Annotated in this window: 210 protein-coding genes, 5 tRNA genes and 2 riboswitches (1 of these 217 running past the window's edge); of the genes, 185 read left to right on the plus strand and 30 right to left on the minus strand. The window is 49.5% G+C overall.

Going from position 1 to position 230,686, the window contains the following annotated elements; genetic code table 11:
* Positions 1–278 precede the first annotated feature (278 nt).
* The gene (locus tag BQ2674_RS02065) at positions 279–1,142 is read left to right on the plus strand and encodes an MBL fold metallo-hydrolase (protein ID WP_075572211.1); all 864 of its coding nucleotides are present in this window, start codon (positions 279–281) and stop codon (positions 1,140–1,142) included.
* Positions 1,143–1,259: 117 nt separating this feature from the next.
* Positions 1,260–2,153, plus strand: a complete 894-nt coding sequence (locus BQ2674_RS02070; protein ID WP_075572212.1) for a DUF1848 domain-containing protein — start codon at positions 1,260–1,262, stop codon at positions 2,151–2,153.
* A gap of 188 nt (positions 2,154–2,341) precedes the next feature.
* Here the strand turns inward: BQ2674_RS02070 and BQ2674_RS02075 are convergent, their stop codons facing one another.
* Complete coding sequence (locus BQ2674_RS02075) at positions 2,342–3,133, minus strand: class I SAM-dependent methyltransferase (protein WP_075572213.1); 792 nt, start codon at positions 3,131–3,133, stop codon at positions 2,342–2,344.
* A gap of 251 nt (positions 3,134–3,384) precedes the next feature.
* Here BQ2674_RS02075 and BQ2674_RS02080 point away from each other — a divergent pair, with 251 nt between their 5' ends.
* Entirely contained in the window at positions 3,385–3,885 is a 501-nt protein-coding gene (locus BQ2674_RS02080; RefSeq protein WP_075572214.1) for a cupin domain-containing protein, read from the plus strand.
* Here the strand turns inward: BQ2674_RS02080 and BQ2674_RS02085 are convergent.
* Positions 3,882–5,084 carry a tRNA(Met) cytidine acetate ligase gene (locus BQ2674_RS02085; RefSeq protein ID WP_075572215.1) on the minus strand — a complete coding sequence of 401 codons (1,203 nt, stop codon included), beginning with the start codon at positions 5,082–5,084 and terminating at the stop codon, positions 3,882–3,884. The two genes, BQ2674_RS02080 and BQ2674_RS02085, sit on opposite strands and share 4 nt — an antisense overlap.
* A gap of 105 nt (positions 5,085–5,189) precedes the next feature.
* On the opposite strand from BQ2674_RS02085, the gene BQ2674_RS02090 reads away from it, so the two are divergent.
* From BQ2674_RS02090 to BQ2674_RS02110, 5 genes are all read left to right on the plus strand, one after another.
* The gene (locus BQ2674_RS02090; protein ID WP_075572216.1) at positions 5,190–5,729 is read left to right on the plus strand and encodes a hypothetical protein; all 540 of its coding nucleotides are present in this window, start codon (positions 5,190–5,192) and stop codon (positions 5,727–5,729) included.
* A 27-nt stretch (positions 5,730–5,756) separates the two neighbouring features.
* Positions 5,757–6,950, plus strand: a complete 1,194-nt coding sequence (locus BQ2674_RS02095) for an acetate/propionate family kinase (protein ID WP_075572217.1) — start codon at positions 5,757–5,759, stop codon at positions 6,948–6,950.
* A gap of 74 nt (positions 6,951–7,024) precedes the next feature.
* The gene (locus BQ2674_RS02100; protein WP_075572218.1) at positions 7,025–7,711 is read left to right on the plus strand and encodes an HAD family hydrolase; all 687 of its coding nucleotides are present in this window, start codon (positions 7,025–7,027) and stop codon (positions 7,709–7,711) included.
* A gap of 203 nt (positions 7,712–7,914) precedes the next feature.
* Positions 7,915–8,115 carry a hypothetical protein gene (locus BQ2674_RS02105; RefSeq protein ID WP_075572219.1) on the plus strand — a complete coding sequence of 67 codons (201 nt, stop codon included), beginning with the start codon at positions 7,915–7,917 and terminating at the stop codon, positions 8,113–8,115.
* Complete coding sequence (locus BQ2674_RS02110; RefSeq protein WP_075572220.1) at positions 8,102–8,524, plus strand: DUF2335 domain-containing protein; 423 nt, start codon at positions 8,102–8,104, stop codon at positions 8,522–8,524. Before BQ2674_RS02105 ends, BQ2674_RS02110 begins: the two co-directional genes overlap by 14 nt.
* 128 nt (positions 8,525–8,652) lie before the next feature.
* On the opposite strand, the gene BQ2674_RS02115 is transcribed toward BQ2674_RS02110, so the two are convergent.
* Positions 8,653–8,736 (minus strand) — tRNA-Leu (locus BQ2674_RS02115).
* A 48-nt stretch (positions 8,737–8,784) separates the two neighbouring features.
* The gene (locus BQ2674_RS02120; protein ID WP_075572221.1) at positions 8,785–9,537 is read right to left on the minus strand and encodes an exodeoxyribonuclease III; all 753 of its coding nucleotides are present in this window, start codon (positions 9,535–9,537) and stop codon (positions 8,785–8,787) included.
* Positions 9,538–9,667: 130 nt separating this feature from the next.
* On the opposite strand from BQ2674_RS02120, the gene BQ2674_RS02125 reads away from it, so the two are divergent.
* From BQ2674_RS02125 to recO, 32 genes are all read left to right on the plus strand, one after another.
* Positions 9,668–11,332 (plus strand): phosphohexomutase domain-containing protein, encoded by a 1,665-nt coding sequence (locus tag BQ2674_RS02125; RefSeq protein WP_075572222.1) that lies wholly within the window; start codon positions 9,668–9,670, stop codon positions 11,330–11,332.
* Positions 11,333–11,478: 146 nt separating this feature from the next.
* Positions 11,479–12,516 carry an MraY family glycosyltransferase gene (locus BQ2674_RS02130; protein WP_075572223.1) on the plus strand — a complete coding sequence of 346 codons (1,038 nt, stop codon included), beginning with the start codon at positions 11,479–11,481 and terminating at the stop codon, positions 12,514–12,516.
* 30 nt (positions 12,517–12,546) lie between these two features.
* The gene (gene wecB / locus BQ2674_RS02135; RefSeq protein ID WP_075572224.1) at positions 12,547–13,692 is read left to right on the plus strand and encodes a non-hydrolyzing UDP-N-acetylglucosamine 2-epimerase; all 1,146 of its coding nucleotides are present in this window, start codon (positions 12,547–12,549) and stop codon (positions 13,690–13,692) included.
* A gap of 240 nt (positions 13,693–13,932) precedes the next feature.
* Positions 13,933–14,196 carry an AtpZ/AtpI family protein gene (locus tag BQ2674_RS02140; protein WP_075573322.1) on the plus strand — a complete coding sequence of 88 codons (264 nt, stop codon included), beginning with the start codon at positions 13,933–13,935 and terminating at the stop codon, positions 14,194–14,196.
* 11 nt (positions 14,197–14,207) lie between these two features.
* Positions 14,208–14,582: a hypothetical protein gene (locus BQ2674_RS02145; protein WP_075572225.1), complete on the plus strand. Its 375-nt coding sequence runs from the start codon at positions 14,208–14,210 to the stop codon at positions 14,580–14,582.
* Between the two features lie 16 nt (positions 14,583–14,598).
* Positions 14,599–15,273, plus strand: coding sequence for a F0F1 ATP synthase subunit A (gene atpB / locus BQ2674_RS02150; RefSeq protein ID WP_075572226.1), 675 nt, complete (start codon positions 14,599–14,601; stop codon positions 15,271–15,273).
* A 33-nt stretch (positions 15,274–15,306) separates the two neighbouring features.
* Positions 15,307–15,564 (plus strand): F0F1 ATP synthase subunit C, encoded by a 258-nt coding sequence (atpE, locus tag BQ2674_RS02155; RefSeq protein ID WP_075572227.1) that lies wholly within the window; start codon positions 15,307–15,309, stop codon positions 15,562–15,564.
* 46 nt (positions 15,565–15,610) lie between these two features.
* Positions 15,611–16,105 carry a F0F1 ATP synthase subunit B gene (atpF, locus tag BQ2674_RS02160; RefSeq protein WP_075572228.1) on the plus strand — a complete coding sequence of 165 codons (495 nt, stop codon included), beginning with the start codon at positions 15,611–15,613 and terminating at the stop codon, positions 16,103–16,105.
* A 6-nt stretch (positions 16,106–16,111) separates the two neighbouring features.
* Positions 16,112–16,675, plus strand: coding sequence for a F0F1 ATP synthase subunit delta (locus tag BQ2674_RS02165; RefSeq protein ID WP_075572229.1), 564 nt, complete (start codon positions 16,112–16,114; stop codon positions 16,673–16,675).
* Positions 16,676–16,677: 2 nt separating this feature from the next.
* On the plus strand, positions 16,678–18,213 hold the full coding sequence (gene atpA / locus BQ2674_RS02170) for a F0F1 ATP synthase subunit alpha (RefSeq protein ID WP_075572230.1): 1,536 nt from the start codon (positions 16,678–16,680) through the stop codon (positions 18,211–18,213).
* A 3-nt stretch (positions 18,214–18,216) separates the two neighbouring features.
* Positions 18,217–19,074: an ATP synthase F1 subunit gamma gene (gene atpG, locus BQ2674_RS02175; protein WP_075572231.1), complete on the plus strand. Its 858-nt coding sequence runs from the start codon at positions 18,217–18,219 to the stop codon at positions 19,072–19,074.
* Between the two features lie 35 nt (positions 19,075–19,109).
* Positions 19,110–20,528 carry a F0F1 ATP synthase subunit beta gene (gene atpD / locus BQ2674_RS02180; RefSeq protein ID WP_075572232.1) on the plus strand — a complete coding sequence of 473 codons (1,419 nt, stop codon included), beginning with the start codon at positions 19,110–19,112 and terminating at the stop codon, positions 20,526–20,528.
* A 3-nt stretch (positions 20,529–20,531) separates the two neighbouring features.
* A complete protein-coding gene (locus BQ2674_RS02185) occupies positions 20,532–20,954 on the plus strand; it encodes a F0F1 ATP synthase subunit epsilon (RefSeq protein ID WP_075572233.1) in 423 nt (140 codons plus the stop codon).
* Between the two features lie 179 nt (positions 20,955–21,133).
* Positions 21,134–22,348 (plus strand): MalY/PatB family protein, encoded by a 1,215-nt coding sequence (locus tag BQ2674_RS02190; protein WP_075572234.1) that lies wholly within the window; start codon positions 21,134–21,136, stop codon positions 22,346–22,348.
* A gap of 197 nt (positions 22,349–22,545) precedes the next feature.
* Positions 22,546–23,874 carry a tRNA (N6-isopentenyl adenosine(37)-C2)-methylthiotransferase MiaB gene (miaB, locus tag BQ2674_RS02195; RefSeq protein ID WP_075572235.1) on the plus strand — a complete coding sequence of 443 codons (1,329 nt, stop codon included), beginning with the start codon at positions 22,546–22,548 and terminating at the stop codon, positions 23,872–23,874.
* A gap of 37 nt (positions 23,875–23,911) precedes the next feature.
* The gene (mutS, locus tag BQ2674_RS02200; RefSeq protein WP_075573323.1) at positions 23,912–26,488 is read left to right on the plus strand and encodes a DNA mismatch repair protein MutS; all 2,577 of its coding nucleotides are present in this window, start codon (positions 23,912–23,914) and stop codon (positions 26,486–26,488) included.
* Positions 26,485–28,353, plus strand: a complete 1,869-nt coding sequence (gene mutL, locus BQ2674_RS02205) for a DNA mismatch repair endonuclease MutL (RefSeq protein WP_075572236.1) — start codon at positions 26,485–26,487, stop codon at positions 28,351–28,353. The genes mutS and mutL overlap by 4 nt, the downstream gene beginning before the upstream one ends.
* Position 28,354: 1 nt before the next feature.
* Positions 28,355–29,140 carry a class I SAM-dependent methyltransferase gene (locus BQ2674_RS02210; protein WP_075572237.1) on the plus strand — a complete coding sequence of 262 codons (786 nt, stop codon included), beginning with the start codon at positions 28,355–28,357 and terminating at the stop codon, positions 29,138–29,140.
* Positions 29,141–30,097: a tRNA (adenosine(37)-N6)-dimethylallyltransferase MiaA gene (gene miaA / locus BQ2674_RS02215; RefSeq protein ID WP_075572238.1), complete on the plus strand. Its 957-nt coding sequence runs from the start codon at positions 29,141–29,143 to the stop codon at positions 30,095–30,097.
* A gap of 6 nt (positions 30,098–30,103) precedes the next feature.
* Positions 30,104–31,351 carry a methionine gamma-lyase family protein gene (locus BQ2674_RS02220; protein ID WP_075572239.1) on the plus strand — a complete coding sequence of 416 codons (1,248 nt, stop codon included), beginning with the start codon at positions 30,104–30,106 and terminating at the stop codon, positions 31,349–31,351.
* Positions 31,348–31,890, plus strand: coding sequence for a ribonuclease M5 (rnmV, locus tag BQ2674_RS02225; RefSeq protein ID WP_075572240.1), 543 nt, complete (start codon positions 31,348–31,350; stop codon positions 31,888–31,890). The genes BQ2674_RS02220 and rnmV overlap by 4 nt, the downstream gene beginning before the upstream one ends.
* A 3-nt stretch (positions 31,891–31,893) precedes the next feature.
* Positions 31,894–32,754 (plus strand): 16S rRNA (adenine(1518)-N(6)/adenine(1519)-N(6))-dimethyltransferase RsmA, encoded by an 861-nt coding sequence (gene rsmA, locus BQ2674_RS02230; RefSeq protein WP_075572241.1) that lies wholly within the window; start codon positions 31,894–31,896, stop codon positions 32,752–32,754.
* Positions 32,755–32,794: 40 nt separating this feature from the next.
* Entirely contained in the window at positions 32,795–33,346 is a 552-nt protein-coding gene (locus tag BQ2674_RS02235) for a TlpA family protein disulfide reductase (protein WP_143696389.1), read from the plus strand.
* Between the two features lie 92 nt (positions 33,347–33,438).
* On the plus strand, positions 33,439–34,002 hold the full coding sequence (gene ahpC / locus BQ2674_RS02240) for an alkyl hydroperoxide reductase subunit C (RefSeq protein WP_075572243.1): 564 nt from the start codon (positions 33,439–33,441) through the stop codon (positions 34,000–34,002).
* A gap of 150 nt (positions 34,003–34,152) precedes the next feature.
* Positions 34,153–34,830, plus strand: a complete 678-nt coding sequence (locus BQ2674_RS02245; protein ID WP_083222287.1) for a TVP38/TMEM64 family protein — start codon at positions 34,153–34,155, stop codon at positions 34,828–34,830.
* 26 nt (positions 34,831–34,856) lie between these two features.
* Positions 34,857–35,807, plus strand: coding sequence for a TIGR01212 family radical SAM protein (locus tag BQ2674_RS02250; protein WP_075572245.1), 951 nt, complete (start codon positions 34,857–34,859; stop codon positions 35,805–35,807).
* Positions 35,808–35,818: 11 nt separating this feature from the next.
* The gene (locus BQ2674_RS02255; RefSeq protein ID WP_235828788.1) at positions 35,819–36,790 is read left to right on the plus strand and encodes a PhoH family protein; all 972 of its coding nucleotides are present in this window, start codon (positions 35,819–35,821) and stop codon (positions 36,788–36,790) included.
* Positions 36,790–37,260, plus strand: coding sequence for an rRNA maturation RNase YbeY (gene ybeY, locus BQ2674_RS02260; protein ID WP_075572246.1), 471 nt, complete (start codon positions 36,790–36,792; stop codon positions 37,258–37,260). Before BQ2674_RS02255 ends, ybeY begins: the two co-directional genes overlap by 1 nt.
* Positions 37,260–37,643, plus strand: coding sequence for a cytidine deaminase (locus tag BQ2674_RS02265; protein WP_075572247.1), 384 nt, complete (start codon positions 37,260–37,262; stop codon positions 37,641–37,643). The genes ybeY and BQ2674_RS02265 overlap by 1 nt, the downstream gene beginning before the upstream one ends.
* Positions 37,644–37,656: 13 nt before the next feature.
* Entirely contained in the window at positions 37,657–38,553 is an 897-nt protein-coding gene (gene era / locus BQ2674_RS02270; RefSeq protein WP_075572248.1) for a GTPase Era, read from the plus strand.
* 15 nt (positions 38,554–38,568) lie between these two features.
* The gene (locus BQ2674_RS02275) at positions 38,569–39,903 is read left to right on the plus strand and encodes a hemolysin family protein (RefSeq protein ID WP_075572249.1); all 1,335 of its coding nucleotides are present in this window, start codon (positions 38,569–38,571) and stop codon (positions 39,901–39,903) included.
* Complete coding sequence (gene recO / locus BQ2674_RS02280) at positions 39,890–40,630, plus strand: DNA repair protein RecO (protein ID WP_075572250.1); 741 nt, start codon at positions 39,890–39,892, stop codon at positions 40,628–40,630. Before BQ2674_RS02275 ends, recO begins: the two co-directional genes overlap by 14 nt.
* Here recO and BQ2674_RS02285 read toward each other — a convergent pair.
* Positions 40,619–41,107: a transposase gene (locus tag BQ2674_RS02285; RefSeq protein ID WP_075572251.1), complete on the minus strand. Its 489-nt coding sequence runs from the start codon at positions 41,105–41,107 to the stop codon at positions 40,619–40,621. The genes recO and BQ2674_RS02285 overlap by 12 nt on opposite strands.
* 110 nt (positions 41,108–41,217) lie before the next feature.
* Here BQ2674_RS02285 and BQ2674_RS02290 point away from each other — a divergent pair, with 110 nt between their 5' ends.
* The 12 genes from BQ2674_RS02290 (at position 41,218) to BQ2674_RS02345 (ending at position 57,267) form a co-directional block, all read left to right on the plus strand.
* Positions 41,218–42,552 (plus strand): MATE family efflux transporter, encoded by a 1,335-nt coding sequence (locus tag BQ2674_RS02290; RefSeq protein WP_075572252.1) that lies wholly within the window; start codon positions 41,218–41,220, stop codon positions 42,550–42,552.
* Positions 42,553–42,670: 118 nt separating this feature from the next.
* Positions 42,671–43,750 (plus strand): efflux RND transporter periplasmic adaptor subunit, encoded by a 1,080-nt coding sequence (locus BQ2674_RS02295; protein WP_075573325.1) that lies wholly within the window; start codon positions 42,671–42,673, stop codon positions 43,748–43,750.
* A complete protein-coding gene (locus tag BQ2674_RS02300) occupies positions 43,747–46,788 on the plus strand; it encodes an efflux RND transporter permease subunit (RefSeq protein ID WP_235828789.1) in 3,042 nt (1,013 codons plus the stop codon). The genes BQ2674_RS02295 and BQ2674_RS02300 overlap by 4 nt, the downstream gene beginning before the upstream one ends.
* A gap of 75 nt (positions 46,789–46,863) precedes the next feature.
* Entirely contained in the window at positions 46,864–47,904 is a 1,041-nt protein-coding gene (gene mreB, locus BQ2674_RS02305; protein ID WP_075572253.1) for a rod shape-determining protein, read from the plus strand.
* Positions 47,905–47,906: 2 nt separating this feature from the next.
* Positions 47,907–48,827, plus strand: coding sequence for a rod shape-determining protein MreC (gene mreC, locus BQ2674_RS02310; RefSeq protein ID WP_075572254.1), 921 nt, complete (start codon positions 47,907–47,909; stop codon positions 48,825–48,827).
* A complete protein-coding gene (gene mreD, locus BQ2674_RS02315; protein WP_075572255.1) occupies positions 48,824–49,333 on the plus strand; it encodes a rod shape-determining protein MreD in 510 nt (169 codons plus the stop codon). Before mreC ends, mreD begins: the two co-directional genes overlap by 4 nt.
* Before the next feature lie 15 nt (positions 49,334–49,348).
* Positions 49,349–51,175: a penicillin-binding protein 2 gene (gene mrdA, locus BQ2674_RS02320; RefSeq protein WP_075572256.1), complete on the plus strand. Its 1,827-nt coding sequence runs from the start codon at positions 49,349–49,351 to the stop codon at positions 51,173–51,175.
* 27 nt (positions 51,176–51,202) lie between these two features.
* The gene (locus BQ2674_RS02325; protein WP_075572257.1) at positions 51,203–52,099 is read left to right on the plus strand and encodes an AAA family ATPase; all 897 of its coding nucleotides are present in this window, start codon (positions 51,203–51,205) and stop codon (positions 52,097–52,099) included.
* A 14-nt stretch (positions 52,100–52,113) separates the two neighbouring features.
* Entirely contained in the window at positions 52,114–53,217 is a 1,104-nt protein-coding gene (gene rodA, locus BQ2674_RS02330; protein ID WP_392397675.1) for a rod shape-determining protein RodA, read from the plus strand.
* Between the two features lie 15 nt (positions 53,218–53,232).
* The gene (locus tag BQ2674_RS02335) at positions 53,233–55,122 is read left to right on the plus strand and encodes a TIGR03960 family B12-binding radical SAM protein (RefSeq protein ID WP_075572259.1); all 1,890 of its coding nucleotides are present in this window, start codon (positions 53,233–53,235) and stop codon (positions 55,120–55,122) included.
* Positions 55,097–55,801: a TIGR03936 family radical SAM-associated protein gene (locus BQ2674_RS02340; protein ID WP_075572260.1), complete on the plus strand. Its 705-nt coding sequence runs from the start codon at positions 55,097–55,099 to the stop codon at positions 55,799–55,801. Before BQ2674_RS02335 ends, BQ2674_RS02340 begins: the two co-directional genes overlap by 26 nt.
* 26 nt (positions 55,802–55,827) lie before the next feature.
* The gene (locus tag BQ2674_RS02345; protein WP_075572261.1) at positions 55,828–57,267 is read left to right on the plus strand and encodes an Rne/Rng family ribonuclease; all 1,440 of its coding nucleotides are present in this window, start codon (positions 55,828–55,830) and stop codon (positions 57,265–57,267) included.
* A 43-nt stretch (positions 57,268–57,310) separates the two neighbouring features.
* Here the strand turns inward: BQ2674_RS02345 and BQ2674_RS02350 are convergent, their stop codons facing one another.
* Positions 57,311–58,582, minus strand: a complete 1,272-nt coding sequence (locus tag BQ2674_RS02350; protein WP_075572262.1) for a M18 family aminopeptidase — start codon at positions 58,580–58,582, stop codon at positions 57,311–57,313.
* A gap of 24 nt (positions 58,583–58,606) precedes the next feature.
* On the minus strand, positions 58,607–60,508 hold the full coding sequence (nadE, locus tag BQ2674_RS02355) for an NAD(+) synthase (protein WP_075572263.1): 1,902 nt from the start codon (positions 60,506–60,508) through the stop codon (positions 58,607–58,609).
* 191 nt (positions 60,509–60,699) lie between these two features.
* Between nadE and tatA the strand changes: the two genes are divergently transcribed.
* Both tatA and BQ2674_RS02365 read left to right on the plus strand, forming a co-directional pair.
* Positions 60,700–60,897, plus strand: coding sequence for a twin-arginine translocase TatA/TatE family subunit (gene tatA, locus BQ2674_RS02360; RefSeq protein WP_075572264.1), 198 nt, complete (start codon positions 60,700–60,702; stop codon positions 60,895–60,897).
* Between the two features lie 17 nt (positions 60,898–60,914).
* Positions 60,915–61,805 (plus strand): vWA domain-containing protein, encoded by an 891-nt coding sequence (locus BQ2674_RS02365; RefSeq protein WP_083222288.1) that lies wholly within the window; start codon positions 60,915–60,917, stop codon positions 61,803–61,805.
* Between the two features lie 66 nt (positions 61,806–61,871).
* Here BQ2674_RS02365 and BQ2674_RS02370 read toward each other — a convergent pair whose 3' ends face one another.
* Positions 61,872–62,579 (minus strand): SIMPL domain-containing protein, encoded by a 708-nt coding sequence (locus BQ2674_RS02370; protein WP_075572265.1) that lies wholly within the window; start codon positions 62,577–62,579, stop codon positions 61,872–61,874.
* An 83-nt stretch (positions 62,580–62,662) separates the two neighbouring features.
* Positions 62,663–63,064 (minus strand): helix-turn-helix domain-containing protein, encoded by a 402-nt coding sequence (locus BQ2674_RS02375; RefSeq protein ID WP_075572266.1) that lies wholly within the window; start codon positions 63,062–63,064, stop codon positions 62,663–62,665.
* A gap of 121 nt (positions 63,065–63,185) precedes the next feature.
* Between BQ2674_RS02375 and BQ2674_RS02380 the strand changes: the two genes are divergently transcribed.
* Entirely contained in the window at positions 63,186–63,416 is a 231-nt protein-coding gene (locus BQ2674_RS02380) for a hypothetical protein (protein ID WP_205407607.1), read from the plus strand.
* A 237-nt stretch (positions 63,417–63,653) separates the two neighbouring features.
* Positions 63,654–69,596 carry an ESPR-type extended signal peptide-containing protein gene (locus BQ2674_RS02385; RefSeq protein WP_075572268.1) on the plus strand — a complete coding sequence of 1,981 codons (5,943 nt, stop codon included), beginning with the start codon at positions 63,654–63,656 and terminating at the stop codon, positions 69,594–69,596.
* A gap of 115 nt (positions 69,597–69,711) precedes the next feature.
* Here BQ2674_RS02385 and BQ2674_RS02390 read toward each other — a convergent pair whose 3' ends face one another.
* Positions 69,712–70,197 (minus strand): hypothetical protein, encoded by a 486-nt coding sequence (locus BQ2674_RS02390; RefSeq protein WP_075572269.1) that lies wholly within the window; start codon positions 70,195–70,197, stop codon positions 69,712–69,714.
* 188 nt (positions 70,198–70,385) lie between these two features.
* On the opposite strand from BQ2674_RS02390, the gene BQ2674_RS02395 reads away from it, so the two are divergent.
* The 5 genes from BQ2674_RS02395 to BQ2674_RS02415 are packed head-to-tail and all read left to right on the plus strand — an operon-like array spanning position 70,386 to position 74,529.
* Positions 70,386–71,309: a metal ABC transporter solute-binding protein, Zn/Mn family gene (locus tag BQ2674_RS02395; RefSeq protein ID WP_075572270.1), complete on the plus strand. Its 924-nt coding sequence runs from the start codon at positions 70,386–70,388 to the stop codon at positions 71,307–71,309.
* A gap of 38 nt (positions 71,310–71,347) precedes the next feature.
* Complete coding sequence (locus tag BQ2674_RS02400; RefSeq protein ID WP_075572271.1) at positions 71,348–72,073, plus strand: metal ABC transporter ATP-binding protein; 726 nt, start codon at positions 71,348–71,350, stop codon at positions 72,071–72,073.
* Positions 72,066–72,950 (plus strand): metal ABC transporter permease, encoded by an 885-nt coding sequence (locus BQ2674_RS02405; RefSeq protein ID WP_075572272.1) that lies wholly within the window; start codon positions 72,066–72,068, stop codon positions 72,948–72,950. The genes BQ2674_RS02400 and BQ2674_RS02405 overlap by 8 nt, the downstream gene beginning before the upstream one ends.
* Positions 72,947–74,089 carry a metal ABC transporter permease gene (locus tag BQ2674_RS02410; protein WP_075572273.1) on the plus strand — a complete coding sequence of 381 codons (1,143 nt, stop codon included), beginning with the start codon at positions 72,947–72,949 and terminating at the stop codon, positions 74,087–74,089. The genes BQ2674_RS02405 and BQ2674_RS02410 overlap by 4 nt, the downstream gene beginning before the upstream one ends.
* Positions 74,090–74,094: 5 nt before the next feature.
* Complete coding sequence (locus BQ2674_RS02415) at positions 74,095–74,529, plus strand: metal-dependent transcriptional regulator (protein ID WP_075572274.1); 435 nt, start codon at positions 74,095–74,097, stop codon at positions 74,527–74,529.
* Positions 74,530–74,626: 97 nt separating this feature from the next.
* Here the strand turns inward: BQ2674_RS02415 and BQ2674_RS02420 are convergent, their stop codons facing one another.
* Positions 74,627–74,980 carry a hypothetical protein gene (locus tag BQ2674_RS02420; RefSeq protein ID WP_075572275.1) on the minus strand — a complete coding sequence of 118 codons (354 nt, stop codon included), beginning with the start codon at positions 74,978–74,980 and terminating at the stop codon, positions 74,627–74,629.
* A 270-nt stretch (positions 74,981–75,250) separates the two neighbouring features.
* On the opposite strand from BQ2674_RS02420, the gene topA reads away from it, so the two are divergent.
* From topA to BQ2674_RS02445, 5 genes are read left to right on the plus strand one after another with little or no spacing between them, the layout of a single operon-like run.
* The gene (topA, locus tag BQ2674_RS02425; RefSeq protein WP_075572276.1) at positions 75,251–77,512 is read left to right on the plus strand and encodes a type I DNA topoisomerase; all 2,262 of its coding nucleotides are present in this window, start codon (positions 75,251–75,253) and stop codon (positions 77,510–77,512) included.
* Complete coding sequence (trmFO, locus tag BQ2674_RS02430; protein ID WP_075572277.1) at positions 77,502–78,815, plus strand: methylenetetrahydrofolate--tRNA-(uracil(54)-C(5))-methyltransferase (FADH(2)-oxidizing) TrmFO; 1,314 nt, start codon at positions 77,502–77,504, stop codon at positions 78,813–78,815. The genes topA and trmFO overlap by 11 nt, the downstream gene beginning before the upstream one ends.
* Positions 78,815–79,354, plus strand: a complete 540-nt coding sequence (gene hslV / locus BQ2674_RS02435) for an ATP-dependent protease subunit HslV (protein ID WP_075572278.1) — start codon at positions 78,815–78,817, stop codon at positions 79,352–79,354. Before trmFO ends, hslV begins: the two co-directional genes overlap by 1 nt.
* Before the next feature lie 20 nt (positions 79,355–79,374).
* Positions 79,375–80,781 (plus strand): ATP-dependent protease ATPase subunit HslU, encoded by a 1,407-nt coding sequence (gene hslU / locus BQ2674_RS02440; RefSeq protein WP_075572279.1) that lies wholly within the window; start codon positions 79,375–79,377, stop codon positions 80,779–80,781.
* A gap of 7 nt (positions 80,782–80,788) precedes the next feature.
* On the plus strand, positions 80,789–82,015 hold the full coding sequence (locus BQ2674_RS02445; protein WP_075572280.1) for a class I SAM-dependent rRNA methyltransferase: 1,227 nt from the start codon (positions 80,789–80,791) through the stop codon (positions 82,013–82,015).
* A 64-nt stretch (positions 82,016–82,079) separates the two neighbouring features.
* On the opposite strand, the gene BQ2674_RS02450 is transcribed toward BQ2674_RS02445, so the two are convergent.
* The 5 genes from BQ2674_RS02450 to BQ2674_RS08730 form a co-directional block, all read right to left on the minus strand.
* Positions 82,080–83,309 carry an aminopeptidase gene (locus tag BQ2674_RS02450; RefSeq protein WP_075572281.1) on the minus strand — a complete coding sequence of 410 codons (1,230 nt, stop codon included), beginning with the start codon at positions 83,307–83,309 and terminating at the stop codon, positions 82,080–82,082.
* Positions 83,310–83,321: 12 nt separating this feature from the next.
* Positions 83,322–84,662, minus strand: coding sequence for an MATE family efflux transporter (locus BQ2674_RS02455; RefSeq protein ID WP_075572282.1), 1,341 nt, complete (start codon positions 84,660–84,662; stop codon positions 83,322–83,324).
* A 69-nt stretch (positions 84,663–84,731) separates the two neighbouring features.
* Complete coding sequence (rpsT, locus tag BQ2674_RS02460; RefSeq protein WP_075572283.1) at positions 84,732–84,998, minus strand: 30S ribosomal protein S20; 267 nt, start codon at positions 84,996–84,998, stop codon at positions 84,732–84,734.
* Between the two features lie 140 nt (positions 84,999–85,138).
* Positions 85,139–85,696: a LysR family substrate-binding domain-containing protein gene (locus BQ2674_RS02465; RefSeq protein WP_075572284.1), complete on the minus strand. Its 558-nt coding sequence runs from the start codon at positions 85,694–85,696 to the stop codon at positions 85,139–85,141.
* The gene (locus BQ2674_RS08730) at positions 85,611–85,802 is read right to left on the minus strand and encodes a LysR family transcriptional regulator (RefSeq protein WP_075572285.1); all 192 of its coding nucleotides are present in this window, start codon (positions 85,800–85,802) and stop codon (positions 85,611–85,613) included. The genes BQ2674_RS02465 and BQ2674_RS08730 overlap by 86 nt, the downstream gene beginning before the upstream one ends.
* Positions 85,803–86,050: 248 nt before the next feature.
* On the opposite strand from BQ2674_RS08730, the gene BQ2674_RS02475 reads away from it, so the two are divergent.
* From BQ2674_RS02475 to BQ2674_RS02485, 3 genes are read left to right on the plus strand one after another with little or no spacing between them, the layout of a single operon-like run.
* Positions 86,051–87,268 (plus strand): CaiB/BaiF CoA transferase family protein, encoded by a 1,218-nt coding sequence (locus tag BQ2674_RS02475; protein WP_083222289.1) that lies wholly within the window; start codon positions 86,051–86,053, stop codon positions 87,266–87,268.
* Positions 87,269–87,300: 32 nt separating this feature from the next.
* Positions 87,301–88,578 carry an SLC13 family permease gene (locus BQ2674_RS02480; protein ID WP_075572287.1) on the plus strand — a complete coding sequence of 426 codons (1,278 nt, stop codon included), beginning with the start codon at positions 87,301–87,303 and terminating at the stop codon, positions 88,576–88,578.
* A gap of 20 nt (positions 88,579–88,598) precedes the next feature.
* Positions 88,599–89,498 (plus strand): hydroxymethylglutaryl-CoA lyase, encoded by a 900-nt coding sequence (locus BQ2674_RS02485; RefSeq protein ID WP_075572288.1) that lies wholly within the window; start codon positions 88,599–88,601, stop codon positions 89,496–89,498.
* Between the two features lie 111 nt (positions 89,499–89,609).
* Here BQ2674_RS02485 and fba read toward each other — a convergent pair whose 3' ends face one another.
* Positions 89,610–90,578 (minus strand): class II fructose-1,6-bisphosphate aldolase, encoded by a 969-nt coding sequence (gene fba, locus BQ2674_RS02490; protein WP_075572289.1) that lies wholly within the window; start codon positions 90,576–90,578, stop codon positions 89,610–89,612.
* A gap of 12 nt (positions 90,579–90,590) precedes the next feature.
* A complete protein-coding gene (locus BQ2674_RS02495) occupies positions 90,591–91,481 on the minus strand; it encodes an RluA family pseudouridine synthase (protein WP_075572290.1) in 891 nt (296 codons plus the stop codon).
* Positions 91,482–91,699: 218 nt separating this feature from the next.
* Between BQ2674_RS02495 and dnaG the strand changes: the two genes are divergently transcribed.
* The gene (gene dnaG / locus BQ2674_RS02500; protein WP_075572291.1) at positions 91,700–93,526 is read left to right on the plus strand and encodes a DNA primase; all 1,827 of its coding nucleotides are present in this window, start codon (positions 91,700–91,702) and stop codon (positions 93,524–93,526) included.
* On the plus strand, positions 93,516–94,835 hold the full coding sequence (rpoD, locus tag BQ2674_RS02505) for an RNA polymerase sigma factor RpoD (RefSeq protein ID WP_083222291.1): 1,320 nt from the start codon (positions 93,516–93,518) through the stop codon (positions 94,833–94,835). Before dnaG ends, rpoD begins: the two co-directional genes overlap by 11 nt.
* A 72-nt stretch (positions 94,836–94,907) precedes the next feature.
* Here the strand turns inward: rpoD and BQ2674_RS02510 are convergent, their stop codons facing one another.
* Together BQ2674_RS02510 and BQ2674_RS02515 are read right to left on the minus strand one after the other, a co-directional pair.
* Entirely contained in the window at positions 94,908–95,561 is a 654-nt protein-coding gene (locus BQ2674_RS02510; RefSeq protein WP_075572292.1) for a methionine ABC transporter permease, read from the minus strand.
* Complete coding sequence (locus BQ2674_RS02515) at positions 95,542–96,585, minus strand: methionine ABC transporter ATP-binding protein (RefSeq protein WP_075572293.1); 1,044 nt, start codon at positions 96,583–96,585, stop codon at positions 95,542–95,544. The genes BQ2674_RS02510 and BQ2674_RS02515 overlap by 20 nt, the downstream gene beginning before the upstream one ends.
* A 77-nt stretch (positions 96,586–96,662) precedes the next feature.
* Positions 96,663–96,759: riboswitch (SAM riboswitch) on the minus strand.
* A gap of 171 nt (positions 96,760–96,930) precedes the next feature.
* On the opposite strand from BQ2674_RS02515, the gene hpf reads away from it, so the two are divergent.
* From hpf to BQ2674_RS02740, 45 genes are all read left to right on the plus strand, one after another.
* A complete protein-coding gene (gene hpf / locus BQ2674_RS02520) occupies positions 96,931–97,455 on the plus strand; it encodes a ribosome hibernation-promoting factor, HPF/YfiA family (protein WP_075572294.1) in 525 nt (174 codons plus the stop codon).
* Between the two features lie 224 nt (positions 97,456–97,679).
* The gene (locus BQ2674_RS02525) at positions 97,680–98,579 is read left to right on the plus strand and encodes a phosphate ABC transporter substrate-binding protein (RefSeq protein WP_235828790.1); all 900 of its coding nucleotides are present in this window, start codon (positions 97,680–97,682) and stop codon (positions 98,577–98,579) included.
* Positions 98,580–98,584: 5 nt separating this feature from the next.
* Positions 98,585–99,451: a phosphate ABC transporter permease subunit PstC gene (gene pstC / locus BQ2674_RS02530; RefSeq protein WP_075572295.1), complete on the plus strand. Its 867-nt coding sequence runs from the start codon at positions 98,585–98,587 to the stop codon at positions 99,449–99,451.
* A complete protein-coding gene (locus tag BQ2674_RS02535) occupies positions 99,448–100,263 on the plus strand; it encodes a PstA family ABC transporter permease (protein ID WP_075572296.1) in 816 nt (271 codons plus the stop codon). Before pstC ends, BQ2674_RS02535 begins: the two co-directional genes overlap by 4 nt.
* 2 nt (positions 100,264–100,265) lie before the next feature.
* Positions 100,266–101,009: a phosphate ABC transporter ATP-binding protein gene (locus BQ2674_RS02540; RefSeq protein ID WP_075572297.1), complete on the plus strand. Its 744-nt coding sequence runs from the start codon at positions 100,266–100,268 to the stop codon at positions 101,007–101,009.
* A 120-nt stretch (positions 101,010–101,129) separates the two neighbouring features.
* Positions 101,130–101,720, plus strand: coding sequence for a sulfurtransferase-like selenium metabolism protein YedF (gene yedF, locus BQ2674_RS02545; protein ID WP_075572298.1), 591 nt, complete (start codon positions 101,130–101,132; stop codon positions 101,718–101,720).
* Complete coding sequence (locus BQ2674_RS02550) at positions 101,720–101,986, plus strand: DUF3343 domain-containing protein (protein WP_075572299.1); 267 nt, start codon at positions 101,720–101,722, stop codon at positions 101,984–101,986. Before yedF ends, BQ2674_RS02550 begins: the two co-directional genes overlap by 1 nt.
* A 40-nt stretch (positions 101,987–102,026) precedes the next feature.
* Positions 102,027–103,430: an L-seryl-tRNA(Sec) selenium transferase gene (gene selA / locus BQ2674_RS02555; protein ID WP_075572300.1), complete on the plus strand. Its 1,404-nt coding sequence runs from the start codon at positions 102,027–102,029 to the stop codon at positions 103,428–103,430.
* Between the two features lie 223 nt (positions 103,431–103,653).
* Positions 103,654–104,118 (plus strand): IS200/IS605 family transposase, encoded by a 465-nt coding sequence (gene tnpA, locus BQ2674_RS02560; protein ID WP_075572107.1) that lies wholly within the window; start codon positions 103,654–103,656, stop codon positions 104,116–104,118.
* A gap of 463 nt (positions 104,119–104,581) precedes the next feature.
* Positions 104,582–106,309, plus strand: a complete 1,728-nt coding sequence (locus tag BQ2674_RS02565) for a proline--tRNA ligase (RefSeq protein WP_075572301.1) — start codon at positions 104,582–104,584, stop codon at positions 106,307–106,309.
* A gap of 260 nt (positions 106,310–106,569) precedes the next feature.
* The gene (gene prdC / locus BQ2674_RS02570; protein WP_187364826.1) at positions 106,570–107,859 is read left to right on the plus strand and encodes a proline reductase-associated electron transfer protein PrdC; all 1,290 of its coding nucleotides are present in this window, start codon (positions 106,570–106,572) and stop codon (positions 107,857–107,859) included.
* A 24-nt stretch (positions 107,860–107,883) separates the two neighbouring features.
* Entirely contained in the window at positions 107,884–109,803 is a 1,920-nt protein-coding gene (gene prdA / locus BQ2674_RS02575; RefSeq protein ID WP_075572302.1) for a D-proline reductase (dithiol) proprotein PrdA, read from the plus strand.
* Between the two features lie 20 nt (positions 109,804–109,823).
* Positions 109,824–110,117, plus strand: coding sequence for a CBO2463/CBO2479 domain-containing protein (locus BQ2674_RS02580; RefSeq protein WP_075572303.1), 294 nt, complete (start codon positions 109,824–109,826; stop codon positions 110,115–110,117).
* Positions 110,118–110,135: 18 nt separating this feature from the next.
* Positions 110,136–110,861, plus strand: a complete 726-nt coding sequence (prdB, locus tag BQ2674_RS08640; RefSeq protein WP_083222292.1) for a D-proline reductase (dithiol) protein PrdB — start codon at positions 110,136–110,138, stop codon at positions 110,859–110,861.
* A gap of 40 nt (positions 110,862–110,901) precedes the next feature.
* Complete coding sequence (gene prdD, locus BQ2674_RS02595; RefSeq protein ID WP_075572306.1) at positions 110,902–111,639, plus strand: proline reductase cluster protein PrdD; 738 nt, start codon at positions 110,902–110,904, stop codon at positions 111,637–111,639.
* 27 nt (positions 111,640–111,666) lie between these two features.
* Positions 111,667–112,140, plus strand: coding sequence for a glycine/sarcosine/betaine reductase component B subunit (locus tag BQ2674_RS02600; RefSeq protein WP_075572307.1), 474 nt, complete (start codon positions 111,667–111,669; stop codon positions 112,138–112,140).
* A gap of 21 nt (positions 112,141–112,161) precedes the next feature.
* Positions 112,162–113,181: a proline racemase family protein gene (locus BQ2674_RS02605; RefSeq protein WP_075572308.1), complete on the plus strand. Its 1,020-nt coding sequence runs from the start codon at positions 112,162–112,164 to the stop codon at positions 113,179–113,181.
* Positions 113,182–113,199: 18 nt separating this feature from the next.
* Complete coding sequence (locus tag BQ2674_RS02610) at positions 113,200–114,114, plus strand: permease (RefSeq protein ID WP_083222293.1); 915 nt, start codon at positions 113,200–113,202, stop codon at positions 114,112–114,114.
* A 105-nt stretch (positions 114,115–114,219) separates the two neighbouring features.
* On the plus strand, positions 114,220–116,139 hold the full coding sequence (gene selB / locus BQ2674_RS02615; RefSeq protein ID WP_075572310.1) for a selenocysteine-specific translation elongation factor: 1,920 nt from the start codon (positions 114,220–114,222) through the stop codon (positions 116,137–116,139).
* Between the two features lie 116 nt (positions 116,140–116,255).
* Complete coding sequence (locus BQ2674_RS02620) at positions 116,256–117,659, plus strand: APC family permease (RefSeq protein WP_075572311.1); 1,404 nt, start codon at positions 116,256–116,258, stop codon at positions 117,657–117,659.
* Between the two features lie 52 nt (positions 117,660–117,711).
* Entirely contained in the window at positions 117,712–118,791 is a 1,080-nt protein-coding gene (locus BQ2674_RS02625; RefSeq protein ID WP_075572312.1) for a M24 family metallopeptidase, read from the plus strand.
* A 66-nt stretch (positions 118,792–118,857) separates the two neighbouring features.
* Positions 118,858–119,841: an ornithine cyclodeaminase family protein gene (locus BQ2674_RS02630; RefSeq protein ID WP_075572313.1), complete on the plus strand. Its 984-nt coding sequence runs from the start codon at positions 118,858–118,860 to the stop codon at positions 119,839–119,841.
* Between the two features lie 63 nt (positions 119,842–119,904).
* A tRNA-Sec gene (locus BQ2674_RS08385) sits at positions 119,905–120,001 on the plus strand.
* 57 nt (positions 120,002–120,058) lie between these two features.
* A complete protein-coding gene (mfd, locus tag BQ2674_RS02635; protein WP_075572314.1) occupies positions 120,059–123,343 on the plus strand; it encodes a transcription-repair coupling factor in 3,285 nt (1,094 codons plus the stop codon).
* A complete protein-coding gene (locus BQ2674_RS02640; protein ID WP_075572315.1) occupies positions 123,336–124,913 on the plus strand; it encodes a putative polysaccharide biosynthesis protein in 1,578 nt (525 codons plus the stop codon). The genes mfd and BQ2674_RS02640 overlap by 8 nt, the downstream gene beginning before the upstream one ends.
* Before the next feature lie 5 nt (positions 124,914–124,918).
* Complete coding sequence (gene yabN, locus BQ2674_RS08690) at positions 124,919–126,427, plus strand: bifunctional methyltransferase/pyrophosphohydrolase YabN (RefSeq protein ID WP_075572316.1); 1,509 nt, start codon at positions 124,919–124,921, stop codon at positions 126,425–126,427.
* Positions 126,428–126,449: 22 nt separating this feature from the next.
* Complete coding sequence (locus tag BQ2674_RS02650) at positions 126,450–126,728, plus strand: HU family DNA-binding protein (protein ID WP_075572317.1); 279 nt, start codon at positions 126,450–126,452, stop codon at positions 126,726–126,728.
* A 131-nt stretch (positions 126,729–126,859) separates the two neighbouring features.
* Positions 126,860–128,011, plus strand: coding sequence for an MGDG synthase family glycosyltransferase (locus BQ2674_RS02655; protein ID WP_075572318.1), 1,152 nt, complete (start codon positions 126,860–126,862; stop codon positions 128,009–128,011).
* 77 nt (positions 128,012–128,088) lie between these two features.
* Positions 128,089–128,991: a divergent polysaccharide deacetylase family protein gene (locus tag BQ2674_RS02660; protein WP_083222294.1), complete on the plus strand. Its 903-nt coding sequence runs from the start codon at positions 128,089–128,091 to the stop codon at positions 128,989–128,991.
* A 19-nt stretch (positions 128,992–129,010) separates the two neighbouring features.
* Positions 129,011–129,754, plus strand: a complete 744-nt coding sequence (locus BQ2674_RS02665) for an SDR family NAD(P)-dependent oxidoreductase (protein ID WP_075572319.1) — start codon at positions 129,011–129,013, stop codon at positions 129,752–129,754.
* Positions 129,755–129,829: 75 nt separating this feature from the next.
* Positions 129,830–130,642, plus strand: coding sequence for a hypothetical protein (locus BQ2674_RS02670; RefSeq protein WP_075572320.1), 813 nt, complete (start codon positions 129,830–129,832; stop codon positions 130,640–130,642).
* Positions 130,643–130,655: 13 nt separating this feature from the next.
* Positions 130,656–130,997 carry a YkvA family protein gene (locus tag BQ2674_RS02675; RefSeq protein WP_075572321.1) on the plus strand — a complete coding sequence of 114 codons (342 nt, stop codon included), beginning with the start codon at positions 130,656–130,658 and terminating at the stop codon, positions 130,995–130,997.
* Between the two features lie 399 nt (positions 130,998–131,396).
* The gene (locus BQ2674_RS02680) at positions 131,397–131,840 is read left to right on the plus strand and encodes an acyl-CoA thioesterase (RefSeq protein WP_075572322.1); all 444 of its coding nucleotides are present in this window, start codon (positions 131,397–131,399) and stop codon (positions 131,838–131,840) included.
* A complete protein-coding gene (murI, locus tag BQ2674_RS02685) occupies positions 131,833–132,636 on the plus strand; it encodes a glutamate racemase (RefSeq protein ID WP_143696391.1) in 804 nt (267 codons plus the stop codon). Before BQ2674_RS02680 ends, murI begins: the two co-directional genes overlap by 8 nt.
* Positions 132,637–132,671: 35 nt before the next feature.
* The gene (locus BQ2674_RS02690; RefSeq protein ID WP_075572324.1) at positions 132,672–133,214 is read left to right on the plus strand and encodes a hypothetical protein; all 543 of its coding nucleotides are present in this window, start codon (positions 132,672–132,674) and stop codon (positions 133,212–133,214) included.
* Between the two features lie 14 nt (positions 133,215–133,228).
* Positions 133,229–133,906, plus strand: a complete 678-nt coding sequence (locus BQ2674_RS02695) for a coenzyme F420-0:L-glutamate ligase (protein WP_075572325.1) — start codon at positions 133,229–133,231, stop codon at positions 133,904–133,906.
* Between the two features lie 10 nt (positions 133,907–133,916).
* Positions 133,917–134,525: an XTP/dITP diphosphatase gene (locus BQ2674_RS02700; protein ID WP_143696416.1), complete on the plus strand. Its 609-nt coding sequence runs from the start codon at positions 133,917–133,919 to the stop codon at positions 134,523–134,525.
* A 51-nt stretch (positions 134,526–134,576) separates the two neighbouring features.
* A complete protein-coding gene (gene speD, locus BQ2674_RS02705; protein WP_075572327.1) occupies positions 134,577–135,350 on the plus strand; it encodes an adenosylmethionine decarboxylase in 774 nt (257 codons plus the stop codon).
* 46 nt (positions 135,351–135,396) lie between these two features.
* A tRNA-Pro gene (locus BQ2674_RS02710) sits at positions 135,397–135,473 on the plus strand.
* A gap of 13 nt (positions 135,474–135,486) precedes the next feature.
* A tRNA-Gly gene (locus BQ2674_RS02715) sits at positions 135,487–135,560 on the plus strand.
* 28 nt (positions 135,561–135,588) lie between these two features.
* Positions 135,589–135,846 (plus strand): SemiSWEET family transporter, encoded by a 258-nt coding sequence (locus BQ2674_RS02720; protein WP_075572328.1) that lies wholly within the window; start codon positions 135,589–135,591, stop codon positions 135,844–135,846.
* Between the two features lie 121 nt (positions 135,847–135,967).
* Positions 135,968–136,534 (plus strand): PepSY domain-containing protein, encoded by a 567-nt coding sequence (locus BQ2674_RS02725; RefSeq protein WP_075572329.1) that lies wholly within the window; start codon positions 135,968–135,970, stop codon positions 136,532–136,534.
* Between the two features lie 104 nt (positions 136,535–136,638).
* Positions 136,639–136,715, plus strand: a tRNA-Arg gene (locus BQ2674_RS02730).
* 196 nt (positions 136,716–136,911) lie between these two features.
* Positions 136,912–137,205 (plus strand): DUF2325 domain-containing protein, encoded by a 294-nt coding sequence (locus BQ2674_RS02735; protein ID WP_075572330.1) that lies wholly within the window; start codon positions 136,912–136,914, stop codon positions 137,203–137,205.
* Between the two features lie 67 nt (positions 137,206–137,272).
* Positions 137,273–137,548, plus strand: coding sequence for a GNAT family N-acetyltransferase (locus BQ2674_RS02740; protein WP_075572331.1), 276 nt, complete (start codon positions 137,273–137,275; stop codon positions 137,546–137,548).
* A 50-nt stretch (positions 137,549–137,598) separates the two neighbouring features.
* Here the strand turns inward: BQ2674_RS02740 and BQ2674_RS02745 are convergent, their stop codons facing one another.
* A complete protein-coding gene (locus tag BQ2674_RS02745) occupies positions 137,599–138,126 on the minus strand; it encodes a hypothetical protein (RefSeq protein WP_075572332.1) in 528 nt (175 codons plus the stop codon).
* A gap of 115 nt (positions 138,127–138,241) precedes the next feature.
* Positions 138,242–139,045: a class I SAM-dependent methyltransferase gene (locus BQ2674_RS02750; protein ID WP_075572333.1), complete on the minus strand. Its 804-nt coding sequence runs from the start codon at positions 139,043–139,045 to the stop codon at positions 138,242–138,244.
* Between the two features lie 201 nt (positions 139,046–139,246).
* On the opposite strand from BQ2674_RS02750, the gene BQ2674_RS02755 reads away from it, so the two are divergent.
* The 30 genes from BQ2674_RS02755 to BQ2674_RS02905 all read left to right on the plus strand — a co-directional run bounded on the left by BQ2674_RS02755 (position 139,247) and on the right by BQ2674_RS02905 (position 180,008).
* Entirely contained in the window at positions 139,247–139,981 is a 735-nt protein-coding gene (locus tag BQ2674_RS02755; RefSeq protein ID WP_075572334.1) for a cyclase family protein, read from the plus strand.
* 185 nt (positions 139,982–140,166) lie between these two features.
* Entirely contained in the window at positions 140,167–143,400 is a 3,234-nt protein-coding gene (locus tag BQ2674_RS02760; RefSeq protein ID WP_075572335.1) for a helicase-related protein, read from the plus strand.
* A gap of 11 nt (positions 143,401–143,411) precedes the next feature.
* Positions 143,412–144,065, plus strand: a complete 654-nt coding sequence (locus tag BQ2674_RS02765; protein ID WP_075572336.1) for a DUF4391 domain-containing protein — start codon at positions 143,412–143,414, stop codon at positions 144,063–144,065.
* A complete protein-coding gene (locus BQ2674_RS02770) occupies positions 144,065–145,990 on the plus strand; it encodes a site-specific DNA-methyltransferase (protein WP_075572337.1) in 1,926 nt (641 codons plus the stop codon). Before BQ2674_RS02765 ends, BQ2674_RS02770 begins: the two co-directional genes overlap by 1 nt.
* 12 nt (positions 145,991–146,002) lie before the next feature.
* The gene (locus BQ2674_RS02775; RefSeq protein ID WP_075572338.1) at positions 146,003–149,050 is read left to right on the plus strand and encodes a type III restriction-modification system endonuclease; all 3,048 of its coding nucleotides are present in this window, start codon (positions 146,003–146,005) and stop codon (positions 149,048–149,050) included.
* Between the two features lie 289 nt (positions 149,051–149,339).
* A complete protein-coding gene (locus BQ2674_RS02780) occupies positions 149,340–150,470 on the plus strand; it encodes an SIR2 family protein (protein WP_075572339.1) in 1,131 nt (376 codons plus the stop codon).
* Complete coding sequence (locus BQ2674_RS02785; protein WP_075572340.1) at positions 150,460–152,325, plus strand: ATP-binding protein; 1,866 nt, start codon at positions 150,460–150,462, stop codon at positions 152,323–152,325. The genes BQ2674_RS02780 and BQ2674_RS02785 overlap by 11 nt, the downstream gene beginning before the upstream one ends.
* A 1,603-nt stretch (positions 152,326–153,928) precedes the next feature.
* A complete protein-coding gene (locus BQ2674_RS02795) occupies positions 153,929–154,117 on the plus strand; it encodes a hypothetical protein (RefSeq protein WP_075572342.1) in 189 nt (62 codons plus the stop codon).
* Between the two features lie 26 nt (positions 154,118–154,143).
* Positions 154,144–155,490, plus strand: coding sequence for a Trk system potassium transporter TrkA (gene trkA, locus BQ2674_RS02800; RefSeq protein ID WP_075572343.1), 1,347 nt, complete (start codon positions 154,144–154,146; stop codon positions 155,488–155,490).
* A gap of 3 nt (positions 155,491–155,493) precedes the next feature.
* Complete coding sequence (locus BQ2674_RS02805; RefSeq protein ID WP_075572344.1) at positions 155,494–156,924, plus strand: potassium transporter TrkG; 1,431 nt, start codon at positions 155,494–155,496, stop codon at positions 156,922–156,924.
* A gap of 12 nt (positions 156,925–156,936) precedes the next feature.
* Positions 156,937–158,391 (plus strand): TrkH family potassium uptake protein, encoded by a 1,455-nt coding sequence (locus BQ2674_RS02810; RefSeq protein WP_075572345.1) that lies wholly within the window; start codon positions 156,937–156,939, stop codon positions 158,389–158,391.
* Positions 158,392–158,416: 25 nt separating this feature from the next.
* Positions 158,417–159,868 carry a TrkH family potassium uptake protein gene (locus tag BQ2674_RS02815; RefSeq protein ID WP_075572346.1) on the plus strand — a complete coding sequence of 484 codons (1,452 nt, stop codon included), beginning with the start codon at positions 158,417–158,419 and terminating at the stop codon, positions 159,866–159,868.
* 26 nt (positions 159,869–159,894) lie between these two features.
* Positions 159,895–160,911: a DUF4178 domain-containing protein gene (locus tag BQ2674_RS02820; RefSeq protein ID WP_075572347.1), complete on the plus strand. Its 1,017-nt coding sequence runs from the start codon at positions 159,895–159,897 to the stop codon at positions 160,909–160,911.
* 77 nt (positions 160,912–160,988) lie between these two features.
* Positions 160,989–161,420, plus strand: a complete 432-nt coding sequence (locus tag BQ2674_RS02825) for a DUF350 domain-containing protein (RefSeq protein ID WP_075572348.1) — start codon at positions 160,989–160,991, stop codon at positions 161,418–161,420.
* A gap of 13 nt (positions 161,421–161,433) precedes the next feature.
* Positions 161,434–162,018, plus strand: a complete 585-nt coding sequence (locus tag BQ2674_RS02830; RefSeq protein WP_075572349.1) for an arginase family protein — start codon at positions 161,434–161,436, stop codon at positions 162,016–162,018.
* A gap of 2 nt (positions 162,019–162,020) precedes the next feature.
* On the plus strand, positions 162,021–163,301 hold the full coding sequence (locus BQ2674_RS02835) for a glutathionylspermidine synthase family protein (protein ID WP_235828793.1): 1,281 nt from the start codon (positions 162,021–162,023) through the stop codon (positions 163,299–163,301).
* Positions 163,302–163,424: 123 nt separating this feature from the next.
* Positions 163,425–163,961 (plus strand): ComEA family DNA-binding protein, encoded by a 537-nt coding sequence (locus BQ2674_RS02840; protein WP_075572350.1) that lies wholly within the window; start codon positions 163,425–163,427, stop codon positions 163,959–163,961.
* Complete coding sequence (locus tag BQ2674_RS02845) at positions 163,961–166,018, plus strand: ComEC/Rec2 family competence protein (protein WP_075572351.1); 2,058 nt, start codon at positions 163,961–163,963, stop codon at positions 166,016–166,018. The genes BQ2674_RS02840 and BQ2674_RS02845 overlap by 1 nt, the downstream gene beginning before the upstream one ends.
* Entirely contained in the window at positions 166,005–167,018 is a 1,014-nt protein-coding gene (gene holA, locus BQ2674_RS02850) for a DNA polymerase III subunit delta (RefSeq protein ID WP_075572352.1), read from the plus strand. Before BQ2674_RS02845 ends, holA begins: the two co-directional genes overlap by 14 nt.
* Positions 167,019–167,055: 37 nt before the next feature.
* Positions 167,056–168,489 carry a VanW family protein gene (locus BQ2674_RS02855; protein WP_075572353.1) on the plus strand — a complete coding sequence of 478 codons (1,434 nt, stop codon included), beginning with the start codon at positions 167,056–167,058 and terminating at the stop codon, positions 168,487–168,489.
* A gap of 10 nt (positions 168,490–168,499) precedes the next feature.
* Entirely contained in the window at positions 168,500–172,105 is a 3,606-nt protein-coding gene (locus BQ2674_RS02860; RefSeq protein WP_075572354.1) for a PolC-type DNA polymerase III, read from the plus strand.
* A gap of 86 nt (positions 172,106–172,191) precedes the next feature.
* Positions 172,192–172,512 (plus strand): YerC/YecD family TrpR-related protein, encoded by a 321-nt coding sequence (locus BQ2674_RS02865; RefSeq protein WP_075572355.1) that lies wholly within the window; start codon positions 172,192–172,194, stop codon positions 172,510–172,512.
* A 92-nt stretch (positions 172,513–172,604) separates the two neighbouring features.
* The gene (mscL, locus tag BQ2674_RS02870; protein ID WP_392397677.1) at positions 172,605–173,000 is read left to right on the plus strand and encodes a large conductance mechanosensitive channel protein MscL; all 396 of its coding nucleotides are present in this window, start codon (positions 172,605–172,607) and stop codon (positions 172,998–173,000) included.
* The gene (locus tag BQ2674_RS02875; protein ID WP_075572357.1) at positions 172,997–173,572 is read left to right on the plus strand and encodes a hypothetical protein; all 576 of its coding nucleotides are present in this window, start codon (positions 172,997–172,999) and stop codon (positions 173,570–173,572) included. The genes mscL and BQ2674_RS02875 overlap by 4 nt, the downstream gene beginning before the upstream one ends.
* Positions 173,573–173,815: 243 nt before the next feature.
* Positions 173,816–174,673, plus strand: a complete 858-nt coding sequence (locus BQ2674_RS02880; RefSeq protein WP_075572358.1) for a 3-hydroxybutyryl-CoA dehydrogenase — start codon at positions 173,816–173,818, stop codon at positions 174,671–174,673.
* A gap of 300 nt (positions 174,674–174,973) precedes the next feature.
* A complete protein-coding gene (locus BQ2674_RS02885; protein WP_075572359.1) occupies positions 174,974–176,392 on the plus strand; it encodes a GntP family permease in 1,419 nt (472 codons plus the stop codon).
* Positions 176,393–176,425: 33 nt separating this feature from the next.
* Positions 176,426–177,967 carry an acyl CoA:acetate/3-ketoacid CoA transferase gene (locus BQ2674_RS02890; RefSeq protein WP_075572360.1) on the plus strand — a complete coding sequence of 514 codons (1,542 nt, stop codon included), beginning with the start codon at positions 176,426–176,428 and terminating at the stop codon, positions 177,965–177,967.
* A 27-nt stretch (positions 177,968–177,994) separates the two neighbouring features.
* Positions 177,995–178,411 carry a MaoC family dehydratase gene (locus BQ2674_RS02895; protein WP_075572361.1) on the plus strand — a complete coding sequence of 139 codons (417 nt, stop codon included), beginning with the start codon at positions 177,995–177,997 and terminating at the stop codon, positions 178,409–178,411.
* Positions 178,412–178,518: 107 nt separating this feature from the next.
* Positions 178,519–179,043 carry a dCTP deaminase gene (gene dcd, locus BQ2674_RS02900; protein WP_075572362.1) on the plus strand — a complete coding sequence of 175 codons (525 nt, stop codon included), beginning with the start codon at positions 178,519–178,521 and terminating at the stop codon, positions 179,041–179,043.
* Positions 179,040–180,008 (plus strand): P1 family peptidase, encoded by a 969-nt coding sequence (locus BQ2674_RS02905; RefSeq protein ID WP_075572363.1) that lies wholly within the window; start codon positions 179,040–179,042, stop codon positions 180,006–180,008. The genes dcd and BQ2674_RS02905 overlap by 4 nt, the downstream gene beginning before the upstream one ends.
* Before the next feature lie 45 nt (positions 180,009–180,053).
* On the opposite strand, the gene BQ2674_RS02910 is transcribed toward BQ2674_RS02905, so the two are convergent.
* Entirely contained in the window at positions 180,054–181,610 is a 1,557-nt protein-coding gene (locus tag BQ2674_RS02910) for a DEAD/DEAH box helicase (protein WP_075572364.1), read from the minus strand.
* A 208-nt stretch (positions 181,611–181,818) separates the two neighbouring features.
* Here BQ2674_RS02910 and secA point away from each other — a divergent pair, with 208 nt between their 5' ends.
* The 19 genes from secA (at position 181,819) to BQ2674_RS03005 (ending at position 201,474) form a co-directional block, all read left to right on the plus strand.
* Positions 181,819–184,299: a preprotein translocase subunit SecA gene (gene secA, locus BQ2674_RS02915; RefSeq protein ID WP_235828850.1), complete on the plus strand. Its 2,481-nt coding sequence runs from the start codon at positions 181,819–181,821 to the stop codon at positions 184,297–184,299.
* Positions 184,300–184,353: 54 nt separating this feature from the next.
* Positions 184,354–185,473, plus strand: a protein-coding gene (gene prfB / locus BQ2674_RS02920; RefSeq protein ID WP_367619608.1) for a peptide chain release factor 2 whose coding sequence is annotated in 2 segments (ribosomal slippage) — positions 184,354–184,422 and positions 184,424–185,473 — 1,119 coding nt in all. Because the reading frame shifts where the segments join, the coding sequence is not laid out codon by codon here.
* A gap of 5 nt (positions 185,474–185,478) precedes the next feature.
* A complete protein-coding gene (locus BQ2674_RS02925) occupies positions 185,479–186,159 on the plus strand; it encodes an LmeA family phospholipid-binding protein (protein ID WP_075572367.1) in 681 nt (226 codons plus the stop codon).
* A 53-nt stretch (positions 186,160–186,212) separates the two neighbouring features.
* Positions 186,213–188,240 carry a DUF5693 family protein gene (locus BQ2674_RS02930; protein ID WP_235828794.1) on the plus strand — a complete coding sequence of 676 codons (2,028 nt, stop codon included), beginning with the start codon at positions 186,213–186,215 and terminating at the stop codon, positions 188,238–188,240.
* On the plus strand, positions 188,230–189,342 hold the full coding sequence (gene csaB / locus BQ2674_RS02935; protein WP_075572368.1) for a polysaccharide pyruvyl transferase CsaB: 1,113 nt from the start codon (positions 188,230–188,232) through the stop codon (positions 189,340–189,342). The genes BQ2674_RS02930 and csaB overlap by 11 nt, the downstream gene beginning before the upstream one ends.
* A 15-nt stretch (positions 189,343–189,357) precedes the next feature.
* Positions 189,358–190,044: a cell division ATP-binding protein FtsE gene (gene ftsE, locus BQ2674_RS02940; RefSeq protein WP_075572369.1), complete on the plus strand. Its 687-nt coding sequence runs from the start codon at positions 189,358–189,360 to the stop codon at positions 190,042–190,044.
* Positions 190,034–190,921: a permease-like cell division protein FtsX gene (ftsX, locus tag BQ2674_RS02945; RefSeq protein ID WP_075572370.1), complete on the plus strand. Its 888-nt coding sequence runs from the start codon at positions 190,034–190,036 to the stop codon at positions 190,919–190,921. Before ftsE ends, ftsX begins: the two co-directional genes overlap by 11 nt.
* A gap of 3 nt (positions 190,922–190,924) precedes the next feature.
* Positions 190,925–192,085, plus strand: coding sequence for a murein hydrolase activator EnvC family protein (locus tag BQ2674_RS02950; protein WP_075572371.1), 1,161 nt, complete (start codon positions 190,925–190,927; stop codon positions 192,083–192,085).
* Between the two features lie 15 nt (positions 192,086–192,100).
* The gene (locus tag BQ2674_RS02955; RefSeq protein ID WP_075572372.1) at positions 192,101–193,255 is read left to right on the plus strand and encodes a S41 family peptidase; all 1,155 of its coding nucleotides are present in this window, start codon (positions 192,101–192,103) and stop codon (positions 193,253–193,255) included.
* A 174-nt stretch (positions 193,256–193,429) separates the two neighbouring features.
* Positions 193,430–193,900 (plus strand): IS200/IS605 family transposase, encoded by a 471-nt coding sequence (gene tnpA, locus BQ2674_RS02960; RefSeq protein ID WP_075572373.1) that lies wholly within the window; start codon positions 193,430–193,432, stop codon positions 193,898–193,900.
* 126 nt (positions 193,901–194,026) lie between these two features.
* Positions 194,027–195,301 carry a GTPase ObgE gene (gene obgE / locus BQ2674_RS02965; RefSeq protein ID WP_075572374.1) on the plus strand — a complete coding sequence of 425 codons (1,275 nt, stop codon included), beginning with the start codon at positions 194,027–194,029 and terminating at the stop codon, positions 195,299–195,301.
* A 59-nt stretch (positions 195,302–195,360) separates the two neighbouring features.
* The gene (locus BQ2674_RS02970; RefSeq protein WP_075572375.1) at positions 195,361–195,540 is read left to right on the plus strand and encodes a hypothetical protein; all 180 of its coding nucleotides are present in this window, start codon (positions 195,361–195,363) and stop codon (positions 195,538–195,540) included.
* Complete coding sequence (gene nadD / locus BQ2674_RS02975) at positions 195,521–196,135, plus strand: nicotinate-nucleotide adenylyltransferase (RefSeq protein ID WP_235828795.1); 615 nt, start codon at positions 195,521–195,523, stop codon at positions 196,133–196,135. Before BQ2674_RS02970 ends, nadD begins: the two co-directional genes overlap by 20 nt.
* Positions 196,128–196,724 carry a bis(5'-nucleosyl)-tetraphosphatase (symmetrical) YqeK gene (gene yqeK / locus BQ2674_RS02980; protein WP_075572376.1) on the plus strand — a complete coding sequence of 199 codons (597 nt, stop codon included), beginning with the start codon at positions 196,128–196,130 and terminating at the stop codon, positions 196,722–196,724. The genes nadD and yqeK overlap by 8 nt, the downstream gene beginning before the upstream one ends.
* Before the next feature lie 50 nt (positions 196,725–196,774).
* The gene (locus BQ2674_RS02985) at positions 196,775–197,812 is read left to right on the plus strand and encodes an LCP family protein (protein ID WP_235828796.1); all 1,038 of its coding nucleotides are present in this window, start codon (positions 196,775–196,777) and stop codon (positions 197,810–197,812) included.
* Between the two features lie 12 nt (positions 197,813–197,824).
* The gene (rsfS, locus tag BQ2674_RS02990; protein WP_075572378.1) at positions 197,825–198,175 is read left to right on the plus strand and encodes a ribosome silencing factor; all 351 of its coding nucleotides are present in this window, start codon (positions 197,825–197,827) and stop codon (positions 198,173–198,175) included.
* 1 nt (position 198,176) lies between these two features.
* Positions 198,177–199,046 (plus strand): CvfB family protein, encoded by an 870-nt coding sequence (locus BQ2674_RS02995; RefSeq protein WP_075572379.1) that lies wholly within the window; start codon positions 198,177–198,179, stop codon positions 199,044–199,046.
* Positions 199,047–199,085: 39 nt separating this feature from the next.
* Complete coding sequence (thrC, locus tag BQ2674_RS03000; RefSeq protein ID WP_075572380.1) at positions 199,086–200,609, plus strand: threonine synthase; 1,524 nt, start codon at positions 199,086–199,088, stop codon at positions 200,607–200,609.
* Entirely contained in the window at positions 200,602–201,474 is an 873-nt protein-coding gene (locus BQ2674_RS03005) for a DMT family transporter (RefSeq protein WP_075572381.1), read from the plus strand. Before thrC ends, BQ2674_RS03005 begins: the two co-directional genes overlap by 8 nt.
* Positions 201,475–201,605: 131 nt before the next feature.
* Here the strand turns inward: BQ2674_RS03005 and tnpA (BQ2674_RS03010) are convergent, their stop codons facing one another.
* Positions 201,606–202,070, minus strand: coding sequence for an IS200/IS605 family transposase (gene tnpA / locus BQ2674_RS03010; protein ID WP_075572382.1), 465 nt, complete (start codon positions 202,068–202,070; stop codon positions 201,606–201,608).
* Between the two features lie 188 nt (positions 202,071–202,258).
* Positions 202,259–203,863 (minus strand): peptide chain release factor 3, encoded by a 1,605-nt coding sequence (locus BQ2674_RS03015; RefSeq protein WP_075572383.1) that lies wholly within the window; start codon positions 203,861–203,863, stop codon positions 202,259–202,261.
* Between the two features lie 162 nt (positions 203,864–204,025).
* On the opposite strand from BQ2674_RS03015, the gene BQ2674_RS03020 reads away from it, so the two are divergent.
* The 7 genes from BQ2674_RS03020 (at position 204,026) to BQ2674_RS03050 (ending at position 212,984) form a co-directional block, all read left to right on the plus strand.
* Positions 204,026–205,294: a glycosyltransferase family 4 protein gene (locus tag BQ2674_RS03020; RefSeq protein ID WP_075572384.1), complete on the plus strand. Its 1,269-nt coding sequence runs from the start codon at positions 204,026–204,028 to the stop codon at positions 205,292–205,294.
* Between the two features lie 35 nt (positions 205,295–205,329).
* A complete protein-coding gene (locus tag BQ2674_RS03025; RefSeq protein WP_235828797.1) occupies positions 205,330–206,526 on the plus strand; it encodes an MFS transporter in 1,197 nt (398 codons plus the stop codon).
* A 144-nt stretch (positions 206,527–206,670) separates the two neighbouring features.
* Positions 206,671–207,876, plus strand: a complete 1,206-nt coding sequence (alr, locus tag BQ2674_RS03030) for an alanine racemase (RefSeq protein ID WP_075572385.1) — start codon at positions 206,671–206,673, stop codon at positions 207,874–207,876.
* A 79-nt stretch (positions 207,877–207,955) separates the two neighbouring features.
* Positions 207,956–209,215, plus strand: a complete 1,260-nt coding sequence (locus BQ2674_RS03035; RefSeq protein WP_075572386.1) for a hypothetical protein — start codon at positions 207,956–207,958, stop codon at positions 209,213–209,215.
* 31 nt (positions 209,216–209,246) lie between these two features.
* The gene (locus BQ2674_RS03040) at positions 209,247–210,425 is read left to right on the plus strand and encodes a M20 metallopeptidase family protein (RefSeq protein WP_075572387.1); all 1,179 of its coding nucleotides are present in this window, start codon (positions 209,247–209,249) and stop codon (positions 210,423–210,425) included.
* Between the two features lie 50 nt (positions 210,426–210,475).
* Positions 210,476–210,576: riboswitch (TPP riboswitch) on the plus strand.
* Positions 210,577–210,637: 61 nt separating this feature from the next.
* Positions 210,638–211,939, plus strand: a complete 1,302-nt coding sequence (gene thiC, locus BQ2674_RS03045; RefSeq protein WP_075572388.1) for a phosphomethylpyrimidine synthase ThiC — start codon at positions 210,638–210,640, stop codon at positions 211,937–211,939.
* 76 nt (positions 211,940–212,015) lie between these two features.
* On the plus strand, positions 212,016–212,984 hold the full coding sequence (locus tag BQ2674_RS03050) for a zinc ribbon domain-containing protein (protein ID WP_143696393.1): 969 nt from the start codon (positions 212,016–212,018) through the stop codon (positions 212,982–212,984).
* A gap of 97 nt (positions 212,985–213,081) precedes the next feature.
* On the opposite strand, the gene ppx is transcribed toward BQ2674_RS03050, so the two are convergent.
* The gene (gene ppx / locus BQ2674_RS03055; RefSeq protein WP_075572390.1) at positions 213,082–214,611 is read right to left on the minus strand and encodes an exopolyphosphatase; all 1,530 of its coding nucleotides are present in this window, start codon (positions 214,609–214,611) and stop codon (positions 213,082–213,084) included.
* 192 nt (positions 214,612–214,803) lie between these two features.
* Between ppx and ppk1 the strand changes: the two genes are divergently transcribed.
* The 12 genes from ppk1 to BQ2674_RS03115 all read left to right on the plus strand — a co-directional run bounded on the left by ppk1 (position 214,804) and on the right by BQ2674_RS03115 (position 226,420).
* Positions 214,804–216,885 carry a polyphosphate kinase 1 gene (ppk1, locus tag BQ2674_RS03060; protein WP_235828798.1) on the plus strand — a complete coding sequence of 694 codons (2,082 nt, stop codon included), beginning with the start codon at positions 214,804–214,806 and terminating at the stop codon, positions 216,883–216,885.
* A 54-nt stretch (positions 216,886–216,939) separates the two neighbouring features.
* Complete coding sequence (locus BQ2674_RS03065; RefSeq protein WP_075572391.1) at positions 216,940–217,914, plus strand: 3D domain-containing protein; 975 nt, start codon at positions 216,940–216,942, stop codon at positions 217,912–217,914.
* A 238-nt stretch (positions 217,915–218,152) separates the two neighbouring features.
* Positions 218,153–218,971, plus strand: coding sequence for a 30S ribosomal protein S2 (gene rpsB, locus BQ2674_RS03070; RefSeq protein WP_075572392.1), 819 nt, complete (start codon positions 218,153–218,155; stop codon positions 218,969–218,971).
* 34 nt (positions 218,972–219,005) lie between these two features.
* A complete protein-coding gene (gene tsf, locus BQ2674_RS03075; RefSeq protein WP_075572393.1) occupies positions 219,006–219,653 on the plus strand; it encodes a translation elongation factor Ts in 648 nt (215 codons plus the stop codon).
* A 79-nt stretch (positions 219,654–219,732) separates the two neighbouring features.
* Positions 219,733–220,455 (plus strand): UMP kinase, encoded by a 723-nt coding sequence (gene pyrH, locus BQ2674_RS03080; RefSeq protein ID WP_075572394.1) that lies wholly within the window; start codon positions 219,733–219,735, stop codon positions 220,453–220,455.
* A 45-nt stretch (positions 220,456–220,500) separates the two neighbouring features.
* Positions 220,501–221,061, plus strand: coding sequence for a ribosome recycling factor (frr, locus tag BQ2674_RS03085; RefSeq protein ID WP_075572395.1), 561 nt, complete (start codon positions 220,501–220,503; stop codon positions 221,059–221,061).
* Positions 221,061–221,312, plus strand: a complete 252-nt coding sequence (locus BQ2674_RS03090; RefSeq protein ID WP_075572396.1) for a hypothetical protein — start codon at positions 221,061–221,063, stop codon at positions 221,310–221,312. Before frr ends, BQ2674_RS03090 begins: the two co-directional genes overlap by 1 nt.
* Positions 221,302–222,075 carry an isoprenyl transferase gene (locus tag BQ2674_RS03095; RefSeq protein WP_075572397.1) on the plus strand — a complete coding sequence of 258 codons (774 nt, stop codon included), beginning with the start codon at positions 221,302–221,304 and terminating at the stop codon, positions 222,073–222,075. Before BQ2674_RS03090 ends, BQ2674_RS03095 begins: the two co-directional genes overlap by 11 nt.
* Positions 222,076–222,086: 11 nt before the next feature.
* Complete coding sequence (locus BQ2674_RS03100; RefSeq protein ID WP_075572398.1) at positions 222,087–222,914, plus strand: phosphatidate cytidylyltransferase; 828 nt, start codon at positions 222,087–222,089, stop codon at positions 222,912–222,914.
* A gap of 25 nt (positions 222,915–222,939) precedes the next feature.
* Complete coding sequence (gene rseP, locus BQ2674_RS03105) at positions 222,940–223,962, plus strand: RIP metalloprotease RseP (RefSeq protein ID WP_075573336.1); 1,023 nt, start codon at positions 222,940–222,942, stop codon at positions 223,960–223,962.
* A 13-nt stretch (positions 223,963–223,975) separates the two neighbouring features.
* Positions 223,976–225,040, plus strand: a complete 1,065-nt coding sequence (ispG, locus tag BQ2674_RS03110) for a flavodoxin-dependent (E)-4-hydroxy-3-methylbut-2-enyl-diphosphate synthase (protein WP_075572399.1) — start codon at positions 223,976–223,978, stop codon at positions 225,038–225,040.
* A gap of 111 nt (positions 225,041–225,151) precedes the next feature.
* Positions 225,152–226,420: a hypothetical protein gene (locus tag BQ2674_RS03115; protein WP_075572400.1), complete on the plus strand. Its 1,269-nt coding sequence runs from the start codon at positions 225,152–225,154 to the stop codon at positions 226,418–226,420.
* Positions 226,421–226,448: 28 nt separating this feature from the next.
* Here BQ2674_RS03115 and BQ2674_RS03120 read toward each other — a convergent pair whose 3' ends face one another.
* The 3 genes from BQ2674_RS03120 to lexA all read right to left on the minus strand — a co-directional run bounded on the left by BQ2674_RS03120 (position 226,449) and on the right by lexA (position 229,508).
* Complete coding sequence (locus BQ2674_RS03120; protein WP_075572401.1) at positions 226,449–227,843, minus strand: NCS2 family permease; 1,395 nt, start codon at positions 227,841–227,843, stop codon at positions 226,449–226,451.
* Positions 227,844–227,884: 41 nt separating this feature from the next.
* Entirely contained in the window at positions 227,885–228,757 is an 873-nt protein-coding gene (locus BQ2674_RS03125; protein ID WP_075572402.1) for a phosphoribosylaminoimidazolesuccinocarboxamide synthase, read from the minus strand.
* Between the two features lie 133 nt (positions 228,758–228,890).
* Positions 228,891–229,508, minus strand: coding sequence for a transcriptional repressor LexA (gene lexA / locus BQ2674_RS03130; protein ID WP_075572403.1), 618 nt, complete (start codon positions 229,506–229,508; stop codon positions 228,891–228,893).
* A 177-nt stretch (positions 229,509–229,685) separates the two neighbouring features.
* Between lexA and BQ2674_RS03135 the strand changes: the two genes are divergently transcribed.
* Positions 229,686–230,012: a LysM peptidoglycan-binding domain-containing protein gene (locus BQ2674_RS03135; protein WP_075572404.1), complete on the plus strand. Its 327-nt coding sequence runs from the start codon at positions 229,686–229,688 to the stop codon at positions 230,010–230,012.
* Here BQ2674_RS03135 and BQ2674_RS03140 read toward each other — a convergent pair.
* Positions 230,009–230,686: the 3' portion of a site-specific integrase gene (locus tag BQ2674_RS03140; protein WP_075572405.1), read on the minus strand. The gene runs 318 nt beyond the window's last position; 678 of the gene's 996 nt are visible here — the last part of the coding sequence; its start codon lies off the right edge, out of view; it ends in the stop codon at positions 230,009–230,011. The two genes, BQ2674_RS03135 and BQ2674_RS03140, sit on opposite strands and share 4 nt — an antisense overlap.

Consider the following 230,686-nt stretch of genomic DNA (forward strand, 5'->3'; position numbering starts at 1 on the left):
GACGGAGATTTTAGTTTATACTTTGTTTTAAATTATCTTACATAACCTGGTTCTGATTGCCAGTGCAGTTTACCATGGATACTTTCGCAAGGCACATATTTTGTTATTTATAAGCCCGAATGGTGGTAGTATAATATAGTCACAAGGAACGATAGTTAAAGGTAATTGGGGAGCTTGTGAGAGTTTCGGAGAGCCGCCCATATTCGTAGCAGCATGTTTTTACCGGTGCAAAGGGGAACTGAGAAAGAATTAGGTTTTATGATTTAAAGGGGTTTATCATGTCAAAAAAGGATTCGAAAGATCAAGAAAGATTTATGTCTTTTATGTTTCGGGGAAAAGAAATATTCAAACCTTTAAATACGGGTTTTATTGATAAAAGGGTAGGCTGCATCAGAGAATATGTAGCTAATATTTACTTTTATACAAAAGACAATCAAACCATTATGATTGATGCAGGGTATAACTATGACAGACTTGCAGAAAAGATGCAGTGGCTTGATATCAATCCGAAAGATATAAAAGATATTTTAATTACGCATCAAGACACAGACCATGTCGGAGCCGTTGAAAAAGACAGCGACGGATTATTCAGTCAAGCAACAATATATATAGGAAGAATTGAAAATGAGTATTTAGAAGGCCGTAAACGTCGTAAGGTCTTGTGGGGACTTTATAAACTGCCGCAGGTTTATATTGACAATGAAAAAGTCTTAATAGACGACGGACAAGTCTTTTATATCGGCAATATCAAGATAGAGGCTTTTCTTGTGCAAGGACATACATGGGGACATCTTGTTTATTTAATTGACGACGAATATCTTTTTACAGGAGATACTATTTGGTTTGGTGCAGACGGCGGTTACGCATTTTTAAATATTCTTGCGGAGGACAGCAAACTGCAAATAAAGGCACTTAAAAAGCTGGAAAAAATACTCAGAGAGAGAAAACTCAAACTCAAAATCATCACGGGGCATACCGGTTGGAGTGATAATCCGGACTTTGCTTTCGCTCACACAGACGAAATTTGTAATGCTTTCAGAAGAAAACCTAAAGTTCACGATCGTAAAGCACCTTATGATGGTTATGACGAAAGAGATGATACGGAAGAAAATGCAAGAAAAATTTTACTTGATAAGTATTAGGCATACATATTTGATTTATGGAGAAGAAATTAACGCCGGACGGAATGCTTGAAAAGGGCCGTGTGAAATTTGGAAAATCATTTTTAAGTGGCGTGAGTATGAAGAGGAGGTTGTGCCATGATTATCAGCGCAAGCCGCCGAACGGATATCCCGGCGTTCTACTTTGACTGGTTTCTCAACCGCCTGCAGGCAGGATTTGTGGACGTGGTCAATCCATTCAACCGTCGACAAGTGAGCCGTATATCACTCGCCCCTCAAGCCGTGGACTGCATCGTGTTCTGGACAAAAGATCCTGCGCCTATGCTTGGGAAGCTGGATAGATTGGACTCATACCCCTATTATGTACAAATTTCCATCACACCCTATGGCTCTGATGTGGAGATGAACCTTCGACCCAAGGCGGCCATCATCAAAGCCGTGCAAGAATTGTCCTCTGTCATCGGGAGGCAGCGAGTGGTTTGGCGGTACGACCCTATGCTGCTGAGTCGGCATTACACGATTTCCTCTCATCTTGAATGGTTCAAGTGCAGCTTGGCACAGCTTGCTCCATCCGTGGAGCGATGCGTTATCAGTTTCATCGATATGTATGCCAAGGCCGAGAAAAATACGCAAGGGCTGAATCTTCGGGAATTGACCGAGGATGAGATGCATGAGTTGGCGGCAGGACTTTCCGGCATTGCGAGGGACAGCGGAGTGACTCTCCAAACCTGCTCCGAGGCCATTGATTTGGAGCAATACGGCATAACGCATGGGGCTTGCATTGACGGCGAACTGGTGGAGCGTATCACGGGTAAGCCTATCCGCATCGGCAAGGCAAAGAGTCAAAGGCCGCTCTGCAACTGCGTGGAGAGTTTCGACATCGGGCAATACGACACCTGCATCCACGGCTGTCGTTATTGCTATGCTAATGCCGGCCCGGAAAAGGCCCGGTTCGGATTCGCTCGGCATGAGAAAGGTTCATCGTGTCTTACCGGCAAGCTGCTGGGCGATGAGAAAATCACGGAACATTAGAACATACGAATAAATGTCCACGACCAACACGTTTTGTCCATACTCAAAATGGGTTGAAATAAGTTTAAGAGGCCATGAAACCGGTTATTAACCGGTTTCATGGCCTCTAATACCAACACGAAATGTCCTATAACCGGCATTTTACTGCCAAATGATGGAGATAGGAATGTCGTGACGGAGATTTTAGTTTACTTTTTTCCTATCAGCAGTGTCGAATCTCCTAACCGCAGCAGGACGGCTTCCCGGCGCTTTGCAAACAGTCCGTTTGCCGTATTTCGGCATTCTACGTGTTCATAGCCGTCCCGGCGCAGTTCTTCCGTAAATTCTTCCATATTCCCGTAGAGGCTTGACGACATGAGATCGTGGATTGCGAAGGTGCCGCCTTTTTTCAGGACCCGCAGCGTTTCTTTCAGCAGTTCCCGCCTGTTTGTACCGTAAATATCGTGATACACGTAGTTACTGACCACTACATCGAAGGTTTCGTCCGGAAAGGGGAGCTTTTTTGCATCTCCCTGCTGAAAACGGACATTCGCGGTTCCTTCGGCACGGGCATTTTCCTCACACAGATCTTTGGAAAAGGAGCCGCTGTACGGCCAGCCCCATATATCTACACCGACCATGTGACCCTGCGGATTTCTTTTAGCGCAGGCAATGGTCAGCGCTCCGCTGCCGCAGCCTACGTCAAGCCCCGTTCCGCCTGCAGGGATCTGCACATATGCGGCAATGCCTTCGACAGTACGTTTCATCAGCTGCCGGTCCCCGCTGTAGGAAAATGCGCGGCGAGCCAGGACTGCCCAGCAAAAAGCTGTACCGGCAATAAGAAAGAGGACGGCGCAGATTCCTGTAGCCGCGTAGCGATAGGAGCCGGCAAGGGCGGTACCGTTATATATGTATAAGAGGAGAACGAACAGGACAACCGTGCACAAAAACAGTCCTTTGATCAATTTCATGGGCATCCAGTTTTTATAATCGGGAAGCATTTCAGTTCCTCCTTTCTTCAATACACTAAAATAAATAATATGATTTTAGGTTAATATGATTATACATCATATATTTATAGTTGGAAATAATTATCATTTATCTAATAACTTATAAAGTAACTAAAGAAACGGTATTCGTGTTGCCGCATTGTTCGGGGGCATGTTGATAAACTGGTCAGATCTGTTTATTTACAATAATATTATAAAACCCTACAATGTAATTAACTTTATTACATAAGGAGGCAGGATCTATGAAAAAGAAAATCATATCGGCATGTGTATTGGGATGTTTTGTATTGGGGGCTTCCGTTTTTGCGGCGGACGACACGGACCTGTCGGCATTGCCGCAGGTTTACCGGAACGATCAGCTCATTACGCTCGACAAGCAGAATGTTGCCAAGGGAAACGGTACATTGTACGGCAAATTTTCTTTTACGCGCGATACGGCCGCGCCGGAACAGGCTATTAAGGAGATCGGCTGGATGACGTTGCAGAAAGGCGATTCCATCGGTCTTCATATGCACGGCGTCAATGAAGACGCATATATCATCATTTCCGGCGAAGGCGTATTTACGGACGGCTCGGGCAAGGAAACAATCGTTCGCGGCGGTGACATCACCATTGCCCGTCCCGGACAGAGCCATGCCCTTCGCAACGAGAAAGAAGAACCGCTCGTCTTCCTTGATGTAATCGCGCAGAATGATACGTATCAGCAGACTCGGCCGCCGCAGCCGGCGGCAAAACAGGCTTAGGAGCGCCGTTCCCGTATGACCGGGGCGGTCTTATAATCCGTTCCGCCCGTGCGCAGCCTTTCGTTATGAAAACAGAGGCGCTGTATATCTGCGGCCGTGATATCGAGCCGCAGCATGGCGGAAGCCTCTTCCGGCAATACGGCGTCGGCCGTTTTGGTGATGATAGGAAAAGAGGAGTCGCCGCGCAGTTTTTTCAGTACATTGCGGCCTCCCGGACCGGCTGCGAGAAGCCGCCCGTATGCCGGCCCGCATGCCGCCCAGGCATTCATTGCGGACTGCCGCATGTGCAGTACCGTATAGGCTGCCATGCGGCGGAGGCGGCTGTGCATATACCGTTTGGTTTTCAGCCGTTCCAAGCCGTCCGATACGGCAGGTGCTTCCTTCATGACCGTATGCCATCTGTTTTCCAGTCCTTCACTGAAGGCGGCAAGATTTTTCAGCGCAGGAGGCGGCATAATGCGCCCGCTGTATAGCACGAGCTCTTCATAACGGCTTTCGTCCGTATAAGCGCCGCTTTCGAGGAGTGTTGCGACTTTCTCGCGGATTGCTGCGGGAATAAACGGCATATATGCATCCGCCGGCGCACCGGCGCGAATGGAGGCTCTGACGGCAGAAGCGTTAGTAAAGCCGCCGGCCGTATCGCCGCGGCGTATGATTGCAAGCTCTGTCTGTCGTGCGTGCATACGGATCGCCTGCGCATACGCAAAGGCAAGGAGCGCGTTCGGTGTAGTGAGAAGATCTGCCGCATGAGGGGAGTATTCTTTCAGGGCGTCAGTAACGGCTCTGCCGTAAGACATGCGGCTGTCCCGGTTTTTTTGCACGGCCCGCATTACGGCTTCTTCTTCCCGTATGGCCGCAAGGCTCATAAAATCTTCGCCCCTGCCGTTTTCGCTGCCGCAGACAAGTGTCGTGATGCCGAGTCTTGCAGCCAGCCGGACGGCACCTGAGGCAAAATCGCCTGCATGGGAGAGGACAAAGGCCGCCGGCAGCTCAAAGACTGTATCGGCGCCGCAGATGAGAGCAAAGGCGGCGCGTTCGTATTTGTCAAAGAGTGCCGGCTCGCCGCGTTGAACGAAGGCGCCGCTCATGATGACCGTAATGACCGTGTCCGTTCCGTAACGGCGCCGTATTTCGCCCAATATATACGCATGCCCCGTGTGCAGGGGATTGAATTCGGCAATGAGTCCGATGTGTTTCATGCAACGCTCCTTTACTCAATCTGTAATATATGTCATTATCGTTTTAATCCGTTATATTCTATGATATAATAAATTCGGTCTGTAAGAAAGCTTGTAGGTGATGTAATGAAAATTGTTAAATTCATAAACACGGCTTTTCTGGCAGCTGTCGTATTCGGCCTTTCCGGCTGCGGCTCGGAAACCGCGGTGACCGAAGAGTACAGTTTCGGACAGGCGCAGCTTCGCGCAGGCAATACGGAATTGTACCTCTTTTCTCCTTTTGAACTGGTGAAAGGACAGGTGCGCGATACGGATACGGCAGTGTACGTCAATCAGGACCAGCATGTCGCCGTCGTTGTGACATATGCGCCGTCTACAGGCTTGACATCAGGCGAAGCTGTTGAAAACGCGATAGCCGAGTTGGAGGCCCGTTCCGAGTACAGCATTGCGGAGAAAAACGTGTCTCCCGCAACCGTACGGGGTGAAGCCGCTACGGAAGGAACCGTAGATTACACGGTTTCCGTAAAAGGGCAGGTAATTCCCGTTGCGGAACGGATTCTCGCTTTTTCTCATGAAGGCTATATATGGACCGTACGGTATACGTATCGCCGCGACGACAAGATGGCGGCGGACGTGACGGAGTATGTTTTCAAACAGCTACAATAACTACTATTTGCGAAAGAAGGTACATTCATGATCGTATTAGTTGTAAACTGCGGCAGTTCCTCTTTAAAGTACCAGCTGGTAAACATGGAAAATGAAGAAGTCATGGCGAAGGGTCTTGTGGAAAAGATTACCCTGCCCGATGCGCAATTGACCCACAAGTGGAACGGACAAAAGAAGGAAATCGTGCAGCCCATTCCGGATCATAAGGTTGCCGTCAAGTTGGTACTCGATATTCTTACGGATAAGGACTGCGGCGTTATCAAGTCGATGGACGCTATTGACGCCGTGGGGCACCGCGTCGTACACGGCGGTGAAGAGTTCGCTTCGTCCACGCTCATTACGGCAGAAGTTATGAAGGCGCTCGAACGTTGCTCCGCTATGGCGCCTCTCCACAATCCGCCCAACATTATCGGTATCAAAGCCTGCGAAGCGATTATGCCCGGTGTACCGCAGGTTGCCGTATTCGATACGTCCTTCCATCAAACGATGCCGCCCAAGGCTTACATGTACGGATTGCCATATGAATTGTATAAAGAAGACGGCATCCGCCGTTACGGCTTCCACGGCACGAGTCATCGCTATGTGGTCGACCGGATTGCCAAGGTCATGGGCGTACCGAAAAAAGACTTGCGCATTATTAATTGCCATTTGGGTAACGGTTCGTCCCTGGCAGCCGTCAAGGGCGGTGTGTGTATTGATACGACCATGGGTTTTACGCCGCTGGCAGGTATGCTCATGGGTACGCGCTGCGGTGATATCGATCCGGCAATCGTTCTCAACGTCATGGATCATCATAACCTTTCTACGAAGGAAATGGATACGCTCATGAATAAAAAATCCGGCGTTCTCGGCATTTCCGGCGTTTCCAGCGATTTCCGCGACTTGGGAGAAGCTGCCGCCAACGGCAATGATCGGGCTCAGCTTGCGCTCGATATGTTCCATTATCAGGTACGTAAACTGATCGGCGCCCTCGCCGCGGCTATGGGCGGGGTTGACGTCATTACCTTTACGGCCGGCGTCGGCGAAAACGGTATTGAGGACCGCGCCGCTATTTGCGAAGGATTGGAATATTTGGGGGCGGTCCTTGACAAGGAACGCAATAATGTACGCGGTAAGGACGCACTTATCAGTACGGATGACTCGACGTGCAAGCTCTATGTTATTCCTACAAATGAAGAGATCATGATTGCTCGCGACACGAAGGAAATCGCCTCCAAATAATCGGTGAGCATACGGATAAAGCGGCAGCTTCGTGAAAGAAGCTGCCGCCTTTTGTATAGGTGTGGAGTATAAGGATGAAACTGATTTATTGGGATATAGACGGGACGATGATTAATACGGGCATGGCCGGTACGCACGCCATTTACGACGTCTTTCGCCGCCTTATGGGAGACGACGCGGCAGTGCCGCATATTTCCGCAGGCGGCAGAACGGACAATTACATTTGCCGGCAGCTCCTGTACCAGGCGCGGGGCGTCATGCCGACGGACGACGAGGTTTTCTCTTTCTGCCGTGAATACGAGCGGAACTTGGTGCGTTGGCTGGATGTAACCAAGCAAGACAGCCGTATTTTTGAAAACGTGCGGGAAAATTTGGAATACTTCCGTCAAAAAGACGATGTGGCACAGCTCCTCCTCACGGGCAACAGCCGCGACGGCGCGCAAATGAAGCTGGCCGCTTTCGGATTGGACGGTTATTTCGACTTTGACCGTTCGGGCTTTGCAGAACACTTTTACGTGCGCGACGACTTGGCACGCCATGCCATAGAAAGAGCAAATGCTCATTGGCGCAATGAAATTGAAGATGTTTTCGTTATCGGCGATACGCCGTATGATATACAATGCGGCAAGGTCATCGGTGCTAAAACCATATCCGTAGCGACAGGCCATTACGAAAAATCCGCCCTTGCCGAAAAAGCCCCGTGGCGCCTCTTTGATACCTTGCCGGCACCGAAAGAAATGGACAGCCTAATCCGTGCGTAAGTGATGGTTTTGGGCTATTTAACGCATTGAAAGGAAAGGACAGATGGATACGAGCGGCTTAACTCAAGAACAAATACAGTTGATTGAATCCCGTCTCCTATCTTTATTAGTAGTGTATGATGGGAGTTTTATCATATAATATCTTTACATGTGTGTTATAATATAAATAAAAATATCGATATATTTTGAAAGGGGTGTATAATATGGAAGCGCTATTAAGGGCAAGGAATCTTTTCTTTGCAGGTATGTGCACATTACTTGCGCCAAGGCAGACATCCCAGCATAGAATTCACGATATATTGGCAAAAGATGATATGAAGTCGTTGAGGGATGATTGGTATGAGGTAGGTAATGATATTCAGGATGCAATGGAGCAATATGTAGAAAAATATGAAAGACGATAAATCTGTCAAAGAGGCTCAAGTAACATTAGAAGTGCCTAATTTCATTCAAAAACAATCTTCAGAAAAAATAAGTGAAATACAAATACGAAGCGGACCGTTACCGATTCCGGGAGAATTACGTGCATACGAAAATATTTGTCCCGGTGCAGCCGATCGCATTATACAAATGGCTGAAAAACAAGGCGAGCATAGACGGAAACAAGAGGATAAGGCTGTTTCGGCAGCTGTAATTGACGGTCATTTGGGATTGGTATTTGCTTTTATTGTATCCGTTGTTGGAATGTTTTGTGGTTTTCTGCTTATCCAAGCTGAACACTCGGTGATTGGTACCTTATTTAGCGGAATTAGTTTTTTGAGTGTGGTAAAAGCATTTTTAACTGCAAGTGATAAGAAAAAGAAAAGTAAATAAGCGTTCTGTTGCCCGCATTCTGTTTGTGCAGAGTGCGGGATTATTGTATATCCGAAAAGCACGCGGTAGTCGCGTGCTTTTCGGATATACAATAAGTCACTGCCCGTAAATCCGGACAGTGACTTCATTGGTGCGAGTGAAGGGATTTGAACCCTTACGTCGTAAGACGCCGGATCCTAAGTCCGGTGCGTCTGCCGTTCCGCCACACTCGCAGGATTGCATTTTATTGTAGCACGGTCATTTCTTCAGCGTCAAACCGATTAGCTGATGACAAGGCCTACAGGGCAGTGATCGCTGCCTGTTATATCCGTGTAGATTTTCGCTTCTTTCAGGCGATCGTCGAGAGATTTGGAGGTAATGAAGTAGTCGATACGCCATCCCGCATTGTTTTGACGGGCTTTGAAACGATAACTCCACCAGGAATAAATTCCTTCTTTGTCAGGGTAGAAGTAGCGCCACGTATCGGTAAAGCCGGAGTGTAACAGTTCCGTCATCTTGTTTCGTTCCTCGTCGGAAAAGCCTGCATTTTTATGGTTGGATTTTGGGTTTTTCAGGTCGATTTCTTCATGGGCTACATTGAGGTCACCGCAGAAAATGACCGGTTTTACTTTATTTAAGGACAGAAGATAGTCGCGAAAATCATCTTCCCAGCGCATGCGGTAATCAAGGCGTACCAATTCGTTTTGACTGTTCGGCGTGTAGCAGGTGATGAAGTAAAAATCTTTGAACTCAAGCGTAATGAGGCGTCCTTCGTGGTCGTGTTCGTCAATGCCCATGCCGTACGAGACGGAAAGCGGCTCGATCCGTGTAAATATAGCCGTACCGCTATACCCTTTTTTATCGGCATAATTCCAGTACTGCTTATACCCGGGGAAGTCGATGTCGATTTGCCCTTCCTGCAGCTTTGTTTCCTGAAGACAGAAGATATCGGCATCCAGGTCGGTAAATATTTCAGGGAATCCCTTTTTCATAACGGCACGCAGGCCGTTTACATTCCACGAAATGAATTTCATGAGTTTTTCCTTTCTTTAACAAGAATCGCGTAATTTGGTATAATAAAACATCTGAATTTATGTAGCTTTTAAGACGTGTATAGTGTATAAGAAAAGCGGTTATCTTGTCAAAATAAAGGAGACGAGAGAAATGGGCATTCATGAATGGGCGGGACAAAAGGTGCGTCCTTCGGACTATCCCGATTTACAGGCCTTGGGCAAGGCGTACTACGAATATATTCCCAATCCGGAGGTTGCAGCGGAAGCGGTAAATTTCGGTACATCCGGTCATCGCGGCAAGGCCGGGGACGGTAATTTTACGGCGGCGCACGTTGCCGCCGTCACGCAGGCCGTCTGTACGCTGCGTGCCGGTTTCGGCGCCGGGGGGCCCATTTTTATAGGAGCCGATACGCATTATCTGTCACAGCTTGCCTATAAGACGGCGTTGAGCGTGTTGATTGCCAACGGCATTCGCGTATTCGTCGACAGCACGGGCGATTTTGTGCCTACACCTGCCGTCTCCCGTGCCATTATACAGTACAATGCGGAGCGGACGGCGGAGCTTGCAGACGGCATTATCCTTACGCCTTCACACAATCCGCCCGATTGCGGCGGCATTAAATATAATCCCGTTACAGGCGGCCCGGCGGACGGCGACATAACCGGAAAAATCGAGGCCGAAGCCAATCGCCTTCTTGCAAATCGCAACAAGGACGTAAAATGCGTCGGTACCGTCGGTACGGATTCGGCTTATATGGACGATTATTGCACATCGTACGATTATAAGGAAGCATATGTCGAGGCTCTGACCGAGGTCATTGATATGGAGGCGATAAGCCGGGCGGACTTACACATCATGATTAACGCTCTCGGCGGTTCGGGGATGAATTATTGGCATAAAATTGCTGAAAAATACGATATTGCCATGGATTTCATCAATGACTCCTATGATCCGCAGTTTTCGTTTATGACTTATGACCATGACGGCAAGGTACGTATGGACTGCTCTTCGCCCTATGTTATGGCGGGCGTTATGAAAAACGGTTCTGCTTATGATTTGATCTTGGCCAACGATCCGGACTATGACCGTTTCGGTATCGTTTGCGGTGCAGACGGCATGATTTCCGCCAATGCTTATCTTACAGTTGCGGCTCATTATTTGGCGACACACCGCAATTTTTCCGGCAAAGGAATCGGCAAAACCGCGGTTACTACGGAATTGTTGGAGAAGGTTGCCGATATGCTCGCCGTTTCCTGCTATGAAGTTCCTGTAGGGTTCAAGTACTTTGTCGAGTTGCTGCGAACCGGAAAAATTTATTTTGCCGGCGAAGAGAGCGCAGGCGCATCCTTCCTTACAAAGGACGGCAGGCCCTGGACGACCGACAAGGACGGCATCATACTCTGCCTCTTGGCGGCGGAAATTATGGCAGTTACGGGCAAGTCGCCCTTTGCGTATTATAAAAAGCTCTGCGAAAGTATAGGTCCGTCCTTCCCGATGCGCAGGGATACGCCTGTCTCCGGCGAAGAAAAAGCACGTATAAAGGCGCTCGCGGCGGCGGACATAAAGACAAAGATCCTTTGCGGCGCGCCTATCCTGTCGGTGCGTACGACGGCAACTTACGGAGACATGCCTATAGGCGGCGTCAAGATCAGGACGAAAGACGGCTGGATTGCGGCGCGCCCGTCGGGAACGGAAGACATGTATAAGCTTTACGTGGAAAGTTTCGTCTCCGCCGCACACGGCGACAAGCTCCTTGCGGAAGGCGGCAGGATTATTCAAACGACTTTGGCAAAAGGCGGAAACCCGTTTGTATAGGCCTTATATTCACACATTGTATGTAGTATTTTTCGGAACAACTGTGGTATAATGACCGTGGATATTACCGATCAGTACGGAGCCGGCGGGTGAATCGCATTCTGCCGCTCCTGTCATGATACATTGAGGGAAAGTAGGCGTGTTCGGTGCTTGCATATTTTGTACCTTTTTTTATTGCTCTCATTATCTCGTATGTATTGACGCCTTTTGTCAAGAAGCTGGCTATTCGTATAGGTGCCGTCGATCGGCCTGACATGCGTAAGGTTCACACGCATGCCGTGCCGCGCTTGGGCGGATTGGCCATTTACATCGGCTTTATGGCGGCCGTCTTATACTCTATGCCTGTTTATTCCGAATTTTTAGGGTTTTTGCTGGGCGCTACGACAATTGTTCTCCTGGGTATTTGGGATGATATTTGCAATATCCCCGCCAAGATCAAACTGGTCGGACAGATTATTGCGGCAGCCATTCCCGTCGCTTTCGGCGTACAGATTGAATGGGTGACCAATCCGTTCGGTGCTATTTTGTTTGTCCCCGAGTGGCTGGCCGTACCGGTTACGATTTTTTGGATTATCGGTTTTACAAATACGGTCAATCTCATTGACGGGCTGGACGGCCTGGCTGCAGGCGTTTCCGTCATTGCGTCCATTTCCATGTTCTTTATTGCCGTCAGTATTAACCAATACTTGCCGGCCATGCTTCTCGTCGCCATGAGCGGCGCGGCCCTCGGTTTTTTACAATATAATTTCAATCCGGCCAAAATATTCATGGGCGATACGGGCAGCATGCTCTTGGGTTATACGATGGCTGTCGTTTCCGTCTTGGGGCTCGTGAAGACGGCGGCGACGGTGGCTCTCGTCGTGCCGATTATTGCGCTGGGCGTGCCTATTTTGGATACGCTTTTTGCCATTGTACGCCGTAAGATGAGCGGTGTTTCCATCTTCCAACCGGATAAGGGGCACTTGCATCACCGTCTCCTGGCCCTCGGCATGACGCAGAAACAAGCCGTTGTCAGTATGTATCTGGTGAGCGGCTTTTTCGGCCTCGTCGCCGTTTTTGTGGCCAATGTAAGCTATACTGTCGGCATTGCCACGATTATCGTCGTCCTGGCGGTCATTATTTATTCGGCCAAGCGAATCGGAGTATTGCGGGGAAGCGGTACGGGCGATGGGGCGAAAAAATAGACGTTGCTTATTTTAGAGGAGGGCGCTTCCATGATAAAAGTAATGGCCGTATTCGGTACGCGGCCGGAAGCGATTAAAATGGCTCCCGTCGTGTTGGAGCTGAAAAAACACGTGCATTCCGTTGAAACGATTGTGGCCGTTACGGCACAGCATCGGCAAATGCTGGACCAAGTGCTGCATTTATTCAAAATTAAACCGGATTACGACCTGGACATTATGGCCCAAGGACAGACACTGTTCGACATTACGTCGCGTGCCATGATGGGACTGAAAGAAGTCTTGGAACGGGAAAAGCCGGACCTTGTCCTCGTTCACGGTGATACGACGACGACCTTTGCCGGCGCCTTGGCGTCGTATTATGAGCAGGTCCCCGTCGGTCATGTCGAGGCGGGCCTGCGGACGGGGGATATATACTCGCCCTTTCCCGAGGAAATGAACCGGAAGCTGACCGGTTCCATTGCGGCTTTTCATTTTGCGCCGACAATGCGGGCAAAGGAAAATCTGCTTAGAGAAAACGTTAATGAACGATCGGTTTATGTGACGGGCAATACGGTTATTGATGCGCTCATGAAGACCGTGCGTCATGATTATGATTTTGCCGATGAGTCTTTACGGTCCGTTGACTTCGAGCATCGCCGGGTTATTTTATTGACGACTCACCGCCGGGAAAACCTCGGTGAACCGATGCGCCATATTTATAGAGCTTTGCGTTCCATTGTGAATGAAATTGATGACACGGAAATCGTCTTTCCCGTGCATCGCAATCCGTTGGTGCGAAAAGTTGTCAACGAAGAATTGGCCGGCCTGGACCGCATTCACTTGATTGAACCGCTCGATTATGAACCCTTTGCCAATCTCATGAGCCGCAGTTATTTAGTCCTTACGGACTCGGGCGGCATTCAGGAAGAAGCGCCGTCCTTAGGCAAGCCCGTCCTCGTCCTGCGCAATACGACGGAGCGGCCCGAAGCGGTTAAGGCAGGAACGGTGGCCCTTATCGGTACAGAAAAGGATGTCGTCTACAACATGACAAAACATCTCCTCACGGATGCGGCCGCGTACAGTGCTATGAGCAACGCCGTCAACCCGTATGGTGACGGGAAATCGTCGGAACGAATCGTGCAGGCCATACTGCATGAACTTACCGGTTCCCGCTCAAGACCGGACGAGTTTTTATAGAAGCAACACAATTGTGTGTTTTTGTACAAACATAGCAAATATCGGCTCGACAGAGCCGATATTTTAGTATGCGGAACCGGGCGCCGGAAGCTTTGAATCCCCTGTTTTTTGTTGACTTTTCCGGCTGAGAAAGAGTAGAATTAAGGCGGTAATACAATTTTCCTGAATAAAGGAAATACCGGAAGGGAGGCGCCCCGGTCACATTCATGCAGCGTTTTGCGGAAGTGCCTGTGCAACATTATGCGCAAAGAGAATGAAAGGAAAGAGTCCGTAACAAATAAGAGCCATGCCATGGAGCTGTTGCAATTGGCGGCTGTAGCCGGTTCATTGGGATTGACACTATTTGTAAATATCCTCGTAGGTGTCGGTATAGGCCGATTCGTTGACGTTCAATTCGGCACGACTCCGTTCGGGCTGCTTTTCTTTTCTTTATTAGGCTCTGTTACCGGTTTTTGGGCCCTCTACAAAAAGGTTGCGAAGTCGGACAAACAGAGTAAAGAGTAAAGGACGTTCTCGTGAAATATTTTGTCGCCTATGTAAAACGGACGATTATACGCCTTATTGCAATAACCTTTGCAGGCACGGCTGTTTTGGCCGTCGCCGGGTACGGAGCGTACATTACGGGCTGGCTCGGCGGCAGCTTTGTCAATCTGGTCTACTTCGGCATGCTCAGCAGCCGGTTGGCCGGGTCGCGGAAAATGCCGGCGGCACAGGCGCAGGCCTTTATTCGCGGCGGCCTGATATTGCGATTGGTCATGATTGTACTTACACTGATCATAGTCGTACAGTTTCCGCAAATTAAACTTTTTACCTTTGTGGCCGGACTTATGATGTACCGGGTTTTAATCTTCGGGGAAACTTTTATCCGTGCTTTACGACATAATGAATAGGAAGGAGGTGTAGTTTATGGAGTTACACGCGGGGCATCATACGGTGATTCAATTGCTGGGGTTGAACGTCAACATTGATACGCTGATTATGACCTGGATGGTGGCGGCTCTCGTCATCGTCGTTACGCTCTTTGCGACGCGCGGACGTGCTATGGTGCCATCAGGCGCGCAAAACGCGATGGAAATGGTCGTGGAAGCCTTGCTGGATCAGTTTAAAGAAAGCTTGGGGCCGAAGTACGGGCAGGTCGTATCCGTTTTGCTGACGATGTTTTTGTTTATTCTCTTTGCCAACGAGTTCGGCTTATTGCCCAATCCGGGTGTGCTTTCGTCGCCGACGAACGATTTGAATACGACTGTCGCTTTGGCTCTCGTATCGTCCTTTTTGGTACATGTGCTGTACATCCGCAACCAAGGACCGAAAAAGTATTTTAAACATTTCTTTGAGCCGTTTACGCTGTTCTTTCCGATTAATATTCTGGAAGAATTCACGAAGCCGCTGACCTTGTCTTTCCGTTTATTCGGAAATATTCTGGCCGGTGAAATTCTGATGGAAGTCTTGTATCAGCTGGTACCTGCGATTGTTCCTTTTGTTTGGCTGGTATTCAGCTTGGTCATCGGCTTGATTCAGGCATTTATTTTTACCATTTTGACAACATCTTATCTAGCTCCGTCATTTAGCGGATCCCATTAATTTATAGTACATAGTATTAGGAGGGTTTTACTTATGGAAAAGGCAATTGTTTTAGCATTCTCGGCATTCGGCGCTTGCTTGGGTATCGGTTTGGCTGCATTGGGCGCGGCTCTCGCCGACGGTAACGCGGCTTCTAAAATGCTCGAAGGTACGGCACGTCAGCCGGAAATGGGCGGTAAACTTCTTACCAACATGCTGATTTCCGTCGGTTTGATTGAATCGATTCCTATTATTGCCGCTGTTATTGCCATCGTTCTGGTGTTTGCCAACCCCTATGTAAGCATGCTGTAAGTCGGGTAAAGAAGACAATCCTGATGAAAACGGGGAGGGAATACGATTGGTCAATATAAACGGTACTTTGCTTTTCCAATTCCTCAACTTCTTTATTCTGGTCTTGATTTTGGCGAAATTTGCTTATAAGCCGATGCTGAAAGTTCTGGAAGAACGGAGAAATAAAATTTCTGCCGACCTGAATGAGGCGGAAATGTCGCGTCAAGCTGCACAAGGCTTGAAGGCCGGTTATGAAAAGCAGTTACAGCAGGCTCAGACGGAAGCGCAATCCATTATTGACAAAGCCGTGAAACAGGCGGAAGCGGAAGGGCAGGCACAGCTTGATTCCATTCGCGTGCAGATTGCCCGCGAAAAAGAATTGGCTCACGCCGAAATTGCCAATGAGCGTGAAGCCGCCGTGCGTGCAATGAGAGAGGAAGTAGTTTCCCTGTCTATGGCTGTGGCGGAAAAACTACTGGAAAAAAATATGGATACGGACATGAATTCCAAGCTCATTAAAGAGTGCATGGAACGCATGGATGCGAAACAAGTATCAAGGTAGGCAATGATGATACCGGAATCAGTATACAGAAAATACAGCCAGGCCATGTTCGATATTGCACAGGAATCACAGTTGTTGGACACGATGATCGCGGATATGAAAGTCGTGCGCGACGTGCTAAAGGATAACGAAGAGCTGCGGAAATTTTTAGGAAATCCGCTGATTACGGCGAAAGCGAAGAAAGAAACGCTGAAAGCCATCTTCGACACTTCCGTTTCCGCTTTGGTGTGTCAGTTTCTCTATGTTATGGTGGATCGGCGGCGAGAAGCGGCAATAACGGAAGCAATTGAAGGCTTTATCGATTTGGCGCGGGAAGCGCAGCATATTGACGTGGCCAAGATTTCTCTTATTAAGCCCTTGACGGCTGAAGAGGAAAAAATGCTTGTCACCAAGCTGGAACAAGTAACGGGCAACAAGATCGAGCCCCTGTATTCTATTGATCCGTCCATTATCGGCGGCGTCGTCATTAAAATCGGCGACCGCGTGATTGACGGCAGTTTGAAGCGACAAATCCATAATATGGAACGCGCCTTGCTACAAGGCGGTGCGGTAAACGAGGTGACGGACTAGAAATGAATATGAAGCCAGAAGAAATTACGGCTATAATTAGGAAGCAAATCCAAGACTATCATGTCGAGACAAACGTAGACGATGTCGGCACGGTTCTGGAAGTGGGCGACGGTATTGCCCATATTTACGGTCTGGATAAAGCCATGGCGGGGGAGTTGTTGGAATTGCCCCACAACGTATACGGCTTGGCCTTAAACTTGGAAGAAGACAATGTCGGCGCCGTATTGCTCGGCGAGGACGAGTTGATTAAAGAAGGCGATACGGTTCGGCGGACAGGCCGCGTCATGCGCGTTCCCGTAGGTGAAGAAATTATCGGCCGTGTCGTTAATCCGTTGGGGCTTCCCATTGACGGTAAAGGTGAAATTCATACGACTGAATCGCGTCTTATTGAAGTGCGTGCGTCGGGCATTGCCGACCGCCAGCCCGTAAAGGTTCCTTTACAGACCGGCATAAAGGCAATCGACTCGATGGTTCCTATCGGCCGCGGCCAGCGTGAGCTGATCATCGGTGACCGCGGCACGGGTAAGACGGCGATTGCTCTTGATACAATTATTAATCAGAAAGATAGCGGTGTTATTTGCGTATACGTAGCTATCGGCCAGAAAGCTTCTACCGTTGCCAACGTACAACGAACGCTTGAAGAACAAGGTGCTATGGCATATACCGTTATTGTTGCCGCAACGGCTGCCGACGGTGCGCCGTTACAGTATTTGGCTCCTTATGCGGGCGTTTCCATGGGCGAGTACTTCATGAACCAGGGGAAAGACGTTCTTTGCGTATATGATGACTTGTCCAAGCATGCCCAGGCATATCGTGCCATGAGTTTGCTTCTCCGGCGTCCGCCCGGACGTGAAGCGTACCCCGGCGATGTATTTTACTTACATTCCCGGCTTTTGGAACGGGCTGCAAAGCTTTCCGATGATTTGGGCGGCGGTTCCATTACGGCTCTGCCTATCATTGAAACGTTGGCCGGCGACCTGTCCGCTTATATTCCGACCAATGTAATTTCCATTACGGACGGACAGATTTTCCTTGAAACGGAACTGTTCAACTCGGGTGTACGGCCGGCTATTAACGTCGGCCTGTCCGTATCGCGTGTAGGCGGTTCGGCGCAGATCAAGGCGATGAAGAAAATTGCCGGCACCTTACGTTTGGATTTGGCGCAGTATCGCGAATTGGCCGCATTTGCCCAATTCGGTTCCGACCTCGATAAGAGCACAAAGGCGCAAATCGACCGAGGTGAACGGACCATGCGGATGCTCGTACAGCCGCAGTATCAGCCTATGTCCGTTGAAGATCAGGTCATGCAGATTTACTTGGCCGTAAAAGGGTATTTGATGCCCGTACAGGTTGATGACGTTTCTGAATTTGAAGACAAATTTATCAAGTTTATGCATGCGAACTATCCTGAAGTGGGGATGCATATTAAGGAAACCAAACAGCTCGGTGAAGAAGATGAAGCCGTCCTTCAAAAGGGTGTTGAAGAGTTTACGAAGCTTTTCGGCGCAGACCACGAATTGGTCAAAGAGGAGGAATAATCTATGCCGAGTGCACGCGAGATAAACAGACGGATAAAATCCGTAACGAATACACAGCAGATCACGAAAGCCATGAAGATGGTGTCTTCCGTACGTTTGCGTCGTGCACAGGATCGCGCTGCGGCAGCGGCTCCGTTTACTGAAAAAATTGAAGCCATGCTCAGTCGCTTGGCCGCGGCGGCAGGCAGTGAAGCGGATCCCTTGTTTGAACAGCGGGAAGTAAAGCGAACCGCCTATATCGTTATCGGCTCCGACAAGGGATTGGCAGGCGCATTCAATTCCAATATCAACAAGGCGATGGCAAATATTCTGACCGAAAAGGGAAAAGGCGGCACCATGTTTTTTGTGACCGGCCGTAAACCCTTGGAATATTTGAAACACCTTCACGTAACGGCAGAAGGAAGATGGAGCGGGTTTTCCGATAAGCCCCAATATCATCATGCCCGTACGATTGCAGGTGAAGCGGTAGCTCGTTTTCTTGCGGGCGAAGTGGATGAGGTGCAGGTCATATATACAAAATTCCGTTCCGCTTTGTCGCAGGAAGTTACGACAGCCCGACTGCTCCCCATCGGGGCGGCAGCGGAAAGTGACGCGATACCGAAGGAAGAATATATTTTTGCTCCTGACGGAGAACAGGTATTGTCGTCGTTACTGCCGACGTACTTGGAAGCTTTTGTGTATAACGGATTATTACAATCGGCGGCGAGTGAACTCGGTGCCCGGATGACGGCCATGACGTCGGCAACGGATAATGCGGGAGAGCTCATCGATCGATTGACAGTGCATTATAACAAGGTGCGCCAGGCAGGTATTACGAACGAGCTGACGGAAATCGTCAGCGGTGCCAACGCATTGCAGTAAGGTTGTAGACTTAACGTAGAGAGGAGAACCTCTTCATGAGTGATAATTTTGGTAAAGTCATCCAGGTCATCGGCCCGGTTATTGACGTTCGATTTTCTGCAGATAAAGACTTGCCGCCCATTTACACCGCTATTCATGTCAAAGGCGGTGAAGGCGAACAGACTGTAGATCTCGTGGCGGAAGTTATGCAGCATTTGGGCGACGACGTGGTCCGCTGCGTTGCCATGAGTTCGACGGACGGCTTAGTGCGCGGTATGACCGCTGAAAATACGGGCGCGCCTATTCGCGTTCCTGTCGGTAAAGGCGTGTTGGGGCGTATTTTTAATGTCCTCGGCGAAACGGTTGATAAGGTAGATGAAAAAGTGGAAGCTGATGATTATTGGCCTATTCATCGTCCGACGCCGAAGTTCGACAACTTGTCTCCGGAAACGGAAATTCTGGAAACGGGGATTAAAGTCGTCGACCTTATCGCACCTTATGCAAAGGGTGGTAAAATCGGCCTCTTCGGCGGTGCCGGCGTAGGTAAAACCGTCCTTATTATGGAATTGATTCATAATGTCGCGACCGAGCACGGCGGCTATTCCGTATTTACGGGTGTCGGTGAACGGACACGTGAAGGCAACGACTTATGGAACGAAATGAAGGAATCCGGCGTTATCAACAAGACGGCCCTTGTTTACGGACAAATGAACGAACCGCCCGGAGCGCGTATGCGCGTCGGTCTGACCGGCTTGACCATGGCTGAGTACTTCCGGGATAAAGAGCACCAGGACGTACTTCTTTTCATTGACAACATTTTCCGTTTCATTCAGGCAGGCTCGGAAGTTTCGGCACTGCTCGGACGTATTCCGTCAGCCGTCGGTTATCAACCCACCTTGGGCACGGACGTCGGCGCTCTGCAGGAACGTATTACGTCCACACGGGACGGCTCCATTACGTCCGTACAGGCTGTATACGTGCCGGCCGACGACTTGACCGACCCCGCTCCGGCCGCAACGTTTGCCCATTTGGATGCGACGACCGTATTGTCCCGTCAAATTGCGGAACTCGGTATTTATCCGGCCGTCGATCCTTTGGATTCGACCTCCCGTATTTTGGATCCTCATCTCCTCGGCGACGAACATTATCAGACGGCCCGCGAAGTACAGGCGATCTTGCAGAAGTACAAAGACCTGCAGGATATCATCGCTATTCTCGGTATTGACGAACTGTCGGAAGACGATAAGCTTACCGTCGCGAGAGCTCGTAAGGTACAGCGTTTCCTCAGCCAGCCCTTTGCCGTGGCCGAACAATTTACGGGCCAGGCGGGACGGTACGTGCCTTTAAAAGAAACGATTGCGGGCTTTAAGGAAATCCTTTCCGGCAAATGTGATGATATGCCGGAACAGGCATTTTACATGGTCGGTAATATTGAAGAAGCATATGAAAAGGCCAAGACTCTGAAAGGAGAATAGGCTATGGATGAAAAAAGTAAGACCCTTCGTTTGGAGGTTATTACGCCGGATACTTCCGTTTTCAACGATGACGTGGAATTTGTTCTCGTCCGCGCCTTGGACGGCGACCTCGGTATTATGCCGAATCACGCGCCGCTTATTGCTTCTTTGAGTATTTGGCCGTTGACGTATACGAAAAACGGCACGGAAAAGCAAATTTCCGTTGCCAAGGGCTTCCTGGAAGTGAGCGGCAACAAGGTTACCGTTGTCACTCCTGCTGCGGAACTTCCTGAAAATATTGATGTGAAACGGGCTCAAGCGGCAAAAGAACGGGCTGAGCGGCGGCTGGAAAATAAGGCGGAAAACATTGATGTGGAACGTGCCGAACTGGCTCTGCGGCGTGCACTTCTTCGTCTTGACGTGGTGAAGACCTTTTCCGGAAAATGAGACGGAAATACAGTGGGAGAGTCTCTCTGTGAGAGGGACTCTCTTTTTGTATATCCCATAAATTAACAGTATGCGTGTGTTTTAGTATTGATAATTAAAATAAGACGTTGACATGACGGCCGCGGTTTGCTATTCTGCATATAATGAATATATATGCTATACAAGGAGGGATAATGATAATGAAGTATAATTTTGATGAAATTATCGACCGCAGGCATACAAATGCCTTAAATACGGACGGATTCCGCGGTTATATCTTTCATGACTTTGAAGGTAAAAAGATATTTCCTTTTAAGGATGAAGAGTTTGTGCGCATGTGGATTGCCGACATGGAATTCGCCATGTGCCCTCATATCATCGATGCCATAAAAGAGCGCTTGGATAAGCGCATCATCGGTTACAGTCAGGTTTTTGAGCAGTCATTTTACGATGCATATAATGAGTGGAGTGAAAAGATGTACGGCTGGACCTATCCCCGTAAAGATTTTTGCTTTTCTTTGGGAATCATTCCGGCATTGTTTAAACTGACGGAATTTTTATTGACTGATAATGAATATGCTATCGTCAATACACCGGCGTACGGATATTTTCAACATGCCTTGAACTATAACGGGAAAAAAGCACTTTATAATAAGCTCGTCCGCGATGAAAAAGGCCGTTGGCAAATTGATTTTGCAGCGCTCGAACGGGACGCGGCCAACCCTATGGCGAAGCTTCTCATTTGGTGCAACCCGCACAACCCGACGGGCCGTGTCTGGACGGAAGAAGAACTGAAAAAAGTGGCGGCTATCGTTGAAAAGTATAACCTCTGGATTATCAGTGATGAAATTCACTGCGATCTCTTGCGCCAAGGGCAGCGGCACATTCCCATGGCGAAGATTATGCCGGGCTACGACAAGCTTATTGCCTGCACATCCGCGTCGAAGTGCTTCAACATGGCCGGCATGATGTTTGCAGAAATCTTCATTCGCGACGAGGTACTGCGCGATTGGTATATTACATATACCAACTCGTATGCCATGAACGTAAATCCTTTGTCTATTGCGGCCCACGAAGCGGCATACAGACACGGTTATGAATGGCTCGATCAGTTGAAAACGTATTTGGACAAAAACTTCGCTTTTGTCAAGGAAACGTTGGACAAAGAACTGCCGGAAACACATTTTGAAATTCCCGAAGCGACGTACCTCGCCTGGGTCAACTTAGGTGCCTATATGGCAGACGTGGAAGACATTCCCGATTTCTTCGCCAATAAGGCCGGAGTCCTCCTCGAAGGCGGCAATGCCCTCTTTGTGGACAATGCCGAAGGATATGTGCGGCTTAATTTAGCCATGCCCCGTTCTATGATTGAAGGCGGGCTGAAGCGGATTGTGGCGGCCGTCAAAAATAAATAGAATATATTGACGTTCTTCGGACTGTTAATCGGGTTGGCACAAGCGAATCCGATCATATGACCGTAATGAATCGGCTTGTCTTCGGGCAGGCCGATTTTTCTATTCTCTTGTAGCAGGAAAACGCCATATATGGTATTATAAAATGTAAAATTAAACGCCATCTTGTAATAAAGAGCGTACAGACGGAGAGTATACACATGGATTTATTGGCAAGTAAACACTATTGCCTGATTACATACGGTTGTCAGATGAATGAGGCGGACAGTGAGCGGTATGCGGGCCAGCTTGAAGAGTTGGGCTATACGATGACGGAAGACTGGGAACTGGCTGACGTTATTCTCATAAATACGTGCTGTGTCCGCGAGACGGCGGAAGATAAGGTGCTCGGTAAAATTGGCGAGCTGAAACACGTAAAGGCCCGCAATAAAAACCTCATTCTCGCCGTTACGGGCTGCATGGCCCAAGAATGGCAGGATCGCCTTTTTAAGCGGGCGCCCCACTTGGATTTGGTCATCGGCACGCATAATATACACAAGCTCATCGAGCTCATTAAAGAGCGGCAAAAGGGGATGAACCGCTTTCTCGCCGCCGATATGGGCGAGTCCGTCTTTCATGACATCCCGACCAAACGGTTTCAGAAGTTTTTTGCCTGGGTGCCCATCATGAACGGGTGCAACAAGTTTTGTACATACTGTATCGTGCCGCATGTGCGGGGCAGAGAAGTAAGCCGTCCTTTGGAAGACATTGTGGCGGAAATTAAGCGGATTGCCGCTGACGGGTATAAGGAAATTACCCTTCTCGGGCAGAACGTCAATTCATACGGTCTCGATTTTCGGGACGGTACGGATTTTTCAGCCCTCCTATACGCCATTGACGATATTGACGGCATCGAGCGGGTGCGTTATATGACGAGCCATCCCAAGGACATGACCTTTGCCATGGTCGACGCCATTGCGGCCTGTAGGAAGGTCGTGACGCACCTGCACCTGCCCGTGCAAAGCGGCTCGACCGACTTGCTGAAGCGTATGAACCGCGGTTACAGTACGGAACATTATTTGGAACTTATTGATTATATTCGTGAGAAGATGCCTCATGTCGTATTGACGACGGATCTCATTGTCGGATTTCCCGGCGAGACGGAAGAGATGTTTCAGGAAACACTCGCTCTCCTGCGCAAAGTCCGCTACGACATGGCCTATACTTTTATTTATTCACCGCGTACGGGAACGCCGGCTGCGACTATGGACGGTCAAATCGATCGGGCCGAAAAAAGCCGCCGCTTAAAACGCCTTATGGAAGTACAAAATGAAATCAGCCTGGCTTATAACAAAGAAATGGAAGGCAAGGATTATGAAGTCATTGTCGAAGGACCTACGAAGAACGACGCTGACCGCTGGTTCGGTCGAACGAGCGGCAATAAGATGATCATTTGGGATAATGACGACACACTCGCCGTAGGTGATACGGTGACGGTGCGCGTTGACAAGGGGCAGACGTGGGTTTTGAAGGGGCATGTTCTGAAATAGGAGGTTTATTTTGGCCGAACAGACGAATTTGACGCCTATGATGCAGCAATACTTGGCAGTCAAAGAAGAATGTAAGGATAAATTACTATTTTTCCGCCTCGGTGATTTTTATGAAATGTTTTTCGATGACGCTGTTATCGCCTCACGCGAGCTTGATTTAACGCTGACGGGACGTGCAGGCGGCAATAAGGAGCGCGTGCCTATGTGCGGTGTTCCCTTTCATTCGGCCGATACGTATATTGAGCGCCTTGTTCACAAGGGATATAAGGTCGCTATTTGTGAGCAAATGGAAGACCCTAAGACCATAAAGGGAATTGTGAAGCGGGAAATTATTCGCGTCGTTACACCCGGTACGGTTACGCTTGAACACGCCGTCTCATCGAAAAAAAATAATTATATAGCCTGCCTTGTAGAAAAAGACGAGCTTTTGCAGACCGTCCTTACAGATGTGACGACGGGCGAGTCTCTATGGATGACGTGCAGTGTCGGCGAATTGGATGATAAAGTTTTCGATGTCTTTTCCGTCTATGAGCCTGTCGAATTGGTCTATGCCAATCTTGAAGCACGCCTGCCGGCCGTACGGCAGTTCATTAAGAGCCGTCTCGGCCGCTGCGCCCTTACGCCGTATGAGGTTGATGCCGCTGTGGATTATGAGGGCCTGGGCAAAACCTATTTTCCTGCCGACGCTATGAAAACGGCTTCGCCTGCGGCTCTTGCCGTCGGTATCTTACTGACTTACGTGAAGGACGTCATGAAGTCCGACGTGTCCCACATTTCATCCTTGCGTCCGTTGGCCCATGAACGGTGTCTTCTCATTGACGCGTCCGGCCTGCGTCATTTGGAAATCACGCAGAATGTGCGCGACGGCAGGCGTAAGGGCACTCTCCTCGAGGTGCTCGACTACACGGAAACGGCTATGGGGGCCCGTTTGCTGCGCAAGTGGCTGGAAGCGCCCTTGCTGCGCCTTGCCGATATCGGTGCGCGGCAGGATGCGGTTGAAGACCTGCTCGGTCATGAAATTATGAGGCAGGATTTGTCGGCAACACTCGGCAGGATATACGATTTTGAACGAATTTTGACGCGCATCGGGACGGGAACGGCGGGGCCGAAGGATCTGGTCGCCCTGCGAGAATCACTGCGTGTATTGCCTGACTTGCGTACTGTCCTGGGGCAGGCGCAAGCGCCGCTCTTGCAGTCCCTTTGCCGGGAAGTGGCCGAGCACGGCGACGTATATGACCTTTTGTGCCGTGCCGTCAAAGATGATCCGTCCGCAGTTATTCGTAACGGCGGCATCATTCGCGAAGGCTATTCGTCCGAGCTCGACGAGATTCGCGGCATTTCGGAAAACAGCCGCGCTTACTTACGCGAACTGGAAGAAAAGGAAAAGGAAAGTACGGGAATTAAGCTGAAAATCGGCTATACGAAAGTTTTCGGCTATTATTTTGAAATCAGCCATGCCAATACGAAACCCGTTCCGTCTTACTACGTGAGGAAGCAGACTCTCGTCAATGCGGAACGTTATATTACGCCGGAGCTCAAGGACTTTGAAATAAAGGTTTTGACTGCCCAAGAACGGCTTTTGGCCTTGGAGTATCGCCTCTTCGGCGAGTTGCGTGAGCAGATTCGGAAGCACATTCAGGCCATGCAGATTACGGCCCGTGCCATTGCGCGTATAGACTGCCTTTACAGTCTGGCGAGCGCTGCCCGTGAAAACCGCTATGTCCGGCCGGGTCTTAATAATGACAGAGTTATTCATATTGAAGACGGCAGACATCCGATTATTGAAAAGTATATTCAGGACGGCGTTTTTGTACCTAATAATGTAACCTTAAACCACGATGACCACGAAATTCTCGTCATTACAGGCCCCAATATGGCCGGCAAGTCCACGTTCATGCGCCAAGTCGCGGTTCTCGTCCTTATGGCGCAGGCAGGTTCCTTTATTCCTGCGAAAAGCGCGTCCGTCTGCCCTGTAGATCGGATTTTTACACGTATCGGTGCAAGTGACGATATTCTTGCGGGGCAGAGTACGTTCATGACGGAAATGAAGGAAGTGTCGTATATCTTAAAACATGCGACGTCCCGGAGCTTGCTTATTCTCGACGAAATCGGCCGCGGCACGAGTACCTTCGACGGTATGTCCATCGCCAAGGCGGTTATCGAATACTGCCTGAAAAACGTCCATGCTTTTACGCTCTTTGCCACGCATTACCACGAACTCGTCGCCATGGCGGACGAGTCGGAAAAGCTGAAAAATTACACTGTTGCCGTCAAGGAAAGGGGCCGGGCCATTACCTTTTTGCGCCGCATCGTCCCGGGCGGGGCGGACCGCAGTTACGGCCTGCACGTAGCGCGCTTGGCGGGCCTGCCGGAAGCGCTTCTGAAGCGGGCTGAAGTCATCCTGGCGGACCTGGAAAGCTCCGGCAGCGGTTATGTCCCTGCGCCTGCCGAAGCTGCCCGGTCTTCCGGCTTTGACGGCAATGACGGTTTATTTTCCAATTCCGTCATCGACAGGCTCTTAGAGGTCGATGTGATGAGTATGACGCCTATTGAAGCCATATCGTTCTTACATACACTGCAAAAAGAGGCGAAAGAAGGGAGTGGAGTGAAATGAGTTCCGTCATTCATGTGCTTGACGAAAAAACGGCCAATAAAATCGCTGCCGGCGAAGTCGTGGAACGGCCGGCATCGGCTATTAAAGAAATGATAGAAAATGCCTTGGACGCAGGCGCGACGGCTATAGAAACGGAAATTGCCGACGGCGGACAGACGTACATGCGCGTCAGTGACAACGGCTGCGGCATGAGTCCGGAAGATGCGAAGAAGTGCATTATTCGCCACGGTACCAGTAAAATAAGCACGATTGAAGACATTTTCGCAATCAGTTCTCTCGGCTTTCGCGGTGAAGCCGTGCCGAGTATTGCCGCCGTTTCCAATTTAGTGATTACAACGCGTATGGAGGGCGATGAATTTGCTTATCGCCTTACTTTGACAGGCGGTGATATCACCGGAGAAGAACAGACGGGAGCAGCCGTCGGTACGACTATGGAAGTAAGTGATCTTTTTTTTAACACGCCGGCGCGGAAAAAGTTTATGAAGAGCGAACGGACGGAAACGTCCAAAATAAATGATATCCTGACAAAGCTCGCCTTGGCGCGTCCCGACGTAGCTTTTACGCTTATCAACAACGGCCGTACGTCCGTCCATACGGGCGGCAACGGAAACGCATTGGATGCCGTTGCCGCCGTGTACGGTGCCGCCGTGGCGAAAGAGGTATTTCCCGTCTCGTACAGTAACGATGAAATTACGGTAGAAGGCTTTGTCGGGAAACCGTCGCTTTTAAAGAGCACGCGAGCGTGGCAGACGTGTATTGTCAACAATCGGATTATTCACAACGCCGTTGTCTTTAAGGCCGTTGAAAATGCATATCACGCCATGCTGCCGAAAGCGGGATACCCCTTTGCGCTTCTGCACATACACATCGATCCGGCCGTGATTGACATAAACGTTCACCCGGCAAAGACGGAAATAAAATTCTCCGACGAGCAGCAAGTGTACAGAGCCATATACCACAGCATCATTACGTCTCTCACGGAAAGGGAGAAGCCCGAGCAAGTGGCAACGCCTATCGACTTGACGTCACGACAGATTACGAAAGCCGAACTGAATGCTCCGGCTGTGACTCCGTCGGCTTTCGCTTTTTCCGAAGCGGGACGGGCAGGCGTAAAAGAAACGGTTCCGGCAAGAAATGATTTATCCCATGAATACAGGCCGCTGCAGCATGATACGAGAACACCTTATCGGCCCGACCCGGCCGTGCGTGATTGTGCTGCCGGCAACGCATTCAGCGCATTTATGGAAGAACGGGATGCGGCCCGGCCGGTGCAGACTATCACATTTGACGGCGACGAGGATGTTTTCATTCCTTTAGGCGTTGTAGCAGATTGTTTTATTGTTGCCAAGAAGGGACAAGATCTTTATCTCATCGACCAGCACGCCGCACACGAACGGATCCGTTATGACAAGTTGTGCAAGCGTACGGAAGCCTTGCCGAGCCAGCAGCTTTTGACGGCGGAATTCGTCGAAGTGGACGGCCGCGATATGGAGCTTTTTGCGGAACGGGCACACGTTTTTGCAGACCTGGGTTACACCTATTCCGAAGCGGGTCCGACGACGCTGCGCATCGAAGCGATTCCGGCCGATTTGCCCGTAGGGGATATAAGCGAATCACTTCAGGAAATTTGCCGTATTCTTCACGAGAGTCCGATGACGGACAAGGCCGTGCTGCGTCATCGTTCGTTGGCTTATTTGTCCTGCCGCGGTGCCGTGAAAGCGGGGGATGTCCTCAATATGAGAGAAATCAGGGAATTGTTGGAAGAACTCTTTCATACGGGAACCCCTTATGTGTGCCCGCACGGACGGCCCGTTATTGTGCGCTTTACGCCGGACGAGCTGGCCAAGCTCTTTAAGCGGATTTAAGATGAGCACACCTGTAATTGTGACGACGTCCTTAAAAGCGGGGACGGCCCTCATACGGGAAGGCGGAACCTGGGCCCGTTCCGTAGGCGCCCGCTTTGAGCCGCGCCGCGGCAGAAGTATACAAGAATTGCGCAGGATTTATGAAAGCTTTCTCATTTACACGACGCGGGGGCCGGAAATACATACGGATACCGGTGTACATCGCTTTCACCTGAGTATGGCGGAACTCCGCATACAAAAGCTGCGCGCCGGCGGTACGGATCATCTTTTGGACGCCGTCGGTATGCGCAGGGGCGTGCACTTTCTCGATTGTACGTGCGGCTTCGGCGCCGATGCGGCGACAGTTTCTTTTTATTTGGATGACAAGTCCCGCATTGACGCCGTAGAAGGATCGCCCTTGTTGGGACGCGTAACGCAGTGGGGACTTACCCGTTATATCCATGAACGGGATGACGTTTCGGCCGCCTTACGGCGTATTAACCTGTACCTCGGCGATTATGAGACCTATTTACGCAGTTTGGCTGACAAGGCGTATGACATTATTTACTTCGATCCCATGTTTGACCGGCCTATTGCCGAAAGTTGCTCTTTTGCTCCCGTGCGTGCCGTTATGGAACACGGCGGCTTGTCGGCGGATACGGTGAAAACGGCGCTTTTAAAGGCGAAAAAGAGGGTTATTATTAAAGGCCGGGACTTCGGCGAGCTGAAAGCCGCTTATCCGCACCTGCGTTTATGCGGCGGTAAATACAGCCGTGTCGCCTACGCGGTCTTGGAGTGTGAACCGTAGATGAATGAACTCATTGCCGTCGTCGGTCCTACGGCAGTAGGAAAGACGGCGATCAGCTTTTCTCTGGCCGAACGCTTTCATACGGAGCTGATTTCCGGCGATGCCTATCAGATTTATAGAAAAATGAATATCGGGACGGCAAAACCGTCAACGGCGGAGCTCGCGAGGTATCGGCATCATCTCATCAACATTGCCGAACCGGACGAGTCTTATTCGGTCGCCGCTTTTCAGGAAATGGCCACGGCGGTAATCGCTGATTTGCATGAATGCGGTATGATTCCCGTCATCGTTGGCGGCACGGGCCTTTACGTCCAGTCACTCCTCGAAGGGTATGCTTTTGCTGCGAAGAAGGTCGAGCCGCTGGAAAGGCAGGCGGCAAAACAGCGTATTGCAGCCTCTTCGGCAGATGAGTTGAAGAAATACATTCATGGCGCTACCGGTTGGGAGCCGTCCGATTGGCATGAGCTGTTGGCCAATTCGCAGCGTCTCATTCGCCTCGTTGCCGCTATAGAAGGCGGTGACGGCAAAGAAGCCGTGCAGCCCCGTAAGCGCGGCAGTCTCGTCTATGACGCCTTCGTTATCGGCCTGTCTTTGCCGCGGCCCGTTCTCTATGAGCGCATAGAACGGCGTATTGACGACATGATTGCCGCAGGCTGGGCCGAAGAAGTGAAAGGTCTTTTGGCTGACGGTATCAAGCTTGATGCACAGGCCATGAAGGCCATCGGTTACGGTGAGATGGTTGCCTACATACAGGGAAAATTATCCCTTGACGAGGCGGCGGCGCAGATTAAGACGCGGACCCGTCATTTTGCAAAGAGGCAGCTTACGTGGTACCGCCACATGCCGTATATTCGTTGGTATGAAAAAGAAAAATACGCCTCCGAAAAGGAATTGGTCGAGACGGTTGTGACGGATATAGAGGCGTGGTCGCAGTGCCTGAAAAGGAAAGGTGTGTAGAAAACGATGGATATAGAATCGATAAAACGGGAAGCCCTGCAGGACTGTGCCGAACAGTTTGCACGCATCGACGCGGTAAGCCTGAAAAATACGGAGAAAGTATTGCAGGCTTATAGGGACGCGAAGCTGTCGGCCTTTCATTTTTCAGGCACGTCCGGCTACGGCTACAACGATTTGGGCCGGGAAAAGTTGGATGAAGTGTTCTCTTTTGTCTTTAAAGCGGAAAAGGCTGTTGTACGCCCCCATTTCGTGTCGGGAACACATGCGCTGGCAACGGTACTCTGTGCCATCCTGGAAAAAGGGGATCTGCTCGTTTCTCTTGTCGGTGCGCCGTACGACACGATGCAGGGCGTTATCGGCTACGCCCGGGACAGCCGTAATTCTTTGAAAGAAAAGGGCATTTTTTACGATGAAGTACCCTTAAAAAACAATACCTATGATTTGCAGGCTATCCGCACCGTCGTTCGTGAAAAGAAACCGAAGCTCGCCCTCCTGCAGCGCTCACGCGGCTACAGCCCGCGTCCGTCCCTGCGGCCGGAAGATATACGCCTTATTATTGACACCGTGCGGGATGAAAGTCCGGAAACCATTTGCTTTGTCGACAATTGCTACGGCGAATTTGCAGCTGAAGAAGAACCTGTCGAGCTGGGTGCACATATTATTGCAGGCTCTCTCATTAAAAATCCGGGCGGCGGCATTGCACCTACCGGCGGATATATTGCAGGCCGGGCGGATCTCGTGGAAAAGGCGGCAGACTGTTTGACCGCCCCCGGTCTGGGTGATGAGCTCGGTTCTTATGCTGCCGGCTACAGGCTTTTCTTTCAGGGCCTTTTTATGGCGCCTCACGTGACGGCACAGGCTGTTAAAGGTGCCGTCTTTGCGGCAGCCGTATTCTCGCGTCTCGGTTTCTCCGTATCGCCTGCGGTTCAAGAAAGACGGTACGATTTGATTCAGACCATTGCCCTTAACAACAGGCACAATATGGAATTGTTCTGTCAGGGCATTCAGCGTTTTTCACCGGTTGATGCGCATGTCCTTCCCGTCGCCGACGACATGCCGGGCTATGCCGATAAGATCATTATGGCTGCCGGCGACTTTGTGCAGGGCTCGTCCATCGAGCTTTCTGCCGACGGCCCCATGCGCGAACCGTACCTCGTTTACCTCCAGGGAGGTATCGTATTGGAACACAATATCCTTGCCGTACTGCAGGCGGCACAGTTTATTTGTGACGAAGGAGGCTTTTTGCCGTCATGATCAAAGAAGTTCTTATTGTCGAAGGCCGAGCTGATGAAGCGCGTATCAGAGCGAGCAACATCGAGGCCGATATGATTCGCACGGACGGCTTTAATCTGCGGCCTGAGACGATAGAGCAAATCAGGCACGCTTACGAGAAACGGGGCATCATTATTCTGACCGACCCCGACAGGGCGGGCGAGCTTATTCGCACCTACCTGTCCAAGCGCTTTCCCGAGGCCAAACACGCTTTCGTGCCGCGGGACGAGGCCGTTGCCAACGATGATTTGGGCATTGAACAGGCCTCTCCCGAAGCGATTCGGCGGGCCTTGGCAAAGACGCGGTGCGCCACCTTTTTGCCGGTTGAAGAATTTACCATGCATGACCTGTGGCGGCATGACTTGAACGGATCCGAGGATGCGGCGAAGCGGCGCGCTTTTTTGGGTTCCCTCTTGGGTATAGGCTACGGTAATGCAAAGCAGTTTCTACGTCGCCTCAACCATTACGGCGTAAGTCGCCGGGAGTGGGATAAGGCCGTTGCGCGCCTTGATGAGGAGTAGAAGATGAAAGAAAAAGAACTGGCAAACCCCGACGTAGTGCGGTATCTTGTGAATCGATTCAATTTACGCATGAGTAAAAAATGGGGACAGAATTTCCTTATTTCGCCGCAAATTATACGTAATATAGCTGCCGTATCGGGTCTTGAAGAAGGCGATCCGGTTCTGGAAATAGGCCCGGGCATCGGTACGCTTACGCAGGGGCTGGCCGAACTGGGGGCCGACGTGACGGCCGTGGAAATTGATTCGCGGCTCCTGCCGGTTTTGAATAAGACACTGGCTGTATATGACAACGTGCATATTATTCACGGTGATATCCTGAAAACGGATATTGAAAGAGAAATGGGTTCCGAACCGTTCACGGTTTGCGCCAACCTGCCTTATTACATTACGACGCCCATTATTATGCGTCTCCTGGAAGAGCGCCATGCCGTAAAGCGAATGGTTGTCATGGTACAGAAGGAAGTGGCGGAACGGATGATTGCCGCTCCGGGAAACCGCATTTACGGTGCCTTGTCCGTAGCCGTACAGTACTACACGGAGCCGCGCATAGAGTTTGAAATTTCACCGCGTGATTTTCTGCCGCCACCTGCCGTCACGTCGGCAGTAGTAGTCATGGACGTGCGGCAGGAAGCGCCCGTAACCGTAAGGAATGAAAAAAAATTCTTTCAAGTCGTAAAATTTGCCTTTGCCCAGCGGCGTAAAACCTTGTCCAATGCCTTGAAGGGCGGCGGCATTGTTGCGGCCGATGTACAGGAGCTTCTGGCGCGTGCCGGCATAGACGGCTCACGCCGCGGCGAAACGCTTACTCTTGCCGAGTTTGCCGCCCTTGCCGACGCCTGGACGGAAGCGACGGCGGGAAAATAATCTATACGCCCGGGGCGGTATCGGGCATTATAAGGTACAGATGATGAAACGGTCGGGGAACATTAAAACGGCAGTGCTCCTTCTCACGGGAGCACTGTGTATATGCCTGCTCTTTGCCTGGTGGAACGGCAAATCGCCGAGCCGTCTGGAACGGGAAGGGCGTAAGGAGACGGCACCGGTCATTCGGGCGGAGACGGAAGTACTGGCTCCCAATATAATTCTTGCGGATGCGGACGGAAAGCGGTTGAAGCTTAGAGAATTATATAACGAAAAGCCCGTATGTCTTTATTTTTGGCATCCGTGGAACGAAAATACGGCGATCGGCCTTGACCTCCTGCAGGAGCTGCAGGAAAAAGAGGGAAACCGTATATATGTCTGTGCCGTCACCTTGGACGGGCGGAGGGAAGAGGCGTACGCTTATATAGAAAAAAAGGGCTATACCTTTTTAAGCTATACGACGGATGTGCGAACGTTGCGTGAATACGCTATAAAAGCGCCGCCCGTGTGGATATGTATTGATAAGGGCGGCAAGATAAAAGATAAGTCCGAGGATATGACCATAAAAAAATTACTTTATATTCTTAGTAGTTAATAATTATTATTGACAAAATAATTATCTTCGGATATACTATTCTCATGAGAAGAAATATCATTATAAATTGTTGTTTATAAAGGAGGATAATTATGTCTCTTAACGGAAAGAAAGTAACGGATTTTACATTACAGGCTTATCAGGCCGGCGCATTCAAAGAAGTAACACAAAAGGATTTGGAAGGCAAGTGGAGCGTGCTCTTCTTCTACCCCGCAGACTTCACCTTCGTATGCCCGACAGAGCTCGGTGACTTGCAGAATAAGTACGAAGAATTTAAAGCTATCGACTGCGAAATTTACTCCGTATCGTGCGATACGCATTTCGTTCACAAAGCATGGCATGAATCTTCGGCGACAATCGGCAAGGTCGAATTTCCTATGCTCGGCGACCCGACGGCGGTCCTCTCCAAAGACTTGGACGTGTACATCGAATCAAGCGGTGTAACGGAACGGGGCACTTTTGTCATCGATCCGGACGGCAAGGTCGTTCTCTACGAAGTAAGCGCCGGTAATATCGGCAGAAATGCAGATGAATTACTGCGGAAAGTACAGGCTGCGCAGTTCGTTCGCAAACACGGCGACGAAGTGTGCCCGGCAAAATGGAAACCCGGCAAGGAAACGTTGAAACCGGGCTTCGATTTGGTCGGAAAAATTTAAGCCCTTTGCAGTACAGAGCCGTATGCGACATATCCGTGCCGCATACGGCTTTCTCGCGTTTAACAAGCGAAAGATATCGACTTTTTTCCGTTCCCGTCGTATAATAATTTCAATTTACAGATATATAAAACACAGCACAAAGGAGTGCGCATGAAGCAATCAAAACTTGCTGAGGAGCGAAGAATACAGGTCTGCGCCTGTTTGGTCATCGCTTTTATTTTATTGGCCGTTCATTTTGTCATCCCCGATTTTTACAGTACTTTGCTGACCTTGACCATGGCGGGAAATGTGCAGGGCCTGACGGACTATATTCTGTCCTTCGGCTACGGTGCCATGGCCATGAGTATACTCATGATCCTTCTCACCAACATGACGGGTTTGCCGTCCTTGCCTTTTCTAATCGTCAACGGACTTATTTTCGGCCTCGTCCCGGGAATTGTTGTCTCGTGGATCGGCGAAGTCCTGGGCAATATTACCGGCTTTATAGTCATGCGTACGGTCTTTCGCGACTTTGCGGGCCGTCTTATTGCCAAGAATAAGCGGTTTAACCGCATTGACTCGTACAGCAGTTTTCGCAACGTCCTCATTGCCCGCTCTCTTCCGTATACACCGAACGTATTGCTGACGGCGCTTATGGCGTCGAGCAGCGTGTCTTTTGCGGATCATGCGCTGGCCACGTTTATCGGTAAATTGCCGGCCGTCGCCATTGAAGTTCTCTTCGGCCATGACCTCGTATACATCCGGGAAAATGCGGACAGACTGCTTGCCGTTCTCATCCTCTGCCTGGCAGGCTACGGTATATACAGATGGAAAAAGAAGTGCAGGTAATATATTACCCGGCTCAAAGGAGTACTATGGAAACGCGTTACCGCGTCTATTCGGACTATCTTAAAGACCGATACGGTGAAAAAGTATATAAGCTTCCCGTCAGTATCCCCGATACGTGTCCCAACCGGGACGGCCGTCTCGGCACGGGAGGCTGTGCCTTTTGCGGTTCCATCGGTGCAGGCTATGAAAATCTGCCTGCCTCCGTTACCGTAGCCGAGCAGATCGAAAAGAACAGGGAGCACATTGCACCGAAGTACAAGGCACATAAGTTTATCGCCTACTTTCAGAATTTTACGAATACCTATATTCGGCCGGACCTCTTTAAAGAATACCTCATCAGGGCCTGCCGCCCGGGCATTGTCGGACTTGCCGTAGCGACGCGCCCCGATTGCCTCAATGAGACGTACTTGGACATTATGGCGGAAGTCAAGGCGCAGTACGGTGTGGACATTCTCGTCGAACTCGGGCTTCAGACCGTAAATTATAAGACCTTGAGGAAAATCAACCGCGGACATACGGTGGCCGAATATATTGACGCCCTCATGATGCTCGCGCCTTACGGCTTTCGCAATTGTACGCATGTCATCATCGGACTGCCCGGCGATGATATGGCGGATACGATAGAAACGGCGAAAATTATTTCCGCTTTGCCGACGCATGAAGTAAAGCTGCACGCCCTCTATATCATTAAAAATACGCTCTTGGCCAAGTGGTATGCCGCAGGGAAAATCAATCTGATTACAGTGGAAGAATATGTGCGTCGCGTCGTCGCCTTTTTGGAATACGCCAGGCCGGACATAGTCTTTCAGCGGCTTATCGGCAGAGCGCCGCAGGCAGCAACCGAGTTTGCCAACTGGGGTATGGGCTGGTGGCGTATACGCGATATGATCGATTACGAATTGGCCGCCGCCGACACTCGGCAGGGTAAAAAATGCACCTATCTGCACGGTAAGGCTGTGCGGCAATTTACGGAATAAGGGAGAGAGAATTGACAGAAAAGCGGTTTATATTTTCCGACCCGTCGGAAGCGCGGCATTTGTCGGGAATGCATGACGAAATAGTAAAAGCTCTGCAAAGCGAGTTTCCCGCTTGTCGTTTGGCGGCTCGCGGACTGGATTTATTTTTAAGCGGTCCCGCCGAAGAGCTCTCGGTGCTGGAGCAGGTTTTGCTGCAGCTGCGCGGACTCAATGCGGAAAAGGTCTATCCTACGACGCAGCACGTGCGGTATATAACCAAGCTTTTGCGGGAAGGGAAGGGGGAAATACTGACAGCCTTATATGCCGATACGGTCGGCATGTCCGCCAAGGGACGGCTCATAAAGCCGAAAACAACAGGCCAAAAACGGTATGTCGATTCTATCCGCAAAAATGCGGTCACCTTCGGCATCGGTCCGGCAGGGACGGGGAAGACGTATCTTGCCGTCGCTCTTGCGGCCTTTTATTTAAAGAACCGGGAAGTCGAACGGATCATTCTTACCAGACCGGCCGTAGAAGCAGGTGAGAAGCTCGGTTTTTTGCCCGGCGACATGCAGGAGAAAATAGATCCCTATTTACGGCCTTTGTACGATGCGCTGACGGATATGTTCGGCTTCGATCTGGTACAAAAAATGCAGGCCAAAAATATTATTGAAGTGGCGCCGCTCGCATATATGCGCGGCAGAACGCTGGAAGAAGCGGTGATTATTCTGGACGAGGCGCAGAATACGACATGCGAGCAAATGAAGATGTTTTTAACGCGCATGGGAAGTCATTCGCGCATGGTCATTAACGGCGACATTACGCAAATCGACTTGCCGAACCGCCATAAGTCGGGGCTGGTTGAAGCGATCGACGTTCTTACAGGCGTGCAGGGAATCGGTATGATGTATTTTACGGACGAAGATGTAGTTCGTCATGACATGGTCGGGCGCATTATTCGGGCTTACGAGGGTTTTTATAAAAAAGAAGAGGAGACACTGTAATGAACGTCCGTATTTCCTATGAAAAGGAAGAAGTGCGGCAGGAGGATTGCGACAATGTTATTGAGCGCGTGTGCCGGGAGGCGGCGGCCGTCTACGGTCTTGCGGAAGAGACGGAAATAAGTGTCGTCCTTTGCGGTAATAATTATATTCACGGTCTCAATAAAACCTACCGCCGGATAGACCGGCCCACGGACGTACTGTCCTTTGCCTTAAATGAAGGTGAAGAAGCCGGTGACGGCCCGGCTGCGGCACTTCTCGGAGATATCGTCATCTCTTTGGAAAAAACGGCTGAACAGGCTGAAGAATACGGCCACTCCTTTGAGCGGGAACTGGCCTATTTGACCGTTCACGGCATGCTGCATATTTTGGGATATGACCACATGACGAAAAACGATAAAAATGAAATGCGAAAGGAAGAAGAGTTTATCTTGACACGCTTGGGATATGTACGGAAAGGGGAACCTTTATAATGGATAAGGCACGGATAGACGAGCTTATTGCGGCAGCCTTCGAAGTCAGGGAAAACGCGTATGCGCCGTATTCGGAATTTACTGTCGGAGCGGCTCTTCTCGGTATGGACGGCCGTATATATGCGGGCTGCAATGTGGAAAACGGGTCGTACGGCCTGACGTCCTGCGCCGAACGAAATGCGGTCTTTGCCGCCGTCGCGGAGGGATGCAGGAATTTTGCAGCAATTGCTCTTGCCGGCGGCCGTGATTTTATCGTGCCTTGCGGCGCATGCCGTCAGATTCTTTCGGAATTTAACGTGAACCGCGTCATTTTAACGAAGCGTGACGGCTCTTATAAGGTTGTTGCTTTAAAAGACCTTCTGCCGTATCCGTTTTCCTTATAAAGGGGAGAGACCTATGGAAAGTGTGTTTAAATCGGGGTTTGTTGCCGTTGTAGGCAGGCCGAATGTGGGTAAGTCGACACTTATCAATCAAATTATAAAACAAAAAGTTTCCATCGTTTCCGACAAGGCGCAGACGACGAGAAATAAGATTCTCTGTGTTCATACGGATGAAGACGGTCAGATCATTTTTCTCGATACGCCGGGTATACACAAACCCCGCCACAAGTTGGGCCGGTTTATGGATGAAGCGGCATACGGCTCCTTAAGGAACATTGATGCCGTCCTGTTTCTTATTGCGGCTGATGAAAAACGGGGGCCCGGCGACATGTTCGTTCTCGAAAAGCTGCAAAACGTAAAGGCGCCCGTCTTTTTAATCGTCAATAAAATTGACAAGCTCGAAAAAGAAAAGGTCCTGCACGTAATCGGCGAATACTCGCAGCTGCGCAAGTTTCATTCGGTCATCCCTCTTTCAGCCTTGAAAGGGGACAATGTGGATACCTTGGTTGGCGAGCTGAAAAAAACGCTCATGCCTGGGCCGAAATACTTCCCTGACGATATGATTACGGATCAGCCCGAACGACTGATCGTGGCGGAAATCGTCCGGGAAAAACTGCTGCAAATGACGCGCGAAGAAGTGCCGCACGCCTTGGCCGTGTATGTGGATGAAATGACCCGGCGGCCTAATGGCAAGGTATATACGCGGTTGACCGTATATGTGGAAAGAGAGTCGCAAAAGCGAATCGTCGTCGGTAAAAACGGGGCGGTTCTGAAAGAAATCGGCAAACGGGCACGCACGGAAATAGAACACCTCCTGGGGTCGTCCGTGTTTCTCGACATATGGGTTAAAGTAAAGCCGGATTGGCGCAATAAGGCATCCGCCTTGAGCGAGTTCGGCTATACGAAGAAATAGAAAGGTAAGGGGCTTATGGAAGAACAAATAGGCACGCTTATTGTATGCGGTCTTGTCTTTTGTGTCACTCTCGGCGTGCACGGCTTTTGTGTCTTGGGCAAGTTTGCCTTCGTACAGCTGCGCAAAGAAGCGATAGAAGAGAGCATTCGCAATGGTGACGTGAAGGCAAAAAAACTGGTTCACTACTACGATGATCCGGCTACGTTTTTAAGTATGGCTCAAGTGGGAGTATCCCTGTCGGCCTTTGCCGCAGGAGCCACCTTGTACGGGTTGGTCCGTACATGCGGGCAGTGGGGCAGGATAACGCCTTTTTATGTGCTGGATGTAGTCCTGTATGCAGTAATTATTGCCGTCCTTACACTCTTCTTTTGGGTTCTCGGCGAACTTGTGCCCAAATCCGTCGGCATGCAATGCCCCGAAAAGACGCTCCGCTTTACGGGCTCTTTTATATACGGCCTGAGCAGAATTTTTTATCCCATGTTGGCAGGCGGCATGAAGCTGGGACAATTCGTCCTGAGCGGCAGAGCTCTCGACGTGACGAACGAAATCGATATGGCCCATTCGGAAGACGAAATCCGCATGCTCATTACGGCGAGCCATAGAGAGGGGAAGATAGACAAGCTGGAAAGCGAGCTCATTGACAATGTCTTCGATTTCTCCGAGCTTCTTGCCAAGGAAATCATGATTCCCCGCCAGGATATCGTTTGTCTGTACGCGGAAGAGAGTATGGCGCAGAACCTGAGGGCCATCAATAAGTCCCGACATACGCGCTATCCGCTGTGCGAAGAAGATAAGGATCACGTACTGGGACTTGTCCATATAAAAGATGTTCTCGATCTGCATATAAACAAGCGCAATAATTTGCGCCTCATCAACCGGCCCATCTTGATGATTCCTGAAATTATGCCCGTTGCCAATCTGCTGCAGCTTATGCGGTCACGGCGTACCTATTTGGCTATTGTTGTAGACGAATACGGCAGCACTGTCGGCCTTATCGGCCTGGAAGACATTATGGAAGAGCTGGTCGGTACGATTCGTAACGAACATACGGCGGAAAAAGAGGAAATACAGCCTTTTCCCGACGGTGTTTACGAATTTGCCGGTACGGTTCTCTTGGATGACGTGGAGGAGCTCCTGCACATTCCCGTTGAAGAAGACTTGGATGTCGATACGATCGGCGGCTATGTATTCAACCTGCTCGGCCATACGCCGCATGTGCATGATGAAGTAAGCATCGGCGCCTATACGTTTACGGTCCTTGAAATTCACGGCTTTCGCATTGTCCGCCTGCGGGCCGTACCTACGGCTCCGCTGCCGGAAGAGGAGGACCAAGAGGATGAATCCGTATAAAGACGGGCCGGCTCAGTCCTACGACGGTATAATCGTACGCGTGCGGAAAAATGCCGCCGCCATGCAGGTCCTTACGGTGTTTACCGTGCAGAAGGGCTTGATTCGCCTCTTTGCGGGGACGGCGAAGAAGACCGGCAAATGCAGCGGCAGTCCTTTTTTTCTTTTTGCCGAGATTTCTTTTGAAGCGCACGAAAAAGACGGCATATACCACCTGGGCGAATATATTTGTCATAACGTTCGCGTCCTCTTGGAATTGACGTGGCGGACCTACGTGTACACACAGATTTTTGCGGAAATTGTTCTCTCTCTCCTGCCGGAAGGAGAGGCGGACGGCCGCATATATGCTCTTCTGCAAGTGTATAGGGAAGCCCTCGGCAGGAAAAACGTGCGCACGGCGACGATTATTGCCGGTTGGCAGCTTGTCGGCCTGGCCGGATTTTTTCCCGATCCGGACAGACTGCATATATATCGCCGAGGTTGCTATGAAAACGGCATGCGGCGCTGGTATGTAGGCATGAACGAGCAGGCGGGAAGCCGTGCAGAGTCTATAAGTCCGGCTCTGCGCAAACAGTGGCTTGACATACTCACGTATGATTGGCGGACCGATGCGCGGCTGACGACAACGGCTGCGGCCTTGCAATACCTGGAAGAATTCCTTTACGCATATGTGACGGAATGCAGTGAAAAAGAGTTAAAATCTCTTGCTATACTGGAATCAGGTTGTTGATGCGCCGTAAGGCATATTTTCTTCGCTCACGTAAAGGCGGTCGTAATGCCAGTGGTCGTACTGCGACTCCAAGCAATGACAGGCCGTCCGGTAAGCCTGTTCCGAGGGAATTTCCTGTACGAGAGAATCGGTGGCGGAAATGACGGGTTCTATGTGAGCCTGCCGTTCCAGGAGTTGCCTGCAATAGGTTACGAACCAGTCGATACGGCGGTTGTCGTCGCTGTGCAGACTTACGAGAAAATGAATGTGATTGGGCATAATGCGGTAGTCCGTGAGCGTAATATCGCGGCGGTTTGTACTGATGCGCTTTAACAGAGATGCCGCCTTTATGCCCAAAGGGGAGGGCGACAAGGTGATCCCGTTTTTACCCTGTATGACCGTGCCGAAGAGGGGCGCCCGTTTGTCCGTACACAATGTAAAAAAATAGATTTTTTTTCGATCAACGCCTTTCTTATTACGGCGTTTTTGTTTATCCATAACTATCACCCGTTTATACCATGACATAATGCTCTGAAAAACACTTTAAATCCTGCTGAAGTGACGGTTAAAAACGGATATTCCTTAATTTCATCGAAAGTGAGATACAGATGGTCAAAAATATGACGACAGGCAGTCCTATCAAATTGATCGCAGCTTTTACGGTACCTCTGCTTATAGGCAATATATTCCAACAATTTTATAATATAGCCGATATCATTATTGTCGGACGGTTCATCGGTGTCCACGCTTTAGCGGCGGTAGGAGCTACGGCACCGCTTTTTATGGGACTGTTGGCTTTGACTATCGGTCTTGCTTCCGGTTTTACGGTCATTACGGCCCAGCGTTTCGGTGCCGATGACGAAGCGGGAGTGAGACGTTCCGCGGCGATGGCGGCTATGCTTTCCTTCGGGATCACTCTGATCCTGATGGTTCTGTCGGGGCTTTTGATGCCGAAGATATTGCATCTTATGAATATTTCCGATGAATTGTATGATGACGCTTACCATTACGTTATTATCGTTTCGTACGGATTAATTGCGACGATGCTTTATAATTTACTTTCCTGTATTTGTCGTGCTTTGGGGGATAGCCGTACGCCGTTGTATTTTCTTATTCTTGCAACACTCTTGAATATTGTCTTGGCCGTTCTGTTTATTGTCCGCTTCGGCTGGGGCGTGCCCGGTTCAGCCGTTGCCCTTGTCATCGCCCAGGGAATATCGGCGGTTCTCTGCTTTTTTTATATGCGTTATCGATTCCCTTTCCTGCGTCTTCACAGAGAAGACTGGCACTTTGACAGAGAATTTGCATGGAAGCATTTAAAGGTCGGTATGCCTATGGCCATGCAGTTCTCCATTATTACCTTGGGCATCATCGTTGTCCAGGCGGTTTGCAATACCTTCGGCTCGGAAACGATTGCCGCTTTTATTTCGGCGACGCGGATTGAACAGGTAGCCATGCAGCCCATGATATCTTTCGGTATTGCCATGGCCGTCTACACGGCACAAAATTACGGCGCCCGCAAGTTCGACCGTATTCGCAAGGGCGTGCGCCAGTGCTCGTACCTTTCTTTCGGCCTCTGCCTGGCGGCGGTCATTCTCATGTATTTTTACGGTACGGTGCTTATCTCCGTATTTACGACGGAAGAAGATCCTGTTTTAATGGCTCAGGCCAAATTATATTTACTTTTTACGGTGCCCTTTTATTTCTTCCTGGGCCAGCTTTTCGTGTATCGCAACGCTATGCAGGGCATGGGCGTTGCCATTGTTCCCCTGATGAGCAGCATTCTTGAACTCGTTATTCGCAGCGGCGCCGCCCTGGTTTTGGCGGCTTACCGGGGATATGAAGGCCTGTGTGCTGCCAGCCCGATTTGTTGGATTGCAGCTTGCGGTTTTACGACGGCGTGCTATTTCTATTTCAGCCGCCGCCTGTTGAAAAACTATTGATTTTGTATAAATGACAGGTTGGTTGCCGTTCTTGTTTTAACATCGGCAAGCGTGTATGATAGGGGCGTATACGGATTCGAGTGAACGTATAAGAGCCGGGTAATGCATGGAGGAAATCATGAATAAGCGAATGAAAGCGGTTTGTTGCCTAATGACCGCCATAGCGGTGCTGTGCCTTGCGGGCTGCGGCAAGACGGCGGAGCCGGAAAAGGCGAGGCTCGTAAAGACGGAAACGGTAGGGACGCAAAACGGCACGGACGGGTTTGAATATACAGGCACAGTTAAGGGTCGCTATGAAAGCAATTTGGCTTTTCAAATCGGCGGCCGCGTTACGGCGCGAAACGTGCAGCTCGGCAGCGTCGTTCATGCCGGTGATATACTCATGACGGTCAATCCGCAAGACGCGGTGCAGGCCGTCAATCAGGCACAGGCAACCTTGTCTTCAGCACAGTCTCAGCTAGTGCTGGCTGAAACGAACTTGGCCCGTTATGAAGCTTTATATGCCCAAGACGCCGTGAGCGCCGCCGTGCTCGACCAGTACCGCACGACCTATGACCGGGCGAAGGCGCAGTATGATCAGGCTGCCGCAACGGCAGAGGCGCAAGGGAATCAGTTGTCCTATACGCAGCTTACGGCGGACAGTGACGGCGTTATTTCCGCCGTCATAGGCGAACCGGGACAGGTTGTCGCCGCCGGCCAAACAGTTTTGACCATGGTTCAGGCAGGTGACTTGGAAGTGCAGTTCAACGTGCCGGAAAACCGCATTCACGATTTTGTTGTCGGCAAAGAAGTCGCCGTCTCATTCTGGGCCTTACGCGACGGCAACGTGACCGGTACGGTGCGGGAAATAGCGCCTATGGCCGACACGGCTACGCGCACGTATAAGGTGACCGTCACTTTGCCGCAGCAGCCGCAGGGACTTCAGTTGGGCATGACGGCGACCGTAAAGGATGTAAACGCCGTTGGTGACGATTCGACGTGTATCCTGCCTTTAGCGGCCATCTATCAGACCGGTGATACACCGCAAGTCTGGGTCGTCGGCAAGGACAAGACTGTGTCTCTCAAGGCGGTGAGCGTAGAGACGTTTGATGAAAACCGTGTCCTTGTTAAGGGACTGCAGCGAGGTGATGTAGTCGTAACGGCCGGTGTCCACGTGCTGACGGAAGGGCAATCCGTGAGGACGGAAGGTGATGCATGATGCGTAATCTCACTGAAGTATCGTTAAAAAATAAAGCCCTTGTCTGGTACTTTATCATCATGATCGCCTTGGCCGGTATTTTTTCATACCTGAAGCTCGGCCGCATGGAAGATCCGGCGTATACCGTACGGCAAATGGTCGTGACTGTCGCATGGCCCGGTGCCACGGCCAAACAGATGGAAGAACAGGTTACGGATAAGATAGAAAAGAAGCTCCAAGATACGTCTCATTTAGATTACATTAAGAGTTATTCCAAGCCCGGACAGGCCGTTATTTTCGTCAATCTCGATGATGAAATTGCTTCCGACAAAGTGCGCAGCGTCTGGTTGGAAGTTCGTAATTTGACGGAAGATATGAAGCGCGACCTGCCTGAAGGCGTGTACGGACCGTATTACGACGATCATTTCGATGACGTATACGGCTCCGTTTATGCTGTGGAAGGGGACGGTTATTCTTACGAAGAATTGCGCCGAAAGGCGGAACTGCTGCGCCGGGAAATCCTCAACGTCAAAGACGTGGGCAAGGCGGAAATCATCGGCGAGCAGTCGGAAAAAGTGTACATTGAAGTGGAAAACGCGAAAATCGCGTCCTTAGGCATTGCGCCTGCGACCATTGCGGAGGCTGTTAAAGGACAGAACGCCATGACCGCGACCGGCATGATCGACACGTCGTCGGACAATGTATACCTGCGCCTGAGCGGTGCCTTTGAAGAGGTGGAAGCCGTTAAAAATCTTCCCGTCAAAGGCGGTAACGCCGTTTTCCGCTTAGGCGATATTGCCAGGGTCGAACGAAAGTACACCGAGCCGGCGGATCCGAAGATGTACTATAACGGCAAGCCTGCCGTAGGTGTGGCCGTGTCCATGAAGGACGGCGGCAATATCCTTACCCTCGGCGACAATTTGAAGAATGTTATTACCCGTATGCAGAGCGATTTGCCGGCAGGTATGGAAATCCGTCAGGTTTCGGATCAGCCCAAGGTGGTGGAAGAATCGATTAGCGATTTTGTCGGTACGTTGCGCGAAGCGATTATTATCGTCCTCGTCGTCAGCTTCCTCAGCCTGGGCATACGTACGGGCATGGTCGTCGCCTTTTGTATCCCTTTGGTGTTGACGGGGGTCTTTTGCGTTATGGAAGTGGCCGGCATCGACCTGCATAAAGTATCTTTAGGCGCTCTTATCATCTCCCTGGGCCTGCTCGTGGACGATGCCATTATTGCCGTCGAAATGATGAGCGTTCAGCTTGAGCGGGGCAAGTCGCGAACCGAAGCGGCCTGCACCGCTTTTAAAGAAACGGCGAAGCCCATGCTGACAGGAACTATAGTCACTTGTGCCGGCTTTATACCCGTTGCTTTTTCTCAAGGCGCGGCAGCGGAATTCTGCAAGGCTCTTTTTCCGGTTATTACGGCTTCCCTGATCATCTCATGGATCGTCTCGGTCATGGTAGCGCCTCTCTTCGGCTATTACTTGATCAAAGTAAAAGAAGGAGCGGCGGAAAAAGACCTGTATGATAACCGCTTTTATACGGTCTTTCGCCGTGTACTCTACGCTTTTTTGGCTCATCGTAAGACCGTTCTTTTCGGTACGGCCGGAGCATTCCTCCTGGCTGTCGGCCTGATGAAAGTCGTGCCGGAAGAATTTTTTCCGCCTTCTCTGCGGCCCGAAGTTATTGTGGAAATGACTTTGCCTGAAGGAGCGTCCCTTAAGGCAACGCAAAAAGAGGCGGCAAAATTCGCCGCCTTTTTGGACGGAAAAAATGATTCGGTAAAGAGCTATTCTTATTATGTCGGTGAAGGGGCACCGCGTTTTGTCCTCACGACGGAGCCGATCCTGCCGGCGAGCAATTACGCTCAATTTATCGTCGTCGCCAGAGACACGCGGGCAAGGGGAGAACTGGTTGCCGATATTCGTAAGGAGTTGGCTGAAAACGAACCGGCCGTGCGCAGTAATATAAAATTCATTCAAACCGGACCGCCGTCGGACTATCCCGTCATGTTGCGTGTTTCCGGCTTTGATATTGACAAGGTCAAGGCCTATTCACGGAAGATGGCGGACCGTTTGGCACAGGATGATAATTTGCGCGACATTCATCTTAACTGGGCGCAGAAGAGCAAAGTACTGAAAGCCGAACTCGATCAGAATAAATTGCGTTTCCTCGGCATTTCCGGTCAGGATATATCGCGCACCTTGTATACGGAGCTGAGCGGTGCGACCATTGCCGAATATTATGCAGGCGACAAGACCGTAGGCATACAGCTGCGCCTCAGTCCGGACAGCCGCTCCGATTTGTCGCAGGTTAAAAACATCGTTATCCACACGCCGAACGGTACCGTGCCGCTGGAACAGGTGGCAAAGCTGACCTACGGCGCTGAAGACGGTAAGATATGGCGGCGCGATTTAAAACCGACTATAACGGTCGAAGGTAATATTATTGCCGGTACGGCAAATGATGCGACCGAAAAGGCATATAAAGATGTAGCCGATATTGCCGCCGAAATGCCTTTCGGATATACCGTTAAAAAAGACGGTTCTGCAGAAAACAGTGAAAAATCACTGAATTATATTTTGGCGCCCGTTCCGGCCATGGTGCTTATCATCATGACGCTGCTCATGTTTCAGCTGCGCAGCATTTCGCTTATGGCCCTGACCCTGGTGACGGCGCCTATGGGCATCATCGGCGTGGTTTTGGGCATGCTCGTCTTCAATAAGGCATTGGGCTTTGTCGCCTATCTGGGTATACTGGCCCTGAGCGGTATGATCATCCGCAACTCGGTTATTCTGATCGACCAGATTCAAAAACACATGCGCGCCGGCGAATCGCCTTGGGACGCGATTGTCGATTCGGCGATCATGCGTTTTCGGCCGATCATGCTGACGGCTGCGGCAGCCATCCTCGGTATGGTTCCCCTCATGACCAGCGCTTTTTGGGGGCCTATGGCCGTGGCTATCGCGTCGGGCCTGCTCATTGCGACGGTTCTGACCTTGTTGGTTTTGCCGGTCATGTATGCGGCAGCCTTCAAAGTACGGCGCAAAGAAAAATAAGAGCTTGCCAATATCCGGAGTTTTTGTGGTAAAATATAATAATGACTACACTATAGTTCAGGAAGGATTACGTCTATGGCGTCCGTTTTTTCACCGCTCACAAAAAACATAGGTATTGATTTGGGCACGTGCACGACACAGGTTTATGTGGAGGGCAGAGGCATTATTTTTTCGGAGCCTTCCGTCGTCGCCACGGATGAACGCAATCAAAAAGTTGTCGCCGTCGGGAAGCGGGCGGAAGCCCTCTTTGCCCAATCGCCGGAGACCGTGAAAATTCACCGTCCTCTCGTAAACGGTGTCATAGCCGACTATTCCGTGACGCGGACGCTCCTCAACTACATCCTCGGCAAGGTTGTGCGAACGGTTCAGCGCATGCGCGTTATGCTGGGCGTTCCCGCCATCGCGTCGGATGTGGAAAAGCGGGCCGTCATGGAAGCTCTCTTTCGTGCCGGTGCCAAGGAAGCCTATTTGATTGAAACGGGCGCGGCTGCGGCCATCGGTACGGGTCTGCCCGTGTTCGAGCCTATGGGAAATATGGTTGTCGACATGGGCGGCGGTACGACGAATATAGCCGTTCTTTCCTTAGGCGGCATCGTCATATCCAAGTCCGTCCATTCGGGCGGCCTTGATCTCAACGAAGCGCTCAAAGAGCACTTGCGCACGGTCTATGCCGTCGTGACCGACGATGCTACTATTGAAGAAATGAAAGTCTATAACGGCTCTGCCGTTTTGCCGCTGGAAAACAGAAACTACTATTTCACCGGCCGCAGCCTTGACGACGGACTGGAGAAAGAGGTAACCGTCCAAGCTGGCGAAATTTATGAAGTAATGGGGCGGCCGTTGCTGAAAATATTGGAACTCATCCGCCGCACGCTGCGGCAAACCCCGCCCGAACTGGCGGCGGATATTATGGAACACGGCATCGTCCTGACAGGCGGCGGTTCGTTGCTCAAAGGGACGGAACAACTTATTTCTCAGGAAACGGGTGTTCCCGTCCTCATTGCGTCTGACCCGGACAAGGCCGTAGCCAGAGGTGCAGGCACAGCTTTAAAGCGAAGAGAACAGTTACATTCTCTTGTCCAGGGCGTAGAGTCCATTTATAAAAGGAGATTTTAGCAGTGTTTTCCTTCGGTAAGAAAAGCGTCATCGGCGCGTTTATCCTCTTTTTTGTCATTGCCGTCGTCGGCTGGGCTTGGCGGCAACATAATTCCATTCCTTATGTGACCGGGCCTATACAGACTGTGATTACACCGGCGGAAGAAGGTGTGACATGGGTACTGGAGCACATATCCGACGTTAACCGTATCATTGAAATCAGTCTTAAAAACCGTATTGAATGGGAAAACCTGGAAAACGAAAATGCGGATTTGCGTAAACGGGTTGTCGATTATGATGAAGTAGCGGCGGAAAATGCGCGTCTGCGCAGACTCCTGGATTTCCGTGCCGCACATAAAGATCTGCAGCTCCTTGCGGGCGCGGTCATTTCGCGGGATTACGGAACATGGACGAATACGATGATCATCGGCATCGGCGACAATCAAGGTGTTAAAGAAAATATGGCCGTCATTACGCCGGACGGCGTCGTCGGCTTCGTTTGTGACGTATTTCCCGATTCTGCGCGCGTACAACTCATGACGGATCCGCGTACCGGTATGGGTGCCGTCGTACAGCGCCCCGAATCGCGCGTCGCATCCGTTGTGCGCGGCAACGGCAACATGCCGACGGAACCGCAGTTTGTCAATATTGCCAAGGATGCCGACATTCTCGAAGGGGATACGCTCGTCACGTCGGGATTCGGATCCATTTATCCGAAGGGGCTGTATATCGGTAAAATTACGTCTATCCACATGGACGACTCGGGCTTCGTCAAATATGCCGTCATCGCGCCGGGCGTGGATTTCTCCAAACTGGAAGAGGTTTTCGTCATTACGGGTACATCTGCAGGCACGTCATATGAAAAGCCCGATGTGGCGCCTAAGCTCGTGCCGCAGACGCAGCGCGACAAAGTGGAAGGCATTAAGGGAACGGCTGCTCTATGAGGAAAATTTATTGTCTTGTCACAGGAATCGGTGTTTTTTTGCTGCAGGCCATGATCTTGCCGCGTCTCTTTAACGGCGTCGTTCAACCCAATGTGATTCAGTTGGCCGTTATTCTCATTTCCCTGCGCTACGGACAGCGTATGGGCCTCGGCATTGCCATCATAGGCGGATTTGTGCAGGATGTGGTGATCGGCAACTTTTTCGGCGTTCACCTGCTGCCGTACTTGGCCATCGCCTTTATTTGCAGTTACGTCGGACGTTTGCTGGAAAAAGGGCAGTATATCCTCCTGATTCTCATCGTCCTGGCGGCGACGGAAGCAAGTCTTGTCTTGACCTATGCCGTTCTTGCATTGTCCGGGCAGTTCGTCAGCCTGCCCGCTTATCTGGCACAATATAGCGGGCCTCTTCTCATTTGCCACGGCCTTCTGGCCTATCCGGCAGATAAAATAGTGCGGCATATGCGTCGTGACGACGAGTATTTCGGATTTATGAGTTATTACAGATAGAAAGGGCCGGTACGTATGCTCGAAGCATTACTGAAAAAAAAGAATAATGACGGGCCTTTTCGTTATCTGTACTGGGTAATTATTCTTGTCTTTGCCGTCCTTACGATACGTCTCATGTGGCTTCAGCTCGTTCGCGGCGAATACTACAACTCCCTGGCCGAGGGAAACCGTCTGCGCGCCGTGCCGCTCGCGGCTATGCGCGGCGTTATGTATGATCGGAACGGCCAGATTCTCGTCGGATCGCGGCCGAGTTTTATGGCGACGTATGTGCCCTCACAGGGAAGCATGACGGAAGACGAGCTGTACACATTATCACGCCTCTTAAACGTACCGGAAGAAAAGCTGCGCGAAAAAACGGCGAAAATTAAAAGCTCTTACGTCCCCACGGTCTTGGCGGCCGACTTGACGCAGGACATTGTCACTCGAATCGAAGAGCGGCGCAATGAATTGCCCGGCATTTCAGTCGACGTCCAGCCCATTCGCTACTATCCTTACGATATGATGGCGGCGCAAATATTCGGCTATGTCGGCCAAATAGATGAAGAAGAATTGGAACAGCTTCAAGGGGAAGAAAGCGTTTCGGGAATTACACAAATCGGCAGAGCCGGACTGGAAGCGTATTACGACAGCCTCCTGCGCGGTAAAGACGGCAGCAGGCAGGTCGAAGTGGACGCGTCGGGCAGTCCCGTCAAGGAGTTGGAGCGGAAGAGTCCCGTTGCCGGTCACAATATTCATCTGACGTTGGACTTGAACTTGCAGAAAGCTTTGGAATCGGCCATGGATGCGCAGATTGCGAGCGGTGTCGGTACGAGCGGAATTGCGGCTGTCGCCATCGATCCCAATACGGGCGCCGTTCTTGCTATGGCCAGCAGGCCCGCATACAATCCGAACTGGTTTACGCGCGGTATTACGGAGGTGGAATGGCGGCAGATTAACGATAATCCCAATCATCCCATGGAAAACCGCGTCATTGCCGGTGAATACCCGCCGGGATCGACCTTTAAACTTGTAACCGGCGCGGCTGCGCTGGAGCTTAAAAAGGTGACACCTGACGAAATGATCTTTGACAGCGGCCGCCACTGGCTCGTTGACATGCGAAATGCCGGCGGCGAAGCCTTGGGCTGGATCAATTTTACGGAAGCCCTGGCCAAGTCGGACAATGTTTATTTTTATGAGATCGGTCGCCGCGTAGGCATTGACAAGCTTGAAGAGTATGCGAAAATGTTCGGCATGGGAAAGCCGACGGGAATTGCCTTGCATGGGGAAGAAGCGGGACTTGTCGCCAGTGAGGCTTATAAGGAAAAGAATTTTCACCAGGACTGGTATTTGGGAGATACTTTCAACTCCGCCATCGGTCAGGGATTTCAATTGGTTACGCCTTTACAGGCAGCTATGATGGTCAGTGAAGTAGCCAACGGAGGCATTCAATACAGACCTTTTATTGTCAGCCGCATCGATAACCTGGACGGTACGCCGTATAAGATATTTGCGCCCGAGCAGGTGGGCACGTTGGAAGTGTCCAAGTCTACCCTCGATTTGATTCGCGAAGGCATGCGCAACGTTGCGGAAGAATCGGGTACGGCAGGTTCCCTCTTTGCCGGTTTTCCCGTACAGGTAGCCGGCAAGACGGGGACGGCGGAAAACTTCAGCGGCCGCGATCACGGCTGGTTTGTCGCTTATGCGCCCTATGATCATCCGCGCATCGTCATTGCCGTCCTTACGGAACAGGGCGGTTTCGGCGCCTCGTCGTCGGGGCCGATTGTGAAGACCATGTTGGAAGAATTTTTCCATGTCGGCGCCTATGCGCTCAAGGCGGACGGCAGTGCCAATAAGAGCGAGTAATCGGCAGTATACGGAAAGGAGCAGAGCATGTCTCACATCATAGCAATCGCATCCGGAAAAGGCGGTGTAGGCAAAACATTATTGACCGCGACCTTGGCTGTTGCGCTGGCGCGACGGAACCGTTCCGTTCTCGCCGTTGACGCGGATATGGGTCTGCGCAATTTGGATCTTCTTTTCGGCAGCCAGGACGATGTTTTGTTTGACATTTTTGATGTAATGAAGAAACGTTGTAAGGCGAGTGAAGCGATTATTCCATTGGAGGAGGGCATCGACTTCCTGGCGGCCAGTCAGAAAAAGACGTGGGAAAAAGTGGATCCGCGTACATTTCAGTATACGGTGGAAAAGCTTTCAAGCAACTACGATTATACGCTTATCGATTGCCCGCCCGGGCGGGATAAATCCTTTAAATACGCGACTGCCTTAGGTGACCGCATTTTCTTCGTCGTCGAACCGACGTGGACGTCCTTGCGCGATACGGGGCGAGTCATGCAGTTTTGCAATAAGCATAAGAATTTTGCGTACGACATTATTTTCAACAATGTGTATAAGGATAAGCCGGGCTATTTGTCCGTCGATACGATGATAGATTCGCTCGTGCCCGAAACAGTGGGCGGAGTACTGCCTCATGACGAGGTTATTCATGCGGCCGCTCAGGAAGGCATGATTGCCGACATTCCGCCGACCAATCCCTTTTATGCGGCCTTGGCGGAAACTGTCAAATACTTGGAAACGCAGGAAGAGCCGCTGCGGGAAGAATGGGAAAGTCTCTTGCCGACAGGCGAAGGCATTTTCTTTGCCCCGGACCGATCGGCAGCGCTTTTTGAAACGGATAAGGCGGCTGCAGCAACTGACACGGGGAAACACCCCTTATCCGTGAGACGGCGTATGCGCCAGTCCCTTTCATGGCGCCGCTCTCGGCGCTGAGAGGAGTAAGAATTTTGTTTAAGCGCAATTGGAAACACATTGATAAAATAATGATAACGGCTGCCATCGTACTGGTTCTTATCAGTCTGTGTATCATCGGCAGCGCCACACATATTAATAAAGGCGCCATCAACTATGACTTTGTTGTCAAGCAGGGCGTCGCTTTTGTCGTGAATTTCCTTATGCTCCTGTTTTTCTGCAACTACGATTACACGAGACTGAAACGGTTTGCCAAGCCCTTATACGTTATTAACCTGCTCATGCTCGCGGCGGTCATGTTTTTCGGGACTTCCGCCCTGGGTGCGCAGCGATGGATTCAAATCGGTCCCCTTACACTGCAGCCGTCGGAATTTTCCAAGCTGATCATGATCATTTGTTTGGCTGCCCTTTTGGCGGACCGGGGAGAGAAGTTTGACCGTTGGCGCAGCCTCATACCGGTCGCCCTGTTTGTGGGTGTGCCCTTTCTCCTGGTACTGAAGCAGCCGGACTTGGGGACGAGTCTCGTATTTATCGCCATTGCGGCCGGTATGCTCGTCGTTTCGCGCATAAAACTGTCCATACTGCGCAACATCGCCGTTATGGGTGTACTGGCGGCGCCGATAGGCTGGTTTTTTCTCAAAGATTATCAGAAATCACGAATCCTTGTCTTTTTGGATCCCAATGCGGATCCCTTCGGCGCGGGTTATCATATTATTCAGTCCAAAATTGCCATCGGTTCGGGCATGCTTTTCGGCAAGGGCCTTTTTCAGGGAACTCAAAGTCAGCTGAACTTCCTGCCTGAAAATCATACGGACTTTATTTTCTCCGTCATTGGTGAAGAGCTCGGCTTCTTAGGCTGCCTCTTTATTCTCTTCTTATACTTTGTTCTCATTTACAGGACACTTCTTACGGCCAAAGAATGCAAAGACCGCTTCGGGATTCTCCTGGCAACGGGAATTCTGTCCATGTGGACCTTCGAAATATTGGTTAATGTCGGCATGACCTGCGGCATTATGCCCGTTACAGGCATTCCGTTGCCCTTCATGAGTTACGGCGTCAGCGCCTTGACGACCAATATGATGGCCTTGGGTGTCGTCTTAAATGTTTATTTACGGCAAGAGTCGACTATCTTTCTTTAGTGTAGGAGGCGCAGTGTGTCTCAAACAGTTTATATAGATCCGATTTTACTCAGTAAAGTAACCAAGCCGGCCCGCTATGTCGGCGGCGAATGGAACAGCATCGTCAAAGACCATGAGAGCGTAAAGTTTACGGTTGCTTACTGTTTTCCCGACGTCTATGAAGTGGCCATGAGCCATTTGGGCCTGCGTATTTTATATGCTCTTCTGAACGAACGGGATGACGTGGCGGCTGAACGGGCATACGCTCCTTGGCCCGACATGGAAGCGCTTATGCGGGAAAAGGGATATCCTCTCTATTCGTTGGAAACGAAGACGGCTGTCCGTGATTTCGATATGGTCGGCTTTACGCTGCAATACGAAATGAGCTTCACCAATATTTTAAATATGCTTGATTTGGCGGGCATCCCTCTTCTTGCGAAAGATAGGGGAGAAGATGCGCCTTTAATCGTAGCCGGCGGGCCGTGTGCATATAATCCGGAACCGCTGGCTGATTATTTTGACCTTTTTTGCCTCGGCGAGTCGGAAGAGTCGGTACATCTCCTGGCGGATACGGTTATTGAATGGAAAGAATCAGGCAGGCCCGGCGGCAAAAAAGGCATCCTCAAGATATTGGCTGCGCAGGAGGGAAATTACGTACCCGCTTTTTACCGCGACGAATACGATGAAGAGGGAAATTTTTTGCGCCTCGTGCCGACGGAGCGGGAAGCGAAAACGGTTATTCGCAAGTGTGTCGTCGCAGATGAAGAGCACGTCTTTTTCCCGACCAAGCCCATTGTGCCGAATATCGACATCGTCCATAACCGGGCCGTTCTCGAGCTTTTTCGCGGCTGCAGCAGGGGCTGCCGCTTCTGTCAGGCCGGCATGCTCTATCGGCCCGTTCGTGAAAAATCACCGCAGCGCCTGACGGAAATTGCTAAAGCCATCATTAAAAATTCGGGATACGATGAAATCTCTCTTATGAGTTTGAGCTCTGCCGATTATTCACGCCTGCCCGAGCTGGTGGACATGCTCCTTGAGGCCTTTAAGGACAGGAAGGTCAGCGTCAGTCTGCCGTCTTTGCGGATTGACAGTTTTTCCGTGGATATTGCCGGGAAGGTGCAGCAAGTTCGCAAGAGCGGTCTTACTTTCGCACCTGAAGCGGGTTCGCAGCGAATGCGCGATGTCATCAATAAAGGCGTAACGGAAGAAAATCTCCTCGAAGCCTGTGAAAATGCCTTTCGCAACGGGTGGTCCGCCGTTAAGCTCTACTTTATGATGGGCTTGCCGACGGAAACGGATGAAGATTTGGCGGGTATTGCCGACCTGGCTTATAAGGTGCTCAACCTCTATCGCAGGGTAACTGGGAAAAACAACGGCAAAGTGACCGTATCCGTGTCGAGTTTCGTGCCTAAATCGCATTCGGCCTTTCAGTGGGCCGGCCAGTGTTCCATCGAAGAAATAGAGAGAAAGCAGCAGTTTATAAAGAACCTTATTCGGGACAAACACATTTCTTACCACTATCATGACGCGCGGACCGGGCGGATGGAAGCTGCCTTTGCCCGCGGCGACAGGCGTCTCGGCAAGGTCCTCTATGAAGCATGGAAGCGGGGCTGCAAGTTTGACGGTTGGACGGAAATGTTCGACTGCGACAAGTGGAATGACGCCTTTGCGGCGGCAGGACTGGATGTGGACTACTTTGCGTCCCGCGAGCGGAAAGATGACGAGCCCTTTCCGTGGGAGCATATGGACTCAGGTGTGGCGCGAGGTTATTTGCTGAACGAGTGGAACAAAGCGCACGACACCGAATTGACTCGTGACTGTCGCCGTGAGCGGTGTACGGGCTGCGGCGTTTGTCCGAATCTGAATGTGCATATCGTCGATTTAAAGGAAGGTAACGGGTATGGCAAGACTACGTTTAGTTATTAAAAAGACCGGTTCCCTTCAATTTCTGTCACACCTTGATTTTGCCGGAACCGTTCGCTATATTGTAACGCGGGCGGATCTTCCCGTCCTCTATTCGGAAGGCTTCAATCCGCACATGAAAATTTCTTTCGCTTCCGCCTTGGGCGTCGGCGTAGGGGCGGACGAAGAATATATGGACCTGGAATTGGCCGAAGAAGTACCGCTTGAAGAGGTCATGGTCCGCATGAATTCCACGTCGCCGAGCGGTTTTGCCGTTCTCGGCGGCAAGTACGTGGATGCGAAGGCGCCGAAGCTCATGGCCGTCGCCAATTACGCTGTCTATATCTTGTGCGGCCCTTTGACGGCAGCTGTCAATGATGAGGAGCTTGCGGCTCTCTTGAAGCGGTTTAATGAAGCGACCGAAGTATTTTATGAAAAATATTCGCCCAAGACGAAAAAAACGCGGCGCATTGATGTTAAAGAGCACCTCATCGAGGACGTGACGGGACGCATAAACGGAGAGAATTTGGAACTCACCGTACCCATTTATCAAACCGAAGCCGGCGCCATCAAACCGATTCAGGTTTGGGAAATCCTGGCGAAAGACTTCGCCCTTCCCGTCGATAAAGAACTCATGCTCGCTCGGCGAACGGCCTTGCGGCACCGTGAGCGGGGAGTGAATTATTCGCTTTTGGAAGGATAAAACGGTCGGTCAGGCGGTGGAGAGTTATGAAGACTATAGTTGCCAATGTTATACCTGAAGAGACGCGTATGGCCGTCATTGAAGAAGGTCGGCTCCGCGATTACGCTGTCGAGCGGGATGACGAAATGCATATTGTCAATCACATATATAAGGGTGTCATCCAAAATATTCTGCCTGCCATGCAGGCGGCTTTTGTCGACATCGGCAGAAAAAAGAATGCTTTTCTCTATTTAGGCGATTTATTTCCCCGCGCGGCGACGAAAGATGAAGTACAGCAAACACATATTTCCGTCGGCCAGAGCGTGCTCGTCCAGGTGACCAAGGACGAGCAGGCCATGAAAGGTGCCAAGGTAACGGCCAATATCAGTATTGCCGGACGCTATGCCGTACTCATGCCGAATGTCAACTACGTGGGCGTATCCAAGAAAATACGGGACGAAGCGGAGCGGGACAGGCTGCGGCGCCTCGTCGATACGGTCAAACCGAACGGCGCGGGCATTATTGTGCGCACAGTAGCGGCGGAAACGACGACGGAAGAATTTCTGGCGGATTTGCACTACTTAAGTCAAACGTGGAACGGTATTTGCCGGCGCTATAAACTGGCGAAGAAACCGAAGCTTCTCTACAGGGAAGCGGATCTTTTGATGCGTATCATACGCGATTACTTTACGGCCGACGTAACGTCTCTTATAGTTGATACCAGGGAAGCGTATGAACGGGTAGTCGGATTTTTTGCCAATGACGAAGAAAACGCAAAAAAAATCTCCCTCTATACGGGAGAAGAGCCTGTATTCGACTATTATCATATTGAAGACGAACTCCACTGTTTAACGGCGCGCCAAGTGGCCCTGCCTTCAGGAGGCACTCTCGTTATCGACCATACGGAAGCCCTTACGGTCATTGACGTCAACAGCGGCAAGTACGTCGGCAGCAGCACATTGGCGGATACGATTTTCCATGTAAACAAGGAGGCGGCCGTCGAAATAGCGCGGCAATTGCGGTTGCGCGATATAGGCGGCATTGTTCTCGTCGATTTTATCGACATGACCGGGGTGGAACGGCGGGAAGAGGTGCTGCGTATCTTGCAGCGCGAGACAGCTGCAGACAGAGCGCGCGTTCACGTTCTCGGCATGACGGCGCTGAACCTCGTCGAGATCACCCGCAAAAAGTCACGCCAAGGACTGCAGCAGACCATGTCTGCGCTCTGCACGGTTTGCGGCGGCACGGGCAGTCTGGCCTCGCCCGAATCGATATACATCCGGATCGTGCGGCAACTGCGCCATATGGTGCGGGTTCACCATATACAGGGGGATATCCTCATCAGTGCTCACGACGACGTGCTGACCCTGTTCAAAGATAAAAAGAGAAGAGAAGCATTGGAGCGGGAGCTGCATCGTACGTTTTACTTTGAAAACAGCGGGCACCCGAACAGGGAAGTCTTCTCCGTATTTTCCCATGCGGAATGATATAGGGGACAAGTAAAAAGGGACTGCGCGGTCAGTCTCTTTTTTATGCCAAAAAAGCGGTGACGAGGTTATTCAAGTGCTTTTGATCGCCGGCTCCCATCGTTTCATATGCCGAGTGCATGGAAAGAAGAGGCGCACCTATGTCCATCGTGCGAACGGGCAGGCGTGCGGACAAAAGGGAACCCAAGGTCGAGCCGCCGCGCATATCCGATCGGTTGACGAAGATCTGGCAGGGAATGTCGTGTGCCTCGGCCAAGGATTTTATGACGGCCACCGCTTCGGCATCGCCCGCATAGGTTTGGCTCGCCGCGGTCTTGAGGACGACACCGCCGCCCAGGACGGGAAAGTTTGTGAGGTCGTTCTTTTCCGGATAATTCGGGTGGTATGCATGTGCCACGTCGACGGAAAGGAGAAAGGCGCGCGCACATTGACGCGTATATTCTTCTTCCGTAAAGCCGAGAACGGCGTAAATGCGGCGCAGCAAATCCGGAACGACTTGCGATGCCGCGCCCTGCTTGGTAGTGCTGCCGACTTCTTCATTGTCAAAGAGAAGTGCCAGGCGCAGGCCGTCGGCTTTTGTCCGTATAATGCTCCTCAGGCAGGCCGCAACGGACGTGAGATTGTCCAGGCGCGGTGAACCGAGAAACTCATTGTGCAGGCCGAAGATTCGCCCCTTCTCGACCGGGTAGAGGGAGAGCTCGTATGAAAGAATAGCTTCGGGCTTTGAACGGCAGAGACCTGCCAAATAAGGCAGAAAGTAGACTTCATCTATAGCCTCGCCCGTCATGGTCATCAGGGGAAGCAGTTCTTTTTGCGAATTGAAGGGCTCCGCATCACTGCCGCGGCCCATATGGACCGCCAGCTCGGGAATGATGCAGAGCGGCTTTTGGGCGTCCGTCAATATCGTTTTCGGCGAGAACGGGTCTTTTCCCCTGACGACGACCTTGCCCGCCAGGGACAGGGGGCGGTCGAGCCAGGAGCGTTGAATCATGCCGCCGTAGACTTCTACGTTCAGCTTGCCGTACCTTTTGGCGACGATTTCGGGAGACGGTTTGACGCGCAGGCAGGGGAAATCGGTATGGGCCGCCGCAAGACGCAGGCCGGCAGCCGGGTTTGCACCGATTGTAAAGGCGACGAGAGTCGAGCCGTAATATGAGAGATAGTATTTTCCGCCCGGCCGGAGCGGCCATGTGTCGGCCGGATCCAGTTCCGCAAATCCGGCGTCCGCCAGTTGTCGTTTGCCTTCGGCGACGACGTGAAAGGGCGACGTGCCCGCCCCGAGCAGATGAAGGAGTTCTTTCTGATGTATGTCCATAGCCGTGTCCTTTCGCGAATAAGGTTATTTGTGCAGGAGATTTTCTTTCAGCCGCTTATATTCCCGCGTATAGTACGGCCGCAGCTGTGACTCGCGCAGATCGTTGCCGAAAGAGCGGCGGCTGACGGAGAGTATGGGCGGTGACTGAATGCGTTTGGCTACGGCAAAGCCGCTGAAGAGATTCCACCATCGTTCCAGATCGGCAATAAAGGCGGCCGTGTCGGGGAAGAGCTCATCAATTTTGACGGGCGTACCGAGCTTTTCGGCCAACCTGCCTTCACTGTACCAGCGAAGAATCGTTTCGGGAGCGGCACGCTGCCACCGTTCCGTAAAGGCCGCGAAGAGACGGTCGTGGTACGGATAGATGAGCGGATCTCCTTGCCCCTTCGCGATATCCTGACCGGCCGAGAGTTCCGCGCTCGGTATGATATCGATACTTCCTTGGGGAACAACTTCCCGTTTAAAGACGAATTCGTTGAGGTAGCCGGCCAAAGCGTAGATTTGATACTTCCACAAGTCCGCCGTTGCCGCCAAAAAGCCGGCGCCGTCTCCGTAGAGTGTGGCGTAGCCGACGGTTGATTCGGCCTTGTTGGCGTTGCACGTAAAGACGCCGCCGACGGCAGCGGCCGCAGCTGCAAGAATGCGTGACGATCTGTCGCGGGCCTGAATATTTTCTTCCATAAAGGAGGTGAGCTCCAAGGGCGGCAGCACCTTATTACCGCAGGTGACTGCGGCAGCGGCAAATTGTTTTTTCGTGAGCTCCAGACTGTCCTGAACGGGAATGACCGTATAGAGACAGCCTATATTATCGGCCAATTGGCGTGCCAGGTCTTTGGTCGTTTCCGAATTATAACGGCTCGGCATGTTTACGAGGAGTAAGTTTTCCGGCTTCAGAACACTTGCATATAAAGCGGCATTTACAGCCGAATCGATGCCGCCGGATACGCCGATGACGACTTTTTTCATACCGATTTGCTCCAAGAAGGAACGAATCCCGTATTGCAGGCTCGTGAAGATTTCGGCGGTTTCATTTTTTTCTGTGTACGCAGGGGGGAGCGTATTCGAGAAGGAGCGGCTTTCACTTTCATAGGTGACGAAGGCCAGGTCTTCCTCAAAAGACGGGCAGCTGCGGCAGAGGGAGCCCGTCTTGTCGTATACACCGCTCGTGCCGTCAAAGGTGTAAATATTTTTGCCGTTATTTTGAATACCTGTGCAATTAACATAAATTACGGGACGCTTGAATTTCTCGACGGCCTTTTTAAAGAGGCGGTTGCGCCGTTCCGTCTTACCGAGCGTAAAAGGAGAGTTGGAAATATTAATGAACATGTCGAGGTCATACATATCGCTTAAACAGGTCATGGGCTTAAACGCGTAATTCTCATCCCAACTGTCCTCGCAAATAAGCGGTCCTGCCGTAAGGGTGCCGGCCGAACCGAAATCCAGCTTTACAGGAGAGAGGAAGTCTTCCGGGAAGACATGCCGTTCCTGAGCCACTTCCGTAAGGGATGTGAAGTGGCGTAAGTCATTAAATTCGCGGTAATTAGGGAGCAGGGTTTTGATGTAGAAGGGATAAGGAGAGCGGCCCGGTGAAATGAACTTACCCTTTTGGGCGATGAACATAGCGTTGTATTTACGCGGCCGTCCGTCGGGATTTGTTTTATCCGCTTCGATGGCCACATTGCCGTAAATAACGGTAATATTGTCCGAAAGAGCACGGATTTCTTCGCCGCAGCGAACACATTCGGTCATGTAATCAGGCTGATCCCAGTTGTCACCGATGAAATATCCGGGAATTGCCAGCTCCGGAAAAATAATGAGGTGACACTTGTTTTTCTTTGCCCTTTCAATATATTGCTTCATCTTTTCCGTATTAGCCTCGGCATTGCCGGGCTGCACGGAAAATTGGGCCAAGCCTATTTTCAGCATATAAAGCCTCCTTGAATAATATATAATAATACTACCATATCAGGCGATTTCAGGACAATAAATATACGGCTCCGAGGCGGAGAAAACATGTCCGCCGCAATTACCCGAAATGCCGGTTTTCGTGCTATAATACATAACATAATCTAATTCTCTCAAGAGAATGAAGTATAGTTTTGAAAGGATTGGCGCCTATGCATTTAGGAATTCAGGAATTATTGGTTATTTTAGTTATCGTTCTTGTGCTTTTCGGCGGCAAGAAGGTCAGCGGCCTCGGCAAAGCCTTGGGAACAAGCTTGCGCGAGTTTAAACAGGAAGTAAATAAAAGTGATGCGGCTGAAACATCGGAAAAAAAGGAGCCTGAATCCGACAGCGATAAGAAAGAAGAGTAGGGAAAGGAGCATAGAAGATGAAACTGAAAGTACTTGCCTTGACGGCAATAATGGCAGCGGGGCTTACGTGCGGCTTTGCTTCGGCTGAAACGGGCGGCAATACGGGCGTTCGTCTTTTATCCGGCAAGGGAATCGGCAGTACCGTTACGCCTATACGGGGAGTAAAAGATAAGTCCGATCCGATAGCGCAGCTTCTGGCTTTGGTCAGCGGCGGTGCGACCGCAAAGGACCTTAATGCGGCCGGTACGGCCGCAACTGCAGGCGATTCGGACCGGAAAGAACGGCCCAATCACTTGGAACTGGTAATGGTAATCGATCAGAGCGGCTCCATGAGCGGACTGGAAGACGACACTATCGGCGGGTTCAACTCCATGATTGAAAGACAGAAAAAAGACGACGTAAACGCCAACGTAACGGCCGTCGTTTTCAACGATACGGCCCGGACGATTTATGATCGGGAAAAGCTCGGCAATATCACTAAAATGACGGATAAGGATTACCGTCCCGGCGGTATGACGGCTTTGATGGATGCTGTCGGTACGACGATTGCAAAGGTGGAAAAATATCCGGACATCGGCAAAACAGGCAATAAGGTGCTCTTTGTCATCATTACGGACGGACAGGAAAATGACAGCAAGGAATACACGAAGGCCCATATTAAGAAGCTGATTTCCGATAAACAGGAAAAAGACGGTTGGGAATTTGTCTTCCTCGGCGCCAACATTGACGCGGCGGCGGAAGCGAAAGATATGGGCATTAAAGAAGAAAATGCCGTTAAATACAAGAATACAAGTCAAGGTGTCAGAGCGAATTACAACGGTGTGGCTAAATTGGCAAGCGACCTTGCGTCCAATAATTTGGCAGGCAGCCGCTGGAAGAGTGAAATTGACGAAGATAAGGATAAATGAAATATACAAAAAGAAGGACTGTGCTGAGCAGTCCTTCTTTTTGTATACGTGTTTATAGGCGTTTACTTACTGCAAGTAGTAAACAATATCCACCGTTTCGCTGAGTTTATTCGTGCCCGGTTCAACCGGTGTAAGGTCGGCCGCCTTTGCGGTGCGCAGTAAGCTCATGCCGACAGCATTTGCTTCATAAACGGGCGACGTACCGTTGACGGACAGGGACTTTATGGAGCCCAACTGATGCCCTGTTGCTTCGGCTGCCGCCTGTGCCGCCTGCCTGCCGTTGTAAACGGCTTTTTTAATCAAAGTGCTCCGCAGCGTGTCGGCATGTTCGTTCGTAAAACGGATGCCGTGAATTTGGTTGGCGCCGATTGCGCTTGCCTTGGCAATGAGACGGGGCAGTATATCGAAGTCGGAAACCTTGATTTCCAAATTGTTGCTCACCGTATAGCCCGAGATTTTCTGATCTTTCGTGTAGTTCGGGTAGATGCTGAGCCCGTTCGTTTTCATGTCCTTCCTGTCAATACCGAAGGAAAGGGCGGCCTGTTCCACCTGGCTTATAATGGCGTTGTTCTTCGTGCGCGCGCTTTCGCTGCTGTCACCGGTCGTAGTCATGCCGATAGTGATGTACGCCGTATCGGGTGTCGTTTCTTCTTCGGCATAACCCGTAACGGAAACGGTCGGTGCTTCCTCCTGTGTCGCATAAGCCGGAGCGCCGGCCAGAACCGAGGTTACGCAAAGACAGAGAAGAGCGGTTCTTATGGATCTTGGTAACATGAGAGAGTCCTCCTTGAAATTTCAAACTTAAGCGGTTTTATTATAACACTCTCTGCCGCGTGAAGAAAGATGCAGTATACTTATCAATATTCTTTGTCTTTTTTATACTCTTTCCCTCTAAGCAGTTCCTTGATGATCCGTGTCAGCATATCCCGGTTTTCTCTCGACAGCCGATAATCGACACCGTCGAACCTGATACGGGAAGTATTCAGCATATATCTCAGATCCGGCAGATCTCCGGTACCGTACGTGCTCATATCATCATTCAGAAGGCAGGCGGACTGATTTTTCCCTATTTGTGCCAACGTATCGGCGGAAATATGTAATCCGCTGCATATTTTTAGTATATTATGTAAAGAACCGCCATCTACATTTCTTAAAATAGAATATAGTGTTCCGTAAGGCATATCAATAGTTGCGGCAAAATCCTTTAATGTCCAGCGTTTTAAAATTAAATTTTTCAAATAATCCTCTTTTGTTGTCATCACGACCTCCTTTTACTTAATTTTACATAAAGGATGAAGGGTTTTCAATAAAAAAATGTTGTAATAGGATTGTAATGAGGTGGACTTTTTGAAAATAAGAAGATATAATGTATAGAAAAATTTGAAATTTAGAATTGAAAAGAGAGGATGCGAATTGTACAGAAATTTAATGGCTGAATTATCAAAGCGGGCCGTAAGCCTTGATGAACTGTCGGAAAAGATGGGGATGGACTGTCAGGTAATGTCGTCAAAAATAGCCAACCGGAATGAACTTAAGTTTAAAGAGGCGGTAAAAATCAAAGCAATTTTAAAAACAGATATGCCGTTAGAGCAACTTTTTTTATGGGAATAAATTTGATATTTAGAATCTAATAATTATGTAATTTACAATCGACGTAACGGCTGTTAACGATTCAAACCGTATTTGAATGACTGTGCTGCGGATATTATTCAGAAGATGAACTTGAGAGGAGGGGCCGGTAAAGATTAACTGAATATTAACGAGGAAATAACCGGCGTTAATAAATTGGGATACAGCAGGTTTCTGCAGCACTTTCAATATAATGGACAGAAAAGGAGAGGTACATGCATGAACAAAGCTTATAAGGTCATTTATAATCGTACTCGTCATATGTATCAAGTCGTCTCGGAGTTGGCGAAGAGTCACGGGAGGATGCCTTCAACCGGTACGGTTAGCGGCAGAGCGGGAACTATATTGGCAAGGACCGTTCTCGCATCGTTATTGTTTTTCGGCGGAAGTATAGGGGTTCATGGAGCCACCGTCAATGACGGGGATACGCTGAGCGGAGGCGCAAATATTACGGTAACGAAAGATACCGCCACCAACACCATCACGGTAGAGACCAACGGTTTGGCTACAACCACCGATCTGACCGCAGTGAGCAATACCGTAAATACCAATACATCCAAGATAAATACGAATACCAATAATATTAATACCAATTCCAATAATATCAGTACGAATTCCAGTAATATTAATGCCAATACGAACAAAATAAATACATTGACGGCTTTGACCAACAGTCTGGGACTTGATTCCACTAAAGCCGGAGTAAAGTATTTCCGTGCCAATTCCACCGGTGCGGATGCCGCAGCGACCGGGACCGACTCCGTTGCCGTCGGTCCCAAAGCCAAGGCCACTCAGACCAATGCCGTTGCCGTCGGCAATGATGCAAACGCTACCGGTGATAATGCGGTAGCCGTCGGAGTGAATTCCAAGGCGGCGGCCGGCAGTTCGGTGGCCGTAGGGGACGATGCGAGGAATTCTTCTTCGGCGACCAACGGTATCGCTATCGGCCGAAAAGCGGTTAACGGCGCTTTCAGCGGCATGACTCCGGACGGAGACGGGATCACCGTTATGGTCGGCGGCGGGAAAAACAGTATTTCCGTCGGGAATAACGCCAATGCCCGCGGCAATTCGGCCTTGGCACTTGGCGACGGTGCAGTTGTAAAGAATGACGGTGCTAATGAGCTGATCAACAGCAACAGTATGGCCATCGGCACAAACGCGGGAACAGTGGCATCCAATAATGCCGTGGCCATCGGGCGCGGTGCGTCCGTTACTAAGAACAGCAACAGCGCAATTGCATTCGGTGACGGTGCCGCGGCTACTGCGGAAGCGGCAACGGCGGTCGGTAAAGGGGCCGCAGCTAAAGGTGCGGACAGCTTTGCGGCGGGAACTTCCGCATTGTCTACAGGAGGAAATGCCGTGGCTATCGGCAAGGGTGCTCAGGCCGGCGGCGGGAATGCCGTGGCTATCGGCAATACCAGCACGACGGGCGGCTCCGATTCCGTTGCCGTCGGCAATCAGGCCAGTGCAGCGGCGGGTAAATCCATCGCGGTCGGTTCCGAAGCCGGTAAAGGTATGGTAGGGGATCTGCTGGGGACCAAAGGCTCTCATGTTGCGATCGGCGATCAGGCGGGCCAGAATATCAATGCACTCCAAAATATTGCCATCGGTTTTAAATCCGGTGCTAACGGATCCAGTGACTATAACATTGCCATCGGTTCCGAAGCGGGTACCAATATAGGCTCACCGGGCAATGCCGCCGTCGGGAAAAATGTGTCCATCGGCTATCACGCCAATAAAAATGACACGCTCAAGTCTATTATCCAATCTACGGCAGTCGGCAGTGAAACCAAGACCGCCGATGACGCGGTCGCATTGGGATACCAGGCGCAGGCCACGGGCAACGGCTCCATAGCTGCCGGCTTTAATGCACAGGCAATGGACGCGGGCAGCATGGCTTTGGGGCAGGGGGCTTCGGCCAAAGGCGGAAACATCGCCATCGGCAACGGTTCCGTGGCCGATCCGTCCATGATCAGCGGTACGGGATATCTGACGAACACGGCCGCTCCCGCAACAGGCGTTTCCGTAGGTACTTCGTCGGCTCTGCGCCGCATTACCAATGTGGCGGACGGCGCGCAGGATCAGGATGCCGTTACGGTGGCACAGCTGAAAAAATCCATTGACGCCACAGTGGCGCAAGTAAATGCGAATATCACCAGCACAACGGCGACGGGGGTTTTTTACGATACGGCAACTACCGGACAGGAAAGCATTACTTTAAGAAATACGGGCAATAAAGGTACGGTCATTCATAATGTGGCCAATGGGATATTGGGGACGGACGCGGTCAATGTCAATCAGTTGAATGATACGGTTGACAGTGCAAAGACGCACTATTATTCCGTAAAATCCACTAATGCCAACAACTACAATAATGACCTGGCTTCCGGTGATGATTCCATGGCGGCGGGGGTCAGTGCCAAGGCGTTGGGAACACGCAGCGTATCTATCGGTAATAATGTGGAATCTCAGGGAACCGGCAGTATTGCATTAGGCTCCGGGTATGATGATCCGAATAATCCGGGGTCATTGACACAGACGCTGGCAGTAACGGGTTATGAATACAATACGGCAATCGGTGCGGGTGCCCAGGCGGCGGGCAATCACTCTATCGCCATGGGAACGCGTGCCACGTCATCTCTTAAAAGTGGCGGCACCAGTGTGGACAAAGCTATTGCTATCGGTTACTCTGCCGGAGTTTCCGATGACAAGGCGATCGCCATCGGCAGTGATGCAAAGAGCAACAGCAAGAGTGCCACCGCCTTGGGCGATCGGGCACAGTCTCTGGCGGGCAATGCACTCGCCATCGGCACGGCGGCGACGGCTACGGGAGAATCCTCCGGCGCTATCGGTACAAGTAATGTTGTCAGCGGTGCCAATACGTATGTTATCGGTGCCAAGAACAGTGCTCCCGCAGCCGGCGTAACCAGTAACGGTGCCGATGTCACGGCAAACAATTCCGGCGTTTTCGGGAATGAAAATACATTGAACGGAAACGGAAACAGAGTTGTCGGCAACAGCAATATAGTAAAACAGGAAACTGCAAAAGGACTGTCCGATGTTATGGTGACCGGCAACAGCAATACGGTCAGCGGGGATGCGGATACGACGACACAGGATGATTCCGGAGACATGTCGGGCATTACGATCACCGGTTCCAAAAATACGGTGAAAGCGGTCAATAACCAAAAGAAGCTTGCAGATATCCAGATTGTCGGAAATAACAATAAAGTCGACACATCAAATAAAACACTTGATTTATCCAATACGCAGATACTGGGCAGTAATGTGACGGCGACTATGGGAAATTCCGTATATTTGGGCAGCGGCTCCGCTTATGTGGCTGACAGTGCTTCCACGAAAGGCATGTCCGTTTACAATACGGACGGTACCTATGCGTATGCAGGCGGTACGCCGGCAGGCGTGGTTACGGTCGGTTCGAAAGGCAAGGAACGCCGTATCCAGAATGTGGCAGCCGGCCTTGTCAGTGCGGCAAGCACCGATGCCGTGAACGGCAGTCAGCTGTATACGATGACACGGCCGCTGCGTTTTGCCGGAGACAATTCTACGATCGGAGCCACGGCGGCAGCCGATGTAAATGTTCTCCATCGGGGATCCGATCAGGCCATGTCCATCCTGGGCGGTGCGACAGGTGCATTAAGCGACGGCAATATCGGCGTAACGGCTGATGCGGCAGCCAATAAGATCAACGTGAAGCTTGCCAAAGACCTGAAGGATTTAAACAGCGTGACTACGGGCGATACGGTCATGAATACGAACGGAGTGACAATCAACAACGGTCCTTCCATTACAAAGAACGGTATTAATGCGGGCAACAAGACCATTACCAATGTGGCCGCCGGCGTCAACGATACGGATGCCGTCAATGTGAGCCAGTTGAAAAAGATTAGCGATGTGGATAAAGGCGGCGGATTCGGCCTTGCAGATGAAGCCGGTGCCACGGTCAAAAAGAATCTGGGAGAAACGGTTGCCGTTGTCGGAGATAATAAGAATACGACAACAAAAGTAGTCGGCGGCAAACTGCAGGTAGCATTGAAAGATGATATCAATGTAAACAGCGTGACTGCGAAAACTGTCAATACAGATACTATAAAAGCGGGTGACACCACAATTACCGGCAACGGCCTGGTGATTAACGGCGGTCCTTCCATTACAAAGACCGGAATTAGTGCAGGCGGAAAAACGATTACCAACGTGGCTGCCGGTGTTAATGATACGGATGCGGTTAACGTAAAGCAGTTAAAAGATACAATTACAGCGAACAAGACCGTTTTGCAGGACGGGAAGAATACGACCGTTACGGGCAGCGGGACTTCCGCCGATCCGTATAAGGTGAATCTGAACGACCATGTGACGCTGGGAACGGATCCGGCCAAGCAGATCGATATCAACGGAGAAACGGGAGTTATCAAAGCCGGAGACAAGGTAACTATTGACGGTACGAAAGGGAACATTACTTCCGGCAAGGTGACCGTCAACGGAGAAAACGGAACGGTCAACGGGCTGACCAACAAGACGTGGGATCCGAATAACTTTACGAGCGGTCAGGCAGCTACGGAAGACCAATTGAAAGCTGTTGACAACAAGATCACCAATACGACGACCGAGCTGACGAATAAGGGTATGAATTTCGGCGGAAATTCCGGTGCTTCCGTTCATAAAAACTTGGGAGAAACGATGGAAATCGTCGGCGAAGGGGCGAAGGCGGATGATCAGTACAGCGGCGAAAACATCAAAACCTATACAAAAGACGGCAAGCTTGTTATCGGCATGGATAAGAACCTGAAAGCCGACAGTATCGCCATAAACGGCAAGGACGGCAGAGACGGAGCCACCATTAAAGGCGGAGACGGAAAGCCCGGTGTGGACGGAACGAATATTACCCGTCTGGTTATTGAAGAGAAAGATGGCAAGCAGCATGATATCGCCACCTTGGATGACGGCATGAAATACGGCGGCGATACAGGTGCCGTTATTAAGAAGAAACTGAATGAACAGGTCAACGTAGTCGGCGGTATTACTGATGAAAGCAAGCTGACGACTGAAGACAATCTCGGTGTAGTATCCGACGGCGGCAGCAACCTGAAAGTCCGGATGGCCAAGGATGTGAAAGGACTGAATACAGTCACGACCAATACGCTTAATGCGACGACTGTAAATGCAACAATCGTGAATGCCACCACGGTTAAGACCGGGGACACTACCGTCAACGACAACGGACTGACGATCAGTAACGGTCCTTCCATTACCAAAGCGGGAGTTGATGCGGGCAACAAGACCATTACCAATGTGGCTCCCGGCGCAATCAATCCGACAAGCACGGATGCGGTCAACGGTTCCCAGTTGTATCAGACTGAAAATAAGATAACGAAGCTGGGCGACCGTGTGGATCGCGTAGGTGCGGGGGCAGCCGCTTTGGCGGCACTCCATCCGCTGGACTTCGATCCGGATGACAAATGGGATGTGGCAGCCGGCTACGGTAATTATAAAGGGGCACATGCCGTGGCGATCGGGGCGTTTTACCGTCCGAATGAGGATACCATGTTCAGCGTCGGCGGTTCATTCGGCGGCGGAGAGAATATGGTAAATGCCGGTGTCAGCTTGAAGCTGGGGCAAGGGAACCATGTTTCCACTTCCAAAGTAGCCATGGCGAAGGAAATTATTGAATTAAAAGATTCTGTTGCCCGATTGGAAGCACAAAACGAACAGTTCCGTACCATTATCGGTCAAATGTCGGGACAGGCGATGAAAGACGTAACTTTCCCGGATGTACCGAAAGATCATTGGGCTTATGAATATGTGAAATCCTTAGCCGACAGAGGCCTTCTTGAAGGATATCCCGATGGTGAGTTTAAAGGAGACCGTTCGATGACACGGTATGAATTTGCAGCAATCATATACCGTGCACTGCAAAATGGTGCGCCTGTCGACGGCAATATGGGCAAGGCCATGGACGAATTCGGTCCTGAAATCGAAAAGGTACGGGAAGCATACCGTTTCCGTGTAGATCGTATTTCCGGAACGGACAATGACAGGAACAAGATAGAACGCATTCGCGTCAACAATAAGAACAATGAAGAAAAAGGCGATTACCGTGATATATACGGCTCCCACATACAAATGGAGAACGATACTCATTAATTTGATGGAAAACGCTGAGTAACCTTTCTTCTTCAAGTAAACAAAAGGTCCGGCAAAAGGAACAGATAAAATCTGTACCCTTTTGCCGGACCTTCTTTGTTTATTCGGCGACCTGTTATTTCTCTGAAAGAGTATAACGCTTTGAGGCGTCAACCATAAACAGACGAATGAACAATCCTTTTGCCGATTTGATTTTCAGAGGCCTGTTATTTTCCGAGGCTTTTCCGTCCGCGTCAAAAGCCCCTTTGAGTGTAGATGACAGGATTTTATATTTTCCGCGAGTTTTGTCACTCCAAATATGAGCATCGTATTCGAGGATTCCCGTCGTCAACTTATTTTCCTGATAATCCGCAGCGGTCGGTCTGACGGCAATATCCATAACGTACAGAGTGCAATAGATGTTTTGCAGGCTGCTGGGGAGATCCGCAGTTTCTATCCCCATCAAGCTTTCCGTGTCCACGTAAATCACACTGTTTGCCGCAGTTTCTACGACCCGGTAGCGTTCCGGATTTTCAAGCAGTGTCTTGGCGTCCATAGCGCCGGCCGCTGCGGGAAAAAGCAGAGCGGCAGCCATTGACAGGGTAATGAGCAATCTTTTCATAATTGATACCTCCGTTTTTTTCTTTCAATAGTATCATGAAATCGGGAAGTATGCTACTTCGGCTTTTTCCCGGACGCAGTATTATCACCCTGCCGACAGATTGAAAAATTAGGTGTTGACAAGCGCCAGAGCAGATAATAAAATAAAAGTAAGGCGAGCCTAACAAAAATAAAAAACGGAGGATATATATGAAAAAATTTCTGGTTATATGTTTGGCATTAGCCATGCTTCTTGTAGCCGCATGCGGAAATACGGGCGATAAGGAGTCATCCGGCGAAAAGAAAAAGGTCACGGTTACGACTTCTTTCCTTTACGATATGGTCGAGACGTTGGCAGGAGACGACGTCGATCTCAATCTTATCATACCTGCAGGAGAGGATCCGCACCTCTATGTGGCCAAGGCGGAGGATTTGAGGAAGATACAGGATGCGGATCTGGTACTGTACCACGGTCTGCATTTTGAAGGAAAAATGCAGGATGCCCTTAAAAGTAAGGGATATGCGGTTACGGAGACCTTTGACCGGGGAAAAATAGGCACTATGGAAGAGGACGGAAATGTCATTCAGGATCCGCATTTCTGGTTCGACGTGGAGCTCTATAAGGAAGCGACTGCAAATGCGGCCAAGCAGCTAGAAGCACTGCTGCCGGAAAAGAAGGAAAAAATTGAAAAGAATCTCGAAGCTTATTTGCAGGAACTTACAAAACTGGATGAGGAAAACAGAAAGATGCTGGAACAGATCCCTGAAGATCACAGGTATCTTATTACACCGCACGATGCATTCAACTATTTCTCGAGACGCTACAACATCCCCGTAAAAGCGCCTCAAGGTGTCAGCACCGACAGTGAAGTTGCCAACAAGGATGTGCAGGATACGGCCGATTTCATAGTCGAACATCGGGTAAAAGCGATCTTTGCGGAATCCACGACCGATCCGGCACGTATGGAAAAGCTCCGCGAAGCATGCGCGGCAAAAGGCTTTGACGTGAAGGTTGTAAAGGGAGAAAATGAACAGCTCTTTTCCGATTCTCTGGCGCCGAAAGGTGAGGACGGAGATACGTATATAAGCATGTATAAGCATAATGTGAGACTGATAACGGAGAATTTGAAGTAGCCGTGTGCCGTGCATAAAGGAGAGAACAGGGCGAAAGAATGAATAAAGAGATCATAAAAGTCGAAGATCTGACAATGGCATATCATGACAAGCCCGTCCTCTGGGATGTCGATATAAGCATCCCGGAGGGCTCCCGCACGGCGATAATAGGCCCGAACGGAGCCGGGAAGTCCACTTTGCTGAAAGGTATATTGGGCCTGCAAAAAACATTGTCCGGGGAAATTACCGTATTCGGCGAGCCCGTAAAACGGGTAATCAAAAAGATTGCCTATATTCCGCAAAAAGGATCGGTAAACTGGGATTTCCCGACGACCGTTACGGATGTCGTTCTCATGGGGCGGTACGGTCATTTGGGCTGGATCCGCAGACCGGGGAGGAAAGATAAGGAGTATGCAGCCCGCGCCATCGATATGATGGGGCTTACGGCCGTTAAAGAGAGGCAAATATCACAGCTCAGCGGCGGTCAGAAGCAGCGCGTCTTCATTGCCCGCGCCATAGCGCAGGCTGCGGATATTTATATTATGGATGAACCGCTGGCAGGTGTGGATAAGCGGACTGAAGGGATTATTATCGGCTTTATCAAGGACATGCAGGAAAAAGGGAAGACATCCGTCGTCGTCCATCATGATCTCAATACGTTGACCGACTATTTTGACTATGTTGTCATTCTGAATAAGCGCGTCATCGTACAGGGTCCGGTTAATGAAGTATTTACGGCGGCCAATTTGGAAGCGGCCATGATGATCGGAGGCAGCCATGCCTGATTTGGGAATCGTCACATCCTATTCGTTTGTCATCGTATCGGCAGGTACGCTGCTCTTGGCCATGGCTGCGGGCGCAGTCGGCTGCATCAGTGTACTTAAGGGTGAATCGCTTATCGGTGACGCCATCGGGCACTCGTCCTTTCCCGGTGTCGTCCTCGCCTTTATGTGTTTTATGCAGCGCAGCCCTCTCTTATTGATGATCGGCGCCATTTGCTCCGGCAGTGTCGCCTTTATGCTCATTCAGTCCGTAAAAGCCAATTCCAAGGTGGAACTCGATGCGATTTTAGCCGTCGTCTTATCGACCTTTTTCGGACTCGGCATGGTTCTGAAAAGCTATATTCAAGGCAACCCGGACTACGGCAGAGCCTCGCAGGCAGGTTTACAGCGGTATATTTTCGGCCAGGCCGCTTATATTATGCAGGAAGACGTGCAAATCATACTGGTCGTAGCCGCAGGCGCTTTGGCGCTGTTGCTGTTATTCTATAAGGAAATAAAAATATTCGTCTTTGACCGGGAGTATGCAAAGGTTATGGGCGTTCATACGGGAGCAATGTACGCTATTACTGTCGTTATGACGATGAGCCTTATCGCAACGGGACTGAAACTGGTCGGCGCCATACTGATTGCGTCTCTTTTGATTATTCCCGCCATTACGGCGCTGCAGTGGAGCAATCACTTCAGCAGGGTTATGTTGGTTGCCGCCGCCACAGGCGGTGTATCGGCAGTCTTGGGAACCTATATTTCCACCGTCTATGACGGTATGTCGACGGGTCCCGTAATTATCACGGTCATGAGCCTGTTCGCCTTCGCTTCGCTCATCATCGGGCCGCACGGTATGATTGCGAATATGCGTATTAGAGAGAGGATAAAACAATGACGGGCGGAGAATTATGGAGTTATATCCTGTTGTCCAAAGACGCCTTATGGGTTCTGCTGAGCACGTCCGTAACCTGCGGGGTACTCGGCTCTTTTTTAGTGCTCCGTAAGCTTTCCATGCTTGCCGACGCCATCTCCCATTCGGTTCTGCTCGGCATTGTAGTGGCCTTCTTTATCGCAAAAAGCCTCAATTCGCCGCTCCTCATCATCGGTGCCGCCGTATTCGGCGTTCTGACGGTATTGGCTGTGGAACTTCTGTCCGATACGGGACTCGTGCGCAATGACGACGCCGTAGGCATCGTGTTTCCCCTGTTTTTTGCGGTAGCCGTCATCTTAATCACAAAATATGCCCGCAATGTACATTTGGACACGGATATGGTCCTCATGGGAGAAGTCATCATGGCACCCCTATACCGAATGAATATCTTCGGCATCTCCATACCGAAGGCACTGGTACAAATGGGTATTCTCTTTGCCGTCAACACGGCATTCATCGTTACCTTTTTCAAAGAACTCAAGGTAACGGCCTTTGATAAAAACTTTGCCGTAACCGTCGGTTTTTCTTCATCCATTCTCTATTACGCTCTCATGACGCTGACCTCACTTACGGCCGTAGCGGCCTTTGACGCCGTCGGAGCCATACTGGTCGTGAGCTTTTTAATAGCTCCCGGCGCATGTGCGTACCTGGTGGCAAAAGATTTGCGGAACATGCTGCTTATCAGTGCCGCCTATGCCGCAGTAAATTCCCTCGTCGGCTACGTACTCGCTCTTTATTGGCAAGTATCCATGTCCGGCATGACGGCAACGGTTGCCGGCGTGACCTTTATACTCACGTTCCTGCTTAACCGGGATGGACTTATTACGAAAATCATTCTGCGCAGGAGGCGAAAAAATCAATTTTTCCTCGATTTGATGACCATGCATATCGGCAACCACATGGAGGATGACGATGCGAAACTGGAGCTGGGCTTTGAAACTATCCAAAATCATTTGAACTGGAAAAAAGAAAATATACGTAAACGTGCCGATAAGTTGATACAATGTGGTATAATCTATACAGATGATACTGCAGGGATTTACAGGCTGACTGATAAGGGCTTGCAGAAATATCACGAAATCAAATCAAATTACGGGATGTAATACGGATGAACTCGAGCAGAGAAGATTATTTGCAGGCAATCTACCGATTATCGCAGCAAAAGGGTTATACGAATAATAAGAGTATTGCCGCATACCTGGATATTTCTAAAGCTTCCGTCAGCGAAATGATGCACAAGCTCATTGCCGATGATATGGTCGTTGTACGGGGCACGCAAATCCGCCTGTCCCCGGCCGGCCGGGAACAGGCGGAGAAACTCCTGTCCAGCCATCGGCTGTGGGAGTACTTCCTTTCCAATATCCTCGGTATGGACAAAGCGGAAATACACGAGCAGGCGGATCTTTTGGAACATGCGACGGGAGATGCCCTGCGCAAGGCATTGAATGAATTTTTGAGTTATCCTACAAAGAGCCCGAAGGGAAAGGCTATATACGAGAACCTGGAAGAAAAAGAAAAACTCGCCGATGAGGCGGATACATAAAAATCGAGCTGTAAGAGCAAAAACTCTGCGGCTCGATTTTTGTTGAGTAAGAACTTATATTAAATTTAGATTTTTAGATTTCTATAAGCAAAATTTATTAATATCCGTAGATAGATTCGTAAACTGCTTCTCCCATAGAGTCGGGAATGATTGGTTGCCAATCCGGATAACTGTATGAATAACTGTAGGTGCAGTTGCCATTTTTGTCATATTCGGCAGCGGATAAGAGCGCCCATTTTTTATAGAGATGAGTGTATATGGAGTATTGGAGAGAATAGCTTCCATCGGGATGAACTATTTTCCCCAAAACTATTGCAGCTTTGGAATTTTTTATGACAGAAGCATTATCTATAAAATATTGCGAACCATTCTGAGCCGCCCCTACCCAATACCAATTTGCAGCAAATGAAGGAAAAGAGCATGACATGAGTAGTAATAATGCGATAATCATTTTTTTTCATAATGTTAATCTCCTTCTGTCTTTTATAGTTATATCGGTCTTTTTAAATTAAAGAAATATTACAATAATATAATAAATACAAACATATTATATATAAATTACAAGTTATTAACAAGATATTATTTTATCATTGTATAAACACAAGTTATGTGTTTGTGGGATATTATAATGGTCAATATATATTGTTGCTGGTGTGCATATAATAGTGTATTATTTAGAACGAAACGATTTTAGTGTGTTTTTCAGTTAGGATGAGTTGAGATGTTGGAATTTCCTATTAAAAGAAGTATTACCATTGATGATACAAAGAAGAAGAGCCGCAAGAAGAGCGGTGACGGGAAGCCCGTCATTACGGGGAGTGTTAATTTGCCTGTGCGGGAACCGCTGAAGAAACTGGATCCCTTGCCGAAGAATGCAAAGAATCTCGTTATTGTCGAATCGCCGGCCAAGGCACGGACGATTGAAAAGTTCCTCGGCAAGGACTATAAAGTTCTTGCCAGCCGCGGTCATCTGCGCGACTTGCCGCGCAATCAGTTCGGCGTCGATTTACAGCACGATTTTACGCCCGTGTACATCGATATGTATGACAAGCGTAAGGTTATTGATGAATTGCGCGATGAGTTTGTCCGCTCCAAAAATATATATCTTGCGACTGACCCGGATCGTGAGGGTGAAGCTATTTCCTGGCATTTGGCTCACATTTTGGAAATGAATCCGGAAGAGCCGTGCCGCGTCATGTTTCACGAGATCACGAAAAATGCCGTCAATGAGGGCCTTAAAAAGCCCGAGCCCATTGACCTGAAACGGGTCGACGCACAGCAGGCACGGCGTATTTTGGACCGCATTGTGGGCTATCAATTAAGCCCCCTCTTGTGGAAGAAGGTTTGTAAAGGCCTCAGCGCAGGACGCGTCCAGTCCGTGGCGGTGCGGCTCATTTGCGAACGGGAAGAAGAGATCGCCGCCTTTGTGCCGGAAGAATATTGGACGCTTGCAGCCGTATATAAGGCGGAAGACGGAGCTACGTTGAAAGCGGAGCTGGCGAAGGTAAACGGAAAAAAAGCCAAGCTTGCCACCCGGGAAGAGGCCGAAGTCGTTCAGAAGGCTCTCGAATGGGAAAAAAACGGCCTTACGCAGGATGCGGATCGCGTGACCAAGGTGGAAAAGCGGAAGCGCAAGCGCATGCCCCAGCCGCCTTTTACGACGTCGACCATGCAGCAGGAAAGCGTGGGCAAGCTTAACTTCGGCGCCAAGAAGACGATGATGCTGGCCCAGCAGTTATATGAAGGCCTCGATATCGGCGACAGAGGGCAAGTAGGTCTCATTACATATATGCGTACGGACTCGACGCGCATTAACGGTGATATGATCAAGAGCGCCCGCGAGTATATCGGACGAACATACGGCAAGGAATACATTCCCTCAAAAGCGCACGTGTATAAGTCAAAAGCTTCCAGCCAGGACGCGCACGAAGCCGTTCGCCCGACATCTCTCGAATTGACGCCCCAAACGGTGGCATCCTTCTTGACGCGTGATCAGCTGCGTCTGTATACGCTTATTTGGAATCGTTTTCTTGCCAGCCAGATGACGCCTGTAGAAACGGAGCACGTGTCCGTTACCGTAGAAAGCGGTACCTATGAACTCAAGGCCGCAGGCTATACGGTTCTCTTCAAGGGATTTACGGAGCTTTACGAAGAAGCGAAAAAAGAAAATGACGCCCAAGTCCTGCCGGCTATTGCCGAAGGTACGGTTGTCCATAATAGGGGAATTGAAAAGACGCAGCACTTTACGCAGCCGCCGCCGCGGTATACGGAAGCGAGCCTGATCAGGACGCTTGAAGAAAAAGGTATCGGCCGTCCCAGCACATATGCACCCATTATGGATACGATTAAGAACCGCAACTACGTGGAAAAGAAAGACAAGCAGTTTATTCCCACCGAGCTCGGTGTCATTACGGTCAAACTGTTGAAGGATTACTTTGAAGGCATTATTAACGTCGACTTTACGGCGCATATGGAAGAAGCCCTCGACGGTATTGAACAGGGCAGCGACACGTATACGCACGTACTGCATGAGTTTTACGATGTATTTCGGCCCGAACTGGAGCATGCCGAAAGCAGTATGGAAAAGGTGACCGTTGCCGGCCAGGATTCGGGACAGGTCTGCGAACGGTGCGGCGCGCCTATGGTCTATAAATTCGGGCGCTTCGGCAAGTTTTTGGCCTGTTCCAACTTCCCCGAATGCCGCAATACGAAGGCTATCGTCGAAGATACGGGCATTACGTGTCCCCGGTGCGGTGAAGGGCACCTGATCAAGCGGAAATCGAAGCGTGGCCGCCAGTTTTACGGCTGCGACCGGTATCCGGAATGCGATTTCGTGCTTTGGAACGAGCCTGTCGATAAAAAATGCGGCCTCTGCGGCAGTATCATGACGGTGAAACATTATAAGAACGGACAAGACAAGCTCTTTTGCAGCAACGCGGAATGTGAAAACCATAAAAAAGGTGAAACAGTAAATGAAGACTAGCGTACTCGTCATCGGTGCAGGATTGTCCGGTGCCGAAGCGGCATGGCAGCTTGCTTGCCGCAGTGTTCCCGTGGAACTCGTCGAAATGCGCCCGGCCAAGCGTTCGCCGGCTCATCATACGGATTTGTTTGCCGAGCTCGTGTGCAGCAACTCTCTGCGTGCCGCCAATATTGAAAATGCCGTGGGCTTACTGAAGGAAGAAATGCGCCGCCTCGGTTCGCTCATTATGGAGGCCGCCGATGCGCATCGTGTACCGGCAGGCGGAGCGCTGGCCGTCGACCGCATTCCCTTCAGTGAATATGTAACGGAAAAATTAAAAAATCATCCTCTCGTTACGGTGCGGGAAGAAGAAGTGACCACACTGCCTGAAGACCGCATCTGTATCGTCGCGACGGGGCCGCTTACAAGTGATGCGCTGTCCGCATATATCGGCATGCTGACGGGGAAGAAATACTTCCACTTCCACGATGCGGCGGCACCTATCGTCACCGTCGATTCCCTCGACATGACCAAGGTCTATCGGGCGGCACGTTACGGCAAGGGCGGCGCCGATTATTTAAATTGCCCCTTGACGAAAGAAGAATACGCAACATTTTGGCAGGCCCTGACGACGGCCGAATGCGCGGAGCTCCATGAGTTCGAAAAAGACGACACCGTATTTGAAGGCTGTATGCCCGTGGAAGTCATGGGCGGCCGCGGCATCGACACGCTTCGTTACGGTCCGATGAAGCCGGTCGGATTGGAACTTCCCGGTACGGACACTGTCCCTTATGCGGTCGTCCAGCTCCGTCAGGACAACGGCAGCGCTACCCTCTACAATATGGTCGGTTTTCAGACGCATTTGAAGTTCCCCGAACAAAAACGGGTGTTCTCCATGATTCCCGGCTTGGAGCAGGCCGAATTTGTGCGTTACGGCGTAATGCACCGTAATTCATATATCAATTCGCCGGAACTTCTCTTGCCGACGCTTCAATACAGGCGAAGAGGCTCCCTCTTTTTTGCCGGTCAGCTGACCGGTGTGGAGGGGTACTTGGAATCGGCGTCTATGGGCCTTCTGGCGGGCATAAATGCGGCTCGTCTTTGGAACGATAACGATTGCCTGACCTTTTCGGGACGTACGGCTATAGGTGCCTTAAGTCGCTATATTTCGACGGGGCCCAACGATAATTTCCAGCCTATGAATGTCAATTTCGGTATTATGGAGCCTTGGGGGAATACAAAGCGCATGAAGAAGAAAGAAAAAAATGCGGCCCTCGCACAAAGGGCCCTGGCAGAGATTGAAGAAATGAAGGAGCTGTTATGATGGATACAGGTTTTCACGCGACGACGATCGTTGCCGTGCAAAAAGACGGCAAGACCGCCATTGCCGGTGACGGGCAGGTTACGCTCGGTAATTCCGTTATTATGAAGGCGACGGCACAAAAGGTGCGGCGTCTCTATCAGGGAAAGATTATCAGCGGTTTTGCCGGCTCCGTTGCCGACGCTTTTTCCCTTTTTGACCGTTTTGAGGCAAAGCTGAACGAGCACAACGGCAATCTCGTGCGCAGTGCCGTCGAACTTGCCAAGGACTGGCGGAGCGATAAGGTGCTGCACAAGTTGGAAGCCCTGCTTCTCGTGGCCGACGGTGAACGGATTCTTCTCGTTTCCGGTACAGGTGAGGTCATTGAGCCGGACGACGGCATTTCAGCTATCGGCTCGGGCGGCATGTACGCCTTGGCGGCGGCGCGGGCCCTGCAGCAAAATACGGAATTGTCCGCTCGGGAAATTGCGGAAAGGGCTTTGCACATTGCTGCGGATATTTGCGTATATACGAATCACAACGTAATTGTGGAAGAAATTTAGAAACGGGGAATTCAGATATAATGACACAGGAACAAGATTTAACACCTAAACAAATTGTGGCGGAACTGGATAGATACATTGTCGGCCAGGACGACGCGAAGCGTTCCGTTGCCATTGCCCTGCGAAATCGGTGGCGCCGCAAAAAGCTGGGCACCGACATGCAGAAGGAAATCATTCCCAAGAACATCCTTCTCATCGGGCCGACGGGTGTCGGCAAGACGGAAATTGCCAGACGCTTGGCCGGCCTTGCCGGCGCACCGTTTATCAAGGTGGAAGCGACGAAGTATACGGAAGTGGGCTATGTGGGCCGCGATGTGGAACAGATGATTCGCGATCTCGTGACCAACGCTATTCGCATGGTGCAGGAGCGGGAAAGCCGCCGCTTTGAAGCACGGGCGGAAGAAGAAGCGAACAAACGCATCCTTCAGGTTTTCTGGCCGAAGAAGGAAGCCGTAAAAGAAGCCGTTACGGATCCGATGGGTTTTCTCTTCGGCAGCGGTGAAGAAACGGCAAAGAAAGAAGATCGTGAGGAAGCGCCGGAACCGGGTTCGGAAAAACGGAAGAAGGTGTTGGAGCAAATTGTCTCTCATGCTTGGGATGAGCGGGAAATTGAAGTGGAAGTGACTGAAGCGGATCGGGCCGTCCAGGGCATATTGACAGGCAGTTCAACGGAAGAACTGACCAATAATTTTCAGGAAATGCTCGGCAACCTCGTACCCAAGAAAAAGCGGAAAAAGAAGATGACCGTTGCGAAGGCACGGGAAATTTTTAAAGAAGAAGAACTGGGCAAGTTTCTCGACATGGATATCATCGTTGAAAAGGCCGTTCAGGCTGCGGAAGAATCGGGCATCGTTTTTATTGACGAGTTTGATAAGATTGCCGAAAAAGGCAGAACGAGCGGCCCCGATGTTTCGCGTGAAGGCGTACAGCGCGATATACTGCCTATTGTCGAAGGGGCGACGGTAAATACGAAGTACGGGCCCGTGAAGACGGATCATATCCTCTTTATTGCAGCCGGCGCCTTTCACGTTTCCAAGCCGTCCGATCTTATTCCCGAGCTGCAGGGGCGCTTTCCCATTCGCGTGGAATTACAGTCGCTTACGGTCGACGACTTCAAACGGATTCTAACGGAGCCGAGCCAATCGCTTATCAAGCAGTACACGGCTCTTCTCAGCGCTGACGGCATGGAATTGGAATTTACGGCCGACGGCATCGGCACGATTGCCGAATATGCCCACCGCGTCAATTCGGAAACGGAAAACATCGGTGCCCGCCGGCTTCATACAATTTTGGAAAAAATCTTGGAAGACATTGCCTTCAACGCACCTGACGCGGACGAAAAACACATTGTCGTCAACCAGGCATTTGTAACGGACAAACTGAGCGAAGTCGTGCAGAATGTCGACTTGAGCCGCTACATCTTATAGGAGATATATGCGAACATTTACAAAGCTTATTATCAATAAAAAAGCGGAGAGATTGGCTCTCACAGGTCATCCCTGGGTATACGGCGAAGAGGTTGTCCGTACGGAAGGCGAGTATGAGACAGGCGATCTCGTCGACGTGTATACGGAGAAAGGACGCTATATAGGCACGGGCTTTGCCAACGACATCTCCAAGATTCGCGTCCGCCTCGTCTCACGCAATGCAAACGATTGTTTTGATGAAGCCTTTTGGCAGCGCCGCGTCTCCTATGCCGCGGCCTATCGCCGAACCGTCATGAAGGGCAGGGACTTTGAATGCTGTCGTCTCATCCACGGTGATGCCGACGGTATGCCGGGCCTCACCGTGGACAGATACAACGACATCTTGGTCGCCCGGACGCTGTGCTACGGTACGGATGCCGTTAAAAAGCGTATTTTTAAAGCCCTTGTCGGCGTTCTTAACGAATACGGTGTGGCTATAAGCGGTATATACGAGCGAAATGACGTGAAAGTTCGCGATCTCGACGGATTGGCGCAGCACAAGGGCTGGTATGAGGCGGATTTTCTGCCCGAGCCGCCGGCAACGGTTGTGACGACTATCAATGAAAACGGTGTCCTCTACGACGTGGATGTGGAAAACGGTCAAAAGACAGGCTTTTTCCTCGATCAGAAGTATAACCGTGCTGCTGCGGCGCGCCTTGCCGCAGGCAAACGGGTCCTTGACTGCTTTACGCATACGGGGGGCTTCGCCTTAAATGCCGCCGCGGGCGGTGCCCTTTCCGTCCGGGCCGTCGACATATCGGCCGAAGCCGTGCGGCAGACGGAAGCGAATATTTATAAAAACGGCTTGTCCGAGGTTGTGACTGTTGAAGAGGCGAATGTCTTCGACGTCCTTACGGAGTTGACGGAGAAAAAGAAGAAAGACTATGACTTTATCATCCTCGATCCGCCTGCCTTTGCCAAGTCGGCCAAGGCGCTGCACAATGCACGGCGCGGCTATAAGGAAATAAATCTCAAGGCCATGCGCATTCTGCCGCGGGGCGGCTATTTGGCGACGTGCTCGTGCTCTCATTTTATGACGGATGAGCTCTTTCGCAGGATGCTGGCCGAGGCGGCGGCCGACTCGGGTGTCTCGCTCAGGCAAATCGAAGGACGGCAGCAGTCGCCGGATCATCCCATCCTGTGGAATGCCGGCGAAACGGGTTATTTAAAATTCTATCTTTTCCAAGTGGTATGAAAAAAGGCGCCTGCAACGATATTCAGAACATGTTGCAGACGTCTTTTGTATAGATGCAGGCTATTTATTCGGCCCAATTGCCGTCTTTGAAGACCGGTACCTCAGTGCCGTCTTTTTTTATGCCCGTAATTTGTAAATCCGCGGAGCCGATCATAAAATCCACGTGTACGACCGAGTCGTTCAGTCCCGCCGTCCTCAGCTCGTCGTCGTTCATGTTCGCACCGCCGCGCAGGCACGTAGGGTAGGCCCTGCCGAGGGCGACGTGGCAAGAAGCATTTTCGTCGAAGAGAGTTTCATAAAAGAGCGTATTTGTCAGAGAAATGGGAGAATTGTACGGGATAAGGGCAACTTCGCCCAAACGGCGAGACCCTTCGTCGGTATCCAAGAGGGTTGTGAGAATATCATTGCCTTTTTCGGCAATTGAATCGATGACGGCACCGTCTTTAAAAACAAGGCAAAAGCGGTCAATAATGTTGCCCCGGTAGACAAGCGGTTTCGTGCTGTAAACGACCCCGTTCACCTGGTCGGGCTGCGGTGCTGAATAGACTTCTTCCGTCGGCACGTTGGCGTTAAAGAGGATGCCCGTTGTCGTGGCTTCCGTGCCGCCCTGCCAAATATGACCTTTCGGCAGGCCGATGGTGAGATCCGTGCCGAGCTCGTTCGTGCAGCGGAGAGCAGTAAAGGCCTTCTCCGTCAACCAGGTACGGCGTTTTCTCAGATTTTCCAGGTGCCCGTCCCAAGCGGACAACGGGTCCGGGCCGTCGGCGCGGGATGCCTTGAGGATAGCCTGCTCCAGTTTGGCATAGGCCGTGTCGGTATCGTCCTCCGGGTAGAGGAGCTTGGCCCACGTGCAGGACGGGACGGCTGCGACGAGCCACGTGACTTTTGAAGCCATAATGCCGTCGGAATACTCTTTTAAGGCCTTGTGTGATGCGTGCTGAAAGGCCGTGATTTTTTTTGTGTCCACGCCGGCGAGCAGATTCGGATTTGCCGAAATAAGGCTCAGGAAAGCGGCTCCCTTGCGATAGTAGGAGAGACTGAAGTCGCGGCGCCAATCGGGGAAGCTTTCAAAATTTGCCAAAGCCTCCCGATTGTAACGCAGCTTCGTTAAATTGTCACAGCGCCAGCTGACGACGACCTGCGACGCGCCGTCGTTGTAGGCCGCTTCGGCCAGAGCGGTCGTAAATTCGGCCGCCTCGACAGGCGCATTGATGACGAGGATTTGGTCTTTTTGCAGGTTGATGCCCTTCTTTAAGAGCACTTGGGCGTAAGCTTTCTTTTCGTTTTCAGTCATGATTTTTCTCCTTTATAAGGGGCGCCGGCTCGTAAAGAACCAGAGCCTGCCGTTTAAGGCGAAGGCATTGATGGCCAGGCTGATGACAAGGCTCAGCCAGTAACCGTACGGGCCGTACGGAGTATAGTGTGCCAATACGTATCCCAGGGGGATGGCGATGAGCCAATACGTGACAAAGGCGACGTACGTAATGACCTTGACGTCCTTATAGCCGCGCAGCATGCCCTGTACGGGCGTGCCCAGGGCATCAAATACGGAAAACATAAGGGCGAAAATGAGAAAGTTGCGAATGGCACGGAAGGTTTCCAGATCATGCGTAAATATGGCGGCAATATCGCCCAGGAAAGTATATGTCAAAAAGGCCGTGATACAGACGGCGGTGAGGGACGTGAGGCTGCAAATCATGTCGTATTGGAGGGCGCCCTTGCGATTTTTTGCACCTGCTTCATAGCCGACAACGATAGTCGCGGTCAAACTGATACTCCAGGGCAGCGTATAGACGAGGGTGGAGTAGCTGATAGCCGCTTGGTTTGCCGCAATGTAGAGTGTGCCGAACTCACTCATGAGGAGCCCGACGATACTGAAAAGGCTGGTCTCACAAAATATGGCGACAAAAATGGGCAGGCCCAGGCGCAGCTGTTCACGGCAATAAATCCAGCTGAAAGAGCGTATGTTCGTCCATAAGCGATAATTACTGAAAGGCTTTTTAAAGTGTAGGATGACCATGAAGGCAATACACGTAACCCACGCTGCCAGAGAGATGGCATAACCCGTGCCGGCGCCGCCGAGGGCGGGAATGCCGAAGCCGCCGAAGACGAAGAGGCCGAAAAGGGCGACCGTGAGAATCATATTTGCCATGAGGACGGCCATGGAGAGCTTCGTCATGCCGTGGGCATCGACGACGTAGCGCAGCGTCGCCTGCACGAAGAGCGGCAAGACGCCGAAAGCAAGGGCAAAAAGGTATTCCTCCGAAATGGACTGGACGGCAGGGTTCAAATGCAGAAATCCTAAGAAAGGCTTCAGGAAAACCTTGCCGAGGAGGAGAATAATCAAGGTCAAGGCAACGGCTATATAGATCCCCTGCATGATATAGACGGGAATTACTTCTTCTTTCCCGGCACCGCGCAATTGGGCAATAATGGGCGAAACGCCGAAAGCGATACCGCAGGAACCGGCAAAAAGGGGAAACCAAATGTTTGCGGCGACGGCGACACCTGCCAGATCGATAGTGCCTGCATTGCCGCTGAAAATACTGCTGAAGAGATTGCTTCCCACCTGGGCGAACTGCGTCAGCAAAAGGGGAAAGAAGAGTCCCAAAAAGTATGTAAATTGTCTAAGCTTCGGTGCTGTCATACATAACCTCATATAATATTTGAAAATATAAAACAAGCCCCGTTTACACGGGGCTTACAGGCATCTCAGTTATTTGCTTGCACTGTTTACTTTAGCAGCTAAGCGGGATTTTTTACGAGCAGCTGTGTTTTTGTGAAGCACACCCTTTTGAGCGGCGCTGTCAATAACGCTGCTGGCTTTATCAAATGCTTTTTTGACCGCGTCGGCATCACCCGTAGCGATTGCTTCCGTCGTACGGCGAATAGCTGTGTGTACAGAAGACTTTACACGAGAATTGGCTGCGTGACGAGCGGCATCTTTTTCCATAGATTTGATATTGGATTTAATTTGCGGCAAACTGATTCACCTCCCTGCTTACAATAACACCGGAATTAATTTTAGCACACAATATATTGAAAAGCAAGAAATTACGCCTGCTTCAGTCCTATAACCGGAAAGTGAAGTTAAAATGCCCTTTGCTGCAGTATAAAGCGATATTAGCCGGATTGTATAAACGTGTTTTTGGCCACTTCGATCATGGCGTTTATACAAGGGTTGTTTTCCTGCGACCACAGGAGGTAGCGGTTGAACAGTTTCTCACCCCGCAAGGGAACAAAGACCACGTTGTCGCCGGAATTGGCCTGGTGTTCTTTGTAGAGGACGGATATGCCGGCGTCGCAGGCCACCTGCATTAAGAGGGCCGATATGGTATCGGCCTGTCCGACAATGTCCGGTGTGAAGCCCGCCGCAGCCGCATGAAGAATAATCGATTCATATCCCGCCTCCGACGAAGCGCGGGAAATTGCAATGAATTTTTCCTGACGCAGCTCCGAAAAATCCACTTCCTCCCGACTTGCCAGAGGATGGAAGGGAGAAACGGCGATACAGTCGCGGCGCCGGTCGATTAAGAGGGACTTACTTTTGCGGCGCGGTTTCCCCGAGGCGACGATAATGTCTACCGTACCGTCATCAAGAGAGCGGAGAAGACCTGTAGGCGATGTAAATTTCAGATTGACGCTGATGTCCGAAGTTGATTTCCTTCTCCAAGGCCGCAATACTGCGGCTTAAGGCCGGTTGAGTAATGAATTGTCGATTTGCGGCCAATGTAAAATTTAGAGATTGAGCTAAGGCGTAATAACATTCCAATTGAAAGATGGTCATGGAAGACACCTCATTGTTTTACAGTGTTTACTTAATTTTACCTGACCGGGAAGACGGTTTCAATATAAACTGCACATGTGTACTGAAGAGAAATTTGGCCTTTTCGCCTAGATACATGCTTAAACATAAAATTTATAATGCAAAAATGTTATAATAAATGCCGTGTTTTTGGCATTTCACGAGAAAACATATCATTGTTATAATTTTCTTATAAAAGACATTCGAATTCAGTTCGGAAGGGAGCTTATATGATGGAACGGAAACTTTTAGCAGGGATCAGAGTGCTTGATTTTACGGATTTCTTGGCAGGTCCTTATTGCGGTATGTATTTTGCCGACATGGGTGCCGATGTCATCAAGGTGGAAAACCTGCGAAGCGGCGGCAACTTTGTGAGAAACGCGAGACCCTTGGAAAAAAACAGCGGCCTCAGCATGTATTTTCAAAACCTCAACCGCAATAAACGCGGCGTCGCTATCGATTTAAAGCAGCCTGAAGGAAAGGATTTGTTTGCAGCCTTGATAAAATCGGCGGATGTGCTCCTTGAAAACAATCGGCCCGGTGTCATGGAGCGTTTGGGCTTCAGCTATGAGGATTGTAAAAAAATAAACCCGCAGCTCATATACGCGTCCATTTCCGGCTTCGGCCAATACGGTCCCAACTCCGGGCGGCCGGGCTATGACTTGATCGGCCAGGCCATGGGCGGGAGCATGAGTATTACAGGCTGGCCGGACATGGAACCGACCCGCGCGGGCATGGCTATCGGCGATTTGTTTGCCGGATTAAACGCAGGCTTTGCCGTCTGTGCTTCCCTTTTTGAACGGGAAAAAAGCGGCAAGGGTAATCATATAGATGTGGCTCTGGTCGATTCCATCTATTCCGGCATGGAGGCGAAGATGATGCAATACGTTTATACGGGCGTAAGTCCGACAAAGACGGGAAATAAGTATATTTCATCGGCGCCGTATGACTCGTTTAAAGCAAAGGACGACTATTTTGTTATCGCTTCCGGTACGGATAAGCATTTTGCCTGTCTCGCCGCCGCCATAGGGCAGCCCGAATTGGCCGGCAATCCGTTGTACATCGATACGGAAAAGAGAAAGAAGAATGCCGACGCCTTAAAGAAGATTATTGAAACATGGGCAAGTACGAAGACCGTTGCCGAAGTATGCCGTATCATTGACGGGGCCGGCATACCGGTCGCGCCGATTTACAATTGCGAGCAGTTGGCCGGGGATAAAAACATTACGGAAGTACGCGAAATGCTGGTTAGAGTTCCGGCTCCGGCAAAGCATCCCGAGGCGCCGGAATTGACGGTTATCGGTAATCCCGTGAAAATGAAGGAGTCGCCCTGCACGTACAAAAAAGCCGCTCCCGATTTGGGTGAAGATAACGGGGCCGTCTTTACGGACCTCGGATTTACGGAGAATGAGTTGGCGGTCCTGCGGGCCAAGAAGGTTATCAATTAGTCTAAGCTTTAAACGGCGGAGGAGAGAATACCATGGTTGCGGATATGGCTTCACTTATCGTTTTTATCGGTATTATCGGCATAGCCTTTTGGCGAAAAAATAATATCGGCATTCTTGCGCTGTCTGCCGGCGTCGTTCTTGTCAATGCCGTCGGCATGCCTGAAAAGGTGCTTATCGGCGGTATCAGCGCATCCCTGTTTATTACGCTCGTCGGTATTACGCTCCTGTTTTCCATCGTCATCGATACGGGGGCCCTGGACTTATTGGCCAGAAAGGTAATTGCCACGGCAGGAGAACGGATGTGGGTCTTGCCGATTCTGATTTTTATAGCCGGCTTTACCGTCGTTTCCGTCGGGCCCGGCGGGGTTCCCGCTCTGGCTATTATTCCGCCGCTTGCCGCATCGATTGCCGTACGTGTGGGATTTCATCCGATTATGCTCATCCTCATCGGCATTTGCGGCATGACGGCCGGACGCTTTTCGCCGATTACGCCCGAATCGGCCATCGTTGCGGAAGCCGTCATGAAGGCGGGACTTAACGGTAGCGATATTATTCCTGCCCTCATGGTGAGTGTCGCCTTTGCCAATTTTCTCGCTGCTTTGGTTCTGTATGTAATTTACGGCGGTTATAAATTAAAACGGCCCCTACAAAAGTTGGAAACGAGTGTGGAAGCTTTTTCGACACGGCAAATTGTCTCCTTATCGGGAATTGTCGCTATGCTGGTGCTCGTCGTCTGTTTTCATGTTACTCTCGGCCTGGCCGCTTTATTGGTATCGGGCGTGCTCCTCTTCTGCCACGTGGCGGAAGATTCGACTGTAGTGAAAATGATTCCCTGGTCAACCATCGTCATGGTATTGGGTGTAGGTGCCCTGCTCAGCGTCGTCAACAAGTTGGGCGGCATTGAACTGATGAACGACTTCATGGCGTCCGTCATGACCGAGTCTACGGCGATTCCTGCAATGGGCATATCTGCAGGGCTGCTCAGTTTCGTCAGTTCCGCCTTGGGCGTAGTGTATCCGACGATGATGCCTATGTGCGTCGATATTGCCCGTCAGATCGGTAACGTAAATCCTGTGGCCATGATGTCGGCCGTTGCCGCAGGCGGTGCCGTGAGCGGCATATCGCCGGCTTCAACGGGAGGCGCTTTAATACTGGCTGCCGTTGCGGGGAGTTATAAGGAAAAATATACGAAAGAAGTGGAAGGAAAGTATTTTCTGGAATTACTCATTGTTGCGGCGGCGGGATTGGTCTTGTTTGTGACCGTAGCGGCCCTTACCTTTAACTTTATTGCCGATATGATGTGTCCGTAATTTCAGAGAGGTGGATAATCGTGTCTTTTCCCAAGCGTGTACGTATTCAGGAATGTTGTCCCCGGGACGGATGGCAGAATCATAGCGACTTTATTCCGACGGAGACGAAAATAAAATACATAAAAAAGATGATTGACTGCGGCATTAAGATGATGGAAGTGACGAGTTTCGTCAATCCGAAAGTCATGCCTCAAATGACCGATGCGAAAGAAGTGTATAGAGATGTTAAAGACTATGCCTCGTCCCGTGACGTTACCTTGACGGCATTGGCTTTAAATAAGAGAGGCGTCGAAGATGCCGAGGCTGCAGGCGTAAGGACGGTGGAATTCGTACTCAGTGCCAGCGAAGAGCATAATTTACGCAATTCCCGCTGCACTGTCGAAGAGAGCCTGAACACGTTTAAAGAGCTGGCGTCTCATTCGGAAGGACTGGACGTAATCCTTTGCCTGCCTTGTGTATTCGGCTCCCCCTTCGGTGATGAAATTTCCTTGGAGCGGCTGCGGAAGATTATCGACGTAGCCCGCAGCGTAGGTGTGGAATCCTTCGGATTGGCCGATACGGCAGGCATATCCGCGCCTGATCATACGCGGGAAATATTACGCTTTTTTGCAAATTATGCCGATATCAGTAAAATCAGTGTTCACTTCCATGACACGTACGGTATGGGCATTGCCAATGCGTACGTCGCACTGGAAGAAGGATTTACCCGTTTGGATTCTTCCTTGGCGGCCATGGGAGGATGCCCTTTTTCTCCCGGAGCCAAAGGAAATATTTCGACAGAAGATCTGGTTTACATGTGCGAGGCCATGGGCATAGAAACGGGATGCGATTTGCCGGCCCTGGCTCAAACGGCGAAAAGCATGTGTAACGATATTCATGCCGACTTGGGCGGCAGCTTCAGCTTGGCCTGCTGCGATTGATCGTGACAAAAAGAAAATTAACTATCCGGTTTAATATCTTTTTCCATGATAAAGCCCGGACATTCTGCACGCAGAATGTCCGGGCTTATCCGCTATAAAATAAAAGCTGTATTATGCTTTGTTTTCCGAGCCTAATACTTCCTTAATTTTGTGTTTTACAATGTCCTTGACGAATTGACGGCCGTCTTTTAAGTATTGGCGCGGATCGAAGTGATCCGGATGGGCCGTGAGATGCTGCCGTACACCTGCCGTCAGGGCAAGACGCAGATCCGAATCGACGTTGATCTTGCACACGGCCAGAGATGCCGCACGGCGCAGCTGGTCTTCAGGGATGCCGATGGCTTCGTCCAGCCTGCCGCCGTTGGCATTGATGATTTTAACGTATTCCGGGACGACCGACGATGCACCGTGGAGGACGATGGGGAAGTCGGGCAGGCGTTTCGCTACTTTTTCGAGAATGTCGAAGCGCAGTGTAGGCGGCACGTAAACACCGTCTTTGGTGAGCGTACATTGTTCGGGCCTGAATTTATACGCGCCGTGGCTCGTGCCGATGGCGATGGCCAGAGAATCGACACCTGTCCGCTCGACAAATTCTTCAACCTCTTCAGGCCGGGTATACGACGCTTCGTCGTCGGCGACCTTGACATCGTCTTCAATACCTGCAAGCTTGCCGAGTTCCGCCTCTACAACGACGCCGTGCGCATGTGCGTATTCGACGACCCGTTTGGCCAGTTCAATGTTTTCGTCAAACTCATACTGGGAGCCGTCGATCATGACGGACGTAAAGCCGCCGTCAATGCAGTCCTTACACGTTTCAAAATCGGCACCGTGGTCGAGATGAAGGGCCATGGGGATGTTCGGAAATTCTTCCAGCGCCGCTTTGACGAGATGCTTCAGGTATGCGGGCTTCGCATATTTGCGCGCTCCTGCCGACGCCTGAAGAATGACGGGCGAGTTCATATCTCCCGCCGCTTCCGTGACGGCCTGGACGATTTCCATGTTGTTGATGTTGAAGGCGCCGACGGCATAATGGCCGGCGTAGGCTTTTTTGAACATTTCCGTAGTAGTAACTAAGGGCATTTGTGTTCCTCCTTAAATTGTATGAGTCTTAAAATCCCAGCCGGCCTTTTGCACTAAGCTGTGCATATCCGCCGGCAGGGGTGAGTAAACGGCAATGATTTTTTTGGTCACAGGATGCAGAAATTGCATGCGCCAAGCGTGCAGCCCCTGCCGCCGTAAGAGCTCCCGACCGCCGCCGTAGAGATCGTCGCCTACAAGGGGGTGGCCCAAATAAGCGCTGTGTACACGAATTTGGTGTGTCCGTCCCGTCGCAAGGATAACTTGGACGAGACTGTACGTCTTATTTGCTTCGAGACGAAAAAAATCCGAGTGAGCCGGTTTTCCGTCCGGGCAGGTGCAGCGCTTAATAATGCTTTCCGGATCCCGGCCGACAGGCGCGTGAACCGTTGCCATGGCAGCCGGAAAAAATCCTTCCGTCAGAGCCAAATAAGAGCGCTTATAAAAGCGGTCCTTGCCGTCGAAGAGATGTTGAATATGGGGATACTTGGCAATGAGACAGAGGCCGGATGTATTTCTGTCCAGGCGGTGCATGGGATGGTAAGAAAGAGTAAGGCCCCGCTTTCCATAATAATACATGACCGCGTTTGCCAAGGTGCCGGTCCGTTCGCCGCTCGTTTGGTGCATGAGCATTCCCGCCGGCTTATTAACGACGAGGAGCCAATCATCCTCGTAGGCAATATCGAGATCGATGGGCTCCGCCGCAACGGTATCCGCCGCGGGGAAGGTGACTTCGATGACATCTCCTTCTTCTACAAGGACGCGCAAATCCGTTGCCGTACCGTTTCGCCTGCAAAGACCTTCATGCTTAATGCGGCGGCGCATGCCGGCGGATATGCCGAAATGACGCAGCGCACCTGCTACGGACGTGGGCTTATGCAGCTGTCCTACTGTAAATCGAATCATTTGACACTTCTCCGGAATGAGAATTCTTCGCTCCTGCCGTATACATATTATACAGAATTGATGTCGATAAATCCATATAAAAGGCCGGTCATGAAGCCTTCCCGCATGATTATAAGCGGAAATTGGCAAAGGCAGGCCGAAAAAAGCAGGAAATAAAGCATATCCATAGAATAGTATATAAAGCATAATAAATTGGACAGTACAGGTGAGCTGCGACGATGAGATTTTCAGATGAATTTATCGAACAAGTACGGCAGGCAAACGATATTGTCTCCGTTATTTCGGACTATGTAAGTCTGAAGCGGAGGGGGAGTAATTTTTGGGCCTGCTGTCCTTTTCATAATGAAAAGACCGCGTCTTTCAGCGTTGCTGCCGATAAGGGCTTTTTTTATTGTTTCGGCTGCCATGCTGCCGGTGATGTGTTCAAGTTTATTATGAAAAGAGAAAACCTCACTTTCGGCGAAGCCGTACAGAGACTTGCCGAAAGAGCGCACATTCCCTTGCCCGAAGCGGAACGGACGGAAGAGGAAAAGAAGCGGGACCGCATGAGGCAGCGCCTCTTTTCCATAAACGAGATGGCCTGCAGCTTCTTTCATAATTGTCTCGTCAAGACGAAGTACGGCGAACCGGGACTGGCTTATTTCAAGCAGCGCGGCCTTACGGAACAGACTATTCGCGACTTTCGTCTCGGCTTTGCACCGGACAGCTGGAATAAGTTGTCCGACGCGTTCATGAAAAAGGGAATAAGCGGCAAAGAGCTGGTGAAATTAGGGCTGGCTAAAGAAAAAAACGGCCGTTATTACGATGCTTTTCGCAATCGTGTTATCTTTCCCATTTACGACGGCCGGAATCGGGTCGTCGGCTTCGGCGGCCGCGTTCTCGGCGACAGTAAGCCGAAGTATTTGAATTCGCCGGAAACACCGGTTTTCAATAAGCGGCAAATTCTTTTCGCCTTCAACAAGGCTCATCGCTCCGTGTACAGCGAAGGCAGGGCGGTTCTCGTCGAAGGCTATATGGATGTCGTTTCCGCCCACAACCGCGGTGTTACGAATGTAGTGGCTTCGCTGGGAACGTCCTTTACGGCCGAACAGGCACGGCTCCTGCAGCGTCAGGCAAAGGAACTCATCCTTGCCTACGACATGGATAATGCCGGCAGGCAGGCGACGCTGCGGGCCATGGAAATCGTGCGCACCCTGGGTATGAATATTCGCGTTCTCTCTCTCCCTGACGGCAAGGACCCGGACGAGTATATTAACGCTCACGGGGAAGCGGCCTTTAAAGAGGCCCTGGCCGGTGCGCCGAACGTTCTCGATTACATGCTTTACACGAGCCTGCGGGAGAACGACGCAGCCACGCTGGAAGGAAAGTCGGCCGTTACGGCGGCGGTTATGCCCGTCCTCGTGCAGACGGACAGCCCCATTATCGTGGAAGCCTTCATGAAGAAGATGGCTGAACGTCTGCAGATCGATGAAAACGCCGTGCGCAGTGAGTACAACGCCTATGTGCGCGCTCATCCTGAAGCCGGCGGCAGACAGGTTGTCATTTCCCGTGCCGTGTCAAGGCAAAATGCGGCCGCCCGCGGCGTAAACTCCATGGCCGTGGCGGAAGAAAACATTTTGCGTTATCTTCTGGAGCATCCCGGCTTTTACGGGTCCGTAAAGGAAAAAATAGTACCGACCTATTTTACCGACTTGAAGCGCCGCGGCGTTTATGAGAAAATAGACCGGCAACACACGGCAAACGGCACCTATTCGCTCCAATCCGTACAGGAAGAGCTGACAGCGGAAGAAAGTGAAGAACTGGCGCGTATTATGGTCCTTGAGGACGTACCCATCGACGAGCATGTGCTCTTTGATTACGTGCTGCGTTTCCAGCTGGCAAGTGTGCAGGCGGAATACCGTGTACACAGCGCTTTGGCCGCCGAATACAGTGTGCACGACGACGGACGCTTAAAAGAAGAATTGGCCATATGTAAAGAGTTGAATGAAAAAATAAAACAACTGATTTTGTCTGCAAAGAAAGGAGCGCACACTAATGGCAACTAAGAAAAAAGAAGCGGAAGAACAAGCCGTGTCGGCGGAAAAAACTGCAGCCGTCGCGGAAGAAAGCGCCCCCGTAAAGCAGGCCGCCGCAAAGAAGGCAACGAAAAAAAAGCAAACTGCAAAGACGGCGAAGACCGCGTCCAAGAAGAAAGCGGAAAAAAAGAGAATTTCCGATGAAGAACGACGGACCCGCTCGTTGGAACATATTCAGGAACTTTGCGAAAAGGGCAAGGGGCAAGGTTGTTTGACGTACACGGAAATCATGAATGCCATGGGCGAGTACGACATGACGGCCGACGAAATGGATCGTATGTATGAATATTTTGCCGACAACGGCATCGATATTATCGGCGAGTCGGAGCAGATCAACGGGAACGAAAGCATAAATGACGACGAAGACGAAAAAGACGATAAATCGGTCAATGTCAACCTGTCCGTGCCGGAAGGCGTCAATATTGATGACCCGGTTCGCATGTATTTGAAAGAAATCGGCCGCGTTCCACTTTTGTCGGCAGAAGAAGAAATTATACTGGCGAAGCGCATTGAAGCGGGCAACGGCGAAACCGCGACAGCTGAAGAAATAAGCGTCGGCAACTTGGCGAAGAAAAAATTGACTGATGCCAACTTGCGCCTCGTTGTCAGCATTGCCAAGCGGTATGTAGGAAGGGGCATGCTTTTTCTCGACCTCATTCAGGAAGGGAATCTGGGCCTTTTAAAAGCCGTTGAAAAGTTTGATTACAGCAAGGGCTATAAATTCAGTACATATGCGACCTGGTGGATTCGTCAGGCCATTACGCGCGCCATTGCCGACCAGGCGCGGACCATCCGTATTCCCGTTCACATGGTGGAAACAATCAATAAACTTATCCGCATTTCCCGGCAACTCCTGCAGGATAAGGGACGCGAACCCTTGCCGGAAGAGATTGCGGAAAAAATGGGCGTTTCCGTTGAACGGGTACGGGAAATTATGAAGATTGCTCAAGAGCCGGTTTCCCTGGAAACGCCCATTGGTGAAGAAGAAGATTCTCACTTGGGCGATTTCATTGAAGACCATGAAGCGATTGCTCCCGATGACGCGGCATCCTTCATTTTGCTCAAAGAACAGATAGAAGATGTATTTTCATGCCTTACGGACAGAGAACGGAAGGTCCTTTACTTGCGCTTCGGCCTGAAAGACGGCCGGCCGCGGACCTTGGAAGAAGTAGGACAGCACTTCAATGTTACGCGTGAACGTATTCGCCAGATTGAAGGAAAGGCGCTCAGCAAACTGCGTAACTGGGGCAAGCGGGAAAAGATTAAAGACTTCTTGTAAGTATATGCAGAATAGAAAAGGGCGACCCCGACGGTTTATCCGGGGCGCCCTTTTCGTATAGCCGTAAAGAGGTTACTTCTTGTTCGTTTTATGAGAGAGGAAATCGCCGCATGCCTGAATGAGGTTGACACCGATGATCAGGATAACGATAGTTGCCAACATGACATCGGCGCGGAAACGCTGATAGCCGTAGCGGATGGCAATGTCGCCGAGGCCGCCGCCGCCGATGGCGCCGGCCATGGCGGAGGAGCCGATGAGATTGACGACGAGAACCGTAATGTTGTTGATCAGCGTGGGCAAGGCTTCGGGAAGTAAAACCTTATAAATGATTTGCAAAGGGCTTGCCCCCATGGACTGGGCCGCTTCAACGAGGCCGTAGTCGACGTCGCGCACGGACGTTTCCACGAGACGGCTTAAGAAAGGAATAGCCACGATTGTCAAGGGCACGCAAGCTGCCGTCGTACCGATGGACGTACCGGCGACTATTCTCGTAAAGGGAATGATGGCTACCATGAGGATGATGAAGGGGATCGAGCGGATGATATTGATGACCGTGCCTAATACACGGTTGATGAAGGCATTTTCCAGAATGTGTCCGCGGCTTGTAGTGACCAGCGTAATGCCCAGCGGAATGCCGACAGCCGTTGCAATGCACGTAGAGACGGCGACCATGATGGCTGTTTCTTCAATACCTTGGAGGAGAAGTTTAATTATTTCCGGGGACATAGCCGAGTACCTCACTTTCTACGGGAAGGGTCTTAATGTAAGAAAAAGCCTTTGCCTGCGTTTCCATACTGCCGCTGATGACGACGATTAAGTAACCGAACGGTTCATCCTGAATGTAATCGATGTTGCCGTAGAGGACGCTCAAGTCCGCGTCGGAATGGCGAATGACATTGGCCATGAGCGGTTCATTCGTGACACTTCCCTTAAAACGCAGGCGTACGAGCATGTTGCGGCCTTCTGCAGGCTGGTCCGTCACGCCGAGTCGTGTAATTCCTTCCGGTACTTCCACATTGATGACGGATTTTACAAACTCCCGCATCGTTTCGGACTGCGGGTTTGTAAAGATGTCGACGACGCGGCCGCATTCTTTAATGACGCCGCCTTCGATGACGGCCACACGGTTGCAAATGTCCTTGATGACGGCCATTTCATGCGTAATAATGATAATTGTAATGCCCAGGCGCTTATTAATATCCTGGAGCAGTGTGAGAATGGAATGGGTTGTCTGCGGGTCCAGGGCCGATGTCGCTTCGTCGCAGAGTAAAAGCTTCGGATCGCTGGCTAAGGCGCGGGCTATACCGACACGCTGCTTTTGGCCGCCTGAAAGCTGAGACGGATAGTTATACTGCCGATCCGTCAGACCGACGAGTTCGAGGAGGCCTTCCACCTTATTGCGAATAATGTCCTTCGGCGTGCCCGTAAGTTCCAGGGGAAAGGCAATATTGTCAAAAACCGTGCGGGAAGAAAGCAAATTGAAATGTTGAAAGATCATGCCGATAGATTTTCTTTCTTGCCGCAGTTGCAAGTCCGATAGGGTCGTCATGTCCCTGCCGTCGATGATGACTTTGCCCGTTGTCGGCCGTTCCAACATATTGATGCAGCGTACGAGCGTCGATTTGCCGGCGCCGCTCTTGCCGATAATACCGAAAATCTCGCCGGCCTTTACGGACAGGTCAATCCCCTTTAAGGCTTTAACCTGCGTTTTGGTGCCGTACGTTTTGGTAATATGCTCCAGTGTAATCACGAAATCCACTCCTTTAAAAGGAAAAACTCAAAAGGGCAACAAAAAAACCGTCAACAGATGACGGCAATACGTATACAGCTTCATCTGTCGGAAAATCCGATGGAATTGGCACCTTCCCGAACGGGGGTTGCCGCAGCGTCATAGGGCCAATCCCTCGGCTGCTCTGGATGAACGGATTATGATGTTGTCGGAAATGATAGTATCATGAATGGGCGCCCTTGTCAAACGTGCCGAAAAGGGGGAAATTCTTTTTTACAGCAGGATATAAGCGGCATTTGTTGAATAGTATAAATAGAAAATTCTGTCGTTGTACAGGCGGGATTGCAAGGAAAAGGAGGTTTTATTATGGCAACTATTGTCAGAGGAAAGAACTTGGAAGTAACACAGGCCTTAAAGGAATATGTGCTGAAGCACGAAAAGAAGATTACCAAATATTTTGACAGTGAAATAAATCTGCAAGCCATGCTTGCTGTAGAAAAAGAGCGCAAATCCGTGGAGCTTACGCTGAAAGTGGACGGTGTCGTCCTGCGCGTCGTCGAAGGCAATGAAGACATGTATGCCGCCATTGACGTCGTCTTCGACAAGATGGTGCGGCAAATTCATAAATATAAGACCCGTATTGCCCGCCGTATTAAGAGCGGTTCTTTCCAGACACAGTTGGCTACGGAATCACCTGAATCGGAAGAAGTTTTTGAAGTGGTTCGCCGCAAGAAATTCGCTCCCCGCCCGATGGACGTGGAAGAAGCTATTTTACAGATGAACTTGGTAGGCCATGATTTCTTTGTTTTTCTCAATTCGGAAACGGAAGCGATCAGCGTCGTATATAAACGTAAACACGGCACGTACGGTCTCATCGAACCGGAAATGTAACAGGTCTGCAGTAAGTTTTCAGCCGCCCTCTGCGTAGGGCGGCTTTTGTGTATCGTTTTTAAGGCCGAATAAACAAGTCTCATTGATTATTTATTTTAATAAATGATATATATGTGTCAAGATTATTAATAGAAATTGACCGGCCGTATATTCCTACAGTATTATATAATATTGAAAAAGTGCCTTTTTACGGTACTTATTATTACGTGAATGAGGTGTATATAGTGGTGAAAAAAAGATTGATTACGGCATTTTTATTGATCGGTGCCATGTTTGTGGTAGCAGCCTGCGGTAACGGCGAAAAGTCGAAGGAAGGTGCCGGGAAGAGCGCGCAAATCGCTTTTAACGGTTCTTCCACGTTGGCACCGGTCGTTTCCAAAGTTGCGACCGATTTTACGGAAAAAAATGTAAAGTGGAATAAAGTCGATTCATCCCTTCCCGATGAAAATATTACGATTTATGTTTCTTCCGGCGGCTCCGGTGCGGGCATTAAAGCCGTTCTCGACAAGACTGCCGACTTCGGCCTTGTAGCGCGGGAAGTAAAGGACGGCGAAAAACAGAAGATTAAGGACTACAAGGAATATAAGGTCGGCATCGATGCTCTGACTATTGCGGTCAATCCGAATAACCCCATTACCAAGATTAAAGATAATTTGACGAGCGAACAGATTAAGAAGATTTTCTCCGGCGAATATAAGACGTGGAACGAAGTGGATCCGTCTTTACCGGCTAACGAAATCGTCGTTGTAACACGTGATCTCGGCGGCGGTGCGCATGAAGTATTCCAGCAGAAAATTATGGGCGACACGAAGGTAACGGAAAAAGCCGTGCAGGCTCCGTCTATGGGCGCTCTCGTAGCGAAGATTATTGAAAATGAAAATGCCATCGGCTATGCGTCGTACGGAGTGTCCAAGCAAAACGAAGGCAAGCTTTTCCGGCTTAAAGTTGACGGCGTGGCGGCTGCACCCGATACGATTACGGACGGTTCCTATAAGATTCAGCGGCCTTTGCTCATCGTCGGCAGCGGCGAATTGAAGGCTATTCAGAAGGCATTTATGGATTATCTCCGTTCCGACGCGGGTATGGCTGTAATCGAAAATATGGGCTTTATCCCTGTTAAATAAGTCTCATGAAAACCGGAGGAAGTATTATAAGAGGAGCCGTAACAGTGACGGCGCTGCTGACAATCGGCGTTTTCCTGTTCCTATTCCTCTTTATCGGTTATGAAGGAATGCCCGTCTTTTCCCTGACCGGCGGGTACACGTTTTTATTTACAACCGCCTGGAATCCGACGGCGGCACGCCCGGAGCTGGGAATCGGTACGATGATTGCCGGCAGCCTCTACGTTTCTTTTCTTGCCGTTCTCATGGCCTTGCCTTGCGGCGTGGGCTGCGCCGTGTATATCATCTTTTGCGCACCCCGACGGTGGCGGGAAATGCTCCTTTCTTTCATTGATTTAATTGCCGGTGTGCCTTCCGTTATTTTCGGCTTCATCGGCCTGACGACGGTGGTCAGGTTTATGGAACGAAGCCTGTCCGTGTCGACGGGCGAGTGCGTCCTTGCGGCGGCCGTCGTTTTGGCCGTTATGATTTTGCCCTTTATTGTCGCCAATTGTGCCGAATCCGTGTGCTCCGGCAGAGAACGCTATGAAGAGGCGTCTCTTGCTCTCGGCGTCGACAAATGGCACATGATTATGCATCTTTTGCCCCGTCATTTGAGGGAAGCGCTGACAGTTTCTCTTATCCTTTCTTTTGCCCGGGCCACGGGTGAAACCATGGCCGTCATGATGGTTATGGGAAATGCGGCCGTCATGCCGACACTTCTGGGTAAGGGCGAGTCCGTGCCGGCGCTCATCGCTTTGGAAATGGGCAGTGCCGAATACGGCAGTCCTCATTATCATGCCCTCTATGCGGCAGGTATGGTGCTCATGGCCGTGCTCATATTGTCAAACCTTCTTTTCTATTACATTAAAAGACGGGGAGGCGGAGAGCGGTGAAGAGGGCGGGACTTATCTTTTTCGTCTATGTGACGGCTTTTCTCGTCCTTGCGGCGACGGCCTTTATTTTTGTGAAAATCCTTGCCGAAGGGATCCGGGTTATGACCTGGGACTTTATCTTCGAATTTCCCCAAGGTATGCCGCCCGGTACGGCCGGCGGCATTTTTCCGGCTATCGTCGGCTCGCTGCTGTCGGGCCTCGTCGCGGCGGTTGTGGCGTCCTTTACGGCCATTGCCCTTGCGGCGTGGCTGACTTTCTTCTGTATGAACAGGACGGTTTACAGGATTTGCCGTTTTTGCACGGAATGCGTATCGGGCATACCGTCTATCTTGCTCGGCCTTTTCGGGTACAGTTTTTTTCTCATGCATTTGGGCGTGCCCAAAAGCGTATTGACGGCGGGCCTGACCTTGGCGATTATGATCGTTCCCTTTATAGCCGTTCGGGCAGAGAAGATTTTTCGCGAATTTTCTGTCGCTCAAATCGAGGCGGCTGAAGCGCTGGGTGTATCAAAGGCCTATATTCTCGTGACGCTCATTATACGGAAGCAAGTGCGGCAGCTGGCTACGACCGTTGCTCTGGCAACGGCTTACGCCATGGGAGCGGCGGCACCGGTCATGTTTACGGGAGCCGTCCTGTACGCTCGTGAATTGCCGGGCCTTGCGGATCCTTTTATGTCCCTGCCGTATCACCTGTACATCCTCGTCAGCGAGGGCTATTCCTTAAACATGGCATACGGCACGGCCTTCGTCCTGCTTATTATGCTTCTGGGGATCAACATTCTGTGTCGCTTTGCCGGAAGATCGGGGAGGTAAGGATGGAACGCGAAATTTCTATACAAAATGTGTCCGTTTCAGCCGGTAAAAAAGATATTTTGCAGAAAGTGAATCTGGACATTTACAAGCATGCCGTTACGGCCGTTATCGGCATGTCCGGCTGCGGTAAGACGACACTCCTGCGGACACTTAACCGCATGCACGGTCCGGCCCTTCACTTGTCGTCCGGACAGATTCTTTTGGGCGGCTGCAATATATTCGGCATGCCCATAGGCGACGTGCGCAAGCAAATAGGCCTCATTCAGCAGCAGCCGACGGTTTTCCCCTTTTCCGTCCGCAAGAATATGACGTACGCCCTGAATTATCACGGCATTACGGCCAAGGAAGAACAGGAGGAGCGCCTGGAAGAGGCCTTGAGGCAGGTCGGCCTTTATGAAGAAGTAAAGAACAGGCTGAGCGAAGGAGCGGCGGCTCTTTCGGGCGGCCAGCAGCAACGGCTTTGCATAGCCCGTGCCTTGACACTAAGGCCCAAGGTCCTGCTTCTCGACGAACCGTGTTCGGCCCTTGATATAAAGAACACGCTCATCGTGGAGCGTACGCTGAAAAAATTGAAAGAGAATTGCACCATAGTCATTGTGACACACAACCTGTCACAGGCAAAGCGCATTGCCGACTTCGCCGTCTACATGGAAGGCGGTACGGTCGTGGAAACGAAAGAAAGCGGTCAATTATTTTCACAGCCTGCAGATAAGCGTACGCGTGAGTATATGAGCTATATACAATAGGCCGCGCCGGACGCAACTTTCGGTTCCTGTATGTTGAATATGCGCTCCAACGATTCTATAATAAATACGACGCCTTACAGACGTCCCTGATTTCACGAGTTACCTGAGGGGGAACAGAAAATGTTTAAAGTAAATGCCGTAGGCTTGGCTTGCCCGTTGCCTGTCATTGAAACAAGAAAAGCCTTAAAGGATAACGACCGGGTTGAAACGACCGTAGATAATGAAATCGCAACGGAAAATTTACGTAAAATGGCCAATCAACTCGGTTTTACCTATGAATTGAAGAAGGAAAGCGAAAAACGCTTCGTCGTAACTATTACAAAGGCGGACAACGCTGAAAAAGCGGGGCAGCCCGAAGCGGCGACAAAAGACGGCGATGAATATATTGTCGTTATTGATTCCGTGACGATGGGAAACGGTGACGAACAATTCGGCGAGAATTTGATGAAAACATTTATTTACACCCTTACGGAACAGGACGTCTTGCCGAAACAGATTATTTTCTACAACGGCGGGGTTCCTCTCATCACGGAAGAATCGGAAGCTTTGACGGATTTGAAGAAACTTGCCGCTGCAGGAGTTAAGATTTACGGCTGCGGTGCGTGTTTGAATTTCTACGGCTTAACCGATAAAGTCGGAGTCGGTGAAATTACGAATATGTTTGCAATCGTGGAAATGATGCGTAAAGCCTATCGCATCATCAAGCCGTAATGGCCGAGACGGAACGGTACGGTGTAGCGCTCCTGCAATCGACGCGTGATGCCATGACCGTAGAAGAAGCGGCTAAAAAAGCGGGACTTGCGGTCCGAATTATACCGACACCGTCAAAAATTTATGCAAGCTGCGGCTTTTCGCTGAAATACGATCTTGGTGACGAGGCGTGTTTGGCGGACTTGCTGAATGAATTGGGACTTTCCGTCGACGGTTCTTACCATGCCGAACGGAAGGGCTTGTCCGTGTCTTATACGAAGATATAAGTCGACAGCGCAGAAGAAGGAAGAAAGCAGGTGTGAATTCATGGAAGAAACACAAAAAATATTGTCCCGCTTGCCGAAGGTCGATTTATTTTTAAGTCGGCCGTCCGTAAGCACCTTGGCCGAAACGTATTCGGCAGGTCTTGCAAAAGAAGCGGTACAATCCGTTTTGGCGGAGGTACGGCAAGCAATTCTCGCCGGTACGCGTGCGGACATACCGACGGACGGCGAATTGGAAAAAATGGTTTCCGAATACTTGAAAGAGCGGGAGACCTTTCATTTGCGCCGCCTTATCAACGCGACGGGAACGGTTTTGCATACGAATTTGGGACGCTCCATTTTAAGTAAAGCCGTCAGTCGTCACGTGGCGGCAGTTGCAACGAGTTATTCCAACTTGGAGTATGACTTGGAAGCGGGCGGCCGCGGTTCACGGTACAGCCATCTGACACGTATGTTGTGCAGGCTTACGGGGGCCGAAGACGTCCTTGTTGTCAACAACAACGCCGCAGCGGTCATGCTTGTCCTGAATACGCTTGTGCCGGGGAAGGAAGTCGTCATTTCCCGGGGCGAACTTGTGGAGATCGGCGGATTTTTCCGTATTCCCCAGGTTATTGAGCACAGCGGCGGTATAATTCGTGAAGTCGGTACAACGAACAAGACCCACCTGGCCGATTACAAATCGGCCGTTACAGAGAATACGGGTGCTCTCATGAAGGTGCACACCAGCAATTATCACATTATCGGCTTTACTCAGAGCGTAGGTACGGACGAACTGGCCGCTTTGGCGCATGCCGAAGGACTGCCGTTGATCAATGATTTAGGCAGCGGCCTGCTCATTGATATGACCCGCTTCGGCCTTCCTTATGAACCGACCGTCAAGGAAGCCCTGCAGAACGGCTGCGACATTGTCACCTTCAGCGGCGACAAACTTCTCGGCGGTCCGCAGGCGGGGATTATTGTCGGTAAGAAAGAATACATTCAGGCTATGAAAAAAAATCAGCTCCTCCGTGCCCTGCGCGTGGATAAAATGGTCATAGCCGCGTTGGAAGCGACGTTCCGTTCCTACCTCGACGAAGAATGGGCCGTCCGTGAAGTACCGGTTCTGCAAATGCTGGCATTGACCAAGGAAGACTGTTACCGCAAGTGCGAGCAATTTATTGCGGCTCTTGAGGAAGAGCGCCTGCCCGTTACGGCGGAAATAGTCGAAGTGACGGACATGGTCGGCGGCGGCTCCTATCCGGAGTATACCATGCCGAGCTATGCCGTGGCGCTTACCGTAAATGGCGTGGCGGCCGCGGAAATTGAGCGGCGCCTGCGCTTGATGGAAATTCCCGTCATCGCGCGCGTCCAGCATGATAAAGTATGTTTTGCCGTACGGACCATACAGGAAAATGAAGGGCTTATTATTTGCCGCAATTTGGAACGAATTTGTGCGGATCTGGCCTAAAGAGCCATTCCTGCCGAGGCGCGCGTTTTACGTGAAGTGTAATACAGTCCGCAAAGGCCGCAAGGCTTTTGCGCGGCTGTTTATTTGGCGCCGAACAGGCATGACTAAACCCCCAGTTTACTGGGGGAGCAAAAAATACTTATAGAAAAAGAAGGAACCTCCTGTGTTAGAATGATGATGGTCTGGCAACCACATCACATAACGGATAGGAGGTTCACTGTCAATGAATGACGTACAAAGCTTATCACACAGTAAATGGAGATGCAAATACCATATCGTATTTGCGCCCAAATATAGAAGACAAGCTATATATGGGACCATAAAGGTGGATATAGGAAAAATATTGCGGGAGTTGTGCACCCGGAAGCACGTAGAAATACTGGAAGCAGAATGTTGTCCGGATCATATCCACATGCTGGTGACAATACCACCACATCTAAGTGTATCCGGTTTCATGGGATATCTAAAAAGTAAGAGCAGTTTAATGATATTTGATAAACATGCAAACTTAAAATATAAGTATGGCAATAGACATTTCTGGTGTCGGGGGTACTATGTGGACACGGTAGGAAAATACGAAGGTGCGATAAAAACCTATATCCGACAACAACTGCAGGAAGATATAGCACAGGACACGTTGGATTTCAAAGAGTATGTAGACCCGTTTACGGGTAAGAAGAGTACATAAGTAGGCAAAGAAAGAGCCCCCGAGGAGGGGGCTACCAGTAACAGTGATGTGATTGCCGGATTTTATTCAGTGCACCATTTGGTGCTACCACAAGAGATAGACCCTTATAGGGTCAGAGCAAACCACCAGTTCTACTGGTGGTTATGATTTTGACCGAAATCGGTCGTCTTTATAAAAAGGAGGAACTCTTCTTGTGCAGGATGAAGAGATAGCAGACGTGACGGACTATATTAATGAGAACGGCTGCGTGTATGAGCGTATCGTGCCATTGAAGAAACAAATCAATCCGCAGCGCGATAAATTCTGTTAAAAAAATAAAAAAAGCAGATTCATAATAGGGGTACTTGTTTACTCAAAACCATATATGTTATACTTTAATAAATTTAGTGATTTAATTCACGATTCTCTATAACTACTTTACATGGTTTTAGAGAAAGCACACCATAAACAGGAGGTCATGCGTATGTTAGCGTCACAATTATATTGCCCTACCTTGCGGGACGATCCTGCAGAAGCCGATGTTGTCAGTCATAAACTGATGTTGAAGGCCGGTATGATTCGCAAGAGTGCGGCAGGTTTGTATTCTTTCCTGCCCTTAGGGCGTCGGGTCGTACTTAAAATTGAAGCCATTGTACGCCGCGAAATGGATGGAGCAGGGGCGCAGGAGGTTATGATGCCTATTGTACAGCCTGCGGAAATTTGGAAAGAAACGGGTCGCTGGGATGTATACGGACCGGAAATGTTCAAGCTTTCCGACCGCCACGACAACGAATACTGTTTAGGGCCGACGCACGAAGAACTTATAACGACGCTCGTACGCAGTGAACTGCGTTCGTATAAGCAGCTTCCTGTCAACCTCTACCAGATGCAGAACAAGTATCGCGACGAAATTCGGCCGCGTTTCGGTCTCATGCGCAGCCGCGAATTTGTCATGAAGGATGCGTACACCTTTGATATCGACAAGGCGGGCATGATCAAGAGCTATGAAAATATGTATAACGCATATTGCCGTGTCTTTGATGCATGCGGCCTTGACTATCGGCCCGTCCTGGCCGACTCCGGCCAAATCGGCGGTAATTACAGTCATGAATTTATGGCTCTTGCCGAGGCCGGCGAAGCGGACATCGTCACGTGTAATGAATGCGGTTTTGCAGCGAACGTGGAAAAAGCTGTGCCGAAAGCGCTCATAGGAAAAAAAGAAGAGCTGCGGGAAGCGGAATGTTTTGCTACACCGGCATGTGCGACCATACAGGACCTCGTCGAGGTGACGGGTACGCCCGTTGAAAAGACGATTAAGGCCGTTGCCTTCGATATTGACGGCAAACTCGTTCTCGTCATGGTTCGCGGCGATCATGAAGTAAATGACGTAGCCGTACAGAACCTTGTGGGGGGCAACGAAGTAACGCCGGCAACACCCGAACAGCTCCGTGCCCACGGTTTGGAACCGGGCTACATGAGTCCTTTGAATGCAGGAAAGCAGGGTGATGATTTCGTCATCCTGGCGGACGAAACGGTCATGCACATTTATAACGGCGTAACGGGAGCCAATAAACACGGCTACCATTATCGCAACGTAACGCCGTCACGTGACTTTACAAACGTTACGGTCGGTACGGTCCGACTCATTACGGAACACGATGAATGCCCCGAATGCGGCGGTCATGTTCAGTTGACACAGGGAATTGAAGTGGGCCAGGTCTTCGGCTTGGGAACAAAATACTCCGAAGCGCTGCACGCAGGCTTCCTCGACAAAGACGGTCAATCCAGGCCCTTCTACATGGGCTGCTACGGCATCGGCGTCACGCGCACCATGGCGGCGGCTATTGAACAGCTCCATGATGATAACGGCATTATATGGCCCGTCGCCATTGCGCCCTATGAAGCGGTCGTCCTACCGGTCAACGTGAAGGACGCCGAAATGGCGGCCGTTGCGGAAGGCATTTATAAAGAACTGCAGGCCGCAGGTGTCGATGCGATTTTCGACGACAGGGAAGAGCGGGCAGGCGTTAAATTTAACGATGCCGATCTCATCGGTTACCCTGTACGTGTTACCGTCGGCAACACGGTAAAGGACACGGGAGAAGTTGAAATTAAACTGCGCCGTTCCGGTGCGGAAGAACAGGTCACCGTTGCCGAGGCGGCAAAACGTGTTTGTGAAATCCTGACGGAATTACGCAATAAGAATATGTAAGACGCAGTATATGCCTCATATATGTTGAGCGGAAGAGTCCCTTTCCGGGGCTCTTTTTGTTTTGGATTACGGCAGGAAATTTATTAAAAAAACTAATAAAGTGAAATGTATAACGAATATATATAAGGTTGCTTGTAAAATATGGTTTCATGTGATAATATCATAGGCGTGAATAATAAAAATTTTGAAAGGGACGAAATTCATCCCTGAAAAGTTCTTTTATTCACGAAATATATCTGGGAAGGGGGGTGAGAATGAAAATGACAGAGATAAAAATACCACTCAGAATGCACGTCGGCGGTCCCTGTAAACCGATTGTCGAAGCAGGCGATCGCGTGAAGCGGGGACAGCTCATTGCCGAACCTGACGGGCTGGGTGCGAATATTCACGCAAGCTATACGGGTGAAATCAAGGAAATTACGGACAACGAAATTGTCATTACGGCTGATGAAAATCAGGACTTTGATGAATATGTCCGTATTCCCGATACGAAGACGAACCTTGAAGCCATCGCGGCTGCAGGTGTTGTCGGTGCCGGCGGTGCCGGGTTTCCGACGGCTGTTAAGCTGAAGACGGAAATCCCCGAGGGTGCATTTATTGCCAACGCAGCGGAATGTGAACCGCTTTTGGCTCACAACATTCATCAAATCGAAGAAGATGCGGCACAACTGGTTCGCGGCGTCAAGTACTGTATGGAAATTACAAAAGCGCCGAAAGCGTATATCGCTATAAAACCGAAGCATAAAAAAGCGGTCATCGAATTGATTAAAGCGACAAAAGACGAACCGTATATTGACGTCTTCCGTTTGCCCGATATGTATCCGGCCGGTGATGAACGCGTTATCGTTCGCGAAGTCATGGGTATCGAATTGGAACCCGGTCAGTTGCCCGGCACGGTAGGAGCCTGTATCGACAACGTGGAAACGATCAAGAACATTGTTCAGGCAATTGAAGAACGTAAGCCCGTTATCGATAAAGATGTCACCGTTTCGGGGCGCGTACAACGCAAGGAATCGGTTTACGTCAATGTACCTATCGGCACCCCGATGAAGGTTTTGATCGATAAATCGGGCGGTTTTGTTAACCCCCACGGTGAAATCGTAATCGGCGGTCCCATGACGGGAAGACCCGGCTCGGAAGACTCTCCGGTCACCAAGACGAGCGGCGGGTGTCTCGTTGCAATGCCGTTTCCTCAGGAAAAACGCAAAGCGGGCATTCTTATTTGTGAATGCGGCGGTTCGGAAGAACGGCTGACACAAATTGCCGAATCGATGGGTGCCGAAGTAGTTTCCAAAGAACGTTGCAAGAGAATGGTAGAAGTTAATGGACGATACAGATGCGGCTTACCGGGGATATGTCCCGGCCAGGCGGAAAAGGTCATGGCCTTGAAACGAGGCGGTGCGCAAGTATTAGTAGTCGGAACCTGCTCCGAATGAACGAACACCGTTATGGGTGTAGCTCCTAGGTTAGGAGTTCCGGTTTATCATCATACAGACCATGTTCTGCGAGCTGACGGTCACAAGCTGTATCGGTCATTACCATCCACTTAAATTTTCACAAGGAGGATTTAACGAATGTCTATTACAGCTGAAACAGCGCAAGAACATGCAAAAGATCCTGCAGTATTATGCTGCCGCGCTGAAAGCGGTACGGTATTGTCCGCTTCCAACTTGGAGGATCCCAATATTTTCCCGGATTTGGAAGAATCCGGCTTGCTGACAATTCCCGATAATGTATGCCACATCGGCGAAGTTATCGGTGCAACACTCAAAGTAACGGCAGATTCTCTCGTTGCTTTAACTCCCGATATGCTCGACGGCCTTCAGGCTATGGAAGCTCCTGCAGCGGCAGCTGCGGCACCTGAAGAAAAAACGGCAGAGGCCGCACCTGCAGCTGCAGACGTAGCGGCAGCTGTTCCGGTTGCAGGCGCTGCGGTAGCAACTGTAGGCGGCTCCGTACGTATTCATATCGGTGAAGGGAAGAATATCGATCTCGAATTTCCTCTCGGCGGCGGTATTGCGGCTCCCGCGGCTGCAGTTCCGGCAGCAGCTGCAGCGGCAGGTGCCACTTCGGCGGCAACCGGTGAAGCCGTGGCGGCAGTAGCTGCCGAGTCCGCTCAGGAACCCGTTAAGGTTCGTGCACTTCGTCATGACCACTTGAAGATTGAAAATGTCGTCTTCGGCGATGAAACGAAAATTGAAGGTACGACGCTGACAATCCGTAAAGACGGTATTTGTGAAGAAGCCGTTGAAACACAGGAACTCGTTGAACAACTCGAACTCGATATCATCACGCCGGACCGTTACGGTGAAGTTTCCAATACGATTATGGACGTACAGCCGATTGCCACGAAAATGGAAGGCGATTTGGGTGAAGGCATTACCCGTGTATTGGACGGCGTAGTTTTCGTCGTATCCGGTACGGATCATGACGGCGTTCAAATCGGTGAATTCGGTTCTTCCGAAGGCGAAATGGACCGCAACATCATGTGGGGCCGTCCGGGTGCTCCCGACAAGGGTGAAATCTTCATTAAGACGAACGTAACCATCAGAGCGCATTCCAACATGGAACGCCCCGGTCCTTTGGCGGCGCACCGCGCATCCGATTACATTGCGCAGGAAATTCGTGAAGCAATTAAAAAAGCGGATGATTCGTTGGTAGTTGAAAAAGAAGAAATCGTTCAATATCGTCGCCCCGGTAAACCCAAGGTTCTCGTTATCAAAGAAATCATGGGACAGGGTGCGATGCACGATAATCTGATTCTGCCGGTTGAACCGGTCGGTACGTTGGGCGCAAAACCGAACGTCGACCTCGGCAACCTGCCCGTATTGCTCAGCCCGCTTGAACTCGTCGACGGCGGCATTCATGCGTTAACCTGCATCGGGCCCGCTTCCAAAGAAATGTCCCGCCATTACTGGAGAGAACCGCTGGTTCATTTGGCAATGCGCGATGAAGAAATCGACTTGGTCGGCGTCATGCTCGTAGGTTCTCCTCAGGCCAACTCCGATAAGTTCTACGTTTCTCGCCGCGTCGGCCAGACCGTTGAATGCATGGGCATTGACGGTGCTATCGTAACGACGGAAGGTTTCGGCAATAACCACGTTGACTTCGCATCTCATATCGAACAAATCGGTAAACGCGGTGTCAAAGTTGTGGGCGCTTCGTATTGTGCCGTTCAGGGCGCCTTGGTTGTCGGCAATAAGTACATGGGTGCCATGTGCGACAACAACAAGTCCAAGCAGGGCATCGAAAACGAAATCCTGTCCAATAACACGCTCTGCGAAGAAGATGCCGTTCGCCAGCTCGCTATGCTCAAAACCTTGCTCGGCGGCGGTGAAATTAAGGCTGCGGAACGTAAATGGAACAATAACGTCAAGCTGAACAACATTGAAATTATTGAAAAGACGACGGGCAAGAAAGTTCCTCTCGTAGATAACGAACAAGTATTGCCGAAGAGCAAGAAGCGTCTTGAAAAATACGAACCGGAAGCATAAAACTTCTGCGGAGACAGATAATGGCTGAACACGAGTTAAGGTACATGTCCAGTGAGTCCATGTACGAAGGAGTTATTGTGGAACTGCATGACGGCAGCGTCGGCATCGACTTGAAAGGCCGCTTGGGCCACTTGCGCATACCGAAACGCATGATTATCTCCGATTACGATTTGAAGCTCGGACAGGAAGTGGGGTTTCTCATGTCCTACCCGGAAGTCTTCAACGAAGAACCGGCGGAACATTATGTGAAAGCTATCGAGTACAGGGATAAGCTTCGCGAAGAAGCGAAGCGCAAAAACTCTGAAAGCAAATAAGAGAGGAGACAAATTGTTATGAGTTTAACAGTTTTTGAAGGCTTACAGTCCGAGATTTATGTGCCTATTACACCTAAATCCGTCTTCACGCCTGTAACCAAGCCTTTAAACGAAATGGTCATCGCCCTTGCATCCGCTTGCGGTGCCCATCTGAAAAGCGACAAACGCTTCAATCTTGCAGGGGACACGAGTTTCCGTGAAATCCCCGATTCGACGCCGACGAGCGAATTGATGATCTCTCACGGCGGTTACGACAACAGTGATGCAAACAAAGACATTAACTGCATGTTCCCCCTTGACCGGCTGCATGAGCTTGCGGCGGCAGGATTCATTAAGGGAACGGCTCCGACCCACTTCGGTTTCATGGGCGGCGGCGGCGACCAGGAAGCATTTAAAGAAAAGACCGGTCCCGAAATCGCTAAGAGACTGAAAGAAGAAAACGTCGACGGCGTTATTATGACAGCCGGGTGAGGTACTTGCCACAGAACTGCCGTGATCGTGCAGAGAGCTATTGAAGAAATCGGTATCCCGACTATCATTATTGCAGCATTGCCGCCTGTTGTACGTCAAAACGGTACACCGCGCGCTACGGCTCCTATCGTTCCGATGGGTGCGAACGCTGGCGAACCGCATAATATTGAAATGCAGACGGGCATCGTCAAGGACACGCTTATCCAGCTTGAAGAAATTGAAACGCCGGGTAAGATCGTTCCCTTGCCGTATGAATATGTAGCGCAAATCTAATTTGTTGTTGCGAGATACTTTGGAAAAGCAGGTGTTGAATATGCATGGTGAACCGTTAAAGATCAAGGTTTTTCATATGGAAGACGTACGGTTGGGGACATCCTTTAAATTGGAACCGAAGCGTCTGACCGTGCCGGAACACTTTGATCATGCATGCGAAATGATTGAACAGCTGAAGATTCAAGTATTACCTCCGCATCAGCACGATGTAGAAACCAACACCATCATGGATGTGATTCCCATATCCACGAAGGTGTTGGGCCCCATCGGGGCAGGTATTACCCATACGTTGACCGGTGTGTATGTCGTCGTGTGCGGCGCTATTGAAGACGGCGAGCAGCTACATGAATTCGGTTCGTCCGAAGGTATACTCAAAGAGAATATGAAGTTTGACAAAATAGGTACACCGCGAGATAATGATTATATCATTCTTATAGATGCGCTTGTGAAAAAAGGTACTGCTTTTACTCGTGAAACCTGTATGAAAGTATTTGAACTCGTAGATAATTATATTCAGGAAATCAGGGAGCCCTTAAAGCTTCTTGACGGGCGTGACGCAGTGGAATCGCATACGTATACGGAGAATTATCATCCCGGTAAGCCGAAAGTCGCCGTTATTAAAGAAGTGGCCGGCCAGGGCGCCATGTACGATACCTTGGTATTTCCTCTTGAGCCGAGCGGGTTTAAAGGGGGAGTATCCATCATTGATATGAACAATATGCCGGTTCTGTTGTCGCCGAACGAATATCGTGACGGCGCAATCCGTGCAATGGATTAATCGGAACGGGAAAGTGGAGGTGTCGTTATGGGTATCGGACCGTCAACAAAGGAAACGTCCAAACATTATTTTCAGGATCCGCTGATTGATGTATTTGCCGATGATCCGGAAATTGATTTTCGAGGTGTCATCGTCGTAGGAACTCCGCAGGACAACAGGATGAAGCATCTTGTCGGCCAGCGCGCTGCCGTGTGGCTCAAGGCCATGGGCTGCGCCGGTGCGGTTATCTCCGCCGACGGCTGGGGCAATTCGGATGTCGATTTCGCCAATACGATGCAGCAGGTCGGAGATCGCGGAATCAGTATTGTAGGGCTCAAATTCATAGGCAAACAGGCGAAGTTCGTTGTAGAAAACAAGTATACCGACCGAGTCTTGGACATGAATAAATCGGCCGAAGGTATTGAGACGGAGATAGTCGGGGAAAATGCCGTAGACAGGATTGATGCGATTAAGGCTTTAGCAGCAATCAAATTAGTGATGCGCAAAGATAAGAAGTTTTAAAACGACAAGGGAGGTAAAAACATGAAGTATGCAAGAATGCTTACAGCCATCGATTCGCATACGGCCGGTGAAGCGGCACGCCTGATTATCGGCGGCGTTACGAAATTCCCGGGCAAGACAATGGCTGAAAAGAAGATTTATCTGGAAAAACACGAAGATAACTTGCGTAAAGCCGTTATGCTCGAGGCAAGAGGGCATCAGGACATGTTTGGCGCATTTATTTGTGAGCCCGTCCATGATGAAGCCGACTACGGTATTATTTTTATGGATTCCGGCGGATATCTGAACATGTGCGGCCACAATACGATTGCCGCTATGACGGCTGCCGTTGAATGCGGCTGGGTTCATGTCAAACCCGGCGATCGGGAAGTACCGGTTGTACAGGATGCTCCTGCAGGTATTATTCGCGGTCATGTTCATTTGAAAGACGACTATGTTGTCGATTCCGTATCTTTTGAAAATGTCGAATCCTTCTTGTACAAAGAAAACGTAGAGGTCGATGTTCCCGAACTGGGTAAAAAAATTCATTGTGACATTTCTTTCGGCGGCAGCTTTTTCGCTATTTTGCCGGCAACGGAAGTAGATCTCGATATTTGCCCGGAAAACGCGAGCAAGTTCTCTAAAATCGGCCTGATCATCCGTGATGCCGTCAATAAACAGGTTGAAATTCAGCATCCTACCTTGGAACACATCAAGACGGTCGACCTCGTTGAATTTTACGGACCGCCCAAGAGCTCCGACGCAACGTATCAGAACGTTGTCGTCTTCGGTGAAGGATCTGTCGACCGTTCTCCCTGCGGCACCGGGACAAGCGCAAAAGTTGCTACGCTCCATGCCAAAGGTGAATTAAAGGTCGGGGAACACATTATTTATGAAAGCATTTTAGGTACAAAATTCAAAGGTGAGGTCTTGAAAGAAACGACTATTGCCGGTCGTAAGGCTATTATTCCGAGAATTACGGGATCTGCTTACATTAACGGCTTTAATACGTTTTTAGTGGATCCGGACGATCCCTTAAAAGACGGCTTTATCCTTGGCTAATATTAGGGGGTTATTCTTATGGTAGTTAATGTATTACTCGGTTTATTAGGGATTTTATTTGTTTACTACTTTATTTTCTATGTACGCGATTTGATGAATCATAAAGGTGATTGGGGCGAAGGCAATGTGCCTATCAACCTTTTCATCGGTTTTATTACGAACTTCCTTGATACGTTGGGGATCGGTTCTTATGCGACGACGACAATGCTGCTCGGCGTGACGAAGCAGCTCAAGAGCGACAAGCTTCTGCCCGGCACGTTGAACGTTGCCGATACGATTCCCGTATTGATCGAAGCGTTCCTCTTCATCTCTGTTGTAGAAGTCGAATCGGTAACGTTGTTTTCCCTGATCATTGCAGCTATTATTGGCGCTGTTATCGGCGGCAAGACCGTTCCGAACCTTTCAGAAAAGAAAGTACAGACTTACTTGGGCTTCGCACTGCTCATTACGGCACTTCTTATGCTCGGCAAACAGCTCGGCCTCATGGCTTTCCTCGGCACGGGCAACACGGCTATGGGCTTGGAAGGACCGAAACTTATTCTTGCAGTCGTGTTGAATTTGATCTTCGGTGCCTTGATGACCATCGGCTGCGGTTTGTACGCACCTTGCATGGCTATGGTTTATCTTCTCGGTTTGAACCCGATTGTAGCATTTCCCGTTATGATGGGTTCCTGCGCGGCACTCATGCCCGTTGCATCCAAGGAATTCATCGTTTCCGGCGTATATGCACGTAAAATCAGCGTTATCATTGCAATCAGCGGGATTTTCGGTGTCGTCGTGGCAGCTAAACTGGTTCAGAGCATGGATCTCAACATCCTTACGTGGCTCGTCATTATCGTTGTTATTTACACGGCCTTCATGTATATTCGTAAAGGCCTGAAGAATAAAGAAGAAGCGGCTCCTGCAGGAGAAGATGACAACTTCCAGGGCTAAAAGCCGAGATTTTTCAGTATAAAGTGCTGATGAAAAACCCGATTTCTATTATAATAGGAATTGGGTTTTTTATTTTGGCACCTATGCGCGTGGAGGAAATGAAATATGGCAAATATTGTAATCGGAACGGCAGGCCATGTCGATCATGGTAAGACGACTTTGATCAAGGCGTTGACAGGCATTGAAACGGATACGACAAAAGAAGAGAAAAAACGCGGCATGTCCATTAATTTGGGCTTTGCTTATTTGGATTTACCCAACGGACAGCGTGTCGGTATCGTTGATGTGCCGGGACATGAAAAGTTTATTAAAAATATGGTTGCCGGATTGCCGGGTATCAATCTTGTCCTTCTCGTTATCGATGCGGGCGAAGGTGTTATGCCGCAGACGCGGGAACACATCGATATATTGACGCTCCTGGGTGTCAAAAATTTTCTCATTGTCCTCACGAAGGTTGATACGGTTGATAAAGAGCTCCTGGAACTTGCCGTTGATGACATTCGCGGCCAACTCGCCGATACGCCCCTGGCCGATGCGGACATCGTTGAAACGGATGCCGTAAGCGGCAAGGGCATTCCCGAACTCCTCTCCAAAATTGAAGAGTGGACTGAAAAAATTCCCGATACGACGGCGGACGGCAAGGCGCGGCTCAACGTGGATCGCGTGTTTTCCGTCAAAGGCTTCGGCACGGTTGTCACGGGGACACTCCTGGACGGCTCCGTTACCGTCGGCGATGAACTGACCGTCTATCCGAGCCGGAAGAAAACGCGCATCCGCAGTATACAGGTCCATGAAGAAGATGTGAAACAGGTCACCGCGCGGCATCGGACGGCTTTAAATCTCGCCAATATCGCCGTAGATGAGATTAAGCGCGGCGACGTTCTTTCCGCATCGGACCGACTCAAGCCTACGTGGATGCTCGACGTCAAGGTGACATGCCTGCATGATGCCGTCGCGCCTATCGGCCTCTGGGACAGAGTGCGCCTTTTGGTCGGTACGCGCGAGGTCATGGCCAGAGCCGTACCTATCGGGGCGGAGCGTATCGAGCCGGGGGAAGAGGGATTCCTTCAACTGCGCCTGGAAATGGAACAGGTTGTCGTCAAAGAGCGGGACCGTTTCATTTTACGCACCTATTCGCCCATGCACACCATTGCGGGCGGCGAAGTGCTTGACGCGGCACCGAAAAAACATCGCCGCTTCAAAGCGGCCGTCTTGGAGAGTTTGAAGACGAAAGAAGAAGGCAACTTGACCGACATTATAGAAGACTTCCTCGTTCACAAAAAAGAATCCTTCACGGCGGCTAAAGAGTTGGCCGAATATACGGGTCTCAATCAGGAAACCCTGAAAGGGGAAGTACGGAGTCTCATGGATGCCGGTAAGGTCATACAGACGTCTTCCGGGTATATTCATGCAGACGTATATAAGAAGCTGAAATGTCTGGCCGTACAGCTTTTATTGGTTTACCATCAGAAATTTCCGCTGCGCCGCGGCATGTCGGCAGAAGAATTCCGCTCCCGCCTGCAGCAAAAGAGCGACGACAAGAATATGAGTGAACGGGAAGTGTCCGCCCTGCTCAAGCTTCTTCTGGCCGACGGTGCCTGCCGGGAAGAGGGCAATCTCATGGCGGCGGCAAACTTTACGGTTCATTTTAATGAAAAACAGGCGGCACTGCGCAAAAAGATTGAAGAAGTTGTCAAAAAAAGCGGCTATACGCCTGTAAAGAAAGATGTCTTCGACTCGCTAGATAAGGAAGCGCCGGCCGTAGTGGAAGCCCTGTGCGGTGACTCGCTTGTCCAGCTTACGCCGGAATACGTCATCGACAAGGCGAAGTTTGCGGCAGCAGTGCAGGCCGTACACGACTATATCGGGTCACATGAAAAGATGGCTCTCGGTGATTTCCGTGACATTACGGAGTCGAGCCGCAAGTCGTCCATGCTTATTTTGGAATACATGGATCAGTTGGAAATTACGAAGCGAGTCGAAAATTATCGTATTCTCGGAGCGTATTGGAAGGATGAATCGTAATATAATATGGGCATGGACCGTAAATGTTACTGTACGTCTCACCGATCTCGTAGTATGATTAACATAAAAAGCTCCGCATATATAATATGGAGCGAAATGAAAAGAGGGATACACTTATGCTTAACAAGAAAATCGGCCTGTGGGACCTCGTCTTTATGGACGTGTCGGCATTGTTCGGCATCCGTTGGATTGCCAAATCCACGGCGTCCAGTTTCGGCCTGGGCCTCGGCGCTATTCCGTCATGGGTGCTGTTTACCTTTATTTTCTTTGTGCCCTGCGCGCTTATTTGCGCAGAACTGGCGTCCACATACCCGCGTGACGGCGGTTTGTTCGAATGGGTAAAAGAGGCGTACGGCGAGAAGTTCGGTTTCATGGTTTCGTGGCTGAACTGGACGGCAAAGATATTCTGGTATACATCATTCTTAACCTTTTTGACGATTAATGTTTCTTTTGCCATCAACATGCCGGCTCTTTCGGAGAACAAGACGTTTGTTCTTATTCTTTCCCTGGCGGTCTTCTGGATTCTGTCCTTTATCAGTACGAAAGGCATGACTTTAGGCAAATTTTTTACCAACCTAGGTTCGCTCGGCTCTACGGTTCCGGCTATTCTGCTCATTCTCCTGGCTTTTGCGGCAACATTTATTTTCGGCCGTGAGTCCGCATCGGTCTATACGATCGAGACGATGACTCCTGTCCTCAACTGGGATTCTCTGGGTGCCATTTCCACCGTTATGTTTGCTTTGGCAGGTTCGGAAATTACGGCCAACTTCGTTACGGAAATGGATAATCCGAAACGTGATTTTCCCCGTGCCATCCTGATTGCGGCCGCTATCGTATCGGGTATTTACATGCTCGGCTCTATTGCCATCACCATGATTCTGCCGACCGACCAGATTACGGCGTCTCAAGGCATCCTTGTCAGCCTGGCGACCATTGCCCGGTGGTTCGGCATCGGCACGTGGTTCATTCAGCTTGTCGCCCTGGGCATTACGTTCTCCATGATCGGTGCCATTATTCTCTACATCGCTTCGCCTGTTAAAATGCTTTTCGGCAGCGTAAAACCCGGCATTTTTCCGGAATCCCTGACGAAGACGAACGCTCACAACGTGCCGGAAAAGGCCGTATACCTGCAGGCGGTTATCGTCACGGTTATTATCCTGTCCATTCAGTTCATTCCGTCCGTCGACGCTATTTACAACGTTCTCGTCACGATGACGGCACTGACGGCACTCTTCCCGTACGCGCTTCTCTTCCTGTCGTACATCAAACTGCGCAAGACGAGACCCGGCGAAGAACGTCCTTATGAAATGGTCAAGGGCAACGGCACGGCCGTATCCATTGCGACCATGTCTTTTGTCGTCGTCATCATCGGTATTGTTCTTTCCGCATCGCCGGTCATGAAGACCTTTGAAGATAATCTTATTTATGAATGCGAAATGATTGGCGGTGCCGTCATCATCATTGCCGCCGGTCTCATGCTTTGGAATCGTTTTGTAAAACGGACGGGCTTTAAAGAATAAGCGGCCTGCCTGATAGATATATTCTTACATTTTAATATAAGGAGGGTTTAGTATGCATCAGAATCGAGTTAAGCGAGTATTGGAAGGTATGGCGAAAGAAAATTTAACACAAATGATCGTCTCCGATCCGTGTGCGATTTTTTACTTGACCGGCGTATGGATTCATCCGGGAGAACGCATGTTGGCTCTGTATTTGACACAGAGCGGCAAGCATAAGCTGTTCGTAAATGAACTTTTCCCTTATGCAGCCGACGTGGAAGCCGAAAAAATTTGGCTCAACGACAATCAGGATGCCGTTTCCATTTTGGCCGACTACCTCGAAAAAGACAAGACTCTGGGCGTCGACAAGAACTGGCCGTCCCGTTTCCTCATCGGCCTCATTGAGCGCCATGCAGGCAGCGCTTTTGTAAACGGTTCCGACATTATCGACCGCGTACGCATGGTAAAAGATGCGGAAGAACTGGATATTATGCGCAAGGCGTCGGAACTCAACGATATTGCCATGGGTAAAATGGTGAAGCTCGCGTCTGAAGACTTGGATGAAGCGGCGATGGGACGCAAGCTCGGTGAAATTTGGGAAGAGCTCGGTGCGGAAGGTCATTCATTCGAACCGATTATGGCATACGGCCCGAACGGTGCCGATCCTCATCATACGACGGTGAAAGGGGCGTATAAAAAGCCCGGCGACAGCGTCGTCATCGACATGGGCTGCATTTATAAGTCCTATTGCTCCGACATGACACGTACGGTCTTCTATAAGTCCGTGTCGGATGAAGCGAAAAAAGTATATGAAATTACGCGGGACGCAAACCTCAAGGCCATCGAAAAGATTAAACCGGGCGTGAAGTTCAGCGAACTTGATGCGGCGGCGCGCGATTACATTACGGAACACGGTTATGGCAAGTATTTTACCCATCGTCTCGGCCATTCCATCGGCCTGGAAGACCACGAAGTGGGAGACGTTTCGGCCGTTAACCACGACGTTGTCGTACCGGGCCGCGTATTTTCCATTGAACCGGGGATTTACTTGCCCGGTAAGCTCGGCGTGCGCGTAGAAGACCTCGTCATCGCGACGGAAGACGGCTGCGAAGTCTTGAACAAGTACACGAAAGACCTTATCGTCGTCGAATAAGTTGATACGGGAGAGCCGTGCTGCACCGAAATAGGCACGGCTCTTTTTTTGAGAGAGGAGATATGCATGCTCTTATTGAAACGGGCGGATATAGAAAGCATATATACCATGAAAGACGCCATCAAAGCGGTGAAGCGGTCGTACAGCCTCGCTTCGGCCGGCAAGGCCGTCGTGCCCTTGCGGACGAGTCTCATCAATAAGGAAGCGGACGGCACTTTTTTGTTTATGCCGGCCTATGCGGCGGAAACGGGCAAAGATTCCTTAAAGGTTGTCAGCGTATTTCCCCGCAATAAAGATAAAGGACTGCCCGTGACGCAGGGCGTCATTCTTCTCATGGACGGCGAAAATGGCGGCTATCTCGCTATGCTTGACGGCACGTACATTACAGCTTTGCGTACAGGTGCCTCGGCAGGTGCCGCCTTTGACCTTTTTGCGCGCCCCGATGCGACCGTAGGCGCACTCATCGGTACGGGCGGCCAGGCGGAAGCACAACTAGCGGCCATGCTGTGCGGCAGAAATTTAAAAGAAGTGCGTTTATACAGCCGCAACCGGGAAAAACGGGAAAACTTTGCCGCAGTTATGGCGAAACGCTTCGCTCAGGCGGGTACGCGTATTGTCGCCGCCGCATCGGCCGATGCGGCCGTTGCAGGTGCCGACCTGATCAGTGCCGCTACGACGGCGACGAGTCCGGTTGTTCGCGGTGAAATCGTAAAGGAAGGGGCCGTCGTTTGCAGTATCGGCTCGTACCGGCCCGACATGATTGAACTGGACGGGGACGTCTTGAGAAGAGCCGCTGCTGTCTATGTCGATTCGAAAGAAGCCGTTCTCGCCGAAGCTGGCGATTTGATTCAGCCTATAGAAGCCGGAGAATTTTCAGCTGAAAACATAACGGGCGAGCTGGGCGACGTCATTAACAAGAAGCTGCACCCACGCAGAAGCGATAAGGACATCCTCGTATTTAAGAGTGTCGGCATCGGCATTCAGGACTTAGTGACGGCGGCGGACATTTACGAAAAGGCCCGTACTGCCGAAGTCGGGACAAAATGGTAAGTACGGCGGCTAAAAATGATTGTCAAAGGGCGTGTAATGTGATACCATTAACATGATGTTTTTGGGGGGGGCTGGGTTCTGGTGTGCCCTCCGGTCTTCAAAACCGGTATGAGGAGTTAGGAGCTTCTTAGGTGGGTTCGATTCCCACACCTTCCCGCCAAATGTGTATTGGGGCCGAGCAGTTGCTCGGCTCTTTTAAATAGAAGCATGAGGATATATGAAAAAGACGGAACGTCTCTTCGAGTGGCTGGAAGAAGATAAATCAATACGTGCCGTCGCCGCTTTGCAACGGGGCGGCGTATACGGTATGTACGGCTTGGGCGGTTCGGCAAAGGCCGCCGTCACGGCAAATCTCCTGAACCGCACGGGTAAAAAGGCAATTATCATCGTGCCGACAGCGGAACAGCAGCACGAATGGCTTACGGATCTGCATTTTTTTGCACCCGAGCGGCAGGCCTATTCATTCCCCGTCGTGCCTAAGGCGTCTTTTACGGTTACGGCCGGGAGCCTTGACTTTGCGGCAAAACGCATGGAAGCCCTCACGGCCTTGCGCGGCGAAGCGCCGTGCTTTGTCATTGCCACGGCCGTGGAAGCGGCGCAATTCATAGCACCGCCGCAGCGCATTGACGAAGCGGTTCTTGTTTTTTCTGCAGATTCCGACTACAATCGCGATACCATCTTGACAGGCTTTGTCGACGGCGGTTATGAAAGGACGGATCTTGTCGACCGGCGCGGTTCTTTTTCCGTGCGCGGCGATATTATTGACGTTTATCCCGTAAATGAAGATCAACCGGTGCGTTTGGAATTTTTCGGCGATACATTGGAACATATTCGTTACTTTGATATAAATACGCAGAAGTCGCAGGATGATATGAAGTTTATACGCATCCTGCCCTTTGCGGCTGTCCGTGATGCCGGTGAGGAGGAGGCGACCTTACTTGATTACGGCGAAAATGCCTATATCATCTGGGATGAAGGAAATCGTGTAAAAGAAGAATTGAAGAAGGCGCGAACCGACGGCGAACATGATAAGGAACAATTGGCGGCATGGCGGAACCTGATCTCGTCGAAGGGGCAGGAAGGGACTCTTTTTATATCCCTTTTGGCACAGTCTGTAAGCGATGTGACGCTCACTGCCGTCTTCGGCTTTACGGCTAAACTTGTTGCCGCCTTTCGCAAGGAATTTACGCTCTTAAAAGATGAAATACTCAACTGGATTCACACGGGCTGCCGCGTGGTCTTTATCTTTGCAGACCGGCGCCGCAGCACGGCCTTTCAAAACTGGCTGCGTCAAAACGAGTTGGCTGCAAGGACTTTGGATACAGGTGCTTATGAACCGGGACTTTATATATCGGAAGGAGAAATTCAGCACGGTTTTGAACTTCCATACGCCAAGACCGTCGTTCTGGCCGAACGGGATGTATACGGAACGCAGAAAAAACGGCTGCGCCGCCGTCGGGAAAAAGGGCAGGAAATCAATGCTTTTACGGATTTAAAGAACGGCGACTATGTCGTCCACGAGACGCACGGTATCGGCAGATATATGGGTATCGCCACGATTGAGACGGACGGGATTCACAAGGATTATTTGGAAGTACATTATGCCGGCAGCGATACGCTTTATGTGCCGACGGATCAGCTTGAACTTTTGCAGCGCTACATCGGCAATGACGGAGAAGTGCCGCGCCTTCACCGTATGGGAGGTGCCGACTGGAAAAAGACCCGCTTGAAGGCGCAAAAATCTATTGACGATTTGGCGGAGAAACTGATCGCCTTATATGCGGCGCGGGAAGTCGTGCCGGGTTACGCCTTTCCTCCGGACACGTCCTTTCAGCGCGAATTTGAAGACACCTTTCCGTATGAAGAAACGCAGGATCAGCTGCGGGCCGTGGCGGAGATCAAAGAGAGTATGGAAAAGCCCGTGCCAATGGACTGCCTCGTCTGCGGCGATGTGGGCTTCGGCAAGACGGAGGTAGCCCTCCGCGCCGCCTTCAAAGCGGTCATGGGCGGCAAGCAGGTGGCCGTCCTCGTGCCGACGACCGTCCTGGCGCAGCAGCATTATCAGACCTTTACGGAACGGTTTCAATCCTTTGCCGTGACTTGTGACGTATTAAACCGCTTTCGCTCGATAAAGGAACGGAAGGTCATCTTGGAAAAACTGGCTGCCGGAAATATTGATATCCTCATCGGCACACACAGTATACTTAATAAAAATGTCAGGTTTAAAGACGCAGGGCTTCTCATTGTTGATGAAGAGCAGCGTTTCGGTGTGGCACAGAAAGAAAAGTGGAAATCATGGGCTACGGGCATAGATGTGCTTACCTTGTCGGCTACGCCCATTCCGCGTACCCTGCACATGTCGCTCGTGCATTTACGGCAAATGTGCCTTATCGAGACGCCGCCGACGGATCGCCTGCCTGTGCAGACCTATGTGACCGAGTATGATGCCGCCGTCGTGCGCGATGCCGTCATGCGCGAGAAGCGGCGGGGCGGACAGGTTTTCTTCGTCTATAACCGCGTCGCATCCATGGCACGCATGAAGGTGGAATTGGAAGCCATCCTGCCGGACGTCACTATCGGTATGGCTCACGGTCAAATGGCGGGAAACGTCTTGGAAGCGACGATGTTCGCTTTTTACGAGGGCGAATACGATGTTCTTCTTTGCTCAAGCCTCGTCGAAAACGGCCTGGATATCGCCAATGCCAATACGATTATCGTTTACGACGCGGACCGGTTCGGCCTGTCGCAGCTTTATCAGATGCGCGGCCGCGTAGGACGCAGCTATCGTATGGCCTACGCATATTTCCTCTACAGGCGCAATAAGATTCTCTCGGAAGTGGCCGAAAAACGACTTCAGGCGGTGAAGGATTTTACAGAACTCGGTTCGGGTTTTAAAATCGCCATGCGCGACTTGGAAATTCGCGGTGCCGGCAACCTCCTAGGACGCGAACAGCACGGCAATATTGCAGGTGTCGGCTTCGCCATGTACTGCCGCATGCTGGAAGATGCTATCCGGCGGCTGCAGCACGAAGGGCCGAAGAATCGGCCCGAGGTGCATACGGTCATGGACATTCACGTCGATGCCTTCATTGACGAGACCTATATACAGCACGGCGGGCAGAAAATAGAAATGTATCAGCGCCTGGCCTTGGCGGAAACGCCCGCACAGGTCAATGAGTTGGAAGAAGAACTGCGTGACCGCTACGGCAAGCCGACGGAAGCGGTTGAAAAACTCCTCACGGTTACGCGTCTTCGTCTTACGGCACAGGACATGGGCATTGTCCACATCGGGCAAAAAGCGTCGGTCCTGGAAATTCGCTGGCAAGACGGCACGGTCTTGCCGGATCCGGATACATTTGCCCTCATCCTGCGCAAGCGGTGTCGTCGCCTGCCCGGCTTCAGATCGGCCTTTCAGTTCGACTTGACCGGCATACCCGATGTTTTATCGTACTTGGACTATATTTTAAAAGCCTGCCGGGGAGAGGAGGCCGCCAATGGCTAAGAACATTTTTTTGCGGGGTGCCATGGCGCTTACCGTAGCCGGCATCATCGTCAAACTTCTGGGCGGCGTTAACCGTATTCTCCTGTCGCGCATTCTCGGCGGCGAAGGGATCGGTCTCTATCAAATCGCTTATCCTGTTTACATACTGGCCCTCAGCATTGCCGGGGCCGGCGTGCCCATTGCCCTTTCCGTCATGATCGCCGAGCGGGCGGCACAGCGGGACTATGCCGGGGCGCGGCGAATTTTCTACATTGTCCTCGCCTTTATGAGTATCATTGCTCTTTTCTTCGGCTTGGCCCTGATCATCGGCGCCGAAGGACTTATCGAATACGGTCTCGTACGGGATGTGCGTGCTCATGTTCCCTTAACGGTCTTGGCGCCGGCCCTTGTTTTCGCCGTTATTGCCTGCGTTTTTCGCGGTTATTTCCAAGGCCTGCAGCTCATGACGCCGACGGCCGTATCGCAAATGTGTGATCAGTTCGTGCGTGTCTGCGTCATGCTCTTATTGGCCTATATTCTTCTGCCGTACGGTTTGGAGACGGCCGTGACCGGTGCCGCCTTCGGTGCCGTTCCGGGCGCTTTAGCGGGTCTGACGGTCATCGGCGCCATGTATGTACACCATGTGCGCAGCTTTGATATATCCGATACGGGAGAGGTAATAAAAGAACCGGCATTTCGTTTATTGAAGCGTTTCGTCGTTCTTGCCGTTCCCGTGGCGGCAGCCAATATGCTCTTGCCGGCCGTCGCGGGGATCGACATGCTTATCGTACCGTTGCGCCTGGAGGCGGCAGGCTATTCCGTTCAGGAAGCGACTGCCTTGTACGGTTATTTGACAGGCATGGCCAACGGGCTGGTCCAGGTACCGACTATTTTGACGCTCTCCTTGGCGACAAGTCTCGTTCCTGCCGTATCGTCGGCCTTTTCGGCCGGCCGTCTTAACGAGGTGAAGCAGCGCACGGATACGGCTATGCGCATTGCCAACCTGATTACGGTACCCGCCTGCTTCGGTCTTGCCGTTTTGGCCGCACCCATATCACAGCTCTTGTATAACACGAGCGCTGCCGGTCCGGCTATCAGGGTTCTTGCATTGGCAGCCTTTCTTATCGGGCTGCAGCAAGTGACGAACGGACTGCTTCAGGGTATGGGCCGCACGGGAATCCCACTTATGAACATGGGGATTGCGGCTGTTATAAAAATTATTTTGAGCTGGCATCTTACGGCCTTGCCATGGTTCGGTGAAGTCGGGGCGGCTTGGGCGACGAATGCGGATATTGCTGTTGCTACGGCGCTTAATATTTACTTTGCCCGCAGATTGAGTGGTTATCATCTCGAATGGGCCTATATCGGCCGCCTTTTCATTGCTGCCGCTGCCATGGCGGGAACGGCCGTCCTTTTATATTATTTACTCTTGCCGCTGGTCGGCAATTCAGCGGCAACACTCGTTTCCATTGCCGTGTCGGGTCTCGTTTATTGTATCGGCCTGTTTCTCGTGCGTGCCGTTGATATAACTACGGTACAGGCATTGCCCGTAGCGGGAAAAAAATTTAGGAAAGAGAAGGGGAAGAAGTAGACCATATGGGAAGATTACAAATCGTCGGCCTCGGACCGGGAGATCCGGGCCTGATTACGATGGCATCCATCGTTATAATGAAACGGGCGGCTCGCCTTCTCTTGCGGACTGCCGTTCATCCGACGGCGGCATACTTGAATGAGAAGGGCATTTTCTATGAATCCCTTGATCGATTTTATGAAAACTGCGCATCATTTGAAGACGTGTATACTCATATTGTCGACTATGTTCTCGCAGCAGTAAAGGAAGGAGATGTCGTGTATGCCGTACCGGGCAGTCCGGCAGTGGCCGAGCGGACCGTAACGCTTTTGGAAGAACGCTGCAGGCGGGAAAATATTGATGTGGAAATCCTGCCGGGCATGAGCTTTCTCGAAAGCTTGTATTCGAAAATCGGCCTCGACCCGGTGAACGGCCTTTTGGTGGCGGACAGTTTCGACATTACGGCTTTGCAGACCGTACCGAACGTGCCCGTAGTCATTACACAAATCTATGACGAACACACGGCCTCGGACGTTAAGCTCTTTTTGACAAAGCGGTACGGCGATGGATATGAAGCTTTGCTGGTGCACCATATCAGCCTGCCTGACGAAAAGATTGAAAAAATAAAACTCTATGAATTGGACAGGCACCGTGAAACGGATCATCTGACGAGCCTCGTCTTGCCTTCGGCGCCGCCTGCCGCAGAGGAAGAGGCGAAAATGCCCTTTGACATAACGCCACTGACGGAGGTTATGGACCGACTGCGCGGTGAGCACGGCTGTCCGTGGGACAAGTCGCAGACTCACAAGACACTGCGCCGTTTCCTTGTGGAAGAGGTTTATGAAGCTCTCGATGCCATTGATAACAACGATAATGAGGGCATTTGCGAAGAATTCGGCGATATTTTGTATCAAGTTGTCATTCACGCGAAAATCGGGGAAGAAGAAGGGCTGTTTAATGCCCAGGATATAGTGGATCACGTGACGAAAAAGATGATTAAGCGACATCCGCACGTTTTTTCTGAAAAAAGCCTTGAAAATACTGGTGCTAGTGTGATAAACTGGGATAGACTTAAACAGGATGAAGGGCGCCAACAGCATAAATACTTGCTTGACGGCGTGACGAAGGGGTTACCGTCCCTACTTGAATCCTATAAGTTGCAGGACAAAGCCGGTAAGGTCGGATTCGGATGGTCTTCCGTCGAAGGCGTATGGGACAAGCTTTCTGAAGAGCTTGCCGAATTTAAGGCGGCCGTGCAGGGCGGTGAAGCGAACCATATGGAAGAAGAAGCCGGCGATGTGCTGTTCGTTCTCGTCAATCTGCTGCGGTATTACGGGATTGAGCCTGAATGCGCGTTACATCGAGCCAATACCAAGTTTCGTCGTAGATTTGCCCATGTAGAAGATCGGGTCACCGCATCCGGTCGGACGTGGAGTGAATTTACACCGGACGAATTGGACAACTTCTGGAGTGAGGCTAAAGCTGCGGAGCGGCAACTCACCGGAAAGAGATTGGCCGATAATAATAAGATGTAACTATTTAAAGGAGGATTTATTGATGAATAAGACAGAATTGATTGCCAGTGTTGCTCAGAAATCCGAGCTGACGAAAAAAGATGCTGAAAAAGCGGTAAAGGCCGTTTTCGAAGCAGTCAGCGAAACACTGAAAAAAGGCAAAAAAGTTCAGATTATCGGTTTCGGTACATTTGAAGTTCGTCAGCGCAAAGCTCGCGAAGGCCGCAACCCCCGCAACAATCAGGTGATTAAGATTCCCGCATCTAAGACGCCTGCATTCAAAGCCGGAAAACAGTTGAAAGATTTAGTAAATAAAAAATAAGTATTTTGATTAAAATGAAGAGCCGTGTTTACGTGACGCGGCTCTTTCTTTTTTTACCCGAATAGCGTAATATATATATGATAGACAGGTGCTTTCTGTAAAATGCGGTAAAAAGTCGAGCGGAGTAAACAATGGCTAAAAAAATCCTGATTATGTCCGCGTCCATCGGGACGGGTCATACACAAGCTGCGCGCGCCATAGAAGAATATATGAGCGCAGTCTATGCCGATTACGAAGTGGAACATGTGGATTTTATATCCAATGAGGTGTTGTCCATTGATAATCTCGTAAAAGAAACATATATCAAGATTTTGGATTTCTTTCCACTCGTCTATGACCTAATGTATTATTCGTCCCAAGGGTATAAAAAGGGCATGATTGTCAAAACCTGTTTTGCCTGGGGGCTGAAGCGGCGGATGTCACGTATTTTGGCGGAAAAGAGGCCGGACATCCTCGTCTGCACGCACCCCTTTCCGGCAGGTGCCGCAGCCCTCTTGAAGCGGCAGCGCAGGCTTGACGTGCCCATTGCAGGCGTCATCACGGATTTTGCTGTTCACTCCCTCTGGGTGTACCCGCAGATTGACCGGTATTTTGTGGCGGCGCCGCACTTAAAGGCCAAACTTGCCGGCCAAGGTATTGATGCAGCCAAAATTTTCGTCTCCGGTATTCCGGTGCGCACGGCCTTTACACAGGAGCGTCGGCAAAACGACGGGGCCGGGCAAAAAGAGAAGAACGTGCTCATCATGGGCGGCGGTCTCGGCATGGGTTCCATCAAAGAATCGCTCGTGCTTCTGGACAAGTTATCCTGTGTCGATACGTTTACAGTCATTACGGGCCACAATGCGGATCTTTTTGACGACTTGTCGCAGGTGCAGGCAAGCTTACGGCACAAGGTACATATTTACGGTTACACGAATCAAGTGTCTTCTTTAATGGCACAGGCATCGCTCCTTGTGACCAAGCCGGGTGCCCTGACCTGTACGGAAGCGGCTGCCGTCGGCGTACCGTCCGTCTTTTTCAGCCCCATTCCCGGCCAGGAAGAGGCCAATGCGGCGTATATGCAGGAAAAAGGCTGTGCGCGCTGGGTCAAGACACAGGACAGGCTCATTGAAGCCGTGACGGATTTGTTGGAACATCCGGACTGCCTGCGGGATATGTCCCGGGCGTGCCGTTTTTGCCGCTGTGACGGTGCGCAAATCATCGGCCGCCGTGTGATGGAACTCATGGCGCCTGACCGTGAAGGAGTGTCTCCGGTAGGCATTAAGATCCCTTCCGAGGCGTAAATTCCATTATTGTGATCAGTATAAGTTCGGTGTAGAAAGAATTCTTTTTACGCCGACCTTTTTTATAAGGAGAAAAAATGGCGGGAAAAAGAAGAAGGACCGCGAAAAATCAGGGTATTTCCAAAAAGGCCGTGTTTATCCTGGGGCTTTTTATTGCGCTCTGCGTAATCGGCTTTGCTTATATGCGCCAATCGGGGGAAGAAGTCATTACCTTCAGTACGGACAGTGCCGTCGCGACGTCGACCGATGCGGACAAGACCGACAAGACGGAAAAGGATGACACGGCCAAAGAGCGGGAAAAAGGGCACAAACAGCCGAAAACGGTGAAGGGACGGCTGTCAATCGTCATTGACGACTGCGGCACCGATATGGCGGTCCTTGAAGGACTAAACGCCGTTCCCGTCGATTTGACATACGCCGTCATGCCCTTTAAGTCTCATACGATTGACAGTGCGGAAAGCGGACGTAATGCAGGGCGGAAGATCATCGTCCACTTGCCTATGGAGCCCTTGGATGTGCCTTCGTCGGAAGAGATTTTCATCAGTTCGGACATGGGTGACAGCAAGATACGGGCGACAATGAACGAACTCATCGATCAGGTTCCTTATGCGGTGGGTATTAACAATCATCAGGGTTCGAAGGCGACGGCCGACAGCCGTGTCATGAAGGCCGTCATGTCGGTCCTTAAAAAGCGGGATCTCGTCTTTTTGGACAGCCGTACGAACACCGGATCCGTCGGTGAAGAGACGGCCCGTGCCGCCGGTGTGGCGACGACGAGGAACAATCTCTTTCTCGACAACGATACGTCCGTGAATGCTGTAAAAGAGCGGCTGCGCCAAGCGGCAAGGATGGCCGTAAAGAACGGCCACGCCGTCGCCATCGGCCACTGCAGGGAAAATACTCTGCGTGCCATCAGGGAGACGGTCGACGAACTGACCGATGAGGGCATAAAATTTGTTTTTGTAACGGATCTTATGTAAAGGAAGGTGGTGAGCGTTTATGAACTCTAAAGCGGTTCTCATCAGCGGCGGTACGTCGGGCATCGGTCTGGCAACGGCGGAAATCCTCTTACGGCGCGGTTGGCGCGTAGCCGTAAACGGCCGCGATATAGTGCGCGGCGAGGCCGCTTTGGCATATCTCGCCGCGCAGGAAAGAGCCGTCTTCATACGCGGCGACGTGGCGACGGCGGAGGGGTGTGATGATATTGTCGCACAGACCTTGCACTGTTTCGGCCGTTTGGACGGGCTGGTTACATCGGCAGGATACTACGCTGAGGGGATCCTTCCGCATGTGAGCGAAGAAGACGCGCAGCGCATATTTGCAGTCAACGTATACGGCACGATTTTTCTCTGTAAGGCGGCCTTACCTTATCTTAAAAAGACAGGCGGCTCTATCGTTACCGTTTCCAGTGATGCCGCCATACAGGGGAATATTGCCTGTTCTCTCTACGCCGCTACGAAGGGAGCCGTTACGGCTTTTTCCCGATCTCTCGCCCTTGAAACGGCTCTCCACGGCGTGCGTGTGAACTGCATTTGCCCGGGTGACGTGAAAACGCCTCTCGTCGACAAACAATTGGCGGCAGACGAAAAACTCGATTTACAGAGTATGGGTGACCTTTATCCCCTCGGGCGCATTGCCGAAGCGGCGGAAGTAGGAAAGGCTGCGGCCTTTCTTTTAAGTGATGACGCATCCTTCATTACGGCGACGGTCCTGCCTGTTGACGGCGGTTTGACAAGCTGGTAAAAACGTGGGAAAATATGACAATTAACAGGGTAATACTATAATTGACTGGGTATAGTGAAATAAGAGGTGGTTCTCATGACGAACGAAGAAATGGAACAATTGAAAAAGTTGGAAGAAGAAATTGCCGCCTTGAAGGCTAAGGTTGCGGAGCTTACGGAAAATGGCGAAACGAATGCCGATACGCAGGCATTGACCGTCATTAACGCTATGGACGAAACGACGGAAGATAAGGACGTAAAAGTGGAAACGCTGTGCCGCTGGGCTGCGGCCCGTGCCGGCGCCATTGTCGTCGCTCCTCTTGTCGGCACGGTAGCGCTCATGGCCAACGAGGTATACCTCGTCAGCCGCATTGCGCGCATTTATGATGTAAAATTGACGGAACGGGCCGTGCTTGCGTTCCTGGGTGCCATGGGCAGCCGTATGGCGGGCAACCTCCTGACGACGCTCATTCCTTTCTCGGCTATTCAGGTTCCCGTTGCCGTCGGCATTACATACAGCCTCGGCCGCGTGACGCAGCGCTGGCTCCGTGACGGCATGCCCGACGACATGACGCCGTATATTGAAATGTTCGGCCAGTGGAAGGACAAGGCGAAAGAACAGGTCGAAAAGCTGAAAGATAATCCGCTCAAAAACGTTCCCCTCGGAGACGAAACGAAGGATTTCTTGGCCAAATGGGGGAATGTCGCTAAGGATGCCGCAGTAGACGTAAAGGAAAAGGGCAAGGAAATTTATAAGCAAGTACTCAATCAGCGCGATCTGGCCGATGAAATCGTTGCGGACGGCGAAGAAGGGGAAGAAGAAACGGCCGTTGACGGGGAAGTCATGGACGAACAGATTGAAGATCAAGTTCGCGCCGCCGTTGAAGACGCCAAGAAGCCCTTAGAGTAAGAAAGGAAACACCATGCTCAAATGGTTAATCTGCTTTTCCCGCTTTTATTCACCCGTGAAGTTCTTGCATTTCATCAAGACGGCATGCAGAAAGATTCGTTTTTTGCCGAAGCTCATGATGATTTATTATTGCCTCACCGATGCGGATACGCCGAAATTCGTGCGGCTCGTCCTCATGGGCGCTGTAGGTTATGCGATTCTGCCCTTTGATTTTATTCCCGACCTCCTGCCGGGAGTCGGCTGGATTGATGATGCGGCCGTCATTGCGGCGGCGCTGTCTTTTGCCGGTACGTACGTCAAGCCGGAACACAGGGAGAAGGTGCGCAAGCTCTTTCCCCTTGCCAAATTATCGTAAGTCATGAAGATTCCAACAGGTAAGCACGCCTGTTGGAATTTCTTTGTCCGGATTATTGAGAAACCCCGTTCTATACTATCGGATCTGTTCCGGCAGGAATGGAATATTTGTCGATTTTGTACTCTTGCTTACTTGGGTGTATGGGCGAGGTATTTCATTTGCTCTCTGCGAGCAGAGAGCAATGTTCGCTTATGAGATACACTGTACGGTTGAAATGGATCAGGAGGCTGAATGCCGGGGCGTGGTATTTGACGATATTATTTTACCCATACCGTTATGGAGCATTCTGCCAAGTTATGTTTGACGGCTTGGGACGGAAGGCGGCATAAATTGACAAAAAACGGGCGTCAGCGTACAATTAACGTGTTGTTTCGGTGATTTGCAGGGGAGCTATGCAAGATGATTATTACAACGGAAAAGGTTCGCTTTTATGAAACGGACATGATGGGAATCGTCCATCATTCCAATCAGATTCGCTGGTTTGAATGCGGCCGCTGCGCTTATTTTGACGCGGCCGGTCTGGATCTGTTCGAGCTGATGGATGAAGGGATTCTCTTTCCTATAAAAAATATTACGTGCGATTATATTAATCCTATAAATTTCAATGACGTCATCGATATTGAAACGCGCCTGACGAAGTTGACGCGGGCACAAATGGTCTTTACATACCGGATTGTGCGCCATGACGACGGTACGCTCTTATGTGTCGGCACGTCGCAGAACGTTTTTACATACAAAGAAAATAACCGCGTTGCCCGCTTGCCGGACAGGCATTTTAACAAATTCAAAGAGTTATATGAAGCCGATAAGGCCGCGGTGCAGGCGGTGCCCGACCGTGGCTGATTCGGCGCGGCCCATAGGCGTATTCGACTCGGGTGTCGGCGGCCTTACGGTCGTCAACAAACTGCGCCACTTATTGCCGCATGAGGATATTGTCTACTTGGGCGATACGAAGCGCAACCCCTACGGTGCACGGACGAAAGAAGAGCTTATCCGTTTTACGCGGGAAATCATCGCTTTTCTCAAAACGCGGCACGTAAAGCTCATCGCCTTTGCCTGCAATACGGCGACGGCAGCGGCATACGACACGGTTGTCGGCGAAACGGATATACCTCTTCTCGGTATGTGCCGCGGCATCAAGACGGCTGCCGGTATCAGCTCGGAAAAGCGCATTGCCGTCTTTGCCACACCCGTCACCATTGCCAACCACATTCACAGGAATGAGGCTGCCCGCCTTGATAAGACGCTGGAAATCGTGGAGCAGCCCTGCGCGACTTTAGCGGGTCTCATTGAACGGGGATGCCTGGAAGGCGAAGAAATACGTGCCGCCGTCGCTGCCGACACGGCACCTGTCCTTAAAGCCGGTGTCGATACGGCCATCTTCGGCTGCACGCACTATCCCTTTGTACAGCCTGTCTTCGAGTCTTTCTGCGGTGACTCCGTCGTCTTTGTCGACCCGGCCCATGAAACGGCCCTTCAGGCGTCTGCGCTCCTAAAGAAGCGCGGCCTTTTGAATGAGCAGAAGCAAAACGGGTATTTGCAGCTTTTCTTTACGGCCGAAGCGGGGCGAGGAGCCGATTTGGCTACGCACCTTTTGGAGCCCGACTCGTTCACAGTCAGGGAAGCCCTTTTGTCTTAACAGTTTACAGTCTTAGCGAAAAGGAGTCTTGTACCGTGTATTTTTATATTGGCCTGAACATCATCATCGCTCTTATCGGTTGTATTGCCGCACTCTACTTGGCATTTCGCCTGTTCTCGTGGAAACAGGGGGACGCCAAATTTATCATTGAGGCACGCCGGCGCGATCCCTTTGCCTTGAAGTCGATGAGTACGGACACGGCCGTTTTTGAAACGGAAGTACCATTTCACAACGGCGGTAAACAGTTGGGCACGATTATGGACTTTTATCCGCGCGTCCTTTTACCGCGTGAACAGTACGACCTTTGTGCCGTTACGGCGCAGCTTGCCAATAAGGACGCGGAACGGGACGACGGCTACTGGGAATCGGTCATTTATTACCCTCACAAGGGCAGCCGCATTCGCGTTACCGTGACGCTCACGAGCAAGGGAGGCAATATTCGCGAAGACCTGCGCACCTTTCCGGACATGCCTGTCGACCTCGTCTATCAGGCCGTGTCGCGCAGTGAATGGTACATACACAAGGCACGCATTACGCTGAAAGCATCGGAAGTGCGGCATGCTTTGGAACAGGCGTAAAGGAGGATGCAACCATGGCGGAATTGGAATTAATTCCTGTAAAAACACGGATTCTTACGGATAAAGATAATATTGTCGATGCTGTTGAAGAGTACACACGCGGTACCGCAGGCGCGGACGACCTTGTTTGTGTCGCCGAAAGCGTTGTAGCCATTACACAGCACCGCTTTACGCGCCCTGAAGAGCTGACGCCGTCGTGGCAGGCGCACCTCATGCGCCGTTTCGTGCCGGGCGAAGGCAGTATGGCCAGCCTCTACGGCATGCAGGCGGCCATGGAGCTGGAAGGGGAATGGAAGATGCTCTTTGCCTTTATCGTCGGCTTCATTGCCAAATTATTCGGCAGAGACGGCGTCTGGTACAAACTGTGCCGCCAGGCATCTTTGACGGATGATGTGACGGGAACCATGCCTCCTTTTGACAAATGCATCGTCTACGGACCGGAAGACCCGCACGGCGTGGCGGAAAAAATAAAGCACCGCCTCGGCTGCTACGGTGCCTGCGTAGCCGATGTAAACGACTTGAAGCGCTCCGCCGTCCTCGGTTATTCCAAGGGCCTGCACCCGCAGGAAATCGCCAAGATCCTGATCGATAATCCCTTCGGCAACGCGTCTCAGAAGACGCCTGTCGTCATCATTAAAAACTATGGCGCCGTCGCGAGAAATCGCAGGGCCGAACAAAAGGCCGGGCAGTAAGATGAAGCGCATAGAGATGCTTGTAATGGCCACGCACAATAGTGGAAAGCTTCGCGAGTTTCGGCGTGTCCTCGAACCCCTCGGCTTTGAAGTCAAAGCCGTCCGTGACGTCGTGCCCGGCATAACCGAGCCGGAAGAGACGGGAACGACGTTTGCGGAAAATGCTCTTCTCAAGGCCGAATACTACGCACAAAAGACGGGATTACCCGTTCTGGCCGATGATTCGGGCCTCGTTGTGGATGCCTTGGACGGAAGGCCGGGTGTCTATTCGGCGCGTTATGCCGGAATGCCGTCCGATGATGAAGCAAACAACCGAAAACTCGTGCAGGAACTGACGGGCGTGCCTAAAGAAAAGCGGACGGCCCGCTATATGTGCGTTCTCATCTTGGTCGTGCCCGGGTGTGAACCGGTTGTCTGTGAAGGCACCTGTGAAGGACTCATTCATGACGAGCCCGCCGGTAACGGCGGTTTCGGCTATGATCCGTATTTTTACGTGCCTGCAAAAGGGAAGACCATGGCTGCCATGAGCCTTGACGAAAAAAATGAAATCAGCCACAGGGGCAAGGCCCTGCGGCACATGGCGAAACGGCTGCAGGAGCTTGCGGCCTTATCGGTATAATAGACAAAACATACAGGCAACTGTAAATTCAGAGGGGAATAAGGGGAGACCATGACTGTAAAAAAGAAAAAATTAAAACTCTACGGCTTTAATAACCTGACCAAAACGCTGAGCTTTAATATTTATGATGTCTGTTATGCCGATACGGAAGAAGCGCGCCGTCATTACATTGAATATATTGACGAAGTCTACAACGCCGCACGGCTTACGGAAATTTTGAAAAATGTTGCCTCCATCATCGGTGCCAACGTGCTGAACGTAGCCAGCCAGGACTACGATCCCCAAGGAGCGAGCGTGACCATCCTCATATCGGAAGAAGAAATCGCGCCCGATGCGGACGTTGTCTGTCATCTCGACAAGAGTCACTTGACCGTCCATACGTACCCGGAAAGTCATCCCCAAAAGGGTATATCCACGTTCCGTGCCGATATTGACGTATCGACGTGCGGCAAAATATCACCCCTCAACGCCTTGAATTACCTTCTCGGCTGCTTCGACTCGGACATCGTCACCTTGGATTATCGCGTCCGCGGTTTTACGCGCGACATGAACGGAAAGAAGCTCTTCATCGATCATCGTATCAATTCCATCCAAAATTATATTGCCCGTGATACGCGTCATTTGTACAATATGATTGACGTCAACGTATATCAGGAAAATATATTCCATACGAAGATGATGCTCAAAGAGTTTGAACTGAACAACTATCTTTTCGACATTACGGAAGACCAGTTGCCGGCAAAGAAACGGGAGGATATCCGCCGCCAATTGAAGCAGGAAATGCTGGAAATTTTCAACGGCCGCAACATGCCGACCATTCGTTAGATAATTTGACAATATACATGAAAATCAGTATAATTACTACTGTTGGCGGGGCATAGCGCAGCTTGGCAGCGCACCTGGCTTGGGACCAGGGGGTCGCAGGTTCAAATCCTGCTGCTCCGACCAAAACGGTATGCGTGCGGGTGTAGCTCAATGGTAGAGCGCCAGCCTTCCAAGCTGGTTACGTGGGTTCGATTCCCATCACCCGCTCCATTTTTAATTTTTTCAATAGAGGAAGAATATGACTAGTAAAATAGCAAAACTTGGCTCAATTGCTTCGGCGATGTCGATATGTATGTATGTTTCATATATTCCGCAAATTATGGGAAATCTTTCCGGTCATAGGGGCGACTGGATTCAACCGTTCGTCGCTTTTATTAACTGCACGTTGTGGGTCTGCTACGGTTTATTCAAAAAAGAGCGTGACTGGCCTATCATATTTGCCAATATTCCGGGGATCATTTTCGGTTTAACGGCAGCACTTACAGCTTTATTTTGATTGTTACGTAAAAAAACGTTGAACCGGTTTTTTTGTATAGAATTTATGTAATTATTGTTTATAGACTAGCGCCTCTGAGATCCGCATAATAGACATGACTTATATAATCCGGGGGGATATCATGAAAAAAGTAACGATATATGCACTTTTAACGGTTTCCGTGCTTACGTCAAGCGTTTTTGTGAATGCTTCGGCAGTTGACGGGAGAATGGGAAGAGATCGGGATAAACCGGTTCTTGCGGCTGTAATAAAGGCAAACCAATCTGTTGATTATTTAGATGCTGTCTTACTCTTCAAGAAACAATACGGCACAGATATACGGATTAAATCCGTGTCCTTCGAAGGCAAACACCGTCCTTATTATAAGGTGAAAGGATTTACCCCGTATGCAGAAAAAACACTGAAGATTTATGTTGATACGGGAGAAGTTTTCAATGAAGAAAGTAATAAAAAAGATGTGGACTGGCAGAAGAAAGACGTCCTCTCTTTGAGCAGTCTTATTACGCCGCAAATTGCTATGGACATCGCCATGAAAGCGGTCAACAAAGAGACGCAGGTTTCCGAATGGTCTCTCGAAAGAGGACAGGATGGAAACGTCTGCTATGAATTTGAACTTGTCGACAACGGCGGCAACGAAAAAGAAGTTAAGATTGATGCGGTCATCGGCAAGATCGTTTCCGTAAAATAAGCGGAGTTAGGCGGTCTTTGCGGCGACCTCTTTTCTTGGATAAGCCTGATGATAATGGTATACTCATACAGGACGCCGTAAAGACCGCCTGTAAGCATATACATGACTCAGTAGCTCAGCTGGATAGAGCAACAGCCTTCTAAGCTGTGGGTCTAGGGTTCGAATCCCTACTGGGTCACCAAAGTAAAAGAGCTTTCTTAAAGGGAAGCTCTTTTTGCGTTATATCATATATGCAAAGATAGGGTCGTTAATATTAAAAATTCACAACTACTATTGACAAAAATTCTTATTTTAATATATACTCGTAACTGTAATTGAAATACGTTATCAAAATATAGAAAATAAGTATTCGTGTTCATAGAGAAGGGGAGATGAGAATGAACGTAGTCATAGTAGGTGGTAATGACTGTATGGTGTGTAGATACAAGAATATTTGCAAGAAATATTCTTATAAGGCAAAGGTATTCACACAAGTACCGAGCGACTTCAAATCAAAAATCGGCTGCCCCGATTTAGTCGTCCTCTTTACGAGTACTGTCAGCCACAGTATGGTACGGTGTGCCGTTAAAGAAGCACAGCGGAAAAATGTGGAAGTCATTCGCTCGCATACGAGCAGTGCCAATGCGCTCGTAAATATTTTGGAAGAGCGTGCCGACCGCAGCGTCGGGTAGAACGGTTGAAAGTCCCTCTTTTTGTGATATAGTAGAAATAAGCAGACTATATGAAAGGGTGACGGCTATGGAGTTTAAATACGGCGATGAACGGGTTTGGTTGGAAGACAAGGATGGCAAGACTGTTGCGGAAGTTGATTTTCCGATGCAGCCGGACGGAACATATACGATTACGCATACCTTTGTGGACGATTCTTTGCGTGGCGGGGGCGTGGCCGGTAAAATCGTTCAGGCGGCGGCGGAATATATTCGCCGTACGGGAAGAAAGGCTTCCGTTACCTGCTCTTATGCGGAAACTTGGGCAAAGCGGCATAAAGAGTTCGAAGATATATTTATTAAATAGTGAAGAGAGGCCGTTTCGCATGCAGCATGCATGGCGAAACAGCCTCTTACTTATTTTAACATCTTCTCAAACCAATTATCTATCATTACCTGATCAGGTGATTTGTCTTTGTCCCGTTCTCTTTTTTTCTCCGCATTTTTTTCTTTTTCTATGGCCAATTCCAATTCTTTTTCTTTGATGCGGCTGTTATAATGATTTTCCGCTATGCTGTTCACCACGGCAAGGGCATAGTCCTTACCGGAAGGATAGACCGAGGTATTATAGAGATCCGCTTCCGCATGCCGGTATAAGGGCAGGCGGTCCGTATGGAAATAGTCTTCCCTGTTATACTCGCGAACGGTTTGATTATAATCCTGTATTGCGTGCTGGCGTTTGGCATATAATTTTTCGATTGCCCTGTTGATATTCCGTACGTATGCATCCACCTCATTTTTATAGGCATCCATTTCCCGGCGGGTGGCCATATTCGGCAGCACCGGCTTCTCATAGCTCACAAAGTCGGGATAGTCGCTGTACGCATTGCAGGCAAAGGACTGCATGGCAACCAGAAGAGTAAAAATGATATGTCGTTTTTTCATTCACTGTCTCCTTTGTGTAAAATAAAATCACTGTCATTTTACCAAAAATACGGAGGAAATGGGAAGAGCGGCACCTATAGAAGTATGTAAACGGATTTATGCCGGTTGCTCAAGTTCAGCGAAAGGCTATTTTTACGATCTTGTCGTTGCAATTCTGATTCCACCAGGGAATGCATGATAAAATACCCATGATGCCCCAACGCTTCCTATACCCTTCATACAGCGTCCGCTGCCCTTTATAAATAATGGCGGGATTCATCGTTTCAAGCTCCCTGCCGTCTTTAACGCCCCATTTGAAAGGGGCCGTTTTTTCCGATACGGAGTCATGATACTTTTGCTTTCCGATAATAAACGGCGGCATGACTTCTATCAACATGTAAGCTCCCGGGAAGTTTGTCGCTATACCGGCAAAAAGATTCTTCATTTCGTCCTTTGAAAAATACATGGAAGCGCCTTCCATAATAAAAAGTACGGGGCGGTTACCGGCGTCCACCGAGGATACCCAGGACGGATCCAGGATGGACCGGCCTATGTTGTGCACGTTTTCCGGCTCCTCGGGCAGAAGTGTGCGGCGCAGTGCCATGACCTCGGGCAGATCGAAATTATACCAGTCCGCTCGGCCGCAGTCCAACCGGTAAAACCGCGTATCCAGCCCGGCGGCCAAATTAATGCATACGGCATTCTGATGCTGATGCAGAAAGTCTTGTGCTTCCTTATCGAAAATATGACTGCGGACGACCGTTCCGATTTGAGACCATTTGGCCTTGGCAAATTTATTGAAATCATAATCAAGCTTATTCATCATCTCAACGGCCAGAGGATCCTCGAGCAGCCCGGAAGTCGTTTTTTTTGTTTCATAAGCGCGTGCCCAAAGCGTTATTAATAATGTTTCTTCCACTCCCTGTAATTTTACTTCCATAGTTTCAGACCTCCTGTTCGAGATTATATATTTAACGGATTACCTAAGAATAGCACAACATAGATTAAATGACAATTAATTTCAATATATTTCGCTTTATCATATAAAAGGATTTGCCCCTTTCCGCGGAGAATTATAACAATATACATATTATTTATATTCGCAGCAATAAATGCATATGATGCGGAAAGGAGGCTTAGTATGACTAATCTATGGGAATTGGTAAAGGAGCTTAAATCCGAGGACTGCCGCTGGATAGATCTGACACATGAGTTGAGTCCTCAGACACCGCACTGGTACGGCTTCGGAGAGTTGGAGACGGAACGTATTTTCGATTTTGGCCCGGATTGTATCTTTCGGGCCGACAAATACGTCATTCCTGCAGGACAATTCGGTACGCATGTCGACGCACCGGGGCACTTCAATCAAGGCTGCCGCAGTCTGGAGCAGATAAAACTTACGGAAATGCTGTATCCTCTCGTCGTTGTTGATAAATCCCGGTCCTGCGCGGAAAATGCCGACTACGAACTTACTGTCGACGATTTAAAAGAATGGGAGGCAGCACACGGAACGATTCCGGAAGGTGCCTTCGTAGCCTTTCGTTCCGATTGGTCCAAGCGTGCGGATATGAATAATTACGATGAAAACAAAGCTCCGCACTATCCGGGATGGAAGCCTGACGCTATCCGGTGGCTCGTGGAAGAACGGAATATCGGTGCCGTCGGGCATGAAACCGGCGATACGGATGCACCGGCGGCGGGAACAAATTTTGCCGGAGAGACGTATATTCTGAAAACGGATCGCATCCAGGTCGAACTCATGACAAATCTGGATAGTGTCCCGCCCACGGGGGCAATCATTTTCGTCACCTTCCCCAAAGTAAAAGACGGTATGGGGTTCCCCGCACGAGTTTTCGCCATCTGCCCGGCCAATTGAAATTTGCCTGCCTGAGCGGCAAGGCGGTTTCCTATAAGCGGAAGCCGCCTTGCTTTTGTGTCGGAGTGACCTGCGGAGCGGTAAAAAACCGGAAAAATTAAAACTTTATGAATGTTGTGTGGATTGATATAATAAAATGGTGAGACAGAACGGAATAAAATATGTATAGGGAGCACCAAAATAAAATGGGAACAAAGGTATTTAACAATACGACAAAAATAGTTCGTGATGATATGATTGCTACTATTCGCAGAGGGAGCAAGATTTCTATTGCTGCGGCCTGCTTTTCTATATATGCGTATCAAGAATTGAAAAAACAATTGGAGTCTGTAGAGGGATTTCGTTTTATCTTTACAGCACCTACTTTCGTAGCAGAAAAAGTGGAGAAACAAAAACGGGAATTTTACATACCACGGTTACAGCGTGAAATCGGCCTTTACGGGACAGAATTTGAAGTACGCCTGCGCAATGAATTGACACAAAGGGCAATCGCAAAAGAATGCGCTGACTGGATTAAAGAGAAAGGTACTTTTAAATCCAATAGAACTGGGGAAAATATGAGTAGTTTCATGACTGTTATTAACGAACAGCAGCAAATTACCTATGTGCCATTAACTGAATTTACAACAGTTGGCATAGGTTGTGAGCGTGGCAATAATAGTTATAATTTGATTACAAGTATTGAATCACCGGAATCCATGGAATTCATACAAACGTTCGAGTCACTGTGGAATGACAAACATAAGTTGCAGGACGTGACGAAAGAAGTTATTGAAAACATTACTACGATCTACACAGAAAATTCGCCTGAATTTATGTATTTTATGACGCTTTATCATGTGTTCAGCGAATTTCTCGATGATATTTCCGAAGATGAACTGCCCAACGAAGCGACGGGATTTAAACAGAGCAAGATCTGGAGTATGCTTTATGAGTTCCAACGAGAAGCGGTTTTGGCGATTATTAATAAATTAGAGCGCTATAACGGTTGTATTTTGGCGGATAGTGTCGGCTTGGGCAAGACCTTTACAGCTCTTGCGGTTATAAAGTATTACGAAAACAGAAATAAAAGCGTTCTTGTTCTTTGCCCGAAAAAACTGGTTGAAAATTGGAATACATACAAAGATAACTATGTTAACAATCCGATTGCTACCGATCGTTTGAATTATGATGTTCTCTTCCATACGGACCTGTCACGAGATCATGGTATATCGAACGGTCTTGATTTGGATAGATTGAATTGGGGTAATTATGACCTTGTTGTTATTGACGAGTCCCATAACTTTCGTAACGGCGTGGGTACGCAGACGAATACGAAAGAAAATAGGTATGTGCGGCTGCGAAATAGAATTATTAAAGCCGGCGTAAAAACGAAAGTACTGATGATTTCTGCAACGCCCGTAAATAATCACTTCACAGATTTAAAGAATCAATTAGCCCTTGCCTATGAAGGCGATGCAAAAAATATTAATAACAAGCTGGATACTAAGAAGCCCATTGATGATATTTTTAAACAGGCGCAAAAAGCCTTTCGTGAGTGGAGTGATTTAGATGCGCCGGAACGGACAACGGAAACATTGTTGAAGAAGTTGGACTTTAACTTCTTCAAGCTTCTTGACGGTGTTACAATTGCGCGTTCAAGAAAACATATTGAAAAATACTACGACACGAGAGAAATCGGAGAATTCCCAGAACGGAAAAAACCTATTACTTTACGGCCGAAACTGACGGATTTGAATTCAGTTATTAATTACAACGAAATTTATGAAGAAATGTCAAAGCTAAATCTGAGCATCTATACGCCGTCAAACTATATTTTTGAGAGTCATTTGGATAAATATATTGACGTCATGCATAATAAGGGAAATCTTACGCAGAAGGGGCGTGAAGCGGGCATACGTCGTTTAATGAGCATTAATTTGTTGAAACGTTTGGAAAGTTCCGTCAATTCCTTTTTGTTGACCTTGCAGCGTATGCAGACACTTATAGAGGCAACAATAAAAAATATTGATCACTATGAAACATATAAAGAAGTAAGTTCTGCAGCCTATGAAGCGAATACGGACGATTTTGACATGGATGAAAATGATGTGGAAGATTTTACGGTAGGCAAAACATTTGCCATTGATTTGAGAGACATGGATTATAAAACATGGCGCAGTCACCTTTGCAATGATGCGGAAATATTAGGGATTCTCATTTTAATGGTTAAAGATATTACACCGGAACATGATTTCAAATTACAACAACTGCTCAGTCTTATTTCTGAAAAAATTGAGCGTCCTTTTAATGTCGATAATAAAAAGATACTTATCTTTTCAGCTTTTTCTGATACGGCAAAGTATTTATATGCGAATGTTGCGCCGTATATAAAAAAGAAATACGGTTTGAATACGGGCATTGTTACAGGGACGGAAGACGAAAAAACGAATATTGTCGGGTTTCCGGCGACACTGAACAATGTGCTTACCTGTTTTTCACCGATCTCTAAAGGAAAAAACCTGTTGATGCCGACAAGTCATGATGAAATTGACGTGCTTATCGCAACGGACTGTATTTCGGAAGGACAAAACCTTCAGGACTGTGACTACGTAGTGAACTATGACATCCATTGGAATCCCGTGCGGATTATACAGCGCTTCGGGCGAATTGACCGTATCGGCAGCAAGAATGAATACATTCAGCTTGTCAATTTCTGGCCCGACATGAATTTAGATGAGTATATCAATCTGAAGGACCGCGTCGAAACGCGCATGAAAATTTCCGTTATGACCTCGACCGGTGATGACGACCTGATTAATACCGAGGAAAAGGGGGATCTTGAATACAGAAAAACACAACTAAAAAGGTTGCAAGAAGAAATTGTGGATATTGAAGATATGTCCACAGGTGTATCTATTATGGATTTGGGCCTTAACGAATTTCGGCTCGACCTTATGGAATACGTCAAAGCACACGGTGATATGGATAAGTTCCCCAAGGGGATGCATGCTGTTGTAAAAGCGACGGAAGAACTCCCGGAAGGCACTATATTTGTGTTGAAAAACAGAAACAATGGCGTAAATATTGACAATCAAAACAGGATTCATCCGTTTTACATGGTCTATATAGCCACGACAGGAAAAATTATTTGTGACTACTTAAATCCGAAAAAACTTCTTGATGATATTCGCCTGTTATGCAGAGGTAAGAAAGAACCGATAAAAGACCTTTGTGCACAATTCAATGCCGAAACGGATGACGGCAAAAAAATGGATGTTATGTCTGGACTTCTTAACGAAGCAATTGCGTCTATCATTAACAGGAAAGAAGAAAGCGATATTGACAGCCTCTTTTCTGCAGGAGGGACTTCCGCCCTCATGGCCGAGGTATCCGGTTTGGATGACTTTGAACTCATTTGCTTTTTAGTTGTAAAATAAGGGAGTAATCGATGATTGGATTGCCGAAAACAACAGAATTTAATAAGCGAATACCTAAGCAAAAGTTTTATAAGCATTTAGATATATCGACAACCGTAAGAAAGGCTTTTGCCAAACAGGTAAAGTCTGTCTACTGGAAAAATAAAATAGCTGTGACTACAATGAATTTAGCTGTCGGTATGGACGTAGCGGAGCTGGAAATATTTGAAATTTGCTTGAATACTCCGTATATAAGTGAAGAATTATTGTGTCAAATAGATAGAACAATTCCGTACTTCATACTTTTTTTGTTGGAATATGATGGAAAATATCAGGCTTGGATCGGCTATAAAGAAGCGGCAGCGACTGGCAAAAATGTATTTAAAGTAAGTGGCTATTATCATACGGAATGGTTATCTGAAAGAGATCTGCCCTTACGGGTGATGGGCATTAATTTAGATGAAGTATACGAAAATTTTGTTCGTCAAATCGCCGGTACATGTTTGTCGATGAAAATAACCGGTGAAAGCCTGAAAGAATCAGTCACAAGAGATGAAAGGAAACGAAAACTGAATAAGGAAATTGCTGCTTTACAAGGCAAGATTCGCAAGGAAAAGCAGTTAAACAAACAAATGGAATTAAAAAATTATCTGAGGAAACTTCAAAAGGAGCGGGAGGACTTGTAATGGAGAAGATGCGGATGGAATCAGTAGATGGGACAGCTCAAAATATAGAAAAAATAGAAGCTCTGTTTCCCAATTGCATCACCGAAACGAAGGATGAAGCGGGAACACCGAAGAAGACTGTAAAATTTGATCTTTTAAAGCAAATGCTTTTACCTGATGTAATCGAAGGTGACGAGGCCTATGAATTTACATGGGTCGGTAAGAAAGCCGCCATTGTTGAAGCTAACAAACCCATTCGCAAGACCTTGCGCCCGTGCAAGGAAGAAAGCGTGAATTGGGACACAACAGAGAATCTCTATATTGAAGGTAAAAATACGGATGTATTAAAACTTTTGTCTGAAAGTTATCTTGGAAAAGTTAAATTGATTTATATTGATCCTCCGTACAATACAGGGAATAATATTATTTATCCGAATGATTATAGCTTGAGGCTTGAGGAGTATGAGGAATTATCGGGGCATTACGATGATGATGGAAATGTACTGGTAAAAAACACTAATAGCAATGGACGATTTCACTCAGACTGGTGTTCATTAATGTATAAAGTGCTTCTTGTAGCAAGAAATATATTGCGAAAAGACGGATATATAGCATTGGCGATTGATGACAATGAGCTTTATACATTAAAATTGATTTGTGATGAGGTATTTGGCGAACAAAATTATATTGGAACCATTGTGACTCGATGTAATCCACAGGGGAGAAACAGGAATAATATTGACCCAGTACATGAATATCATCTTGTATACGCAAATGATATATTTGCGATGCCCTTATTTAGAATAAAAAAGAAATCTGAACAAAGTGGGTATGGATACCTTATTCGGAGTGGAACAAACTCAAGGAAATTTGAGAGACCATCTAGATTTTATCCAATACTCGTAAAAGATGGGATAATATCTATGATAACTAAGGACGAATATAACAAAATTTATGCGAAAAATCGTGAATTTGATGAAGCCTTTATTAAAGAATTAAAAAATAGATATGAACACGAAGGCTATACTTTTATTTTGCCTATTTCAAAAAACGGTGAGGAAAAAGTATGGCAGAGGACTTTTGACCGAGTTTTAGGAGAATATCAAACTTATATATATGAGGCTGGACAAATAAAAATTCCTATGGAAAATACGAGAACTCCTATCAGTTTATGGTCTGAAGATATTTATAGTAACGTGTCTAATGGAACGAATAGAATAAAAGCGCTATTTGATAATGAAGTGCTGTTTGATTTTTCAAAAAGTTTGTTTACCGTAAAGGATTTTATTTCTTTGAATACATCTGAAGATGATGTTATACTAGATTTTTTTAGTGGATCAGCAACTACTGCGCATGCAACGATGCTTTTAAATTCAGAAGATAATGCTAAGCGAAAATTCATTATGGTTCAAATTCCTGAGCCGTGTAAAGAAGATACTCCTGCCTATAAAGCAGGATATAAGACGATTTGTGAAATCGGCAAAGAACGCATTCGTCGGGCCGGTAAGATGATTCTTGAAGAGTCAGGTGCTAATATTGACGTCGGTTTTCGCGTGTTGAAGGTGGACGATACAAATATGAAGGATGTCTACTACAGTGCTGTTGAATATGATCAAATGAAACTTCCTAACTTGGAGTCTAATATTAAAGAAGACCGTACGGATTTAGATCTTCTTTTCGGATGCCTTCTCGAATGGGGATTGCCACTTTCGCTGCCGTACACGTCGGAAGAGATAGATGGCTGCACGATACACAATTATAACGACGGCGATTTGATTGCCTGCTTCAATGAAAACATTCCAGACAGCGTCGTCAAGGCTATTGCCGGATGTAAACCACTTCGAGCTGTATTTCGGGACAGCAGTTTTGCTGACAGCCCCGCCAAAATTAATGTGACCGAAATCTTTAAGCTCATGGCACCGGACGCAAGCGTAAAGGTTATTTAAGAGGTAAGTTGTATGAAACTAAGATTTAAGCATCAAAAATTTCAAGCCGAAGCGGCCAAGGCTGTCGTTGATGTGTTTGCCGGTCAGCCGTACGGTCAACCAACATATATGATGGATAAAGGTAATTCGCCGCAGCGCTCTTTAACGGAGAATGACGATTTCACCGGTTGGAACAATATGTGTCTCGTACCAGAACTGAGTGATTCACTGCTTGTATTGGAACATATACAGACCGTGCAACGGGCCAATCATATTAAGCCGTCCGAAAAATTGGAAGGACGCTTTAACTTGACCGTTGAAATGGAAACAGGTGTGGGCAAAACGTATACGTACATTAAAACTATGTACGAACTCAATCGCGCCTACGGCTGGAGTAAGTTCATCGTCGTAGTGCCAAGCATTGCTATTCGCGAAGGTGTGTATAAGACCTTTCAAATGACGCAGGAACACTTTGCCGAAGAATACGGTAAGAAGATTCGTTTCTTTATTTATAAGTCCACGCAGCTTACGGAAATCGACCGCTTTGCATCGGACAGTGCCATGAATGTTATGATTATCAATTCGCAGGCATTTAATGCGAGAGGTAAGGATGCACGCCGCATTTACATGAAGCTTGACGAGTTTCGTTCGCGCAAGCCCATTGATATTATTGCCAAAACTAATCCTATTCTTATTATTGATGAGCCGCAATCGGTCGAAGGTAAACAGACCAAGGAAAGCTTGAAACAGTTTAATCCGCTCATGACCTTACGCTATTCGGCAACACATAAGAGTGACAGTATTTACAACATGGTCTATCGTCTGGATGCAATGGAAGCGTATAACAAACAGCTTGTGAAAAAAATTGCCGTCAAGGGGATCACGGAGTCGGGTTGTACGGCGACGGACAGCTATATTTATTTGGAAGGCATTAATCTTTCAAACTCTGCGCCTACAGCAACAATTCAGTTTGACTGTAAGGGAGCAACTGGTATCCGAAAAGTTTCACGTATCGTTTCGGAAGGATATAACTTGTATGATAACTCTAATGGTATGGAAGAATATAAGAATGGTTTTGTCGTCTCGCATATTGACGGACGGGATGATTCAGTAGAGTTTATTAACGGTATTAAGATTTATGCCGGTGATGTCATCGGTAAGGTTAATGAAGACCAGTTGCGTCGAATTCAAATTCGGGAAACCATTATTTCCCATATTCAGCGGGAGCGACAACTCTTTCATAAGGGCATCAAGGTGCTTTCGTTATTCTTTATTGATGAAGTTGCCAAGTATAAGCAGTATGATGTGGCAGGACAGCCGTTAAACGGTATATATGCGGATATGTTTGAAGAAGAATACAAAGATGTAATCAACGGCCTGCAAGCGGCCTTTTGGGAAGAAGACTATTATGCATACTTACAGGCCATTCCCGTAGAGAAGACGCATGCCGGGTATTTTTCTATCGACAGAAAGGGGAAGATGATAGATTCCAAGGTAGGTCGCAGAGAGACGACGACAAATGATGTAGATGCGTATGACCTTATTATGAGAAATAAGGAGTTGCTCCTCGATCGTAACCCGGAAAAATCGCCTGTGCGCTTTATTTTCTCCCATTCAGCCCTGCGTGAAGGTTGGGATAATCCGAATGTGTTTCAAATTTGTACCTTAAAGCAGAGCGGCAGCGATGTGCGCAAGCGGCAAGAAGTAGGGCGAGGCCTGCGCCTTTGCGTCAATCAGGATGGTGAGCGGATGGATGCCAATATGCTCGGCAGTGACGTACATAATATTAACGTGCTTACAGTCATTGCCAATGAAAGCTATGATTCCTTTGCCAAGGGCTTGCAGCAAGAATTGGCCGAAGCCGTTACGGACAGACCGCGGGCGGTAACGGCAGACTTGTTTGAAGGAAAGACTGTGAAAGACGGTGCCGGCAACAGCGAAACTATTGACGGCAAAATGGCAAACGGTATTTACTTTGACCTCGTTCAGAATGGTTATGTAGACAGAGACGGTACGTTGACAGATTTATATTATAAAGATAAAACGGACGGCAATATCAGGTTGCCTGACAACTTGATTGAGTATATTTCGGACATCGTGGAAATACTTGATTCCGTTTACTTCGACAACCTCATGCAACCGGAAAACGCGCGGGCAAACAATGTGGAGCTAGCTGTCAATGTGGATAGGCTTGCCATGCCCGAATTTAAGGAACTTTGGAAAAAAATTAATGCCAAGTCTGTCTATGTTGTCGACTTTAATACGGACGAACTCGTCCATAAAGCCATTAATTCGTTAAATCACAGACTTCAGATTTCGCCCATATACTTTAAAGTGGAGTCTGGGCAAATGGAGAAAATCGAGTCCAAAGCGAACTTGCGCGACGGAAAGGACTTTGTAAAAGAAAATTCGCGGCAACAGCGAGATCTGGTAAAGGCAAGCTCCAACATTAAGTACGACTTAATCGGTAAACTTGTCGATGAAACGGGTCTTACGAGAAAAGCGGTCATACAGATTCTTCAAGGTATTGAACCAGACACATTTGCACAATTCAAAAATAATCCGGAGGAATTTATTATCAAGGTAGCTGCTCTTATTAATGATGAAAAAGCAACGGCCATTATTGAACACATTACGTATAACGTGCTTGATGAAAAATACGGTATTGATGTATTTACGGAACCGACCATTAAAGGGCGTCTTGACGTGAATGCCATGAAGGTCAAGAAACATCTCTACGACCACATTGTCTACGATTCGACAAATGAACGGACCTTTGCAGCGGAGCTTGACACGAATTCGGATGTGGCTGTGTATGTGAAGCTTCCGGACGGGTTTTATATTTCCACGCCCGTCGGGCGTTATAATCCGGACTGGGCCATTGCTTTTTATGAAGGACATGTAAAGCATATTTACTTTGTCGCCGAAACAAAAGGTTCTCTGGATTCCATGCAGTTGCGGCTCATTGAAGAGTCGAAAATTCACTGTGCAAGAGAGCATTTCAAAGCCATTAGCAGTGGCAATGTTGTTTACGACGTAGTAGACAGCTATAAGGCATTGTTGGATAAAGTAATGAAGTAGATTCTTACTGTGGCAATACAAAAACAAAGCTAAATAAACTATAATGGTGTATTCTTTGGAGTGCACCATCCACGAAAGAAAAATTAACTTAAATAATGAAATTATTTGAGGAAAATCCAGTTCGTATTAGTTGTGGTAGTGAGAAAGACGAGAATGCGTTGGTTACAATTTGTAGCCGACTTGAAAATGCGAATTTTAGAGGAAAGTGAGCTATTGATATTTTGACGACAGCTGAAACTGACGGTGCCTAAAAGTGAAAAATATATAAAAAGAATTGGGGGTAAGGGCTATGGAACCAGAAGAATTAGATAAATTAGTAAGAGGGAAAAATATTAATTTTTTAATAGGCGCTGGTGCTAGTGTACCAATGTACCCTTCATTGAGTTTCGGTAAAAATTATCCTACATTTGAGGATATTGCTAGTCATACACAAATTTCAAAACAAGCGAAAATTTTCATGTACATTTATTACTTTATGAAATGGATAGAACCAATGGGTGTGAATAAAAAGGTTTTCCAAAGTAGTTGCTCTGATAATGAAGTTTTTGTAAATTATAAAAGATTAATTAAATGCTTTTATAATTATTTGCAATGTGAGAGTAATGAGACTCCTAAAAGGATAAATATTTTTACAACAAATTATGACTTACTTTTTGAACGAACTTTTGATGATTTTTTGTTTGAAAATCCATTAATATATTTCAATGACGGTTCCAGGGGTGTTTTTACTAAATATGTTAGTAATAAAAATTTTTACCTAAATGTTACACATAGTGGATATAATGATAATTATAAGAGAGAAGTGCCTACGGTGAACCTTTTTAAATTACATGGGTCACTTTCGTGGAAATTATTTAATGACAAAATTTTAGTTAATGAGAATAATAGTGTAATTTGCAAAATAAAAGATGCTACAAAAAAATTGAAGATAAAGCTTGAACAAGTAAACAGTAGTATTGAACATAGTAAGCAGAAAGATGTCAATTTATTTGTAACATCATTAAATGAGAGTGTCAGTAAACTTCATTTGAATAATGACTTATTGGACGACTTTTATGATACTTATTCACAATTACCAATTATTAACCCAAATAAATACAAATTTTTTAAAACTGTTTCTGAGCAATATTATTATCAATTAATAAGGTCATTTAGTTATGAGTTGGAGAGAAAACAGGCTATATTGATTGTGTTTGGATTTTCATTTGCTGACGAGCATTTAAGAGATATATTCGAAAGATCTTTGCTCAATCCAGAATTGCAAGTAATATTGATTTCTTACTCTAAAGAAGGTCAAGATGCCTTGAAAAAGTTGTTTGGAGGTTATAAAAACATTAAATTTCTACCTGAAAGCTTCGATGATACTATTGGTGATTTTAATTACTTATTATCTTTATTAGGTGATTGCAATGAAGAATAATTATGTGGTTGGAAATGTTGTATCAGTTGATGGAATGAAAGTAAATATACTCATGAATGAGCATTCGAATTTAGAATCCTTTCATTATGATGGAGCAATGTATGATGGGATTTCTATTGGTAGTTATATAGGTATAATTCGAGGTTCAAATAAAATTATAGGAAGAGTTGAAAAAGAGTTTTTAGAAGACAAGAGTAATGAACCATTGGCACATGAATTTTTTAGAGATAGATTTGAAAGACATTTAGAAGTTAGTTTGATTGGTAACATTTATAAGTCAAATTTTGAATTTGGGATAAAAAGATTCCCTATGATTTTTAACGAAGTCGTTTTATTAACAGACGACGAAATAAGATGTGTTTTACAGAAAGATTCGTCTATCTCTAAATATAGGATTTTGATTGGCAAAAGTGTTTCTAATGGTATTCCTGTTGAATTGGCTTGGGATAATTTATTTAATACGCATATGGGAATATTTGGAAATACAGGAAGTGGTAAATCAAATACATTAACAAAATTATATACTGAATTATTCAGTCATGAAAATCATGAAATTTTAGTCGATTTTAATAATAATAGTAAATTTGTTATTATTGATTTTAATGGTGAGTATATACAGCCAGGTGTGCTACGTGATAACAAGAAATGTTTAAATCTATCAACTAGAAATAATGATGGCGATAAATTGCCGTTAACACCAAGAGTTTTTTGGGATATTGAAACGCTTTCGATTCTATATTCAGCAACTGAAAAAACACAACGTCCATTTTTAGCTAGAGCAGTTAAATATTTTGTTGATGAAGGTAGTTTTGATATTACTGCTGATAAAATAGTAGATGGATTGAGTTCTGCTTTTTATAATATTTTCAAACAAAATAATAATAAAGAAATGCTAAATTTACTGCATAAATCGTTGGATATAATACACTTTGACATGAGCCAAAAATATAGCGACGATGAGCAAAATTCAATTGATATAAGCTGGCTTAATTCTTTGTGGCATTCACAAAATGATACTTATTACGTAGATGGAACTTATATAAGTAGCATAGATGATTCTACCAAAAGAAATAAAAGACGGGAGTTTGAAAAAATACTTAAAAGAAATGAATTTATAAAGAATATTGAGCGTCTAACTGTAACAGAAAAATTAAAAATAACGGTTAACTCTTATCTGATTTTTTGTTTAGCATATGGTAAAGTGAATTTTGAACACATAAATCCTTTAATACAAAGAATCGAAGCAAGATCAAGTTTTATTGAAAAAACAATTTGTTTATCATCAGATTCCAATGAATGGGACTTGTTGAATGTAATTTCTTTTAGGCGTTGTAACTCAGAGGCAAAGAAAATGATTCCTCTTTTAATTGCAAAACAATTGTATGAGGAACATAAAGAAAAAATAACTGGAGAAAATGAAATAACATCTACGATTCACTTAATAATAGATGAAGCACACAATATTTTATCGGCTCAATCGACTAGGGAAAAGGAGTCTTGGAAAGACTATAGATTAGAAGTTTTTGAAGAAATTATTAAGGAAGGTAGAAAATTTGGCTTTTTTATAACTTTATCTAGTCAGCGACCGTATGATATTTCGCCAACTATCATTTCTCAATTACATAATTACTTTATACATAGACTGGTTAATGAACAGGATTTAAGAATGATTGCAAATACTGTAAACTTTCTTGACCCTATTTCAAGAAGTCAAATACCCAATCTTGCGCCAGGTCAATGTATAATAACAGGGACCAGTTTTGAAATGCCGTTACTTGTTCAAGTGTCAAAGTTAGATAAGGAAAAATCACCTTCAAGTGAAAATGCTGACTTAGTGAAATTATGGATAGGATAGCGTATAGTATTTTTAGTAAAATTGTCTCAGCAAAATTATTAATTACCATTTTATTGATGATATCATAAAATAGTTTTTATAAAAATTTTTCATCTCCTTCGCACTACCAACTTGCTGCTATTTAACCGCTCCTGTTCTGATAAACTGGAGTTCATCTGTACCCAAAAGTTGCTGATAATATACTAAAGAAAAATTATGATTATGATTCTATGCCTATATACTACTAGAAAATGGGAAGAACGAGTCCATTTAATCCGGGAGAAGAATTTAAGAGAGTGTTAAAAGCGCGACAAATAGCATTTTGGCGTTATTATGCGGTAAGCGCGAGGATAAGTGTGGCCTTCGCAGCTGGTTTTTAGGTTATTACTCTAGATTCAGTTACAAAGGAGCGACATGGCAAACCGTTTGCAGAGTCTTATATATAATTTTGCGACTATATCGATAAGCATCATCTTATTAGGTGGATATTTTATTATTTTTAAAAATACAGATATTCCGTCATTAGGAATTGGGTATTTCCTAATAATTTTAGGTATTTTATTAATCATTATTAGTGTGGCATCATTTTATTACTATAAGCAAAACGGCGAAAAAATAATATTATGCGCATCTGAAGTGGAACCAATAAACACCAGTTGGTGGTTTGCTTATTTAGTACGGATACCTTTTTTGTATAGTTTTTATCGCTTCGATTATTAGTCTATGCAGTATATTCATGTTGTCGCCAGATAGTCCTCATCCTATTTTGAAATTATTAGGATTTCACTTTTATCGAATAAAAAGTCGGGTAGGTTGCGGAGGATATCTTCTAATTACTAAGCGAAAGACTATAAGAAATATAAGATCAATAAAATGTATACATCGTTTTTCTGAATATTGTTTAATTGATGCGGATTTATAGGAGGATAGGATTAATGTTTGATAACTCTAGTGTCTTGTTATGCTGAATGAAGGCAGTGTAAGCAAGTTGACAGTCGATGAGGCGTCAAGACAACTGATCTGTCGGAAATTTGAATTAGGTATAAATGAAATGCACGAAGGAAAGCGGGAGATTATATTCTCTGGAACCTACAAGCCAAATACTGACGAATTTTGTTGTATCCAGAATTTGGCATTGTCTGATGAAATTAAAGCTGCAGTTCGTGATCCTTTTAGCGTTGAATTTTATTCGCCAGTGGACAATAATTAGAGAATATTAAAACAATATTTTCGGGTGAAGTAAATGAAGCATCAGACACTGAAAACTTTACGATTGCATTTCAAAAATTAAAAAAGAACAGTATTTTAGGCCCAGTTGGATTAATCTATTTTATTCATCCGATACATTTAAAAAACATGATAAAATAGGACTCAGTATTTCTGATAATATTGATTGCTTTTTTTGAGTTAGATAGTTTAAAATTTCAATCCTTTTATTATGTACGCCAAATATTCGAATTAAATAATTACTATAGATTAGCTACAAATAATGAAGTACAAGAATTTGCAAAAATGGTAAGTTGCTTATTACAGATGAAGTGAGCTTTTTTTAATGGTTAATTCTGTTATAAGGCGAGCAATTGTGTGTATAAATGATTCAAAAATATTAGGAGAGTATGGCGTTATGGTAATACATCAGCGCGCTAAAAGCTTAGGTTGTAATATAGAAATTAAAGACGGTAAGTTAGTCTTGACAGACACTAAAGATGAATTAAAATTCTTCCTGAAAATATTGGATGATGAAGCTTTTAAAGGGTATTTTACAGATGATATTTATGTTACCAATTCAAGGAGTGCTTTTAATAGTAATTAAGAATAGCAATTAAAGGGGGCTAAATTGTGCGGATTGTGGTTATAGGGGCAGGGAAGCTCGGATACAGTGTGGCCGAGCTCTTGTCGAATGAGCAGATGGATGTGGTTGTCGTCGATAATGACGAAGAGCGGTTGGAGACGGTGAAGAACACGCTCGACGTGCTGACGTTGTGCGCCAACGGGGCCAGTCCCGTCACGATGAGCGATACGGATATTTTCGGCGCCGACATGCTCGTTGCCACGACGAACAGTGACGAAACGAATATTATTGCCTGCATTTTGGCGAAAAAACATAAGATTACGTATACGGCCGCGCGCATTCGGGATCTCGAATTTTTATCCGAAGCGAGAGGGTATTTGAAGGAAAATTTCGATATTGACCTCATGATTAACCCCGAGTATATTACGGCCCGCGAAATAAACCGTATTCTCATGACGCCGGCAGCTCTCAACGTGGAAGATTTTGCTCAGGGGCGGGTGCGTCTTTTTGAAACGAAGATACGTGAAGCATCGCCTCTTGCCAATGTTCCCCTTAAGGATTTGCAGCTTCCGCAAGACGTGCTGGCAGGACTTATTTTCCGCGACCGCCGCATGATCATTCCTCACGGCGACGATCGGCTGTTGCCGCGGGACAACGCTTTTTTTGTCGGCGCATCCGCTGAAATCGAAAAATTCAGCAAGCAGTTTGCCGGTACGGGCTCGGCCGTACCCGAACGAGTTCTCATTATCGGCGCGGGCCGAACGGGACGGGCTTTGGCACGCAGACTGGATAAGCAGGATGTGAAAGTTAAGGTCATCGAAAAGGATGCCGAACGGAGCCGCCGTATTGCGGAACTTCTCGATTCGGGCATCGCCATCTGCGGCGACGGTACGGATATCGACCTCCTCACACAGGAAGGCGTAGGTGAGGCGGACGTCGTCGTTTGCCTGACGGACGATGACAGGCTCAACCTTATGCTCGCCCTTTTGGCCAAGCATTTGGGCGCCGCCCGAACCATCGTTCGAGTAGCGCGCATTGAATACGTGGAACTCATGGAAAAGGTCGGTGTCGACATCGTTCTTTCGTCGCGCCTTTTGGCGGCAGGGGATATCCTCGCCTTTGCCCGCCGCGGCGGCGTCGTCTCCGTCGCCATTCTCGAAGGCGCTAAGGCGGAGGCGGTGGAGGTCATCGTCCAAGCCGGCTCGTATGTGGAAGGAAAAAAGCTCATGGACATGGATTTGCCCAAGGAATGTCTCATTTGTGCTTACGTGCGCGGTGACGAGGCTTTTGTGCCGACGGGCCAATCGGTCCTGCAGGCCGGAGACAGGGCCATCCTCTTTATCCGCATGGATTATGCGAAAAAAGTGATGAAGTACTTTACGGGAAAGGCGTAGGCTATGAAGGGCGCATTTATTTTTTTCGGCATGAGCCGTATGCTCAGCTTTATAGGCGTATTACTTCTCGTACCTCTCGCCGTTTCCGTATATTCAGGTGACGGTACGGCCTCGGCCTTTTGGCCGTCCCTCATTACGACGGCTGCAGGTGCCGCTCTTTTTCAGGTTGGCGGCCGGACGCGAAAACGGCAAATGCCTCTCACCGAGGGGACGGCGCTTCTTTTTTTTGCGTGGTTTGTTCTCGCCCTTGTAGGTGCCATACCCTTTGTCTGTGCCGGCATTCTCGTACCTGCAGACGCTTTCACGGAGGGGATGGCGGCCTTTACGACAAACGGCACTTTCATGTCCATAGAGCAGGTGCCGGCGGCATTTCGCATCTGGCATATCCTTATGGAGTGGGCAGGGGCACTTATTTTTATCAGCTTTTTTGTGACTGTCGTGCCGCAGGTGAGCAATGTTTTTTCCTTCGGCCTGTCCGGCAACAATCCCTTTGTCTTTACGACAGGACTGACGCGTATGTTTTCCTTTGTGAAAGCCGTATCGATTATTTACGTCTTTCTTACGATATTGTCCTGTATTGCTTACACGGCGGCAGGGCTGTCTTTTGATACGGCTGTACTGCAGGCCATGACGACCGTGTCTACCGGCGGCACGTCTCTCGTGCCCCTTGTAAGTCCGGGTCTCGTCGCGGCGGCTATGATAGGCATGTTTCTCAGCAGCTGTAATTTCCTTCTCTTATACCGTATTCTGAGAGAGAGGAGTATACGGGCTTTTCGCTTCAATACGGAAATTCGTGTCTTTGCGGTCCTCGTCATCGGTGCGACCTTTCTCGTGGCGATGAATATCCGCGACGGCGGGCTCTACCCCTGGAGCGACAGCCTGCGCACGGCATTATTTCACGTTCTTTCCTTTGTGAGCACGACGGGCTTTACGGGCCCTGAAGCGGTAACGTTTCCCGAATTTGACAGACTTCTCCTTTTTCTTCTCGTCTTTGTCGGCGGATGTGTCGGCTCCGTGACGGGAGGCATGCGGGTTCTGCGCTTTCTCATCCTCTTAAAGATGACGGGAAGAGAACTTCTTAGAACCTTGCATCCGCAAATGGTCGTCAATGTAAAGGCCAATAACATGTCCGTACCTCTGCCGGTCATCAGCCGTGTCCTGAATGTATTCTTTCTTTTTACGGTGATGTTTTTCTTTTCCGCTCTCGTCCTTTCCTTGGCGGGTCTTACACCTCTTCAGGCTTTGGGACTTGCCGGGGCGGGCCTTACGGGAACGTCCGCGGCGGCAGCTCTCTTTGAAACGGCGGAGCTTACGGCATTGCCGGTCTGGGCGAAATTGTACTATAGTTTTACGATGGCCTTGGGGCGCATGGAAATCGTCGCCTTTTTCATTGTCCTCCAGACGGGTACTCATTTCTTGCGGCGCCGCTGGTAGGAGATTACAAGTATGAACGGAAAAATAGTTGCCTATCTTCTGGGACGTCTGTGCTTGGCCTGCAGTGCGTCCTTGCTCCTGCCCTTGGCGGCAGCGCTCCTGTACAGAGAGGGAGATATCGGCGCCTTTGTGACGGCTGCCGCAGCTGCCGCTGCCACAGGGCTGCTACTGACGGGAAGCGGCGTAAGACCGAATGATTCTCTGACTATCCGTGAAGGGCTGGCGATTACGACACTCGGCTGGGTAACGGTCACCTTTCTCGGCATGATTCCTTATGCGGCCGGCGGCTACACCGGTGTTCTCGACGGTATTGTGGAGACCGTCTCAGGTCTCTCCGGTACGGGAGCAACGGTTATTGACGATGTGGAAATATTGCCGCAAAGCCTGCTCCTTTGGCGGTCTTTGACGCACTGGCTCGGCGGTTTGGGCATCATCGTCATCTTCATCGCCCTTTTTCCGCGCTTCGGCAGAGGAGCGGTCCGTCTCTTCAATACGGAGAGCACGGGCCCTGTCAATACGAAGCTCCTGCCGCAGATTAAAGAGACGGCGCGGGCCTTATTTTACGTGTACGTTCTCTTTACGGCGGCCTGTACACTTGCCTTATACGCCTGCGGTCTCGATTTTCTTTCGGCTTTGAATCACGCCTTTTCGACTATCGCGACGGGAGGTTTTTCTCCCTTTAACGACAGTGCGGCTCACTTCAGGAGTCCCCTCATCGAAGGGATCCTGGCCTTTTTTATGATTATATCGAGCGCCAATTTCGGCATGTATGTGGCTGCCCGCAAGAGAGGCATGCGCGTTATCTTGAAAGACACGGAATTTCGCTTCTACGTGGGCCTTGTCTTCGGTGCGGCCCTGCTCATAACGGCAAACCTCGTCCTTTCGTCGGGTTGGGACGGCATCTTCGCCTTTCGCGAGGCTTTTTTTCAAGCCGTGTCCATGTCGTCATCGACGGGCTTCGTGTCATATGACTTTGACCGCTGGCCCGCTTTTTCCAAGTGTATACTCTTATTTCTCATGTTTCTCGGCGGCTGTGCCGGTTCGACGGCGGGGGGATTAAAGGTGACGCGGCTCATGCTTCTCTTTAAGGCGGCTCATCGTATTTTGCGGAAAACCGTCTATCCTCGCGAAATCATTGCGGTCCGTTCGAACGGAATGGAATTTACGGAGGACACTTTAAACGGCGTGGTTCGCTTTTTCTTCGTCTATGTCATGCTCGACGTCCTTTGGGCGGTCCTCTTCGTCTGGGACGGCGTGCCCGTCTTCGATGCCATAGGCGTCAGTATTTCCGCCATGGGCAACTGCGGACCGTCCTTCGGTATGTTCGGGCCTACGTGCACGTACGCGGCTTTGCCGCCTTTCAGTAAAATCGTTGCAGCCCTTGCCATGCTCACGGGACGGCTCGAATCGTTTTGCGTCCTCGTCCTCTTCGTGCCCGCATTTTGGCGGCGAGGACAAGGATGGTAATTTTCGGCTCCGGTCGGAGGAATTCATGAATTTCAGAATCGTCAGCTTGTTTTTAGGAAGAATTTCATTGGCCGAAATGGTCGTCCTGCTCGTACCCCTTTGCTTTGCCGTCGGCAGCGGTGACGGCAGCGCTTATATTTTTATTGCCGCCATGGTGGCCTGCTTCGGTGCGGGAGCCGTCTTTCTTTCAGGCGGCGAAGCGCGGCAGCAGAAGCTGACTATTCGTGAAGGTATCGCCATTACGGGCTTAGGCTGGCTGTTGGCGACACTGCTCGGCATGATCCCTTATGTGGCAGGCGGATATTTGGGTGCCGTTGACGGTCTCTTCGAGAGCATTTCCGGATTTACCGGTACGGGCGCGACGGTCATTCGCGACCTGGAGAGCTTCCCGCAGAGCCTGCTTTTATGGCGCAGCATGACGCATTGGCTCGGCGGTTTGGGTATCGTCGTCATTTTTATCGCTCTTTTGCCCGAGTCGGGGCAGAGTTCGTCGTACATTTATAATGCCGAGGCGGCAGGACCCACGAAGGAGCGTGTTTTGCCGCGCCTTCACGACATGACGAAGGTTCTCTTTGAAATTTATTCGGCCTTTACGGTGCTCGCCTTTTTTATTTTTCTCCTCTGCGGCATGGATGTTGTGAGCTCGCTCAATCACGCTTTGTCCACCGTGTCGGCAGGCGGTTTTTCCACATATAATGAAAGTGCCGCCCACTTCGACAGCGTCGCCGTCGAAGGATGGATGACCTTTTTCATGGTTCTTGCAGGCGGTAATTTCGGCTTATATTACCGCGTCTATCACAAGGGGGTTTCCGTGTTGCGGAACAATACGGAATTTAAAGCCTATATAGCTGTCCTCGTGGCGGCGACGGCCGCGATTTTGGCAAACCTCATGTACGAAAGCGGCCTTTCTCCGTGGGAAGCACTGCGGTACGCTGGTTTTCAGGCCGTTTCCATTGCGACGACGGGTTTTGTGTCCGCCGACTATGACCGGTGGCCCGCCTTTTCAAAATTAATTTTACTGGGACTTATGGTCTGCGGCGGTTGTGCCGGGTCTACGGCGGCGGGGCTCAAGATTTCCCGCGCGGTCATCCTCGTGCGTTCCGTTTATGCCAATGTGACTCATTTCCTGCATCCGAAGCAGGTTTTGGACGTACGCATGAACGGCTACACACTGCCGGAAAGCACGATTTTCCGTGTCGGGCAGTACTTTTTCATGTATTTGTTGTGCATCGCCCTGTGGGCTTTGCTCCTCACTTATGACGGCATCGATGTTTTTGATGCCTTGGGCATCAGTATTTCCACCATGGGCTGCATCGGTCCGGCCTTCGGTATTACAGGTGCCACGTGCACGTACGCGGAACTGTCGCACTTTTCGAAGACCGTTCTCTGTTTTTCCATGCTCGTCGGCAGGCTGGAAATCTTCACGGTCCTCGTCATGCTCAGACCGAGCTTGTGGAAGAGCAGGAATATGTGGTAAAAATGAAGCAGTAAAGGAGGTGCACTGTGGAATTTGATTGCTGGACGGGATTACGCATTGAAGGGAAACCGTATATTATTGTTGAAAAAATCCGCTACCGTGATCCGGTGCGGCAGCGCCATAACACCGGAAAATATTGGTTTGAATACGGCCTTAAGCCTCATTTGGAGGACATGACGGAAATAAAGGGGCAAAAAGAGAAGGCGAAGGCACGATACTACTTGACCGTCGACGACAATGAGAACTCCTGTATTTTTTCCGCAGAGGATACGCGTAAGACGCAGCCCGGAGACTACAGCTTTCTCGAAGGCGGACTGGAAATGGTAGACGGCGTCTGGGGTGATACGGAAGCGTCCGTCAATGACACGGCACAGTACGTGCAGTACTGCAGTCCCGATAAGAAGAAGCTGTTTTTTATTGATAAATGGGATGGCGGTATGACATACAGCTCTGTCGGTTATTTTATCAATAAAGAGGATATCGTAGTTGACGAGAGCCTGTCTATGTCGGTTGCCGGAAGGCTGACGTTTTTGGCAACGGGCAAAAAGAGGTTCTCTTACCTGTTTGCTTTAATTGGAATCTTCTTTGCCGGCTGGATGGTTCTTGATATCGATTTTTCCGTGTTTACAAATTGGCGTGAGTTTAAATCCGTCGTCGGATTTGATTATAACTTAACGGAGAAGCTTGACGATGCGCCTTATGAAGTGGCAGCCGTTTCATCGGAACCTAAGGAACTGGAAGCTCATACGGATGCGGGGACGGTGGCACTGGATATAATAGAGCGCGCCGACGGAAAAGGGATTACAACGGCACTGGATATTATTCAGGATGAGACCGTTTCGTACGTTTTGCTGGACAGGCAGGAGGCCCTGCTTATTAAAAACAACGTGCCGGGACGGGCAAAGATCCGTGTCTTTGATCATGATAGGGGAAGCAAATATCTTGAGAATACTTCCTACCGTATTAATAAGCATGTTTTGTCACGGTATCTGTCGAACGTTCTTACGGGCAATACGGGGGGACGCTCGCAGGTCATTAAGTAAACAGTCCCTATGCCGGGGATCAACTGCAATCAGGCGCATACGGGATATATCCGGCGAGGGTAAGAGGAGAGGTTATTATGATTGATTTTTCCATATTGGCATTGACCATATTTTATGCTTTATTCGGCGTTTTGCTGATGATTATCTCCAATATCATTATCGACTTTTTTATTCCCGGTAATTTCCCGGAAGAAATTAAGCGCGGCAATCGTGCCGTAGCCTGGCTCTCGGCAGGCTCATTCATCGGCATCGGTACCATTATCCGCGCTGTTATCAGTACACCCGTGTATGACGCGTCGTCTCTCGATTTTATCAGCGGCGTCACGGCGACGGGTGTGTACACCTTGCTCGGAATTCTTGCTTTTATAACGGGTTTCTTTATTATTAACGTATGGCATCGTAACTATGAACTTCCGCAGGAAATTATGCGCGGCAATACAGCGGCAGGTATTTATATATTCGGCGTCTATATCGGCTTGGCACTGGTTATTGGCGGTGCTGTTCACTAAGGAGTGCATGTAGATGGAGAATTTGGGCCGAAAAGCGGCTGTTCTGGCGGCTGTTTGTGTGGCTGTAGTCGCGGTGGGAACGGGCTACTGCTATAGAAATGATATCTTGTATGAAATCAATGAACGGATCATGCCTGACCGAAATGCCGGTGAAGTGCGCCTTAAAGATGACTATGGGAACCGGTACAGCCTGATTAATCATGGAGACGGAACGGAATCGGCACTGTATGATAACGATAGGGCCGTCACCTTTACACGTACGAATGAAGGGTCGTTGGTTTGGCAGTACGGGTCGGCAAGTTTACTGGCACCGATTGCGGCAAATTATTTTGCCTTTTACGGTATGAAATACCCGGGCGGTGTCATGGATGTTGCGACCATGACGTTGCGGCCCGATGCGCCGTTGACCGCATTGGATGAGGCCGATACGGGAGAGAAGAACTCAGCCGTGCACAGAGGTTCACACACGTATACAGGTATTGGGCGCAGCCGCAGCCGTGACTATGATAGAAAGAGCCGTAAAGCGGACGGAGTGACGCGTAAATCCGGTTTCGGCTCTGCCGGCGCACGGTCTCACGGGAGCGGTCATGGCGGTTGATAGTGGGAAAAGTGATGAAAACCTATATAGACGAATTAGACAGAAATATATTTCCTTTTGTACAGTATGCCGATTTTGCGGACCGTTATCCGGCCCGGACCGTACAAGCCTTTGCACGGGATTTTTACGCTGAGCTCCGTGCGGCGTCGGGAGGGCTTTACGGCGTATTTAAGAAAACGACGGAAGTCTTTCAGCAGGCTCCTTATGATTTCGCGCGTGCCATGGATATGCCTGAAAATCTCCTGCCTTACCTGTATATTCCCAATACCTTCGCCGAACCGACGTGGTTGTCCCGTTTCGATTTCGTGCTGGATAAAAGAGGGTGCCTTAAGATGGTTGAAATAAATGCGGATACGCCCTGCTTTTTTATTGAAAGCTACTATGCTAACGGCGTAGCGGCAAAGTATATGGGGAAAGAGGACGCCAATGCAGGCGCTATGGAGGAACTGAGACGGTTTCTAAAACAGGTATACGACGGTTCCCGTGTGAATACCGGGAATTGTCAATCAGGGCCGTTTGTGTTCAGCTGTTTTGATGATTACAAGGAGGATTACGGTACGACTTTGTTTTTGAAGCGTACCATGGAGAGTGTCGTACCGAACGGAGATATCCGGTTTTTATCATTTTATGATATGGAAATCGACGCAAACGGAATCGTATTGCCGGACGACAGTCATGCGGCAGGCCTGTACCGCCTGCATCCCATGGAGATTCTCATCGACGAGGAAACGGAAGACGGAGAGCCTCTCGGGGCAATGTTCCTGGATTTATATAAAGAGCATTGCTTCAGCATGATGAATCCGCCGGAGGCGATTATCCCGCAGAACAAGTCTTTTATGGCTCTCGTCTGGGCTCTGGCGCAGACGGAGCGGTTTTTTACAAGGGCGGAGAGGGATTTGGTAGAGCGTTACTTAACGCCGTCCTATTTTGATGATGATTTTGCGTCCCTGGCGGACGGTACCTATGTCCGCAAGGATATATGGGGACGCGAAGGTGTCAACATCAAAATTATTGAAAAGACAGGGACTTCGGGCCGAACGGTGGCGGAAAAGTACGTGGAACATAAGGATGAAGTCGTGCGGCGCCCCGGTACGAAAGGCATGTATCAGCAATACATTCGGCAGCCCCATTTCACACATACGGCGGATTCTGGCACCTTGGAGGGATTTCTTACATTGTCGTGTTTTATGCTCTTTGACCGGCCTTCCGCCGTGGGAGCACGGTTCTCTCCGGAAGCCATATCGGGCATAGAAGCATACTTTGTCCCCCTTGTTGTAGAATAATGAAGAAATACTTAAACCTTGATGAGGAATCATCCGATTACATTAGAAATTAAGGAGTGCAGCAGGATTTTTTTTCACTTACCCGAACGATATGAGTAATTACGTTTTCGGGAGGGTTATGAAATGAAAAAAATTCTGCTGCTTTTTCCTGTGCTTTTTTGCGTCATTTTTTATGCATACGGCGACGAAATGGTGGAAGCGACGCTGCCCGAAGAGGTGCGTACCGTTGCGCCCGCAGAAAAGCGGTCGCCGCACCTGGTTTACGTTTATATCAGCGGCGCCGTAAAAAATCCGGGCGTCTATTCGTACAAGCAGAGGCTGACCGTAGGCGAAGTTGTCAAGGATGCCGGCGGTTTTGCGTCTTATGCCGATGCGGACGGGCTCAACCTGGCGGCCATGACGGAAGACGGCATGCACATTCACGTGCCTTATAAGCTCGACGGCATGCCTGTTGAAAAAGAGGATGACGGAAAGATTCATATTAATGAGGCGGACGAAAAGAAATTGACCGAGCTTCCCGGCATCGGTCCGGCCATGGCGGCGCAAATCGTCGCTTACCGCGATGAACACGGTGCTTTTACGAGCGTAGAAGAGCTGAAGCAGGTCAAGGGGATCGGTACGGCAAAGTGGGAAAAATTGAAAGATAAGGTGGATTTGTGATGTCATATGCCGGCATTATAGCTGCTCTTTTTCTCTGCAGCGGTGTCTTTTTTTCGGAGAAAATTGCCCTGCCGGCAGCAGTGTGGCTGAGTTTTGCCGCGGCGTCCGCCATAGGAGTTTTCTTCCTGCGCCGGCGCACCAAGGTATGCCTTGCACTGATTTGCCTCTGCGCCTTTGCAGCAGGCGGCTTGCGCCTGTATTACGCCCAAGCGGCTTATGAGGCTCTGCCTCGTAATTTGGCCGGTACGGTACAGAAGCTCAAGCTGTGCATCAACGAGAAGAAAGGCGCCTATGAGACGGATAAGGGAAAGGAGACAAAATACATTGCCGACCTTTTGGAACCGGGCGGCAGGGGCCGTATATACCTCACCGTCAAAGGCGACGATCCCTACGAACCGGGCGCCGTCGTAGAAGGGAATTTGCGCCTTAGAGAACTGATGCTCTATAAGAATGAAGGATCATACGACTTCTTTCACTACTACAGACGGAAAGCCGTTTTTCTGCGGGCTCGTGAAAAGAAAAGCGGTGACGTACACCTCGTTGCCGAGGCGACGGGTTATGAAGCGTATATCGGCAACATACGCCGAAAGATTACGGATTCCTTCAAACAAACTTTGACCGACACGGACGCCTATATGCTGACGAGTCTTCTCTTCGGCGGTCATTACGATAAGCTGCCGCCGGAGCTCTTGCAGAGCTTTTCTACGACGGGCATGATTCACATCCTCTCCGTATCGGGGTCCCACGTAACGCTGCTCCTCGTCCTCATGCAGTGTTTGGGCAAGGCCGTCGGCCTGCGGCAGCGGCGCCGGCTGATTCTCTCCGTTCTCTTTGTCGGCGCCTACAGCGCCCTTTCCGATTTTACGGTACCTGTTATTCGTTCGGCCCTCATGGGGCTCGTCAGTGCCTGCGCCTTGACGGCAAAGCGTGAGTATACGGCCCTCCATGCCTTGGGGCTGATTATGAGCGCCATGGTTCTTTATGAACCGTACATCGCTTACGATCTCAGCTTTCGGCTCTCTTGCGGTGCGGCCGGAGGGATCGTCCTTTTCTCGCGGTCCATAAGACAACGGTTAGAAAAATTGCCGGGCTTTTTGGCGGACTCTCTTTCCGTCTGCGCTGCAGCCAATATCCTCCTCATCCCCTTACTTACGGAGGCCTTTGCCGTCCTGCCGGCGTACACGTTCTTGGCGAATCTCTTCGTCGGCACGGTTCTGGAAGGACTTATTGTCCTCGGTCTGGCCGCGGCGGTTATGAACTTTATTGCCGCGCCTGCAGCCCATGTCATTCTCCTTGTTCTCAAGCCGCTGCTGCATCTCGCCGTAGGCGGCAATTATTTTCTCGCCGCCTTGCCGTACAGCCGCCTGCCCGTCGGGGCCATGCCTTTTTACTCCGTCTGCGCATATGCTCTCGTCGTGGCGGGCCTTTTTTGGTGTAAGTTTCGCAAGCCCTGTTTGCTCTTGGCCTGCGCCTTTGCAGCTTTCGGGGCGGGTCTTTGGTATAATCAGAAGGACGACGTGAAGGTCTACGTTTTCGATGTCGGAGCCGACCGTGCGACATGTGCCGTTGATACTGCCGGACAGGCCTATCTGTGGTATAATAAGAGCCGGACGGGACAGGGCGGCGTTATTGCGTCCGTACTCGTTCCGGCCATGCGGCACGCAGGCATATTCACTCTTGCCGGTGCTGTTGTCGAAGGTGCCGATACGGATAAAACGGCAGCTGAAATAAACGCTAATTTTTCCCTAAAAGGCTCCGTGGAGCAGGGCCACGGAAAAGAAAATACGTATATCTTTGCCGACACGGGACGGCCTTATGTCCTTTTGCGCGGCAGCAATGCGTCCGTACCGCCGGGAGCGGTAGGGGAAGTCTACGCCGAGGGCCTTGCCGCAGGAGACGTGACGGCCGATTTTCTCATTCTCTCGGGACGGCGGCATGCATATGTGCCGGGAGAGCGTGTTGCGGCGACGGCGGACTGCGGCGAAATAAAGGTTTGCCGCCATAAGAACAGCTGGTACGTGAAGACCTGTAAGGGAGACGCCTATGAAATACGTTAAAATTATATACGGTACGGAGGCCTATTTAATGGAGACGGCAAAGGCGGAGTATTTAGCGGCCTGTACTGCGGACTGCGGCGGCGAACCGGAACAGTCGGTCTTTCAGAAGGATGACTTGCCGGAAAACGTTGCCGAGGCCCTTGAAGGGACGTCTCTTTTTGAAGCGGCAACCGTAACGGTTTGGAATGACCCCGTTTGCTTGCCGATAAAGCGCGGCGGCCGCTCGAAAAGCAAGATCGATAAGAAGGAAGAATGGTTTCTTAAGAAAGTACAGTCTTTGAAGCGGGGGGCATATCTCCTTTGTATTATTCACGGCGCGGCTGATGTGAATAATGCTTTTTTTAAGGCCTTAAGGCCCTTTGCCGACATAAGCGTCTGTGAAGCCGTGACGGAAAAGAACGTCATGCCGTATGTGGAAGTCTTTTTGCAACGCCGCGGCCTGAGCCTTGATGTCGCCGCCAGGGGGCAGCTACAGGAAATGTTTCACGCCTGGGGCGATATATCGCTTTTATACATCTTCTCGGAACTGGAAAAACTTGTTATTACGTGCCCTGCCGGGACTCGCTTGGGCAGGGACGACGTGGCCGGCCTTTTTGCAGGAAGCGCCGAAAAAAATTTGTACACCTTTACGGACTTTTTTCTTGCCCGCGACGGCAGCGGCTGTGTGCCTTTCATAAGCAGTCTCTTCGGCAAACCCGATGTTTTTCTGCAGAGCACGGGCTATGTTCTATCGCGCCTGCGCCTCCTGCGGGCTTACATGGAGCTCACGGCCGCCCGGACGGACAAGGCCGAGGCCGATAAACTGCTGACGGCCGTCAACAAGGGGCGGCCGGCGCGCAACCGCGTCTATTACTTGCAAAAGGTCGTAAAATATTGGAAAACGGCGGAAATTGATCAACTTATTTACCGTATTTTCGAATTGCAGCTGCGCATGCGCCGCGGTGAGGCATCGATGGAGGACATGGAATCTCTTATTTGCCTTTTTTGCGCAACCGAGTAAATAAATATTTAAGTATATATAAAGGATTACAGCAAATATGATACATAAGAGGAGCCGCACTTCGGGCGGACGGGTTGCGGCTGCACGGCGCTTTTTATTGGGCGCCGTAAGTTTAAGTGTAGCCGGGATAATTCTTTTTTTCGGCGGTCAATACGCCGCGGCACAGCGGGTCCTTCTGGACGGCAGAGACGTTTCGCATATGACACGTGACGATGCGGACGCTTATTTGACAGAGCGTGAAAGCGAAATAACGGCCCGGGCGTTTACACTGAAAGCGGAAGATCTTCAGGTCGAGCTGCCGCTTTCGCAGCTGGATGCGCATTTAGACAGAGAGCGCATTGAGCAGGAAGTATACGGCATCGGCCGGGAAGGGACGCTGACCGAGAGAATCTCCGAAATCGCAACGGTACTCTTTTACGGGCGAAACGTACCCGTCCATTTGCAGGCGGACGAAGGAAAATTGACTGCCGTCCTGACGGAGTTTCTCAAGCACTATGACAGGGCGCCCGTCAACGCCTATGCCGAACCGACGGAGGGAGGCATCGTCCTGCATGAAGAAGAAGACGGCATTGTCATCGATGCCGAAGCGCTGCGAGACGACATTCGCGATAAATTGGCCGCCGGCGAAACGGGGACGGTAGAATTAACCGTTTCCGAACGGCGGGAAGCATCTATAAAAAAGAAGGATCTTAAAGAGATCGACACGGTTCTTGCCTATTACACGACACACTTCAACGGCTGCGACACGAACCGCAGTGAAAATATCGGCATCGCGCAAGACCGTCTGAATCACACGCTTGTCCGGGCCGGGGAAAGCTGTTCATTTAACGAGACGGTCGGTACGCGGACGCGCGATAAAGGCTATAAGGACGCACCTGTCTACTTCGACAACAAGCTTGTCATGGATGCGGGCGGCGGCGTCTGCCAGGTCAGTACGACTCTCTTCAACGCGGTTTTGCGCGCAGGTCTTGTGATTGACGGCAGATCACCTCATTTTGCACCGGCAGGGTATGTGCCCGTCGGCATGGACGCGACTGTCGCCGATAATGCATTGGACTTTATTTTCTCCAATCCCTTCCGGCATGCCGTCTATATTTATACGACTTATACGGGCGATACGGCGACGGTATACATTCTCGGCAATCACGAAGATCTGTGTTCCGTCGTCTTCGTGACAACGAGCCGAAAAACGCTGCCCCACGAGGTCATACGCAAGCACGATCCGTCGGTTACGGCCGATACGAAGGAGCAGGAAGGCTACGACGGCCGTGAAATCACCATTAAACGGGAAGTATACTACCGCGACGGCAGCACCTATACAGACTTCATTGTGTCGGCGTACGAGCCGAATGCCGAAATAACCCGTACAGCCGGTGCCGGATCGCGGGAGATCGTACAGACGACAGCCCCTGAAGGGGAAGCAAATCAGGACGAAATGATTAACAGGCCGCATGATCCGCTGGCCGGGTAGAGGATAAACGATGAAATATTACCACATAGTACCGCAAAAAGAATTGCATATACGCTGTGCCGACCGCCGCTCCGTTTTCGTGGAGCGCATCAGCGTCTGTATGGAAACCCGCTCCTGGCAGGTACGGGCGACCGTTTCGGCGCCCTTTGAAGACGCCGTGCTGGCAGAGCTCGTAGGTAATCACCTGGGCTTGACGGGTACCGTCACGGTTGAACAGACGGTGCGCGAAGTTGACCGGGAACCGGAAGGGGAACCGCCCGATTCGGATATGCACGCCGCGATGTCTTCTTACACGGATGACGACGGTGAAGGCTATTGTATTCCTAATGAAGACATATACGAAGAAAACGAGGACCTTTACGACGACGCTTACTTCCAGGCGTGCGAAGCGGCGCGGCAGCCGGAAAGAAAAAAGAGCAGCCGCAAGAACTCCGGCGGCTGCAGTAGTGCCGGAGACGATCGCGTTTTGTTGGGTTCGGCTTTTTCACATGCCGAAATCATGCCGATTGATGAGGCTTTGGGGGACGAACGAAACAATGTCGTTTTTAACGGCAAGGTCGTTAAGGTCCAATTTCGGGAGCTCAAGTCGAAGCGTATTTTGCTGACCTTTCAAATGGCCGACAAGACGAACGGTATTTCGGCAAAGAAGTTTATCGACATGGGCAACGGCAGCAAGTTCAGCCGCAAAGACGCGTTGACGAAAGACGGGTTTGAGGCTCTGCAGGCAGGCCTTAAAGAAGGCGCCTATGTGTATGCGCGCGGCAATATCCGCTACGACACGTATCAAAATGATTATGTCTTAAACGTGGACGACATTATGACGGCTGAAGATAATTCGGTGGTCCGCGAAGATACGAACCCGACGCCCCGTGTGGAACTGCATCTGCATACGGTTATGAGCGACATGGACGCCCTTATTACGGTAAAGCAGTTGATTAAAACCGTCAAAAAGTGGAACCATCCGGCCATTGCAGTTACAGATCACGGCGTTGTTCAGTCTTTCCCGCTTTTGCAGGAAATTTCACGGGACAAGACAAATCAGGTCAAGGTCATATACGGCATGGAAGGCTACCTCTTTGACGATAAAATCGACAAGTCTTACCATATTATTCTTCTGGCGAAGAATCAGGTCGGTATTCGCAACCTCTACAAGCTCGTCAGCATATCGCACTTAAAGTATATTTATCGCGGCAGACCGCGTATTCCGCGAACCGTTCTGGATGAGTACCGCGAAGGGCTCATCCTCGGCTCGGCCTGCGAAGCGGGCGAGCTCATTCGCTCCATGGTGCAAAAACGCCTGCCCTATGAAGAGCTGAAGCAGATTGCCGACTACTACGATTACTTGGAAATTCAGCCCTTGACGAATAACCAATTTCTCGTGCGTGAAGGCTTTGTCAATGACGATGAAGGACTGCGCGAAATTAATCGGACTATTCTGAAATTGGGCGACGAACTGGGCAAGCTGACGGTTGCTACGTGCGATGCCCACTTCCTCAATCCGGAAGATAAGATTTATCGGGAAATTCTCATGACCGGAAAGGGCTTTAAAGACGCCGAGTTCCAACCTGACCTGTACTTCCGCACGACCGACGAAATGCTTGAGGAATTTTCTTACTTAGGTGAAGAGCGGGCCAGGGAAGTCGTCATTACGAATCCGAACAAGATCAACGACATGATTGACGATGTCATGCCCGTGCCCAAGGAAAACCTTTATTTCCCGCGCATTGAAGGCTCATCGGAAGCGCTGAAGCAAATGTGCCTAGAAAAGGCTCACAAAATTTACGGCGATTCCCTGCCGGAAGTAGTCGCCGCAAGACTGGACGAAGAATTTACATCCATTTTCGGCAACGGTTTCGGTGTCCTCTATTACATTGCCCATAAACTGGTCAAGCACTCCCATGACGACGGATATCTTGTCGGTTCACGCGGCTCCGTCGGCTCGTCTTTCGTGGCGACTATGTCGGACATTACGGAAGTAAATCCCTTGCCGCCGCACTACGTATGCCCCGACTGCCGGTACAGCGAGTTTTTTACGGACGGCTCCGTCGGCGGCGGCTTCGACCTGCCCGACAAGAAATGCCCCAAGTGCGGCGCTCAGCTTCACAAGGACGGTCATGACATTCCCTTCGCCATCTTTCTCGGATTTGAAGGTGACAAGGTGCCCGATATTGACCTCAACTTTTCGGGTGAATATCACCAGAAGGCGCACAAGTATACGGAAGAGCTCTTCGGCAAGGACAATGTTTTCCGCGCCGGCACCATCGGTGCCGTCAAGGACAAGACCGCTTTCGGGTATGTCAAGAAATGGGCGGAAGCACGCGGTATTACGGCCAATGACGCCTATATTAACAGCCTCGTCAGCGGCTGCACGGGCATCAAGAATACGACCGGTCAACATCCCGGCGGCGTCATGGTTATTCCGCGCGACATCGACGTGCATCATTTTACACCTGTTCAGTATCCGGCCAACAAGAAAGACTGCGGTATCATTACGACCCATTTCGATTATCATTCTATTGAAGGACGCCTTGTCAAGCTCGACATTCTCGGCCATGATGATCCGACGGTCATTCGCATGCTCGAAGATATGACGGGCATTAAGGCGACGACCATTCCTTTTGACGATCCGGCGACGCTCAGTCTCTTCAGCTCCACGAAGGCTCTGGGACTGACGCCGGAAGAACTGGGAACGCCCGTAGGCAGCTTGGGTATTCCCGAGTTCGGTACGTCTTTCGTACGTAAAATGCTCGTCGACACAATGCCGAAGACCTTTTCCGAGCTCGTGCGCATATCCGGCTTTTCCCACGGTACGGACGTGTGGCTGAATAACGCGCAGGATCTCATTACGTCGGGAACGGTACAGCTGAAGGAAGCCGTATCGACGCGTGACGACATTATGAACTACCTTATTAATCACGGAATTACGCGGAAGACGAGTTTTAAAGTCATGGAAAACGTCCGTAAGGGCAAGGGCATAGACAAGCGCAACAAGGTGGGCGAAAAGACGACGGATTACGAAGGAGAACTGCGGCGCGGCAATATTCCGCAATGGTTTATCGAGTCGTGCCGAAAAATCGGCTACTTATTCCCGAGAGCCCATGCCGTTGCTTATGTCATGATGGCCTTTCGCATTGCCTGGTATAAGATCAATTATCCCTTAGCCTATTATGCGGCATACTTCACGATTCGCGCCAAAGCTTTCGACATCTCCATGATGATACACGGCCCGGAGACGGCGAAAAAGTCTTTAAAGGCCATTGCCGCCAAGGGCGACGGGGCAACGAAAATCGATGAGGACCTCTATGCTACGCTTGAGCTGGTTATTGAGATGAATTTGCGCGGCATTTCCTTTATGAATATAGATATAAATAAGTCGGATGCCACGAAATTTACTATTTATGACGGAAAAATCCTCCTGCCTTTTACGGCCCTCGACGGGCTGGGTAAGAATGTGGCCGAACAGATCGTAGCGGCCCGATCCGAACAGGAATACACGTCCAAGGAAGATTTAAAATACCGCGGTAAACTCGGACAAACTTTAATCGACGCCTTAGCATCCGAAGGATGTTTGGGCGAGCTGCCCGAGGACGAACAGATCGACCTCTTCGCTATGTAAATTTGATATCGACAATCGGAACCGCCTGCTTTATAATAAACACAATATTTACCCGAGATATTACAGGAAAGCGGAGCGCATATAAGATGAGTATTAATGCGAAATTACAAGACAGTTTACATGATCAGCTGTTTAAGGCAATCTTAAAGTTGGAGAACTTGGAAGAGTGTTATGAGTTCTTCGAAGATATTTGTACTATACAGGAAATGAAGGCCATTTCGGTGCGTCTCGAAGTGGCGCGTATGCTTGCAGCCGGTGAGATTTATGAAGAAATTGTCAGGAAGACCGGCGCCAGCACGGCTACGATCAGCCGCATTAAGCGCTGCCTTCAATTCGGCAGCGGCGGCTACGGGAAGATTTTGGAGCGTATGACTGCGGATGATCCGAATTTTCTGAAGAAAAAATAGTGCATATATGAATGTTTCAGTCAGGGAAGGAGTTTTAACAAGTGAAATCTTTTTTTTCGGAATTTAAAGAATTTGCCGTGCAGGGCAATGTAATGGATATGGCGGTCGGTGTCGTCATCGGCGCCGCTTTTGGAAAAATCGTGTCATCCCTCGTAACAAATGTTATTATGCCGCCTATCGGGATCATGTTGGGCGGTGCGGATTTCACTGACTTTTTTATCCCTTTGGGCACGACGACGGCACGGACGCTGGCGGATGCACAGGCTCAGGGCGTACCCGTCATTGCGTACGGGCTCTTTCTTAATACGATTATCGAGTTTTTGATTGTCGCCTTTGCCATCTTCGTAGTCATTAAGCAAATCAACCGCTTTAAGAAGCCCGCCGTTCCCGTTGCGGAACCGCATCTTTGCCCGTTCTGCAGGGAAGAAGTGGCCGTCGACGCGCGCCGTTGCCCTCATTGCACGAGTGAAATAGCGGAACAGGCGTGAGAACTAAAATCGGCATTACTTTCTTCGGCGACGGCAATATGGAGATTCACGACGTGTCCTTGGCAGAAGAGCTGCGGCATGACTATGAATCGTTCATAAAGCTTGCCGCCGTAAAGCGGAGCAAGGGCACGGCACGGGGAGAGCGATCGGCACGGCGTTATACGCGAGCTGCCGCGCTTGCTTTATATACGTCTTTCAGGCTCATCCTTAACAGGTGGTACGATGAGGTCATGATCGGGCGCTTTCGCGTACCCGCAAATGAGCGAAGCCTTGAGGCGACTGTTGCGGCTTTGCATGAGTATGTGAGAACTGCAAGCGATGCGAGCAGAGAAGAGGCGTTTTCCCGTCTCAAAGGCCTCGTGGCGCGATATGAAAATTCGGGCGGTGCAGTCCTGGAGCATCTGAGCGAGGCTGCCGTAAAGGATGCGGCGGAAATGATGGACGCCTACCTGACCTATATGGAAGAAACGGCAGGTCTCCGGCGTTTCCCGAAAGGCGGTGCCGCGTCACAGACTCTGCTGCAAAAACTCGGTGTTTGCGACGAAGCGGAAAGAAAAGACAACAAAATGTGATAAAAGGAACGAATGAAGAAACGGAAAATTACCCAATCATGACATAAAGTCATCGAACTTTGGTGAAACCGGATAAAAAAGCATGGGAAAGCCTTGCTTTCGTAGGTATAAAACTTGTTTTTAGTGGATTTTTTAAAAATAAGTGGTATAATTACAAGTGTAAAGGGAAGTTTTTAGGTAAGGAAAAGGACGTTATCTTTACAAAATTTGTGAAAACAATCACACTAAAAGGAGGAGTTCGACATGTTTTGTAAAAAGGTAATGGTTATTGGTGCTGGTACAATGGGTTCCGGTATTGCTCAGGTGTTCGTCACACACGGCTGCGAAGTTATCTTGAACGATATTAAGCAGGAATTTATTGACGGCGGCGTAAAAAAAATCGACAAGAGCTTAACGAAGCTCGTGGCGAAAGAAAAAATGAGCCAAGCCGATAAAGACGCTGCCATGGCTCGCGTAACAGGCTTCGTGGAAATTACGGAAGAAAACATGAAAGGCGTTGACCTTGTCGTCGAAGCCGCTATTGAAGATATGAATATCAAGGCTCAGATCTTCAAGAATTTGGATGAAAAATGCCCGGCACACACGATTTTGGCTTCCAACACGTCTTCCTTGCCGATTACAAAAATCGCTGCCGCTACGAAGCGCCCGAAACAAGTTATCGGTATGCACTTCTTCAACCCCGCTCCGGTTATGAAATTGATTGAAATTATTAACGGTATTGCTACGTCCGACGAAACCTTCGAAAAAGTGAAGACCGCTTCTGAAGAACTGGGCAAGAGTCCCGTTAAGGTCAGCGACTTCCCGGGATTTGTAGGCAACCGCGTAGTTATTCCCATGATTAACGAAGCTATTCAGGCTCTCATGGAAGGTGTCGCTTCGAAGGAAGATATTGACTCGGTTTGCAAATTGGGCTTCAATCATCCCATGGGCCCCTTGGCTCTTTCCGACCTCATTGGTAACGATGTTGTCCTCCATATTATGGAAGTCTTGTATGAAGGCTTCGGCGACCCGAAATACCGCCCGAGCGCACTCCTCCGTCAGTATGTCAATGCCGGCTACTTAGGCCGTAAGACGGGAAAGGGCTTCTACGATTACGAATAGATTTTGGAATACCGGAAAACAACCAACCTTCCGCGCGGAAGGTTGGTTGTTTTATTTTTTGCGGTTGTGCTTGACGACTGAGAAATATAACCGGTAACGGTTGCTATTGATATATAAAATGTGATATATTAATTATAACAAAAGGTTATATTATAAAATAATCGACTTATTTTCTTAAGAAAACAATGACCGGATAAAAATTCAATAAAACAATATATTATCTCAAGCTAAATGAATGCTTTTAAAAGTTCGTTTTTGAACAAAGTATATTCTCACTATACACCGAGGAGGCGAAGTATTATGGATTTTAATGTTATTATCATTATTTTAAGTTTATGCGGACTCATCGCGTTTGCATATCGCGGTTTTTCCGTTATTATGATGGCACCGATTATGGCCATATTGGCGGCTACCTTATCGGGATTTGCTATTATGCCGTCGTATACGGAACTGTTTATGGGAAAAGCGGTTACGTATATTAAATCGTTTTTTCCCGTATTTATGTTGGGCGCTATTTTCGGTAAGGTCATGGAAGAAACCGGCTTGGCCAGAAGCATTGCCCGGGCCATTATAAAAGGATTGGGGAAGGATCCGCACAAGGCCGTTCTTTCCATTATCATCGCCGCATCGGTCCTGACTTACGGCGGTGTCAGTCTGTTTGTCGTCGTTTTTGCGGTCTATCCTTTTGCCGCCGCCTTGTTTAAAGAAGCGGATTACCCCAAACGCTTTGTACCGGCTATCATTGCATTGGGCGCATTCACAGCGACCATGGTCTGCTTTCCCGGTACGCCGCAGATTCAGAATATTATTCCGACCGCCTATTTCGGTACCAATTTATATGCTGCTCCGTTAGCAGGTATTTTAGGTGCGATCCTCATGTACGGCTGCGGTATTTTTTATTTGACTCATCGCTTGAAAGGGACCATTGCCAAAGGGGAAGGCTACGGCAGTCATACGCTTAACGAGCCGGAAGACAATCCGGATATGAGTTTTGTCTCATGGAAACTCGCCGTTATTCCGCTTTTGGCCGTCCTGATCATAAACTTTGTCATTACGGAATTCGTTGTTTGGGATCAGTCCATTTTGGAGCCGTTCCAGCAGATGAAAGGCATACCCCTCGTAGCGGCAAAGGTTAAAAACGTAGTCAGTATTTGGGCGCTTATTATATCTCTTGTCGTCGGCATCTTACTGGCTCTTATTATTGGGCACAAAGAAATCAAGTCCGTCAACGGCTTGACGAAGATCTTGAACGCCGGCGCTATCGGTTCTTTGTTGGCCATTATGAATACGGCATCGGAAGTCGGCTACGGTAATGTTATTTCTCAATTGCCGGGCTTTGCCGCCGTGGCACATTTTTTGATTAACATCCAGGTCGGAGGCACACCGCTTGTCTCCGAAGCGATCAGTGTTACCGTTTTGGCCGGTATTACCGGTTCCGCTTCAGGCGGTCTGGCTATCGCCTTGGAGTTGATGTCGCAAGATTGGCTTGCTTGGGCGCAGTCCATCGGTATGGGACCGGAAATTCTGCACCGCATCGCTTCCATGGCCTCGGGAGGGCTGGACACATTGCCGCATAACGGCGCGGTTATTACGCTGTTGGCCGTGTGTGGTATGACGCATCGGGAATCGTACAAGGATATTTTTGTGGTTACCTCCTTGCTCACAACCTTTTCCGTATTTGCAGTTATCTTTATTTATTCCGTGACGGGATTACAGTAAAGCCCGTACATTATACGAAGGGGGATGTTGTAAATGGCAAAATTTGTAACGGCCGAAGAAGCCGTGAGTAAGATTGCAAACGGTTCCGTTATCGCAACAAGCGGCTTTGTCGGTGCTATTGTTCCGGAGCATGTTTTAAAAGCGCTTCAACATTCATTTCTTGAAAAAGGGACACCTCGCGATTTGACGGTTATGTTTGCAGCCGGCCAAGGCGACGGCAAAGAGGGCGGCCTCAATCATTTCGGTGAAGAAGGCCTTCTGCGCTGCATCGTCGGCGGACACTACAATCTGAGTCCGCGTGTAGGCAAGTTGATTATGGAAAATAAGATTGAAGCGTATAACTTCCCGCAGGGCACCATGTCTCAGTGGTTCCGCGAAATCGCGGGCCGTCGTCCCGGCACGATTACTAAAGTCGGACTTGATACGTTCGTCGATCCCCGCGTTGAAGGCGGGCGTTTGAACGAAAAGACACCGGCAGAACGTGTAGAAGTTTTGGAACTTGGAGGCGAAGAATGGCTCTGGTATAAACCCTGCAAGTTGGATGTCGCGCTTATCAGAGGCACGACTGCCGACGAAGACGGCAACATTTTGATGAACGAAGAAATCGGCACGGGTGAAGCTTTGGCTATTGCCGAAGCCGTTCATGCCTGCGGCGGTATCGTTATTGTGCAGGTCAAGAAAATCGCACAGCGCGGAACCTTGGATCCGAAAGAAGTTAAAGTTCCCGGCGTAATCGTCGATTACATTGTAGAAAGCCCGGCAGAAGACCATCGGATGACGTGGGACTATGAATACAATCCGGCCTTCAACGGTGATTTGTATGTGCCCTTGGATTCTCTTGATCCCCTGCCGTTGAATAACCGCAAGATCATTGCCAGGAGATGCGCAATGGAACTCATTCCCGATGCCGTCGTAAACCTCGGCATCGGTATGCCCGAAGGCGTTTCCGCCATTGCAGCCGAAGAGGGTATTACGTCCATGACACTTACGACAGAAGCAGGCACAATCGGCGGTGTTCCTGCAGGCGGCAACAATTTCGGCGCTTCGACGAATGCCCAGGCTATTCTTGATCAGCCGTACCAGTTTGATTTCTATGACGGCGGCGGTATCGACTTGGCCATCCTCGGTTTGGCGGAAGCCGATCAAAAGGGGAATATCAACGTCAGCAAGTTCGGCGGCCGCGTGGCCGGTTGCGGCGGCTTCATCAATATTACGCAGAACGCGAAGAAACTCATTTATTGCGGTACTTTTACGGCAGGCGGCCTGAAAGAGGAAGTAAAGGACGGCAAGCTCGTCATTACGTCCGAAGGGAAAAGCAAGAAATTTAAAGAACAGGTTGAACAGATTACCTTCTCCGGCGCATATGCCCTGTCTGTAGGGCAGCCCGTGTTGTACGTGACGGAACGGGCCGTTTTCCGTCTGACGGCGGAAGGCTTGGAACTCATTGAAGTTGCGCCGGGTATCGATGTTGAAAAAGATGTCCTGGCGTATATGGACTTTAAGCCCATCGTCAAAGACGTAAAACTCATGGATGCGCGCATTTTCAAAGATGAACCGATGGGACTGGAAGTATAAGTTCATTTTTAGAGGAGGATACTTATAATGGCACGCGATGTAGCATATGACGACATTCATATCGGTGATAAAGCGTCTCTTTCTAAAACGATTTCGGAACACGACGTATACACCTTTGCCGGAGTTACGGGCGATTTTAATCCGGTTCACGTAAATGAAGAATTTGCCAAGCAAACCATGTTTAAAGGGCGTATCGCCCACGGCATGCTTTCGGCAGGCTTGATTTCGGCAGTACTCGGCACCGAACTTCCGGGTATTAATACGATTTACATGAATCAGGAATTGAAGTTCCTCGCACCTGTCCACTATAACGATACACTTACGGCGGAAGTGGAATGCCTGGAAAAGAACGATGAAAAACATCGTCTCGTCTTCCGGACGACAGTTACCAATCAGGACGGTACGGTCGTAACGGACGGACAGGCACGGGTTATGAAAAAGTAGAGATACCCGTCACAAAGAGAAAACGACATCGATTCATAGCCGAATCGATGTCGTTTTCTCTTTGTGCTATAATAAAATGAAATGTGCTTTTAAGAGAAGGTGAAAAGATGATTCTGTCAGGTAAAGAAATAGCCAGACACATAGGCAGGGAGATTATTATAGAGCCTTTTTACAAAGAACGGCTCAATCCGAACAGTTATAATTTATCCCTCCATGATGAACTCATGATCTATGATGATTACGAGCTCGACATGGCCAAGCCCAACACGGCATCTGTCATTAAGATTCCGGAAGAAGGTTTTGTCCTCAAGCCCAATACACTCTACTTAGGACGAACGAATGAATACACGAAGACGGAGACTTATATTCCCATGCTGGAAGGGCGTTCATCCGTAGGCAGATTGGGCGTGTTTATTCACGTTACGGCCGGATTCGGTGATGTCGGCTTTGCCGGCTATTGGACGCTGGAAATTTTTTGCGTTCAGCCCATTCGTATTTATGCGGGCGTGGAAATATGTCAAATTTACTATCATGATATTGACGGCGAGTACGACACGTATGAAAGCGGAAAATATCAGCATAATTCGGGTATTCAGCCGTCCATGCTCTGGAAGGATTTCGTGGAAAAATGATCCTTCGCGACATATCATTTACGGACATAGAAGGCTTGCGTGCCGGGCACGCGGAAGATCAGGAGGCCGGTACGGGGTGTACGGTCTTCATTATGCCTGACGGCGCACCTTGCGGTATCGACGTGCGCGGCGGCGGTCCGGCATCCAGAGAAACGGAGCTCCTGAAGCCTACAGCGGCTGCGGAGAAGATTCATTCCGTCGTTCTGTGCGGCGGCAGCGCTTTCGGCCTGGCGGCGGCGGACGGTGTCATGAAGTACCTTGCCGAGCGGTATATAGGCTTTGCCACTCCGTACGGAACCGTTCCGCTCGTTGTCGCTTCCGCTGTTTTTGACCGCCCCTGCGGTAATCATGCAGCTTATCCCGATGCCGCCACAGGATATGCGGCTTGCCTGAATAGTGAGACCAATCGGTTGCGGGACGGTAATTACGGTGCCGGTACGGGTGCGACCGTCGGCAAGATGCGTGGACCGGCATATGCCATGAAGTCAGGGCAGGGAAGTTACGCCGTGAGCTTCGGCGAGCTTCAGATCGGCGCGTGCATCATCGTCAACGCTTTGGGCGATGTGTATAATGCAGAAAACCGCATCATTGCGGGTATGCTTAATCAGGATAAAAAAGGCTTTGCCGACTCGTCGCGCGTCCTTATGACAGAGCGGCTGTCCGTATGGGACAAGGGCGCAGGTGCAGCGAATACGACCATCGGCATCATTGCGACGAACGGCGCTTTTGACAAGACGGACATGAACAAGATCGCCGCTTTTGCGTCAAACGGCTTGGCACGAACTATACGTCCGGTCAATACAACGGCGGACGGCGATTCTCTCTATGCCGTAAGCACGGGGAGAGTAGACGCCGATATTAATCAGGTCGGCGAACTCGCGGCATATACCGTAGAAAGGGCCATACGGCGTGCCGTACAGGCGGCAGTCACTGCGCACGGGTTCAAAAGCTTACGTGATATATAGATAAAGACCGTATCCGGTACGCAGGTTCGGATACGGTCTTTCAGCTTATGATTTGAAATACGGTTTAAAGGCGGAACGGTTCGGTTCTTTATGCTCCTTTGTTCCGTCTTTTCGTTTTTTATTGGTACCGTAACGGTTGTAATCGGCATTACCCTTACTTTTTCCGGCAAAAGAACGACTCTGCTTTTTGCCGTCGCCGCTGCGGCGCTTGTCGTTGTGCGAGCGTCGTTCACCGCTATGCCGGACTCCTTTGGCACGGCGGTTTTTATGAACGCGCAGCGGCGCTTCTTCCGTTATCTTAACGGGTGTCGTGTCCGGTTCTTTTGTAAGGAGTTTGATTGCAGCCGATATAAGGACTACGGAATCATAGTTTTCCAGCAACTCTTCCGCACTTGCGCGGAATTTAGCCGTATCGCCTTCGTCGGCAGTATTGGCCAAATTGCGGAGCGCATTTTGTTGTGCTCCTTCTAACGCTTCCGAAAATGACGGCGCTTTGCGGCGCGCGATACGGTGTTTTATAAGGCGTTCAATCGTTCTCAGATGATCGATTTCGCGGGGAATGACGAAAGTCGTCGCTTCACCGCTGCGGCCGGCGCGGCCCGTACGACCGACGCGATGGACGTAGCTTTCCGGGTCCTGCGGCAAATCGTAGTTGAAGACGTGCGTCACGCCGCTGATGTCGAGGCCGCGGGCAGCTACGTCCGTCGCCGCCAGGATGTCGATGGTCTTTTCTCGGAATTGGCGAATGACGGAGTCGCGCTTGGCCTGTGTCAAATCGCCGTGAATACCTTCTGCCGAGTAGCCTCGCTTTTTCAGGCCTTCCGACAATTCATCGACGCGGCGCTTCGTGCGTACGAAGATAATGGCCAGTTCCGGTTCCTGCAGATCGAGGAGGCGACAAAGGACGTCGAATTTCTGACGGTCGTGCACTTCAATATATGACTGCTCAATGAGGTCGATAGTTACTTCTTTCGATTTGACGCGTACAATTTGCGGATCATGGAGGAAGGTTTCGGCCAATCTTTGAATGGGGGCCGGCATGGTTGCCGAGAAGAGAAGCGTCTGTCTCGTATCGGGCGTTGCCGACATGATCAGGTTAATGTCGTCAATAAAGCCCATGTTGAGCATTTCATCGGCCTCGTCGAGGACGATGGTGGAAATGGCGTTCAGTTTAATCGTGCCGCGCTTCATGTGATCGATCAAGCGGCCCGGTGTGGCGACGATAATCTGCGGCGATTTCTGCAAGCGGCGCAGCTGCCGTTCCATATCCTGCCCGCCGTAAATGGGCAGGGCCCGGATGGCTGTATGCTGGGCAAGCTGATTGATTTCTTCTGCTACCTGAATGGCAAGTTCACGAGTCGGCGAAAGGACGACCGCCTGCAGCTCCCGCGGCGCGCCGGCAGCCAAAATTTTCTCCAAGACGGGAATACCGTATGCCGCCGTCTTGCCCGTACCGGTCTGCGCCTGTCCGATCATATCGTGTCCTGCTATGGCGACGGGGATGGATTCGCTCTGAATCGGAGTCGGTTCTTCGAAGCCCATCGCGTTTAACGCGCTGATAACAGCATCGCTGATTTCCAAGCTTTTAAATTGTTCTAACATGTATACCTCCTGAAATAAGATAAGCTTCGTTATTATAGCATACTTGGACCGGAATATACCATCTTTTTATTCCCGTTGACTATAAGTGAATTTTTGGAAAAAGCGATTTTCTTGCAATTTCAGCGGCAAGTACTGTATACTATTTAATTGATGTAAATATAGTCAGCTGATGTAGTATTGGAGGGCGTAGCAGGTGTTTAACGGATTGATGCAGAGATTGCTCGGGAATAATACGGAACGTGAATTGAAGAAAATGAGGCCCATTGTCCGACACATAAATGAGTTGGAACCGGAAATGACGGCGCTCAGCGATATATCATTACAGCAGAAGACCTTTGAATTTAAAAAGCGCCTTGCAGACGGGGAAACGTTGGACGACATTTTACCGGAAGCTTTTGCCGTCGTGCGCGAAGCATCGCGCCGCGTATTGGGCATGCGTCACTTTGACGTGCAGCTTTTAGGCGGCATCGTTCTGCACCGCGGCGATATTGCCGAAATGAGAACAGGTGAAGGCAAGACCTTGGTTGCGACTTTGCCGGTGTATTTAAACGCCCTTACCGGGAATGGCGCCCACGTCGTCACGGTCAACGACTATTTGGCAACTCGCGACAGTGAAGAGATGGGGCAGGTTTATAAATTCCTCGGCCTTTCCGTCGGCCTCATCGTACATGACCTCAGTTACGAACAACGTCGGCGCGCTTATGCGGCCGATATTACGTACGGTACGAATAATGAATTCGGCTTCGACTACTTGCGTGACAACATGGTCATCAACAAGGAACAAATGGTACAGCGGCCCTTGAATTACTGTATCGTCGACGAAGTGGACAGTATTCTTATCGACGAAGCGCGGACGCCGCTGATTATATCGGGGCCCGGTGAAAAATCGACGGATCTCTATTATACGTTGGCAGCCATTGTCAAGCGGTTGACGCCGGAAGACTACACGATGGACGAAAAGCAAAAGACCATTGCGCCGACGGAAACGGGCGTGGCTAAGGTCGAAAAAATGCTCGGCATTGAAAATATGTTTGATAACGAGCATCTCGACTTGAATCACTTAGTTATTCAGGCCTTGCGGGCCAACTTTATGATGCACCGCGACAAGGACTATGTCGTCAAAGACGGGGAAATCGTCATTGTCGATGAGTTCACGGGACGTCTCATGTTCGGCCGCCGCTACAGTGACGGTCTGCATCAGTCTATTGAAGCGAAAGAAAACGTAAAGGTCCAGGGTGAAAGCAAGACACTGGCGACCATTACCTTCCAGAACTACTTCCGCATGTATAAGAAGCTTTCCGGTATGACCGGTACGGCCAAGACGGAAGAAGACGAATTTAATAAAATTTATAAGCTCGACGTATATGTCGTACCGACAAACAAGCCGTCTGTCCGGAAAGACTTGTCCGACGTCATTTACAAGACAAAAAATGCGAAGTACCGCGCCGTCGTGCGTGAAGTTAAGCGTCGCCATGAAACGGGCCAGCCCATCCTCGTCGGTACGACGTCCATCAATCAGTCCGAAATCATCAGCACCATGCTGAAAAGGGAAAACATCATTCACAATGTGCTTAATGCGAAGTACCACGAAAAAGAAGCGGAAATCATTAAGAATGCAGGTCAGCGCAATATGGTTACCATTGCGACCAATATGGCCGGCCGCGGTACCGATATTAAGCTCGGCGAAGGCGTACCCGGATTGGGCGGGCTCATGATCATCGGTACGGAACGGCACGAAAGCCGCCGCATCGACAACCAGCTGCGCGGGCGTGCAGGCCGTCAGGGCGACCCCGGTTCAACGCAGTTCTACTTGTCCCTTGAAGACGACTTGATGCGTATTTTCGGCGCCGACAATATTTCCAAATTTATGGATAAACTGGGTATGGAGGAAGACGAGCCGATTGAACATTCCATGATTACCAAGTCCATCGAAAAAGCACAGAAAAAGGTGGAAGCCCACAACTTTGAAATTCGTAAGTATGTCCTGGAATACGACGATGTTATGAACCAGCAGCGGGAAGTGCTCTACGCACAGCGCCGGAAGGTACTTGTCGCCGATTCGCTGCGCGATACGGTGCTGAGTATGATCGACGATATCATCATGGACGGCCTTTCGACGTATGCCAATGAAAAACTCTATCCCGAAGAATGGGATTTTGCGGGGCTTCTCGGACAGATGGAACAATACTTCGTGCCCAAGGGTTCCCTTACAGTGGCGGAACTGGAAAATCTGAGCCGCGTGGAAGTACAGGAAAAACTGACGAACCTTGCCGTCGAATTGTACGACAAGAGGGAAGAAGAAATCGGCAGCCCGACCATGCGGGAATTGGAAAAAGCCATCATGCTCCGTGTCGTCGACAGCAAATGGATGGATCACCTCGATGCCATGGATGCCCTTAAAGAAGGGATTAATTTGCGTGCATACGGACAAAAAAATCCCATTGTCGAATATAAGTTTGAAGCGTATGAAATGTTTGAAGAAATGGTCGACTCCATTAAGCGGACGGTCGTTACCTTCCTGTATCACGTACAGGTGACGTTCAATCGCCCCGTTCCTCCTGCGGAAAGTCGGCTGCAAGGCGCAAAAGAAATACATCCCGACGTGGATGCCTCCGGCGGAGTGACTGTTGAAGACGCGTCGGAAGACGTGGGCATGCATGTTGTCGAAAAAAAAGAGACGGAAGAGTAATTCTTCCATTTCTATCTGTTATTGCGGATGCCTTTAAGGACGGTGATTCTTGTGTTGTTGGAAGAAATGCGGAAACCTTTGGAAGACTTGCAAAAGAGAATACAGGAAATCGGGGATTCACTTTAACTTGGATAAAAAGAGAGACCGCATATTGGATCTGGATATGCAAATGAGCGATCCCGATTTTTGGAATACGCCCGACAAAGCGAAGGCCGTTTCCCAGGAAGCGACGGCACTGAAAGCTGAAGTGGAAGGGCACGACGCCATTGTCAGGGAAGCGGACGACCTGGCGGAGCTGTGCAGGATGGCCATGGATGATGACGATCCTTCCTTTGCGTCGGAAATAGAAAGGCAGTATAATTCCCTGTTAAAAGAATTGGAAAAGCGTGAAGTTTTGCTCCTTTTGTCGGGCGAATACGACTCGTGCAACGCCATTATGACCTTTCATGCCGGCGCGGGCGGTACGGAAGCGCAGGACTGGACTCAAATCGTCGTCCGCATGTACAGCCGCTGGGCCGAACAGCACGGCTACCGCATTCGTATGCTGGACTACCAGCCCGGTGATGAAGCGGGCACGAAAAGCTGTGCCTTTACGGTTGAAGGCAAGTACGCGTACGGTTATTTGAAATCGGAAAAAGGCGTACACCGGCTGGTGCGTATTTCCCCCTTCGACGCGGCTGCACGCCGCCATACATCCTTTACGGCAGTGGACGTCATGCCGGAGCTGCCGGATAATGTAGAAGTAGAAATCAATATGGACGATGTGCGCATCGACTATTTCCGCGCTTCCGGTGCAGGCGGACAGCACGTCAACAAAACGAGCTCCGCCGTGCGTATGACCCATATTCCCACGGGTATTGTCGTACAGTGCCAGAACGAGCGGTCACAGGTGCAGAACAGAGAAATGTGTATGAAGTACTTGCGGGCCAGGCTCTTTGAACTGGAAGAAGAAAAAAAGGAGAAATTGCGCGCCGAAATCAACGGTACACAGCAAGCCATCGAATGGGGAAGTCAGATTCGCTCCTATGTTTTTCACCCTTATAACCTTGTTAAAGATCACCGGACCGGTGTGGAAACAGGAAATATCCAGGCCGTTGTGGACGGGGATATTGACATGTTCATCGAGGGCTATCTTCAATATGTAAAAAATAGGCGCAATCAAATTGAGGAATAAAGATAATGAAAAAATTATGTCTTTTGGCGGGGCTCGTGGCGGCCCTTCTGTTTGCGGCCAATCTCTACGGACCGCAAGTAGCTGAAAACGCCTTGTACCGTTCGTTGGACGGGCGCATGAACGTGAGCCGTGAAAACGTGCGCGTTATGGCCGAGCCGGGAATGGAAATCTTGGCGGGACGTCTTGATTCCGTGTATATTCACAGTGATGCCTTTACAGTGGGAAAGCTGCGCTTCGAGTCCTTCGACTGTTCTCTTGAAAATTTGAGTTTTAATCCTTTCTCATCCCTTTTTCACAGTAAAATGACCTTGGCGAGCGCTCAAAGGGGACAGGTACGGGCGGCAATTTCCGCCGGCGACTTGAGGAGATATTTGGCGGAAAGAACTGATAAAATAGCCAATGCGGATGTCACCTTCGAGGGCGACGAAGTGCATGTTCGCGGCGATGCAAAACTGGGCGGTCTTTTGTCGGCAACGGCCGACGTGGCGGGAAAGTTCGTCATTGAAGGAACACATTTGAAATTTGCGCCCTCTCAAGTATATATTGAAGGATTGGGGCGGACGTACGGTACGGATAAGGTGGGCAGCATCGATATATATGATTTTGACAGCTTTCCCTTCGGTATTACGCCCGATAAAGTCACTATAGAAAACGACCTTCTTGTCATTTACGGACAGGTACGATGAGGTGCGGATAAGTGGATATGGTAAAGTGTAAGCGAAAAAAGAGCATGGTCATCATGGGAATAATTGTTTTCATCGGGCTGATTTGCGCCTTTGCTTTGTGTGCGGCTCGTTGGCAGGTGGAGAGAAACAGCATGACTGTCGAACAGGCTATGGATTACGACGCTGTTATATCGGTTGCGCAAAACGACGGCTATTCGCCGGAAGAAGCTATGGAAATGGCGAAGAATGCCGGCATTACGAGTTTTGCCATTTATGACACGACCTTGAACAAGCTTTCGCAGCGCGGTGACATTTCTCTTATTACGCCTTTGATGGCGCAAATTTACTATCCTCAGCTTGCCGCAGCTGTCGGCACGGCCTATGATTACTATCTCATCGGCAAGCCGAGAGACGAAAAAGACTTATATTTTGATGAAGTGAAGGAAGATCTGGGTCTACGTTTAGGCATGAGCAACGTGGCCGAAATATGGAACGATACGTATCGCATCCTCGGTATTCGCGGGGTCATGCCCGATTTGGGTGACGTCAATCTCGGTATCCTGTCTGCTGATGCCAATCGTATTGCCGACAGCGGGTTTCGAGTTATTTTGCGGCCTACAAACTACGCCGACCCCGATAAAGTCCATATAGACGCCTTTTTTAGACGTGCAGAAAAGATTCGCAACGTGAGCGGCATCATCTTCGTCGGCAAGGAAGTGCTCGGTTATTCGGCCGACGACGGGCAGCGTGACAACCTCCTGGCGTATACAGGCATGTTAATGAAAGAAAAGAAGGTTCCCTTTTATATGATCGAGGCGGCCAATCAGCTGCAATACGACAGGCAGGACGGCATGTACGAACTTGCCGATATAATCGGTTACGATACGGCACGCGTCTACGCCATGAGTAAGGATGAACTGGATAAGGTGACGGAAGAAGAAGGGGCTATGCGCTTCTACATCAGCGATTTGGAACGAAACTGCCGCGTCAATCTGTATCCCATTTATAAAAAGCCGCTGCACGGACTGAATCGCACGGAACGCACCTTTAAGTATATTCGTGATGCTTCGGCCAAACTGGAAGAACGGGGCTATGCCTTCGGCAAAGCATCCATTATGCCCGTTTACTACCCGTCCCGCAGTTTGGCGGCTATAGTAGCGGCAGCCGCGTTATGCGGCATGTTGTTCACGCTCAACCTCATTCTTCCTTTACGGGATAAGATAAACTATATTTTCACGTTCATTGCCGTTGTCGTCGGCAGCGCCGGGTATGTTAAGATTGCGAGTCCGCTCTTCCTGCAGGTTGTCGCTGTCGGTATTGCCGTTTGTGCTCCTGTAGCGGCTATTCTCATATTGCTCGATTACTTCAGGGCAAAGGAAATACGGGAAGTGCAGTCTTACGGCAAGGTTATACGAGACGGCATCTTGACACTTACCCTTGCCGTCTGTATTGCCATGATCGGCGGCTTCTTCATTGCGGCCCTGCTCGGCGATATTCGTTTCTTTATGGAGTTTGAATTTTACCGGGGTGTCAAGCTGACCTTCGTCTTGCCCCTCGTCTTGACGGCTGTTGCCTACATACGGCGGTTTCCCCTCTTGGGTGAGCCTGTTCAGTCGGCTGAAAGTTTTGTCGATTTTATTCGTAAGTTTCTGCAATTGCCCATGCACATGGGGTCGTTTCTAATTGTCGCCGTCCTCGGCCTGGCGGCTTTCATCTTCGTCGGCCGCAGCGGCCATACGGCAGGTGTTCCCGTGCCGGGCGCGGAAGTGGCTATGCGCCGCTTCTTGGAAAATATCATGTATGCGCGGCCGCGGGAAAAGGAATTTCTTGTCGGTCATCCGGCCTTTTTTCTCATGGTGGCAGCCGTCTATCGGCGCTGGCCGCAAGTTTTACATTTCTTCCTCGTCATCGCCTCCGTCATCGGCCTGGGCTCCATGGTAGAGACCTTCGCTCACATACGGACCCCCTTCCTCATGTCCTTTATTCGCGGCATTAACGGTTGGCTCACGGGGCTTGTCGTCGGTATTCTGCTCATTGCGGTCCTCGCTTTCTTCCGTTACTTGAGCCTCTGGTTGGGAAAGCAGGTGGCTCATGACGACTAAGATTGTCATTTCCGGTTACTACGGCTTTGCCAACGCCGGCGATGAAGCCATGCTCTCGGCCATTGTCGGCTCCTTGCTGGCGCTTTTGCCGGATGCGGAAATTACGGTTATTACGGGAAATCCCGCCGCCACTGCGAAGAGCCACGGTGTAAAAACCGTTCATCGCTTTAATGTCTTTGCCATCATTTCGGCTCTGAGCCGATGTGATCTTCTCATCAGCGGCGGCGGCAGCCTGCTGCAGGATGTGACGAGCTCGCGCAGCATTTACTACTACTTGGGCATCATTCAGACGGCAATCGTCTTTAAACGCCCCGTCATGCTCTATGCCCAGGGTATAGGACCCGTGACGGGAACGCTGGCCAAGAACCTTGTAAAAACGGTCTTGCAGCATGTAGACGTAATCGGTGTACGTGATGAAGACTCGCAGGAGACACTGGTCAGAATGGGTGTGACGAGACCGCCTGTGCACGTAACGGCCGATGCGGTTTTGTCCGTTCCCGTCCCGGCACCGGCAAGAGGGGTGGAAATACTTGCCGCCAAAGGCGTAAGTGCGGCAGAGAAAAAAGTGGCCGTCGCTTTTCGTGACTGGCAGGGTATGAAAAATCACAAGGGTGAGCTTGCCCGAGCTGTCGACAGGCTGACGGCGAAAGAGAAGTGCCGCATTATTTTTATACCTATGCAGTATCCTGCAGATGTGGGAGCGGCCAAAGAAATCGCATCCCTCATGGCGGAGGATGCAATTGTCCTTGAAGAGGCGTATAATACAGAAGAGTTCATGTCGCTCATGGGTGCCGTCGATTTGGTCATTGCCAATCGGCTTCACGCCCTTGTGTTTGCGGCAGTTATGAATACACCGATGACCGCCGTCTCGTATGATCCGAAAATAGATGCTTTTATGACTCTTATAGGCGGCTCCATATGCTGTACGATGGAAGATTTCGACAGTGAGCACATCGTTACCGACGCCGCGGCTAAGCTTATGCATAAGTCCCTGCCGCAACCGGTGCGGGAACGAATTGAAGACTTGGAGCGCCGGTCTCGCCGCAATGCGGATCTTGCAGTCGAACTCATTAGGAAGACGTGTCATCAGGTTACTACGTAATAGTGAGGTGTGTATATGATCGATTTTAGAGGTGTATCCAAGACATACGACAACGGTTCCGTTGCACTTGATAATATTGACCTGCACATTGGCAAGGGCGAATTTGTCTTCCTCGTAGGTGCCAGCGGCGCCGGCAAATCGACATTTATCAAGCTTCTGTCTCATGAAGAACTGCCCACTCGCGGCAGCGTCTTCGTCGACGGAACGGAAGTAAACAGAATAAAGAAGAGCCGCGTACCGTACCTGCGGCGCAGTATGGGCATCGTATTTCAGGATTTTCGCCTCCTGCCGAACAAGACGGCCTCGGAAAACGTGGCCTTTGCCATGGAAGTAATTGAAACGTCGCGAAAAATAATGAAAGAACGGGTCCGCACGGTTCTGGATCTGGTCGGCCTCGCCGGCAAAGCCGACGAACTGCCGCAGAATTTGAGCGGCGGTGAACAGCAGCGCGTTGCCATTGCGCGGGCCATAGTCAATCGTCCTCTCCTGCTCATTGCGGACGAACCGACAGGCAATCTTGACCCGGAAACGTCCAAGGGAATTATGGAAATTTTCACGAAAATCAATCATATGGGTACGACGGTCCTCATGGTAACACACGACAAGCAGATGGTCGACTTGATGAACAAACGTGTCATCGAAATCGACAGCGGCAGAGTCGTGCGCGACGAACTGAAAGGAGGCTACGGAGATGAAAATTAGAACGATGAACTACTATATGTCCGAAGCCTTCAAATCATTTTGGCGCAACAGCTTTATGTCCATTGCCTCCATTGCGACGGTCGCCTTGGCCCTTTTTATTCTGGGGCTCTTTTCCATGTTGGCGGCAAACCTTGACTATTTTGCAAACAATTTGGAAAACCAAGTTCAGCTCAGCGTTTATTTGAAAGACGACTTGACGACGGACGAAGTCATGGCGACGGGCAGACAGCTGAAAGAGCTTCCCGACGTAAAAGAACTGACCTTTACGAACAAGGATCAGGCCATGGAAAAAATGAAAGAACGCATGAAAGATCAGCCGGGTATCCTCGACGCCTTGGACGGCAAAAATCCTCTGCCCGCATCCTATGAGATTACATTCAACCGTCCCGAGTCCGTCAAGACTGCGGCTGCGGAAATCAAGGACATCAAGGGCGTTGAAAGCACGCATTACGGCCAGGATATTATTGAGCAGCTGTTTAAAATTGCCAATATCATTCGTTGGGGCGGTATCGTTCTCATTGTCTTTCTCGCCTTTGCGACGCTTTTCATTATTTCCAACACCATTCGCCTTACCGTTTTTGCGCGGCGAAAGGAAATCGGCATCATGAAGTACGTCGGCGCGACAAATTGGTTTATTCGCTGGCCCTTCCTCCTGGAAGGCCTGCTTTTGGGCTTTATCGGCGGCATTATTGCCGACCTTGCTCTTTTCCAGTTCTATCGCTTTGTGACCGTGTCCATTCATGAATCGCTGGCCTTTTTACCGCTCGTCGGCTTTTTCCCCTTTATGTACCAACTCGCCGGCGGGCTCCTGGTCATCAGTATGATTATCGGCGCTATTGGCAGTACAATTTCGTTGAAACGGTATATGAAGGTGTAGCCTATGATAAAAAAACTGGTAACGAAGAAGAAGCTGGCCGCCTTTGCTGCAGCTCTGCTCCTGATGCCGTGCCTTTTTGCCTTTGCGGAAGATGAAGATCTGCAAAGTCAGCTCTCGGACGTACAGAGTCAGATGGAACGGCAGAAACAGAAAAAGGGAGAAGCCGAAGCGACTATCGGCAACGTTTTTGAACGGCTGCGCGTCATTCAGCAAAATCTGGACGCGGCCATGAAAGAATATAAGGATATAACGGCGCAGATTGCGGAAACGGGAAAGAAAATCGGCGCTGCTCAGGCGAAACTTGATGAAGCGCAGAAGCGCCTGCAGGCACGTGAAAGCATTCTCAGCAAGCGCATGCGTGATATTTACATGCACGGTCAGCTGAACTACTTGGACGTGGTCATCGGTGCGAAGGACTTTAACGACTTTGCCAACCGCGTCGAATTGCTGCGGCGCATTATTGCGGCCGACATGGATCTGATTTCTTCCATTAAGGAAGAACGGGCGCAGATTGCCGAGGCCAAGGCAGTCCTTGAAGAAGAGCACAGCCGTCAGGCGGAACTGCAGGCGCAATCGGCAGCGAAAAAGGATGAAATCGCGGCCCGCAAGGCGGAGCAGCAGGCACTCCTGGAAAAGGCGCAAAACGACAAGGCTACGGCCGAAGCGGCCCTGCGGGAATTGGAAGCATCGTCCAATGCCATTGCGGCCATGCTGCGGCAACGCGCGGCGGACCGTGCCGCCGCATCGGGAGGAGGAGGTTCTTATCAGGCCGTCAGCGGCTCGGGTGTCTTCATGTGGCCTGTGAGCGGCCCCATTACATCGCCTTTCGGGTATCGGGAACATCCTATTTTCGGCAGACAGATTTTGCATTCGGGCATTGATATCGGTGTCGATGAAGGTACGCCCGTGGCGGCAGCCGATTCGGGCGTCGTCGTCGAGGCGGACTGGCTCGGCGGTTACGGTAACGCCGTTATTATTGACCACGGCAACGGTCTGTCCACTGTTTACGGACACAACTCGTCGCTCACCGTCTCGGCGGGACAGAGCGTCTCGAAGGGCCAAATTATCGCTTACTCCGGGTCTACGGGGAATTCGACGGGACCGCACGTTCACTTTGAAGTGCGTTCCGGCGGTGAACCGGTCGATCCGATGGGATACTTATAAGTGAGAGCGCAAATAATGAAAGTACTTAACATCCTCGCCAGGATCTGCGGCATCTTTCTTGTCTTTTTGAGCGGTGCGCTTCTGATCATTATGTTTCTTTCCAAAGCGTACTTGGGAGACGGCCTGGGGCTTTTTAAAATCCTGCGTACGGCACAGATTATTACGCAGCATTATGCAGGTCTCGTCGACGAAAGGACTCTCTTGGACGGCGCCTTGGAAGGTCTCGTTGAAAAGCTGGGCGACGAACACTCTCTATATCTCGACGGGGAAGATTTTAAAGAATTTTCCGAAGCGACGAACGCTTCATACGCCGGTATAGGCGTATATATTGCGCAGACGGAAGACAAAAAAGCCTTTATTGCCGGCGTCATTGAGGACAGCCCGGCAGAAGAGGCGGGTCTCAAACGGGGCGATATCATTGAGGCCGTCAACGGCATAGCGGCAGAAGGCCGGGAATTGTCCGACTTGTCGCAGGACATACGCGGCGAAGTCGATACGACCGTAATACTTACGATTCTGCGCAACGGAGAACGGGAAGACGTTCCCGTTGTACGGCGCAATATTACGCTTCTCACTGTTGCCGGTAAAATGCTGGACGGCACGGATACGGGATATATCCGTATTTCTTCTTTCAGTACCGCCACAGGTGACGAGTTCGGCAAAACTTATAAACGTCTCAAGGGAGACGGCATGAAGCGCCTCATTCTTGACCTGCGCAATAACCCGGGCGGCCTCGTCGATCAGGCGGCCCGGGTGGCGGAATACTTGTTGCCGCCCGGAAGCACTGTGGTTTCCTATATGCAGCGTGACGGAGAGGAAGAAGTGTTTACGACGACCGGTACAGATGATAGAATACCTTTGGTAGTACTTGTAAATGAAAATTCCGCCAGTGCCGCCGAAATTCTTTCAGGAGACATACAGGATTTGCACGCAGGTGTACTGATCGGTATGAAGACGTACGGCAAGGGTACGGTACAAGGCGTTTTCTCCGTAGACACGGATGAGGCCGTCAAAGTGACTATTGCCAAGTACAAGACCGCAGCAGGAAGGGAAGTGGACGGTACGGGTATTGAACCGGACATTACCGTTCAGCTGCAGCCGAACAGCAGCGTCGATTATCAGTTGGAACGCGCTAAAGAAACGATAAGCGGCATGATGCAGGACAGATAGACTGAGACACGGTATATCTGCATACCGTCTTTTTTTGTATATCCGAAAACCACGCGATAGTCGCGTGGTTCAAAAGAGCTTAAGCGATGAGGAAAACAAAAAAGCTCCTCATGTGATAGGATAAAGGCGTGACCTGCCAGTTACGCAAAACTATGACATGAGGAGGACATTAAGATGACAAAGCAATCTAATGTTGGAACTAGTCTAGCACATACAAAATGGAATTGTAAATACCATATCGTATTTGCGCCAAAGTATAGGAGGAAAGTATTCTATGCAGAAAAAAGAGGAGCTATCCGGGATATACTTAGACAATTATGCCAATGGAAAGGCGTAGACATTGTAGAAGGAGAAGTGTGCCCGGACCACATCCACCTACTGGTTAGTATTCCACCGAAATTGAGTATATCAAGTTTCATGGGATATCTAAAAGGAAAAAGCAGTTTGATGATCTTCCAACGGTTCGGGAATATGAAATTTGCGTATCGGAATAGGCAATTCTGGTGCAAAGGATATTATGTGGATACGGTAGGGAAAAATACAAAAGCGATAAAAGAATATATAGAGAATCAGTTGAAAGCAGATAAAGAGAGCGATCAATTAAGTTTATTTGACCCGCAAGACCCGTTTACGGGTAGCAAGTAACCCCGTGCGTGGCTGGCAGGCCAATAAAAAGCGCACTTGTGCGCTGCCTTTAACGTTAGGGCTATGCCCGAAACAGAAAAACCACCCGCTATGCGGGTGGATGGTTATTGTACAGAGGAGAAAAATATGTTTATAGACAGAGCCAGAATTTTCGTTCAGTCAGGTCACGGCGGCGACGGCATGAGCAGCTTTCGCCATGAAAAGTTCGTCCCCAAAGGCGGTCCCAACGGTGGTGACGGCGGCCGCGGCGGCAACGTAATACTAGCAGCGGACCGCAATATAAATACGCTCGTTGATTTTCGCTTTCGCCGTCTTTTCAAGGCTAAACCGGGCGGTAAGGGTGCAAACAGCAATAAGTATGGCGCCAATGCCGATGATCTCATCATTCCCGTCCCGGTCGGTACAATAGTCAAGGACGAGGCGACGGACACGATTATGGCCGATTTGAGCTTTGACGGTCAGCAGACTGTCGTCGCCGCCGGCGGCCGCGGCGGCCGCGGTAATTATCACTTCCGTACAAGTGCGAACCGGACGCCGACGTTTGCCGAAAAAGGGGAGCCCGGTGTGGAGCGATGGCTGAAATTGGAACTCAAGGTCCTGGCCGATGTGGGACTTCTCGGCTATCCCAGCGTAGGTAAGTCCAGTATACTGCGCAAGGTATCGGCGGCACAGCCCGAAGTGGCGGCATACCACTTTACGACGCTAAATCCCGTTCTCGGCGTCGTCGATTTGGATGATATGCGCAGCTTTGTCATGGCCGACATCCCCGGCCTTATTGACGGTGCCAGTGAAGGCGTCGGTTTGGGGCACGATTTTCTCCGCCACGTGGAACGAACGAAAGTCCTCATTCATGTCCTGGACGTTTCGGGCATGGAAGGGCGCGATCCGATAGAAGACTTTGAGAAAATCAATACCGAATTGGCCAAATACAGTGAGAAACTGTCGAAGAAAAAGCAAATCGTTGCAGCCAATAAAATCGATCTCTTAGCGGACGACAGGAAAAACCTCGATCGTCTTGAAGTGTACATGCAAGAGCGTGACATTGAAGTCTTTCCCGTCTGTGCCGTCAGCGGCGAGGGAATACGTCCCTTGTTGGAACGGGTTTGGGAATATATAGGTGCCTATGAGCCCGAAGCGGAAGAACGGGATGATGAAGTTCTGTACAAACCGGCAGTAAAAGCGGATTTTGAAATAGGCCGTGACGACGACGGCGCTTTCGTCATTACGGGCATGCGTATTGAGCGCCTCGTAGCCATGACGAATTTCGACGATGACCAGTCTTTGCGCCGTTTTCAGCGTATTTGGCGTTATATGGAGCTTGATAAGCTCCTTAAAGACGAAGGTATTCGCGACGGCGACACGGTGCGCATTTACGGCACGGAATTCGAATATTATCAATAAATGAGAGAAGATACTATGCTTACAGGAAAAGAAATATCCAAGTTTGACTTTATTAAGGCATGAAACAGGTACGCATGAAGACGCTGCAAACGATCAGGGCATATATACGTACACTGCGGCAATATGCGGCCTCACCGAAGACACAATACGAGTATAAGCATTACGGCATTTTTCTTATTCTCTTCGCTCTTGTCGTCATACTGCTCTGGGGAGGGATATATGTATATGAGGGCCATTGAGAGATTGGGAATTATCGGCGGTACCTTTAATCCCGTTCATTTGGGGCATCTTATGATTGCCGAAGAGGCGCGGCAGCGTTTTAATCTGCAATCGGTACTCTTCATTCCCTCGTATATTACACCCAACAAGGAAGTAAACGGCGCGACGGCGGAAGAACGGCTGACCATGGTGCGTTTGGCAACGGAAAGCAATCCGTATTTTACGGTAAGCGATATGGAAATTCGCCGCAAAGGCTGCTCCTATACGGTGGATACGCTGCGGCGCCTGAAAGAAGAATACGGCCCTATGTGCGAACTCTACTTTATTTCCGGAACCGATACGGTCATGGACTTACCGAACTGGCATCATCCGGAAGATATATTGCGGCTCTGTAAATTCGTCGGCGCCGTAAGGCCCGGCTCCGTCGGCAAGACGGAAAATGTTGTCGCTTCATACGGCCGTTTGGGCGAAAATATTCTCCTGCTGGACGTACCGGGCATGGACATTTCTTCAACGGAATTGCGTCGACGCATGGCAAACGGCAAGTCCGTTCGCTATATGATACCTGAAAGAGTATTATCATATATACAGGAAAAGAGGATTTATTATGCTTGATGCAGCGTTTAAAGACAAAGTAAAAGCGGACATGAAAGAAAGATTATCGGCCAGGCGGTACACACATACGTTAGGCGTTGCCGAAGCGGCAGTGAAGCTGGCTTACATGTACGGTATCGATATAGACAAGGCGGAAACGGCGGCGCTCCTCCACGACGCGGAAAAAGAAGACTCGTTGGAACATATGCAGTCCCTGGCGGATTCGATGTACGGCGATTCGCTTGCGCCGGAAATACAGGCCAACGGCAGCCTGCTGCACGGCTATGCGGCCGCTTCCTATGCCGCCATGGTTTATGATATTTTTGATAAGGATATCCTGAATGCCATTGCTCACCATACTACGGGAGCCGAGTCCATGAGCCCCCTGGAAAAGGTTATTTTCCTTGCCGACTACATTGAAGACAATCGCGACTTCCCGGGCGTGGAAAAACTGCGTAAAGCAGCGGAAAAAAGCTTAAACAAAGGAGTTTTAGCCGGCTACGACATGACTATTCAATATTTGCTGCAAGAGGGAAAGACGATTTTTATCGGTACTGTACGCAACCGCAACGCCCTCTTGCGGGAAATGAAACGTAAAGGCGGTTATTAATGAGAAAGCGATCTAAAGAAACTGCAAGAAGGCGGGCTCACAGACAAAAGGTGAAAAGTCGTAAAAATACGTTTCTGCAACGCACACTTATCTTTTTGTCCGTCATTGTCATCGCCTTCATCGTCGTATTCGCGGCCCATCGGGATGACGGCAATAAATCGGCCGGCAATAACGCCGTTGCGAGCCGCGATTTTTCACAAATCAGCGCAGATGTTCCGGTCTATGTGCTTCTCGTAGGTATAGATGATGAAAAACCGGCGCAGTGCAACTTCGTAGGCGTCGTCGCCGTAAACAAGGAGAAGAAGCACGTAGACGTCATTATGCTTCCGGACAATACAAAGATTGAAGGGCGGAAAGAAAAGGGGGCCCAGACCCTGTCTTCCGTTTACGGTGAAGGCGGCATTTCTTTGGTACAGGCCGTTGTGGAAGATATTTTTCATGTACCGATTTCGCACCATATCATTGTGGAAGCCGATTCTTTCCTGAAACTCATGGACATGACGGACGGCATGAATATGTACGTCGAAAAAAACATGTACCATGCTGATAGGAACGGCAATACAGATATAAACCTTTTTCAGGGGTATCAACACTTGGACGGCCTTGAGGCTTTAGGCTATATGCGCTATCTTGACAGCGACGGCACCTTGTCGCGAACACAGCGGCAGCTGCGTTTTATTAAGCTCTTTCTGACGGCGCGCTTAAAGCAGCGGGGCGTTATAAATGCCGTTGAAATTTATCGGGTTTGGAATAATCTGGACTCCGATATTCCGGCGAAAGAGGCGGCACGCTTAGTCTACGATTTCGGCGGCACCGATATTTCCGCTGTTTCCTTCTATATTCTTCCCGGTGAACCGTCCGGAATTCGTGAGGATACAGGTGATTCCCCCCGCACCTACTGGGTATACGACCCCATTGAGGTGCAGAAGATCATCGGCATGACCAACAATGCTTTGGCGCCGGACGTGACGACAGTTCCCGAGCGACCGGAGACGGCGAATGCGGGGGACCCCGGTAAAAAAGATACGAAGAACGCCTCTAAAAACGTAGTGACGGATACTGCCAAAAAGGCAGCAAAGAAACAGTAAAGGAGATATTTCATGAGTAAATTAAATACATCCTGGCAAATAGCGGCACAGGCGGCGCATGACAAAAAGGGAACGGACATTGTCGTTCTCAACATGTCCGATACATCTTTGATGGCCGATTATTTTGTTATCGTGAGCGCACAAAATATCAAGCAGGCGCAAGCTGTTGCCGATAATGTAAGCGAGTACTTAAAGAAGGCCGACCTGCCCGTATATCATAAAGAAGGGTACAGCGGCGGTACGTGGATACTTATTGATGCGGGCGATACGGTAATTCACATTTTTACGGAGCAGGAACGGGAATACTACGGTCTGGAAAACGTCTGGGCCGATGTGGAACACATTTCATTTCAAGGTGAGTAAAATGAACCTTTTACAGGAAAATACAATTGCCGAATTGGAAGTCTTGCGTACCGGAGAGCTCGGTGCTTTTCTCGACGGACAGACGGGAAATACAAGCGAAGACATTTTGCTTCATAAGAATCAGCAGACCCGTGAAGTCACGGCCGGTGAAAAGGTAACGGTCTTCCTCTATCATGATCCGTCCGGTCGTTTGACGGCGAGCATGCACCTGCCCAAAATAAAAGTAGGCCAAATCGGGTACGCCCCGGTCATCAATACGACGCGCTTCGGGGCCTTCGTCGATATCGGTACGGAGCGGGGAATTTTCATGCCCTTTGCAGAAATGAAGGGCCGTCCCAAGGAAGGCGAATACATTTGGATAAAACTTTACAAAGACAAGTCGCAACGCCTGGCCGTCTCAATGGAAGTGGAAGATGAAATGCGCCGCGCTTCCGTTGCCGCAACAGCCGCCAATATAGGTGATTGGGTGGAAGGCGCCGTTTACAATATTACGGAGCAGGGCGCTTACCTGATGACACGCGAACGGTGGATTGCCTTTTTGCACCGCAGCGAATGGACGGGGCCCGTCCTCATCGGCCAAATGCTCAAGGGGCGCATCACCTTTTTGCGCGACGACGGACGCGTTAACATTTCTCTGCGCCAGGCCAAGGAGCTGGCGCTCTCCGGAGACGGCGAAAAAATCATGAAACTCTTATTAGCGCGGAAAGGCAAGATGCCCTATGGCGATAAGACCGATCCGGCCGTTATAAAGAGCAAGTTCGGACTGAGTAAGGCCGCCTTTAAACGTGCCTTGGGGCATTTGATGAAAGAAGGCCGCGTTTATCAGCAGGACGGCTGGACATACGCAAGCGAAACCAATGCTCAGGAATAAGAGCGCCTTTGCGGTTACGCTTCGGGAGGGAGAGATTTTATGAAATACAAAAGCACGCGATCCGATGAAACCGTTTCACCGTCATACGCACTTCTGCACGGTTTGGCAGGAGACGGCGGCTTATACGTGCCCGTTCGTTTTCCCGAAAATGTGCTGACTTATGACGATATTAAGGAGAAAACCTATAAGCAAATTGCCTGCCTTGTATTGTCTTACTTTTTTACGAATTTTTCAGCTGCAGATTTGGAGGCCATGGCGGATCGAGCCTATAATAGGGAGACTTTTCGTGCTGAGACCGTTGTGCCCTTGCGCTCCCTTGATACGGACGTAAGCATTGCGGAACTCTTTCACGGCCGCACGTCGGCCTTTAAAGATTTGGCGCTCTCCATATTTCCGCATCTCCTGACGGCAGCTAAAAAAGAAGAGACCGAGTGCGGTGAAATCCTCATCCTCACAGCGACGAGCGGTGATACGGGCAAGGCCGCCATGGAAGGCTTTAAAGACGTAGCGGGCACACATATTACGGTCTTTTACCCGTCCGACGGCGTAAGCAGTATGCAGAAGATGCAGATGCAAAAACAGGAAGGCGGTAATGTGGATGTAAAGGCCATTTACGGCAACTTCGATGATGCCCAGTCCTTTTTAAAACGCGTTTTTACGGACAAAGAGGTCAATGCCTATGCGCAAAAAAAGGGGGTTATGTTCTCAAGTGCCAATTCCATCAACATAGGCCGCTTACTGCCGCAAATCGTGTATTACGTGTCGACCTATGCGGCGCTCGTGGAAAACGGCAGTATCGGCGTGGGGGAACCGTTCGATATCGTCGTGCCGACAGGCAATTTCGGCAATATACTGGCCGCTTATTTGGCCGGAAAAATGGGTATTCCTTTAGGACAGCTTATTTGCGCGTCCAATAAGAATAAAGTCCTTGCGGATTTTTTTGCAAGCGGCACGTACGATATGAACCGGCCTTTTTATACGACGAACAGCCCGTCTATGGATATTCTTCTGTCCAGTAATTTTGAACGATTTTTATACTACCTCACGGGCGGCGATACAGACAAGGTAGCCGCATGGGAAAAAGAACTTGCCGAGACGGGCCGCCTTACGGCGGGAGAAGCCGAACGGGCCGCCTTGACCGAGCACTTTGCGGGAGACTGGATAGACGATGAAGAAACAAAATTCGTCATCAACCATACATTTAATGACAACATGTATCTTTTCGATCCGCACAGTGCCGTAGCGTACGGTGTTTATTTAAAGCGTAAGCGCGCAGGGCTGATGTCGGGACGGCATACGGTCATTATGGCTACGGCCCATCCTTATAAATTCCCGTCCGTCATTTGTGAAGCCTTGGGCCTGCCTGCAGATGAAGATCCCTTCGACGCACTCGAACGGTTATATGCCGTATCCGCCATGAATATTCCGAAACCGCTCAAGCGCCTCCAAAAGCTGCCCCTTCGCTTTACGGAAACCATAAATAAAGACGCGATGAAAACGGCGGTCATGGAAACTATTGACCGCATAGGTGCTCATACGGAAAGAAGGCGCGGTCTTGAATAAAGGCGTAATATATTCGATTTTGGCAGCCTTGGCCTTCAGCTTTCAAAATGTTATCGTAAAAGATTTATCCGTCACCATGGGGACGGGAGAAATCGCATTTTTCCGCGGTACTTTGAGCGCGATCATCATTTTGGCGCTCATTAAAATTCAGCATGTGCACCTGTCTCACGAAGAGCGGCCGACACTGGCATTGCGCGGTATTCTGGGCGGTATCGGCATGGTCTGCATGTTTTACGGCCTGCGCTATGTTCCCTTGGCGGACACGGCTATTTTGTCACAGCTTTCAGCTTTTTTCGTTATGCTTTTTGCGGCCGTATTTTTGCGGGAAGTTATTCCGAAGAACGCTTTTGTTCCCCTTGTCGTCATCATACTCGGCGCGTGCTTTGTCGTCAGGCCCTGGCATTTCGAATCGTTCAATGTTTATTCGCTCTTCGTCCTGGCCCAGGCAATCCTCGCAGCGGCTGCATACACGACGGTCAGTAAGCTGACCGCCTCGGGGAAACATCACCAGTACGAAATCGTTCTCTATTTTCTCGTTTGCGCGGCCATAGCCGGCGCTATTCTCATGGGCACCGATTTTCGTATGCCCGACAGGACGGAATGGCTTTGGTGCATTGCCCTCGGCGTAAATTCCGTTATTGCCCAGGTGTGGATGACCCGGTCCTATATGTACGGCAATCCGGTCGTCGTCAGTTTTGTCGCCTATATTGCGGTCTTCTTCAACTCTCTTTGGGGCTACCTCTTTTTCGGTGAGGTCATGTCGGCAATGACCGTCACGGGAGGTCTGTTGATTATTGGCGGTTCCATGTATTTGACAAAGATGAAGCACGACAAAATTCGTAAAAAAAATCATAACCACCAGTAGAACTGGTGGTTTGCTCTGACCCTATAAGGGTCTATCTCTTGTGGTAGCACCAAATGGTGCACTGAATAAAATCCGGCAATCACATCACTGTTACTGGCAGCCCCCTACTCGGGGGCTCTTTCTTTGCCTACTTATGTACTCTTCTTACCCGTAAACGGGTCTACATACTCTTTGAAATCCAACGTGTCCTGTGCTATATCTTCCTGCAGTTGTTGTCGGATATAGGTTTTTATCGCACCTTCGTATTTTCCTACCGTGTCCACATAGTAACCCCGACACCAAAAATGTCTATTGCCATACTTATATTTTAAGTTTGCATGTTTATCAAATATCATTAAACTGCTCTTACTTTTTAGATATCCCATGAAACCGAATACACTTAGATGTGGTGGTATTGTCACCAGCATGTGGATATGATCCGGACAACATTCTGCTTCCAGTATTTCTACGTGCTTCCGGGTGCACAACTCCCGCAATATTTTTCCTATATCCACCTTTATGGTCCCATATATAGCTTGTCTTCTATATTTGGGCGCAAATACGATATGGTATTTGCATCTCCATTTACTGTGTGATAAGCTTTGTACGTCATTCATTGACAGTGAACCTCCTATCCGTTATGTGATGTGGTTGCCAGACCATCATCATTCTAACACAGGAGGTTCCTTCTTTTTCTATAAGTATTTTTTGCTCCCCCAGTAAACTGGGGGTTTAGTCATGCCTGTTCGGCGCCAATAAATTAAAAGAGGAGCTTCGGGGGCTCCTCTTTTTCGTAATATCCGCATTAATTGTCTTCCAGAGGCAATTCATCGGGCCGCTGACAGAAGATAAAATCCGGATTGCGTTCGACAATCCAGTTGGCCTGCCATTCGTTCGTAATGAGCAAAACCGTGCGCTGCTTATGATCTTTTACTACCATGGCGCTGTCAATATTTTTCAGCTCCTTATAGTCTTTTGTTTCCGAATATATCCAGCGCGCCACCGAATAGGGGAGACGATTCATTTCCAACGTCACGCCGTATTCGTGGAGCAGTCTGTATTCGAGAACTTCAAACTGCAATTGACCGACGGCGCCGACGATGTAGCTTTCCATGGAGCCCGGATTTTCGTATATCTGAACGGCCCCTTCCTGGGCAAGCTGAGTCATGCCTTTGAGGAACTGTTTCCGCTTGAGTGAATCTTTTGCCCTGATACGGGCGAAAAGTTCCGCCGGAAAGGTGGGAAAGTCGGCAAAGGTTACTTGCCGTTTGCCGTCATAGAGTGTGTCGCCTACGCCGAGGGACGAACTGTCGAAGACGCCGATAATATCACCCGGCCATGCTTCATCAATCATGGTGCGCTCCGTCGCCAGGAACTGCTGCGGCTGCATAAGGCGAACGGGCTTGCCCGACTGGCGGTGCGTGACGGTCATGCCTTTTTCAAACTTGCCCGAACAGATGCGCATAAAGACAATGCGGTCGTGGTGCTGCGGGTTCATATTGGCCTGAATTTTAAAGATGAACGACGTGAACTGCTCCGACGTCGGCTCTACGCTGCCTTCCTTCGTTTTTCGGGGCTGCGGTTTCGGTGCGAGCTCAAGGAACTTTTCCAAGAACAGTTTGACACCGAAGTTGGTCATGGCCGAGCCGAAGAACATAGGTGTAAGCGTACCGTTTTTTACTTTTTTCAAATCGAATTCATCACCTGCCGCATCGAGGAGTTCAATATCGTCGACAAGGGACCGGTGGACGTCGTCGGAGAGCAGGGCTTTAAAAGCCGGATCGTCGGCAGAGCCCTTGGCGGAGGCCAACTTTTGCTGGCCGTGATTCATATCCTTAGCGAAAAGTTCAATAGAAGAGGTCGTTCGATCGTAAATACCCTCATAATTGCCGTTAATGCCGAGGGGCCAGTTCATGGGATAGGCACGGATGCCGAGAATATTTTCGATTTCATCCATCAGATCGAAGGGATTGCGGCCGAAACGGTCGATTTTATTGACAAACGTAAAGATGGGGATTTGCCGTTCCCGGCAAACGCGAAAGAGCTTTTTCGTCTGTTCTTCCACGCCTTTAGCGACGTCGATGAGCATGACCGCACTGTCGGCGGCCATTAAGGTGCGATATGTATCTTCGCTGAAATCCTGGTGGCCGGGTGTATCGAGGATATTGATATGATGCCCTTCGTAGTCGAATTGCAGTACCGAACTCGTTACGGAAATACCGCGCTGTTTTTCAATTTCCATCCAGTCCGATACGGCATGTTTCGCCGTTTTGCGGGCCTTTACCGAGCCTGCCAGATGAATGGCGCCACCGTAGAGAAGAAGTTTTTCCGTCAGCGTCGTCTTGCCGGCGTCGGGATGGGAAATGATGGCAAAGGTTCTTCGTTTATTTACTTCGTCTATTAAGGACATAGAGCACCTCGTTCAATCGATTTTACAATATGCAAATTTTATTATATAAGGTTTTTACCATGGCCGCAAGAAAGCATATGCCATCATTATTTTTGACGGATTTATCAAAAACGGCTTCACTTATGCTATAATAGCTGTATTATTTTCTCGTGAGGTGCGATTATGAAGATCCTTCATTGTCTTGCTCAGCTCCCTATGAAAACGGGCAGCGGCATATATTATGATACGGTTATTAATCACCTTGCCGAACGGGGACATGAAAATGCGGCCCTCTACGGTGTTCAGGAACCTTTTAGTGTTGAGCTTTCCTGTGTCGCTTCTTTTCCCGTTCGGTTTAATACGGAAACATTACCTTTTCCCATTGCCGGCATGAGTGATGAAATGCCCTATCCGTCGACAGTGTACAGTGAAATGACAAAAAAACAGATCGGGCAATATATATCCGTTTTTCGCAGTCGCCTGGAAGAGGCGAGCCGCGCCTTTAAACCGGATGTCGTCGTTACGCACCATATCTTTCTTATGACCGGTGTCGTGCGCGAAGTCTTCCCGGACACCCCGGTTGTCGGGATCAGTCACGGCACGGACTTGCGGCAGGTAAAAAAGCATCCGCGCTTTAAGGAATATTTGACAAGCGTCCGCAGCCTTGATGCCTATTGGGCTCTCGGTGAAAATGACAAAAAATTGATGTCGCAAATTTTTGAATTGCCGACGGAACGTATTACGGTTATGGGCGGCGGTTTTAAAGATACCATTTTTTACAGGGAAGCGGTAGGACAGGAAAAGAAAACGCGGCACCGTAATTTGACGCCTCTTGTCGTATATGCAGGAAAGATTTCCCGTTCCAAGGGCATTTTTGAATTTATTCAGGCTTTCGCCCGGGCACAGAACGAGTTTTCCCACCGTCACGGCACGGCACCGACCAAGCTTTTATATATCGGCAACGGGACGGACGGACAGATTGCCGAATTGAAGGCGCTTTCAGGAAACTGTCCGGAAGTAACGTTCATCCCGGCCGTACAGCAGCACGAATTGGCGGCCATTTTGCGGCAAGCCGATTTTTATACTCTCCCGTCGTATTACGAAGGCATCGCCTTAACGGCCGTTGAGGCCATGGCTTGCGGATTGCCGGTGATTACGACGGAAATCATCGGTCTCATGGAGCTCTTGGGACCGGTTGTCAATAAATCGGGCTTTATTGAATACGTCAAACTGCCGCGCCTTTACGAAGTGGACAAGCCCGTTGCCGAAGATATTCCCGCCTATATTGAACGCCTGAAAGAAGCACTCTTACGCCAATTCGAGCGTTGGGCCGCCGGCGAAGCAATGGATGCGCCCGTCTGCGCTGCCGTCGACAGTCATTCGTGGCGGCATATTGTAAAGAGAATGGAAAAAGAATTGGAAATACTTGCAAGTAAATGCAAGGCTGATTGATAGACCGCAGATATATCAATAAGGAGGTGAGATACGTGTCCGACGGAACATCTCTTTGGACGCGAAGCTTTATTTTAATGACCGTTGCCAACGGCCTGCTTTTTGCCAATTTTCATGCCCTCGTGCCTACAATGGCCATGTATGCCGCATCCTTAGGTGCGACGGGCGGTGAAATCGGAATTATTACGGGCATCTTTGCCATATCCGCCATTTTTGTGCGTCTATTTACAGAAAATTTGGTGCAAAAGTGGGGCAGGAAACGCTGCTTTTTTGCAGGTCTCGGCCTGTCTCTGGCAGCGACGGTATCTTATATGGAATTCACCGGTTTTTCTACACTCCTCACGGCGCGTATCGTTCACGGCTTCGGCTTCGGTCTGGGCACGACTTTTGCCGCCGCCCTGGCTGTTGATATTATACCGCCTGCGCACAGAGGCGAAGGGCTGGGCTACTTCGGTCTGGGCAACACCATTTCCATGGGCGCTTCGCCGGCCGTCGGCGTCGCCGTCCTGACATCGCTCGGTGCGGGTGCTCTTTTCGGCATATCCGCCGTAGCCATAGCATCATCTCTTTTCCTCTTTTGGATTTGTCTGCGTCATAAGACGGCACCGCCCGTACCGAAACGGACGGAGCATATATCCCTGCGGGAGCGGCTGATCGTCAGGGGAACGGCGTGGAACGCTTTGTTTTCGGCCCTCTTCGGTTTCGGCTTCGGCAGCGTGAATGCTTATTTACCCATGACGGCACTGGAATTGGGCATTGAAGGAAGCGGTCTCTTCTTTGTCGTCGGAACCGTATTTACCTTCTTGTCCCGCCTCTTCGGCGGCCGTATTTACGACAGGCACGGTGCCTTCTTCGTCATCCTGCCGGGGGCCGCTTTGATGGCTCTCTCCATCTTTATTGTCCTTTTGTCGCACTCCCTCGCCATGCTTCTTTTTGCCTCCGTCTTTTACGGCTTCGGTGCGGGCCTGCTTATGCCGTCTCTCATGGCGGCTCTCTTCAGTTCCGTCACACCGGAACGGCGCAACAGCGCAAGCGCGACCTTTTACAATATGATGGACCTGGGAACGTCCCTAGGCATCGTTTTCTTGGGCACCCTGGCGGGTATGATCGGTTATATCCGTATCTTGGATGTTGTTTTGGCGGAACTCCTCATCTTCAGCGGTCTTATTCTCTTATTACACCGCCGCAAGGGCAATACCGATAATATTATAGAAGAAAAAGACTTGATATGATTTAAATACATGCTTTCTTTTTATTCCGTGCAATTAATATAATTTACAGCTTTTTAAATATAACTTATAATTTAATGTAAAAGAAAGTAATTTATTCCCTATTGTGAATTATAAGGTATCAATGCAAAAAGGAGGGTGCTGTAAATGACTCGGCCTACGATTGAAGAATGTACGGAAAATTATACGAAGAGACCTGTCTGGGCGGAAATTGACTTGGACAGGGCGGCAGGCAATATGCGGGAAATTCGCCGTATTACCGGCTCGAACCGCCTCATCACGGCCGTCGTCAAGGCGGATGCTTACGGCCACGGCGCCGTCATGCTGGCCAAGACGTTTCTTGCGAACGGTGCGAACCGCTTGGCCGTATCGAGCCTCGACGAAGGTGTTGAACTGCGGCAGGCGAAGATTGATGCTCCCATTCTCATCTTAGGCCACACGGCAGGAGAACGGGCGAAAGAACTCATTGAAAACGATATTGATGCCGCCGTCTTTACTTATGCCGACAGCAAAGCTTTTTCCGATATGGCCGTCACACTGGGAAGGAAAGTAAGACTTCACATTGCCGTAGATACGGGCATGTGCCGTATAGGTTATGTGCCGTGCCCCGATGCGGTTGCGGATGTGAAGCGTATATCCGAATTGCCGAACGTCGTCATGGAAGGTATATTTACTCATTTCAGTGAAGCCGATATAAAAGATAAAACCTGGGCGCATGAACAATACGGCCGCTTTTCCGATTTTATCGAAAAATTGGCGGCCGCAGGCGTGACCTTCAACGTATGCCATTGCTGCAACAGTGCGGGCACGTTGGAACTGCCTGATTTCCATTTGGATATGATCAGACCGGGTATCATTCAGTACGGATATGATGCCTCTTCAGAAGTCCTTGTCGACTCGAACAAAATTAAACCGGTCATGAGTCTTCACTGTTGCATTACTCATGTAAAAACTATAGGCAAGGGAGATGCCGTCGGCTACGGCCGTCATTTTAAGGCGGACGGGCCGGTGAAAGTCGCAACATTGCCTATCGGCTATGCCGACGGGTATGCCCGCGGCCTGTCACAAAAGACGGATGTTCTGATTCACGGCAAACGGGCACGGCAGATCGGCAATATCTGTATGGATCAGTGCATGGTTGACGTGACACATATACCGGACGTCAAGGTCGGCGATGAAGTTGTTCTCTTCGGCGAACAGGGTGATGCGTCCATTCCCGTTACGGAGCTGACGGACAAGCTGCAAACGATCGTCCACGAACTCACTTGTAATATCAACCGGCGCGTGCCGCGCCTCTACGTTTCGGGCGGCAAAATTATAAAGCGCCAGGAGTATTTGATGTACAAGGAGTGAGAACGGTTATGAGGGCAGTCTCCACGCGTGTCGGAGGCTGTCTTTTTTATAACAAAACTATATAGAGGGAGAGAAGTATATGGAAGGATTTCAAGCATTTTTAACTGCAACACCTGTATTTGCGCTCTTTATTTTATGTGTGCTTTACGCAATCGGCGAGTTCGTCGGAACCTATACGAAAGCATGGATCCCGTCGGTTTTCGTCATTGCTGTTTTGTTTCTCGTCGGCTACTGGACGGTTCTGCCGAAGGACATCGTCAAAATCGGCGGCTTGGGTGCTCCTTTAGGCGGTATTGTTGCCATCATGGTCATCATCGTTCACATGGGTACGGCCATCAGTTTGAAAGAACTGGGTAAACAGTGGCGCATTATTCTCATCTGCCTGGCAGGCCTTGCCGGCATGATCGCCCTTTGCTTGGCACTGGGGTTTGTCAACGTCATCGATTTCAACTATATCATTGCGGGCTTACCGCCTTTGACAGGAGGTATCGTCGCGGCGACCATGATGCAGGCGGCAGCGCAAGCCGCAGGCTTGGAAAAAGTTGCCGTATTGGCTATTTGCATGTATGTTTGCCAGGGCTTTGCCGGCTATCCCTTAACCGCCATTATGCTAAAAAAAGAAGGCAACAGGCTCCTTGGCGCATACAGAAGCGGCGCCGTTACGGATCCGGGTACAGAGGGAAAGATCGATGAAGAAAACGGGAATCTCGTCGCTGAAGAGGAAACTCCCAAGAAGAAATTCTTTCCGTCCGTGCCGGACAAATACTATTCCGTTACCTATTCGCTTGCGACGATTTGCCTTATTGCGACACTTTGTATCGTCGTCAGCAACTGGACGAAGACTTTCTTGGGTCCCTATGCGATTAATGCTGCCGTCTTGGGCCTTATTTTCGGTATTATCGCGACGGAGCTCGGCTTCCTGCGCAAGAATATTCTCGTTCAGAACGGCTGCTTTAACTTCATCATGTTCGTCGTCATGATCTTCATCTTTAACGGTCTGAGCGGTGCAACACCGGCTTTATTGGCGGAAATCCTCGGTCCTATGGTTCTGATTATCGTCGTCGGTGTCGCCGGCATGATCATTTTGTCGTACCTGGCGTCGAAGGTACTGAAAATCAGCCCGTACATCGGTATTGCAGCAAGCCTGACAGCTTTGTACGGCTTCCCGCCGAATTATGTGCTTACGGATGAATGCGCCTCGGCCTTGGCGAAGACGAGAGAAGAAAAGCAGTTTCTCATGGATGAAATGCTGCCGCAAATGATCATCGGCGGTTTCGTAACCGTTACGATTACATCCGTCATCATTGCGTCCCTCTTTATTCCGCTCCTCGTTCCGTAAGGATAAACAGGCCTAGATAGGGGGACAGTAAATGAATTTCAAAGAGAAAATGCATGAAATTACGTCATATGTCATCGACATACGCCGCGAGTTTCACCAATATCCCGAGCTCAGCATGGAAGAACGGGAAACGACGAAACGCATTGCGGCAAAGCTTGAAGAACTGGGTATTCCGTATGAAATCAACGAAAAGAATCGGACCGGTCTCGTAGGTGTTATTAAGGGCGGCAACCCCGGTAAGGCCGTAGCCCTGCGCGCCGACATTGACGCTCTGCCCGTTACGGAAGACACGGGCCTGCCGTTTACGTCGAAAAACGCAGGCGTCATGCACGCCTGCGGCCATGACAATCACATTGCCATGCTTTTAGGCGCGGCAAAGCTCCTTCGGTCCGTTCAGGAAGAGATTTGCGGTACTGTGTATCTCGTTTTCCAGCCGGCCGAAGAAATCGGTACGGGAGCGCCGTATATGATGGAGTTCGGCGACTGGTTCTCCAAGTGCGGCGCCATCTTCGGCGCACACATTTGGGGCACCTTGCCTGCCGGCAAGGTAGGAACGCGTACGGGTGAGACCATGGCGGCGACGGAAAAATTCGTTATCCGTATTTCGGGAAAACAGTCGCACGGCTCACAGCCGCAGCTCGGCATAGATGCCGTATATATTGCGGCGGCGACGGTCATGAATCTGCAGGCCGTTATGTCAAGACAGATGAGTCCCTTTGATTCGGTTGTTTTCACGGTCGGTGTCATAAAGGCCGGCGATCGGTGGAATATTGTCGGCGGCGAAGCTGTTATTGAAGGAACCGTACGCCATTTTAACAACGAGTTGAGCCGCAAGATAAAAGCATCGATGGAACGGATTGCGCAGCACACGGCCGAAGCGTACGGTGCAACGGCCTCGTTGACCTATGAGCAGCTCGTGCCGCCGACGATAAATGATGCTGCCTGCACGGAATGCGTGGAAAAGGCCGTTAAAGAGGTGCTCGGCGAAGAGGCGTTTTTTGGATGCGAAAAAAATATGGGCAGTGAAGATTTTGCCTATTACGAACAGGAAAAGTGCGGCTGTTATTTCTTCATAGGCACGTATAACGAAGAAAAGGGGACAGTCTACTCCAATCACAGCAATCACTTTACATCCGATGAGGATGTGCTGACCGGCGGTGCCGCCGTATATGCGCAGGCGGCGGTGTCATGGCTTGAAGGGAATAAGTAGAAATATTGGAATATAGGCGCATTATCTGGTATACTGGAACAAATAGAATACAGAGAAGCTAGGGGAGCCGTTTATTCGGCTGAGAAAAGATACTTTGACCCTTTCACCTGATGTAGATAATCCTACCGTAGGGAAGCTTGACCTTGTTTTGTATGAGAAAACGGCTTACCTATAGAGGTGAGCCGCTTTTTTGTACAAATAAGGAGGTTGTGATGATGTATACGACACAAATGGATGCAGCCCGTAAAGGGATTGTAACGAAGGAAATGGAGGTAGTCGCGGCGAAAGAGCGGTTGCCCCTATCGGAACTCATGGAACTTATGGCAACAGGGAAGGTGATTATTCCGGCCAACAAGGCACATACGGCTTTATCACCCGAGGCGGTCGGGGCGAAATGCCGCACGAAGGTCAACGTAAATCTCGGTATTTCCAAGGACTGTTCCGATTACGAGGAAGAGCTGCAAAAGGTACAAAACGCCATTTCCATGAAGGCCGAATCCATTATGGATCTCAGCAATTTCGGCAAGACACGCGAGTTCCGGCAGCGCCTCGTCGCCATGTCGACAGCCATGATTGGTACGGTTCCCATGTATGATGCCGTGGGTATGGTAGAAAAGGATCTGAAAGATATTTCCACAGACGAGTTTTTTGCAGTTGTCGAACAGCATGCGGCGGACGGTGTTGATTTTATGACCATTCATTGCGGTATGAACCGTAAAACGGCGGAACGCATTAAGGCCAATCCGCGTTTGACGAACATCGTGTCTCGCGGCGGTTCTTTGTTGTTTGCGTGGATGGAGATGAATAATCGGGAAAATCCCTTTTATGAGTATTACGACAGGCTCCTCGATATTTGCGAGGCCCATGACGTGACGCTCAGTCTCGGCGACGCGTGCCGCCCCGGGTGCACGCACGACGCGACGGACGCCGCCCAGATAGAAGAACTCATTACGCTCGGCGAGCTTACAAAGCGCGCCTGGGAACGGAACGTACAAGTCATGATAGAAGGGCCGGGCCACATGGTACTCACGGAAATTGCAGCCAATATGAAGCTGGAAAAAAGGCTTTGTTACGACGCGCCTTTTTATGTACTCGGGCCGCTCGTGACGGATATTGCGCCCGGCTACGATCATATTACAAGCGCTATCGGCGGAGCTGTCGCCGGTTCGTGCGGTGCCGATTTCCTTTGTTACGTCACGCCGGCGGAACACTTGCGCCTGCCCGATGTAAATGATGTGAAGGAAGGCATTGTAGCGGCCCGTATTGCGGCACATGCGGCAGATTTGGCCAAAGGAATTCCCGGTGCCCAGGATTGGGATGACGCCATGAGCAAGGCACGCGTGGAAGTGGATTTTGAAACGATGATATCCCTGGCCATCGATCCCGTAAAGGCGCGGGCATATTATGAATCGAGCACGCCCGAATGTGAAGGAACCTGCACGATGTGCGGCAAAATGTGCCCGGCCCGGACAATGAAGAAAATCCTGGCCGGCGAAGACGTGTCTATTCGTTAAAGACGACAGTCTTTCTCAAGTCTTGTATGTTTACGCCGCCTCCTGTATGATATACACATAGACAGGAGGCGGTGTTTTGATGTTTTGTAAATATTGCGGCAATGAGAACGGTCCTGCCGACAGGTATTGCAAGTACTGCGGCAAACCGATTTACGGGGAAGTGCTGGCACCGTCGGGGCTTCCGGTGAACTCTTTCTTTGAAAAGAAATTTCCCTCGGAAAAAGAAAAATACAAGGCATTTATCATCTTTCAATATTTGTGTTATTGGTTGGTTTTTTTCGCCGGTATAATAACTATTGCCGGTGTGATATTGATGGAGATGGATGCGAACGGGTTAAAAGATTTTAACGATAATGCGGTAGTCTTCCCCTTATTCGGCCTGATTGTTTTCTATACGGTCTTAAACTTCGCCGGAAATGTTCTCGGTCTGTTCAGCCTATTTTTGCATATATACCTGCTCATTAAGGCCAAGGTCATAGTCCTGACAATTAAATTGTATATACATTGTTTTTGTAGCTGTACGCTTTATTTCATTGCCTTTTCGATCTTTGCGGTGATTTATAACGGTTCCCCTATAGAGATGGGAATCATAGGCACAGCCTTATTTATTTTGATGTGTGCCGCAACGATCTATGCTAATCGCAAAGAACTGGCCCGCCTGCAAGAGAAAATGCGGTACATTTACTATGTAGCGGTGCAATTGGCCTTTATTTTTCTTTCTACCATATTTGTCCTTATAATTGTCGGAATTATTTCTGTAACGATACGCAGCAGTACAATAACGACAAAAGACCCGAATTTGGATCTTCTCTTTTTCGGAGGAATGGGTGCAGTAGCGCTGTTTATTTTCTTTTTCCCCATTCTGCTGCACCTCATCTATAGAGACGCAAGAAAAAAAGGCGACACCTTCCTGACGGCATACCGCTACCTCTATATGACCGAACTCATGCTGCTGACACTCATGACCGGTGTCACGACGCTATTTCCTATAAAGACATGCAAATCGGAAACACTGGTAGAAGATTACAATAAACCGATAGAGTAATAAAATTATAAAAACAGCCAACTAATAAAGGACAGGATCCCCTATGAATGAGGAGCCCTGTCCTTGTGTATTACGTAATAATACGTTTGCAGTGACTTTACTTCCACACCAAGACCAGCGGCAGGCCGAATTCTTTTTTGAAGGCCTTGGTGTATTGCTGCATGGTGTAGTCCGCCGGTTCATAAGGAGCACCGGCTTTAGGCGTGAGAACAATGACTACGGCATCGTCGTTTATGGTTACGTTTATTTTTTCGACAATATTTTCATACGTATGATCCGAGGCTTCGGCCAGGGCGAGGAGAACGGACATTTTCCGAACAATTTCCCAGTCCTCCTCCGTCGGGATATTGGCGTACCGGTAAGCACGCTGAATTTTGCGGCTGATGCCGTGGTGAAAGCCTGCAATAAAAGCGGCGATCATCTGTTCGCGCTGCGTCATACCGTAAATGGGAGCGTGACCGATCATGAAGGCCGAGTGGCGCGCGTGATTGTAGAAGTTGACACGCTTGCCGATATCGTGCAGGAGAGCGGCCGTAACGAGGAGACGGCGAATGCGGTCATCATAACCATGCAGGGGCTTTAAACCGTCAAAAAGCATGGCTGTAACCTTTGCAACCTGCTCCATATGCGGACGGTTGAGATTTTCCAGATTACCGAGTAAATTGTTGACGCTGAAGTCGAGGATGTCGGGGAAGCGCGGGCTTTTCAGGCCGTAACGTTTGGCGTAATATTCATACAACAACCCTTCGCGCAGGCCGCAGCCGCTGACGATAAGCGTATCGCTGCCGGAAAGGTCGAAAATCGTTTTGACTACGGCGCTGCCGGCGACGATGACGTCAGCCCGTTCGCTCGAGAGGCCGGGAATCTTCTTACGGCTGCTGCTGTTTCGTTTCGTCACTTCTTGAAAGACGGACATAAAATTTTCTTTAGAAAGAATGTAGTTGTGAATAGTCGGCAGCTCATAATCGCGGGCGCGCTGATCCATTTTTGCCAAATTGCGGGCCGTACCGCCAATGCCGACAAGGGGGAGATTAATATCACGCAGCCACTTGACGGAAGCCAACGTTTTGCGTAAGTATTTCAGACAGGACGAGAGAGTTTCCTCCGTTACGGATCCTTGCGTATTGAACCGTTCCGTTACGGTGACGGCACCGAGGGGAACGGAGACGGAGTGAACGATTTCGCGCTTGCGAACGAGAGTCAGTTCGACGCTAGCACCGCCGAGGTCGAAAATAAGGCAGTCTTGAATATCAATCGTGTTAATCGTGCCCAAATAGCCCAAATAGGCTTCGCGTTCACCGGGAATAACGGTCATGTCGATGCCCGTTTCTTCGCGAATTTCCTTTAAAAATTCGGCTCCGTTGGATGCGTCGCGAACGGCAGCCGTAGCAACGGCAAAGCAGTTTGTAATATGGCGGATTTCCATGATGTGCTTGTACACACGAAGGCATTTCATCGCTTTATCCCGGCCTTCCCTCGTCAGGGTTCCCGTATCGGTGAGACCCTGGCCCAAGCGAATAGTCGCCTTATCCTGGTAGACATAAGAATACGACTTATTGTCCTTTATTTGTGCAATGACAAAACGAATGGAGTTGGAGCCCATGTCGATGATGGCTAATTGTTCCATAGAAACCTCATTTCCCTAATCCTGTATAGATGATTATATTTTACCGATAAACAGGAAAAAGATAAAGTCGAAAAATTTGTTAACCTATTATCATAAATCAGTATATTCGTGAAAAATATGCGTCGTCGTATTATAATAAGATCAAGTAAAGGAAGCTGAATCAGCAGTTGCATAAAGCGGAAGAAAGGGGTTGTGAAAACAGTGGAACTGACAAAGGGCACGAACTATTTAAACAGAGAATGCACGTGGATTAATTTTAATGAACGAGTCCTCCATGAAGCTGTTGTTGCGGCCAATCCGCTTTTGGAAAAATTAAACTTTATCGCCATCAGCGCTTCCAATTTGGACGAGTTCTTTATGATTCGTATCGCCGGTATCAAACACCTCATCGAAAGCGGCGTTGCTCATGTCGACATTGCCGGTATGACACCGCTTGAACAGTTTGCCGCCATTGCCACCATGGTACATGCTCAAACGGCACGACAGTACGCATATTTGGAAAAAGTCAGCGCAGAACTTGAGCGGGAAGGCGTATATTTTGCAAAGATCGGTGATTTGACGCCGCAAGAGAGGCAGTGCCTGCAAGGATATATAGAGGATATTCTGCCTGTACTCAAGCCTATTTACGCGGATGATGAAAAATCTTTCCCTTTTTTACCGGCTCTCGGCCTCAACCTCGTCTTTTTAGTGCGGCGCCGCAACAGAGGAGATGTACGAGCCGCAGTCGTTTCCATCCCGCCGGAAACCGTAAAGCGCCTTATTCCTGTCGGTTCCGAGAACGGGCGTGTAAAATTTGTTTTCGTTGAAGACGCAATACGCACTTATGCGGCCGGACTTTTCGAAAAACGTGAAGTCTTGGAATGTGCCGTCTTCCGGATTACGCGTGATGCGGATCTCGATATCAACGACGAAGCGGAAGACTTGCTGCGGGAAGTGGAAAAATCTCTGAAAAAGCGCCGCAAAGGAGCCGCAGTGCGCTTGGAAATAGAAAAAAAAGCAAGCCGTACACTTTGCCGTTTTTTGAAAAAGGCGCTCCGGCTTCATGACGACGACATATATATGCTGCCCGGGCCCATTGACTTGACCGCCTTTTTCGCCGTCACGAGCCTTGCAGGCTATGAACATCTCCATTACCCGCCCTTCGTTCCCCAGCCTGTACGGGAACTTCTGCCTTATAAGGGACAATCGCTTTGGCAAATTATCGGCAGTCGCGACATTATGCTGCACCATCCGTACGAATCCTTCGATGCCGTCGATGATTTCATCTGTGCCGCCGCCGCCGATGAACAGGTCATCTCCATCAAACAGACCTTGTACCGCGTGAGCCGCAGCTCCGTTATTATCGACGCCTTGACGGCGGCGGCCAAGGCGGGAAAACAGGTGATCGTACTGATGGAAGTGAAAGCGCGGTTTGATGAAGAAAACAATATCACCATGGCACGCCGGCTTGAACAAGCCGGTTGCCGTGTCATTTACGGTGTGACCGGCTTAAAGACACATTCCAAAATCACGCTGGTCGCCCGCCGCGAAGGCGACGGCATACGTCATTACATGCATCTGGCCACGGGTAACTACAACGGCAAGACAGCCCGTATTTACACGGACGTAGGCATTTTTACGAGTGATTCCCTTATGGGCACCGACGGCGAGGCTTTTTTTGATCTTCTCCTCGGCAAAACGCACACATTTGCCGGAAAGAAGCTGGGTGCAGCCCCCTTTGACCTGCGTCAGCGCATTTACGCGGCCATTGACGAAGAAATCGTTTGGGCAAAGACGGGAAAGAAGGGACATATCATGGCCAAAATGAACTCTCTTCTCGACAAAGCTGTCATTACAAAGCTCTACAAGGCGTCGCAGGCAGGAGTCAAAGTAGACCTTATCGTTCGCGGTATTTGCGTACTGCGGCCGGGGGTGCCGGGTCTCAGCGAAAATATTACCGTACACAGTATTGTCGGACGCTTTTTGGAGCACAGCCGCCTCTTTTATTTCTATCATAACGGAGCGGAAGACATATTTCTATCTTCCGCCGACTGGATGCCGCGCAATTTGAACGACCGAATTGAACTTCTCGTACCCGTTGAATACGGTCCTCACAAGGAACGTATAAAACATATTCTCAACCTTAATTTCGCCGATAATGTCAAGACCCATGTCATGGACGGCAACGGCATGTATCACTACGTTGCGGCAAATACGAAGGACAAGCCCGTCGACGCGCAGCTGATCTTTCGGGAAACCGCATTGAATGCTGCTAAAAACGTCTGCAACCGGTAAAAATTGACACTCCATACCGCCTTTGTTACAATTAGGCATAGTTGGAGGTGTTGTATGAGAAAATGGAAAGAATCCGTAACGCGGACGTACTCCCTCTTAGTTGCTCTTTTGTTGATTGTATTTTTGACGGGCTTTATAGATAAGGGCAAGACCGTCACGGTCGTAGAAGACGGCAACAGTCGTGAAATGTATACACGCTCCGTAAATAAAGACGCCTTAACGAGAGAACTGGGGATTACCGGTGCCTCTAAAGACGAAGTCTATTTATCGACGCCCGACCTGACGGACGGTACTGTCGCCACCGTGCGCAGAGCCGTGCCGGTAACACTCGAATATAAAGGGAACAGTCAAACGGTTATGTCCGGCAAGCGAACCGTAGCCGAAGTGGCGGCCCAATACGGCTATGACACGGACAACTACAGGCCTTACGGAAACCCGAACGCACCTGTAGCAAAAGACATGACCGTTCGCATCGGTAATCTTTCGCGCAAGACCGTATCGGAAGACGATGTCGTTCAATATGTCATTGAAAGCATTCCGGACGAGACTCTCGGACAGGGGGAAGAGTCGATTCTTCAGGAAGGTGTAAACGGCAGAAAGCGTGTAACCAATACTATCGTCAGTCTCGACGGTCAAGTGGTCGACAAAGAACACGTGTCGACGGAACTGATTTCGGAAATGAAGCCGCTTGTACGCAAGGTAGGTACGAAGGAAACCGTAGAAATCAATACGGGCGCCATTTCCAAGTATAAAGAAGTACTCACTATGGTAGCTACGGCCTATTTGCCGACTGACGGCAACGGCATGGGTATCACGAAGATGGGCACGCGGGCCCGGTACGGTGAAATCGCCGTGGATCCCAAGGTCATCCCCTTGGGAACAAAGGTCTTTATTCCCGGCTACGGCGTTGCCGTCGCGGAAGACACGGGCGGGGATATTCTCGGCAATCGCGTCGACTTATGCATGGAAAGCTATGATGCATGCATGAATTTCGGCAGACGAACTGTACTCGTCTACATTTTGGAATAGAATAAGGAGCAGTCGGAGTAAGTCCTGTCTCGTGCGGGGCTTACTTTGTTGTGTCTAAGTTTGGATGTATAGGCAAGGTTGTCGGAATGGCAACTGTAAACGCTTGCTACGTACCGGGTTTTGTGATAAACTTAATAAGGTTTAAATACACACGTACCGTCGAGCTTGTTACTGTGCCGTTTTGCTGCGGTAATAGCAGGTGATGACCGGACGGAGGAAAAACAGGAGGAATTACATTATGGCAGTAGTATCAATGAAACAGTTATTGGAAGCAGGCGTACATTTCGGTCACCAGACCCGCCGTTGGAATCCTAAGATGGCACGATTCATCTTTACGGAACGTAACGGCATTTACATTATCGACCTGCAAAAAACCGTAAAGAAGATGGACGAAGCATATAACTTCGCTCGCGATTTGGCTGCCGAAGGCGGCAAGATTCTCTTCGTCGGCACGAAAAAGCAGGCTCAGGAATCCATTAAAGGCGAAGCTGAACGTTGCGGCATGTACTTTGTAAATGAACGTTGGCTCGGCGGTATGCTGACGAATTTCCAGACCATTGAAAAGCGTGTAAAACGCTTGAAAGCCTTGGAAAAGCAGGCCGAAGACGGTACGTTTGACGTACTTCCGAAAAAAGAAGTTACCCTTCTCAAGCATGAAATGACAAAGCTTCAGAAATATTTGGGCGGCATTAAGGAAATGAAAAAGGTTCCCGATGCGCTCTTCATTATTGACCCTAAAAAGGAAGAAATTGCCGTTGCGGAAGCACGGAAATTACATATCCCCATTATTGCGACGGTTGATACGAACTGCGATCCCGACGTAATCGATTGCCCCATTCCGGCAAATGATGACGCCATCCGTGCAGTTAAATTGTTAACGAGCAAGATTGCCGACGCCGTTTTGGAAGGTTGCCAGGGTGAATCGATGGATGCTGAAGATCATACGGAGCTGGGCGACTATAACAATGATGAACAAATCGGCGACGCTGCGAGAGAACATTTTGAAAATTGGCAGGAAGACGCACGCGAAGCTGTAAAAGGCGGCTATTCGGGCTAAGATATAAAAATAATCGCGATTTGGAGGATCTTATATGGAAATTACGGCTGCATTAGTAAAAGAACTGCGTGAAATCACCGGCGCCGGCATGATGGACGCAAAAAAAGCTCTCGTTGCTACGGAGGGCGATAAAGAAAAAGCAATTGACTTTTTACGTGAAAAAGGATTGGCTGCCGCTGCTAAAAAAGCCGATCGTATTGCTGCTGAAGGTCTTGTCTATTCATATATTCACGGCAACGGCCGCATCGGCGTACTGGTGGAAGTTAACTGCGAAACGGATTTCGTCGCTCAAACGGACGGCTTTAAAGACCTTTGTAAAGATATTGCTATGCAGATAGCCGCTGCCCGTCCCCTTTACTTAAAGCGGGAAGAAGTTCCGGCTGAAGTATTGGAACACGAGAAAGAAATACTTCGTCAGCAGGCTCTCAATGAAGGAAAGCCTGAAAAGATCATTGAAAAGATGATTGGCGGCCGTATTGAAAAATACTACAAAGAAAATTGCCTTCTCGATCAGGAATTCATTAAAGATTCGGACAAGACCGTTGCTCAGGTTATTACGGAAGCTGTCGCGAAAATCGGTGAAAAAATCGACGTTCGCCGCTACGTTCGTTACGAATTGGGCGAGGGCTTGGAAAAGCGGAACGATGACTTTGTTGCCGAAGTAATGGCACAAGCTAAATAAGATAAGCTTCATTCATAAGAGAACACCCTCCCGTGTTCTCTTATTTTCTACGTAAATTTGCGGCGCGGAGGCTGGGAACATGGACAGACATTTTGAACGGATTGTATTGAAATTGAGCGGTGAAGCGTTGGCCGGCAATCAGGGCTACGGAATTGATCCGATAACGGTTGACGGCATTGCCGGTGATATTGCGGCAGTAACGAAGCAGGGGATTCAGGTAGCCATTGTCGTCGGCGGCGGCAATATTTGGCGCGGTCTCTCGGGCAGTGCCAAAGGGATGGATCGCGTTTCTGCAGATTATATGGGTATGCTTGCAACGGTTATGAACTCCCTGGCCTTGCAGGACGCCTTGGAAAAACGGGGCATTGCTACACGCGTGCAGACGGCAATCAATATGCAGCAAGTAGCGGAACCGTATATTCGCCGCCGTGCCATTCGCCATATGGAAAAAGGCCGTGTTGTCATCTTCGGTGCCGGTACGGGCAATCCTTATTTCTCGACGGATACGACAGCGGCATTACGGGCTGCCGAAATCGAAGCGGACGCAATCCTTATGGCCAAGAAGTTTGTTGACGGCGTATACGACAGCGATCCGAAGATCAACGCGGACGCAAAAAAATTCGACCGTCTCACATATCTGGATGTCATTCAGAAGGAACTGGGCGTCATGGACGCAACGGCAACGACCTTGTGCATGACCAACGACATTCCCATCCTCGTTTTCAGCATTGATATTCCCGGCAATATTATTGCTGCAGCGTCAGGTAAAGAAGTGGGCACTATAGTCGACAAGGGCGAATAAAAAAGGTATCATATAATAAGATATCTCTCATAAGGAAGTGATCATATGGAAATTCAGGATTTATTGACGGAATGCGAAACGAAAGCGGACAAAACGATTGAAACCTTCAAACGAAATTTGGCATCCATCCGCACGGGTCGGGCGAGTACATCTTTATTGGATCGTGTAACCGTTGAATACTACGGCACACCGACACCGATTAATCAGGTGGCGAACGTATCCGCTCCGGAACCGCGCCTAATTACGATTTCCCCGTGGGATCGCAGCATGCTCGGCGAAATCGAACGTGCTGTTTTGAAATCCGATCTGGGCCTAAATCCCAATAACGACGGTACCATTATTCGTTTGGAAATTCCTCAGCTTACGGAAGAACGGCGCAGGGAATTGAGCAAAAAAGTAAGTAAAGAAGCGGAAGAAGCCAAGGTGGCCGTGCGCAATATTCGCCGCGACAACAACGATACGGTGAAAAAGATGGAAAAAAAGAAGGAAATTACGGAAGACGACAGCAAAGAAGCTCAGTCGAAAATTCAAAAGATTACAGACACTAAGATTAAGATGATCGACGAAATAAAAGAGAAAAAAGAAAAAGAAGTCATGGAAGTCTAATGAATATACAAGATCTGATTGGCATGCCTTTGTGGTATGCCAAATCTTTGTTAGAGAAAGAAAATATTCCCTACACCCTGGCCTATACGGAATCGAAGAGCCGCTTTTTTAAATGCGATCCCGACGCACTCTATGTGCTGCGCGTACGCAATGAAGATAACGGCCTCTCTTTGCTTGTCAATAAAAGCATGGTTATGAATGAGTCCGTACGTGCCGCTATGGATGGGGAGGAGAGTACGGATGCTGAATAAATTATTTGCCACACAAAAGCGCGATACCGACGCCAAGAGTGCGAAACTTTCACTTGACCCCGATAACATTCCGCACCATGTTGCCATTATTATGGACGGTAACGGCCGCTGGGCAAAGCGCCGCGACTTACCGCGCAGTGCAGGCCATAAAGCGGGGGCGGATACGTTGAAGAAAATTGTCGCCGCCGCCGGGGAAATAGGTGTAAAGGTCTTGACGGTCTACGCTTTTTCAACGGAAAACTGGAAACGTCCGGACGAAGAGGTATCGTATATTATGAATCTCATGTATACGTATTTGGAAAAAAACTTCCTTGATCTGAAAAAAAATAACGTGTGCTTGCACTTTATCGGTGACCGCTCGCGATTATCCGATAAATTGCAGCGTGTCTTCAAGAAAGCCGAAGAAGATATGGCCGGCAATACGGGCCTTGTTTTAAACGTCGCCGTAAACTACGGCGGCCGCATGGAAATTACGCAGGCCGTGCAGAATATTGCCCGTGAAGCGGCAGCAGGGAAAATAGCCGTCGAAGACATTACGGAAGACCTCGTGGGCTCGTATTTATACACGGCGCCGGAAAATGATGTGGATCTGCTCATTCGCCCCGGCGCGGATACGCGCATCAGCAATTATTTGTTATGGCAGGCGGCATATGCGGAATTTTGGTTTACGCCTCTTTGCTGGCCCGATTTCACGAAGGAAACGCTGATCGAAGCAATCACTTCCTTTCAGGCCAGAGAACGCCGATTCGGCGGTTTGAAATAAAGGAGTTAAAGATGGTGGCAACACGGATTATAACGGGAATTATCGGCGGCGGCCTGGCGATTTTCATCATTTATGAAGGAGGCTGGATATTCTTTACCATGATCGCCTTGTTACTGCTTGGCGGCTGGTTTGAATATGGCCGCCTCATAGGCAGAAAAGGTGAGAAAATGCCTTTTTTGCCGTTGGCGGCATGGCTTGTCGTCAGTTTGACCGCCCTTGCCTTTGACAGCTATAAGCTGCTTACGGTCTTGGCGGTTCTTTTGCCGCTCGGCCTCTTCCTGCGTACTGTCTTTCAGTACGGTAAAGTGTCGCCGGGAAACTCGGCCTACGCCCTGTATGGCACGGTCTACATCTGTGCCGGTTTCTGGTCGCTTTTGGTCTTACGCAGCGGCATGATCGGTTCGTACTTCCGAGATGATTTTGCTTCCGTTATATTGGATCCGGGACGGTTCTTCGTCTTTCTCCTTGTTTTTTCCACTTGGGCCAGCGATACGTTCGCCTTTTTTGCAGGCCGAGCCTTCGGCAAGACTAAGCTTTGTCCTGCCGTCAGCCCCGGAAAAACTGTAGAAGGTGCCCTGGGAGGCTTTATAGGAACCATCGTCGTGGCCCTCATCTTTTCGGCAGCCTTTCAATTTTCCCTGCTTCACGGCTTCGCCATCGGTTTTCTTACGGCCTTGGCTGCACCCTTGGGTGATTTAACGGAGTCCGCTTTAAAACGGGTGTGCGGCGTAAAGGATTCGGGGGCACTCATTCCCGGTCACGGCGGTATTTTGGACCGCTTCGACAGCCTTCTCGTTGCGGCTCCCGTCGTCTATGCATATTTAACGGTTGTCGCGTAAGTCCCGTTCGGAAAGGATGTATATTTTGGGTATTACCGTTTTAGCTACTATCTTTGTCTTCAGTCTCGTCGTCTTCGTACACGAGTTGGGACATTTTGTAACGGCAAAATTGACAGGCATGCAGGTCGACGAATTTGCCATCGGTTTCGGTCCGAAGCTTTGCAGCTGCCGCTACGGCAAGACCGTCTACTCGCTGCGCCTCATTCCTTTGGGCGGGTTCAATAAAATCGCCGGCATGACGGAAGAGGAAGAACTGACGGAGCGGTCTTTTTTGAATAAACCCGTCCTTTCCCGCCTTATCGTCATCAGTGCCGGTGCCATTATGAACTTCGTTCTGGCTTTTATCTTATTATGGGGTATTATCTTTGCGAACGGCATCAGCCACGTGTCTTCGGAACCCGTCGTCGGCTCGGTTATCGCCGATTCGGCGGCTGCCGAGTCGGGACTGCGTCAGGGCGACCGTCTTACATCCATCGGCGGTACGACAATTACGGCGTGGAACGACATTTCCGCAGCCGTAGAAAAACACAGTCAGGAAGTGGTGACCGTTACGTTCATTCGTGACGGCGCGCCGCAGTCGCTCTCCGTGATTCCCAAGACGGACAGTCGGACCGGCCGTGTTCTGCTCGGTGTAACGCCCGTCATTACGACGGAAGAGCAGAGCTTTTTCTCCGCCGCAGGCTATGCGGTTCAACGTACGGCAGAATTGGGAAGCATGATGCTCGGCGGTCTTTACCACATGCTGACGGGAACGGAAAAAGCGGAACTGGCCGGACCTATCGGGGTAGCCCAACTGGCAGGGCAGGCGGCATCCGTAGGCTTTACCAACTTACTCACGTTTACGGCTTTTCTCAGCCTCAACCTGGGTATTTTGAACTTATTGCCCATCCCTATGCTGGACGGCGGCTATATCATTCTCATCCTTTTGGAAGGAATTATGCGCCGCCGGCTGCCGCAAAAAGCACTATATTATATTCAGATGACAGGTGTCATCATATTGGGCGGCATGTTTATTTTCGCCCTGATGCAGGACATTAGCCGCTTTTAAGAAGGTAAATTCTATGAGAAGAATATCTCGTGCCGTAACCGTACGCAATCTGACTGTCGGCGGTGATGCGCCCGTGTCGGTGCAGACCATGTCGACCGTAAACCCGTCGGCAACTGCTGAAGCCATTGCGGATGTTAAGCGCCTGGTCGGATACGGAGCGGAAATTATCCGTTTTGCCGTGCCCGATATGGCTGCCGCCAAGGGATTGGAACGGGTGGTACGCGCTTCGTCCGTACCTCTTGTAGCGGACATACATTTCGACTATAAACTGGCACTTCAAGCCGTAGCCGGCGGCATTGACGCCTTGCGCATCAATCCGGGCAATATAGGCTCGGATGAAAAGGTGGCGTCAGTCGTTGATGCTGTAAAGAAAAAGAATATCCCCATCCGTATCGGTATCAATTCGGGCTCCCTGCCGGCAGACATACTGGACACCCATAACGGCCATCCTACGGCGGAGGGAATGGTGGAAGGCGCGCTGCGGCATATTCGCATTTGTGAGCGGTTAGACTATAAAAATCTCGTTATTTCCTTAAAAGCGTCTCACGTACCGCTCATGATTGAAGCCTATTCGCTCCTTGCAACGAAGGTCGATTATCCTTTTCACTTGGGCGTAACGGAGGCGGGGCTTCTGCGGGAAGGGACTATAAAATCGGCCATCGGCATCGGCACACTCCTGCATCAGGGAATAGGCGATACAATTCGCGTCTCCCTGACGGACGATCCGGCGGAAGAAATAAAGACGGGACGCCTAATTCTCTCATCTCTGGGCCTGCGGCATTTCGGACCGACTTTAATTTCCTGTCCGACCTGCGGCCGTACGCAGGTGGAACTCATTAAACTCGCCAAAGAAGTGGAAGCCGCCCTGGAAGGTATTGAAGAACCGCTGAAAATTGCCGTCATGGGCTGTGCCGTGAACGGCCCGGGTGAAGCGAGAGAAGCAGACTTCGGCATTGCCGGAGGCAACGGCAAGGGTCTTATCTTTTCACACGGAAACATCTTGCGTACGGTGCCGGAAGCAAAACTTGTAACAGGGCTTTTGGAAGAAATACACACATATTTGGAAAATAAACACTAAGGCATGTACAGGCGTACGTGCCTTTTTTATGTACTTTTAATAATTTTTTCCGCCTATTCTCATTACGTCTTGCCATACTGAGGCTATGGGGGAAAGACGGGAGGAATAAATATGGTCGAAGAAACAAAAAATTATGACTGGCAAGGCGTAATCGCAAAATATAACGGTGCCGAAAGAATTCCGGAAGAACCGGGAAAGAAGGCGGCTTATGCCTTAGGCAGAGCCTATTTCCAAGGACTGCGTGCAGATGAAGACAAAGTGAAATGGTGGCATTTAGCGAAAGATCTGTTTTTACGACTTGCAGCCGAAGAGAAATCGCCCTATGTCTGCGGCAAGCTGGCAACACTCTACGGGCTTGCCTATAATGAGCGGCCTTTCATTGAAGGTCTTGATAAAAAAGACGCGCTCGCCGAGGCCCTGGCCTATTACGAAGATGTATATGCCATGGGCGCCGAAGAGTACGATTTGTATCAATATGCGTCCCTATTATATAAGAGCTCATCAGCTTACGGGGCTCTGACGGACGTAAAAGAGCGCAGACGGCTGCGCGAAAAAGCCTATTTTCTCTATAAAGAGATAGTAGAGGGACACGAGGCAGGAGAGTTTGCAAAGAAAAGCGATCGGGCCTATATTCGATCGGCTTACGGTCTGTGCCGCTGCGGCCTTGACTTATACGGCAGTCAATCGACGTTTCAAAAAGAATGTACACTTTTATGCGGCAAGACTGTCGTTTCACCGCTTATGAAAGAACAAAAGCGGGACATATTCAAAACCTTGTGTCATGCCGTAGAGGCCGTGCGGCGCTACGAAGATTTGCCTTGCCGCATGGAGTCGCCTTGCGCATTACGGGAACAGACATACAGTTACGAGGCGCCGTGGGATATTTATTATATTTTGGGCCGAATTTTTGAATTTGCCGTGCTCTATGACTTGTTGCCCGACCGGCAGGAAGGCATAACCTCCTGCATTAAGTATTATACGTATGTATGCGAAATCGACAGAGACAGAAGAACCGCCCGTCTGCCGGTCAGCGGGTTTACACATATGTATAAGGCTTTATTGGAGTTTTATTTGTTTATAGGTGACGAAGAAAATGTGAAAAAATGTTTAGTGCAATACAAAGACTATATTGAGCCCCACAGGAGAGCCTTGACAAAGCTGCGGTTACATCTGCGTCACGGAAAGTATGAAGAAGTCCTCATGGAATTGGATGATGTGAACAGTTCCTTAACGGGTCTATCACCGCAAAAGAAAAAAGTGCTGCGCCAACTGACACAAGCTCTGTATACACAAAATGCCGCTCCCCTGGCAACACAATATAAGCCTTATGATATGAAACTTTACGCCTTGGCGGCACAAAAAAAACTGCAACCTTCATAAAAAGGCTGCAGCTCCGTAAGGCAACGTATTAAATAAAAATATATTTACAAATGAAAAGAACGGCCAATACATACATGAGAATACTGATTTTTTCCCGTTTTCCCGTCAGGAAATTGACGAGCACATAGGAAATGACGCCGAAGGAAATGCCTTCCGATACACTGTAGCAGAAAGGCATGGCAATAATCGTCAAGTAGGCAGGAATCGACTCGGTCAAATCGTTAAATTCAATACCCGTAATGGCACCGAGCATAAGAAAGCCCACAATAATAAGAGCCGGAGCCGTCGCGAAAGCGGGAATGGCCAGGAATACGGGTGATAAGAAGAGAGCCAGCAGAAAGAAGAATGCAACAAACATGGCCGTCAGACCGGTTTTGCCGCCTTCACTCACGCCGGTCGCGCTTTCGACGAAGGTCGTGACCGTACTCGTGCCCAACACGGCACCGGCAGTCGTCGCAACGGCGTCCGCCATTAAGGCGCCTTTTATGCGGGGAAGCTTGCCGTCCGCGTCAAGCATATTCGCCTTGGACGATACACCTATCAAGGTCCCGAGGGTATCGAAAATATCGACAAAGAGAAAAGCGAACATGACGACGAAGAAATCAAGAGTAAGCATGTTCGTAAAATCTATTTTGCCGAATATAGGCGCCATGGATGCGGGCATAAAAGCGGCCGCACCGGCGGAGAAGTCGGGGATTACGCTGAACATGTGCTGTGCCGGATCAGGCACATAGAGTCCCGTAAGTTCGCAAATGACGCCGAGAATCCACGTAAAAAGAATCCCCCAAAGGATATTGCCGCGCACCTTGCGTTCCATGAGCACCGCTGTAAACAGGACGCCTATGAGTGACAGGACGACTGTAATGCCGACAGTATGAAACGTTCCGGAAGCAATGGAAGCTTTAAAGGAAAAGAGGGAAATTTTCGTTGCCGGGTTGCCGACGACGACTTGCGCGTTAAATAAACCGATAAGTGCGATAAATAGGCCGATACCGGCAGAAACGGCTTTTTTCAGGGTCATCGGTATGGCATTGAAAATAGCTTCACGAATATTGGTCAATGACAGGACAATAAAAATAATACCTTCCACAAATACGGCGGACAGTGCCATTTCCCAGGAATACCCCATTTGCAGTACAACCGTATAGGCAAAAAATGCATTCAAGCCCATGCCCGGTGCCAACGCGAAGGGATAGTTCGCGAAGACAGCCATAAAAACGGTTCCCAGGCAGGAAGCCAGGACCGTTGCCGTTAAGACGGCACCCTTATCCATTCCCGTAGCACTTAAAATCGTGGGATTGACAGCCAAAATATAGGCCATTGTCATGAAAGTGGTAATACCGGCAAGAAATTCGGTCTTTACAGTAGTGCCGTTTTCACGCAAATGAAACATTCGCTCAATGAAACTGTTTTCTTCACTCATAGTACACGCTCCTTTAGTAAAATACAGCCGTTGCAAAAATATTATTCAGCCTTTTCGCCCGTAAGCAGTGTATAAGCCTCTTCATACTTGGCAACGGTCTTTTGAATAACATCCTCAGGCAGCAGGTAATCGCTGTCGGGATTGGCTTTTAACCAGTCGCGAACAAACTGTTTATCATAGGAAGGCTGAGACTGTCCGGGCTTATATCCTTCAAGGGGCCAAAAACGGGAGCTGTCGGGTGTAAGCATTTCGTCACCTAAAATAATATTACCGCCTTCATCAAGACCGAATTCAAACTTTGTATCGGCAATGATAATACCGCGGGAAAGGGCATAATCGGCACATTTCTTGTAAAGAGCCAACGTATAATCGCGAATTTTTTCAGCATATTCCCGGCCTTTACGGGGAAACAGCTTTTCCAGACAGGAGACGCTTTCTTCAAAGGATACATTTTCATCATGTTTTCCCGGTTCGGCTTTGGTACTGGGCGTAAAAATCGGTTCAGGCAATTTTTCCGATTCCTGCAAACCTGCAGGCAGGGAAATACCGCAGACCGTACCGTTTTTTTTATAGCTTTCCCAGCCGCTGCCCGTAATATAACCGCGAACGATGCATTCCAAAGGAAGCATAGTGAGCTTGCGGCATTTCATACTGTTGCCGATAAAGCCTTCCTGCCGAAAAAACTCGGGCATGTCTTCGGCTTCGACAGAAAGCATGTGGTTGGGCAGGATGTCTTTTGTGAAATCGAACCAGAATTTCGACATTTTCGTCAAAATAGCGCCCTTGTTCGTAATGCGGTTCTTCAAGATATGATCGAAGGCGGAAATACGGTCTGTTGCAACCATAATAATGCTGTCACCTGCATCATAGACTTCGCGTACCTTTCCGGACTTATACGGTTTGTATTCCTTCATGAATCGGCCTCCCTATAAAATAAATGGATTTTTAATACCTTACCATAATACCATGATTACGTGCGGCCGTCGACAAAAAACGGGATAATACCCGATATTGTGAGTATATCCCGTTATATTTTCATATATTATGTTAATAGGTTCTGAAAACGCCGATGACGACACCTAAAATCCGGCAATCGCGAATAATGATAGGTTCGTAATCGTCATTTTCCGGCTGCAGGCGAATATGATCCTTTTCGCGGTAAAAGCGTTTTACCGTTGCTTCATCTTCTATGAGGGCGACGACGATTTGGCCGTTTCGCGCAATATCCTGAGGGCGCACAATAAGAAGGTCATGTTCCAGTATACCTGCGTCTTTCATACTGTCACCGCGGACGGTGAGCATAAAGCAGTCATCATCGCCGACAAATTCCGCCGCAAAGGGGAAGACATCTTCGACATATTCATCCGCCAAAATTGGGGCACCTGCGCGAACCTCGCCGATGAGGGGAAGGGGAACAAGTTTTTTTGAACGCCACGTGCCTTCGTCGAGAAGCTCGATTTTTCTGTTTTTGGCCGGGTCGCGGCGAATAAAACCGCGTTCTTCCAGATCACGCAAATACTTGTGTACCGTAGATGTCGAGCTGAGACCGACTTCCGTACATATTTCGCGAACTGACGGCGGACAACCGCACGTGTGTATACATTCACGCAGATATTCCAATACTTGCCGTTGCCGTGTATTGAGCGTCTTTTCCGAGTTCATCATTATTATAGTTCACTCCAAGTCTTATGATGATTTTATTATAAACAATAGCCTATTAAAAAGCAAACATTTGTTTCCTTATTCCTTGACAAAACAAATGTTCGGCGATATAATAAAAACGTCAGGAGAACGAACGTTCGCGGAACATTTGTTTTCATCGGAGCAGAGGAGTGTAGGAGAATGAAAAGAAAAATTCGAAAAAAAAATCATACATACGGCACCATTCGCTTTATTTTTATGGCGGTAATACTGGTTGCGTCCTTGACGCAGCTCGGTTGGATCGGTAATTCTCACAAAGAATATGTAACAGTTCAAGTCCGTCAGGGTGACACGCTTTGGCAAATCGCCTCCGAGGCGACTGCCGACGGCGACGACGTACGTAATACGGTCGTCGATATAGTGAACGCCAACAATCTGGGCCATAACGAAGATATTTATCCCGGCCAAATATTGAATGTGCCCGTCTCGGAAAGTACTGCAGCACACATGCATATCAGCAACTCCTAATGAGATTTATCTCCGGTAATCTTAAAAATCGGATTATCAATGAGCCTGTCCGCTTCGTCAATATAACGGCGCACGATAGACTGGGATTTATGCCGCGTTTGACGCATAATTTGTCGTTCTTCCACGTGATGCTGCGCGGCCGATGTGGCAAAGCCGTGACGCAGACTGTGGGCGCCGTATTCCTTCGGGTCCATGCCGACGGCACTGACGTATTTCTTTACGATTAAGGCAATGGATTTATCCGATATATGTGTTTTGCGGAGAGTCCGATTTTTCGTAAAACCGCGAAATACGGGACCGGTCGTGATCTGAGCCGACTTCAGCCATTCCTTTAAGGCATGCACGGCACAAACTGATTTATCTTCTACTGCGGGAATGGCAATCATCTGGCCTTGGCCGACCTTATCGGTCTTCGTATTTCTCAGCGTAATGAGAAGACCTAAGCGGGAAAAACGCAAATCCTCCACATCGAGGCCCGCAATTTCGGAGCGCCTCATGGCACCGTAAAAACCGATTAACAAAATCGCCTTATCACGTGCCTGTTCAAGCTCATGACCATCCAAATGAAGGAGCATCTCCTTCAGATCATCAAAGAGAATCGGCATTTTTCCCTGTTGAAACGTACCTTTCATGCGTTTTATACCGCGCAGGGCATTTTTGACAAGTGGCATGCG

It is taken from the genome of Megasphaera coli (genome assembly GCF_900095855.1).
Taxonomy (GTDB): Bacteria; Bacillota; Negativicutes; order Veillonellales; family Megasphaeraceae; genus Megasphaera; species Megasphaera massiliensis_A.

What these genes read in the sequence shown, in the direction of transcription:
- BQ2674_RS02065 (WP_075572211.1), top strand. Translation starts at nt 279, where the DNA reads ATGTCAAAAAAGGATTCGAAAGATCAAGAAAGATTTATGTCTTTTATG.
- BQ2674_RS02070 (WP_075572212.1), top strand. Translation starts at nt 1,260, where the DNA reads ATGATTATCAGCGCAAGCCGCCGAACGGATATCCCGGCGTTCTACTTT.
- BQ2674_RS02075 (WP_075572213.1), bottom strand. Translation starts at nt 3,133, where the DNA reads ATGCTTCCCGATTATAAAAACTGGATGCCCATGAAATTGATCAAAGGA.
- BQ2674_RS02080 (WP_075572214.1), top strand. Translation starts at nt 3,385, where the DNA reads ATGAAAAAGAAAATCATATCGGCATGTGTATTGGGATGTTTTGTATTG.
- BQ2674_RS02085 (WP_075572215.1), bottom strand. Translation starts at nt 5,084, where the DNA reads ATGAAACACATCGGACTCATTGCCGAATTCAATCCCCTGCACACGGGG.
- BQ2674_RS02090 (WP_075572216.1), top strand. Translation starts at nt 5,190, where the DNA reads ATGAAAATTGTTAAATTCATAAACACGGCTTTTCTGGCAGCTGTCGTA.
- BQ2674_RS02095 (WP_075572217.1), top strand. Translation starts at nt 5,757, where the DNA reads ATGATCGTATTAGTTGTAAACTGCGGCAGTTCCTCTTTAAAGTACCAG.
- BQ2674_RS02100 (WP_075572218.1), top strand. Translation starts at nt 7,025, where the DNA reads ATGAAACTGATTTATTGGGATATAGACGGGACGATGATTAATACGGGC.
- BQ2674_RS02105 (WP_075572219.1), top strand. Translation starts at nt 7,915, where the DNA reads ATGGAAGCGCTATTAAGGGCAAGGAATCTTTTCTTTGCAGGTATGTGC.
- BQ2674_RS02110 (WP_075572220.1), top strand. Translation starts at nt 8,102, where the DNA reads ATGAAAGACGATAAATCTGTCAAAGAGGCTCAAGTAACATTAGAAGTG.
- BQ2674_RS02120 (WP_075572221.1), bottom strand. Translation starts at nt 9,537, where the DNA reads ATGAAATTCATTTCGTGGAATGTAAACGGCCTGCGTGCCGTTATGAAA.
- BQ2674_RS02125 (WP_075572222.1), top strand. Translation starts at nt 9,668, where the DNA reads ATGGGCATTCATGAATGGGCGGGACAAAAGGTGCGTCCTTCGGACTAT.
- wecB (WP_075572224.1), top strand. Translation starts at nt 12,547, where the DNA reads ATGATAAAAGTAATGGCCGTATTCGGTACGCGGCCGGAAGCGATTAAA.
- BQ2674_RS02140 (WP_075573322.1), top strand. Translation starts at nt 13,933, where the DNA reads ATGCGCAAAGAGAATGAAAGGAAAGAGTCCGTAACAAATAAGAGCCAT.
- atpB (WP_075572226.1), top strand. Translation starts at nt 14,599, where the DNA reads ATGGAGTTACACGCGGGGCATCATACGGTGATTCAATTGCTGGGGTTG.
- atpE (WP_075572227.1), top strand. Translation starts at nt 15,307, where the DNA reads ATGGAAAAGGCAATTGTTTTAGCATTCTCGGCATTCGGCGCTTGCTTG.
- BQ2674_RS02165 (WP_075572229.1), top strand. Translation starts at nt 16,112, where the DNA reads ATGATACCGGAATCAGTATACAGAAAATACAGCCAGGCCATGTTCGAT.
- atpA (WP_075572230.1), top strand. Translation starts at nt 16,678, where the DNA reads ATGAATATGAAGCCAGAAGAAATTACGGCTATAATTAGGAAGCAAATC.
- atpG (WP_075572231.1), top strand. Translation starts at nt 18,217, where the DNA reads ATGCCGAGTGCACGCGAGATAAACAGACGGATAAAATCCGTAACGAAT.
- atpD (WP_075572232.1), top strand. Translation starts at nt 19,110, where the DNA reads ATGAGTGATAATTTTGGTAAAGTCATCCAGGTCATCGGCCCGGTTATT.
- BQ2674_RS02185 (WP_075572233.1), top strand. Translation starts at nt 20,532, where the DNA reads ATGGATGAAAAAAGTAAGACCCTTCGTTTGGAGGTTATTACGCCGGAT.
- BQ2674_RS02190 (WP_075572234.1), top strand. Translation starts at nt 21,134, where the DNA reads ATGAAGTATAATTTTGATGAAATTATCGACCGCAGGCATACAAATGCC.
- miaB (WP_075572235.1), top strand. Translation starts at nt 22,546, where the DNA reads ATGGATTTATTGGCAAGTAAACACTATTGCCTGATTACATACGGTTGT.
- mutS (WP_075573323.1), top strand. Translation starts at nt 23,912, where the DNA reads ATGATGCAGCAATACTTGGCAGTCAAAGAAGAATGTAAGGATAAATTA.
- mutL (WP_075572236.1), top strand. Translation starts at nt 26,485, where the DNA reads ATGAGTTCCGTCATTCATGTGCTTGACGAAAAAACGGCCAATAAAATC.
- BQ2674_RS02210 (WP_075572237.1), top strand. Translation starts at nt 28,355, where the DNA reads ATGAGCACACCTGTAATTGTGACGACGTCCTTAAAAGCGGGGACGGCC.
- miaA (WP_075572238.1), top strand. Translation starts at nt 29,141, where the DNA reads ATGAATGAACTCATTGCCGTCGTCGGTCCTACGGCAGTAGGAAAGACG.
- BQ2674_RS02220 (WP_075572239.1), top strand. Translation starts at nt 30,104, where the DNA reads ATGGATATAGAATCGATAAAACGGGAAGCCCTGCAGGACTGTGCCGAA.
- rnmV (WP_075572240.1), top strand. Translation starts at nt 31,348, where the DNA reads ATGATCAAAGAAGTTCTTATTGTCGAAGGCCGAGCTGATGAAGCGCGT.
- rsmA (WP_075572241.1), top strand. Translation starts at nt 31,894, where the DNA reads ATGAAAGAAAAAGAACTGGCAAACCCCGACGTAGTGCGGTATCTTGTG.
- BQ2674_RS02235 (WP_143696389.1), top strand. Translation starts at nt 32,795, where the DNA reads ATGATGAAACGGTCGGGGAACATTAAAACGGCAGTGCTCCTTCTCACG.
- ahpC (WP_075572243.1), top strand. Translation starts at nt 33,439, where the DNA reads ATGTCTCTTAACGGAAAGAAAGTAACGGATTTTACATTACAGGCTTAT.
- BQ2674_RS02245 (WP_083222287.1), top strand. Translation starts at nt 34,153, where the DNA reads ATGAAGCAATCAAAACTTGCTGAGGAGCGAAGAATACAGGTCTGCGCC.
- BQ2674_RS02250 (WP_075572245.1), top strand. Translation starts at nt 34,857, where the DNA reads ATGGAAACGCGTTACCGCGTCTATTCGGACTATCTTAAAGACCGATAC.
- ybeY (WP_075572246.1), top strand. Translation starts at nt 36,790, where the DNA reads ATGAACGTCCGTATTTCCTATGAAAAGGAAGAAGTGCGGCAGGAGGAT.
- BQ2674_RS02265 (WP_075572247.1), top strand. Translation starts at nt 37,260, where the DNA reads ATGGATAAGGCACGGATAGACGAGCTTATTGCGGCAGCCTTCGAAGTC.
- era (WP_075572248.1), top strand. Translation starts at nt 37,657, where the DNA reads ATGGAAAGTGTGTTTAAATCGGGGTTTGTTGCCGTTGTAGGCAGGCCG.
- BQ2674_RS02275 (WP_075572249.1), top strand. Translation starts at nt 38,569, where the DNA reads ATGGAAGAACAAATAGGCACGCTTATTGTATGCGGTCTTGTCTTTTGT.
- recO (WP_075572250.1), top strand. Translation starts at nt 39,890, where the DNA reads ATGAATCCGTATAAAGACGGGCCGGCTCAGTCCTACGACGGTATAATC.
- BQ2674_RS02285 (WP_075572251.1), bottom strand. Translation starts at nt 41,107, where the DNA reads ATGGATAAACAAAAACGCCGTAATAAGAAAGGCGTTGATCGAAAAAAA.
- BQ2674_RS02290 (WP_075572252.1), top strand. Translation starts at nt 41,218, where the DNA reads ATGGTCAAAAATATGACGACAGGCAGTCCTATCAAATTGATCGCAGCT.
- BQ2674_RS02295 (WP_075573325.1), top strand. Translation starts at nt 42,671, where the DNA reads ATGAATAAGCGAATGAAAGCGGTTTGTTGCCTAATGACCGCCATAGCG.
- BQ2674_RS02300 (WP_235828789.1), top strand. Translation starts at nt 43,747, where the DNA reads ATGATGCGTAATCTCACTGAAGTATCGTTAAAAAATAAAGCCCTTGTC.
- mreB (WP_075572253.1), top strand. Translation starts at nt 46,864, where the DNA reads ATGGCGTCCGTTTTTTCACCGCTCACAAAAAACATAGGTATTGATTTG.
- mreD (WP_075572255.1), top strand. Translation starts at nt 48,824, where the DNA reads ATGAGGAAAATTTATTGTCTTGTCACAGGAATCGGTGTTTTTTTGCTG.
- mrdA (WP_075572256.1), top strand. Translation starts at nt 49,349, where the DNA reads ATGCTCGAAGCATTACTGAAAAAAAAGAATAATGACGGGCCTTTTCGT.
- BQ2674_RS02325 (WP_075572257.1), top strand. Translation starts at nt 51,203, where the DNA reads ATGTCTCACATCATAGCAATCGCATCCGGAAAAGGCGGTGTAGGCAAA.
- BQ2674_RS02340 (WP_075572260.1), top strand. Translation starts at nt 55,097, where the DNA reads ATGGCAAGACTACGTTTAGTTATTAAAAAGACCGGTTCCCTTCAATTT.
- BQ2674_RS02345 (WP_075572261.1), top strand. Translation starts at nt 55,828, where the DNA reads ATGAAGACTATAGTTGCCAATGTTATACCTGAAGAGACGCGTATGGCC.
- BQ2674_RS02350 (WP_075572262.1), bottom strand. Translation starts at nt 58,582, where the DNA reads ATGGACATACATCAGAAAGAACTCCTTCATCTGCTCGGGGCGGGCACG.
- nadE (WP_075572263.1), bottom strand. Translation starts at nt 60,508, where the DNA reads ATGCTGAAAATAGGCTTGGCCCAATTTTCCGTGCAGCCCGGCAATGCC.
- tatA (WP_075572264.1), top strand. Translation starts at nt 60,700, where the DNA reads ATGCATTTAGGAATTCAGGAATTATTGGTTATTTTAGTTATCGTTCTT.
- BQ2674_RS02365 (WP_083222288.1), top strand. Translation starts at nt 60,915, where the DNA reads ATGAAACTGAAAGTACTTGCCTTGACGGCAATAATGGCAGCGGGGCTT.
- BQ2674_RS02370 (WP_075572265.1), bottom strand. Translation starts at nt 62,579, where the DNA reads ATGTTACCAAGATCCATAAGAACCGCTCTTCTCTGTCTTTGCGTAACC.
- BQ2674_RS02375 (WP_075572266.1), bottom strand. Translation starts at nt 63,064, where the DNA reads ATGACAACAAAAGAGGATTATTTGAAAAATTTAATTTTAAAACGCTGG.
- BQ2674_RS02385 (WP_075572268.1), top strand. Translation starts at nt 63,654, where the DNA reads ATGAACAAAGCTTATAAGGTCATTTATAATCGTACTCGTCATATGTAT.
- BQ2674_RS02390 (WP_075572269.1), bottom strand. Translation starts at nt 70,197, where the DNA reads ATGAAAAGATTGCTCATTACCCTGTCAATGGCTGCCGCTCTGCTTTTT.
- BQ2674_RS02395 (WP_075572270.1), top strand. Translation starts at nt 70,386, where the DNA reads ATGAAAAAATTTCTGGTTATATGTTTGGCATTAGCCATGCTTCTTGTA.
- BQ2674_RS02400 (WP_075572271.1), top strand. Translation starts at nt 71,348, where the DNA reads ATGAATAAAGAGATCATAAAAGTCGAAGATCTGACAATGGCATATCAT.
- BQ2674_RS02405 (WP_075572272.1), top strand. Translation starts at nt 72,066, where the DNA reads ATGCCTGATTTGGGAATCGTCACATCCTATTCGTTTGTCATCGTATCG.
- BQ2674_RS02410 (WP_075572273.1), top strand. Translation starts at nt 72,947, where the DNA reads ATGACGGGCGGAGAATTATGGAGTTATATCCTGTTGTCCAAAGACGCC.
- BQ2674_RS02415 (WP_075572274.1), top strand. Translation starts at nt 74,095, where the DNA reads ATGAACTCGAGCAGAGAAGATTATTTGCAGGCAATCTACCGATTATCG.
- BQ2674_RS02420 (WP_075572275.1), bottom strand. Translation starts at nt 74,980, where the DNA reads ATGATTATCGCATTATTACTACTCATGTCATGCTCTTTTCCTTCATTT.
- topA (WP_075572276.1), top strand. Translation starts at nt 75,251, where the DNA reads ATGTTGGAATTTCCTATTAAAAGAAGTATTACCATTGATGATACAAAG.
- trmFO (WP_075572277.1), top strand. Translation starts at nt 77,502, where the DNA reads ATGAAGACTAGCGTACTCGTCATCGGTGCAGGATTGTCCGGTGCCGAA.
- hslV (WP_075572278.1), top strand. Translation starts at nt 78,815, where the DNA reads ATGGATACAGGTTTTCACGCGACGACGATCGTTGCCGTGCAAAAAGAC.
- hslU (WP_075572279.1), top strand. Translation starts at nt 79,375, where the DNA reads ATGACACAGGAACAAGATTTAACACCTAAACAAATTGTGGCGGAACTG.
- BQ2674_RS02445 (WP_075572280.1), top strand. Translation starts at nt 80,789, where the DNA reads ATGCGAACATTTACAAAGCTTATTATCAATAAAAAAGCGGAGAGATTG.
- BQ2674_RS02450 (WP_075572281.1), bottom strand. Translation starts at nt 83,309, where the DNA reads ATGACTGAAAACGAAAAGAAAGCTTACGCCCAAGTGCTCTTAAAGAAG.
- BQ2674_RS02455 (WP_075572282.1), bottom strand. Translation starts at nt 84,662, where the DNA reads ATGACAGCACCGAAGCTTAGACAATTTACATACTTTTTGGGACTCTTC.
- BQ2674_RS08730 (WP_075572285.1), bottom strand. Translation starts at nt 85,802, where the DNA reads ATGACCATCTTTCAATTGGAATGTTATTACGCCTTAGCTCAATCTCTA.
- BQ2674_RS02475 (WP_083222289.1), top strand. Translation starts at nt 86,051, where the DNA reads ATGATGGAACGGAAACTTTTAGCAGGGATCAGAGTGCTTGATTTTACG.
- BQ2674_RS02480 (WP_075572287.1), top strand. Translation starts at nt 87,301, where the DNA reads ATGGTTGCGGATATGGCTTCACTTATCGTTTTTATCGGTATTATCGGC.
- fba (WP_075572289.1), bottom strand. Translation starts at nt 90,578, where the DNA reads ATGCCCTTAGTTACTACTACGGAAATGTTCAAAAAAGCCTACGCCGGC.
- BQ2674_RS02495 (WP_075572290.1), bottom strand. Translation starts at nt 91,481, where the DNA reads ATGATTCGATTTACAGTAGGACAGCTGCATAAGCCCACGTCCGTAGCA.
- dnaG (WP_075572291.1), top strand. Translation starts at nt 91,700, where the DNA reads ATGAGATTTTCAGATGAATTTATCGAACAAGTACGGCAGGCAAACGAT.
- rpoD (WP_083222291.1), top strand. Translation starts at nt 93,516, where the DNA reads ATGGCAACTAAGAAAAAAGAAGCGGAAGAACAAGCCGTGTCGGCGGAA.
- BQ2674_RS02510 (WP_075572292.1), bottom strand. Translation starts at nt 95,561, where the DNA reads ATGTCCCCGGAAATAATTAAACTTCTCCTCCAAGGTATTGAAGAAACA.
- hpf (WP_075572294.1), top strand. Translation starts at nt 96,931, where the DNA reads ATGGCAACTATTGTCAGAGGAAAGAACTTGGAAGTAACACAGGCCTTA.
- pstC (WP_075572295.1), top strand. Translation starts at nt 98,585, where the DNA reads ATGAAAACCGGAGGAAGTATTATAAGAGGAGCCGTAACAGTGACGGCG.
- BQ2674_RS02540 (WP_075572297.1), top strand. Translation starts at nt 100,266, where the DNA reads ATGGAACGCGAAATTTCTATACAAAATGTGTCCGTTTCAGCCGGTAAA.
- yedF (WP_075572298.1), top strand. Translation starts at nt 101,130, where the DNA reads ATGTTTAAAGTAAATGCCGTAGGCTTGGCTTGCCCGTTGCCTGTCATT.
- BQ2674_RS02550 (WP_075572299.1), top strand. Translation starts at nt 101,720, where the DNA reads ATGGCCGAGACGGAACGGTACGGTGTAGCGCTCCTGCAATCGACGCGT.
- selA (WP_075572300.1), top strand. Translation starts at nt 102,027, where the DNA reads ATGGAAGAAACACAAAAAATATTGTCCCGCTTGCCGAAGGTCGATTTA.
- tnpA (WP_075572107.1), top strand. Translation starts at nt 103,654, where the DNA reads ATGAATGACGTACAAAGCTTATCACACAGTAAATGGAGATGCAAATAC.
- BQ2674_RS02565 (WP_075572301.1), top strand. Translation starts at nt 104,582, where the DNA reads ATGTTAGCGTCACAATTATATTGCCCTACCTTGCGGGACGATCCTGCA.
- prdA (WP_075572302.1), top strand. Translation starts at nt 107,884, where the DNA reads ATGTCTATTACAGCTGAAACAGCGCAAGAACATGCAAAAGATCCTGCA.
- BQ2674_RS02580 (WP_075572303.1), top strand. Translation starts at nt 109,824, where the DNA reads ATGGCTGAACACGAGTTAAGGTACATGTCCAGTGAGTCCATGTACGAA.
- prdD (WP_075572306.1), top strand. Translation starts at nt 110,902, where the DNA reads ATGCATGGTGAACCGTTAAAGATCAAGGTTTTTCATATGGAAGACGTA.
- BQ2674_RS02600 (WP_075572307.1), top strand. Translation starts at nt 111,667, where the DNA reads ATGGGTATCGGACCGTCAACAAAGGAAACGTCCAAACATTATTTTCAG.
- BQ2674_RS02605 (WP_075572308.1), top strand. Translation starts at nt 112,162, where the DNA reads ATGAAGTATGCAAGAATGCTTACAGCCATCGATTCGCATACGGCCGGT.
- BQ2674_RS02610 (WP_083222293.1), top strand. Translation starts at nt 113,200, where the DNA reads ATGGTAGTTAATGTATTACTCGGTTTATTAGGGATTTTATTTGTTTAC.
- selB (WP_075572310.1), top strand. Translation starts at nt 114,220, where the DNA reads ATGGCAAATATTGTAATCGGAACGGCAGGCCATGTCGATCATGGTAAG.
- BQ2674_RS02620 (WP_075572311.1), top strand. Translation starts at nt 116,256, where the DNA reads ATGCTTAACAAGAAAATCGGCCTGTGGGACCTCGTCTTTATGGACGTG.
- BQ2674_RS02625 (WP_075572312.1), top strand. Translation starts at nt 117,712, where the DNA reads ATGCATCAGAATCGAGTTAAGCGAGTATTGGAAGGTATGGCGAAAGAA.
- BQ2674_RS02630 (WP_075572313.1), top strand. Translation starts at nt 118,858, where the DNA reads ATGCTCTTATTGAAACGGGCGGATATAGAAAGCATATATACCATGAAA.
- mfd (WP_075572314.1), top strand. Translation starts at nt 120,059, where the DNA reads ATGAAAAAGACGGAACGTCTCTTCGAGTGGCTGGAAGAAGATAAATCA.
- BQ2674_RS02640 (WP_075572315.1), top strand. Translation starts at nt 123,336, where the DNA reads ATGGCTAAGAACATTTTTTTGCGGGGTGCCATGGCGCTTACCGTAGCC.
- yabN (WP_075572316.1), top strand. Translation starts at nt 124,919, where the DNA reads ATGGGAAGATTACAAATCGTCGGCCTCGGACCGGGAGATCCGGGCCTG.
- BQ2674_RS02650 (WP_075572317.1), top strand. Translation starts at nt 126,450, where the DNA reads ATGAATAAGACAGAATTGATTGCCAGTGTTGCTCAGAAATCCGAGCTG.
- BQ2674_RS02655 (WP_075572318.1), top strand. Translation starts at nt 126,860, where the DNA reads ATGGCTAAAAAAATCCTGATTATGTCCGCGTCCATCGGGACGGGTCAT.
- BQ2674_RS02660 (WP_083222294.1), top strand. Translation starts at nt 128,089, where the DNA reads ATGGCGGGAAAAAGAAGAAGGACCGCGAAAAATCAGGGTATTTCCAAA.
- BQ2674_RS02665 (WP_075572319.1), top strand. Translation starts at nt 129,011, where the DNA reads ATGAACTCTAAAGCGGTTCTCATCAGCGGCGGTACGTCGGGCATCGGT.
- BQ2674_RS02670 (WP_075572320.1), top strand. Translation starts at nt 129,830, where the DNA reads ATGACGAACGAAGAAATGGAACAATTGAAAAAGTTGGAAGAAGAAATT.
- BQ2674_RS02675 (WP_075572321.1), top strand. Translation starts at nt 130,656, where the DNA reads ATGCTCAAATGGTTAATCTGCTTTTCCCGCTTTTATTCACCCGTGAAG.
- BQ2674_RS02680 (WP_075572322.1), top strand. Translation starts at nt 131,397, where the DNA reads ATGATTATTACAACGGAAAAGGTTCGCTTTTATGAAACGGACATGATG.
- BQ2674_RS02695 (WP_075572325.1), top strand. Translation starts at nt 133,229, where the DNA reads ATGGCGGAATTGGAATTAATTCCTGTAAAAACACGGATTCTTACGGAT.
- speD (WP_075572327.1), top strand. Translation starts at nt 134,577, where the DNA reads ATGACTGTAAAAAAGAAAAAATTAAAACTCTACGGCTTTAATAACCTG.
- BQ2674_RS02720 (WP_075572328.1), top strand. Translation starts at nt 135,589, where the DNA reads ATGACTAGTAAAATAGCAAAACTTGGCTCAATTGCTTCGGCGATGTCG.
- BQ2674_RS02725 (WP_075572329.1), top strand. Translation starts at nt 135,968, where the DNA reads ATGAAAAAAGTAACGATATATGCACTTTTAACGGTTTCCGTGCTTACG.
- BQ2674_RS02735 (WP_075572330.1), top strand. Translation starts at nt 136,912, where the DNA reads ATGAACGTAGTCATAGTAGGTGGTAATGACTGTATGGTGTGTAGATAC.
- BQ2674_RS02740 (WP_075572331.1), top strand. Translation starts at nt 137,273, where the DNA reads ATGGAGTTTAAATACGGCGATGAACGGGTTTGGTTGGAAGACAAGGAT.
- BQ2674_RS02745 (WP_075572332.1), bottom strand. Translation starts at nt 138,126, where the DNA reads ATGAAAAAACGACATATCATTTTTACTCTTCTGGTTGCCATGCAGTCC.
- BQ2674_RS02750 (WP_075572333.1), bottom strand. Translation starts at nt 139,045, where the DNA reads ATGGAAGTAAAATTACAGGGAGTGGAAGAAACATTATTAATAACGCTT.
- BQ2674_RS02755 (WP_075572334.1), top strand. Translation starts at nt 139,247, where the DNA reads ATGACTAATCTATGGGAATTGGTAAAGGAGCTTAAATCCGAGGACTGC.
- BQ2674_RS02760 (WP_075572335.1), top strand. Translation starts at nt 140,167, where the DNA reads ATGGGAACAAAGGTATTTAACAATACGACAAAAATAGTTCGTGATGAT.
- BQ2674_RS02765 (WP_075572336.1), top strand. Translation starts at nt 143,412, where the DNA reads ATGATTGGATTGCCGAAAACAACAGAATTTAATAAGCGAATACCTAAG.
- BQ2674_RS02770 (WP_075572337.1), top strand. Translation starts at nt 144,065, where the DNA reads ATGGAGAAGATGCGGATGGAATCAGTAGATGGGACAGCTCAAAATATA.
- BQ2674_RS02775 (WP_075572338.1), top strand. Translation starts at nt 146,003, where the DNA reads ATGAAACTAAGATTTAAGCATCAAAAATTTCAAGCCGAAGCGGCCAAG.
- BQ2674_RS02780 (WP_075572339.1), top strand. Translation starts at nt 149,340, where the DNA reads ATGGAACCAGAAGAATTAGATAAATTAGTAAGAGGGAAAAATATTAAT.
- BQ2674_RS02785 (WP_075572340.1), top strand. Translation starts at nt 150,460, where the DNA reads ATGAAGAATAATTATGTGGTTGGAAATGTTGTATCAGTTGATGGAATG.
- BQ2674_RS02795 (WP_075572342.1), top strand. Translation starts at nt 153,929, where the DNA reads ATGGTAATACATCAGCGCGCTAAAAGCTTAGGTTGTAATATAGAAATT.
- BQ2674_RS02805 (WP_075572344.1), top strand. Translation starts at nt 155,494, where the DNA reads ATGAAGGGCGCATTTATTTTTTTCGGCATGAGCCGTATGCTCAGCTTT.
- BQ2674_RS02810 (WP_075572345.1), top strand. Translation starts at nt 156,937, where the DNA reads ATGAACGGAAAAATAGTTGCCTATCTTCTGGGACGTCTGTGCTTGGCC.
- BQ2674_RS02815 (WP_075572346.1), top strand. Translation starts at nt 158,417, where the DNA reads ATGAATTTCAGAATCGTCAGCTTGTTTTTAGGAAGAATTTCATTGGCC.
- BQ2674_RS02825 (WP_075572348.1), top strand. Translation starts at nt 160,989, where the DNA reads ATGATTGATTTTTCCATATTGGCATTGACCATATTTTATGCTTTATTC.
- BQ2674_RS02830 (WP_075572349.1), top strand. Translation starts at nt 161,434, where the DNA reads ATGGAGAATTTGGGCCGAAAAGCGGCTGTTCTGGCGGCTGTTTGTGTG.
- BQ2674_RS02840 (WP_075572350.1), top strand. Translation starts at nt 163,425, where the DNA reads ATGAAAAAAATTCTGCTGCTTTTTCCTGTGCTTTTTTGCGTCATTTTT.
- BQ2674_RS02845 (WP_075572351.1), top strand. Translation starts at nt 163,961, where the DNA reads ATGTCATATGCCGGCATTATAGCTGCTCTTTTTCTCTGCAGCGGTGTC.
- holA (WP_075572352.1), top strand. Translation starts at nt 166,005, where the DNA reads ATGAAATACGTTAAAATTATATACGGTACGGAGGCCTATTTAATGGAG.
- BQ2674_RS02855 (WP_075572353.1), top strand. Translation starts at nt 167,056, where the DNA reads ATGATACATAAGAGGAGCCGCACTTCGGGCGGACGGGTTGCGGCTGCA.
- BQ2674_RS02860 (WP_075572354.1), top strand. Translation starts at nt 168,500, where the DNA reads ATGAAATATTACCACATAGTACCGCAAAAAGAATTGCATATACGCTGT.
- BQ2674_RS02865 (WP_075572355.1), top strand. Translation starts at nt 172,192, where the DNA reads ATGAGTATTAATGCGAAATTACAAGACAGTTTACATGATCAGCTGTTT.
- mscL (WP_392397677.1), top strand. Translation starts at nt 172,605, where the DNA reads ATGGATATGGCGGTCGGTGTCGTCATCGGCGCCGCTTTTGGAAAAATC.
- BQ2674_RS02880 (WP_075572358.1), top strand. Translation starts at nt 173,816, where the DNA reads ATGTTTTGTAAAAAGGTAATGGTTATTGGTGCTGGTACAATGGGTTCC.
- BQ2674_RS02885 (WP_075572359.1), top strand. Translation starts at nt 174,974, where the DNA reads ATGGATTTTAATGTTATTATCATTATTTTAAGTTTATGCGGACTCATC.
- BQ2674_RS02890 (WP_075572360.1), top strand. Translation starts at nt 176,426, where the DNA reads ATGGCAAAATTTGTAACGGCCGAAGAAGCCGTGAGTAAGATTGCAAAC.
- BQ2674_RS02895 (WP_075572361.1), top strand. Translation starts at nt 177,995, where the DNA reads ATGGCACGCGATGTAGCATATGACGACATTCATATCGGTGATAAAGCG.
- dcd (WP_075572362.1), top strand. Translation starts at nt 178,519, where the DNA reads ATGATTCTGTCAGGTAAAGAAATAGCCAGACACATAGGCAGGGAGATT.
- BQ2674_RS02905 (WP_075572363.1), top strand. Translation starts at nt 179,040, where the DNA reads ATGATCCTTCGCGACATATCATTTACGGACATAGAAGGCTTGCGTGCC.
- BQ2674_RS02910 (WP_075572364.1), bottom strand. Translation starts at nt 181,610, where the DNA reads ATGTTAGAACAATTTAAAAGCTTGGAAATCAGCGATGCTGTTATCAGC.
- secA (WP_235828850.1), top strand. Translation starts at nt 181,819, where the DNA reads ATGCAGAGATTGCTCGGGAATAATACGGAACGTGAATTGAAGAAAATG.
- BQ2674_RS02925 (WP_075572367.1), top strand. Translation starts at nt 185,479, where the DNA reads ATGAAAAAATTATGTCTTTTGGCGGGGCTCGTGGCGGCCCTTCTGTTT.
- BQ2674_RS02930 (WP_235828794.1), top strand. Translation starts at nt 186,213, where the DNA reads ATGGGAATAATTGTTTTCATCGGGCTGATTTGCGCCTTTGCTTTGTGT.
- csaB (WP_075572368.1), top strand. Translation starts at nt 188,230, where the DNA reads ATGACGACTAAGATTGTCATTTCCGGTTACTACGGCTTTGCCAACGCC.
- ftsE (WP_075572369.1), top strand. Translation starts at nt 189,358, where the DNA reads ATGATCGATTTTAGAGGTGTATCCAAGACATACGACAACGGTTCCGTT.
- ftsX (WP_075572370.1), top strand. Translation starts at nt 190,034, where the DNA reads ATGAAAATTAGAACGATGAACTACTATATGTCCGAAGCCTTCAAATCA.
- BQ2674_RS02950 (WP_075572371.1), top strand. Translation starts at nt 190,925, where the DNA reads ATGATAAAAAAACTGGTAACGAAGAAGAAGCTGGCCGCCTTTGCTGCA.
- BQ2674_RS02955 (WP_075572372.1), top strand. Translation starts at nt 192,101, where the DNA reads ATGAAAGTACTTAACATCCTCGCCAGGATCTGCGGCATCTTTCTTGTC.
- tnpA (WP_075572373.1), top strand. Translation starts at nt 193,430, where the DNA reads ATGACAAAGCAATCTAATGTTGGAACTAGTCTAGCACATACAAAATGG.
- obgE (WP_075572374.1), top strand. Translation starts at nt 194,027, where the DNA reads ATGTTTATAGACAGAGCCAGAATTTTCGTTCAGTCAGGTCACGGCGGC.
- BQ2674_RS02970 (WP_075572375.1), top strand. Translation starts at nt 195,361, where the DNA reads ATGAAACAGGTACGCATGAAGACGCTGCAAACGATCAGGGCATATATA.
- nadD (WP_235828795.1), top strand. Translation starts at nt 195,521, where the DNA reads ATGTATATGAGGGCCATTGAGAGATTGGGAATTATCGGCGGTACCTTT.
- yqeK (WP_075572376.1), top strand. Translation starts at nt 196,128, where the DNA reads ATGCTTGATGCAGCGTTTAAAGACAAAGTAAAAGCGGACATGAAAGAA.
- rsfS (WP_075572378.1), top strand. Translation starts at nt 197,825, where the DNA reads ATGAGTAAATTAAATACATCCTGGCAAATAGCGGCACAGGCGGCGCAT.
- BQ2674_RS02995 (WP_075572379.1), top strand. Translation starts at nt 198,177, where the DNA reads ATGAACCTTTTACAGGAAAATACAATTGCCGAATTGGAAGTCTTGCGT.
- thrC (WP_075572380.1), top strand. Translation starts at nt 199,086, where the DNA reads ATGAAATACAAAAGCACGCGATCCGATGAAACCGTTTCACCGTCATAC.
- tnpA (WP_075572382.1), bottom strand. Translation starts at nt 202,070, where the DNA reads ATGAATGACGTACAAAGCTTATCACACAGTAAATGGAGATGCAAATAC.
- BQ2674_RS03015 (WP_075572383.1), bottom strand. Translation starts at nt 203,863, where the DNA reads ATGTCCTTAATAGACGAAGTAAATAAACGAAGAACCTTTGCCATCATT.
- BQ2674_RS03020 (WP_075572384.1), top strand. Translation starts at nt 204,026, where the DNA reads ATGAAGATCCTTCATTGTCTTGCTCAGCTCCCTATGAAAACGGGCAGC.
- alr (WP_075572385.1), top strand. Translation starts at nt 206,671, where the DNA reads ATGACTCGGCCTACGATTGAAGAATGTACGGAAAATTATACGAAGAGA.
- BQ2674_RS03035 (WP_075572386.1), top strand. Translation starts at nt 207,956, where the DNA reads ATGGAAGGATTTCAAGCATTTTTAACTGCAACACCTGTATTTGCGCTC.
- BQ2674_RS03040 (WP_075572387.1), top strand. Translation starts at nt 209,247, where the DNA reads ATGAATTTCAAAGAGAAAATGCATGAAATTACGTCATATGTCATCGAC.
- thiC (WP_075572388.1), top strand. Translation starts at nt 210,638, where the DNA reads ATGATGTATACGACACAAATGGATGCAGCCCGTAAAGGGATTGTAACG.
- ppx (WP_075572390.1), bottom strand. Translation starts at nt 214,611, where the DNA reads ATGGAACAATTAGCCATCATCGACATGGGCTCCAACTCCATTCGTTTT.
- BQ2674_RS03065 (WP_075572391.1), top strand. Translation starts at nt 216,940, where the DNA reads ATGAGAAAATGGAAAGAATCCGTAACGCGGACGTACTCCCTCTTAGTT.
- rpsB (WP_075572392.1), top strand. Translation starts at nt 218,153, where the DNA reads ATGGCAGTAGTATCAATGAAACAGTTATTGGAAGCAGGCGTACATTTC.
- tsf (WP_075572393.1), top strand. Translation starts at nt 219,006, where the DNA reads ATGGAAATTACGGCTGCATTAGTAAAAGAACTGCGTGAAATCACCGGC.
- pyrH (WP_075572394.1), top strand. Translation starts at nt 219,733, where the DNA reads ATGGACAGACATTTTGAACGGATTGTATTGAAATTGAGCGGTGAAGCG.
- frr (WP_075572395.1), top strand. Translation starts at nt 220,501, where the DNA reads ATGGAAATTCAGGATTTATTGACGGAATGCGAAACGAAAGCGGACAAA.
- BQ2674_RS03090 (WP_075572396.1), top strand. Translation starts at nt 221,061, where the DNA reads ATGAATATACAAGATCTGATTGGCATGCCTTTGTGGTATGCCAAATCT.
- BQ2674_RS03095 (WP_075572397.1), top strand. Translation starts at nt 221,302, where the DNA reads ATGCTGAATAAATTATTTGCCACACAAAAGCGCGATACCGACGCCAAG.
- BQ2674_RS03100 (WP_075572398.1), top strand. Translation starts at nt 222,087, where the DNA reads ATGGTGGCAACACGGATTATAACGGGAATTATCGGCGGCGGCCTGGCG.
- ispG (WP_075572399.1), top strand. Translation starts at nt 223,976, where the DNA reads ATGAGAAGAATATCTCGTGCCGTAACCGTACGCAATCTGACTGTCGGC.
- BQ2674_RS03115 (WP_075572400.1), top strand. Translation starts at nt 225,152, where the DNA reads ATGGTCGAAGAAACAAAAAATTATGACTGGCAAGGCGTAATCGCAAAA.
- BQ2674_RS03120 (WP_075572401.1), bottom strand. Translation starts at nt 227,843, where the DNA reads ATGAGTGAAGAAAACAGTTTCATTGAGCGAATGTTTCATTTGCGTGAA.
- BQ2674_RS03125 (WP_075572402.1), bottom strand. Translation starts at nt 228,757, where the DNA reads ATGAAGGAATACAAACCGTATAAGTCCGGAAAGGTACGCGAAGTCTAT.
- lexA (WP_075572403.1), bottom strand. Translation starts at nt 229,508, where the DNA reads ATGATGAACTCGGAAAAGACGCTCAATACACGGCAACGGCAAGTATTG.
- BQ2674_RS03135 (WP_075572404.1), top strand. Translation starts at nt 229,686, where the DNA reads ATGAAAAGAAAAATTCGAAAAAAAAATCATACATACGGCACCATTCGC.